Below are 220,401 nucleotides of genomic sequence, written 5' to 3' on the forward strand. Positions count from 1 at the left end.
CAGCAGCGCCGACAGGAACTTTCGCGCGACCTTCTCAATCCGTGGGTTGTTGAGCAAGGGCTCGAGCGTCCCTGCCAGTGCCACGATCAATGCATGGATGATGGTCGCGACCGCGACATAGATGGCGGTCAGCGTGAGCGTCTGCGACAGCACCGGCTTGTCGGCGATGATGAAGGTCGGCAGCACAGCGACATAGAACACCGCCGCCTTCGGGTTCAGAAGGTTGGTTACCAGCCCGCGGGTGAAATAGCGCCGGTCGGCATCGTTGCCTTCGGATACCACGTCGCCCGGACCGCGCCAGCCTTCATAGGCGAGAAAGAGCAGGAACAATACGCCGGCCCAGCGCAGGCCCTCGTAGAGCAGGTGCGATGACTGGATCAATTCGGTGACGCCAAGTGCCGCGACCACGCCGATGGTGGCGAGACCGAGCGCGATGCCGGCCACCGTGGCGAAGCCGGCGCGGCGGCCTTCGCCAGCCGACACCAGTGCCAGATAGGTCATGTTTGGCCCCGGTGTCAGCTCGATGATGACAGAGGTCAGGGAAAAGGAAAGCAGCGTCGGCAGGTCAGATGCCGCCGCGAACTCCATCTCAGTGCGCTTCGTCCCAGCTGTCGGCGGCGTTGGCGTCGACATGCAGCGGCACCGACATCGACGCGGCCGGCATGGCCGCGTTCTCCATCACGTGCCGAACTACAGGGATCGTCGCTGCGACCTCATTCTCGACAGTTTCGAAGATCAGTTCATCGTGTACCTGGAGCAGCATGCGCGCCGACAGCTTGGCCGCGATCAGTGCGTCGTCCATGCGGATCATCGCCCGGCGGATGATGTCGGCTGCGGTGCCTTGCAGGCGGGCGTTGATCGAGGCGCGTTCATTGAAGGCGCGTACCGACGGGTTCGAAGAGCGGATTTCGGGATAGTGGATGCGGCGGCCGAAGATGGTCTCGACATAGCCGTTGTCACGGCAGAACGCCTTGGTCTCGTCCATATAGGCGCGGATGCCGGGGAAGCGCTCGAAATACTTCTTGATGTAGTCGGACGCTTCCTCGCGCGGGATCGACAGCTGATTGGCGAGGCCGAAGGCCGAGATGCCGTAGATGATGCCGAAGTTGATTGCCTTGGCGCGGCGGCGCACTTCCGACGGCATGCCCTCGACCGGCACCGAGAACATTTCGGATGCCGTCATGGCATGGATGTCGACGCCGTCGGCGAAAGCCTGCTTGAGCTGGGCAATGTCGGCGACATGGGCTAGCACGCGCAGCTCGATCTGGCTGTAGTCGGCCGAGATCAGCTTGTTGCCCTTGTCGGCGATGAAGGCGGTGCGGATCTTGCGGCCTTCGGCGGTGCGGATCGGAATGTTCTGCAGGTTAGGATCCGACGACGACAGCCGGCCGGTGGTGGTGGCGGCCAGCGCGTAGGAGGTGTGGACGCGTTTGGTCTCGGGGTTGATGAAACCGGGCAGGGCGTCGGTATAGGTCGATTTCAGCTTGGTCAGCTGGCGCCAATCAACGATCTTGCGCGGCAGCTCGTGGCCTTCGGCGGCGAGATCCTCGAGCACCTGCGCCGAGGTCGACCACTGGCCGGTCTTGGTCTTGGTGCCGCCGGGCAGGCCCATGCGGCCGAACAGGATGTCGCCGAGCTGCTTGGGCGATCCGATGTTGAAGCGCTCGCCGGCAAGCGTGTTGATCTCGTCTTCAAGCCGCGCGGCACCCTGGGCGAGCTCGCCCGACAGCCGCGACAGGATCTGCCTGTCGACCGAGATGCCGCGCTGCTCCATCTCGGCCAACACCGGCACCAGCGGGCGCTCCAGCCGCTCGTAGACCGAGGTCAGCCCCTTGGCGGCGAGGCGTGGCTTCAGCACGCGCCACAAGCGCAGTGTCACGTCGGCATCCTCGGCGGCATAGGCGGTCGCCTTGTCGATGTCGACCTGGTCGAAGCCGACGAAGTTCTTTCCCGAGCCGGCGATGTCCTTGAAGGCGATCGGCGTGTGGCCGAGCCATTTTTCCGACAGCGGGTCCATGCCGTGGCCGCCATTGGTGCCGCCGTCGAGCACGTAGGACAACAGCATCGTGTCGTCGAACGGACTGATGTCGACGCCGTGGCGGTTCATCACCACCAGGTCGTATTTCAGGTTCTGCGCGATCTTCAGCACCGAACGGTCTTCGAGTAGCGGCTTGAGAGTGGCTAGGGCGTCGCGCACCGGAATCTGGTTCTCGACCAGGCCACCGCCGAGCAGGTCGCCGCGTCCGCTCTTATGGGCGAGCGGCACATAGGCGGCGCGTCCCGGTGCGGTGGCGAAAGAAATGCCGACGAGCTCGGCCTGCATCGGATCGAGCGAGCTGGTCTCGGTGTCGAATGCCATGACGCCGGCCTCGGTCGCTTCGGCCACCCAGGCCTTCAGTGTCGCGAGGTCACGGATCGTGACATAGGCGGCGTGGTCGAATTTTTCCGAGACTGCGGCTGCAGCGATCTTGTTGGCGAGGTCGGTAGGCGTGTCGAGCGCGGTGCCGCCGTCGGCAGGGGCGGACGGGGGCACTGCGGCAGAGATGCTGCCGCCGTTCGCACGCGCGGCGGGACCTGCGGCGGGTGCCGCTGCAGGTGTTGCGCCCGCTCCGACGTCCGGTCCATGCGCGTCGGCGCCCCATTGCACTGATACCGGCACGGCCTCGATCTCGCCCGCCTCGGTGCCCGTGGCCTCGGCGACGCGGCGCGTCAGCGACGTGAATTCCATCGTCTTGAGGAAGCCGATCAGCTTCGGCCCGTTGGGCGGCTGCAGCACGAAATCTTCGAGCCCGTCGGTCACCGGCACATCGATCTTGAGCCGCACCAGCTCGCGCGAAATGCGCGCCTTTTCGGTGTTGTCGATGATCGACTGGCGGCGCTTGTCTTGCTTGATCTCGGAGGCGCGGGCGAGAAGCGTGTCGAGGTCGCCGAACTGTTCGAGCAATTGTGCTGCCGTCTTTGGGCCGATGCCGGGAACGCCCGGCACGTTGTCGACCGAGTCGCCGGTCAGCGCCTGCAGGTCGATCATCTTCTCCGGTGGCACGCCCCACTTCTCGATGACCTCGGGAATGTTGATCTGCCGATCCTTCATTGGGTCGTACATCGACACGCTGGGACCGACGAGCTGCATCAGGTCCTTGTCGGACGAGACGATGGTGGTGTCGCCGCCTGCCTCGCAGGCGAGCCTGGCGTAGGTTGCGATCAGGTCGTCGGCCTCGAATCCCTCCATCTCGATGCAGGGCAGGTCGAAAGCTTTTGTCGCCTGGCGGATCAGGCCGAATTGCGGGATCAGGTCTTCTGGCGGCGCCGAGCGGTTGGCCTTGTATTCAGGATAGAGCTCGTTGCGGAAGGTCTTGGACGAATAGTCGAAGATGACGGCGAAATGGGTCGGCACCACGCCGGCTTCGGTGTTGCGCGCGTCGAGCATCAGCTTCCACAACATGTTGCAGAAACCGGACACCGCGCCGACCGGCAGGCCGTCTGACTTACGGGTCAGCGGCGGCAGCGCGTGATAGGCGCGGAAGATGTAGCCGGAGCCGTCGACTAGGAAGAGATGATCGCCTTTTTTCATGGCGATACGGGTAGCTTGGCACAGCGCGGCTGTCCATGGTCAAGCGGGCTTTGCCGCCGTCTACTGACAAGTCGTTGACACCATCTGTTGCGGGTCGTCACGTCGACACCGACAAGGTGGCGGCTGACGCGCTGCGACCGGCAACATTCAAGCGCCGGAGGGCGATCTTGGCGCCTCTTATTGCGGCGCAAAACGCTTTGAGACGGTCTCGGCGCTCTCGCTATAGTCGGTAAAGCCAATGCCTCCGTAATAAGCCTGGCCGCCGGTGTTTTCCTTGCGGATGGTTGCGTCGATGAAGCTGACACCCGCATTTTTCGCAGCTTCCACCGTGTTGGCGAACAACGCGCCTTCCGGCGCCCCGCTTGTGCGCGTGCGGATCGACGAAGGTTGCAATGACGCCCCAGTCGGGGGGCAGCCGATCGCCCGGCCAGTCTGGGTCGGACCAGTCGAGCGACTGGAACCCCAGCACCTGCTCGCCCTCCAGCGCCACGAAGCAGCTGATTCCGAGTTTCGGCGAGATGAAGTAGTCGATGATGCGCTGGTCATCGAACTTCTCGCGATGCGCCGTGGTTCCGCCGATGTCGATGATTTCGTTCAGGATTCGGGCCATGGCGCTGGCGTCTTGAGGCAGGGCGGCTCGGACATGCACGGGCATGGACTGTTCATTCCGGAGTTGGATTGGCTGATTTGCCCAAGACTAGGCGGCCAGCATCCTTGTGCAAAGGGGCGCGGCCTCGGCAACTGACATTGGCCGCCAGCCCAGACCGTGTCCATGTCAGGAGGCTGGCATCGCCATGTCGTCGGACTGGCCATGGGCGGCCTGGCGCTGCTTGATCTTGTGCCCGATCGCGACGATGGCCGCGATCGCCGGCTGGAACTCGGTGCCGAGGTCGGTCAGCCCGTATTCCACCGACGGCGGCGACGTCGGCATCACGCGGCGCCACAAAACGCCTTTCGCCTCGAGATCACGCAGCCGTCCGGTCAGCACCTTTGCCGAAATAGCTGGGATGTCGTGGCGCAGCTCGCCGAAGCGGCGCGGGCCGGCGCTGAGGTACCAGATGATGTTGGGTGTCCAGGCGCCGCCGAGCAGCGACATGCATTCGCTGAGCGGACAGGCCTCGGGCGGCTCGGGAGCGCGGTTTCTGCGAAGTTTCAGCGCCATGGCTCGAGCACCTCAGGAATCGTCGGGTTACTGCGGCGAAACTGCCGTTACCGCCTGGATACCCGAAAATAGAGATCACCTCAAGTTACCTGGTTTCCAGAGGTAACTTTTATCTGTTAGCCCTTCGGCTGCAAACATGACCTTAACGTTTCAGGCGCAAGGAAACCTCACTTGAAGCTCTATTACACACCCGGATTCTGCTCGCTTTCACCGCACATCGTGCTGCACGAACTGGGCGGGCAGTTCGACGTCGAGCGTGTCGACGTCGAGACCAAGACGACCGAAACTGGGGCGGATTTCCGCGCCATCAACCCCAAGGGCTATGTGCCGGCGCTTCGGCTCGGCGATGGCGAGGTGCTGACCGAGTGCGCAGCGATTGTCCAGTATCTCGCCGACAGCAACGGCGCGCGGCGCCTGGCGCCGGAGCCGGGCACGCTTGCCCGTGCGAGGCTGCAGGAGCAGCTGAACTTCATCGCATCCGAACTGCACAAGGCATTCGGGCCGCTGTTTCACGGAGCCACCGGCGAAGCCAAGGACGCGGCGGAAGCGAATGTCGGCAATCGCCTCGACCATATGGAAAGGCAGTTCGCCGATGGCCGTGCCTACCTGCTCGGCGACCATTTCTCGGTTGCCGATGCCTATCTGTTTGTCGTCGCCAGATGGACCGGCCCAACAGGGATCGGCCTTGCACGCTGGCCACGCCTGTCGGCCTTCGTCGAGCGCGTGCATCAGCGCCCGTCCGTCGTTGCCGCGATGGCCGCCGAGGGCCTGGCATGACCGCCGCCGACCACGCCGCGGCCTATGCCGAAGTCGCCGATGCGCTCACGGATTATTTCGACGGGCTCTATTTCAGCGACACCAAGCGGCTGACGAGGATTTTCCACCCACAGGCGATCTACGCCTGCGCGACGGAAGGCGAGTTGCTGCGGCTGACCATGGACGAGTATTTCCCCATCGTCGACAAGCGGCCGTCGCCGGCGACCCGGTCGGAGGTGCGCACCGATCGCATCGTGTCGATCGAGTTCGCCGGTCCGGTGACGGCCTTCGCCAAGCTCAACTGCGCCATCGGGCGCAAGCATTTCACCGACTTCCTGACGCTGGTGAAGCTCGATGGCAGCTGGCAGATCATGTCAAAGGTTTTTCACTTCGACCTGCAGTCCTAGTGAGCCGCCGGGAACGGGAGCAGAAGAATGCCCTACGTCAATATCAAGATTACCCGTGAAGGCGTGACGCCGGAGCAGAAAGCCGCCTTGATCAAGGGCACAACCGATCTTCTCGTCGACGTTCTCGACAAGGATCCGACGACGACGTTCGTGGTAATAAATGAAGTCGATTTGGAGGATTGGGGCGTCGGCGGAATGCCTGTCGAACAGTACCGTCGCGCGCGCGGCAAGGGCTGAGCAGGGCTGCGGTCCGATCACGCGCATGTTACAAAAGTGTAATCTTCGTGCCCTTGAATCGCCACGTTCAAAGGAACAAATGTAGGGCATCGGCAGTTTTTGCCGAAGTCCGGTCTCAGGCCCGTCCCCCGCCTATCCGGACCCTGCGGCAGCCTCATCCCCCTCTCCGGGCTGCCGCACCGTTTAAGAATGTGCCGCCGTGGCTCCCCCCTCCACCACGGCGGCACTTTTTTGTCCGCTTGCCAGAGAGCTTTCGCAGCGTTGACCGCTGGCCCAATCCTGCCGCCTTTTCGTTTTCACATCGGCCCACTAGGTTGCGCGCCAGAAGAATCGAAAGGCACCCCAATGTCCGTTGTCGCACCCGTTCTCGATCGCCTCGACAAGAATCTCGACCAGAGCCTGGAGCGCCTGTTCGAGTTGCTCCGTCTCAAGTCGATCTCCACCGACCCGGCCTTTGCAGGCGACTGCCGCAAGGCCGCCGAATGGCTGGTCGCCGACCTCAAGACCATCGGCTTCGACGCCAGCGTGCGCGACACGCCAGGTCATCCGATGGTGGTCGCCCATCACGACGGCCCCGCCGGCTCGCCGCATGTACTGTTCTACGGCCACTACGACGTGCAGCCGGTCGACCCACTTAACCTCTGGGAAGACGATCCCTTCGATCCCAAGATCAAGGAGATCGCCGGCGGCATCAAGGTCATCACCGGCCGCGGCTCGTCCGACGACAAGGGACAGCTGATGCTGTTCGTCGAGGCCTGCCGCGCCTGGAAGGAAGTGCATGGCGGCCTGCCATGCAGGATTACGCTGCTGTTCGAGGGTGAGGAGGAGTCCGGTTCGCCGTCGCTGAAGCCATTCCTCGAGGCCAATGCCGAGGAGTTGAAGGCCGATTTCGCCATGGTCTGCGACACTGGCATGTGGGACCGCCAGACGCCCGCCATCTGCGTCGGCCTGCGCGGCCTCGTCGGTGAGGAGGTGATCGTCAAGGCCGCCGACCGCGACCTGCATTCGGGTGAATATGGCGGTGCCGCCGCCAATCCGGTGCGCATCCTGTCCAAGGTGCTGGCAGCCATCCATGACGAAAATGGCAGCGTCACCATTCCCGGCTTCTATGACGGCGTCGAGGAGACGCCCTCGCAGGTGTTGAAGTCGTGGGAAACGCTCGGCGAGACGGCGGAAAACTTCCTCGGCGAGATCGGTCTGTCGATCCCTTCGGGCGAGAAGGGCCGGTCGATCCTCGAACTGGTCTGGGCCCGCCCGACCGCCGAGTTCAACGGCATATCAGGCGGCTACACCGGCAAGGGCTTCAAGACGGTCATCGCCGCCGAAGCGTCGGCCAAGGTGTCGTTCCGCCTCGTGCACAAGCAGAACCCCGACAAGATCCGTGCCGCCTTCCGCGACTTCGTGAAGGCGCGCATGCCGGCCGATTGCAGCGTCGAGTTCCACGAGCATGGCGCCGGGCCGGCGATCCAGCTGTCCTACGACTCGCCGTTCCTGGCAAAGGCCAAGGATGCGCTGTCGGACGAGTGGCCCAAGCCGGCCGTAATGCTCGCCATGGGTGGCTCGATCCCGATCGTCGGCGACTTCCAGAGCTTCCTTGGCATGGAGTCGCTGCTCGTCGGTTTCGCTTTGCCTGACGACCGCATCCACTCGCCGAACGAGAAATACGATCTGGCCTCGTTCCACAAGGGCCAGCGCTCCTGGGCGCGTATTCTCGAGGCGCTGACGCGCAAGTGAGCCAGAAACCGAGGTTTCTATTGATTTTTCCTCCGATCGCGGCAACTGAGTTGCCAAGCCGCGATCGGAGACACGCATGACCATCCGCTTTCACAAGCACGACCTTCCCGACCTCCAGCACTACGACGTCGATGCCGTTGCCATCGACACCGAGACGCTGGGGCTGAACCCGCATCGCGACCGCCTTTGCGTCGTCCAGATTTCGCCGGGCGATGGCACCGCCGACGTCATCCAGATCGCGCCGGGCCAGAAGAAGGCGCCGAACCTCACCGCGCTTCTGAAGAACCGCAAGGTGACCAAGCTGTTCCATTTCGGCCGCTTCGACATCGCCGTGCTCTACAACGCCTTCGGCGTGATGACCGAGCCGGTGTTCTGCACCAAGATCGCCTCGCGCCTGGTCCGCACCTACACCGACCGCCACGGCCTGAAGGACATCTGCAACGAGCTTTTGGGCGTGTCGCTGTCCAAGCAGCAGCAGTCGTCGGACTGGGCGGCAGAGACGCTGTCGCCGGAGCAGCTCGAATACGCCGCCTCCGATGTGCTCTACCTGCACCGGCTGCGCGACGTGCTCGCCGCTAGGCTGGAGCGCGATGGCCGCAGCAGGGAAGCCGAGGCCTGCTTCCGCTTCCTGCCCACCCGCGCCAAACTCGACCTGATGGGCTGGGACGAAGAAGACATCTTCGCCCATAGCTGAGTTCTAAGCGCTTGATATCGTGAAAGATCCGTCCGACTGTAGCTGCAGGCGGTCGGACTGGGTGGCGACGTTTAGCCCCGCCTAGGGAACAACAGCCTGCCTGAGCCGTTTGGATGCGTACCAGATGAAAGGACGCATACGAATGGCTTCCACCCGTGAAGAAATCCAGGCCGACCTCGAAGAACAGGTTTCCCAGCTGACCAAGCAGGTCGCTTCGCTGACCAAGTCGATGTCCAAGCGCGGCTCCGCAGCCCTTGCCGACAGCCGTGAAAGCGCTTCAGAGCTTTACGAAGGTTTGTACGACCGCTTCACCGATGCCTTGCCGGCGATGCGCAAGCAGGCGCGCGTGGCGAAGAAAACCGCCCAGGACAATCCGATGACGACAGCACTTGTCGGCGTCGCGGTCTTCGGCCTTGTCGCTGCCCTGCTCAGCCGTCGCTGACTTTTGCCGCCGCGTGGCTTTACCGGGCCGCGCGGTCGTCTATCGTTGGCCAGCAATCCGCCAGCAGCAATCCGAGAGACCCAGATGAGCGCCAAACTGCCGATCGCTTCCGCACCTACCGATGGCTCCAAGGTCACGGTCTACTGGACCGACCGCGACGGCCAGGAAAATGAATCGGTTGCGCAGTACCGGTCGCTGGACCGCCTGAAGGCATCAGGCGGGCAATGGGACGACAGCGACACCGGCTGGTGGGCCTATGTCGACAGCGACACCCAGAAACGCATCAGCCCGCACTCCTGGGCCAAATCAGGCGGCAGCGACGAAGACGACGAATAGGCGTATGATCGGTTCTGCCAGCCAGGGAGCATAGCCATGGCCGAAAAAACCGATCGCAAGGAACATGAGTTCATGGTGGCGGCCGTGGAGGCTGCCAAGGACGACACGCTGGACGGCGTCGCCGTGACGCTCGTCGATGCCCGCGGCGGCCGTGTCCGCCTTCACATGGCCACAGACATCGCCGAGATGCTGCGCGAGCGGGTCTCAGCTGCCCTCAACAAGACGACCGGACCATAGAAGCGGCCGCCACTGCCGCCGACCTCCAAACTGCTTCCGATGCAGGTCCAACGCCACGTTGGGGGTCATCATCTCCGCGCCGACGCCCTGTCCTGCTACCGATTAGAGGCAGCGTAAAAAATCTCAAATCTCTTTTGAACCATTTCGCCCTTGGCTGCGACCCAGTCTCGTGAGGTGGGAAAATTCATTTCAAAGGAGAGAACCATGAGTGTATTCCGCAACATCATTCTGGCCGTCGTCGCCGCTTCGGCGGTGACCGCGTGCCAGTCGACAGAGATCCGCCGTTGCGAATGGAAGCCGAAGGATCCGCGCTACCTGCAGAGCAGCAATTGCTGCGACAAGAACGATCCCTCGAGCCCCTGTTACAAGGGCAGCGACCGCCCCGACAAGCCGAACGATCCGCGTCCTGACCCGATCCCGCAGTGACATGGACCGACCGCCAAACCGCCGCCCGCAAGGACGGCGGTTTTGCTGTTTCGGTCACCCCTATCCACAGCGCGGCCGTTGCGCCTTGCCCACAGGGCGGCAGCTCCGGTTGTTTAAGGCCTCCTTAAATCGCCGCATTTACTGTCCAACCGGAACGCCATTGGCATGGGGGCCGGACAAACAGGTATGGCGAACCGGAACGACAGACGCATCGAGCCCAGCTTCGATGGACCGCGCAATGATGCGGAGGACGACGTCTTTTCGGTGCGCGAGGAGGACCGCGTCGTGCCCAGCCGCCGCAAGCAGCCCGCCAAGCGCAAGTCGTCCAAGGGCCGCGCGCCTGAACGCGGCCGCAGCCGCTCGCGCAAGCCAAAGCGCGGCCTGTTCGGCATCTTCGGTCGCCTGGTCTACTGGTGCTTCGTTCTTGCCATCTGGGGCGGCATCGCCGCTGCCGGCATCGTCGTCTACTACGGCGCCAAGATGCCCAGCGCCACCACCTGGGCCATTCCCGACCGTTCGCCCAACATCAAGATCGTCGGCGTCGACGGCCAGCTCGTCGCCAATCGCGGCATGACCGGCGGCGAGGCTGTCGGCCTGCACCAGATGTCGCCCTACATCCCGCAAGCCGTGATCGCGATCGAGGACAAGCGCTTCTATTCGCATTTCGGCTTCGACCCGATTGGCCTGGCGCGTGCCGTGTCGACGCGGTTCCTCAATGGCCGCTTCACCCAGGGCGGCTCGACGCTGACCCAGCAGCTGGCCAAGAACCTGTTCCTGAAGCCCGACCGCACCTTGGAGCGCAAGGTCCAGGAAGTGCTCCTGGCAATGTGGTTGGAGCAGAAGCACACCAAGGACCAGATCCTTGAGATGTATCTCAACCGGGTGTTTTTCGGCTCCGGTTCTTATGGCGTGGAGGCCGCCTCGCGGCGCTATTTCGGCAAGTCCTCGCGCGACGTGACATTGGCCGAGGCGGCACTTCTGGCCGGCCTGCTCAAGGCGCCGTCGCGGCTGTCGCCGGCACGCGATCCCAAGGCCGCGGGCGACCGCGCCCAACTGGTCCTTGCCGCCATGCGCGACCAGGGCATGATCGGCGACAAGGAACTGGCCAACGCAATGAATGCGCCGGCGACCCGTGTCGCCTCGTTCTGGACCGGTTCGGAAAACTACGTCGCCGACCGCGTCATGCAGGAGTTGCCCGAGCTCATCGGCGAGGTGCAGTCGGACATCGTCGTCGACACGACAGTCGACATGACGCTGCAGGAGATTGCCGAGAAATCGATCCGGCGGCTCGTCGACGAGAACGGCCAGAAGCTGAATGTCAGCCAGGGCGCGCTGGTGTCGATCGCCAATACCGGCGCCGTGCGCGCCATGGTCGGCGGCTACGACTATGCCACCAGCCAGTTCGACCGCGCTTCCGAAGCGCGGCGCCAGCCGGGCTCGGCGTTCAAGCCCTTCGTCTACATGGCGGCACTTGAGCAGGGCCGCACCCCCGACAGTATGCGCAACGACGCGCCGATCAAGATCGGCAAGTGGACGCCGGAAAACTACAACGGCAAATATTATGGCCGGGTGACGCTGAAGACGGCCCTGGCGAAGTCGCTGAATTCGGTGGCGGCACAGCTCGCCATGGAAGTCGGGCCCAACGCTGTCGTCGAGGCAGCCCATCGCATGGGCATCGAATCCGAGTTGCAGCCCAACGTATCGATCTCGCTCGGCACATCCGAGGTAACCCCGCTCGAGCTGACCGCTGCCTACGTGCCTTTCGCCAATGGCGGCTACCGGCCCGAAGTCCACATCATCCGCCGTGTCACCACCACCGACGGCAAGGTGCTCTACGAGAACACGGCTGGAGGCGGGCCGCGGGTGATCAGTCCCGAGGTCGTCGGCATGATGAACGCGATGATGACCGGCGCGGTCGAGGAGGGTACGGCCAAGAAGGCTGCCTTTGCCTGGCCGGCAGCCGGCAAGACAGGCACAAGCCAGAACTCGCGCGATGCCTGGTTCGTTGGTTTCACCGCCAACCTGACCACCGGCGTGTGGTTCGGCAATGACGACGGCAAACCGATGAAGAAGGTCACCGGCGGCGCACTGCCGGCGCTGGCCTGGCACGAATTCATGGTTGCAGCCCACGAAGGCGTGCCGGTGGCGGCGCTTCCGGGCTCGTGGACACCGGGCAGCGGGGCACCTGACGTCGCCGTTGACGACCAGCCGGCCCAGCAAATGGATGAAAACACCTTCCCGCCAGCGCCGAAGCCGGCAAAGCAGCAGGTCGGCGCCGTCAACGTCCGGCAGGACCAACCCACCGCCTCGATCGGCCGACCCGTGCCGCCCGCAGATGTCGGCGGCGGCCGCCCGGTTCCTCCCGGCGAAGTCGGCGGTCCGACCCAGCGCCGCGAAACGTCGATCCTGGACGTGCTTCTGGGGAACTAGGCACTCCAAATCCCTGATGATCTGCGTATGTCTGTGACGTTCGCAACAGACGTGCGCGGACGTCTATCGGTCATGATGCTTTCCGGAAATATCCCCGACGGTTGTTGTTGACGATCGGTGAAGTATTCATTTGATGTTATGAGTTTTCAGAACATCGAATATTTCATGGGGATGTTATGACGATATTGCTCCGAATTCTCCGTATGGCATTTTGCGCCGTCATGGGGATCGTGATCTTTGCCGCATTGTTTGAGTTCGTAAACGCACTCCCTGTCGCAAATGGCTTCCCATTACACGCGCTGTGGTGGGGCGTTGTATTTCGTGCGCCAGCGTACGTCTTCTTTGGTGCTGCGCCATTGCTTTTCATGCTCACCATCATGGAACTGCGCGGTGTGCAAAAGCAGTGGCCCTACTTTCTCGTCTGGATAGCCGGAGGGCTGTTCCTGGGGCGAGCAAACTTGCTGGCTGCGGCGGTTTCGGCGCCGGCCGCAGGCTACTTTTACTGGCTGTCGGCCGGTAAGTCGGCGGGCGACTGGATTTCGGCTTGGCGTGAACAAAAGAGTCAGCCGGGGTTCAAGCCCGGAACCTATCTCGCTTACGCAGTCGTTGCCTATCTTGCTGCCCAAGCAGTGAGCTACGGCTACTATGGAGGAAAACTGCTGTGGGTAAGCTACGTAAGCGAACCCGGCTTGGGAACGCCGCCCGTGCCTTTGCGGAAGATGTCCGCAGCTCGGAAGGTGGCGTTGATGGATTTTCCCGACGTGGCATCCTGCCTGTCGAGGAACGCCGATAAGGCCTCCCCAAATTACCTTGAGCAGATGGATTGGGACCGCATCAACAACGTGAGTGAGGCCGAGGTCTGCATGTTCAGGCTTCTTGCTTCCTACAAAAACATTTCGCATGCAACGAAATGGTTCGAAGCCCAAGGCTTCACAGTGCCCAAGTCGTTCAGCAGCGCACGTCCAAACATCAGTTATGACGGCACCCAGCATGTTCATGGCTCCTACTCTATCCGCAAGAATGGTCCGAAATTTCCGACACGCGGGGTATTTCGACGGCTGTTTGGATCGATCCCCTATGGCATGAATTCGGCTTCGACTTGGAGCAAGGACGGGACTCAACTCCTCCGGGTCGATATCTCACTCAACATACTTTGACTGCCGAAACCACTCGCCGCAGCCTCACGGGGCGGCTCGCTCGCTGCGAGCTGTCGCCGTCGAGCGCGAAATCCAGGCCGCACCGCGCCGAGGCAACGGCGCTGCGATCAGGGCGCGTATGTCGGCATTGGGCTGCAGCCAGATGGTGCGCGCAGACCGGGCAAGTCGGACAGGCCCCTGTCATATGCCGGGCTGGCGATGCTCTACTGCGTGCGGCTCAAGGACGGGTACTATTCTTCCGGCGCCCAACGCCAAGTTCGTCAATGCCGGCCATTACGACAACACGCTCGATCGTTGCCGCTACATCTGCAACGACAAGGCAATGGACGTCTATGAGCTTGACGACATCGGGCGTGAAACCGAGGAGATGGTTTCGGTGAGGACGCGCCAGTCCTACAGGGACCTGCCACCTGCTTTCGCTTATCGCGAAATGGCCGATTTCCACGGCTGCGACCTGCCACGCTATTATCGCCGCGCCGACGAGATGCGGGCGCGGACGGTGATCCCGCTGCCGCAAGCCAAGTCCGAACTGTTTCTCGACGGTACCGTCACCGATTTTCGTACCCGATGCGCCGGCGACGACGCGCAAGGTCCGCATCGTCGGGGCGCCGTTCCTGCTGACCGGTTCGCTTCAGTCTTTTTCGCGCTGAGTCGTCATCTCTGCGCGCTTGGCGTCGCCAAGATGTCTGCCCCGGATGTCCGCAAGGGGGAAGCTTGGAGCGGGCAAGGGCGCGCCGGTGTGACCGCCTGTTGCTGCAATGTATCACTGTTGCCGGAAAACCAGCCAGGGTTGTGCTTGGTCGGGTTCTGTTATCTTTCCCTTGCGTAAATTAGCAATATGAGATGTTGCATCGCATTTTTTTGACGAGGGGCCATCCATGAAGAAACTGCTCGCTGCCGCCGGGCTTGTCGTGCTCACGACGCCGGCTTTCGCCGCCGATCCGACGCAACCGGTCGAGGAAACCGTTCGCCAAGTCTCCGGCTACGGCCAGATCTATGGCGGCGGGCTGTGGATCAGCGAATTCTCCGACGAGACCCTGTGGGCAGCCGGTGGCGCGGCGCGCATCAACGTGCCGTTTGCCGAGCGCTGGAACGCCCAGGGCGACTTCACCGTCGATGCCGTCGGCCAGGACGGCAACAGCCTGCACGGCGTTGGTGGTGCGGCGCACATCTTCTGGCGCGACCCGGCTTCCTACGCTTTCGGCGGCTTCGTCCAGGCCAGCACCTACGGATTCTCAGGCGGCTCGGATGAGGACCTCTGGAGCTGGAAGGTGGGCCCCGAGGCCCAGGCCTATTTCGGCAACGTGACGCTTTATGCGCAGGCCTATTACGGTGCCCTCGAATCCGACTTCCTGCCTTTTGACGTCGATCTCATGGGCATTCGCGGCGTCGTGCGCTATTTCGCCCAGGACAATCTGCGTTTCGACGGCGAGCTCGGCTTCCATCGCGCCAACCTGAGCCAGGGTGGCCTGGAGGCCGATTTCGACACCATCGCCGCAGCATTGCAGGCGACCTACCGCTTTGACGGCACGCCCTGGTCGGTGTTCGGCCGCTACCAGTACGAGAACATCTCGATCTCGCAAGGTTTCGGCGAGGCAAGCTTCGATTCGCACAAGGTGATGGTCGGCCTGCGCGCCAGCTTCGGCAGCAGCACGCTGATCGACGAAGATCGCAATGGCGCGACGATGGACACCTATCAGCCCAACTTCGTCATGCCGTTCCCCTTCCTCTGAGGAAGGCTGCGGGCTTTGCCCGCGCGCCAATGAAAAAGGCCGCGCTGATGCGCGGCCTTCAGACTGCTGACAAACCCCTGGCGAGAGTTGGGGGTTTGTGATTCAGTGGGTGATGTTGAAGCGAGCCGGCCCTGAACAAACCGCACTTGAGATCGTCACGCTCGATCAACTGGTTCCAGTTGATCACCTTCTGCGCAAGATCGATGGTGTTATCGATTTCTCGTTCATCCACGATCTGACAGCGCCGCTTTACTGCGCCGACAATGGTCGCCCGCCACTTGATCCGACTTTGATGTTCAAGGCGCTGTTCATCGGCTACCTGTTCGGGGTGCGCTCGGAGCGGCAATTGGTGCGAGAGATCGAGGTCAATGTCGCCTACCGGTGGTTCCTGCGGCTGAAGCTGACGGACAAGGTGTTCGACGCCTCGACATTGTCGCAGAACCGACGCCGGCGCTACCAGGACGAGACGATCGCGCAGGCGATCTTCGACCGCATTGTCGAGCAGGCGATCGGGGCAGGCTTGGTCGACGGCACGGTGCTCTACACCGACAGCACGCACCTGAAGGCCAATGCCAACAAGGGCAAGTACGACCTTGCCATGGTCGCCAAGTCGCGTGCCGACTACTGGGGCGAGCTCGACCGGGCGATCGATGCCGAACGGGCGTTGCACGGCCAGAAGGTTCTGAAGGAGCAGGAGCGGCAGCCCTTAAAGAAAGAGACGAAGGTCTCGCGCACCGATCCTGACTCTGGCTATATGGTGCGCGAGGGCAAGCCGAAGGGCTTCTTTTATCTCGATCACCGCACGGTGGATGGCGGCTTCGGCATCATCACCGACACGTTTGCCACGCCGGCCAACGTGCATGACTCGATCGTCTATCTCGACCGGCTCGACCGCCAGGTGGAGCGTTTCGGCTTCGACGTCACGGCGGCGGGGCTGGATGCCGGCTATGCCACGCCAGGCATCGCCAAGGGCCTGGAGGACAGGAACATCCACGGTGTCGTCGGCTATCGCAACCCGCCCCGGCCAAAGCCTGGCAAGATGAGGAAGGGCGCTTTCGTCCATGAGCCGGACCTTGACGGCTATCGTTGCCCGCAGGGCCAGTTGCTCACTTACGCCACCACCGATCGCGGCGGTTACCGCCACTACAGGAGCGACCCGACGATATGCCGCAACTGTCCGCTGCTGGCGTCTTGCACATCAAACGCCAAGGCCGAGCGCACCATCACGCGCCATGTCTGGCAGGATGTCCACGAGCGGGTCGATGCCAACCGCTTAACCGCATGGGGCAAGGCGATCTATCGACGCCGCAAGGAGACGGTCGAGCGATCCTTCGCCGATGCCAAGCAGCTCTTCGGCCATCGCTATGCCCGCTTCCGAGGGCGAACACGCGTAGCCTGCCAGTGCCTGATCGCAGCCGCCGCCCAGAACATGAAAAAGATCGCAATCAGCCTCTGGCCAAAGCCAAAACCAAGCCTCGCATGAGGCCAAAGCCGGCTCGCAACGGCCTTGGCATCTGCTCCCCGAAATCAATCCAAAAGCTCAATCAACCCACAAAACAAAACCCCGCCGAAATTCGACGGGGTTTGTCAGCAGTCTGAAGGCCGCGCTGATGCGCGGCCTTTTTGCTTTGGTGGGCTTTGCTTCGGCCGGCTCAGGCCGCCGCCGGCGGGGCGTCGGGTTCTGGATCGTTGGCCGGCGGTTTGCCCGAACCTTCCAGTACCTGTTCGACGATGCCGCGGGCGATCTCGCGCTCGCCCATGATCACCTTGTCGGCGCCGAGCCCGGTCAGGTGCTCGACCTCGGCGTCGGAATGGGCACGAGCGATGATCAGCATGCCGGGGTTGGCGGCCTTGGCCTTGAGCACGATCTGGCCGGCCTCGAAGGCATTGGGGATGGCCAGGATCAGACGCCTGGCGCCGGCGGCATTGGCCGCGCCGAACACCTCGCCCTTGACCGCGTTGCCGGCGACAGTCTCGACGCCGTCTGCCATCAGCCTGGCGATGGTCTTGTCCGAGTCCTCGATGACCAGGAAGGGCAGGCCGGCGTCCTTGAGCGACTGGCCGACCAGCGAGCCGACGCGGCCGTAGCCGATCAGGATGGTGTGGTCGGTGAGTTTTGTCGGTGGCGGCGTGTCGTCGTCGACCTTGGCCGATGCCACTGGCGTGGTGGTGGCGACTTCGCCGGGCTCGGTGGCCGGGCCGATCGGCACGGCTTCGACTGTTTCCGGCACCTTGCCCGAGCGCTTTTCCAGCCACGGCTTCAACCGCGCGACGCCGGCAAAGACCACCGGGTTGAGTACGATCGACAGGATGGCGCCCGCAAGGATCAGGTCACGGCCTTTTTCGGGCAATAGGCCTAACCCCACGCCGAGCTCGGCCAAAATGAACGAGAACTCGCCGATCTGCGCGAGGCTGGCCGAGATGATCAGCGCTGTCGCCACCGGATAGCCGAAGGCAATCACGATCAGGAAGGCGGCGACCGACTTGCCGATGATGATGATGAACAGCGTGGCAAGGATCGGCCAGGTGTTGCTGAGCAGGCTGGTCGGGTCGAACAGCATGCCGACCGAAACGAAGAACAGTACCGAAAACGCGTCGCGCAGCGGCAGCGTTTCCTCCGCCGCCTGATGGCTGAGCTCGGATTCGCTCATGATCATGCCGGCGAAGAAGGCGCCCAGCGCCAGCGAGACGCCGAACAGCTTGGCGGCACCGAAGGCGACGCCGAGCGCGATCGCCAGCACCGACAGGCGGAACAGTTCGCGCGAGCCGGTGTGGGCGACGTAGTGCAGAACCCACGGGATGACCCGGCGGCCGACGACCATCATGACCACGACGAAGGCCGCGACCTTGGCCAACGTCAGGCCGATGACGCCCCAGACGCCGAAATCGAAGCGCAGGGCAAGGATGTTGGGAGTCTCGGTCGTCTGAGCTTCGCCGCCGAGTACGCCGGCAAGCGCGGGCAGCAGCACCAGCGCCAGCACCATCGCCAGATCTTCGACGATCAGCCAGCCGACGGCGATGCGGCCGCGTTCGGTCTCGATCATCCGCCGCTCCTGCAGCGCGCGCAAAAGCACGACGGTAGAGGCGACCGAAAGCGCCAGGCCGAAGACGAGGCCGGCGCCAAGCGACCAGCCGAGCATCCAGGCAAGGCCTGCGCCAAGCGCCGTGGCAAAGGCAATCTGGACGATTGCGCCGGGCACCGCAATGGCGCGGACGGAGAGCAGGTCCTTGAGCGAGAAATGCAGGCCAACGCCGAACATCAGCAGGATGACGCCGATCTCGGCGAGCTCAAGCGCCAGCTCCTGGTCGGCGACGAAGCCGGGCGTGTTCGGCCCGACCAGCACGCCGGCGATCAGATAGCCGACGAGCGGCGGAACCTTGAAGCGATTGGCGAGCGCGCCGAAGATGAATGCCAGCCCCAGACCGGCGACGATGGTTGCGATGAGGGGCGTGTCATGCGGCATTGTCCCGGCGGCACCTTTCGAAAATGAGCATTGTTTTGGGGCGCGGCGGCGAAATCCGCTGCATTTCCAATATGGTGGACGCAGGCGCGCATGCGCAACCCTAAGCGGCCAAGAAACTTGGCCGATATCAAGAAAAGTGCCGGCAATCGCTGCCGGCACGCAAGGAACTGGATTTCTGAACGACGGCTGGGATCAGGCCGCCATCAGGATGGTCTCGATGTCGCTGACGCTGTGATTGGTCAGCGTCTTGGCAATCTCCGCCGCAACGCGCTCGTCGACCTCCTTGTGCAGCTTCTTGCGCAACTCGCCGAGCACCAGCGGCGGTGCCACCAGGATGATCTCGCGGAAATCGCCGGCATGGGCGAATGTGTACAGCCGGGCAGCGATCTCGTCGGCGAAGCGCTCCTTGGCGATACGGTGCCAGTCGGTGTCGTCGACTGCGCTGCGGTGGATCGAGGGCCCGTCGCTGGAGCGGCCGGGACGATCGCTGCCCTGTTCGCGCGTCGGCGGGTTGTCCTGCTCCATCTCGCGCACGACCTCGAGGTTGGGGTATTTGGTGTCGCCCCGGTTCTTCAGGAACAGCGCCTTTTCGCCATCCGCTACCAGCACCCAGATGCCGTGCTTCAGTTTGAGGTGGGTCATGTCGTGCTCCTTCTGCTGTCAGCCCCTTTTGCGGAACGTCGACGGTTGATGGATGTTCCGGACAAGTGGCGAATCGAGGATTGAGCGCCGTCACGCTTAATTCTACTAACTTAGTAGAAATTAGGAAAAACGCATCCGGGCGGCTTTTCGGTTCGGTACCGCGTCTCGGCACAAGTGGGGCATCGCCAACCCTTGTAACTCCGGCGATTTCAAGGGCTGCGGGCGGTCAGCCTGACATTTGCGGGCATTGTCGCAGGCGTAGCTCGGAAACATGTGCGTCGACCAGCAGTTGGAATAATTTTCTCTTGAGGCATCAGGGCGGGCAAAAGCGATTGCCTCCCTTCTCGACGCGCGCGAGTGCATTTCTTCTGCAGCGCAGCAAGGGCGGCTAAAAATGGCAGACATTCCGGAACCCTGCGTCATGACCCCAGCTGCCGCCAAGCTCAACGCATTCCCGATCTTCCTCAAGGTCGAAGGCGAAGCCGTGGTCATCGTCGGCGGTGGCGACGAGGCGCTGGCTAAGGCCCGTTTGCTTACCCAGTCGAGCGCCGAAATCCGCATCATCGCCGACCATGTCGAGCCGCATCTGCGCGACTGGATCGCTGCCAACGGCGCGACCCGCATCCATGCGCCCTATGACGCCTCGCTGATCGAGCGCGCCGTGATGGTGTTCGCTGCGACCGGCGACGAGGCGCTCGACCGTCGCATCTCTGTCGATGCGCGTGAACTGGGCATTCCGGTCAACGCCGTCGACCGTCCCGAGCTCTGCGATTTCTTTACCCCCGCTCTGGTCAATCGTGCGCCGGTCGCCGTTGCTATCGGCACCGAAGGGGCAGGGCCTGTCCTGGCCCAGATGATCCGCGCCCGCGTCGACCGCATGCTGTCGCCGCATCTCGGCGCACTGGCGACGCTTGGCGCCGGCTTCCGCGACGCCGTCGAGCGCCTGCTGCCCAGGGGCAATGTCCGCCGCGGCTTCTGGCGCGAATTCTTCGAAGGCGCGCCGGCGCGTGCGCTCGACAACGGCCAGCTTGCCGATGCGCATGACGCGGCGACCGAGCTTTTGCTGCAGAAAGGCGCGATCAAGGGTCACGTTGCGCTCGTCGGCGCCGGTCCTGGCGCCGAGGATCTTCTGACGCTACGCGCCCATCGCCTTTTGATGGAAGCCGACGTCATTGTCCATGACGCGCTGGTTCCCGAGGCGGTGATCTCGATGGGCCGTCGCGATGCCGAGCGCCTGCCGGTCGGCAAGCGCAAGGGCTGCCACTCCAAGACCCAATCCGAGATCAATGACCTGCTGGTCGAGCTGGCGCAGGCCGGCAAGCGCGTCGTCCGCCTCAAGTCGGGCGACCCGCTGGTGTTCGGCCGCGCCGGCGAGGAAATGCAGGCGATGCGCGATGCCGGCGTGTCTTACGAGGTCGTGCCGGGCGTTACCTCGGCCTTCGCCGCCGCCGCCGACTTCGAGTTGCCGCTGACGCTGCGCGGCGTCACCTCCTCGATGGTGTTCACGACAGGCCACGACCTCAAGGGCGGTTCGCTGCCCGACTGGGCCAAACTCGCCATCTCTGGCGCGACGGTCGCCGTCTATATGGGCCGCTCGGTCGCCGCCGACGTCGCCGGCCGCCTGATCGACGCCGGGCTGTCGCCCGATACGGCGGTGGCCGTCGTCGAGAACGCCAGCCTGAAGAACCGCCGCCGCTTTCACGGCACGCTCGCCGACCTGCCGTCGCTCGAAACGCGCAGCGATCTCGACGGCCCGGTCATGACGATCATCGGCGATGCGGTCGCCGGCGCCAACTTTGAACTTTCCGAGCCGCTCGCGGCACACAGGCACGAACAGGCCGCCCGCGCGGCGCTCGAAGGAAGCAGGGCATGAAAATCCTTACCGCCAACAGGCTGACCGACGGCGAGGCTGTGTGGTTCGCGGCCGACGGTACCTGGGCAGAGACAATCGATGTCGCCGAGACCGTCGGCGACAAGGCCGGCGAAGCTCGCCTGGAGGCGATCGGCAAGGCCGCCTACGACAACAACGAAGTCGTTGACGTCAACCTCATCGACGTCAGCGTCGTCAACGGTGCGATCCAGCCGCTCAGGCTGCGCGAGGTCATCCGCGCCGCTGGTCCCAGCAATCGCCTCGACCTTGGCAAGCAAGCCCGGCCCGCCGCCGGCGCCGCCTGAACACAGACCGGAAGACGACCATGTACCGTTACGACGAGTTCGACCATGATTTCGTGAAGGCCCGCGTCGCCGATTTCAGCGACCAGGTCGAGCGTCGCCTTGCCGGCGAGATCACCGAGGATCAGTTCCGGCCGCTGCGCCTGATGAACGGCGTCTATCTCCAGCTGCACGCCTACATGCTGCGCATCGCCGTGCCTTACGGCACGCTGAGTTCAAAGCAGATGCGCATGCTCGGCCACATCGCCCGCAAATACGACAAGGGCTACGGTCACTTCACCACGCGCCAGAACATCCAGTTCAACTGGCCCGCACTGTCGGATATTCCTGCGATCCTCGCCGACCTCGCTTCGGTCGAGATGCACGCCATCCAGACCTCGGGCAATTGCATCCGCAATGTCACGGCCGATCACTTCGCTGGTGCTGCCGCCGACGAGGCTGCCGACCCGCGTCCCTATGCCGAGATCCTGCGGCAGTGGTCGTCGGTGCATCCGGAGTTCTCGTATCTGCCGCGCAAGTTCAAGATCGCGGTGACGGGTGCCGAGCGCGACCGCGCCGCCATCCAGACCCACGACATCGGCCTGCATCTGAAGAAGAACGACAAGGGCGAGCTTGGTTTTGCCGTCTATATCGGCGGTGGCCAGGGCCGCACGCCGATGGTCGCCAAGAAAATCCGCGACTTCCTGCCGGAAGAGCACCTGTTGTCCTACACCACCGCGATCCTGCGCGTGTACAATTTGCACGGTCGCCGCGACAACAAGTACAAGGCGCGCATCAAGATCCTGGTCCATGAGACCGGCGTCGACGAGATCGTTCGCCAGGTCGAGCATGAGTGGCAGGCACTGAAGGACGGCGAACTCAGGCTGCCCGAGGCCGATGTCGCCGCGATCCAGTCCTATTTTGCGCCGCCGGCGCTGACGGCTCGGCCGGGAGGCGACGAGGCCGTCAAGCTGGCTCGGCTCGATTCCAGGAGTTTTGGCGACTGGGTCGACCAGAACGTCTTCACCCACCGCAATCCCGACTACGCCGCGGTGACGATCTCGCTCAAGGGCATCGGCGAAGTGCCGGGCGACGCCACCGACAGCCAGATGGAGGCTGTCGCCGACATCGCCGAGAAATACGGCTTCGACGAGATCCGCGTCAGCCACGAGCAGAACCTGATCCTGCCGCACGTCGCTCGCGCCGACCTCAAGGCGGTCTATGACGCGCTGGTGGCGATCGAGCTCGCGACGTCGAACTCCAACCTGATCAGCGACATCATCGCTTGCCCGGGCCTCGACTATTGCGCCCTGGCCAACGCCCGATCGATCCCGGTGGCTCAGGAAATCTCCAGGCGTTTTGCCTCGCTGGAACGCCAGCGCGACATCGGCGAGCTGAAGCTCAAGATCTCCGGCTGCATCAATGCCTGCGGCCACCACCATGTTGGCCATATCGGTATCCTCGGCGTCGAGAAGAAGGGCGCGGAACTCTACCAGGTGACGCTCGGCGGCTCGGCCGACGAGCACACCTCGGTCGGCGAGATCATCGGCCGCGGCTTCGGCCCGGAAGAGATCACCGACGCCATCGAGACGATCGTCGAGACCTATCTCGGCATCCGCCTCGACCGTTCGGAAAAGTTCCTCGACGCCTATCGCCGTGTCGGCCCAGCGCCGTTCAAGGAGGCGCTTTATGCTAGCGAAGCCAAGGCAGCCTGACGCCGGGACCGAAGCTCAGGTTCTGGCCGAGGCTGTGGCGCTCGACGCGCTCTACGGGCATCTGTCACCCGTCGAAGTCATCGCGCGCACTGCCACCGAGCGCTTTGTCGGCGAGATTGCGGCCGTCTCGTCCTTCGGGGCGGATTCAGCCGTGCTACTGCACATGATTTCAGAGGTCGACCGCAAGCTGCCGGTGATCTTTCTCGACACCGGCAAGCACTTCGGCGAGACGCTCGACTATCGCGATGCACTGGCCGCCGATTTTGGTCTGACGGACATTCGCATCGTCACGCCCGACGAGGCAGCACTTGCCCGCATCGACCCGACCGGCAATCTGCACCAGACGAGCACCGACGCCTGCTGCGACGTGCGCAAGGTCGAGCCGATGGCGCGTGGCGTCGAGCCGTTCCGGGCCTGGTTCACCGGCCGCAAGCGTTTCCAGGCCGCCACACGCGCGGCCCTGCCGGTGTTCGAGCAGGTCGGCCCCCGCTTCCGCATCAATCCGCTGGCGCGCTGGACCACCTCCGACCTCGCCGACTACATGCGCAAGCACGCGTTGCGCGAGAACCCGCTGGTCGCCTATGGTTACCTTTCGATCGGCTGCTTTCCCTGCACGCAGATCGTCAAACCGGGCGAGGACGCGCGCAGTGGACGCTGGGCCGGACAGGCCAAGACCGAGTGCGGCATCCATCTTTCGGGTCTCGAACAGTCGCTGACCGACGCATCACTTTAGGAATTCTTTTTCATGACCGAAGCGACACCAGCGCCGCGCCTCTGGACACCAGAAGGCTTCAGGGACGATGGCTGGACCCATGCCGAGGATGCGAGCGCGCTTTCCGGCAACAGCCGGGTGATCCTGCCGCTTCAGGCCTTTCTCGAGCTTTCGGCCGAACAGCGCGAAGCCGCAAAGGAACGTCTCGGCGTGTTGCTGCAGCCCGGCGACCAGCTCGAGGAGATCATCGACCATCTCGCCCACTTGTCGCTGGTGGCGCTTGCCTTTCCGGCCTTCAACGACGGCCGGTCCTTCTCCAAGGCCGAATTGCTGCGCAGCCGCCACGACTTCGAAGGTGTGGTGCGCGCCACCGGCCAGGTGCTGATCGATCAGTTGCCGCACATGTTGCGCGTCGGCTTCAACGAATTCGAGGTGTCGCACCCAGTGCTGTTGAAACGGCTCGAGGCCGGCCAGGTCGGCGGCTTGCCGCTCTACTACCAGCCGACCGCCAAGCCGGCGGCAACGCCTGGGGAAGGCGCGAAGTATTCCTGGCGCCGCAGCGCGACCTGAGCGCCGCAGAGCGACGGGAAAATGGCTGGAACCCTGGACTGAAGCGCGCAGCGCGCTAGGGCCAATCGACATTCAGGATTCCCGGCGGGATGGAAGCGTGATTCATAGGTTTCCGTGATTTGGCGGAGACCTGATGATGTCAGTGAAACGATATGAACTGAGCGAGGTGCAGTGGCGGCGGATCGCAGCACTGTTGCCGGGCAAGGCTGGAGATCCGGGACGGACTGGCTCTGACAACCGTCTTTTCGTCAATGGTGTGCTGTGGGTGCTTCGATCGGGCGCCCATTGGCATGACCTGCCGGAGCGCTACGGCAAGTGGAAGACACTGCACAAGCGCTTCTCGCGCTGGTCCAAGGCGAAGGTCTGGGAGCGGGTCTTCGACGACCTCACCAAGGACCGGGACAACCAATACCTGATGCTCGACAGCACCTTGGTCCGCGCCCACCAGCAGGCGGCGACCGGAAAAGGGGGGACAAAAATCAGGCTCTGGGGCGTTCCCGAGGCGGATTGACCACCAAGATCCACATGCTCGCCGACAGCTTCGGCCGCCCGCTGAGGTTCCTGCTCGCCGCTGGCCAGAGCCACGATATCCTTGCCGCGCCGATGCTGCTGCAAGGCTACACCGCTGAGGCCGTTCTGGCCGATCGAGCCTATGATTCCAATGCCTTGCGCAGCCTCATCGCCGAAATCGGCGCCAAGGTGGTCATCCCCTCCACCCGCTCCAGATCACAACCCATCCCGCATGATCCGCTCATCTACCGATGCCGCAACCATATTGAGCGATGCTTCAACAAGCTCAAGCACTTCCGACGTTTCGCCACCCGCTACGACCGGCGCGCCATCCACTTCCTCGGCTTCATCCACATCGCCGCAACCATGATCTGGATCCGCTGAATGTCGATTCAGCCTAGCTTCTGCGGAGCATCTTGCGAAGCGGCTTGTCGTGCTCGGCGGCATCCAGCCTGTCGAGCAGGCGGCGCAGTTTCTTGGGCAGATGTTCGTCGGCCTGGAACGCCGGCAGCGCTTCCAGCACGCGCAGATTGCTTTCGGAGGCCAGCTCTCGCCTGATGTTCGTCGCCACCTTGGCTGCTGTCTTGCTGATGCGTGCGCTGGACATGGTCGAGACCTGTTTTCGCTGGCAAAACTCCCGCCAGATGCAAATGGTTCCCACATTGCTTGCCCGCCGCAGACATGGTCGGCCCGGATGGTAAAACTTGAATTAACATTGAATGGCTGGTGCCGGCCGCACCGGCGATGAGGCGCCGAAAGGCGCGGCATCCGGTCCCGGCGGCCCTTGCCCCTTGATTTTTGGCACCCAAACCTCGATATCGGGCGCAACTTAGAACGTGTCCAAACAACGGGAAATGGCGATGAGCGATCAGGCAAAAGACGAACGCGTGCTCGACGAAGCCGCGACTGCCGAGGCCCAGGCCGACAAGATCGAAGGCAGCGTCGAAGGTGATTATGAAGCCCTCGTAAGGCTGCTCAAGGAAAACGAGGAGCTGAAGGACCGCGCCCTGCGCGCCGCGGCCGAGATGGAAAACCTGCGCCGCCGTACCGCGCGCGACGTGCAGGATGCCCGCGCCTATTCGGTCGCGAATTTCGCCCGCGACATGCTGTCGGTCTCGGACAACCTGCGCCGGGCGATCGAGGCCGTCACGGACGATGCCAAGGCAGCTGGCGGTGCTGGACTGGCCAGCCTGATCGAGGGCGTCGAGGTGACCGAGCGGTCGATGCTGTCGGCGCTGGAGCGTCACGGCGTGCGCAAGCTCGACCCTCTGGGTGAGAAGTTCGATCCGAACTTTCACCAGGCGATGTTCGAAGTGCCGAACCCCGACGTCGCCGCCAACACGGTCGTGCATGTCGCCCAGTCCGGCTACACCATCGGCGACCGCGTGCTGCGCCCGGCCATGGTCGGCGTTGCCAAGGGCGGCCCCAAGCATGTCGCCGATGCCCCGGCCGAACCTGGCCCGGTCAACGAGCAGGCCGAGAAAGACGCCTGAAAAGCGAATAGCGAATAGGGAGTAGCGAACAGGGAATTCATCGCTACAGTGACCCCAAAGACAGGGGGGCTGCAATGTTCTTTCCCTACGCGCGATTCACCACTCCCTATTCGCTCCTTCCATGAACCCTCTGCTCTACCTCGACTATGCCGGCGTGGCGGTGTTTGCCGCCACAGGTGCGCTTGCCGCCTCGCGCAAGGAGCTCGACGTCATCGGCTTCCTGTTCCTGGCGAGCTTTACCGGCATCGGCGGCGGCACCGTTCGCGACGTCATCCTCGGCCTGCCGGTTTTCTGGGTGATCAATCCGGCCTATGTGCTGGTCTGTGCTTCGGTCGCGGTGCTGGTCTTCTTCACCGCCCATCTTGTCGAATCCCGCTACAAGCTGCTGCTCTGGCTCGATGCGCTCGGCATGGCCGCCTATGCCGCCATCGGCGCGGCCAAGGGGCTGGAGGCCACGGGGTCGCCGACCGTCGCCATCATCATGGGCATGCTGACAGCCACTTTCGGCGGCATCCTGCGTGATCTGCTTGCAGGCGAGCCGTCGGTGCTGCTGAAGCCCGAGATCTATGTTTCCGCGGCGATGACGGGCGCCGCCATCTACACGCTTGCCGAACTGGCGGAATTGCCGACTGAGTTGTCGACCGTCGTTGCCTTCGTCGCGGCCTTCATGGTGCGTGGCGGTGCGCTGAGGTTCGGCTGGACCTTTCCTGCCTATCGCAGCCGTCCCGGCCGCCGCCCCGAAGATATTCCCTGAGAAAGCTGGCTCTATACCTGTCCGCGGCGCCGGTTCTACTATGTGCCGACGAAGCAGAGGACAGGTCAGATGCAGCATCGCGTGGTGGTCGTGGGCGCCGGCTTCGGCGGGCTTGAGGTCGTCAAGGGGCTGGCAGGCGCAGCAGTCAGCGTCACCTTCATCGACCGGCGCAACCATCACCTGTTCCAGCCTCTGCTCTACCAGGTAGCGACGGCTTCGCTGGCCACCTCAGAGATCGCCTGGCCGATCCGTTCGCTGGTCTGGAACAGGCCGGACGTGACAACAATCCTGGCCAGCGTCACCGGCGTTGATGCCGAACGGCGCCACGTTCTGCTCGAAGGTGGCGAGACGGTACCCTATGACAGCTTGGTGCTGGCGACCGGGGCGCGGCACGCATATTTCGGTCACGACGAGTGGGAGCCCTTTGCGCTCGGCCTGAAGACGCTCGAGGACGCAACGACCATCCGCCGCCGCATCCTGGTAGCGTTCGAACGCGCCGAACGGGAGACAGATACGGAAAAGCAGGCGGCACTGCTGACCTTCGTCATCGTCGGTGCCGGCCCCACCGGGGTGGAAATGGCCGGAACGATCGCCGAACTGGCGCGGGACACGCTGCCGCGCGATTTCCGCAACATCGACACCGGCAAGGCGCGGGTGGTGCTGATCGAGGCCGGTCCGCGCGTCCTTGGCGGGTTCCCCGACGACCTTTCCGAATATGCGTTGCGCTCGCTGCGCAAGCTCGGCATCGAGGTCGAACTCGGTCGCGCCGTCTCCGACTGCAACGCCGACAGCGTCACCTATGGCGACACCAGGCTGGCGACGAAGACCATCATCTGGGCCGCCGGTGTTCGCGCATCGCCCGCCGCCGAATGGCTCGGTGCCCCGGCCGACAGGGCCGGCCGTCTCCAGGTCATGCCCGACCTGACGGTGCCCGGCCACGCCGAGATCTTCGCCGTCGGCGACATGGTGACGGTGAACGGGCCGGACGGGAGGCCGGCGCCCGGCATCGCTCCCGCCGCCAAGCAGCAGGGCCAGCACGTCGCCTCCAGCATCAAGGCTCGGCTGCGCGGCGACGCCGGGCCGCGGCCGTTCCACTACCGCCACCAGGGTAGCCTGGCGCAGATCGGCAAGCGACGCGCGGTCATCGATTTCGGATGGATCAAGCTGAAAGGGGCGCTGGCGTGGTGGTTGTGGGGCATCGCCCATATCTACTTCCTCATCGGCTCGCGGGCGCGGCTGAGCGTCGCCATCAACTGGTTGTGGATTCACGCCCGCAACCAGCGCGGCGCCCGTCTGATCACCCAAGGCGAGGCGCAGATCGACGCGAGCGGCGTTGCCGCCGTCGACGAGCTGGCAACCGCCGACGCGTTGCGCCGGCCCCCTGCGGCGGACGCCATGCATGCGCCGCCCACGCCTCAATGACCGCCTTCGCCGGGGCGCCGCTGGCATGACCGGGCAGAACCAGCCGCACCGCCTCATAGCTATCCTTGGCTATGTGGGCCTTGTCGTCGCACTGCCCATCGCCTTGTTCGGGCTGATGCCAGCGAACGAGTATACTGCTTGGGGCGGCGCGGGCATCGACTGCGACGGCCCTGGCCCGGTGCTGCTCTTCGGCACTCTCGGATTGGCGATCTATGGCGCGGGCGCGGTCCTCAACGGCAGGCATTTCAGAAAACCGTTGCGGCTGCTGGTCGCCGGGACCTGCATGCTGGTCTGCCTGGCGCTGATGGCCAACATCGCCGACGCCGTCAGGGAGCAGCGGGTCAACGATCTCGCTTCCGATACCTGCGGCTGATCAGATGCCTCGCGCGACTGGCACCCTTAGCGGGCTTCGACGAAGGCCGCGAGGTTTTCAAGCGACGAGGCGATGCCCTCGCGATGGTCGTCCTCGCTGATGCCCGGGGGCACGTTTTCGCAGCTGACGGTGACCCGTGTGCCGCCTTCGACCGGTTCCAGTGTCGTCACGATCCGCATGGTCCCGGCAAAGGACGGGTCGTCCGATTCGAATTCGACGAGCTCGATGACGCGGCGGCCAGGAATCAGTTCGGCAAACCGGCCCTCGAAGACATCGGCATTGTCGGTGGTCTTGCCGTGCCCATGCTCGTCTTCATAGATGAAGGCCATACGAAAGGTGCCGCCCTCGCGCGCGTCGAAGGCCAGGACTTTGCCGCGCATGCCCTGTGGCGGACGCCAGCTCGCCACGGCTTGCGGCTCGATCAGCGCCCGGTAGATGATGTCGGGCGTAGCCTTGATGAGGCGCGATCCCGTGTCCGTCCGTCCGTGCTCACCAGCGCCTGCCATCTGCGCCTCGTCCCTGTTCGTCAGCCGGCTGCTTGCCGCGCCTTGAGCAGGCTCTTCGGTGCCTGCCTCAACCAGGCGTGTTCGAGCTTTGTCCTCAGCTGATCGGCTGGAATGTCGTGGATGCGCACCAGGAACACCGGCCAGCCCTTGTAGTGGGCGGTCTCGAAATAGAGATGCGGATCGGCCTCCATCAGCATCTCCTTTTCCTCGAGCGCGCACACCACCGCCACCGTGTCGGCATCCTTGACGCGGCAGAGGAATTTCTTGCGGACGTGAAGCGACGGCGTGCCGTAGGAGGTGCCTTCGACCACCTCAGCCAGTCCTTCGGCCGCAGCTAGCAGCTTGTCGAAGGCAGGCCGGAGGTCGTCGGTCATGGCACTAGGCGGCGAAGCGCTGGGTTTCGCCGCCGTAATAGTTGATGTAGCGGGCGCCGATTTCCTTGACCGGCATGACGATGAAGACGTCGGTCGTGCCGAAGTCGTGGTCGATGACGCAGCCGTCGCCGATCTTGGCGCCAACGCGCAGATAACCCTTGATCAGCGGCGGCATCGCAGCGATCGCCGACTTGGCGTTGACTGCTTCGATCGGCATCAGGTCCATGGCGCAATAGCGTCCGGCAACTGCCCGCACGTCCCAGTCTGCGCTGGTGCGGCAGTGATGGGCGAGATAGGTCAGCGCCTCGGCATGCGCTGCGGGCACAGTGCCGTGGAACGATGCGCAACCGGTCATGACGTCGATGTCATAGCGGTTCAGATAGGCCCAGATGCCTTGCCACAGCGCCTCGATGGTGCGCTTGGAGCGGTATTCGGGCAGCACGCAGGAACGGCCGAGTTCGAGGAAGCGCTGGCCGGGATGGCGGGCGATGAGCTTGTTCAGCTCGAACTCGTCGTCGGAGTAGAAGCCGCCGGCCGCCGTTGCGCGCTCTTGGCGCAGCAGGCGATAGGTGCCGACGATTCGGCGATGCTCGGGGCCATTGATCGAGGTATCGAAGACCAGCAGGTGATCGCAAATATCGTCGAACCGGTCGGCGTCGCGCCGCTCGATCGAGTGCAGCGCCTGCTTCCTGGCACCGAGTTCGTCGAAGAACACGCGGTAGCGCACTTCCTGGGCGGCGGCGATTTCCGCCTCGTCCCGGGCGAGGCGAACCTCAAGCGTCCCGATCCGTCCGAGCGGCGTCCCTGGCAGTAAAGGTTTGGAAGGCACTGTCACCTTGGCGCCGTTGGCTTTCTGAGTGTCACTGTCCGGCAAGGCTGTATGCACGGGTGATTCTCCTTCGAGCCATCCCTCCTGGCGCGGGGATACGGTGTCGGTGCTACAGGATTGTGACAGTATCGTGATCAACCTGTCGCGGCAAGTCTGGGCGGGCAAGCAACGTCGAGTAGCCGGCTAGGAAAATCACCGTGATTTAGTTCACGCAGCGGCCCGCTGCTCGACGAGATTGATCAGGACATCGGGGTCGAGCGGCTTGGTGACGAAGCCGCTGGCGCCATGGGCGAGCACCGCGTGGCGGGTTTTTTCCTGGCTGTCGGCGGACAGCACCATGATCGGCACGGCAGCCAGGCCATGCTGCTCCTCATGCCTGCGAATGGCCGAAATGGCGTCCAATCCGTCCATCACGGGCATATGCATGTCCATCAGCACGACATCGTAGCGCCGCTTGCGGCTGGCGCCCGTCACCGCTTCGACGGCGGCCTTGCCATTGTTGACGACGTCGACGCGATGGCCTGCTTTCACCAGCACGGCGCGGGCGAGCATGGCATTGATGTCGTTGTCCTCGGCGATCAGCACCGACAGGCCGCGAAGCTGCGAATGATTCGCGGGCTTGGCCGCAGCGCGACGGCTGGCAAGCTGCGGCTTGCCCGGCACCACGCCCTGATTCGCCAGAAGTATCCGCAGCAGCGTCTCGCCGCGAACCGGCCGGGCCAGGAAGGTGGCATAGCCGCTGGCGCGCAGTTCGCCGAGCAGTCCGCGGTCGGTCGGCGCGATCAACGTGATCGCCTCGCTGGCGGAGAAGCCGGTTTCGCGCAATTGCTTGAGCAGACGGCCGTCATTGTCCTCGAGCGCGGCGTCGACCAGCAGCGCGTTGCAGCCTTCGGCGAATGCGGCGGCCTGTTCGGGCGTCACCGCAATGTCGGCGCGGCCGCCATGCGCGCGAATGGTTTCGGCCAGTGCTTCTGCCTCGGTGGTGTTTCTTGACAGGATGACGGCACATCGGCCGGCCAGCGCATCGGCATTGGTCTGGGGCGTATCGGTTGCGCCAAAAGCCGGCAGTTCGAAGGCGAATTGCGAGCCTTCGCCGGGTTGGCTGGTGACGGTGATCGTGCCGCCCATGGCGGTGACCAGCCGTCTGGAGATGGCGAGCCCGAGCCCGGCGCCGCCATGCGAGCGTGTCGAGGTGCCGTCGGCCTGCTCGAACTCCTCGAAGATGCGCTCGACGTCCTCGGGACGCAGGCCGGGGCCGGTATCGCTCACTGTGAAGCGGATCTTGCCGGGATGGTCGTCGCCGGTCCGCTTGACGCTGAGCCGGACGCCCCCGGCGTCGGTGAACTTGATGGCGTTACCGATCAGGTTGAGCAGCACCTGGCGGACGCGGCCAGGATCGGCCGAGATCATCTGCGGCACGTTGGACGCGACATGGCAGCCGAGCCCGATGCCCTTGGCGAATGCGCGCGACGCCAAAAGCTCGACGACACTGTCGGCGATCTCGCGCGGCGACATCGGCTGGGGCTCGGGATCGAAGCGGCCCGCCTCGATCTTGGAGTAGTCGAGCAGGTCCTCGATCAGCGCCAGAAGCGCGCTGGCCGAGGTCGAGACGGCGCCGACATAGGTGCGCTGCTCGGGCGACAGTTCGGTGTCGTGCAGAAGCTTGGCCATGCCCATGATACCGTTCATCGGCGTGCGGATCTCGTGGCTTACGGTTGCCAGGAAGCGCGACTTCGCCTGGCTGGCATATTCGGCGCGCTCGCGGGCGCCGATAAGGGCGGCTTCGGCGCGCTTGCGGGCGGTGATGTCGCGGGCGATGGCCCGGTGCGACACTGCGTTGCTGGCCTTGTCGCGCACCGAAAGCTCGATCCACGAGAACCAGCGCACGACGCCGTTGGAGCGGATGCCGACATCGGTAGAGCTCAGGCATTCGCCGTCTGAGAAGGCGGCGTCCGGCACCACGCCGACATCGACGCCGAGTTCGGCAAGCGTGCGGCCGGCGAGATCGCGCGGGTCCTGGCCGATGAGTCCGGCGAACACCTTGTTGGCATAGACGATGCGACCGTCGCGGTCGCGATGGACGACAAGATCGCCAAGCGCGTCGATGAGGCCGCGGAAGCGCTCTTCGCTTTCCTGCAACTCCCACATCCGGTCGGCAAGGGTCTCGATCTCGGCCCGGTTGCGCGAAGCGTTCTCGGTGATCTCTTCCGCGGCTCGCGCGCGCTCGCCCAGGCTGCGCGACAACAGCACCATGCCGGCGAGGCCGATGGCAAACAGGCTGGCGCTGATGAAAACAGGCGCGCCGGTCAGATGCGCGAGGCCCGACAGCACCAGCACCGCGACGATGATCGCGAAATAGAGGCCGCGCGGCGGCTCCTTCGGCAAAGCGGGGGCAAGCGGTGGCGGCGTGATGATACGGCGGTGCGACTGGGCATCGGTGTCGGCGATGGCCGCGCCTTGCGTCGTCTTTTCTCCCGTCGTGCCAGATTCCGTCATCATGGCGGAAGCCTAGCACCGAGAGCTTAGGGAAGATTTTGGCAGATAGATCGAATTTTAGCGGTCGTGCTTTTTAGCAATAGGACGGCCGGGAAATACTGCGATTACTGGACGTAGCTCTTGTAAACGTAGCCGCGCTTGCCGTTGAAAACGATTTCGCACCATTGGGTGCAGGAAACCAGTTCGACTGAGGTCTTGGCCGGAATGACGCCGAGCACCGCGCCGCCTTTTTGCGGTTTGGCGCGCATGTTGACCGAGCGCTTGATGACGGCAGCCTTGCCGCCCTCGCGGGCCTCGGCAGGCTTCGCCTCGGCGTCGATCGCCTTGACTGCTGCGGTTTCGGCCGGATCGGTCTTGGCGTTGGTGTCGGTCAGCGCGAGTGCCGCCGTCTCGGTCGGGTCCTTGGCGATGACCTTTTCGGCGCCGGGAATGGCCGGCATGGCTTCGAGCGGTTGGGTTGCGCCCGCCTTGACCACCTGCGCCCATCGCGGGTCGGCGGCCAATGGCATGTCGGAGGCTTCCTCGGCGGCAGCATCCGAAACGATGATCGAGCTGGCAGCGGAAGCGACGCGGCTCTTGCGGCCGGTTGGCTCGGCGATGATGGTGGTGATCTTTTCCTTGGATGGCTCGGTCTCGACCTGCCTGGCTTCCTGCACGGTGTCGGCCGAGTTCTGGCCCATATGAGGCACGATGAAGAGGGCGGAGACGGCGGTTACGCTCATCAGGGCGGTCATTGCCAATACACCGCAAACCAAGCCGCGGTTCGGCGCGTTCTCGCGCCAGGAAGCCGGCTCGGCTTTCATAAACATCATCGCGGAGCGCGGCTGATTGGCTGCGCCCAACCCGAAGGGCATTTTCACTAGCAACTCTCCACTCAGGCCCCAAGTGCTCGGAATAGCGAGCTCCCCCACCTGTCGTTTTGACCCGCAAATCTACGCCGCGTAGCCGCCAGACAGTTCAGTCGGTACCTTTCGGCCCGTCCACCAAACGCACCATGATGAGCGATTGTGGCAGACCTTGGACCCGATTGCGACCTTAGTGAAAAAAATCTTAACCGCTTAGTCAAGTCTGTGGGTAAGCTGCGGATGACCTCACGGCTCTGTCACATATTGTATTGTGACTTGATCGACCTATTTGTCGGCCGCCTTGGGTTCGCTGCGGCTGCGCCGCCAGGCGATGAATTCATCCAGCACCACCAGCGCTGCGCCCACCGAAATGAACACATCCGCCAGGTTGAAGATGGCAAAAGACCACACCGGCGTGTGGAACAATATGTAGTCGATGACGTGGCCGTAGACGGTGCGGTCGATGAGGTTTCCCAGCGCGCCGCCGACGATCAGCGCAAAGCCGAAGCGCGAGATCACCTGCGCTGGCGTGGTCTTGATGGCGAGGAAGGTGACGAAGGCGACGACGACAGTCGTCAGCACGATCAGGCCGGTATCGCCGACATTGGAGAACATCGAGAACGCGATGCCGGTGTTGTAGGTGCGATAGAGCGCCAGGAACGGCAGCAGGTCGACCTTGTCGTGCATGACAAGATTGGCCTCGACGAGCACCTTGATCCATTGGTCGAGTGCCACGGCAAGAGCTGCGACGATCCCGTAGACTGCGACTGGCTTCAACAGCGGCCTCCTTCAGCGCCGCGTACCCTCCCGGGCACGCATGGGACGCCGTAACAGTTTGATTTCGTGCATGATCCTTTCCAAAAATCGAAGCTGATTTTTGGGGTCATGCACTAAAGCTTCAGCGCGCCGCGCCGGATTTCGAACAGCATGACGCCGGTAGCGACAGCCAGATTGAGCGAATCGGCGCGGCCCGCCTGCGGGATGCGCAAAAGCTTGTCGCAGGCGTCGGCGAGATTGTCGGGAAGGCCCTGCTGCTCGTTGCCCATCATCAACAGCACCGGGCGGTTGCCAAAATCGACGGACCGGTAATCGACAGCGCCCTTGAGATGCGTGCCGGCGACGGTGCCGGGGAAGTTCTTGCGCCATTCGAGGAAGGCATCCGGATGCGTCTTGGCAACAGGCACGGCGAAGATCGAGCCCATGGTCGCCCGCACGGTTTCGAGTGAGAAAGGGTCGGTGGTGTCGCCGACCAGGATGACGCCCTTGGCGCCAACCGCATCGACGGTGCGGATGACGGTGCCGAGATTGCCGGGATCGCGCACCCGGTCGAGCGCCACCCAGACGTCGTTGCCTTTCGGCCTGATGTCCTTGAGCGGCACGAAACGCTGGCTGAACACGCCGACAACCGCCTGCGGATTGTCGCGGCGGGTGATCGCCGTCAGCACTTTTTCCGAGACTTCGAGCACGTCGCCGCCCAGCGCCACGGTGCGCGCGGCGATCTTTTCGACTGCCTGGTTGCCGAGCGCCGACTTGGCGAAGATCAAAGTCTTGATCGTCCATCCGAGGTCGAGCGCGTCGATCACCAGCTTCAGGCCTTCGGCCAAAAAGGCGTTCTGCTGGTCGCGGAATTTCTTCAGCGAGAGCGCCTTGATGTCCTTGACCAGCGGGTTGGCCAGGCTGGTCACTTCCTTGACGCGGCCAGGGGCTCCGGTGCGGTGTTCGCTCATTTGGCCACCCAGCGTGAGAACAGCGATGTCGAAAGCGCCCGTCCTGCCGACTTCTCGCGGATGACGAGTTCGCCCGATTCGATGGTGCCGCCCATGCCGGCGAAGGTATCGCGCATCAGGGCATGGATGGCGAAGAACGAGGCGCGGATCGAATAGGCAGTAAGCACCACCGCCAGCGGCTTCGGCGTCAGGATCGAGCGGCAGATGTCGGTCATCGCCGGCAGGCTCTCGAACAGCTGCCACACCTCACCCTTGGGACCGCGGCCATAGGCCGGCGGATCGAACAGGATGATGTCGTAGCGGCTGCCGCGACGCTCCTCGCGCTCGACGAACTTCATCGCATCCTCGCAGATCCAGCGGATCGGCTTGCTGGAAAGGCCTGCCATTTCCTGGTTCTCGCGGGCCCAGCCGATGGCCTTCTTCGAGGCGTCGACATGGGTCACTTCGGCGCCGGCACGCGCCGCGACCAGCGAGGCAAGGCCGGTGTAGCCGAACAAATTGAGCACCTTGACCGGGCGTTTGGCGTCGTCGATCAACCGGGCCATGTGGTCCCAGTGCGTCGCCTGTTCGGGAAAGACGCCGACATGGCGGAACGAGGTGAAACGGCCCTGGTAGGACAAGCCGTCATGACGCATCGGCCATGTTTCGCCGAGCGGCGCCTTCGGAAAGCGCCAGCGGCCAATGCCTTCTTCGTCAGTGTCGCCGGTGAAGACGGCGTCGGCGCGGTCCCAGTCCTTCGCCGGCAGCGCGCGCTGCCAGATCGCCTGTCCCTCTGGGCGGACGATGCGGTAGGGGCCGTATTGTTCGAGCTTCTGGCCGTCGCCGCTGTCGAGCAGCGCATAGTCATCGTTCGGCGCAACCTCGAGGATCAGCGGCAGGCGTTCGGCCGGCAGTGCGCCTTCGCGGCGGGCAAGCTTGCGCGGTTCCGATTTCGGCTCGGCCTGATGCTTTGGTTCTGCCTGATGGTCCTGGCGCAGGGTTGCGCGTTGCTCCGGCTTGCGCTCTGGCTGCCGCTCGGTGCGGTCGCGCGTCTGTGCGGGAGCGGCACCGCCCTTGCGGGGCGGCTGCGGGCGGCTGTCGCGGCGTTTGTCGCGCGGATGCTTCAAGGAACGGCGTCTCCGGATGGTTGGCCGCTTTTGACACAGGCCACGGTACACCGCAACCGGACGGGCGGTCGCGGGCGTCTCGCAGCCGCCTTCCGGCGCCGCCGTCTCCGCTCTATCGTGCTGCCAAACCCGCCCGAGAATCATGTCGCGCTCCGAACGCCTGCTCGACCTCATCCAGATCCTGCGCCGCCACCGCCGGCCGGTGAGCGGCTTGACGCTTGCCGGCGAGCTGGACGTGTCGATCCGCACGCTCTACCGCGACATCGCTACCCTGCAGGGCCAAGGAGCGCCGATCGAGGGCGAACCGGGGCTGGGGTATGTGCTGAAGCCCGGCTTCATGCTGCCGCCGCTGATGTTCACCGACGAGGAGATCGAGGCGATCGTGCTCGGCTCGCGCTGGGTGGCGAAGCAGCCGGACACAAGGCTGTCTGCGGCCGCCGCCGATGCGCTCGCCAAGATCGCTGCCGTGCTGCCCGACGATTTGCGCGAGGAGCTTGACGCCACGGCCCTTCTGGTTGGCCCGAGTGCCGAGGCGACACGCGAGGGCGCTGATCTCGGCATCATCCGCCAGGCGATCCGCGCCGAGCGCAAGCTAGAGATGACCTATCAGGACGCTTCGGGCACCGGCTCGCGGCGCATCGTCTGGCCCTTTGCGCTCGGGTTCTTCGACAAGGTCCGCGTCATGGTGGCGTGGTGCGAGATGCGCCAGGATTTTCGCCACTTTCGCGCCGACCGCATTTCGGAACTCGCCGCGATCGACACTCGCTATCCGCGCCGCCGCGCCGCCATGCTGAAGGAATGGCGGGCGACGCTCGACACCACAAGGAAGCTTTGAACGCCACTGCCAGAATCTGACAGTGGTGCCGGCTAGGGTTCTCCGCATCCAACAAGGAGAACAGCGATGCGCAGCCCCAACTTCATTATTCTTTATGTCGACAAGCCGGAAGCCAGCGGTGCCTTCTATGCCAAGCTGCTCGGCCGCCAGCCGGTGGAGACGTCACCGACCTTTGTCATGTTCGTGCTCGACAACGGTTTCAAGCTCGGCTTGTGGTCGCGCCGCACCGCTCAGCCGGCGGCGTCCGCAGCGGGTGGCGGAGCGGAACTGGTGCTTGCCGTGGAATCGCCCGGGGCGGTTGACGCGACCCATTCAGACTGGGCGGGCCGTGGACTCAACATTCTGCAGGCGCCAACCGACATGGATTTCGGCCGCACCTTCGTCGCGCTCGACCCTGACAATCATCGCTTGCGTGTCTACTGCCTCGACGAAGCGGCGGTGTAGCTATGGGCACGGGCAATTGGCTGGCCGTCGCCTCGGCCGATCATGTGCGTATCGGCAGGGTCAGCGGCTTCATGCAAGTCTGCCATGGCAAGGTAGGCCCACTGCGGCGGATCGGTGCCGGAGACGGGGTGGTCTATTATTCGCCGGCGAACGTCATGGGTGGTAAGGACGGGCTGAAATCCTTCACCGCAATTGGTTGGGTGCGGGCGGGCGACGCCTATCGGTTCGACATGGGCGGCGGCTTCGCGCCTTCCCGCAAGGATGTTGATTGGGCGGCGGCACGGGAGGTACCCGTAGCGGCGCTTGCCGGCCAACTCGACTTCACCGCCATGCCCAATTGGGGTTACCAGCTGCGTTTCGGTCTCTGTCCGCTGTCCGCGCACGACTTCCGCCTGATTGCGGAAGCCATGGAGGTGGACGAAGTGGAGCTCAGGCCTTCGGCTTGAGCGACTCGTAAACGGCGATGCCGGCGGCAAGATCTTCCAGAGCGGCACCGACCGACTTGAACAGGGTGATCTCGTCCGCCGACTGGCGGGCGGGCTTCTGGTCGCGGGCGAGTTCATGCAGGTCGGCGACGATGGCGTCGGCCGTTAGCACGCCTGCTGCGATCGGCTGGACGATGTCACCGGCTTCCTTGGTGGCGCCGGCGCGGGTGTCGACATAGACTCGCGCCTTGGCGATCGCGTCGTCATCGGCCTCACGCATGCCGGGCGTGAAGCCGCCGACGAGATCGACATGGGCGCCGGGCTTGAGCTTGGCACCCTTGACCAGGGGCGTGGTCGAGATCGTGCCGGCGGTGATAATGTCGGCCCAGCCGAGTTCGGCATCGAGGTCGGAGACGGCAGTCGCCTCAAACCCCTCGTCGCGCAATGAGACAGCAAGCGTTTCGGCGTTGGCCGGCGTCCGGTTCCAGACGCGGATCTCTTTGATCGGCCGCACAGCTGCATGTGCCCGTGCCAGGAACCTGCACTGGGCGCCGGCACCGATGACCAGCAGCTTCGAGGCGTCCTCGCGCGCCAAGTAGGACGCGGCGAGTGCCGAAGCGCAGGCGGTGCGCCATTGGGTCAGGCGCGGGCCGTCCATCAGCGCCTGCGGCTCGCCGGTGATCCCATCGAGCAGCAAATAGAGCCCGACGACCGCCGGCTTGGCGATGTCGTTGTTGTCGGGCGAGACAGTGACGATCTTGACGCCGATATGCCCGTCGGCCCCTGCACCCGCGGCCTTGAAGTCAGTCCAGGCCGGCATCAGCAGCAGGGTCGAATCGGTGCCCTTGGCGCGCTCCACTGTGTGGTGATGACGCACGGGCTGCACCGCACCCTCGCGAAAGGCCGTGCGCAAAGTCTCGACCAATCCCGGAAAGGTCAAGGCGCGGTCGATGTCATCGGCCGAAAAGTGCAGCATGAAGTTCTCCCTGAAAGGTGGTCGCGCCCAAGCGGATCAGTTGGGGCGCGGCAGGGCCGGGCCCTGGGCAACCGGCGGCCGCTGGGCGGCTGCCTGGCGAAGGCTTTCGGCCTCGAGGCCGCGCTGGCGAGCGATCTTGCGAAAGCGGCCCTGCTTGAACCAGGTCACGGCACCGCCGAGAATCACCCCGAGCGCCAGTGCAACGAACAGCAGCACGAACAACGGTGCCTGGATGGTCAAAGCCGGATTGCCCGGATTGAATGGGTCGAGCGTGAACGCAGTCGGTGCGCGATTGGCCACGGCAAGCGCGATCAGCACGATCGCCACCGGCACGAAGACAACGATGAGCATGAAGCGGTTGAACATGTATTTTCCCGTTTAAAGTCCCGCCGCCGCAGCCGCCTGGCGGTCTATTTGGCCGAGTTCAGCCGCTCGCGCAGCTCCTTGCCGGTCTTGAAGAAAGGCACCCACTTTTCCTCGACCTCGACGGATTCGCCGGTGCGCGGGTTGCGGCCGGTGCGGGCAGGGCGGTTCTTGACCGAAAAAGCGCCGAAACCGCGCAGCTCGACGCGGTTTCCGTCGGCAAGGGCATCGGTGATTTCGTCGAAAATGGCGCTGACGATGTTCTCGACATCCCGCAAGAACAGATGCGGATTGCGTGTGGCAATGATTTGCACCAGTTCAGACTTGATCATGTGCTCGGTCCCCGTCGAGATGGTGATGATTTTATTTGTTTTTCAGCCGCCTGAGACAGCTTTTTCAGCCTGCCAGAGCGACAGCATACCGTCAAGGAACAAGCGGTCGGCGCCGATTTCCTTGAGCAATTCCGACGAGACGTCGCCCATGCCGAGTGCGTGGCCAAGGGCCTGGGCAATCGAGTTTGGCAGGAGGAAGCTGCCGGTGCGGGCCGGCTTCCATTCGATGACCTCGAGCTTGGCGTCGACGCCCTTGGTGCCGAGCCAGGCGATCGCCTGGTCCTCGCCGCCGACCTCGTCGATAAGCTTGTTGGCGAGTGCCTGGCGTCCGGTCCATACCGAGCCGTCGGCAAGGGCGGTGGCCTCGGCCTTCGACATCGAGCGGCGTTCAGCGACGATACCGACGAACCAGTCGTAGCTGTCGAGGATCATGTTGCGCATCATGGCGCGCTCTTCGTCGGTCGTCGGGTTGAATGGATTGGGCTCCGCCTTCAGCGGCGACGACTTGATCTCCTCGAGCTTGACACCAAGCTTGTCCATCAGCCCGGTCAGGTCGGGAAACTGCACAAGGACGCCGATCGAGCCGACGATGGACGATTTGCGCGCCACGATATGGTCCGATGCCGAGGCGATCATGTAGCCGGCGGATGCGGCAAGCGTGCCGACCTGGGCGACGACAGGCTTTTCTGCCGCGATCTTGCGCACGGCGTCGTAGATCGCCTCGCCGCCGGCGGTGGTGCCGCCGGGCGAATCGATCGACAGGATCACGCCCTTGACGGAGGCCGACTTGCGGACCTCGTCGAGGCGGCGCAGCAGGTCCTCGTCCTCGGTGATCGTGCCTTCGATGCGGATCTTGGCGATATGGCTGGCGGTCACGCCCGGAATGCGCTCGCCGGCCAGCCATGTCGACATGCCGACGACGGCGAAGGCTGCGATGAGAAACGCTACGACCCGCCAAAAGGTCAGCTTGCGTCGCAAGCGGCGTCGGTCGATCAGATCGTCGGCTTTCATGGACATGGCGTGCCTCGCATGCTGTGCAGGCTAGCGCTTTTAAAGCAACGCTTTGGCGAGAGCCACAGCTTTCCTGCCGCAGCTGACGTTGCGGGAGTTGGGATTTGTAAGCTAAATAGCCATATTGGGGTTTGCATCCAGGCAGCCGGACGCGGGGCAGCAGTGCGTTCGGTCGCAACTCTTTGACCTTATGGTCATATTTTCGTGGCTTTCATCCGCTTCACCGTGCCGGCCTGAAGGGCGGCTTGGACAGTTTGAAGAAGGACATTGCAGTTGGCGCGACCAATCGAGACGAGTGGCGGCGGAGGCGGCGTCGCGGCTGACACCGCAATTGCGCTTGCGACTTCGCGCGCCGATGCTTTCGACCTCGCAGCGCGTCATTCGCGCCGCGTCCGTTTCCTCAAGCGCGCTTTGCCGTTGGCGGCGCTCGCGCTGGCGGCACTGTTCGGTGGCTACACCTACCTTGCCGCGCCGCCGTCGCTGAAGGTCAAGGCGGAAGGTGCCGCCTTCTCCGAAGGCAAGCTGGTGATGGCCAAGCCCCAACTCAGCGGCTTCACCCGCGACAACCTGCCTTATTCGATGACCGCCGACCGTGCCGTGCAGGATCCGGCCAACCAGGGCGTCGTCGAATTGCTCGGCATCGATGCCAAGCTACCGATCTCAGCCGAGAACGTCGCCCAGGTCGATGCGGCGCGCGGGGTCTACGACCGCGAGGGCAATACGCTCAATCTGACCGAGCAAGTAATCGTAAAGACCAGCGACGGTATGGTCGCCAAGCTCAAATCGGCGTATCTCGACATGGGCAGTGGCGCGATGAAGTCTGACGAACCGGTTGAAATAAGCCTTGACGGTTCAAAGATCACGTCCGATTCGATGTCCATGCTCGAAAACGGCAAGGTTGTCGTGTTCGAGAAAAAGGTACGCGTGGACATCGATCCCGCGCGAATGAAGGCGGCGCAGAATGGCAGCGGAGGCGGGAGTGCGGCAAATTAGGTCTTGGCGGTCATTGGCCGCGTTAACATGCGCGGGCGTGATGCTGTGCACCGCCGGCGCTTTTGCGCAGGATAGCCAGAGCCGGCTTTCCGGTCTCAAGCTCTCGGGCGACCAGCCGATCCAGATCGAGAGCGACAAGCTCGAGGTCCGCGAATCGGAGAATCTCGCGATCTTCACCGGCAATGTCAGCGTCACCCAGGGCCCGACTGTCATGAAGTCGGGCAAGATGACCGTCTATTACGCCAAGGATGGCGGCTCGGCCGCCACCGGCTCGGCCAACATCGACAGGCTTGAAGTCGACGACAAGGTCTATGTGAAGTCCGACAAGCAGGTGGCCACCGGCGACCGCGGCACCTTCGACATGAAGACCGAGGTGCTGGTGATGTCCGGCAAGGAAGTCGTGCTGTCCGAAGGCGATAACGTGCTGGTCGGCTGCAAGCTCACCGTGCAGATGAAGACCGGGCTTGCCCAGGTCGACGGCTGCAACAAGGGCACCAAGGGCAATGGTCGCGTCATGATGTCGATCACACCGGGGTCGCAGAAGAAATAAATGACTGAGGCATCCTCGCTGTTGTCGCGTCTGAAGCCTGGCTCGGCGCAAAAACTTGCCGCGCCCGCGACAACAGGCAGTGCCAAGAGCGGTAAGTTCAAGGGCACGCTGATCGCCAAGGGGCTGACCAAGGCCTACAAGGGCCGGCAGGTGGTCTCGGGCGTGACGCTCGGCGTCCGCGCCGGCGAGGCCGTCGGCCTGCTCGGCCCCAACGGCGCCGGCAAGACGACCTGCTTCTACATGGTTACGGGGCTCGTTCCCGTCGACCAGGGCACGATCGAGATCGACGGCTTCGACGTCACGGCCATGCCGATGTACCGCCGTGCCCGTCTCGGCATCGGCTACCTGCCGCAGGAAGCCTCGATCTTTCGTGGCCTGTCGGTCGAAAACAACATCCGCGCCATTCTCGAAGTGGTGGAGAAGAGCCGCAAGGAGCGCGAGAAGTCGCTCGATGCGCTGCTCGAGGAGTTCCACATCAGCCATCTCCGGAAGTCGCCGGCGATCGCCTTGTCGGGCGGCGAGCGCCGCCGCCTCGAGATCGCGCGCGCCTTGGCGAGCCGGCCCAACTACATGCTGCTCGATGAGCCTTTCGCCGGTATCGACCCGATCGCCGTCGCCGACATCCAGCAACTCGTCCGACACCTGACCAAGCGCGGCATCGGCGTTCTGATCACCGACCACAACGTCCGCGAGACGCTGGGCCTGATCGACCGTGCCTACATCATCCATGCCGGCGAGGTGCTGACCCATGGCCGCGCCGACGAGGTCGTCGCCAACCCCGACGTCCGCCGTCTCTATCTCGGCGAGGGCTTTACGCTCTAGGCTGGCTGCCAGCGCGCAACGTGCCGGCGAAATGCGCAGCCTTCCTTCACCATTGCCGGGCAATGCGCCGGCAATCGCGATAGCGAATCCCCAATCTGCTTGACATGCAAAAGCCGGGCCAGTTTTATCGCGGCTGGCGAGCGCGCCGGTTTTCGGCTGCGCAGGATCGGGATCGGACCACTTCGAGCAATGGCGCTGTCGGCGAAACTACAGCTACGGCAGTCCCAATCGCTGGTGATGACGCCACAGCTGATGCAGTCGATCAGGCTGCTGCAGTTCACCCATACCGAGCTTGAACGTTTCATCGACGACGAGATCGAGCGCAATCCGCTGCTCGAACGGGCAGAAGTGCCTGACGACGCGCCGGCCGACCAGTTCCCCAAGATCGAGACCCAGGGCGAGGCCAGCGCGGCCGGCGAGGACTGGTTCGAAGGCGAGGCCGGCTGGAGTTCCGAGGCGATCTCCGAAAAACTCGACACCTCGCTCGAAAACCTGTTCCCCGACGATCCAGGCGCCGTCGAGCGCATGGGCCCCGATCTTGCCATGCAGTGGAAGTCGGCCACCTCTGGCGCCGGTTCGGGCGGCGGCTCCGAAGGCTTCGACATGGAGGACATGGCGGCGGCTGCCGTCACCTTGCGCGACCATGTCGGTGAGCAGATATCCTTCGCCTTCACCGACCCGGTAGAGCGGCTCGTTGCCTCCGAATTGAGCGACTGGCTCGACGAAGCGGGCTATTTCCGCGGCGAAGTCGACGAGATCGCGGCGCGCTTCGGTGTCGACGAGGCCTTCGTGCTGAGGGTCCTTGCCGATTGCCAGGCTTTCGATCCGGCCGGCCTGTTTGCCTGCGACCTGGCAGAATGCCTGCGCATCCAGCTCATCCGCCGCGACCGGCTCGATCCGGCGATGGCAGCGTTGATCGACAATCTCGACCTTCTCGCAAAACGTGACTTCCAGAGCCTGAAGCGCATCTGCGGCGTCGACGAGGAGGATCTGCTCGCCATGCTGGCTGAGATCCGCGCGCTCGATCCCAGGCCCGGCGTAGCCTTTGTCGGCGGCTCAGCCGATACCATCGTGCCCGACGTCGAGGTGCGCCAGGCCGCCGACGGCAGCTGGGCGGTGGAGCTCAATCCCGACACCCTGCCACGCGTGCTGGTCGACCAGGTGTATTTCGCCCAGGTCACAGGCCGCACCAAGGATCCGGCCGAGCGCAACTTCCTCAGCGAGTGCCTGCAGAACGCCAATTGGCTGACCCGTAGCCTCGACCAGCGCGCCAAGACCATTCTCAAGGTCGCCTCGGAGATCGTGCGCCAGCAGGATGCCTTCCTGGTCCACGGCGTGCGCCATCTCAGGCCGCTCAACCTGCGCACCGTGGCCGATGCCATCGGCATGCACGAATCGACCGTCAGCCGCGTGACAGCCAACAAGTACATGCTGACGACGCGTGGCGTGTTCGAGCTGCGCTACTTCTTCACCGCCTCGATCGCCTCGGCGGAAGGTGGAGACGCGCATTCGTCGGAGGCGGTGCGCGACCGCATTCGCCAGATGATCGAGGAAGAGCAGGCCTCCGACGTGCTGTCCGACGATGCCATTGTGGATATCCTCAGGAAAAGTGGCGTCGACATCGCCCGCCGTACGGTCGCCAAGTACCGGGAAGGCATGAACATCGCCTCGTCGGTGCAGCGCAGGCGTGAAAAACGCGCGCTGGCAGGTGCCGCCGGCTAGGGCGAAAGGCGCGGAATTCAGGCCTCTCCCGCGCTTGATTGACAATCCTTAATGAAGTGTCTAGAAGCCCGCCCGCATGAAGAGGGCTCAGCCCACCAAGGAAAGATGCGGCACAGGATGGCTTGTGACACGAGCCTGCGGCTGCCGGCGGGTGGCCCAAGATCAGCCGACAAGTTCGGACTTAAAATTGGTGTGACAGGCGAGCCAACGCTTGTTTGCATCTGCCACGGGTATAAACTCGGACCGGTTTGAAGTCTGAACAGAAAAGGTCAGTTTTCAGATGAGCCTGCGCATATCAGGAAAACACATGGACGTCGGCGATGCGTTTCGTACGCGCATTGAGGGACGTATCGGCGAAGCGATCGGCAAGTATTTCGATCGCGGCTTCTCCGGGCACGTCAACGTCGTGAAGGCCGGCTCGCGCTACACCGCCGATTGTGTGGTACGGCTCGATTCGGGCATGTCGTTGCAAGCGACCGGTGACGCACAGGAACCGACTGCCGCGTTCGACGCGGCGGCCGACAAGCTCGAGACTCGCCTGAGGCGTTACAAGCGCCGGCTGAAGTCGCACAATCTGGGCGCCGGCAACGGTGAATTGACCGATGTCGCCTATTCGGTGGTCGCAGCGCTCGTCGATGACGACGAGGATGTGCCCGAAGATTTCGCGCCCGCCATCGTTGCCGAGTCGACGATGGTTCTGAAGACGATGTCGGTTGCATCGGCCGTCATCGAACTCGACACCAAGGATAGCCCTGTTGTGGTCTTCCGCAATGCCGGCAATGAGCACCTCAACATCGTCTACCGCCGGTCTGATGGAAACATCGGCTGGATAGATCCCTCGACCGCAAAGGTCGCCCAGGGATAGTAGCCGCCACCGCATGTGGGGTTTTGGGGCAATGCGGCGGTGAGCACAGCAAGGGAATTTCAGCATGGATCTGAGTGATCTGATCGAGGCTCCGGCAATCATGCCGGCCTTGAAGGCGAATTCGAAGAAGCAGCTTCTGCAACTTCTCGCCGAAAGGGCCGCATCGATTTCCGGTATCCCCGAGCGGGAGGTGTTCGACACCATCCTTCAGCGCGAGCGTCTTGGCTCGACGGGTGTCGGCAATGGCATCGCCATCCCGCATGGAAAGCTCGCAGGCGTAAAGCGCATCACCGGCGTTTTTGCGCGTCTGGAAACGCCCGTCGATTTCGAGGCGCTGGACGACCAGCCGGTCGATCTGGTCTTCCTGCTGCTGGCCCCCGAAGGGGCGGGAGCCGACCATCTCAAGGCGCTGTCGCGCATTGCACGCGTGCTGCGCGACGCCGATACGGTCGCCAAGATTCGCGGCACGCGTGATGCGGCGGCGATCCACGCGCTGCTGTCGGAAACGCCGGCTTCGCACGCCGCCTGATTTCGATTTTTCGGAAAAGTTTGGGAAGGGCCGCATCTTGCGGCCCTTTGCCGTTTCGCCATCCTGTCGCCGGCCGAAAGCGCGGGCTACAGGTTAGTGGATGGCTACGGTCGTCAGGTCGTTTTCCATCGCACCCGCAAGCGCGCGGTCACGGGCATCGGACAACAGGATCGGTTCGCCGGTCGCGGCAAACAGCGCCCACAACTCGAGGCCGGGATCGATCTCGGTCAGGCCTGGGAAACGGCCGCGCAGATCGTCGCTGGATACCTTCCTGAGATAGGCGACGGAGCCTTCGCCGAGATGGGCGAGCTCGCCCGTGGTCATCGTGTGTCTCTGGGCAGTATTGGGCATTGTAGCCTCCTTCTAGCCAGGATGCCGTATTGGCCATCCCGCATGAGAGCCATCGGCAGTGCTTAGTCTGCTACCGATATGTTTATTTTCCGTACCAGTCGCTCGGCTTCCGGCCGGTCGAGATCGACCGAGAGCAGACCGTTCTTCAGATCGGCCGCAATCACCCGCATCCCGTCGGCCAGCACGAAGCAGCGTTGGAACTGTCGTGAGGCGATACCGCGATGCAGGAACTCGCGCTCCTTGTCGTCGCTCTGTCGACCGCGCACGATGAGCTGATTCTCCTCGACGGTGACTTCGAGATCGTTTTCGGCGAAACCGGCGACCGCAAGCGTGATCCGCAGCCTCTCGCTCCGTTCATCGGCATCCCTGATGCGTTCGATGTTGTAGGGCGGGTAGCTGTCGCCCGACTTGGCAAGGCGCTCCAGCGTCTTTTCCATCGTGTCGAAGCCCAGGAGAAGCGGGCTTGAGAAGGGCGTCATACGGCTCATGTTACAGCTTGTCCTCCGAGAGCGACATAATGCGGAAAAACCCGGATGGCATTTTCCCGTCTGTTGTTGATATGGTCCGCGCCGTCGGCAACTTCAAGACTGCAAAAAACTGCCCAACAAGGAAAGAAAATGCCCGTACCGCGCAAGATAATCATCGACACTGACCCCGGTCAGGACGATGCCGTCGCCATTCTGCTGGCGCTGGGGAGCTCCGAGCTCGACATTCTGGGAATTACCGCTGTTGCCGGCAACGTGCCGCTCAAGCTGACCGAAAACAATGCCCGCAAGATCTGCGAGCTGGCAGGCCGTCCCGACATCAAGGTCTATTCCGGCGCCATCAGGCCGCTGATCCGCGAACTGGTCACCGCCGAGGAAGTGCACGGCAAGACCGGCCTGAACGGCCCCGATCTGCCCGAACCCACAATGAAGCTGCAGGAACAGCATGCCGTCGACTACCTCGTCGAGACGCTGATGCGCGAGGAAGCCGGCACCATCACTTTGTGTCCGCTCGGCCCGCTCACCAACGTCGCGCTCGCCCTCATCCGCGAACCCAGGATCGCCCCACGTATCAAGGAGATCGTCTTGATGGGCGGCGGCTTCTTCGAAGGCGGCAACGTCACCCCTGCCGCCGAGTTCAACATCTATGTCGATCCGCATGCGGCCGACGTGGTGTTCCGCTCGGGCGTGCCGATCGTCATGATGCCGCTCGACGTCACCCACAAGGCGCTGACCACGACCAAGCGCATCGACGCCTTCCGCAAACTCGGCACCAAGGTCGGCCTTGCCACGGCGCAGATGCTTGAATTCTTCGAACGCTATGACGAAGGCAAATACGGCACCGACGGCGGGCCGCTGCATGATCCGTGCGTCATTGCTTACCTTCTCAAGCCGGAGCTGTTCCAGGGCCGCCACTGCAATGTGACAGTGGAAACCTCCTCGGAGCTGACCATGGGCATGACCGTCATCGACTGGTGGGGCGTCACCAAGCGTCCGAAGAACGCCATGGTGATGCGCGACATCGACCATGACGGCTTCTTCGCGCTGCTCGTCGAGCGCCTCGGCCGGCTTTGAAGCTGCCAATGTTTGGATGAAGAAGGGGCGGCACATGGCCGCCCCTTTTGCATTGCCGATCTGGCGAAAGATCTACCGCGTCCGCGAAAACGCCAGCCAGACGCCGCCGCCGACAAGGAACGTGCCCGAGATGCGGGTCATCAGCTTGAGGCGTTTGGCCGACAGGAACTTGCCGGCGCGGCCTGCGGCAATCGCGTAGGCCGAATCCGACATCGCCGCGAAGACCATCGCTGTGACGCCCATGATGACGATCTGTTGGGCGTAGTTGGCGCTCGGGTCGATGAACTGCGGGATGAAGGCGCCGAAGAAGATCAGCGTCTTGGGGTTGCTGATCGCAACCAGGAAGCCCTGCAGGAAAAAGCCGCCGCGCGGCCGCCTGGGCGTGCCGTCGGCGGCGAGCTCGCCTCCCGCGCGGAACATCTGAATGCCGAGCCAGATCAGATAGGCGGCGCCCAAAAGCCGGACCCACTCGAACCAGTGCCCCATCGCCTCGATCATCTGGTTGAGGCCGATGCCGACGATGGCGATCATCATGGCGACGCCGATCTGCGTGCCGGCGGCGTTGGCGAGGCCGGCGCGCGTGCCATGCCTGATGCTGGACGCGATGATCAGCGTGACCGTCGGCCCCGGTATCAGCACGATGACGATGCAGGCGACGACATAGGCGGCGTAGAGTTCAAGCGACATGTTCCGTTCCTCCGGCGGTCGCCCGACACTAAGCACGCGAAGTTTTTGCGTGTCTAGTGGGTGGAACTCAACCCATGAGTGCTGTGTCCACCTCGGCGGCCAGCGGGATCGCCGGCTGGGCGCCTGGCTTCAGGCAAGCGAGCGATCCGGCGGCGGCGGCGCGGCGGAGCGCGTCCTTGAGGTCGAGTCCCGCGGACAGGCCGGCAGCGAGATAACCGCAGAAGGTGTCGCCGGCACCGACGGTGTCGACAGGGGTAATCTTTAGCGCCTCGACATGGATGAGCTCGTCGCCCCTTGCCGCCAGGACACCATCCCCGCCGAGCGTGACGATGACAGTGGCGCCGGTGCTCCGGGCGAATTCGCCCATCCGCTCCGGCCGTTCGCCCGCGGGCAGCGAAAGCGCCTCGGCGTAGAGGTCGAATTCGGTTTCATTGGCTATGACATAGTCGGCCTTGCCGACGAAGCTTGCCGCCTCGGCGCGGAAGGGGGCGGTGTTCAGTATGGTCACGGCGCCGGCACTGCGTGCCGCCTCAAGCGCCGCGTCGACGGTCGCAAGCGGGATCTCGTGCTGCAGGAGCACGATGTCGCCCTTCTTGAACTGTGCCTTGGCGAGATCGCCCGGCACCACCGAACCGTTGGCCCCCGGCACCACCGCGATCATGTTCTCGCCGTCACCGCCGACAAGGATCAATGCGATGCCTGTGGCGGCCTGGATCTCGGCCACGCCGGAAAGGTCGACGCCGCCGCTTTTGAGGAAGGCGACGGCCTCGCCGGCGAAGGCATCCTTGCCGACCGCGCCGACCATGCGCACCTCAGCGCCCGCGCGTGCGGCGGCAAGCGCCTGGTTGGCGCCCTTGCCACCGGGCGCCGACTTGAAGTCGCCGCCGGGTACGGTCTCGCCCGGGCCGGGCAGGCGGCCGACGGTTGCGATGAGGTCGAGGTTGATGGATCCGACAACGGTGATCACGGCAGTCTCCTGAAAAGTCAGCCGGAAACTACATTGTGTCGCGGTCGCTTGCCAGATGGTGCCTGGTCATTCGCAGCGGAAGACGACCTGGGCCTGGTAGGTGCCGGCCGGGAATATGCCGGTCGACTTGGTGGCTGTCAGGTTCACCGGGATGATCCTGGTTCCGTTTGACACCCGCGTGATCGTGCTGCCGCCATAAGTCACACTATCCACCGTGTAGGTGGAGGCGAAGGTCACGTTGGCATCGCCGCCGCTTGGCGCCGAGAGGAAGTTGACCGGGGCGGGTGCCGACAGGCCATAGCAGTCGAGCAGGTTCAGGATCGAGCACAATAGCGAGCTGGTTGTCACTGTCACCGAGGCGGCCGAGCCCCCGGCCTGGCTGGAGCCGAAGACATTGATCGTCGGATTGGGCGACAGCGTGCCCGTTGTCTGGACGTTGATGGTGCAGGTGCCGATGATCGCCGCCTGCGCAGGCGCAGCGGTGAGCCAGAGGCTCAAGATCCCCAGGACAGAAGCGCCGGCGCGCATGGTCACTGCCCCGTCTGTTTTGGTGGCGGCGTCTTGCCATCGGTCCAGCCGCTGTCTGCCCAGCCCGCCTTGGAATGCTGCACCGAGCCGGTGACATCGCCTCCGCCGGGTGCACCCAGCCCCATCTTGAGCAGCTTCAGCTCCATCTGCAGCCGCGCCACTTCGAGCTCATAAAGTTTGGAGCAGTCGAGCCGTTTCGGCGTGCGCCCGATCGGGATGACGACGCGGCCATAAGTGGCGATGTCGTTGTTCTCGCGGTTGTTGCCCTGGATCACGCCGACATCGAGATAGGCGCCGCTGCCCGATACGGCCGAACGGCAGGTCGTGCCATCCGCGGCGCGCACCTCGTCCTGGCCTTGCGGCAATGTCACGCCCGGCAAGGAGAAGCCGCTCTGGTTCTGGTTGAGATTGTAGACGTCCTCTGCCCAGGACGCGCAAGGCGTCAATGCGGCGAGGCTCGTGAGCGTCAGAAACGCCGCTGTCCGAGGAATTTTCCGCATATTTGAGCCTTGATCTGCGTCTGTTCATTTGGAAATGGCACACTTTCCGTACATATACGCACTTTACGCTCATTGTTGCCGTCGAACGGCACGACCACGAGGACCGGTCGTGACGCCTCTGCCCCCAGCATGAAACTGTCGGGCGCTATCTTGGCGTCGACCGGCTGGAAGTTCTGGTCGTAGACCCGGACATCGATCCGGATCTTCTTGTTGTAGGGGTTGGATGGAAACACCCGCACAGCGAAGGCATCGGTGAAACTCGTCACTTCGCCGCGCATCGGCGACATAGACTGTGCGGACGCGGGGCTGGCCGCCAGACCCATTCCGAGAAATGGAATTGCCAGACTGCGTAGCATCAAGCTCTCCCTGTCTTTCCTGTCTGCGCAGGCGTTACTGGCATGTGACCGTGACGGTGGCCGAATAGTTGCCGGCGGCGAAGATGTCGGAGCCGGTCTTGGTGCCGGTGAGGTGGACGGTGACGGTGTCGACGCCGGGCGTCGACAGGTTGGAGGAGGCCCCTGTTTCCGCAACCGTATGGGCACCTGCCACCGAATAGGTCGGCGCCCAGGTGATCGGGGTGACATCGGCCGGCGGCACGGTGATTGCAGTTGGCGCGCCAATGCTGATCGCGACATTGCCCGTTGTGGTGGCCGTGATAGTGCCGGCCACGCCGCCGGCATTGTGCGAGCTCAACGATTGCAGGTCTGGGCTCACCGTCATCGTGCCGCTGCCGTTGGTGACGACCAGCGTGCAGATTGCCGCGACAGTGCCGTTGAAGGTGACGTTGCCGGTGGCCGCGAGCGCCGGCTGGGCAATAGAGTAAGCCGCTACGGCAAGACCTGCAGTGAGAATGCAGTATTTCATTCTGTTCTCCGGGACCGCAAAAAATGCATCTGTCCTGGAGGCGACGGTGATCCAGTATGGTTAATTTGATATTAACGCCAAACTCTGACCAAAAGTTCGTTTGTATGCATATAATTTATTCTACATGGATTCGAGATTTTCGACGCGGCGTCAATCTCGTTTGCTGTGTTGAATTAAAGTATTTTTTATAAATTGTTTTATCGCAGCAAATTATTTTCTCGAATTGAGCGGCCATCCCGTCAAGTATCTGTGCGTTACGGCCGAGCCAGCCGTGAGGTGACTATGGTCCACAGCAGCAAGAATATGCTCGTCGACTAAGCATGGCGAGATTTTATCGCAGTCTCTTTCAAACAATATGATCGATGGCTGATATAATCTCGCCAATGGCGCGCAGCACAAGCATACGAGCTTATGCGGCGTCAGGCCCGCAGTTGACCCAACAGCAGCGGGCGCGAGTTAGCCAGGCTCAACCAACCAATGAAGATTGGCGAACCAGCTGATTGGATTGAGCTTGAAAAGCGTCGCCTGGAACTCGATACCTTCAAGGAGCCAAGACGAAAACACGATTTCGTCACCGCCGGAGGCGGGCCGTCATCATGTGCAGATCGGTGCTACTGCTTGGAGCCGCCACTGGGTTGCTTTGACGCTTCGATCAGGTCCGCCTGGCGGACGAGGCCTTCTGCGATTTTCCGTGCCTGGTGCGGCTTTATCAGAAGTTCCACACTCTCAGCCGTGGCCTCTCCACGACGAACCCGCTCAATATGCTCCTGGGAGGTCACATACTCAAGACGAACAATAAGGTTCCCCGGTTCCAGCGCGTTGATATGCACGTTGATCAGGTTCGGTGTGTTGGTCGTGTTTTCAAATTTTGCAGGCATGGGCGTCCCCTTCCGAATCTGCGGATCATGCCGCTCCACCAACCAATAGTCCATCAGCCGCCTCAACGCACTTCTCGCCAACGAGTGCGATCGACCGTGGTCAGAGATGAAACCCGAAGCCGGCGCAATGGGCAGGTCTTTCCCTCCGGGTCATCATCGTATAGGATAAAAAGTTAATAAATTCAAATATTTGATCGATAGCGTCAGGAAAATTGAAGCATGCGCCCGCGCCATCTGCTGCTCGCCCTGAGCATTGTTCTGATCTGGGGCGTCAACTTCGCCATCATCAAAATCGGCCTCAAGCAGGTGTCGCCGCTGGCCCTCGGCGTCGCCCGCTTCTTCCTGGCTGCCTTCCCGTGGGTCTTCTTCATCAAGCGCCCGAACGTGCCGCTGTCGATGATCGCTACCTATGGCCTGCTGATCTTTGCGTTGCAGTTCGGCTTGCTGTTCACGGGGATGAAGATCGGCATGAGTGCGGGGCTGTCGTCGCTGATCCTGCAGTTGCAGGTGTTCTTCACCGTCGGCCTGTCGATGCTGCTGCTCGGCGAGCGGCCGACACCCTGGCAGTTGGCCGGCGCTGCGCTGGCGTTTAGCGGCGTCGGGCTGGTTGGGCTGCATGTCGGTGGTGACGTGACCATGGTCGGATTGTTGCTGCTGATCGCAGCGGCTGCTGCCTGGGGCGGCGGCAACGTCGTTTCCAAGCAGATTTCGCAGCGTGCCGCCACGGCACCCAACGTGCTCGGCCTCGTCGTCTGGGGCAGCCTCTTCGCCTTGCCGCCGCTGCTGGTCGTGGCATTGGTCCTCGACCCCGAGCATTTCGTCAGCAGCTTCACCGGGCTCGACTGGGTGTCGGTCGGCTCGATCGCCTATATCGTCTATCTCTCCACGCTGTTCGGCTTTGCGGCCTGGAGCGGGCTCCTGGCGCGCTATCCGGTTTCGACCGTTGCGCCCTTCACCTTGCTTGTGCCGGTGTTCGGTTTCCTCGGTTCGGCGGTGCTGCTGGGCGAGCCACTACAAGACTGGAAGCTGGTGGCTTCCAGTCTTGTCATTGCCGGACTTTGCATCAACCTGTTCGGGCCACGGCTGTTTTCGCGTCCGCAGCGGTCAGTTGCCCCGCCTCCCAGCCCAGAATAGCCCGCTTGCGTGTCAGGCCCCAGTGATAGCCAGTCAGCGCGCCGGACTTTCCGAGCGCCCGGTGGCAGGGCACGACGAACGACAGCGGGTTGGCGCCGACCGCCGCGCCAACCGCCCGGCTTGCCTTGGGCGAGCCAACTTCCGAGGCGATCGCAGAATAGCTGCAGGCCCGACCCATCGGGATCTTGAGCAGCGCCTCCCACACCCGCACCTGGAAGTCGGAGCCGATCATGACCACGCGCAAGGGCTGATCCTGGCGCCAGCGCGTCGGGTCGAAGATGTGTGCGGCATAAGGGGCCGTTGCACTCATGTCCTCGACATAGGTGGCGTTCGGCCAGCGGCCGGACATGTCGGCGAAGGCGGCGCGCTCTTCGCCGGCGTCGTTGAAGGACAGGCCGGCGAGGCCGCGGTCGGTGACCATGACAAGCGCCACGCCGAAGGGCGAGATGTGAAAGCCGTAGCGGATGGTGAGCCCGGCGCCACGTGTCTTGTAGTCACCCGGCGACATCGCCTCATGGGTGACGAACAGGTCGTGCAGGCGGCCCGGCCCCGACATGCCGACCTCGAATGAGGTTTCGAGCAGCGGCAGGCCGTCGTCGAGCAGCTTGCGGGCGTGGTCGAGCGTCACCGCCTGCAGGAAGGCTTTCGGCGACAGGCCGGCCCAACGGCTGAACAGCTTCTGCAAGCTTGTCGGTGTCTCGCCGACCTCGGCGGCCAGTGTCTCGAGCGACGGCTGGTCGCGGTAGTCGAGGCTGATCTTTTCGATCACCCGGCGCACAGTCTCATACTCCGAACCGGTCGGCGTGATGTCGTGCTGCAGCGTGGCGACAGGTTTCATTTGCGTCTGGGCGTTCATGGCTTGATCTCCTTGGACGCCAATGTCGCGTTGGCTGTGGGTATTTCCCACCCGATTCCTGCTCATCTGCTCCTTGCGGTTGCAAGAGCCCGCGAAAAAGCCGTGGCAAAGCTCTCGCGGTCATCGGGGTTGAGGAAACTTCCGATCGCCACGCTGTTGTCACGCGTCTCGACCGCCATGCCGGTGATGCCGATCTCGTCATGACGGGAAACTGCGAATCGCGCCCAGAACGGATTGAAATGGTATTGCTCCGACTTGCCCGACGGGGCGGTCTTGAGGATGTCGAGGCTGGTGCGGGAGACGCTGACCTCCTCTCGGGCGCGCGCGGCGCGATAATTGAGGCGGAAGGCGACATAAAGGGCTACGACGTCGAGGCCGAGGAAGCCGAAGATCGGCCACGCACCGTGGCTGAGAAATATGGCGCCGGTGACCATGCAGCCAAAGGTCAGCGTACCCATCAAGATCAGGAATCCGGTGTGCCCGAGCGAGCGGTGCGGCAGAAGCAACGCTTTGAAGAATGGCTCGTCGGCGGCAAAAGTGGCGTTTGTCTCGCTCATGCCTGACAATTATAGAGGGGCGATGAAAAACCCCAAGCCCAAAGATAAGGCCAAGGCCCTGCCGAAAGGCCGCACGTCCGGTGCCGCAGCCAATCCACGCGCCACGCGCCGCCGTTCACTCTATTCGGCGGCCGAAGTGCGCGAGATCTTCCGCCGCTTTTCGGTCCAGCGGCCGGAGCCGAAGGGCGAGCTCGAACACGTCAACGCGTTCACGCTTTTGGTTGCGGTGGTGCTGTCGGCGCAGGCGACCGACGCCGGCGTCAACAAGGCGACGCGCGCGCTGTTTGCCATCGCCGACACGCCCGAGAAGATGCTGGCACTGGGGGAGGAAATCGTGGGCCAGCACATCCGCACCATCGGTCTGTGGCGCAACAAGGCCAAGAACGCGATCGCCCTGTCCGAGGTGCTGATCCGTGATCATGGTGGTGCGGTGCCCGACAACCGCGACCAGCTCGTCGAGCTGCCCGGCGTTGGCCGCAAAACCGCCAATGTCGTGCTCAACATGGCCTTCGGTCAACACACCATGGCCGTCGACACCCACATATTGCGCATCGGCAACCGCATCGGTCTGGCACCTGGCAAGACGCCCGAGCAGGTCGAAGATACGCTGGTCAGGATCATCCCTGACGAGTTCATGCGCCATGCCCATCACTGGCTGATCCTGCATGGCCGTTATGTCTGCAAGGCACGCAAGCCCGACTGCTGGCGTTGCGTCATCGCCGATATCTGCAAGTCGCCTGAAAAGTCGACCAGCGAACCGGCGCCGCTGGTGCCTCTCGACGACATCGACCCGATCGAGGTCGCCGAAGCCGAAGTGGCGGCTCAGTAGCCGCGCGCCATCGCCGCCGCAAATATCGGGATCAGCGCGAACACAGCGATCTCGGCCTTGAGGAAGTTGCGCACCCTGGCAATCTCGGCATCCGGGACGACATAAGCCTCGCCACCGCCGGCGCCACGCCAGCGCGCGATACGGATCGTCGGTGCGATCGACAGCAGGCCTACGGCCGCGAACGCCACCATCTTGGCCCAGAAGGTCGGGTTGTAGATATAGAACTCCCAGCCCTTCAGCCCGAAATAGACACGCGACGCGCCGATGAGCACCAGCAGTGCTGCAAGTCCACCATAGACCGCGTCGATGCGTCCGAGCAGTGCGAGATTGCGCCGGCCGAGCCCGGGGCGAACCAGTATCACCTCGGCAGCGAGCACGCCCGCAAGGGAGAATGCCAGGAGGTGGTGAATGATGGTCAGGATAAGGTCAGTCATCAGTGCCTCGTGATGCGACTCGACCGCGGCACCTTAGCAACGGACGTAGGGCAAGCATATGACGAGGCAGATGTCAGCAAATGTCAGCTGTCTGTCACTTGTCGAATTGACGAAGAGACTGAGGAAATACACGTTTCAACCATGGCGCTGACACGACAGATCAATCCGATGCCCGACTGGATCCGCAACGAGCTCGTCTCGCGTGGCTTGGTCGGCGCCTATGAGGGGCGGCCAGACTACCAGCGCAATGATTATCTTGGCTGGATCGATCGCGCCAAGCTGGCGACGACCCGCCGCAAGCGGCTCGACCAGATGCTGGATGAGCTCGATCGTGGCGACGTCTATATGCGGATGGCCTGGCACGGTTAGAGCATGGTTCCGAAAGCAGGGACGGTTTCGGATAAGACCCCACGAGGAAGCCCGGGCCGTTCCATTTCTCGGACTAGGACAGGTTGGCCACTGGCGGACAGCGTCACCGGGTTCTGGCCTGCTGTTCTGCCAGCCATCTGTGCTAGACCCGCTGCCATTGTCCATGGAGATCGACGATGGCCGCCTTTTCCCTTGCCGACATTCCCGTCATCGAGACCGAGCGAACGGTGCTGCGGCCGCATCGGCTTGAAGACTTCGATGCCTATGCCGGGACGTGGGCCGATCCGGTCGTCACGCGCTTCATCGCCAAGCCGCGCACACGCGAGGAAAGCTGGCAGCGTTTCCTGCGTCATGCCGGTTCATGGTCGCTGATCGGCTACGGTTTCTGGGCGATCGAGGAAAAGGCGACGGGCCGCTTCATCGGCGAAGCGGGTTTCCACGATCTCAAGCGTGACATCACGCCTTCGATAGAAGGTATCCCTGAGGCCGGCTGGGGTTTTGTCGCTGACATGCACGGCAAGGGCATCGCCAGCGAGACGGTCGCGGCCTTCGTGCGCTGGGCCGACAGCCGCTTTGCCGGCCCTACCGTCTGCATCATCGATCCGGCAAACGGTGCGTCGTTGCGGGTCGCCGAGAAGAACGGCTACCGCGAGACCGGCCGGACCACCTATCACGGTGAGCCGACCATCCTGCTAGAGCGGAGAGGCTCGGTTGGGTCAGCCGCCCACGGCGGTTGAGGTGACCGGCTTGGCGCCGCCGATGCGTTCCCAGCTTCGGCCGTTGCCCTGAGCCTGGCGCGCGAAATAATTGTAGGGCGTGCTGGACCAGTCGCGGACCGAACTGGTCAGGTTGTCCAGGATCAGGTCGCCCTCGTTGGTGCGCACCGTCAGCACCGTGTGGCCCTGGCCGCGGTAGCGCGCCACCGTCAAAAGCAACGCCGAACCGGGCCAGCCGCGCTTCAGCAATTCGCGCTTCTTCAGGATCGCGAAATCCTCGCAATCGCCTGATGAAACCGGCACGCGCCAGTCATCGCCGATATCGTTGCGTTCCTTGATGCGCGAATTGACGGCGCGGTTGATCTGCTTGAGCTCGGACTTGAGGTCGGCGTGCAAGGCAACAACCTTGCTGCCGCCGGATGTGCTGCACAGGCCCGGCTCACGGCCGCAGAACGAGGCGAATGCGGGCGGCGCAAAAGCCTTACCCTTGGTCTCCATGGTCGTTCCGGCCTGGGCAGCAAGCGTACAGGCAAACGACGCCGATAGCGCGATCAGCGCGACGATACTTTTCACAGTGGTAGTCCCCGATGCGTAGAAAAAGGATGACGTGTGTCGGTTAATGAGCGGTTGCTAAAATGACGATTGGTCGCAAACGAGGCAGCGCCCCTAACAAATTGTAAACCGAACACATAAGAGTTGAGACATTGTCCCACCGGCCGGTCGCAGGGGCGGCGAACCGAGGCTCTCGGCGGGACGTTCCCCGATGAAAAAACTGCAACTCAGCCTGTCGAGGCGTTGACATCGCTTCAGCCGTTTTGCAAAGTGAAACCGGTTTCACTTTTGGGGAACATGCCGCTTGAAGTTCGACCTGTCGATCCTTGCCAAGCATATCCCCTTCCTGTTGGAAGGGGCGTGGCTGACGTTGCAGGCCTGCACGCTTGCCGTCGTCGGCTCGCTGGCGCTGGGTCTTGTCGTTGGCGCGATGCGCACCTCGGCGTCGCCGCTGCTCAACCGGGTGGCTGCCGTCTATATCGACATTTTCCGCAACATCCCGTTCATCGTGCAGCTGTTCTTCTTCTATTTCGGCCTGCCCGAGATCGGCATCTACATCGACGCCTTCACCACCGGCGTCGTCGCGCTGTCGATCGCCGGCGGCGCCTTCACCTCTGACGTCATTCGCTCGGGCATCCTGGCAATCGACCCGGGCGTCATCGAGGCAGCGCAGGTCAGCGGTCTGAGGAAGATCACAATCTTCCGCAAGATCATTCTGCCGATTGCCCTGCGCGCCTCGGTGAGACCTTTGGGCTCGGTCTTCATCAACCTGATCCTGACCTCGTCGATCCTGTCGACGATCACGCTCAACGAACTGACCGGCTCCGCCAAGATCGTCGCATCGAACACCTTCCGTCCGTTCGAGGTCTATTTTGTCCTGCTCGTCGCCTACGCCGCGCTGACCTATGCCGTTTCGATCCTGATCGGCATGCTGCACCGCTACCTCAACCGTCACCAGGAAGAGGGAGCCGTCTGATGCGCTACGGGGATTTCACGCCGTTCGACATCATTCTGCTGCTGCAGGGTCTTGGCGTTTCGCTGGCCTTGTTCGTCTCGACCACGCTGATCGGCCTCGTCATCGGCACCGCATGGGCGGTGGTCCGCTTCTACCGCGTGCCGGTGCTGATACAGCTCGTCACCTTCGTCGCCGAGCTGCTCAAGAATTCGCCTGTCCTGGTGCAACTGTTCCTGGTGTTCTTTGGCCTGCCGGCGTTCCTCAAGATCAACGTCACGCCGACCGAAGCCGCCGTCATCACGCTCTCGGGCAACAGTGCCGCCTTCATCTACGTCATCGCCGTTTCGGCCATCGAGTCGGTCGGTCGCGACCAGATCGAGGCCGCGCGGGTCTTCGGCCTGACGCGTTGGCAGATCCTGCGCCGGGTGATCGCGCCGCAGGCGACAGCCTTCGCCATCGGGCCGCTGACCGGCCTTCTGGTCAACCAGTTGCAAGTCACCTCGCTGATCTCGGTCATCGGCGTGATGGATCTGACCAAGGTCGGCAACATTCTCAACCTGCGCACGCTGAAGCCGTTCATCGTCTGGACCGCCGTAGGCCTGCTCTATTACCTCACCGCCAAGCTGGTGACCTATGCCGGCGCGCGCTTCGAGAAGCGGCTTCGCGCCCATACCGCCTGGAAGGGTCTGTAAATGATCAGCATCACCGGCCTGCGCAAATCCTTCGGCGCCGCCACTGTCCTCAACGGCATCGACCTCGAGATCCGCCAAGGCGAGGTCGTCTCGGTGCTCGGCTCGTCCGGCTCGGGCAAGTCGACGCTGATCCGCTGCATCAACGGCCTGGAGAAGATCGACGCCGGCAAGATCACTGTCGACAATTTTGACGTCTCCAAGCCGCGCGAGCTTGCCGAGGCGCGCAAGCGTTCGGGTACCGTGTTCCAGCTGTTCAATCTTTATCCGCACATGACTGCGGTGCAGAACGTGGCACTTGCCCCGGTCGAGGTGCTGAAGGTGCCGCGCAAGCAGGCCGAGGCAGAGGCGCGCGAGCTGTTGAATTCAGTCGGGCTTTCCGAGCGTGCCGACGCCTATCCTTCCCAACTGTCAGGCGGCCAGCGTCAGCGCGTCGGCATCTGCCGGGCGCTGGCGATGAAGCCGAGCTATCTTCTGCTCGACGAGGTCACCAGCGCGCTCGACCCCGAGATGACGTCGGAGGTGCTGTCGATCCTGGCCAATCTCGCCAAGGGCGGCACGACGATGGTCTTCGTCACCCACGAGATCGAGTTTGCGCGCTCCATTTCGTCGCGCATTGCTTTCCTCGACAAGGGCCAGCTCATCGCCGACCTGCCGACCGAAGATTTCTTCTCCGCCACGGGCATGGCCCTGCCGCGCGTGGCCCAGTTCCTCTCCAAGATGCGTAAAGACTGAAATGATCCTGCTTGCCAATTCCGAGGCCTGGCCCGGCTTCTCCAAGAGCGTCGAACTTCTGAAGGCTGGCCGCCACGGCATCGATGCCATGGTTGCCGGCATCAGCGAGGTCGAGCGCGAGGTCAAGGTCCGGTCGGTCGGCTTCGGCGGCTGGCCGAACATGCTCGGCCGCATGGAGTTCGACGCCGGCGTCATGGACGGCACGACGCGCGAAGTGGGCTCGGTCGGTGCGGTGCCCGACACCATCCCGGTGGCAGCGCTCGCCCATGAGGTGATGAAGAGGCTGCCGCACGTCATGCTGACCGGCGACGGCGCCCGCCGCTTCGCCACCGAGATCGGCTTCGGCGTCGACGAAACGCTCTACGAAGACAGCAAGCGTGTCTGGTGGCAGCGGCTCGAAAAGGAACTGTCGCCGGAGGAGCTGGCGAAGTTCCCCGACATCGCGCTCGCGCCGCTCAGCCGCACCATCACCGACCCCGAACGGGTACGCGACACCACAGTATTCCTGTCCAAGGACAGCCTTGGCGGGCTCAATGTCGTGACCTCGACGTCGGGCTGGGCGTGGAAATATCCCGGCCGTCTCGGCGACTCGCCGATCCCAGGCGCCGGCTTCTACGCCGACAGCCGTTTCGGCGCCGCCGCTTGCACCCATACCGGCGAGATGACCATGCGCTGCGGCACCGCGCGCACCATCGTGCTCGCCATGCGCCTCGGTCATTCGCTGGAGCAGGCCATAGCCCTTGCCATCGACGAGCTGCGCGAGCTGAAGGACGGCTTCTTGGCCGGCGTCGTCATCCACGCGCTCGACGCCAAGGGCAACCACAAGGTCGTCAGCCTGAATTGCGAAGAGCAGATCAAATACTGGTTCTGGGACACCGATTTGCCCGAACCGGAACATCGCTTCGCCGAACCGTTCACATCCTAACAACCCGAGGGAGAGGGAATATGAAGAACCTGATCACGAAACTCGCCGGCATGGCCCTGGCCGTGGGCCTTGCGGCCACCGGTGCTGCCCAGGCCGGCAAGATCGACGAGATCCGCGAGCGCGGCACCGTGCGCATCGGCGTGTCGCTTGGCGGCGAGCCGATCGGCTTCCGCGACGCCCAGAACAACCCGGTCGGCTATGACGTCGACGTTGCCACCCAGCTCGCCGAGAAGCTCGGCGTGCCGGTCGAATTCGTCGACGTGTCGGGCGACGCCCGCATCTCGATGCTGGTGTCGGGCCAGATCGACATCGCGGTTGCCAACACCTCGGCGACGCTCGAGCGCGCCAAATCGGTGGATTTCTCGATCCCTTACAACCGCGCCGGCCTGCGCATCATCGTCCAGAAGGACGCCGGCATCACCTCGCTGGAAGGCCTCGCCGGTAAGAAGATCGTCGTCGGCCGCGGCTCGACCGGCGAGACCTTCATCAAGAAGGCAGCACCTGAGGCCGAGCTCGTTTATACCGACAACTTCTCGCCTGAAGGCGTGCTGCTGCTGCAGCAGAAGCGGGTTGACGCGGCCATCGAGGACTCCTCGCTGCTCGACTATCTCGCCACCAAGAACGAGAACCTGGTGACGCTACCGGGCCTGCACTCCAACGACCCGATCGGCATCGCTGTCGCCAAGGGCGACGAGGGCTTCGTCCGCTGGATCGACATGTTCGTCTCCGACTATATCCAGAGCGGCGCTTATGAGACGAACTACAAGAAGTGGTGGGGCGAAACAGCCAACCCGCCGGCACTGACCCCGCTCTGGTAAGACAGGGCTGAGGCAGCGGGCAGGCGGGAAGCCTGCCCGTTTTGCATTCAGGACGTTGCCCTTGCCACGAAGAAGGTCGGCACCGTCACCTCGGCATGGCCGTTGCCAAACTGCTCCGGCGTCGCCAGGAAGCGCAGGATTTCGCCGACATAGGTCTTCTTGTCATAACCGATCGACGAGATCGGGTAGGCCTCGAAATCGGTCAGCGACAGATTGTCGAAGCCATAGAGGCGGAAGCGCTCTGGCCTGTTGCCGGGAAAGGCATCGCGGTGGACGTCCATGATGCCCATGGCCATCGCATCCGAGGTGCAGAACACCGCGTCGGTCGTTGGCCATTCAGGCGACAGCGCGACGTGGCGGCCGCTCTGGTAGGAGTAATCACCGCGCAGTTCGGCAACCAGCCTTATGCCGCGCTTGGCCATCTCGGCCTTGTAGTTGGCGATGCGCTGCTGCTCGACCGGTGAGGACACGCGGCCGGTCACAAGCGCTGCGGTGGCAACGCCCTTGCTGGCGGCGTCGGCGACAGCTCCGGCAATGCCGGTCGCTTCATCGGGCACGACTGAAGGCGACGAGCCGTCATGCATGCCGTTGAGCATCAGAACGTCGTCGCTGCGGAACATCTTGCGTACGCTTTCGGCGTCGGCGAAGTCGGAAAACACCAGTGCGGCATCGACATGATAGGCAACGCCGTTGCGCAGGAACTCCTCGATGCGCTCGACCGAGCCGACGCGTAGGAAGATCACCTGCTTGCCGATCGACTGGATGTCGCTGATCAGCAGGTCGAACAGGTCGAGGTCGGAGAAGTCGTGGATGTGGTTGACGATGACGGCAATCAGGTTGACCGTCTTGGTGGTCAGGCTGCGGGCCAGAAGATTGGGCTTGAAGCCGAGCTTGTCTGCTGCTTCAAGCACACGCGCGCGCTTGTCGGCGGAGACGGGACGGCTTTCGCTCGACAGCGCCCGCGAGGCGATCGCGCGCGACACGCCAGCCAGCTCGGCGACATCGGCGATGGTCGGCGAGGTGCGTCGTTTGCGCGAACTGTCCATAAGTGCCTTTGCGAGTTTTGGTCTTGATTTTCGGGCGCCGTGGCCAGACGTCCCGCAGCATTCATCCATCCGGGAACTGAATTCATGCTTACCTGCTTCGACATTGGCGGTTCAACGATAAAAAGCGCCCGGGCGCGCTCGGCCGGCGAAATCGAGATCATCGATCGGGTGAAGACACCGCTCGACGACTTTGCGGCCTTCGCCGCCATCATTGCCGAACGCGTGGCGCTGGATCGCGGCACAACACGGGGCGTTGCCATTTCGATCGCCGGCGTCGTCGACCCGGCCTCCGGCAGCCTGAAATGCGCCAACATCCCTTGCGTCGACGGCCGCATCATCGCCGCCGATCTCGAGGCTGAGATCGGCCTGCCGGTGTGGATCGCCAACGATGCTGACTGTTTTGCCATGGCGGAAGCGACTGAAGGGGCAGGGCGCGGCCATCGCAATGTCTTCGGCATCATCCTTGGAACCGGCGTCGGCGGCGGCCTGGTCATCGACGGGCGCTTGGTCACCGGTGCTGGCGGTTACGCCGGCGAATGGGGCCACGGCCAGGCGCTTGCCACAAGGGTCGGCACGCCGCCGGTCGACATCCCGCATTTCACCTGCGGCTGCGGCCAGGTCGGCTGCGTCGACACCATCGGCGGGGCGCGCGGGGTCGAGAAGCTGCATCATTTCCTGTGCGGTGACGCGCTGTCGAGCACCGAGGTCATCGACCGCTGGCGCGAAGGGGAGCCGAAGGCGCGCCGCACCATGGGCATCTATCTCGAGCTCGTCGGCGTTCCGCTGGCGCTGACCATGAACATCATCGGCTCGTCCATCGTTCCCGTTGGTGGCGGCCTGTCCAACGTGCCCGAGCTGATCGAGGCGCTCGACAACCAGGTGCGCAGCCGCACGCTGCGGCGTGCGCAAGGCCCGCTGGTGGTCAAGGCCGCCTTGACCACCGAACCGGGCCTCATCGGCGCCGCAGCCGTCGGTTTCCAGGAGCTCGCCAATGTCTGAGAAAATCCGTCTCGAAGTCTGCGTCGACAGCCCGCAAAGCCTGGCTGCGGCGATTGAAGGCGGTGCCGACCGCATCGAATTGTGCGCGGCGCTCGAAACCGGCGGCCTCACGCCGTCGCCCGGCCTGATGGCGCTTGCCGCCCAGGCGCCGATCCCGGTCTATGCAATGATCCGCACCCGCCCCGGTGCCTTCGTCTTTGACGATGCGGATGTTGTTACCCTGCTGGCCGACATCGACGCGGTGCGTGCCGCCGGGCTGGCGGGTGTCGTGCTCGGCGCCAACAGGCCGGACGGTTCGCTGGACCACGAGTTACTTGCGCGCCTGGCCGGCCAGGCCAAGGGGCTCGGCATGACGCTGCATCGCGCCTTCGACCTTGCCGGGCCTGACTTCAGCGAGGCGGTCGAGCTCGCCGTCGCTCTCGGTTTCGAGCGCATCCTGACCTCGGGCGGCGAAACCACGGCATTGAAGGGGCTCGACGCGCTGGCTAGGTGCTTCGACCATGCGCAAGGCCGCATCGTCATCATGCCGGGATCCGGCGTCAATCTCGACACTGTCGGCGCGATCAAGGCGCGGCTACCGCTGCGCGAAATCCACTCGTCCTGCTCGGTGGCATCAGACGCACCCGCCGACAAGGCGCTGGAACTCGGCTTTGTCGCGCTCCGGCCAAAGCACACCGACACAGGCGTCGTGCGCAGGATGAAGGCGGCACTGGCCTAGGATAGGCTCAGGCCTTCTCGCCCAGTTCCTTGGACGAGACCTCGTAGAGTACCTTGTCGGTCTGGGCATCGACACCGACAAGGCTGACCTCATGGCCCCAGAGCCGCTGGATGTAGCGTATCGTCTCGTTGCGCGTTTCCTCGACCAGCGTCGCGCCATTGTGCACGGTGTGCTTGATGCGCAGCTTGCGGTCGCCCTTGAGGTCGGCATCCACTGCCTGGATGTCGGGCTGGGTCATGCCGACATCGTAGCTGTTGGCGAGGCTCGAACGCACGCGTTCGTAACCGCGCTCGTCGTGGATCGCCATCACCTCGTAATAGGGGTCCGATGATTCTTCCTGCAGCGAAAACAGCCGCATGTCGCGGATCAGCGCCGGGCTCAGGAACTGCCGGATGAAGGATTCGTCGCGGTGTGTCGCCCAGGCGTCGAGCAGTGTGCCGCACCAGTCGCCATTGCCGGCGAAGTCGGGGAACCAGTCGCGGTCTTCCGCCGTCGGTTCGGTGCAGATGCGCTGGATGTCGCGCATCATGTTGAAGCCCAGTGTATAGGGATTGAGCCCACCATAGCGCGGGTCGTCGAAATGCGGTTGGAACACGACGTTGGAATGGTTCTGCAGCACCTCCAGCATGGTGCCTTCGCTGATCTGGCCCTTGTCATAGAGGCTGTTCATGATTGTGTAGTGGACAAAGGTGGCGCAGCCCTCGTTCATCACCTTGGTTTGCCGCTGCGGGTAGAAATACTGCGCGATGACCCGGACGATGCGCAGGATCTCGCGTTGCCAGGGCTTGAGCACCGGGCTGTTTTTCTCCAGGAAGTAGAGCAGGTTCTCCTCGGGATACTCGATCGCCGACTGCCGTTCCGACATGTCGGTCTGGACCTCGCGCGGGGCTTCTGCCTCGGCCGCTTGCGGCAGGGTGCGCCACAGGTCGCTGAAGGTGCGCTCTTCGTGCTCCAGCCGCTCTCGAATGCGTGCCCGCTCGCGCTCGACCGACAGGCGCGGACGGCGGCGGTAGCGGAACACTGCCTGCGGCATCAGCGCGTGCGCTGCATCCAGCACGGCCTCGACGGCAGCCGGGCTGTAGCGTTCCTCGCAACGCGCGATGAAGCTCTTGGCAAACTCCATATAAGGGAGGATTGCGCCAGCGTCGGTCCATTGCTGGAACAGGTAATTGTTCTTGAAGAAGTGATTATGGCCGAACGACGCATGCGCAATGACCAGCGTCTGCAGCGCCATGGTGTTTTCTTCCATGAGATAGGTGATGCAGGGATTGGAGTTGATCACCAACTCATAGGCGAGTCCCATCCGACCCTTGCGATAAAGGTTGGACTCGTGGACGAAATGTTTGCCGAAGGACCAGTGCTGGTACATCAGCGGCATGCCGATCGAAGAATAGGCGTCGAGCATCTGCTCGGACGAGATCACCTCGATCTGGTTGGGGTAGAAGTCGAGGCGAAGCTCGTTGACCGCGATCTCGCGGATCGCGTCATAGGCGCGCGACAGGTCGTCAAAGTTCCAGTCGGAACTGGTGAACAGCAGCGGCAAATGTTTCGAACGTTTTTCCAACTTGCATCCTCATCCGCGTTTGGCTGGGGCTGGCGCCTTGGCGAACAACTCGTGAAAGACGGGATAGATGTCGGACGGCTTGGCAATGCGTGTCATCTCGAAGTTCGGCCATTCGGCACTGACTTCGCGGTAGGCATTCCACAATGACGTGCCGTTGTCGGCGTGGCGGAACATCTCGCTTTCGCGCTCGTCGATGATCTCGACATAGGCGTAGTACTGGCAGAGCCGCATCAGCGTGCTGTCGAGCATCGACACGCACTTTTCTGAATCGTTGGGGATGTTGTCGCCGTCGGATGCCTGGGCGGCGTAGATGTTCCACTCCTTGGCCGGATAGCGCTCACGGATGACGCGCAGCATCTCGTCGAGGGCGGTGGAAACGACGGTGCCGCCGCTCTGGGTGCTGTAGAAAAAGGTGTCCTCGTCGACCTCCGATGCCTCATGGGTGTGGCGGATGAAGACGATGTCGGTCTTGGCGTAACGCCGCTTGAGAAACAGGTGCAGCAAGACAAAGAAGCGCTTGGCGAGGTCCTTCTCGCGCTCGCCCATCGAGCCGGAGACATCCATCAGGCAGAACATGACGGCATTGGCATTGGGCACCGGCTGCGGCTCGAACCGGTTGAAGCGGATGTCGATGGGGTCGATGTAGGGGATCAGCTTTCGCCGCCGCGCGAGTGTTGCAAGCTCCTCGCGCAAGGCCGCGATGCGTTGCAGAATGGCGGCGCTTGGCCGCCTCTCACCCTCCAGCTTGGCGAGCTCCGCCGCGACCGCGTCGATCTCGGCCTGCCGCGGCCGCCGCAGCGCGATGCGCCGGCCGAAGCTGTTGAACATGGTGCGCCCGACACTGATGCTCGTCGGGTTGCCGCTCATCGTGAAACCTGCCCGGCGCGGCCGGAATGTCACCACTTCCTTGAGGTTGAGCTTGACCAAATCGGGCAGTTCGAGGTCCTCGAAAAACAGGTCGAGCACTTCCTCACGCGACAGCACGAAATTGAAATCGTCCTCGCCGTCGCCCGAGGACGATGGGTCCGACCCCTTGCCGCCGCCGGCGGCCGGGCGCGGGATGCGGTCGCCGGTGCCAAACGTCTTGTTGCCGGGAAGGACCTCCTCCCGGCGGCCCGAATGTGGTGCGCGTTGAAAGGTCGGCTCCCCGATCCCCTTGCGCGGGATCGGGATGACCTGGTCTTCCCCCACCGCGTCGATCTTTCCGGACCTGACCCGCTCGTTGATCGCCCGTTTCAACTCGTCCCGGGCGCGCCTCAGAAAACGCTGCCTGTTGCCAAGGCTCTTGTCCTTGGGATTGAGGCGCCGATCGATGAAGTTCGGCATTTCGGTCCCCGCTCGCTCCCGGTCAGCCTGCCTTGTTGACCCGCATGTACCAATCGACGAGGCGCCGCACCTGGCGCTGCGTGTAGCCGCGTTCGGTCATGCGTTCGACGAATTCAGCATGCTGCTTCTCGGTGGTGCTGTCGCGCTTGGCGCCGAAGCTGATCACCGGCAGAAGGTCCTCGACCTGGCCGAACATCCGCTTTTCGATCACCTCGCGCAGCTTCTCGTAGCTCGTCCAGGACGGGTTGCGACCATTGTTCTTGGCCCGTGCCCTCAGCGTGAACTTCACCACCTCGTTGCGGAAGTCCTTGGGGTTGGCGATGCCGGCCGGCTTCTCGATCTGCGACAGCTCGGAATCGAGGATGCCGCGGTTGAGGATCTGGCCGGTGTCGGGGTCCTTGTAGTCCTGGTCCTCGATCCAGGCATCGGCATAGGCGATATAGCGGTCGAACAGGTTCTGGCCGTATTCGCTGTAGGATTCGAGATAAGCCTTCTGGATCTCGTGGCCGATGAACTCGGCATAACGTGTCGCGATCTCCGACTTGATGAAATCCAGGTAAGAGGACTCAATCTCACCCGGGAACTGCTCGCGCTTGATCGCCTGTTCGAGCACGTACATCAGATGCACCGGGTCGGCGGCGATCTCCTTGGTGTCGTAGTTGAACGTCTCCGACAGCACCTTGAAGGCAAAGCGCGTGCTGACGCCGTTCATGCCTTCGTCGACGCCGGCCGCGTCGCGATACTCCTGCATCGACTTCGCCTTGGGATCGACGTCCTTCAGGTTCTCGCCGTCATAGACACGCATCTTGGTATAGAGCGGCGAGTTCTCATGTTCGGCGAGCCGTGTCGAAACGGTGAAGCGGCTCAATATGTCGAGCACTTCGGGTGCGCATGGATTGCTCACAAGTTCGCTCTCGCGCAGCAGCTTTTCGTAGATCTGGCGCTCTTCGGTGACGCGCAGGCAATAGGGCACCTTGACCACCAGGATGCGGTCGAGGAAGGCCTCGTTGTTCCTGTTGCTCTTGAATTGCAGCCATTCGGACTCGTTGGAGTGCGCCAGCACGATGCCCTGGTAGGGGAAGGCGCCGAAGCTTTCGGTGCCGTTGTAGTTGCCTTCCTGGGTCGCGGTCAGGAGCGGATGCAGAACCTTGATCGGCGCCTTGAACATCTCGACGAATTCGAGAAGCCCTTGCGTCGTCCGGTTGAGGCCGCCGCTGTAGGAGTAGGCGTCGGGATCGGCCTGGCTGAAATTCTCGAGCTTGCGGATGTCGACCTTGCCGACAAGCGCCGACACGTCCTGGTTGTTCTCGTCGCCGGGCTCGGTCTTGGCGATGCAGATCTGCCGCAGCCTGGACGGCATCAGCTTGACGACGGAGAACTTGGAGACGTCGCCGCCGATTTCTTCGAGCCGCTTGGCGGCCCATGGCGAAATCAGGCCGGTCAGCCGGCGTCGGGCGATGCCGTATTTGTCCTCGAGAAGGCCGGCCATGCGTTCGGGATGGAACAGGCCGAGAGGTGATTCGAATATCGGGCTGAGCTGGCCGTTGACCTTGAGCGTGTAGATCGGCCGCTCCTCCATCAGCTTCTTCAGCCGCTCCGCGAGCGACGACTTGCCGCCGCCGACCGGGCCGAGCAGATAGAGTATCTGCTTGCGCTCCTCGAGCCCTTGGGCGGCATAGCGGAAGTAGCCGACGATGCGCTCGATCGTGTCTTCCATGCCGTAGAACTCGGCAAACGCCGGATAAACCTTGATTGTTCGGTTCGCGAAGATGCGGCCCATGCGCGGGTCGGCACTGGTGTCGATCAACGTCGGCGCGCCGATCGCGTCGACCATTCGTTCGGCTGCCGTGGCGTACATGGCAGGCTGGTCGCGGCAGGCGAGCAGATATTGCTGGAGGCTCATCTCCTCGGTCGTCTGACTGCTGTAGATTTCCGAGAAGAGATTGAAGACGTCGTTTTCACGTGTTTGCATGGCACCCTCACAATGCCGAAGACGGTGGGAGTGTAACACCACTTCGACCTTTTGCCTTCCTCTCAACTTCCCTGAACAGGCAAAGTTCCGCACAGAATGTCGTGATCGAAGATTTAGTTTGCATGCGTCGAATTGTGGCGCGGCGCGGGCTTCGATCTGCCTCGGTCAACGCCGGATTCCACGGGCACTCGACAGGGCTTTCGTCTCAACTTTCGGCTGCACGCGACGCAGCCTCTCGAACACACGGTCGCTCGGCAGGACAAGTTTCGGATCGTCGTCCGCGACGATTTTTCCGGCTCAAAAGGCCCCCCACTCATGGCCAAATACTCGACGCTCCGGCCGGCATCCGGCTATGAACGTTGACCGCAGTCGCGGAACGTTTTTGCAGGGAAGGATCGCCGTCATGAAGGCACGCATCAAATGGGTTGAGGATCGCACCTTCGTCGGTCAGTCGGGCAGCGGGCACAAGATCGTGCTCGGGACCTCCAAGGAACCGGGTGGCGAGACGCCTGGTCCGAGCCCGATGGAGCTGATGCTGATCGGCGCCGGCGGCTGCTCGGCCTATGACGTCGTCCACATCCTGGAAAAGGGCCGCGAGGCGATCGAGGACTGCTCCGTCGAACTCGATGCCGACCGCGCCGACACCGACCCCAAAGTGTTCACCCGCATCCACATGCATTTCGTCGTCAAGGGTCGTGGCCTTGCGCCGGCCAAGGTCGAGCGCGCGGTCAACCTGTCGATCGAGAAATACTGCTCGGCTTCGGCGATGCTCGCCAAGTCCGCCGTCATCACCCATGACTTCGAGGTCGTCGACACCTCCGCGCCGGCCAGCGCCGACTGACCCGCGCCGACTGGGCGTGGCCGTGGCTGCCGCGTTCTGTCCAGAATCGATGCCGAGCAAATGCGCGATTTCAGGGCAATTGCGCATTTCCGAAAACCCTGCGAAACTGCCTCGTCAGATGAAGAGGCGTGACGCATGAGTTCCCGGAGCGAAAACCCAAGGCTCGACGAGGCAGCCCGCGCCGGCTGGCTCTATTATGTCGCCGGCAACACCCAGGACCAGATCGCAACCAAGCTCGGCGTCTCGCGCCAGACCGCGCAACGGCTGGTGTCGCTCGCCATGTCGGAAGGCCTGATCAAAGTTCGGGTCGACCATCCGATCGCCAACTGCCTCGATCTTGCCGCCAAGCTTCGCTCGCGCTTCGCGCTCGACCTCGTCGAGGTCACGCCAAGCGATCCGGATTCGTCGTCGACGACCATCGGCATCGCGCAGGCCGCGGCCGCCGAGATCGAGAAGTGGCTGCGTTCGCCCGAGCCGATCGTGATGGCGATCGGCACCGGCCGCACGCTGAAGGCTGCGATCGAGCAACTGCCGCCGATGGAGTGTCCGCAGCACAAGGTGGTGTCTTTGACCGGCAACATCTCGCCGGACGGTTCGGCCGCCTTCTACAACGTCATCTTCACCATGGCCGACACCATCAAGGCGCGCAGCTTTCCCATGCCTTTGCCGGCGATCGCCTCGTCTTCCGACGAGCGTCGCATGCTGCATGGCCAGCCACTTATCCAGCCGACGCTGGCGCTTGCCGCCCAGGCCGACGTCACCTTCGTCGGCGTCGGCGACATGGGCCCACAGGCGCCGCTCTATGAAGACGGCTTCATCACCGAGGCCGAGCTCAAGGCGCTGCAGAAGGCCGGCGCCGTCGGCGAGATCGTCGGTTGGGCCTTCGACCGCGACGGCAAGCTGATCGAAGGCATCACCAACGATCGCGTCGCCTCGGCACCGCTGCCGTCGCGCGAGCGCTCGCTGGTGGTGGCGCTTGCCATGGGCGAGCGCAAGCTGCCAGGCATCCTCGCCGCCGTCACCCGCCGCCTCGTCAACGGACTGATCACCGACGAGCGCACCGCGGCGGCACTGCTCGCCGGCTAGCACCGTCCTTTTCCGAATTGCCCGGTGCCGCGCTTCAGTGCGCCGTCTTACGCCATTTCCCGGCATTCTTTCCTGCGCGTCGCCCGCCGGACTGGCGGTTGCACTGTCATGTCCAGATTCCCGCTTGACATAAATCACATCAGATGAATAATTGCCCACAGCCAAGGCAAATGCTCACTTTGGCTTTTGGGAGGAATTCGATGAAACTGAACACGCTCTTCCTGGGCCTGTGCGGAGCGAGCGCGCTTGCGTTTGCCGCTCATGCCGAGACCATCACCATCGCCACTGTCAACAATGGCGACATGGTCCGCATGCAGAAGCTGACGGACGACTTCACCGCCAAAAATCCCGACATCCAGCTCGAATGGGTCACGCTCGAAGAGAACGTGCTGCGCGAGCGCGTCACCACCGACATCGCCACCAAGGGCGGCCAGTACGACGTGATGACCATCGGCACCTACGAGGTTCCGATCTGGGCCAAGCAGCAGTGGCTCTTGCCGCTCGACAACCTTGGTGCCGACTACGACGCCGCAGACATCATCCCGGCCATCGCCGGTGGCCTTTCGGCTGATGGCAAGCTCTACGCCGCGCCCTTCTATGGCGAGAGCTCGTTCGTCATGTACCGCAAGGATCTGATGGAGAAGGCAGGGCTGACCATGCCCGACGCGCCGACCTGGGATTTCATCGCCGACGCGGCGCGCAAGATGACCGACCGCGCCGCCGACATCAACGGCATCTGCCTGCGCGGCAAGGCTGGCTGGGGCGAGAACATGGCCTTCCTGACCGCCATGTCCAACTCGTTCGGCGCGCGCTGGTTCGATGAGAAATGGCAGCCGCAGTTCGACCAGCCCGAATGGAAGAAAACACTGCAGTTCTATGTCGACCTGATGAAGGACGCCGGCCCGTCCGGTGCCTCCTCCAACGGCTTCAACGAGAACCTGGCGCTGTTCCAGCAGGGCAAGTGCGGCATGTGGATCGATGCCACCGTCGCTGCCTCCTTCGTCTCCAATCCGAAGGATTCGACGGTCGCCGACAAGGTCGGCTATGCGCTTGCTCCCGACACCGGTCTCGGCAAGCGCGGCAACTGGCTGTGGGCATGGTCGCTCGGCATTCCGGCCGGCACGCAAAAGGCCGAGGCGGCGCAGAAGTTCGTCTCATGGGCGACCGGCAAGGGCTATCTCGACCTCGTCGCCTCGAAGGAAGGTTGGGCCAACGTTCCGCCCGGCACGCGCACCTCGCTCTACAACAACCCCGAGTACCAGAAGGCCGCGCCCTTCGCCAAGATGACGCTCGACTCGATCAACTCGGCCGATCCGACCAAGCCCACCGTCAAGCCGGTGCCTTATGTCGGCGTCCAGTTCGTCGCCATTCCCGAGTTCCAGGGGCTGGGCACGACGGTTGGCCAGTTGTTCTCGGCGGCACTCGCCGGCCAGTCGAGCGTCGACGACGCGCTTGCCGGTGCACAGACCGCAGCGGTCCGCGAGATGACCCGCGCCGGCTACATCAAATAGGCAGATCCTCCCTGCCTGGCCGTCCGGTCTCCCAGTCCGGACGGCCTCTTTCGGTGACCTGAAACCTCATCTGTCCGAACCGGGGTGATCGCCATGGCTACTCGACAGACCAGCTCGCTGGCGCGCCTGATGATGGCGCCCTCGGTGATCCTGCTTTTCATCTGGATGATCGTGCCGCTGGCGATGACCCTGTGGTTCTCGTTCCAGAACTACAACCTGCTCAATCCGGCCAATGTCAGCTTCGCCGGCCTGTTCAACTACAAGTTCTTCTACACCGACCCGGCCTTCTTCCAGTCGATCTGGAACACGCTGGTGCTGGTCGTCGGCGTGCTCTTGATCACCGTCGTCGGCGGCATCGCGCTGGCGCTGCTGCTCGACCAGCCGATGTTCGGCCAGGGCATCGTCCGCATCCTGGTCATCTCGCCCTTCTTCGTCATGCCGCCGGTGGCGGCACTGGTGTGGAAGAACATGATCATGCATCCGGGCTATGGCGTCTTCGCCGACATCGCCAAGTTTTTCGGCGCCCAGCCTGTCGACTGGTTTGCACAATACCCGCTGTTTTCGATCATCATCATCGTCGCCTGGCAGTGGCTGCCATTCGCGACACTGATCCTGCTGACGGCGCTGCAGTCGCTCGACGGCGAGCAGAAGGAAGCCGCCGAGATGGACGGCGCCGGCTTCGTCAGCCGCTTCATCTATCTGACGATCCCGCACATCTCGCGCGCCGTGACCGTGGTCATCCTGATCCAGACCATCTTCCTGCTCGGCGTCTATGCCGAGATCCTCGTCACCACCAATGGCGGCCCGGGCTACGCCTCAACCAACCTGCCATTCCTGATCTACCGCACGGCATTGCTCGGCTACGACGTCGGCGGCGCCTCGGCCGGCGGTATCATCGCGGTCATCCTTGCCAACATCGTCGCCTTCTTCCTGATGCGCGCCGTGGGCAAGAACCTGGACAAGTGAGGAGGAGACGATGGCACGTGCAGTCTCGACACGACGCAAGATAGGCTTCACCGTGGCAGCCTGGGTGGTTGCACTGCTGATCTTCTTTCCGATCCTCTACACCATCATCACCAGCTTCAAGTCCGAGACGGAGGCGATCGCCGGCTTCAGCCTGGTCCCGTCGGGCACGCTGGAGAGCTATGCCGAGGTCCAAGCGCAGAGCAACTATTTCAAGTTCTTCCTGAACTCGGTGATCATTGCCGCCGGCTCGACCATCCTGGCGTTGCTGATCGCCATTCCGGCTGCCTGGTCGATGGCGTTCTCGCCGACCAAGCGGACCAAGGACATTCTAATGTGGATGCTCTCCACCAAGATGATGCCGGCGGTCGCCGTGCTGGTGCCGATCTACCTGATCTTCCGCGACGCCAACCTGCTCGACACCCGCATCGGCCTGACCGTCATGCTGATGCTGATCAACCTGCCGATCGTGGTGTGGATGCTCTACACCTACTTCCGCGAAATTCCCGGCGAGATCCTGGAAGCAGCGCGTATGGACGGCGCCACCTTGTGGGGCGAAATCGTCCATGTGCTGACGCCGATGGCGGTGCCCGGCATCGCCTCGACCATGCTGCTCAACATCATCCTGGCGTGGAACGAGGCCTTCTGGACGATCCGCCTGACAACCACCAACGCAGCACCGCTGACCGCCTTCATCGCTTCGTTCTCCAGTCCACAGGGGCTGTTCTGGGCGAAACTGTCGGCGGCTTCGACGCTGGCCATAGCACCGATCCTGATCATGGGCTGGTTCTCCCAGCGCCAGCTCGTCCGCGGCCTGACTTTCGGCGCCGTGAAGTAGTCGACCCCGCGGGAGGAAACCATGGGAAACATCACCCTCAAGAAAGTGTCGAAGTCCTTCGGCGCAACGACAATCATCCCCGAGATCGACCTCGAGATCGAAGACGGCGAGTTCGTCGTCTTCGTCGGGCCGTCGGGTTGCGGCAAGTCAACCCTGCTCAGGCTGATCGCCGGACTGGAGGATACCTCGGCCGGCACGATCAGCATCGATGGCCGCGACGTCACCGGTGAAGCACCGGCCAAGCGCCGGCTGGCGATGGTGTTCCAGTCCTACGCGCTCTACCCGCACATGACCGTCTACAAGAACATCGCCTTCCCGCTGAAGATGGCGGGCGAGGACGCAGCCGTCATCGACAAGAAGGTCAAGGACGCCGCGCGTGTCCTCAACTTGACCAACTACCTCGAACGCCGTCCCGGCCAGCTCTCCGGCGGTCAGCGCCAGCGTGTCGCCATCGGCCGCGCCATCGTGCGCCAGCCCTCGGCTTTCCTGTTCGACGAGCCGTTGTCCAACCTCGACGCCGCGCTGCGCGGCACCATGCGGCTGGAGATCAGCGAACTGCACCACCAGCTCAAGACGACGATGATTTACGTCACCCACGACCAGGTCGAGGCGATGACCATGGCCGACAAGATCGTGGTGCTGAACGCCGGCAACATCGAGCAGGTCGGCTCGCCGATGGAACTCTACAAGACGCCGAAGAACCTGTTCGTCGCCGGCTTCATCGGCTCGCCCAAGATGAACCTGATCAACGGCACGGCCGCCGCTAAGCATGGCGCGACGACGATCGGTGTGCGGCCCGAGCATCTCGGCATCTCGACAACATCAGGCGAGTGGAAGGCAACCGTCGGCGTTGCCGAACATCTCGGCTCCGACACCTTCCTGCACGTCCAAGCCGGTGATGTCGGCACGCTCACGGTGCGCGCCGACGGCGATCTTGGCGTGCGCCATGGCGAGACCGTCTATCTGACGCCGAGCCCGAACAAGATCCACCGCTTCGGCGCCGACGGGAGGGCCATGTGAGCGGTCGTCTCCAGGGCAAGTCGGCGCTGATCACCGGTGCCGCGCGCGGCATCGGCCGGGTGTTCGCCGAGGCCTATGTCCGTGAAGGGGCCGTGGTTGCCATCGGCGACATCAATCTCGACGCCGCGATGAAGACGGCTGCCGAAATCGGACCGTCGGCCTATGCCGTCAGCCTCGACGTCACCAACCAGAGCTCGATCGAAGCGGCGATCAAGGTCGTGGAGCAAAAGACCGGCGGGCTCGACATACTGGTCAACAACGCCGCCCTGTTCGATCTCGCGCCGATCGTCGAGATTTCAAGGGCAAGCTACGACAAGCTGTTTGCGGTCAATGTCGCCGGCACGCTGTTCACCTTGCAGGCTGCTGCCCGCGCGATGATCGCACGCGGCAAGGGCGGCAGGATCATCAACATGGCGAGCCAGGCCGGGCGTCGTGGCGAGGCGCTGGTCGCCGTCTACTGCGCCACCAAGGCCGCGGTCATCAGCCTGACCCAGTCGGCGGGGCTCGACCTGATCAAGCATGGCATCAACGTCAATGCCATCGCCCCCGGCGTCGTCGAGGGCGAGCATTGGGAGCATGTCGACGAACTGTTCGCCCGCTACGAGAACCGGCCCCGGGGCGAGAAGAAGCGCCTCGTCGGCGAGGCCGTTCCCTTCGGCCGCATGGGTACTGCCGAGGACCTTGTCGGCATGGCGATCTTCCTCGCCGGACCGGAGAGCCAATACGTCGTCGCCCAGACCTACAACGTCGATGGCGGCAACTGGATGAGTTGAAATCAGCGCTCCCTCCCCGTTCGGAGCTTGTCGAAGGGACGGGAAGCGGATGCCGGCAGGCAGGTGAGGGCAGCGCAAACCTTCGCGATTTCGCGTCGTCCCTCATCCGCTCCTTCGAGCCACCTTCGCCCACCAACGGAGCGAGGGGCCGGAGGTGCTTGCGCCGAACAAGAGAAAGCGTCGAACCATGACAGTGAAGCTCTCCCTCGCCACGCTGCCGGATTTGCCGGCCAAGGTCGCACGCCCGACTTATGACCGTGCATCGCTGAAGGCCGGAATCGTCCATTTCGGCGTCGGCAACTTCCATCGCTCGCACCAGGCGATCTATCTCGACGAGCTGTTCAACACCGGCCTCGGCCATGATTGGGCGATCGTCGGCGCTGGCGTGTTCGAAGGCGAGAAGATCGGGCAAGCGAAGCTCGCCGGGCAGGACTGGCTGACTACGGTCGTCGAGCAGGACAGCGGCCATATGAGCGCCCGCGTCACGTCGGTCATGATCGATTTCCTGACCCCCGGGGATGCTGGCGCCATCATCGAGCGCCTCGCCGACCCTGCGATCCGCATCGTCTCGCTGACCATCACCGAAGGCGGCTACTTCATCGATCCGGCGTCCGGCATGTTCAACCCGACCCATCCCGATATCGTCGCCGATGCCCAGAACATCGCTGCACCCAGGACCGTGTTCGGCATCATCCTCGCCGGCCTCCGGCGCCGGCGCCAGGACGGGGTCGTGCCATTCACCGTGATGTCCTGCGACAACATTCCCCACAATGGCCGGGTCACGGCCGATGCGGTGATCGGCCTGGCGCGGCTCGCGGACGAAACCTTCGCCGACTGGATCCGCGATAACGTCGCTTTTCCGAACTCGATGGTCGACCGCATCACGCCCGCCACCACCGATCGCGAGCGCGGCATTCTCGCCAGCGACTTCGGCGTCGAGGACAGCTGGCCGGTGTTCTGCGAGCCGTTCAAGCAATGGGTGATGGAAGACCATTTCACTGACGGCCGTCCGGCGCTGCAAAAGGTCGGCGTCCAGTTCGTCCATGACGTCGCTCCGTTCGAGCTGATGAAGATCCGCATCCTCAATGGCGGCCACGCCACGATCGCCTATCCCGCCGGGTTGATGGACATTCATTTCGTCCACGAGGCGATGGAAAATCCGCTGGTGCGCGCCTTCCTGGCCAAGCTGGAGCGCGAGGAGATCATGCCCACGGTGCCGCCGGTACCCGGCGTGGTGCTGGAGGAGTATTGCCAGCTCATCGAGCGCCGGTTTTCCAATCCCAAGATCGGCGACACCGTCCGCCGCCTCTGTCTCGACGGTTCCAACCGGCAGCCGAAATTCATCATCCCGACCATATCGGATCGCCTGAAGGCGGGCGCTGGCATATCGGGGCTGGCGCTCGAATCGGCACTCTGGTGCCGCTATTGCTTCGGGGTGACCGATTCCGGTGCCGTCATCGAACCCAATGACCCAAACTGGGATCGCCTGCAGCAGACAGCACAGGCTGCAAAGAATGCGCCCGCCGCGTGGCTGGCGATGGAGGACATCTATGGCGATGTCGGCAAGTCGGCGACCTTCGCGGCTGCCTTCGCCGACAGCCTCGGCATGCTCTGGCAGCTGGGCACCAAGGAGACGTTGACGCGTTATCTCGGCGGTCGCCTCTGAGCCAAATCCAGGCCGAGGCTGACCGCTGGAATTGGTCATGGCGCGCATATAGACTGCGCGTCATGGTGTTGATCCGCGCATCCTTGCCTCATCTGAATTTGTCGCCGACAGGCCTTGGCCATGGCCGCGCTATCGCGCCGTTTGGGGCATCGTCGTTCTGATGGCGGCCTATCTGTGTGCTGTCGATGTCGGCACCGGCAGCGCGCGCGCCGGCATCTTCGATGGCTCGGGCAAGCTGCTCGGGCGCGCCGAACACTCCATCGCCATGAACCGCTCGGCGTCGGGCCATTGCGAACATGATTCCGAGCAGATCTGGTCGGCTGTCTGTCAGGCTGTACGCGATGCCGGCAAGGCTGCGGGCGTCGATCCGGCCAGCATCGTCGGCATCAGTTTCGACGCGACATGCTCGACGGTGTTCCGCGGCAAGGCGGGCGAACAGGTCGGCGTTTCGAGCAATGGCGAACAGCGTTGGGACACCATCGTCTGGCTCGACCATCGCGCCCTGGCAGAAGCCGATGAATGCACCGCTACCCGTCACGAAGTGCTCGGTTATGCCGGCGGGGTGATGTCGCCCGAAATGGCGACGCCCAAGCTGATGTGGGTCAAGCGCCACCTGCCGCAGAGTTGGGCGCGGACCGGCCAGCTCTTTGATCTCGCCGACTTTCTCAGTCACAGGGCCTGCGGTTCGCTCGCCCGCTCGCAATGCACGCTGACCGCCAAATGGACCTATCTGGCCCATGAACGTGAGGCCTGGCGTCACGATTTCTTTGCGGCGGTCGGCCTCACCGACATCTTCGAGCATGCCGCCTTGCCCGAGCGCGCCAGTCCGGTGGGCGCAGATCTCGGGCCGCTCACCCCGGCTGCCGCCGAAGCGCTCGGCCTGACCACGGCCTGCCGTGTCGGTGCAGGCATGATCGACGCCTTTGCCGGCGCCCTCGGCGTCATCGGCGGCCTGTCCGGCATCGAACGCCATCTCGCGCTGATCGCCGGAACCTCAAGCTGCGTCATGGCGATGTCGCCCGAGCCGCGCGCCTTTGCCGGGGTCTGGGGGCCATATTTTGGTGCGGCACTGCCCGGTCTCTGGCTGAGCGAGGGCGGCCAGTCGGCGACGGGCGCGCTGCTCGACCATGTCATCCGCTGGCACGGCGCCGGCGGCGAACCCGACGCTGCGCTCTACCGGCGCATCACCGACCGCATCATGGAACTGCGCACTGTGGAGGGCCTCGATCTCGCCGGCCGGCTGCATGTACTGCCCGACTTCCACGGAAATCGCTCGCCGCTGGCCGATCCGCACGCCCTTGGTGTGATCAGCGGGCTGACGCTCGATTCGTCCTTCGACAGCCTCTGCCGGCTCTACTGGCGCACGGCTGTCGCCATAGCACTTGGGCTTCGCCACATACTCGATGCCTTCAACGCCAATGGTTATGGCATCGATACGCTGCATGTGACCGGCGGACACACCCGCAATCCGCTGCTCATGGAGCTCTATGCCGACGCCACAGGCTGCACCGTCGTCGAGCCGCTGGGCGGCGACGCCGTGCTGTTGGGCACGGCTATGGCGGCTGCGGCCGCTGCCGGTCTCTATCCGAGCCTCACCGGTGCCTGCACCGCGATGCGCCAGGAAGGCCGCGCGCGCCAACCCAATCCTTCAGCGCGCCAACGCTTCGACCGCGACTACCGCGTGCTCCTCGAAATGCACCGCCAGCGCATGGCGCTCGATGACATCGTCTGAGCCGCTCACCATATGCTTGTCGTTCGGGCGAGGGGGTATCGGTGCAAGCAAGTCGGGAGGTTTACATGGGCGAGGTGCCGACCGTCGAAGCGTTGGTCATAGTCGACGTTCAGCGCGCCTTTGTCTCGGGCGCCGAAGCGGTCCCTGATCACCTCAGCCTTCTGTCAGCGGTGACGCTGTTGCTGGATCAAGCGCGCCTTGCAGGCGTACCCGTCATCTTCATCCAGAACGACGGCCCTTTAGGCGCCGTCGACGAGCCATATACGTCAGGCTGGCAGCTGCATTTCCCGCCGCGCCCTGGCGAGCATGTCGTGCGCAAACAGGCTGATGATGGCTTCGTCGGCACCAACCTGAACGACTTGCTGGTGGCAGCTCGCGTCGGGACCATCGCCATCTGCGGCATGCTGTCGGAGATGTGTCTGGCGACGACGGCCCGAACCGCGATGGCGACCGGCTACGGCGTGATCCTGCCGCATGACGGGCACGCCACTTACGACGTGCCGCCTGGCCCTGGCGGTTCTGAGGGCGTTCCTGCGCATCTCGCCGCGCGCGCAGCGGAGTGGTCACTCGGCGATGAAGTGATCATTGTGGCTTCGGCGGGCGACGTCAAATTTGCCCGGCACCAAGCGGGCTAACTGCCCTGCAATTCATTCCGTTTGGTCGTCTTCCGCAGTTTGCCGCTCGCGCCGCCTGGTGTCATCGTCCGACTTCTTATGTTGCGCGGCTGCCGTCTTGCGGATGAAATCAAACCGGTTTTCTTCGGCATCTGCGGGCTTCGGCGGCGTGCCGGTCTTGCTTGAAAACTTGATCATGGGCGAAATCCTATTCTGCTGAAGCCGAGGAGCCCGCCGGGAAATGTCCTGGCGGCGGCAGCACTAGTCTTTCGGGAAGAAAATCAGGCTGAGTTTGAGACCTGGTAGAGCGCGAACTGTCCGCGCCGGTGTCTCCGGCGCGGACGTAGGAAGATTCGCCAGATATCAGGCTGCGAGCGCGGTCGCGCAGCCGATGGAGGCGCGACGGTCGGGAGAGGTTTCGCCCGGCATGGTAGCCCAGCCGCCGGTCTCGACAAACTTCTGCCTGTCATATCCGACCGACTTGGCCTTCAGTTCGACCAGCTTTGCCGCTGCATCGGGTGCCGCATTGAACCGCTCGACGCAGATGGTCGAGGCGAGCTGACCGCGCGCCACGTCGCCGGCTGTCTGCGCAAGTGTCTGCGAAGTGCCGCCGGTGACCCAACCACCCCAGCTGAAGCCGATGATCATCGTGGCGACGGCGGTGCCGACGCATGTCCAGACAAGCGTGGATTTGGACGGTTGGTAATTCTCCCAACGTGCGGCGAGGGACTGCTTTTGGTTGCTCTGCATAGCCATGGAAACGTTCCTTGTTGATAGTGGGAAGTCACCATCCAGCCGCATTGCGGCCAGATGGTTCAGGTGTCGCTTAGTAGCCCATGCCGGCTGGGCTGCCGCCGTTGGAGGCTTCCTTCGCCGGACTGTCGGCGATCATGGCTTCGGCGGTGATCAGCAGCGCTGCGATCGAGCCGGCATCCTGCAGTGCGGTGCGAACGACCTTGGCGGGATCGACGATACCGGCCTTGATCATGTCGACATAGGCCTCCGTCTGCGCATTGAAGCCCAGATTGGCATCCTTGCTTTCCATCAGCTTGCCGACGACGACAGAGCCTTCGACGCCGGCGTTGTCCGCGATCTGCCGGATCGGCGCCTCGAGCGCCTTCAGCACGATCGAAATGCCGGCAGTGACGTCGGCGTTCGCTCCGGTGAGCGCCTCAAGCGCTGCCTTGGCCCGCAGCAGGGCCACGCCGCCACCGGCGACGATGCCTTCTTCGACAGCTGCCCGTGTGGCGTTCAGCGCATCGTCGATGCGATCCTTCTTTTCCTTGACCTCGGTTTCGGTCGCCCCGCCGACGCGAATGACGGCAACGCCACCAGCGAGCTTCGCCAGGCGTTCCTGCAGCTTCTCCTTGTCGTAGTCCGAGGCTGTTTCTTCGATTTGCATCTTCAGCTGCGCAACCCGGGCGGCAATGCCGGCCTTGCCGCCGGAGCCGTCGATGATCGTTGTCGTGTCCTTGTCGATGAGCACGCGCTTGGCCCGGCCGAGCATCTCGATGGTGACGTTCTCGAGCTTGATGCCGAGATCCTCCGAGATCATCTGGCCGGTGGTCAGGATGGCAATGTCCTCCAGCATCGCCTTGCGGCGATCGCCGAAGCCGGGTGCCTTGACGGCGGCGACCTTCAGGCCGCCACGCAGCTTGTTGACGACGAGCGTGGCCAAGGCCTCGCCTTCGACGTCTTCCGAGATGATGAGCAGCGGCTTGCCGCTCTGCACCACCGCTTCGAGGATTGGCAGCAGGGCCTGCAGATTGCCGAGTTTCTTCTCGTGGATGAGGATGTAGGGGTCTTCCAGCTCAGCGCGCATCTTGTCGGCATTGGTGACGAAGTAGGGGCTGAGGTAACCACGGTCGAACTGCATGCCTTCGACGACGTCGAGTTCGGTCTCGGCGGTCTTGGCTTCCTCGACAGTGATGACACCCTCATTACCGACCTTGTCCATCGCTTTGGCGATCATGGCGCCGACAGTGGCATCGCCATTGGCGGCAATGGTGCCGACCTGGGCGATCTCGTCCGAAGACTTGACCTTCTTGGCGCGCGCCTGGATGTCCTTGACCACCGCTGCCACGGCAAGATCGATGCCGCGCTTGAGGTCCATCGGGTTCATGCCGGCGGCCACCAGCTTGGCACCTTCGCGGAGGATGGATGCAGCGAGCACCGTTGCCGTCGTTGTTCCATCACCGGCAAGGTCGTTGGTCTTCGAGGCCACTTCCCGCACCATCTGTGCGCCCATGTTCTCGAACTTGTCGGAAAGCTCGATCTCCTTGGCGACGGTGACGCCGTCCTTGGTGATGCGCGGCGCGCCATAAGCGCGGTCGATGATGACGTTGCGGCCTTTAGGGCCGAGCGTCACCTTGACGGCGTTGTTGAGCAGCTCGACGCCGCGCAACATGCGGTCGCGGGCATCGGTCGAAAATTTGATTTCCTTGGCAGGCATGATTTTCGTCCAGTTCGTTCTTGAGGTCGCAAAGCCGGATCAGGCGGCTTTCTTGGCCGCTTCGCGCGTGTCGACTATGCCCATGACGTCGGCTTCCTTCATGATCAGGACATCGGCACCGTCGATCTTGACCTCGGTGCCCGACCACTTGCCGAACAGCACCGTGTCGCCGGCCTTGACGTCGAGCGGGATCAGCTTGCCGCTTTCGTCACGGGTGCCTGGACCAACGGCAAGGACTTCGCCTTGCTGAGGCTTTTCCTTGGCATTGTCGGGGATGATGATGCCGCCCTTGGATTTGATGTCGCCTTCGGCGCGCCGAATGACGACGCGGTCGTGAAGTGGTCGGAATTTCATGAATGTTCTTTCTGCAGCCGGCGCATAGGGGACCGCATGTCCTATATACGCCCTTTGGCACTCGAATGACAGGAGTGCCAAAAATTATTCCGTATGCGCGTGAGTATTCAAAAATAACAGGGGCAATAGGTCGGATTGAAAATATGATTCAGTGCAAATAGGTCGGGAATTTGAATTCCAGGCCGAGAAACCCTATTTAGGGCGCAGTGGAACTTTTATTTTCCGCACACGAAGAGGATTTCAGATATTGGATGTAGCCATGGAAAATTTTCTGGAAAAAGCGCAGTCCCGTTCGATCGAGGCGCAGAAGAAGGCAGCGGAGCGCAACAGCGCAATGGCCGATTATCAGTCAGAAGCAAAGGCTCGGGCCATCAAGACCGCAAAGTTGCGGGAACTGCGCTTGGCCAAGGACGAGGCCGACCGCGCTGCCGAGGCCTTGAAACCCGTAGAAGCCAAGAAGAAGCGCGTGGCGCGCGCTGCAAAGTAGCAAGCGGCATCACCTGACTGCCAATCCTGCCTGGAGCGTCAGCCCATGTGTACGCACCTGGGCGTCGTGCTTTCCGAAAAACGACTCCGATTTTCGGGCCGATGCGCGGGGCAGGATGCCAGTCGGTCGATGTACGATCAAGAATGACGGCCTTGCTGTCAGCTAGCCTATTGTTTTGTAGAACATCCCTCCCCATATGAAGGCCCATCGGCACTCCGCCGGGAGCGAAACGCTCATCGAGATACGATGGTGGGTTTTGCCGCGGAATGCTGCATTTGCCCTGATTGACAGCTGGCCGACCACGAATGTACCGGCGGCATGCAAGTCTCAGGAGCCAGAGGGAAGCGGGCCTATGCCCGCTTTTTTCTTTTCTGGAGAGCTTTTGCCAAAAGCAGCTTCTGCCCGCGTCAGGCGGCTGGCCTGGCGTCGGCTTGAGGCAGCAGCCGGAACAGCGCCCGGGCAATTCCCCTGACCTTGCCCTGGTCGACCTGCGCCGTGTCGTTGGGCAGCAGCGTCGTCACCTTGTCGACGCCGAGATCTTTCAGCTGGAACGGCGTGCCATGGCCAAATTCGAGATGTCCGCGGCCGATGATGCCGATCACCAGCGGCGAGCTGTCGGCCGTCCGCGCTTTGGCGATGTTGCAGGCAAACGCCCGATCCCAGGTCTGCTGCGCCCGGACGAAACGGTCGAACTCCGGCGCCTCGGGCGCGGTCACCTTGCGCGCCGGCGAGCCGCCGCCGGTGGTATCGAACAGATATTGCCGATAGGCCGGCGTCGCGTTTGCCGAGGGCGTGAGACCGTCACGCTCGTCGACAGGAACGGCGTCCCAGCCTTCCTTGCCGACCCGCGTCACCAGTTCGCGGTAGCAATTGAGCGCCAGCATCGGCACGCCAAACTCGCGGCAGAAATGGAAGATCGGAAGGTAGAGCTCGGCCGGGAACCCCCAGACCTTGCCCCATTCGGCAGCCTTCAGAAATTCGTCCCGCTCAAGACTGCCGGCGACCCACTGGTCGAGCACCGGCTGCAACCGGCGCGGAAACATCTCGAAACCGATGACGATGTCATTGCGCAAAGTCCGCATCGCCGTGCAGACATGCAACTGCCAGCGGTGGATGTCGAAGCGGTCATGCGTTTCGCCGAGCAGCAGCACGTCGCTCTGCGCGACCTCGCGCATCAACGCCCTATGATCGAGCAAAGCTCCGCTGTCGGCGTCGAGCCATGTCGCGACAGGGTGGTTCCATTCGGTCATGACGGTCACCCGAAGCTCGTCTGCGCGCCCGAAACGGTGAGCCCGGTCTCGGCGCCTTCGGCGGTCAGCGCGACGAAGCGCGCCTCGCCTGCGTTGTCCTCGCGGCGCCAGCCGCCGACCGATCCGCCCTTGAGATGAAGATGGAAGTCCGGCCGCATGACGTTGACGTAGCCCATGACAGGCTTGACCACCGGCATGTCGCCTTCCCAGGCCTGCCAGAAGGACGGACGGCTGAACTCGATCCTGACGCGGCCGCCGTTGCGCTCGGCCGCGGCGAAGGGTTCGAGCCCGGCATCGTCGGCGTCCAGTTCCTTGCGCTCGTCCAGGCTGCCGGTCCGCTCTTCGGCGGCAAGCTCGGTGCCTTGCGGGAAGGCCGCAAGCACGGCGTCGAACGGTTCGAGGCCCTCGAAGCCGGTGACATTGGCGATGCTCTCACCGTCGGCGCCGCGCAGTTCGATGCGCGGATAGGATTTTTCGCGCATCACCGACGTGCGATCGACGATGATTGTGACGACCGCCGCCAGCTCGATGCGGGAGTTGTGCTCGGCCCCTTCGCAGACCAGCCAGCCATCCTCGATGCGAACTTTCTCGACCGGGCCGATGCGCTCGTGAGTGGCGCCAAGGCGTTCCGAATTGATCATCACCCGGCCGATGGCCGGCAGCCGCGCCAGCAGGGCGGTGGGGGCGACGTCGAGGCGTTCGCGTTTGTGGGGCGTGCGGGCGGTCATGGGCATTTCCTATGCGAATTGCAGTGCTGGATTTTCGTTCGCCGCTTCGGCTTTCGGATCGAGATCGATGACGCGAATGGTCCCCAGCGCCTTCGGGCTGCGGTGCGCGACGATAACGAAAGTCGTGGCCGGCAACTCTTTCTTGAGCACGGAAAACAGTTCGGCCTCGGCCGTCTCGTCGAGCGCGCTGGTGGCTTCGTCGAGGAACAGCCAGTCCGGCTTCAGCACAAGCGCGCGAGCCAGCGCCAAGCGCTGCAGTTCGCCACCAGAGAGGCCAGACAACACCAGCGGATGGCCTTCCCAGGCATCTTCGAGCCGCAGCATGTCGCTGTCGCCGAAGCCGACGGCTTCGATAGCCTGTCGCAATTCCTGTCGCGTGAAGGCCTCGGCTGGCGCGGGGTAGGCGACCGCTTCGAAGACGTCGCCTTGCGGGAAATAGGCCTTCTGCGACAGGAACAGCTTGCTGGCCGAGGGCATCTCGATGCGACCGTCGCCATGGTCCCAGCCGCCGGCCATCGCCTTGAGCAGAGTGGTCTTGCCGAGCCCCGACTGCCCGCGCAGCCACACTGCTTCGCCGGCGCCGATATCGAGGCGCGGTAGCGGCAGCAGCTCGCGCCCCTCCGGTGTCCGCAGCGTGAGCTTGTGCACATGCAGTCCGCCGGACGACGCCTCTTGGACGATGCCCGAAGCACGGCCGCGCACCGCCTCGGTCGCGGCGAGGAAGCCATCGAGACGGGAAGACGCGGCGACGAGGTTCGACAGCGGCTTGTAGGAGAAGATGAACCAGGACAGCGTGGTGACGACGTTGGAAAACGCCATGGCGATCTGCATCAGGCCGCCAAGCGCAATGCTGCCGGCGAGAAAGCCGGGCAGGGCAACGAACAGCGGGATGCGCAGCACCGTGTGCGAATAGGGAAAGGTGAAGCAGCCGAGCAGGAATTCGCGGCCCGCCATCTTGCGCCAGTTCTGTGCGATGCCGTCGAAGCGGCGGTCGAGCCCGGTGCGCTCGACGTTCTCGCCACCCATCAACGCGATCTCGTCGGCCGACTGGCGGATGCGCGCCATGGCGAAGCGGAAATCGCCTTCGCGCTTCTGCTGCGTGTAGAACAGCGATTTCAGCGGCCGGCCGAGCAGATGCGTCAGCCCGCTCGACAGCGCGACATAAATGAACGCCGCCCAGACCATGTAACGCGGGATCGAGACGTCGAAACCGAACAGCGAGAAGTTGAGCGCGAAGGTCGACAGCCCCCACAGCAGCGCGAGAAAGGAGAAGATACCGACGATCTTGGTGATCAGCTCGATGCCTTCGTCGAGGATACCCTTGACGAACAGGCCGCAATCGTCGGCGATGCGCTGGTCGGGATTGTCGACCTCGCGCGGGCAGTCGCCCTGGGTCAGTCGCCAATAGGCGCGGTCGGCGAACCACGAGTCGAGGGCTGCCTCGGTCAGTGACCTGCGCCACCTGATATGCAACATTTTCTGCAGGTAATCTGCCGTCAGTGAGCGCACCGAATTGGCTGCGACGATGCCGGCAAAGATCCAGATCTGCCAGACCGCCGCCTTGGCGTCGACCTTTTCCAGCGCACCGTAGAATTCCGAGGTCCAGCTCACCAGCCTGATGGTGAAATAGATGCCGGCCAGTTGCAGCGCGATGACCGCGGTGAGGTAGACGAGGCTCGTCTTGCCACCCTTGCCGGCAATGCAGAGCTTGAGCAGGCGAACGAACTGCCTGAGGACGTTGGTCACCGCGATGGCCTTTCATGCAAGACGCAGGGGCAACGTGCCCTGCGTCGGATCGCTGTCGATCTGGCTCAGAAGCGCACCGTTGCGCCGAGCTTGAAGGTGCGGCCTGGCGCCACCTGCATTTCCGGATTGTTGGCGTTGGCCACCGGCCCCGAGATCACGTTGGTGACGCCAGTGAGGGTGTTGGGGAAATAGCGGCGGTCAAAGATGTTCTGGATGCCGAAGTCGACATCGACATTTTCGGTCGGCTTCCAGCGGGCATAGGCGTCGAACACAGCATAACCGCCCGGCTTGAAGGCGTTGGGGTCGGCGCGTTCGGTGACGCCATGGGCGAAGGTGGCGACCAACTCCGTTTCGAGGTTCCAGTCGGGGACAAGGTAACGCCCGCCCAGCACCGCGGTGAGCGGTACCGCACCGTCGAAGGCCGTTTCGGCAGCACTTGCCGAAATCCGCTGCGTGCCCTTCTGGTAGGAGATCGAGCCGTTCAGGTAGAGGTTTTCGTAGACCTCGTACTCGCCGCCGAACTCGATGCCCCAGACCTTCACGTCCTCGACATTGTCTGAGGTGTAGTGGTTCGGCCTGCCCGGAACCTCCTGCAGAGAGCGGATGAAATCCTTGTAGTCGGCATAGAAGGCCGTGAGGCTGAAGTAACCCTTGTCGAGCTCGCCACGAATGCCGGCCTCATAGCTGCGCACGGATTCAGGCTTCAGGTTCGGATTGGGAATCAGGACGGATGGCGGAGACGTAAAAAGATTGTCTGACGACACGAACAACTGCTGCGACGTCGGCATCTTGAAGCCTTCGCCATAGCCGGCATAGAGCGTATAGGTGTCGTTCAGCTCATACATCGCGCTGATCCGCTTGATCAGCTTGGTCTCGTCGATCTTCTTGGGCTCGAAGCCGGGCTTCGGCTTGTAGTCGGCGTCGCCGGTGGGATCGATGGAATAGTGCGCCAGGCGCGCGCCTGGGGTGATGGTCAGCCGGTCGTCGAACAGCTTGATCTCATCCTGAAGGTAGATGTCGGCGCGGACGGTGTCGACCTTCGGGAAGTTGAAGCCCTGGTTGTTGGCGGTGGTCGTGGTGCCAGCTGTCAGGTTGTTGGTGATGTTGTAGCCGTCATAGTTGCTCTTGGTCAGATCGCCGTCGAAACCATAGGTCAGCTTGTGCGACAGGCCGCCCAGTTCGAAGGACGAGTTGGCCTGCACGTCGGCCTCGAGGAAATCCTCGCCATAATTGCGGACCTGGATGTTCTGTTGGCGGCGCGTTGGGTAGGTGCGCAGCTGATTGCTGTAGGTGTCGCGCTTCTGCGGCGAATAGGAGATCTGCCACTTGATCTCATCGAGCCACGGCGCGTCGACCTTCCAGTCGTGCGACAGGGCCAGCCTGTAACGCTCCATCTCCAGTTCGCGCTGCCAGCTGGTGTTGACGTACGTCGATCCCGCAGACGAGTCGTACATCTGCTGGATCGTCGTGTTGCGGTTGAACCACTCGCCGGTCAGCTTGACCTCGTGATCCTGGGTCGGGTTCCACTGCAGCTTCATCAGACCGTTGAAGGCGTCGGTGTCGGCGGGAAACGCCTTGTTGCACGGCCAGATCGCCTGGCGTGGACAGCCCCACTGGCCGCCATCGGCGCGGCTGTTGCTGAAATCGCCTTCCGACGCCCCGAGATGACCGAAGCTGCCGAGGAACTTGAAGTCGCCGGATTCAGCGGCCGCACTCACCTGCTTGCGGAACGAATCGTCGTAGCTGTCATAGGCGGTCTTCATCTCGACTGCCCATGGCTTCGAGCCGTTGAGAAGATCGTCGGGGTCGAGCGTGCGGAATGCGACTGCGCCACCCAGCGCGTCGGCGCCCTGGAGCACCGAGTTCGGACCGCGTACGATCTCGGCGCTGCGCATGTTGAAGGGGTCGACGAAGTCGCGGCTGCCGTCGATGATCTGCTCCTGGATGCGGCTGCCGTCGACACTCATCTGGACGCGGTTGCCGCCCATGGCGCGGATGTTGAAGCCGGTCAGCTGGCCGAACGGATTGGTAAGCGATGTCGTGCGCGAGACGGTGACGCCCGGCTCGTAGCGAACCATGTCCTGGATGTCGCGGACGACATGGCGCTGCAGCGTCTCGCGGTCGATGACCGACACCGACATCGGAATGTCGAGCACCTTGCCGGTGGTGCGCGCCGATGTGACGACGAGCCTGTCGAGCACGATGCGCTCTTCATTGCTCAGCAGCGGCTTCGTTTCCTCGACCTTCTTGGCCGGTGTCGTTGCCGTCTGGGCACTGGCGATACCGGCCGATTGCAGCAACAGAAGCGAAACGCCGGCCAGAAGCATTTGCGACCGCGAACCGCGGCCGGTGTGAACGTTAGACATGACAGCCCCCTCGAAAAATCTGGAAAAGCTGGCTGTCCGCGAACGAAGGGCTGGCGTAAGTTAATATGAGTCTGTGACTCAAGATTGGTGATGGCTGTATAATGGGTCCTGCGGTGTGTGCAAGCCGGGTGATGCGCGGCGCGACACCTGGCCTCACCTGGAACAGACACATGCCGGCGCCGCCCAGCTACGGCTGGCGAGGATCTGGAAGACTTGTTTTGTTCGTCGTTCCGCGAGGCGGGCGATTTTCGCCGAAGCGTTTCACAATAATATGACTATCATTGTCATATTATTTGACAGGAAAGCGCGAATGACCTAGCGAACCCGTCCCTGTTGTTCGAGCGGCGTCGGGTAGGCAATGAAATTTCGAGAGAAACTGAACGCCTTGCGCAAGATACCGCTCGGCGATTGGCGGATACTGATGCGGATCATGGGCATCTACCGCCGTAAGTTTTTTCTTGCCATTGCACTTTCGCTAGCCGGAATCGTGCTCTCGGTGACGGTTCCGATCCTTTCGCAGAAGATCGTCGACAGCGTCATGGTCGGCAAGGACGGTTGGGCAGCGACCCAGTTCGCCGCCATCGCCATCGTGGCGGCGGTTATCAGGCACATGACCTCACGCTGGCACAACTCGCTGATCAACGACGTGGACGCAAGGTTCACCGCCCGGCTGTCGAGACGCATCTACTTCCGCCTCATGCGCATCCCCTATGAGAGTTCGGCATCCGCAGGCGGAAGCACGATCAACCTCCTCAACGAATCCCAGCGTGTCGCCACCTTCATGCTGAGCGCTGCGCCGAATTTCTTCCTCACCATGTTAAGTGCTGCCGTCTCGTTCGCCGTGGCGCTGTACTACGACTATCTCATCTGCCTGCTGGCCTTTGTCGTTGCCCTGATCTTCGCCGTTTTTGCCCGCAAGACCAATGCCCAGCTGGGCGAGGCGAGCCGCAGCTCGTTCCGCCTCAACGGCGCCCTGCAGGGGGCGACCGCTGAAACGGTAGGCAACATCCGCGGCATCAAGTCGAATGCGGTTGAGCGCTTCTTCATCGGGCGCTGGTCCGCGAAGTCGGCCGAAGCCATCAAGGCGCGCTGGCACATACTCGACCTCTCGCACTCCTATTCGTTCACGCTTGGCCTGCTGAGCGAGATCCTGACGCTGCTCGTCGTCCTCGTCGGCTGCTGGCGCATCCTGCGCGGCGATCTCACGATCGGTGGCCTGCTTGCGCTGCAGCTGCTCGTCACCCGGGCGACCATGCCGATGCTGACCAGTGCCGGCATCCTGATCCAGTTCCATTCGGTGAGCGCCACCGTCTCGGCCCTCGCGGCTTTCCTCAAGCGCCAGCCGGAGCGCGCCATCGTTGCCCCGGCGCTGCGTGCTGCTGATTTCGGCCCGATCACGGTCGAGGATCTGACCTTCCGCTATCCCGAGGCGACGGCTGCGGCACTCAACGGTGTCAGCCTGGTGCTGCCGGCGACGGGCGTCGTGGCGATCGTCGGCCGCAATGGCTCCGGCAAGTCCAGCCTGCTGCGCGTGCTTTTGGGACTGGAGCGCGATCATGCCGGCAAGGTGGCAATCGGCGGCATCGACGTCCGCGCCTACAATCCGCGCTGGCTGCGCGGCCGCATAGGTGTTGTCGACCAGGAGACGTCGCTGTTTTCGGGTACCATCCGCGAGAACCTTCAGGCGTCGCTGCCGCGCCCGCTTCGCGACGACGAGATCGACAAGGCGCTGGCGTTTTCCTCCGCCGACAAGTTCACCGCCGGCCTGCCCAAAGGCATCGACACCGAACTGGTGCAGGCAGGGCAGAACCTCTCCGGCGGCCAGCGCCAGCGCCTGGCGATTTCGCGCGCCGTGCTGCGCGATCCGCACATCGCCGTTTTCGACGAACCTACTTCGGCGCTCGACGCCGAATCGGCGATGGCGCTCGAGCGTGAGCTGCTGGCCTTCGGCCGCGACCGCCTCGTCATCATCGTCACGCATCATCTCTTTTCGGCGCGTTCGGCCGACATGATCGTCGTGCTCGACGACGGCAGAATCGTCGGCACGGGCAGCCATGAGGCTCTGAATGCCGAATGCCCGGTCTATCAGGCGCTGTGGCGCGACTACGTCAGGGATTGATCGGCCGCCGGCGTTGATCGGTCGATGAGGTGGAAATGATTCTTCCACCTGTTGACACGACACCGGGCAGTCATACTACATGTAGACATCGTGGTCTTCCGAGTTGATTCCAGCTCGGGAGCTAAGAGGGAAGCCGGTGCGCGATTTCGCAATGCCGGCGCTGCCCCCGCAACTGTAAGCAGTGAGTTGCTGTCGCGTAGTGCCACTGGCGCCAATGGGCGCTGGGAAGGCCAGACAGCAGCAATGACCTGCGAGCCAGGAGACCTGCCGCGATCGAGTCTGAACGTCCACGGGCGGGGTGTCCGGTGGTGCGCTTGCGTTCTGCTGGCTTGCGCCGGCCGAAATCCGGCATGCGTCCGCCCAAGGCCCTTCGCCCCCAAACCATCGGGGAAGATGATGCCGGCGACCTCTACACTTCAATCCAGCGGAACCGACAGCGTTCCGTCCGCTCTCAGCCAGGGTTCCGAGACCGCGTCCGAACCTGGCTACCGTGTCATCCGGCGCAACGGCGCGGTGACGCCGTTCGATGCGATCAAGATCACTGTGGCGCTGACCAAGGCATTTCTCGCCACCGAGGGTTCGGTGGCCGCCGGTTCGCGCCGCGTCCACGACGTCGTCGAGGAACTGGCCGGCCAGGTGTTCGCCGCGCTGACCAGGCGGGCAGATAGCGGCCGCACCTTCCACATCGAGGAAATCCAGGACCAGGTCGAACTGGCGCTGATGCGCTCCGAGCATCACAAGGTCGCCCGCGCCTATGTGCTCTACCGCGAGGAACGTGCCCGCGAACGCGCTGCCGCCAAGGTCACGTCGGTCGAGGTCGCCGCACCGCCGCTCCAGGTCAAGGCCGATGACGGCGGCCTGGCACCGCTGAACGAGACGCGACTGGCCCGCATTGTCGACGAGGCCTGCAGCGGGCTCGAGGCCGTCTCAGCGGATGCGATCCTGGCCGAGACAAGGCGCAATCTCTATGACGGCATCACCGCCGACGAGCTTTCGCTGGCGCCGATCCTGGCCGCCCGTACGCTTGTAGAAACTGAACCGAACTACGCCTTCGTCAGCGCCCGGTTGTTGCTGGACCGGTTGCGGCGCGAGGCACTGAGCTTCGTCTCGGCCAGGTCTGAGCAGGCCACCCAGGCCGAAATGACCCAGCGCTATGCCACCTATTTCCCCGCCTTCATCGCCACCGGCATCAAGGCCGAATTGATCGACCCCGAACTTGGCCGTTTCGACCTTGCCAGGCTCAGTGCCGCGCTAAAGCCCGAGCGCGACCTGCAGTTCCAGTATCTGGGTCTGCAGACGCTCTATGACCGCTATTTCCTGCACAGCAAAGGCAAGCGTTTCGAACTGCCGCAGGCCTTTTTCATGCGCGTGGCGATGGGCCTGGCAGGCCGCGAGATCGACCGCGAGAGCCGCGCCATCGAGTTCTATGATCTTTTGTCGTCCTTCGATTTCATGGCCTCGACGCCAACGCTGTTCAACTCCGGCACGCTGCGCCCGCAATTGTCGTCCTGTTTCCTCACCACCGTCGCCGACGATCTCGACGGCATCTTCAAGGCGGTGAAGGACAATGCGCTGCTGGCCAAATATTCCGGCGGGCTCGGCAATGACTGGACCCCAGTGCGCGGCCTCGGCGCTCACATCAAAGGCACCAATGGCGAGAGCCGGGGTGTGGTGCCGTTCCTCAAGGTTGCCAACGACACGGCTATCGCCGTCAATCAGGGCGGCAAGCGCAAGGGTGCTGTCTGCGCCTATCTCGAGACCTGGCACGTCGACATCGAGGAATTCCTCGACCTCAGGAAGAACACCGGCGACGACCGCCGCCGCACCCACGACATGAACACCGCCAACTGGGTGCCGGACCTGTTCATGGAGCGCGTCGAGGCCGATGGCGTGTGGACGCTGTTTTCGCCCGACGAGGCGTCCGACCTGCACGATCTCTATGGCACGGCGTTCAAGGCGGCCTACGAAAGCTACGAGGCCAAGGCTCTGGCTGGTGGCATCAAGGTGTTCCGCACGGTCAGGGCGCTCGACCTGTGGCGCAAGATGCTGACCATGCTGTTCGAAACCGGGCATCCGTGGATCACCTTCAAGGACCCGTGCAACATCCGCTCGCCGCAGGGCCACATCGGCGTCGTGCATTCGTCGAACCTCTGCACCGAGATCACCCTCAACACTTCGAAGGACGAGGTCGCCGTCTGCAATCTCGGTTCGGTCAATCTTGCCAATCATATCGCAGCCGAGGGGCTCGACATCGACCGTCTGGCGCGCACCGTGAAGACGGCGATGCGCATGCTCGACAATGTCATCGACATCAATTTCTACACCATCCCCGAAGCCAGGCGCTCCAACCTGCAGCATCGTCCTGTCGGCCTCGGCCTGATGGGATTCCAGGATGCACTTCAGGCGCTGAAGATCCCCTATGCGTCAGACGCTGCCGTGGCCTTCGCCGACGCCAGCATGGAGGCGATCTCCTACAACGCGATTTCGGCGTCCTGCGACCTTGCCGCCGAACGCGGGCGTTATCCGAGCTTTGACGGTTCGCTGTGGTCGAAGGGCATCCTGCCGATCGATTCCATCGACCTCTTGGCCAAGGCGCGCCCCGGTGTCGACATGGACGGCGCCTCGACGCTCGACTGGGATGCCTTGCGCAAGCGCGTCAGGAAGACAGGTATGCGCAACTCCAACACCATGGCGATCGCGCCGACGGCGACCATCTCCAACATTTGCGGTGTCGCGCAGTCGATCGAGCCGGCCTACCAGAACCTGTTCGTCAAATCGAACATGTCCGGCGACTTCACCGTGGTCAACGCAGCACTGGTGCATGAGCTGAAGGCGCGCGGCCTGTGGGACGAGGTCATGGTCTCCGACCTCAAATATTTCGACGGCTCGATCGGCCGGATCGACCGCATCCCCGACGACCTCAAGGCGCTCTTCGCTACCGCCTTCGAGATCGACAGTGCCTGGCTGATCGAGGCAGCGTCGCGTCGGCAGAAATGGATCGACCAGGCCCAGTCGCTCAACCTCTACATCGCCGATCCAAGCGGCAAGAAGCTCGACGCGCTCTACCGCCTGGCATGGAACAAGGGCCTGAAGACGACCTACTATTTGCGCTCGCGCTCGGCCTCGCATGTCGAGAAGTCGACGCTGAAGGGCACCGACGGCAAGCTCAATTCCGTCTCCGCTGTCGCTGTTGCAGCGTCAGCCCCAATCATCGTCAACGCCGATGTCGCATGGGGCAAGGCCTGCGCCATCGACGATCCCGAATGTGAAGCCTGCCAGTAAGCGGCGATCAGGAAAAGGAACAACAAGATGCTCGACTGGTCCGAACCAAAGGCTGCCGCTGCAACCATCCACCCCGCCTTCACAGGCGACGTCCCGCTTGCCGATGCCACGGGGCTGGGTGTGATCGAACGCGGCGGTGGCCGCGTCCGCGTCGACGACAAGCGCATGATCAACGCCCGTGCCGACGTGAACCAGCTTCTGCCGCTCAAATACCGCTGGGCCTGGGAGAAATATCTCGCCGGCTGCAACAATCACTGGATGCCGACCGAAGTGTCGATGCAAGCCGACATCGGCCTGTGGAAGTCGAAGGATGGGCTGACCGACGACGAACGGCGCATGATCAAGCGCAATCTCGGCTTCTTCGCCGCGTCGGAGAGCCTGGTTGCCAACAACATCGTGCTGGCCATCTACCGCCATCTGACCAATCCGGAATGCCGGCAATATCTGCTGCGCCAGGCATTCGAGGAGGCGGTGCACACCCACACCTTCCAATACATCGTCGAGAGCCTCAGCCTGGACGAAGGCGAGCTGTTCAACATGTACCGCGAGGTGCCCTCGATCACCGACAAGGCGGCATGGGCGCTGAAGCACACACAGCATCTCGACGATCCGGATTTCAGGACCGGCACGCCTGAAGCGGACCAGGCCTTCCTGCGCGACCTCGTCGCTTTCTACGTCATCTTCGAGGGCATGTGGTTCTACACCGGTTTCGCCCAGATATTGTCCTTGGGCCGGCGCAACAAGATGATCGGCATTGCCGAGCAGTACCAGTACATCCTGCGGGACGAGTCGATCCATCTGAACTTCGGCATCGACGTCATCAACCAGATCAAGCACGAGAACCCGCATCTGTGGACGCCGGCGTTCCAGGATGAGATCCGTGGCATGATCCGCACGGCTGCTGAGCTCGAGGCCTCCTATGGCCGCGATACGATGCCGCGCGGTTTCCTTGGCCTCAATGCAGCGCTTTGCGAAACCTATATGCACTTCATCGCCAACCGGCGCTGCGCCCAGCTCGGCCTGCAGCCGGTCTTCGCCGAAGTCGAGAACCCATTCCCGTGGATGTCCGAGGCGATGGATTTGAAGAAGGAGAAGAACTTCTTCGAGACCCGTGTCATCGAATACCAGAATGGTGGAGCACTGGCATGGGACTGACCTGGAACCGTCCCACCATTGCACCGGTCATGCCCGAACCCGAACAGGTGTTCCTGGCTTGGCTGGTCGCGCAGCCTGAAGGCGGCAACCTCCACGAGGCCGCCTCGCGGCAGGCCACTCGGCTCGCCGAATATGGTGGCAGGCATCCGGGGCCGCGCCGGCTCAGGCAATTGTTTCTGGACCTTGCCGCCGAACTCGGCGGCGGCACGGCCATGCCGTCATGAAGCGAAGGATTCTTGTCATCGGCATCGGTGCGGGCAATCCCGACTATGTCACGATCCAGGCTGTCGATGCGCTCAACCGGGTCAACGTCTTCTTCATCCCCGACAAGGGTATCGAGAAGGACGGGCTGGCGCGGGTCAGGCGCGAGATCTGCGAACGCTTCATCCGCGACCAGAGCTATCGCACCGTCGCGTTCGAGGTGCCTCGCCGCAGGCCGGCGGCGGAGGACTACGGCACCGCCGTCGCAGATTGGCATGACGCTGTCGAAGGCGTCTACCAACAGCTGCTCATGGAGGAACTCGAGGAAGACGAGTGCGGCGCGTTCCTCGTCTGGGGCGATCCGACGCTTTACGACAGCACCCTGCGCATCCTCGACAGGCTGCAGGCCAAGGGCGGCTTCGAACTCGAATATGATGTCATTCCGGGTATCACCAGCATTCAGGCGCTTGCCGCCCGGCACAAGGTCACGCTGAACAGGATCGGCCAGTCGATCGCCATCACCACCGGTCGCAAGCTTGCGGAGGGTTTTCCCAACAATGCCGACAGCGTCGTCGTCATGCTCGACGGCGAAGGTGCCTTCGCCGGTCTCGATGGTGATCTCGACATCTGGTGGGGCGCCTATGTCGGCACGCCGGATGAAATCCTGGTGTCGGGCAAGTTGCGCGAGGTCGTCGGCGACATCGAGCGCATCCACAAACAGGCGCGCGAGCAAAATGGCTGGATCATGGACACCTATCTGCTGAAGCAGCCGGACTAGCCGGCAGGCTGGTCGTGTTGCGCGTGGTCGCAAATGCGACAACGACACACTCGACATATTGACATAAAGATGTCTTTATGTGACCTGACGGCTTTGTCGCCGAAAGGATGAAAAGTGTCGCAAAACGCCACCACGCTCGACGCCCTGTTTGGGTCGGTTGCCGCCAAGCCAGACGGTTCGGAGGTGATGGCAGCGCTGAAAGCGGCGGCGCGTGAGCGCATCCTGATTCTCGATGGCGCGATGGGTACCCAGATTCAGGGGCTCGGCTTCGACGAGGACCATTTCCGCGGCGACAAATTCACCGGTTGCGCCTGCCATCAGCAGGGCAACAACGACCTCTTGATCCTGTCGCAGCCCAAGGCGATCGAGGAGATCCACTACAAATACGCCATCGCCGGCGCCGACATCATCGAGACCAACACCTTTTCGTCGACCTCCATCGCCCAGGCCGACTACGGCATGGAGGACATGGTCTATGAGCTCAATCGCGACGGCGCGCGGCTGGTCCGCCGCGCCGTCGTCCGGGCGCAGCAGGAAGACGGCAAGCGCCGCTTTGTCGCCGGCGCGCTCGGGCCGACCAACCGCACCGCCTCGATCTCGCCTGACGTCAACAATCCCGGCTACCGCGCCGTCACCTTCGACGATTTGCGCATCGCTTACGGCGAACAGCTGCGTGGCCTGATCGACGGCGGCGCCGACATCATCCTGATCGAGACCATCTTCGACACGCTCAACGCCAAGGCGGCGATCTTTGCCTGCGACGAGATCTTCATCGAAAAGGGCGTGCGCCTGCCGGTGATGATTTCGGGCACCATCACCGACCTGTCCGGCCGCACATTGTCCGGCCAGACGCCGTCGGCCTTCTGGAATTCGGTCCGCCATGCCGATCCGTTCACGGTCGGCCTCAACTGCGCGCTTGGTGCGGCCGCCATGCGCCCGCATCTGGCCGAACTGTCCGATGTCGCCGAGACCTTCATCTGCGCCTATCCCAATGCCGGCCTGCCCAACGCCTTCGGCCAGTATGACGAGAGCCCCGAATTCATGGCCTCCCAGGTCGAGGAATTCGCGCGCGAGGGTTTCATCAACATTGTCGGCGGCTGCTGCGGATCGACGCCTGAGCACATCCGCGCCATCGCGCAGGCTGTCGCCAAATATCCACCGCGCCAGGTGCCGGAGCTCAAGCCGCAGATGCGCCTGTCGGGCCTCGAGCCGTTCACGCTCACCGACGAGATCCCCTTCGTCAATGTCGGCGAGCGCACCAACGTCACCGGCTCGGCCAAGTTCCGCAAGCTGATCACATCAGGCGACTATGCCGCCGCCCTCGACGTCGCCCGCGACCAGGTCGTCAATGGCGCGCAGATCATCGACATCAACATGGACGAGGGCCTGATCGACTCGAAGAAGGCGATGGTCGAGTACCTCAATCTGATCGCCGCCGAACCCGACATCGCGCGCGTGCCCGTCATGATCGACAGCTCCAAATGGGAGGTGATCGAGGCCGGGCTGAAATGCGTCCAGGGCAAGCCGATCGTCAATTCGATCTCGATGAAGGAAGGCGAGGAAGCCTTCCTGCATCATGCCCGGCTGTGCCGGGCCTATGGCGCTGCCGTCGTCGTCATGGCATTCGACGAGCAGGGTCAGGCCGACACCAAGGCGCGCAAGGTCGAGATCTGCACCCGCGCCTACAAGCTCTTGACCGAGCAAGCCGGCTTCGCGCCCGAGGACATCATCTTCGATCCCAACATCTTCGCTGTCGCCACCGGCATCGAGGAGCACGACAATTACGGTGTCGACTTCATCGAGGCGACGCGGGAAATCACCCAGACCCTGCCGCATGTCCATGTCTCGGGCGGCGTGTCGAACCTGTCGTTCTCGTTCCGCGGCAACGAGCCGGTGCGAGAGGCGATGCACGCCGTGTTCCTGTATCACTGCATCCAGGCCGGCATGGACATGGGCATCGTCAATGCCGGCCAGCTCGCCGTCTATGAATCGATCGACCCGGAGCTGCGCGAGGCCTGTGAGGACGTCGTGCTCAACCGCCTGCCCAAGGCCGGCGGCACCGCCACCGAAAGGCTGCTGGACATTGCCGAGCGCTTCAAGGGCGCGGCCGGCAAGGAAGCCAAGGAGCGCGATCTCGCCTGGCGCGACTGGCCGGTCGAGAGCCGTATCAGCCACGCGCTGGTCAATGGCATCACCGAATTCATCGACGCCGACACCGACGAGGCGCGGCTGCAGGCCGAGCGTCCGTTGCATGTCATCGAAGGCCCGCTGATGGCCGGCATGAATGTCGTCGGCGATCTGTTCGGTGCCGGCAAGATGTTCCTGCCGCAGGTTGTCAAGTCGGCCCGTGTCATGAAGCAGGCGGTGGCCGGCTTGCTGCCACATATGGAGGCGGAGAAGGCGGCCAACGCCGCCAATGGGATCGACAATGGCGAACGCCAGACTGCCGGCAAGATTCTGATGGCGACCGTCAAGGGCGACGTGCACGACATCGGCAAGAACATCGTCGGCGTCGTGCTCGCCTGCAACAACTACGAGATCATCGACCTCGGCGTCATGGTTCCGGCAACCAAGATCCTCCAGGTTGCCAAGGACGAGAAGGTCGACATCATTGGCCTGTCCGGCCTGATCACGCCCTCGCTCGACGAAATGGCGCATGTCGCCGCCGAAATGGAGCGCGAGGGGTTCGACATTCCGCTGCTGATCGGCGGCGCCACCACGAGTCGTGTCCACACCGCGGTGAAGATCCATCCGCGCTACAGCGCCGGCCAGACAGTCTACGTCACCGATGCCAGCCGCGCTGTTGGCGTGGTGTCCAACCTGCTGTCCCCTGAGGCCAAGGGCGGCTACGTTGAACAGGTGCAGGCCGAATACCAGAAGGTCGCCGACGCCCATCACCGCGCCGAAGCTGACAAGCAGCGATTGCCGTTGGCCAAGGCGCGTGCCAATGCGCACAAGGTCGACTGGTCATCTTATGCGCCGCCGAAGCCAACCTTCCTCGGCACCAGGGTGTTCGAAGCCTGGGACCTGGCCGAACTCGCCCGCTACATCGACTGGACGCCGTTCTTCCAGACCTGGGAACTCAAGGGCCGTTACCCCAAGATCCTCGAGGACGAGAAGCAGGGCGCCGCGGCGCGCCAGCTGTTCGACGACGCGCAGGCGATGCTCCGCAAGATCATCGACGAGAAGTGGTTCGCGCCCAAGGCCGTCATCGGCTTCTGGCCGGCCAATTCGGTCGGCGACGACGTCAGGCTGTTCACCGACGAGGCACGCAGCGAGGAGCTTGCCACCTTCTTCACCCTGCGCCAGCAGCTAACCAAGCGCGACGGCAAGGCCAATGTCGCACTGGCCGACTTCATCGCTCCCGCCGACAGCGGCAAGCCGGATTATCTCGGCGGCTTCGTGGTCACTGCAGGCATCGAGGAAGTGGCGATCGCCGAGCGCTTCGAACGCGCCAATGACGACTACTCCTCGATCATGGTCAAGGCGCTGGCCGACCGTTTCGCAGAGGCCTTCGCTGAACGCATGCACGAGAAGGTGCGCAAGGAGTTCTGGGGCTACGCACCTGATGAAAACCTCGCGCCCGACGACCTGATCGGCGAGCCCTATCGCGGCATCCGTCCGGCGCCGGGCTATCCCGCCCAGCCCGACCACACCGAAAAGGTGACCTTGTTCCGCCTGCTCGATGCCGAGAAAACCGCCGGCGTCAGCCTCACCGAAAGCATGGCGATGTGGCCGGGCTCGTCGGTCTCCGGCATCTATCTCGCCCACCCCGAGAGTTATTATTTCGGCGTCGCCAAGGTCGAGCGCGACCAGGTCGAGGATTATGCGCGGCGCAAGGGCATGACCATCGCCGAGGTCGAGCGCTGGCTCGGGCCGATCCTCAACTATGTGCCGGCATCGTTCGCCGAAGCGGCCGAATAGCAACACGATGACATCACATGGGCTCTGTCGCCTTTGCGCTGAGCCCATGTCGTTTTCATGCTCGTGCCCGGCCACCAATCCGTGGTCTGATCCGGTCATGTTCAAGGTGCTGCTTCGAGTGTGAGACGAAGCGGAGAATTGGGAAGCCGGTGAGAAGCCGGCGCTGCCCCCGCAACGGTGGCGGAGTTATTGTTTCGACGGGAGACCACTGGGCCAGCCGGCCTGGGAAGGTGTCGAGACAGTCCGGAAGGACAGCTCCGAAGCCCGGAAACCAGCCTTGAACCTGACGGAACTCGACTGATCGCGGTGGGCGGTCAAGAGGCGGATCGTTGCTGCACGGACCTCTGCGTCCGCCGGCTGGCGTTCTTCCCAAATCAAGCCACCCGTTCAGTCCTTGGTGCGAGGACAGGACATGGATGCGAAGAACGAAATGCTGAAGCTGCTGCGCGGACGCCGCGACGGGTTCAGCCTGGCACAGCCCTTTTACACCGACCCGGATTTCTACCGGCTCGACCTCGAGCTGATCTGGTACCGCGACTGGCTGTTTGTCGGCCATGACTGCGAACTGGCCAAGCCTGGCAGCTTCTTCACCGTCCAGGTCGGCGACTATCCCGTCGTGCTCGTCCGCGACCAGAAGAGTGAGCTGCGCGCCTTCCACAATTCCTGCCGCCACCGCGGCAGCCGAGTCTGCACCACGGACAAAGGTATGGCGGCCAAGCTCGTCTGCCCCTATCACCAGTGGACCTACGAACTCGACGGCCGCCTGCTGTTCGCGCGCCAGATGGCGGAAGGCTTCGACAAGAGCCAGTTCGGCCTGAAGCCGGTCGCCTGCGAATCCGTCGGCGGCTACATCTTCATCTGCCTCGCCGACGAGCCCGCCGACTTCGCGCCGATGCGGGCCATGGTCGAGCCGTACCTGCTGCCGCACCGGCTGCGCGAAGCCAAGGTCGCCTTCGAAAGCACAATCGTCGAGGAGGGAAACTGGAAGCTGGTCTGGGAAAACAACCGCGAGTGTTACCACTGCGCCGGCAATCACCCTGAGCTGTGCAAGACCTTTCCCGAGGCGCCGAACGTTACCGGCGTCAATGGCGCCGAAAGCGATCCCGAAATGCTGGCGCACTGGGCAAAGTGCGAGGCGGTGGGGTTGCCGAGCAAGTTCCGCATCGATGCCGGCGGCCAGTACAGGGCGACACGCGCGCCACTGCTGCGTGACGCGGTGAGCTACACCATGTCGGGCAAGCGCGCAGTGCGGAAAAACCTCTCCGACAGCGTCTCGGCCGACAGGATCGGCACGCTGCTGCTCTATCATTATCCGACAACCTGGAACCATGTGCTCGGCGACCATGCCGTCACCTTCCGCGTGCTGCCGATCAGCGCCACGGAAACGGCCGTCACCACCAAATGGCTGGTTCACAAGGATGCCGTCGAAGGCGTCGACTACGACCTGGCCGAACTGACCCATGTCTGGACCGAGACCAACGACCAGGACCGCCGCATCGTCGAGGAAAATGCCTTCGGCATCAAATCGCCGGCCTACGAGCCCGGGCCTTATTCGGAGGAACACGAGGGCGGCGTCATGCAGTTCATCGAATGGTACGTCGGCTTCATCGAACCGCGGCTGGCCGACGGCGGCAAGCCGGTCCTGCGCAACGTCGCCTGACCGGGAGAAGGGCATGAACGCGATGACCGAGCTTGGCCTTTACCGCAACCTCGACGAAATGGCGCCCTGGAACGACCGGCTCCAGGTGCTGGAGGTCATCGGCGTCACTGACGAGGCGCCCGACGTTAGGACCTTCACCTTCCGCTCCGACAACCAGACCTGGTTCCGCTACAAGCCGGGCCAGTTCGTGACGCTCGAACTGCCGGCCGAACCGGCACCCGTCATGCGCACCTACACGCTGTCGTCCAGCCCGTCGCGGCCGTTCTCCATCGCCGTCACCGTCAAGGCGCAGGCGGGCAGCGTCGGCACACGCTGGATGTTCGACCATCTGAAGCCGGGCGTCCGCATCAAGGCCTATGGCCCTTCAGGCGACTTCTCGCTGCACCAGCATCCGGCCGCCAAATATCTGTTCGTCTCGGCCGGATCCGGCATCACGCCGATGATGTCGATGCTGCGCTGGCTAAACGACTGCGCGCCGTGGACGGACGTTGCCTTCGTCAACTGCGCGCGCCGTCCGGAAGAAATCATCTTCCGGAAGGAGCTCGAACTGCTGGGCACACACATGCCCGGACTGTCGCTCGGTTTCATGATCGAGGAGCGGTCGAGCCGCGAAGGCTGGTTCGGCCATATGGGCCGCATCGATGCGGTGCGACTGCCGTTGCTGTCGCCCGACTTCCGCGAGCGTGAGGTGTTCTGCTGCGGCCCAGATCCCTTCATGCGCGCCGTGCGCGGCATGCTCGAGTCTTCCGGCTTCGACATGTCCCGCTACCATCAGGAAAGCTTTGCCGCACCTGCCGTCGAGGAGGTCCCCGCGCCGTTCTCGACGCCGGGCGGGGACAGCGAGACTGTGCCGGATGCCGTCCTGCCGGTTCGTTTCGCGTTGTCTGATGTCGACGCCGACTGCCTCTCCGGCCAGACCGTGCTGCAGACGGCGCGTGCTTCGGGCGTGCGTATTCCGGCGGCCTGCGAGTTCGGCCTATGCGGCACCTGCAAGGTCAGGAAGCTCTCCGGCGAGGTCGAGATGAGCCACAATGGCGGCATCCTCGACCATGAGATCGACGATGGCTTCATCCTTGCCTGCTGCTCGAAGCCGCTGTCGGCGATCGAGGTCGAGGCGTAGCGCAAGTCAGGAAAACCGTGCAGCGGTTTCCGTCCGGAGTTGGGAAAAGTCAGCGGTGGTGCAGCACCAGCGGCGCGCCGCCGACGTCGATGACGTCCATGCCGTAGCCGAAGACGCGGGCCAGCATGTCGGGCTGAAGTACCTCGGCCGGCGATCCGTCGGCGACGACGCACCCCGATTTCATTGCAACGATCCGGTCGGCATAGACGGCGGCGTGATTGATGTCGTGCAGCACGACGATGACGGTGCGTTTGTCGTTGTCGGCGGCCGCGCGCAGGTCACGCATCAACTGGCGGGCAAACAGCATGTCGAGATTGTTCAGCGGTTCGTCCAGCAGCATGTAGTCGGTGCCCTGGCAGAAGGCCATGGCGACCATGGCGCGCTGGCGCTGGCCGCCCGACAGATTGTCGAGGAAGCGGTCGGCGAGATCCATCAGGCCGAACTGCTGCAATGCCGTCTCGATCAGCTTCGTGTCGTTTGCGTCGATTCGCCCGCGCTGGTGCGGAAAGCGGCCGAAGCCGACGAGTTCACGCACCTTGAGTCGGCTTGCCACCGCCGGGTCCTGGCGCAATATGGCGAGCGTCCTGGCCAGCTGGCGGCTTGGCGTCGTGTCGACCGGCAGGCCGTCGACCGAGATCGATCCGCTCTGCAGCGGCTGCAGCCGGGCGATCAGCGACAACAGGCTCGACTTGCCGGCGCCGTTGGGCCCGACCAGCGCCGTCACCCCACCCTTGGGCATGGTCAGCGACACATCCTCCAGGATTTGCGTGTCGCCGAGGCGCAACGAAACATTCTTGATCTCGATCATCGCTTGCTCGTTGTGATCAGCATGGCCAGGAAGACGAGGCCCCCCACGAATTCGATGACGACGCCGAGCGTCGCGGCACCGCCCAGAAGATGCTGCAGCACCATCTGGCCGCCAAGCAGCACGATGACGGCGGTCAGCATCGCCGCCGGCAGCAACAGGTGATGGCGGCGGCTATCGACGATGCGCTCGGCCAGCGCCACCACCAGAAGCCCGAAGAAGGTTACCGGCCCGACCAGCGCCGTCGACACCGCAACCAGGGCAGCCACCAAAAGCAGCAGCCCGGTCAGCGCCTTGGTCCATGACACGCCAAGCCCGGTGGCACTGTCGGCGCCGAGTGCCACGATGTCGAGCAGGTGGCGCTGGCGCCAGAGGATGATGGCGGCAATCGTCGTCACCACCAGGCCGATGACGACCAGGTCCGGCCGCACCGTGTTGAAGTCGGCGTAACTCGAACCTTGGACGACGGCGAATTCGTTCGGGTCGATCAGCCGCGCGATAAGCGAGGCGAGGCTGCGGAAAAGCACGCCGAGCACGACGCCGGTCAGCAGCAGCAGGCCGATGTCGAACCGCCGCCGCAGCATCGGCAGGAACAGTACCAGCGCCATGACCATCATCAGGCCGGCCTCGCCGGCGAATTTCAGGCGCGGGTCGAGCGCGACGTAACCGACGCTGCCGAGCGCCAGCACCAGCGCCATCTGGCCGAACAGGTAAAGCGCGTCGAGCCCCATGATCTGCGGCGTCAGCACCCGGTTTGCGGTCACCGTCTGGAACACCACCGTCGAGATGGCGATTGCCACGCCGACCTGAATCAGCGTCACCAGCCGCACGGCGCGCAGTTCGAGCGCGAAGGCGATGTTGCCGCGCAGGCCGATGGTCATGAAGGCAATCACCGCGATCAGGGCCGCGACAGCCATTGTCAGGAGACGTTTGTCAGGCACGCTGCGCCCGCCCGAACAGGATCCACAGGAACAGCCCCGAACCGACGACGCCGAGCACGGTACCGACAGGAATTTCGTAGGGGTAGCGGATGACGCGGCTGACGACGTCACAGGCCAGCAGGAGTGTAGCGCCGGTGACGGCGACCCAAGGCAGGGCGCTCTTCAGATTGTCGCCCATCAGGCGCGAAACGAGATTGGGTACCACCAGTCCGACGAAAGGGATCATGCCGACGACGACGACGGCCAGCGACGAGATCACCGCCACCATGACCAGGCCGAGCTGGACGATGCGTTGGTAGTTGAGGCCGAGCCCGAGGCTGACCTCGCGCCCCATCGCGGCGATGGTCAGCCGGTCGGCGACCCACCAGGCCAGCGCCACCATGGCAGCCGTGATCCACAGCAGCTCGTAGCGTCCGCGCAGCACGCCGGAGAACTCGCCATTGGTCCAGACGTCGACATATTGCAAAAGGTCGGTCTGCCAGGCGATGAACGTCACCGCAGCCCCGATGACGCCGCCATAGACGAGGCCAAACAGCGGGATGAGAAAGGGCTGCGTCGGCGGCAGCCGATGCGCGATGCCAAGGAAGATCGACGTGCCGGCAAGTGCGGTCACGCTGGCGCCCAGCGTCTTCATCGCGATCGAGGCGGTCGGAAACAGCAAGGTCACGGCAAGCACGCCGAGCGCGGCGCTCTGGCCGGTGCCGGTGGTGATCGGCTCGACGAAGCGGTTGCGCACCAGGATCTGCAGCACCAGCCCCGCAATCGCCAGGCCGGCGCCGGTCAGCACCACGGCCACGGTTCGCGGAAGGCGGCTGACCAAAAGAAGCTGCAGTGCGCCAGCGTCGCTGAACACGCTGCCCATCGGCAGATCATCGACGCCGATGCTCAAGCTGACGGCAAAAAGCCCGACGAGCCCGGCGGCGACGAGCAGCCGGGCGTTGGGCAACGCTGCCATCACTTGGCCTTGGCGAAGGCTTGCTCGATGGTGGACAGCACGCGATGCGTCGACTGCACGCCACCGGCGGCGATGTAGAAGTCGGGCGACGGCAGGAAGATCACCTGGCCCTTCTTCCATGCGGTCGTCTGGGCCACCAGCTCGTTGTCGAGCGTTGCCTTGGCGCCCTGGTCGTTCGAGCCGATCGCCGCGGCGCGGTCGAGCACCAGCAGCCAGTCCGGGTTGGTCTTGCTGATGAATTCGAACGAGATCGCCTCGCCATGCGTTGCCGCTTCGACGTCGGCGACAGCCGGCTCCAGGTCGAGCGTCTTGTGCACCCAGCCGAAGCGCGAGCCGGGGCCGTAGGCGGAGATCTTCGGGCCGTTGGTCATCAGGATCAGCGCCTTGCCCTTGCCCTTGACGGCCTGCCTTGCGGCTTCGACTGCGGCGTCCAGCTCCTTGGCGGCAGCGGCTGCTTCGTCAGGTTTGGCAAACAGCTCGCCATAGGCGGCGAGGCGCGCCTTGGCCTGGGTCACCAGGTCGTCGCCGTCCATCGTCATGTCGATTGTCGGCGCCACGCGCGACGTCGCCTCGACCTGCGTCGACGAACGGCCGCCGACGATCACCAGATCGGGGGCGAGCGCATTCAGCGCCTCGAGGTCTGGCTCGAACAGCGTGCCGACGACGGTAGCGCCCTTGGCGACGCCGGCGAGTTCCGGCACGAACAGCTTGTCGGGGATGCCGGCCGGCTGGATGCCGAGGCGGTTCAGCGTATCGATCGCGGCGATGTCATAGACGGCGACCTTGGCCGGCACCTTGTCGATGGTCTTGGGGCCGGTTGCGGTGGTGATCTCGACCGCAAGGGCGGGTGCGGTGGCAATAGCCAGTGCCGCCGAAAGAGTGGCCAGCAGGCGAACAAACTTCATCTGTTATCTCCGTCCTTGTCGGTGGGCGTTGGTTGGATAAAACCTTCGCCAAATACTCTTCTTTTGCGCATATCAGAAGCTGCCGGTGCGCAGCAAGACTTCGTTGGGGCTTTTCAGACGCTTGATTGCTTGTCGGTCACTGCGCAGGACATTGAAGCAATCATTGCCGAACCATTCGAGCGAGGCCTCGACAGTGGGGTCGTCGCGCAGCTCTGCAAGGAAGCGCCGATAGTCGACCTTGCCGTCGAACAGCGGCGTCATGCCTTCGCGGCTGCCGGCTGCAGCATAGACATTAGCCGGCTCGAAGACCCTGAGATCGGCGCGCGAGCGCACATTCTTGAGATGGTAATGGCGGATATGGGGACGCATCGCTGAATGCGCGGCGACGGGGTCATCGCCGCCTTCCCAGACATGCAGCGTGTCAAAATTGATCTTGAACGCCGGATGGTCGACCTCCGCGACCAGCCTGAGCGTCGAGGCGCCGCAATCGGCCAGCGTGCCGGGATGCGTTTCGGCCAAAAGTTCTAGGTCGAAATCCGCGGCCATCCCGGCAACCTCGTGCAGCCGCGCGGTGAGGATACGCCTGACCTCGGCCGGGGTATCCCGGCTGCCGCGGCTGCCGGCAAAGGTGCGGATCTTGCCCGCCCGCCAATGCCGGGCGAGGCGGCACAGGTCGACGGTCTTCTTGCGCAAGGTTTCGGCGTCGCCGTCGAGCGGCAGGTAGTCGCTGACCATCGGCACATAGAGCCCTTGCCCGGCCAGCCAGTCGGCGTCGCATTGCGGCTGGTAGGCCAGGTTACGCGCATGCGCGCCCCACAGCTCGATGCCCTGGAAGTCGTTGGCCCCAGCCCATCTGGCGATGTCCTCGAGCGAGACGAGATGATGGCGGAAGGTGATGGTGCAGAGCGAGATTTTCATTCGGCTGCTCCGAGCAGTTCGGCGGGAAGTGTGTGGGGAATGCCCTTTGTGGCGCACCAGGCCTGGAAGGCTTCGCCGAGGTGCGCCTTGATCCGCTTTTCGAGCCCGTCCAGCGTGTCGAGGCGGCAGAACACGTCGTCGGCGAGGCTGTGGTCCTCGGTCTGTGCCAGCTTCATGACGGCGTAGTGCAGCGTCTTGAAGTCCTGGATCACCCGCTCGATCTGGTCGCACCAATGGTCGAAATCGGCATTGGCCAGCTTCATCTCGCGCCAGAAGAAGGCGAAGCCGTGCTCATAGGCATATTTGCGGATCGAGATGACAGGCACCTCGCGCAGCGCCGCACCAAGATCGGCGAGCTTGACGCCGTCCCTGCCGTCGAGATGGGCTGCAACGATGCGACGCACGCCGTCGACCAGCGGATTGTGGTCGGGCTGGTAGCAGGCAAGGAAGAAGTCGCGCAGGTCGGTGGCGGCGGGCACGCGCGCTTCCAGCCGGTCGAAGATGTAGCCGCCGCCCACGGTTGGCTGGCGGATGGCGTGGATGACCTTGTCGCGGGCGATCTGACCTTCCCAGCGGAAGTCGGGATCGTTGACCTGCCAGATCTTCGGATCGTCGGTCTTCTCGATCATCAGATAATGCGGGAAGGGGTTCTGGTTGAACTTGTTCTCCCGCTCCGGCAGGTGGAACAGGTCCAGCATCACCATCAGATATTCGCTGTCGCGCTTGCGCTCGAGCAGGTCGAGCATGACGACGAGGTTCTGGTCCTTCGACCGTGCCGGGTCGTACCAACAATGCATGCCGACGCCGTAGAGCCGCTGGTACCAGGCGTGGAAGAAATCGTGGTTGATCGACTTGTCGTGATAGGCGAGCTGCCAGCGCTCGTTGATGGCGAAGCCGGCGTCCCAGACGCTGAAATAGAATGGCCGCTGGTCGATGCCGGAACGCTTCAGCGCATCGCAAACGCTGCTGACGAAGCAATGCACCTTGATGTCGATATAGTCCTCGCCATGCACGCCTTCACCGGCCGGCGCGGAGCGCTCTGCAGCGACACTCGCCTCGCCGGTGAACAGCTGCGCCAACTCGCGTACCGTCTCGATGTCCTGGCGGTTGATTGCTTCCTCCGGCGCGACCAGGCCGAACTCGAGCTCCAGGCTGAGGAAGATCTCGAGAATCAGCACCGAGTCGAGATAGAGGTCCTCGTTGAGCCGTGCATCGGGTCCGAAACGCTCGACATGGGCGTGCTTCATGTGATCGTGCAGCACTGTGCCGATCGCTTCGATCACCTGTTCGGTGTTCATCACGCGACCTCCCTCGCCACTGCCGTGAACTGGCCGGCGGCATGCTGTGCCGCCACTTCGCGCCGGCTGATCTTGCCGTTGGCCTGGCGTGGTATCGCGTCGACCTGGACGATCTCCATCGGCAGCTGGTGGCTGGCGAGGTTCTGGGCGCACCATTGCCGCACGACGGGGCCTTCCAGCCGCTCGCTGGCGCTGAACAGCAGGCCGACCCGCTCGCCGGCCAGCGTATCGGCCTTGCGGAAAGCGACGGCGTCGGTGATGGCGGGCATAGACATCACCACGTCCTCGACCTCGCGCGGATAGACGTTGAGGCCGGAGACATTGATCGTGTCGTCGAGCCGGGAGACAAACACCAGCATGCCATCAGGCCTGTAGTAGCCGAGGTCGCGGGAAGCGACGGCGCCATTCGGACCGCTGACGACAATTTCGGATGGCGCAACCGCGCTGTTGCTGCATCTGACCGCGTGATGGGGCAGCACGAAGCCCATCTCGGCGGCGTCGGTGACATCAGGATTGACGGCGATGCAGCCGGTTTCCGAGCAGCCATATTGCTGGAACAGATACGTCGTCCGTGCCCGGATGCGGGCGAACCACGGCTCAGGCAGCACCGTGCCCGAGGTCATCGCCGCATGAAGCTTCTCGCCCTCGGGCATCAGCCGGGCCAGCGTGTGCAGCACCGCCGGCGACGAATAGAGCAATGGCCGTTCGATGCCGCGCAGGGTCCTGAGCAGGTATTTCGGATTGCCGGCATCGACGATGACGGGTGTGCGGCCGCGCTTCAGGGCGACGAGGATGCCGCAGATCAGCCCGTAGGAATGCGTCGTCGGGCAGGCGATGACCGGCGTCATCTCCTCCGGCTGGCGGAAGGTCGCGACATAGCTTGCCACCTCGGCGTCGATCTCGGCCCAGCCGCGGGCGATGCATTTCGGCGCGCCCGTCGTGCCCGAGCTCATCTGAAGGAGCTGGCCGGTGGCGCCGGGCGCGGTGTCGCTCGACAGCGTCTCGGCGTCGAGGCTGTTGAAATAGAGCGCGTGGCAGTCCGCCGCGACGGCCAGGCGGCGTGCCGCGGCATGCGGCGTTGCCGGATGGATCGGGAAGACGCTGGCGCCGATGTTGCGGATGGCGAAGAACAGCGCCAGCCAGGCCACCGTGTCGCTGAAACAGACGGCATAGCGCCCGTTCGGGTCAAGTCCGGCCCGGTCGGCGCTCTGCGCCAACATCTGCTCGAACGTCTGTCGGTCATAGTACCTGTCGTCGATCTGGAACATCGATTTTCCTTCAGGTGTCGGGGGTGGAGAGGGGGTTGGGAACGGCGTGGCTCGAACGGCCGATGTTCAGCTTGCTGGCGAGCAGGGCTTCAGCCGTCAATGTCGGTCGCCTGAGCCCGAGCTGGTCCTGGCGCGCGCCAAGCCCGTGGGTGACAGCATAGTCGGTCAGCATCCGCCGAACGGTTTTCCAGAAGTCGGATTCATGCAGCCCATAGAACGTCTGCAACAGGTGCGAGACCTCGGCCAGGTTGAAGATGAACAGCGCATCCGTCACCAATTCGCCGAGCGTCTCGACATCTTCTATCCAGTAATACTGATTGGGTAGCGCTGCGCTGTAGGCCGGGTCGAGCGCCAGGAAGTCGGGCGCCTTATGTGGCTCGCGCAGGAAGCCGGGCACATATTCGACACTGTCGTGGAAGTCGCGCAGCACCAGCCGCACCGGCCAGCCGTCGCGATGGACGAGCACCATGTTCTGACCATGCGCTTCGGTGGCGATGCCGTGTCCGACGAGCAGGTGCCAGACCGGCAGCACAGCGACTTGCAACAATTGCCCCAGCCAGTTGCGGAAGCCGTGGCGGTGCACCCACGCGTCGATGAAGGGGCTCCCGTTATGCTCGACAGCCATCAGTGCGTTGAACGGCACGGCCTGTTCCCCGTCGGCCAGCGTCGAGGTGACGCTGCGGCGCCAGATCGCCGCCAGCTGGCCGGCCAGCGGCCCGTCGCGGCCGGCAATGATGCCGGCATATTCGCCGAGCACGACAAGCGGATAGGTCGTCTTGAACAGCGGATCGCCGGCGACGATGTCACCGAGCCAGTGCGAGATCACTGGTGCCGTGCACACGGAATGCGGCTCGATCGTCCTGAGCGACGACGAGTTGCGCATGTTCATCGACAGTTTGACATTGGCAGCGTCCGGACGATCTGCGTTGAGCAAGGTCCGGATCGACTGGCTCGCAATGTAGCGGTCGCCGGCAAAGCCGGCGAAATGCGCCGTGCCGTCCGCCAGCCATGGCGAAAGCAGCGTCTCCCGCAGCGACTGCCACTGCCAGGGGTGCAGCGGCAGCAGCGCGAAGTCGTCCCAGCTCGCGCCGAGCTCGGCGCGGCGCCCGTTGATCGCGGCAAAGGTCTCAGCGCCGAGTTCGTCGCGCCAGAATGTCATCTCGTCGCCGGGCAGGCGCTGTCCCATTTCGTTTCGCCGCACCAGCAGCCAGGCGAGTTGGAAGCTGTTGCCGGCTTCGGGGCCGAAATCGCGGTGATCGCTTTCGCTGAACCCCGACCGTGCCTTGAAGCACGGGTGGTAGGCATGGCCCTCGTGCAACGCGCCTTCGAGCGCAGCGAAGCCAAGGTCGCTGCGCGTGCCATAGGGCAGGTTGCGTTCGTTCCAGCTGCAATGCGCGACCGTGCTGTACAACTCGCCCAACAGCCGGCGCTTGTCTTCCGCCGATGCCGGCAGGCTTGCCACCAGTTCGTCGAGTGTTGCCGGCTGCCACGCGCCATCGCGGCTCTCGCTCTCGATCGAGCCAGCTGAAAGGCGGATGCGACCGAACGCGCCTTTCACACCGGTGCAACGAAACCGTTTTGCACCATGCGACCACGCGAAGATCTGCTGGGCAGCGTCACCGGTTACCGTCGTCTCGACGAGCTCTTCATACAGCACGGCCTCGACAAGCTGCCTGACCACGCGCTCATCAGGGCGGCCGGGCAGGTCAAGAGGCAAGGGCACTGCCGTCTCCGTGATAGAGGCCGGTCATCGCCGCAAAGAGCGGGTTGGTCTGGCGGGCATAGAGCGACCGCTCGTTGCTGGTCTGCAACTCGTCGACATCGAACAGCCGCGTCATCAGATTAGCCTTGAACGCTACCGTGGGGCGGTCGAGTACGCCGCGGACGAATTCGCGGCCGACGCCCGATGTCGTTCGCGACAGCACCTCCAGCCGGTCCCGCAGCATGTTCAGCAGGACCTCCTCCTCGACCAGGCCGTCATGTCCCATGCGGGCGATGACCGAGAAGATCTGGTTGACGATCAGGTAGTAGGCGAAGCGGTCCTGGATATCGCGGTCGTCGTAATAGAGCGAGGCGATCTCCGCCGCCTCCGGTACATGCAGGCTGAGGCGGGCGCGATGGCGTTTCGACAGGTAGAAGCCCTGATTGTCGCGATAATAACCCGTGCTCGGATAGCCCTGGCTGATGTCGATCAGGCTGTTCTGCTGGTGCGCCTCGAGTGCCAGGCCGAAATCGTCATAGAGGCAGACCAGCGGGTCGAGCGCACAGTCGAGATAGCGCTGGAACCAGTAGCGGCAGACCAGCTCGGGATGGGTGCCGTCCCTCAGGCAGATGTTGTGGATGATGCGTTCGAGCCGCGACCATTCACCCGGCAGCGGCTCGGCGGTCAGTGCTGCGATGGTGATCTTGCCATTGCCCTTGCAGGCGACAAACGGGTTTTCGCGCAGGATCACCTCGAAGCCGCTTTCGGAGCGACCGGGCAGGTCGAGCGTGATGTAGGCCGGATCGGAAATGATTCTGAAGCGGCCGTCGCCGCCGCCGATGCCTGCCCGCTGCACGAGCTTGGCCATTGCAACGCCGGCCTCCAGCTCCTTGCGGCTGTTGACCCTGAGCGAGTTGGTGATCCGCACCGGGAGCGAGAATTTCGGCATCCACGGCAGGTCCTTGTTGTAGACCGTGCGCACGGAGGACGTTGCGGTGAATGCCGGGCCGGCCGGACCAATGAGGCGCAGCTTGCCCGATGCCTGCAGTCCGCGAATGCCGTCATCGAGCAACAGCGCTTCGGCCTGCAGCGGATGCATTGGCAAGAGCATCTCGCCGGGCCGCGTCTCGATCTCGCCGGGACCTGCCAGCGACGCGACAATCTCGGGCGCGGATTGGCTGGCCGCGGACTTGTGGCTGACGATGGAGGCGTCGGCGGCGAAATAGACGAGCTGGAAATTGCCGCGCAGCTCAGGCGCATAGCTCGGCTCCTGCCATGAGGTCATGCCTTGCCGGCTCTTCGGCGTCGGGTGCAGCGAGTGGCCGAACACCAGCGACTGCTCCGCCGCGATGAAGCTGTCGTCGTCATCGTGGTAGGCGCGATGTGCCTCGATGTAGCGCAGCGTCTGCTGGTAGCTCTGCAGCGCCCGCCCGAGCAGTTCGAGTTCGCAGCCGCGCATCGCATCGCCGCGCTCGTCATGCAACTGCCTGTAGGCCTCCTGCAACAAAAGCTGGAGTGCGGCGAAGGGCTCGACATTGCGCCAGCCGCCTTCCGTCGCCCGGCGCTGCCAGACCTGTCCGAAGCGGTGCGGGCCGCAGAGCGAGTGCGACCGAAGCTCGGCGCGCAGCACCAGCTGCTGTGCTGCCAGAACCAGTTCGATGCAGTCGATGGGGTCTTCCGGTCCGACTCTGTGTTGGGTCACCCTGCCGGGCGAGATTTCGCGGACATAGCAGTTGGCGAAATTCTGGAACGTTGCGTGTTCGGCAACCTGCCGCAGCGTGAGCTTCATCTGTCGTCACCACATGGTTTGACCGATAGAGTCCCTTGCAGCAGCTAGGTATCTGACGGATTTTCTCGGGAACGTAGGCGCTGCCTGGCGCCTCAGGCACTCCACGCGATGCTGCGTTCCGGCTCGCGGAAGGCGAAGCGGACGAGGTGGTCGTCGATGACGGCCTTGGTCCGCGCCAACTGATCGGCGTCGGGCGCATCCACTTCGATCGCTAGGCCAGTGACATCGGCCTTCATCACGGCATGGCCGAACGGGAAATGGCATTCGCCATGTCCGTCGCCATGGCTCACCTCGATCTTATGGGCAAAATGCTTGCACAGCTGGGTCAGGTACTTCACGCCATGCGCAGTCTCGAACCGTCCTGTCGATTGGAACATGATCTCTCCGTCCGTGCTTCAGTTGAAATGGCCACGGACAACGCCCGTGGCCATCAGGGTCAGAACTTGGCCGTCGCGCTCAGCCGGAATGATCGGCCCGGCTCCAGCAACGGCTTCACCGTGACGAACTCCTGTCCATATGTGGCCCGGCCGGCATAGTTCTCGTCGAACAGGTTCTTCACCTCACCGCGGAAGGTCAGGTTCGGGCTCGACTCCGGTTGGTACTCGGCGAAGATGTTGACGACCTCGTGCCCCTTGTAGGTATCGTCCTTCAGCGCGATCTCGACATCGCCGCCGAGCTTGACGCCCCAGTCGTCGAAACGGTGCACCGCCGAGAGCGTGATGATCTGGCCGACAGGTGTCGCCAGATAGGTGCCCAGGTCGGAATCTGCCGGCGCACCATCGATGGTGACGTCGATATTGGCGTATTTGACGCTGACATTCCCCGCCCCCCAGTCGTAGCCGCCGGAGAGCGTGAAGCCCTGCGAACGGACGTCATGCACTTCGATGCCGCGCGGTATCTGGTAGCGCGCGGTGCGGGCATCGTAAATGTCGGTGCGGAAGATGCTGCCTTCCAGAGTGAAGCCTTCATAGGTCGCGAGAAGGCCGGCAGTCAGATTGTCCGACGTCACAGGCTTCGGGCCGGCGCCATAATTCCAGTTCGGGTTGAAGATGAAGTTCTCGGCCAGTGGCACGCCGGCCCAGACATGCGAATATCCGGCCTTGGCAGTCAGGAAATCGGGAACGAGGTCATACTCGCTAGAAATGTTGCCGCTCAGTCCGGCATTGGTCCATTTCTGTCCCGTCGTTCCCTCGAACCATTGGTTGTCGCCACGGGCGCCGAATGACAGCCGCGTCCGCTCCCATGGCTCGAGACGGGCCTGGGCATAGATGCCAACATTGCTGGCGTGCTCGGTTGCCGGTTCGAACTTGTCTTCGAGATCGGCGGTGTCCTTGTAGAAGTCGAAGCCGGCGGTAATGCTGCCGATGTCGAGCGCGAAGCGGTTTTCTGCCTTGCCGTTAAAGCTCTCGGTCAGGCCGATGGCCGTATATGGCGCGGAAACTGCGGGCTTCGGATAGACGGTCGTTTCCACCTGGCTGCTGGTATAGGCGATCACCACCTTGGGGTCCCACCATCCCTCGGGAGACTCATCGGTGTAGGTGAAGACGGTGCTGCGGCGGTCGAGCTTGTAGTCGCGGATCAGCGGCTCCCAGGGCTTGGGATTGGGGTCCAGCCGCCTCATGTTGGCGCGGAACGGCCGCGGCGCATCGTCGCGCGACTGTTCGTGGCTGAGCTCGAAGCGGTGGCCGCTTTCGGCCTGATAGGCGACCTTGCCGAGGCCGCTCAAAAGGTTGGCGCTGGTGCCGTCGACGACGCTGCCGTCGCCGGCGGTGTAGTTGTCGCCCTTGGCAAAGTTCAGATAGCCGAAGAACTCGAAGCCGTCCTTCATGCCATATGCGGCGAGACCGACAGTCGAGGTCTTGCTGTTGAAGTCGTAGGTGCCGGTGACCAGGCCGCCGAGGCTTTTGCCCGGCTCGAGCAGGTCGCGCGCGTCCTTGGTCTCGTAAGCGATCGAGCCGCCGAGCGCGCCGGGGCCGGCATCGGCCGGAGCCACGCCCGCGTCGACGCTGACGGCTTTCAGCAGTGAAGGGTCGATCAGGTTGGTCGCGTTGTGGTGGAAGACCTTGTTGTTCTGCCGTGCGCCGTCGACCGTCACGGCAAGGTTGTTTTCCTCGATGCCCTGGACGTAGACCTTCTGCGACGTGGTGGTCGAGCCGCCGACGGCGACCTTGGGTTCGTTGGCGAACACTTCCTGCAGGTCGGCAGGAGCTTTCTGCGCCAGGTCCTCTGCCGTGATCTGCACATTGTTGACGCTGCCGCCGGAGCCCAGCGTGGTCACGTCGATGGTGTCGAGAACCACCGCGCCATTGGCCGAGACGCTAAGCCCGCCCGTAGCCGCACTGGCGGAGGCCGGCTGGACCGAAACCGTATTGGGCCCGGTGAAGCGGTAGTTGAGGCCACTGCCCGCGAGCAGGCGCTGCAGCGCCTGTTCCGGCGACAAGTTACCCGAGACGGCAGGGGCGGCTGCCCCGCCGAGGTCAGCGGTTCCGAAAGCGATCTGCAGGCCGGTCTGCGCCGCCAGCTGCCTCAACGACTGGCCGAGCGACTGTGCCGGCAGGCTGATGCTCTGCGCGCGCGTCGCCGATTGTGCATGGGCAACACTCATCGCCGTGCCAGCCGTCAGCATACCGGCGCCAAGCGCCGTGCCCACAAGAAGCCGTGCCAGCAGGCGCCCCGACGCCCTGCTGCCAAAATCCATGTTGCCGTTGCCCATCGTGCTGGTCCCCAAAGGTCTGGCGCACGCATCCACCGCGCGCCCTCGATGGTGTGACGCGCGAACGGGCCAACTGCCTAAAGAGCCAGTTGCGATTTTTCTGAAATAAGTTGGATCGACTTCGTCGGGCTCAGGAGATGACGATGACGACGCCCGGAACCCGATGCACCGACATCCCTTGCGTCTGGGCCAGGGCCTCGATCGCGTCATGGGCGTCGCGCGTCAGGAACACGGCGCTGACAGGGCTCGCATCATGGCTGTGCGTAGCGATCACGAGGCGTTCGGGCACGTAGCGGCCAAGCTCGCCGATGGCGCTGCCGAAGGGCTTGCCCTCGAATACCACGCGGCCGCCACGCCAGGCGAGTTCGCTCTCGAGATTGACGTCGGCAACTGCGAGCGGCGCCTTGCCAGTGAGGTAGCGCGTCTGTTGGCCGGGGGCGAGCGACACGGTGTTGGCCGCATCGGCCTTGGCGCCGCCCGAGACGGAAATGCGTCCTGCCGATGCCGTGACCGTCACTTCGTCTGCGATGGAACGAACAGCATAGGTGCCTTCGACGGCATCGCTGTTGCCGCCGAGGGCCGCAACACGGAACGGTGCGCGGGTATCGGGCCTGACCGAGAATTCCACCTCGCCCGAGAGCAGGTTCACCAGCCGCAGACCCGGCTGGAAATCGACGTCGACGGCGCTGTTGGTGTTGAGCAGCATGGTCGAGCCGTCGGGCAGGGTGGCAGACACTTGTTCGCCCGCGCCGGTTGCGAAGTCCGACCGCATCCAGGTCAGGACCCGCGGAGCAGCGACAGCCGCCGCCGAGGCGGCGACGGCGCCGCCAACGAGGAATTTGCGCCGGCTGACGGCCGATCGAGGCATTGGCATAGCAACCGGGGCGACATCCAGGCCGCTGCCGTCGACATTTTGCAGCAGCTGCCAGAATTCCTTCTCGCGGGCGAAGGCCCGCGCATGCTCCGGCGACTGGGCCCGCCAGGCGTTGAATCGGTCGAGATCCTGCCGGCTGACATTGCCGGCGCTTAGTCGAACGATCCAGTCGCGCGCATCGAGTGCGATGCCGCGGTCGATCTCGGATCCGTGTTGCCCTTTGCCCATCGCCAGTCACGCAAGCGGTGCCCATCGGTTCGGGCACACTAACCATCTTGCTATCATAGACACGCGAGATGGCACCACGCCTAAGCGTCACGGCAAAATAAATCTTGGAACAGGTCAGCCGTTGCTGTCGCGCAGCTCGGCCAGGCGCTCGACGACGCGGCGGATATGGTAGTAGACGGCCTCGTCGCTGATGCCGAGCTGGCGGGCGATTTCGCGGTGCGAGACGCCGTTGACGCGGTTCATCAGGAAGATGCGCCGGCTTCTCTCCGGCATCGTCTGCAATGCCTTGTCGACGGCGCGGAGCATGTCGCGACCCATGACGATGCGTTCGGGCGAGATCTCGTCCACCGACGTCGACAGAAGCTCATTGACCTCGGCGTCGATCTCGTTGCGCCGCTGCTGTTTGCGGAAGTGCCCGATGGCAGCATTCTTCGCCGCCTGCATGGTGAAGGCGGCGTGGTTGTCGATGGCGTCGTCATGACGGACGTTGGACAGCCGGATCCACGTGTCCTGAACGATGTCCTCGGAGGTCGCGCTGCAGCCGACGCGGCCACGCGTCAGCGCCTCGATGCGCGGACGCAACGTCGCAAAGCTGGTCATCAGCCTGGTGAGTGTCATTTTTTCACTCTTGTTTGCACCAGTTCCGATCGCGCATGCCTGGGGGCCGGCCGCGACGGACGTTCGATAGGCCATCAAAAAAGTGCCTGCAACCCCAACACCTTAGGGAAAACACGGCACTGCCGGGGTTGCGGGTTAAAACCTTCCTGTTTTTATCATGTTTAGTGTTTGATTCTGCTGAACTAACGGCGGCAGTCGCATCGCGGCCCGTATGAATTGTCGCAGCAAGAAAGTCTTACGGGTGTAGCAGAAACAACACACGATGCTTGCAGGCGCAAAGCGATCGCCAGCCGACCATGGAGGCCGGACGTGAACCACGAGGCGTTTCGATGAGGGACTGCACCTGGCTGCACCTGACAGGGAGGCGCCCGTCAGCGCTTGAAGTCGATCGGAACAACGATCACTGACGGCACCGCAGGCGGCGGCGCCGGGATCGGCGAGGACCGGCGCACCAGGCTGACCGCAGCTTCGTCGAGCGCCGGGTCGCCAGACGAATTGATAAGTTTGACCGACAGCACGTCGCCGCCGGAATTGAACGAGAACTGAACTGCGGCAACGCCTCGGTTGCGAACGTTGCGCGGCTTGTGCCTGTTCAGATGGGCGAAGACGCGCGACTGCCAGCGCGCCGGCGACATTGCCTTGCCGCTGCCCTGGCCGGGTGCGGGCGCGCGCACGCTTTCGGAGCTCTGCGCCGACTTCTTCGCCGCGGCGCTCTGCTGCGACGGCTTCTTCTCGATCTTGGCTTCCTTGACCGGCTCGGGCTTCTTCTGCACCGGCTTCTTTTCGCGCACCGGCTTTTCCACCGGCTTCGGCTTCTTGATCTCGGGACGCGGTTCGGGGATCGCCATCGCCACTTCGGGCAGCGGTGCCTCGACGAGGTCGGGGATCACTTCCTCGATCGGCTCGGCCTCGGTGACTTCTTCCAGACGCTCCGGCGTCAGCTCCGCGACCTGCTCGACGGGTTCGACCGGCTCAGTCACCGGCTCGACTGGATCGGGCGGAATGGTCTCGGTCATTTCCTCGACGTGTTCGGCCGCCGCACTGTCGACCATGTCGGTCGCGTCCTGCTCAACGGCTTCCGGGGCCATTGCCATCGGCGCGAGGACGATCATCACGGCGGACTGCGCCTGCATGTCTTCCATCATCATTGGCGGTTGCTGGTTGAGATACCAGGCGCCGGCCATGTGGACGGAAAAGATGACGGCCGCCGCCGTCGACCACAGCAATGCCTCGCTGCGGCTGATGCCGCCGAAGCTGAACTGGTCATGCGTTGCAGCACTCATTGCGCCTGCCCCTCGCTGACCGCAGGCGGAGTGGCCTGCACCTGCTCCAGCCCGACGAGCGCGATCTTGAGGTAGCCCGCGCCGCGCATCAGGTTCATCACTTCCATCAGCTCGCCATAGTCGACGCCGCGGTCGGCGCGCAGGAAGATGCGGGTTTCCTTGTCGGCCTTGGCGGCGGTATCGAGCTGCTGCTGGAACGCGGTGCGGGCAACCGCGTCCTGGCCGATCGAGATGCTGAGGTCTTCCTTCAGCGTCACGTAAAGCGGCTCCTCAGGGCGCGGCGTGGCGGTCGCGGTCGAGGCCGGTAGGTCGACATTGACGTCGACGGTGGCCAGGGGTGCTGCCACCATGAAGATGATCAAGAGCACCAGCATGACGTCGATGAACGGCGTCACGTTGATCTCGTGGTTTTCCTGGAGATCGTCCTCGTCAACGGATTGTCTGATGCCGCCGGCCATGGTCCCGACTCCTAGACAGCGACGGCGGGCGCGCCACGCCCGTTGCCGCGCATGGCTTCATTGGCCGGCAAGCGCTCACTGCGCTGTGGCTGGCGATCGAGATCGCGGCTGACCAGGCGCTGCACGCCTGCCGCGGCGTCGGCCAGGCCCTGGCGGTAACCGGTGATCGAACGCACGAAGACGTTGTAGATCACCACCGCCGGAATGGCGGCGATCAGGCCGACGGCGGTCGCGAGAAGCGCTTCGGCGATGCCGGGAGCGACGACAGCGAGGTTGGTCGTCTGCGATTCCGAGATGCCGATGAACGAGTTCATGATGCCCCAGACGGTGCCGAACAGGCCGACGAAGGGTGCCGTCGAGCCGATCGTGGCGAGCACGCCGGTGCCGCGGCTGAGGCGGCGGCCTGCCTGCGCCTGAATGCGCATCAGCCTCGACTCGACGCGCTCCTTGATGCCGGAGGCGTCGGCATGGCCGAATTCGTGGCCCGACATCTCGAACTCGTCGACGGCGGCGCGAACAAGCACGCCGCCGATGCCGGCGCGGTCACCGAGCGCCTGCGAGGCGTCGGCGAGCCTGCGGGCGTGAAGAATGCCGCGCAGCGCCTTCTTCAGCCGCGCCTTGCTGGCGGCGATCTCGAGTGATTTGGCCAGCCACACGGTCCAGGTGATCAGCGAGGCGAAGGCGAGGCCGATCATCACGCCTTTGACCACCCAGTCGGCGGCCATGAACATGCCCCAGGGCGACAGGTCGTGCGGCAACAGGCTCTTGGGAACGTCCGTGCCGGCAGGTGCACCGACGGTCGTGTCGATCGGCGCGGACACAGCAGGCTGCCCGGTTGCAGGCGCCGTGGCCGCCGGTGCGACCGTCGGCTCACCGGCAGCCTGGTCCGGTTGTGGTGCGACGTTGGCGCCTGGCTGCGGCAGGGCGTTGATACGTGGCTGCGTCGCTTCGGCTGCGGGGGCGGCCGCATTGGCAGCGTCGCCGGGCGCTGCTGGCTGGGCGGTCGGCGTGGCGACGGCTGCCGTCGGATTTGCCGGAGCTGTTGGAGCGCTCGTTGCGGGTGCCGTGGGCTCCACCTCAGCCGGCGCGGTCTGCTGGGCGAAAGCCGCGCCCGCGCTCAGAGTGATGTACAGCGCCGCTGCCATGATGCGTCCGGACCGATACTGAGCTTGCGACCCGAAAGCCGTCCCGGTGCTTGTGATGCCCCAGATGCTTCTCATGTCCGCAGTCTCCGATCGCACGCAAATGACTCAAAGGCAGGTGTCGTGCCCGGCCTCTAACATTGTTGACTTCTTTAATCAAGAAAAGCGCCCAAGAAACATGAGAATGACACACCAGAATTCATGCGTCGAGGACGAAGCGCGATCGAAAGGGCTGAGGCGCAGGGAAATCGGAGGCTCGGCTGACCGCCTTCGACGTTCGCACGAGCGCGCTGCGGCTTATCAATAAAGTTGGCGATAACCCATTTCTGGCCAGCGCCGAGGGCCGTTCGTAAGGTCCGGTCCATCGCAGGGCCTCGAGGCCCAGACAACAAGATCAGCATTGGCCGGCTAAAGGAGCGCTCCGATGGACATCCGCTCGAGCGATTTCACGCGACCGACACTCGAGCACCAGGGCACCACGCCGGTGTGGTGGCTGGTGCCGCCGCGCGAGATGCGGGACGCGACGCTGGGCGGCCATCTCGAACTGATCAGCGAGTTCGAGATCCGCGCCGGCGGTGAGGTCAACACCCACCACCACCCCACCTACGAGTTCTATTTCATGCTCTCCGGCCGGGCGCTGATGACCATCGAGGACGAGACCCGCGAGATCGGCCCCGGCGACCTGGTCACTATTCCGCCCAATGCGCGGCACTCGATCAAGCCGGCGCACGAGCATAACGGCATCCGGGCGCTGGCCATGGCCTTCGGCGTCAAGGATGCGCCCGTCGTCGACTATTCGACCGACCCGGAAAGCTACTGACCCCCTTCATCCAGGCTGCGACCACGACAATGACCATCACCCTTTATGCGGGGCTCGCCGGCGACACCGATCCCGGCCGCTTCATGAGCTCAGGCCTGCTGCGCAGCCGCGATGGCGGCGCCTGGGAGCGGATCGAGAAAGGCTTTCCCGCCGTACCGCAGACATTCGCCCTGCTCGCCGACCCAAGGCGCCCGGGTGAAGTGTTTGCCGCCACGCAGGACGGCATCTTCCGCAGCGCCGACCACGGCGACAGCTGGACCCGGCTCGATGCGCCGAAGCCGGACTTCGCGGTGTGGTCACTCACCCGCCATCCGCACGAGCCGGATACGCTGTTTGCCGGCTATGAGCCGACGGCGATCTTCAAATCGACCGACAATGGCCGCAGCTGGCGCAACCTCGAGGTTTCGGTCGGCTACCCCGCCATCACGGCCGGCATGCCAAGGCGCATCACCCGCATTGCCGTCGACCCCACCAATGCGGACAGAATCTACGCCAGCATCGAGATCGGCGGCCTGATCATGTCGGAGGACGGCGGCCGCAGCTGGCGCCAGGCGCTCGACGGGCTCTATGTCGTCGAAGATGCCGTCGACCTGCATTCGGTGCTTGTTGATGCCGAGGGCAAGGTGTCGGTGACGACACGTGTCGGCGCATTCCAGAGCAGCGATCATGGTCGCCGCTGGAGCAAGCTGGCGGTGCCGGCGCTGCGCGAAAAGGGCTCCTATTGCCGCGTCCTCGGCCAGGGGCCGGCCGAGACGATCTATCTCGGCGCCGGCAACGATTTCGATGGCGACCTGGGCGATTTCTTCCGCTCGACCGACGGCGGCGCGAGCTTCCAGCGCCTCGATCTCGGCGCGCCCCTGAAGAGCACCGTCTTTGCCATGGCCGTCGACCCGACCGACGCCAAGCGGCTCGTCTGCTCGGACAAGTTCGGCCACGTTTTCCTGAGCGACGATGCCGGTGACAGCTGGCGCGCGCATCCGCTTCCGCGTGGCATCGGCCATGTCTTTTCCATCGCCATCGGCTGAGGGGCGCATCATGGCAAATCCGTTCAAACAACGCCTTCTGCGGGACGAACCCGTCGTCGTCGTCAATCCCGACCATCCGTCTCCGGCTCTGACCGAGTTTCTCGGCCGCCTTGGGGTCGACGGCGTGTTCATCGATTGCGAGCACGGCACGGCCTCGATCCAGACGGTGCAGGACATGTGCCGCGCGGCGCGTGCCGCCGGCCTTCAGTCCATCGTCCGGCCGGAAGCCAATCTCGACCACCTGCTCACACGCTACCTCGATGCCGGCGCCGGCGGCCTGATCGTGCCGCATGTCGACGACGCCGACGGCGCCCGAAGCATCGTTGCCGCCGTGCGCCGGGCCCGGCCGCAGAACCATGACGACACCGTGGTGGTGGCGATGATCGAGTCACTTGAGGCAGTCGACAACCTCGACGCCATCGTTGCCGTCGAAGGCGTCGACGTCTTCTTCATGGGCCCTAACGATCTGTCGCATTCGATGGGCCTGAACGGCCAGACCCATCATCCCGACGTCAAAAGGCTCGTCCTCGATTGCGCCGCAAGAATCCGCGCTGCCGGCAAGGTGCCGGGCACGCTGGTGACGCGCGACACCGTCGCCGCCTTCGTCCGCGGCGGCTGCCGCTTCCTCTACGAGCACGCCAACAATTTCCTGATCACCGGAGCCAACGACTTCCGGCACATACTGAAAGAGAGCAACACATGAGTAAGATCGAACGCCTGCGCCAGGGCGAGCGGATGTCGCAGATCGTCATCCATGGCGACACTGTCTATCTCGCCGGCCAGACAGCCACCGATCCGGTACCGTCGGTTGCCGAGCAGACGCGGCAGATCCTCGACAAGATCGACGCCTATCTCGCTGAGGCCGGCACCGACAAGTCGAAGGTCCTGTCGGCCAATATCTGGCTCACCGACGTCGCCAGCTTCGAGGAGATGAACGCGGTCTGGGACGCCTGGGTGGCCAAAGGCAATACGCCGGCGCGGGCAACCGTCGGCTCGCCGCTGGCCCGGCCGAAGAACCTGGTCGAGATCGCCGTCATCGCGGCGCGCTGAGCGCGACGCCAACCACAACTGAAAGCCCGGTCCGGACCGGCACGCACTTGCCCGATCCATCGGGTGGGAATGCCGGCCTGCGGCCAACGAAAAGCGGAAGGACTGCCATGTCACGTCAATTGGGAGTGGGCCTCTACGGGGCCGGAAACATCGTTCACGACGGCCATGCGCCGGCCGTTGCGGCGGGTGCCTCGACCCGGCTCGCCGCGGTGTGCGACATCGACGAGGCCCGCGCCAGGACGCTGGCCGACGCCTATGGCGGCGCCAGCATCTACACCAGCCTGGACAAGATGCTCGCCGATCCGTCCGTCGACATCGTCATCATGGCGACGCCCAACAACCTGCATCGCCGTGACTTCGAGGCCTGCGCCCGCGCCGGCAAGCATGTGCTGTGCGAGAAGCCATTGGCCGTCACCTATCCCGACGCGATCGCCATGGCTAGGATCGCCGAGGAGCACAAGATCGTGCTCAAGACCGGCTTCAACCAGCGCTACCTCAACCAGATCCGCATGGCCAAACTCGCCATCGAGGCCGGTCTGATCGGCGAGGTGTTCTCCTTCCGCACCGTGTTCTCGGCCAAGTGGGACAATTGGGTCGACGGCACGAATTTCCGCTGGGATCTCGAGCGGTCGGGCGGCGCCACCACCAACGACAACCTGATCCACCGCTTCGACATGCTGCGCTATTTGCTCGACGACGACTATGCCGAAGTCGTGGCCGATGTCAGCCACTGCGTCATCCCGCCCGTCGTCGACGACAACGTTCATCTGATGGTGCGCACCAACAAGGGCGCGCGCGGCTCCTTCATCGCCGACCGCTATTCGCCGGTGCTCGGCGACGCTACCGAACTCTACGGCACCAAGGGCTCGCTGTCGTTCTGGACCAATGCCGGCTCGCCCTTCTTCGACGTGCCGCTTGCCATCAACACCACCGTGCCGATGAACGAGCTGCCGGAAGAGATTCGCAAGGCCGTCTATCCGACAGCGCGCTCCAAGCAGAACCGCCACGCCTGGGACGGCTGGCTGTCGATCTGGCCGCCGCGCAACGAGTGGGACACCTATGCCGAGCAACTCGCCGGCATGGCCGACGAAATCCTGACGGGCAACCGCGACGGCATCGGCGCCACCGGCTTCGACGGCGCCCGCGCCACCGAGCTGGTCCATGCCGCCTACAGCTCGCAAATCGCCCGCGCCTGGGTGTCACTGCCTTTGGCCGACGACGCGCCCTTCGCATTTCCCGACTTCGAGGGCGCCGACTCCGATGCCAAGGCGGGCCGGTCATGATCACCGCCGGCTTCTACAGTACCTTCCTGCACCAGTTGCCCGTCACTGAGTTGGCGGGCAAGCTGTCGCAGGCCGGCTATAGCTCGGTCGAGCTCAACGGCGACCTGTGGAGCAACGGCTTCGTGCCGCATGTGACGCCAGCGCTCGATGCGGCTGGTCGGGCGGATGTCGCCCGCGCCATCTCGGATGCCGGCATGAGCATCTCGGCATTGAGCGCCTGCCTGCATCTCGCCAAGGAGACGTCGGAGGAGCGCCGCGCCGGCATCGACTATCTCAAGGCATCGGTGGACCTGGCGCGCGACATCGGTGCGCCGATGGTCTGGGTCTTCACCGGCCGCGCCTTTGGCGGCATCGACATCGCCACAGCACGAAAGTACCTGGCGGCAGCCCTGGAGGAGGTTTGCGACCATGCCAGGGATCGGGGCGTCAAGTTCGGCATCGAAGGCTGCTCGATGCATATCGTCGCCAAGACCGACGAGTATCTCGCCCTGTTCAAGGCGATCCCCGGCTCCGATGTCCGTGTCGCTTTCGATCCGACCCATTTCCAGCTGCGCGGCGAAGATCCGGTCAGGGCGGCGGAGTTGCTGTTCGACCGTATCAGCAATTTTCACGTCAAGGATTCGGTCGGCCTCTATCCCGACTTCAAATGCGTGCCGCTCGGGACCGGCGAGGTCGACCTGAAGGCCGTTACCGACACCTTGCGGCGCCTTGGCTACGCCGGTTCCGCCTCGGTCGAATATGAATCGCACCTGTTCGGCTGGGAGATCCCGGCCGACGAGGTTATCCGCGACAGCCGCGCCTTCCTGCGCGGGCTTGGCATCTGAACAGGAGGCGTCGATGTCGCGCTCGCCAATCGGCCCGTTCAGAGAATTCGACGACTACGACGCGCTTGGCCTTGCCGACCTCGTTCGCCGTCGCGAGGTCAGCTCGCGCGAGCTTCTGGAGACCTCGATCGCCCGCATCGAAGCGCTCGACGGGGTGCTGAATGCCGTCGTCATCCGCTGTTTCGAGCAGGCGCTGGCCCTTGCCGAGACCACGCCGCCCGCCGGACCTTTTGCCGGCGTGCCCTATCTCGCCAAGGACCTGCACAGCTCCTGGGCCGGCATTGCCACGACCAACAGCATCTCGTCCTTCGCCGGCAGCGTTTCCAAGTCGGATTCGCTGATCACCCAGCGGACCAAGAACGCCGGCTTCATCCTGCTCGGCAAGACCAATGCACCGGAATGGGGCTGGTCGCTGACAACAGAGTCGCCGATGCACGGCCCGGCGCGCAATCCCTGGGCCTTCGACAGGACCCCGGGCGGTTCGAGTGGCGGGGCGGCCGTAGCGGTTGCGGCGGGCTATCTTCCGCTTGCCGACGCCGGCGACGGTGCAGGTTCCACCCGCGTGCCGGCGGCGATCAACGGCCTCGTCGGCCTCAAGCCGTCGCGCGGCCGCATCTCGCCGGGGCCGGAGGCCGCCGACTTCTGGTTCGGCGGCGGACAGTCGTCATGCGTGTCGCGGACGGTGCGCGACAGCGCGGCCATGCTCGACGCCTTGCAGGGCGGCTATCCCGGCGAGCCCTATTACATCAGGGAGCGTCCGTCGTTCCTCGACAGTACTGCGCCCTCCAACCGGCGCCTGCGCATCGGCTTCAGCCTCAACAATCCGCGCGGCGATGCCAACAGCGCCGTCGTCGACGAGGCCGTCTGCGATGCGGCGCGGCTCTGCGGCGCGCTCGGACACGAGGTCGAGCCGTTCGATTTCGACTATGACTTCGAGAGCCTTTGGCGCGCCTATACCGGCATGATCCGGGTCCAGACGGCAGCTCAGTTCGACGATCACGCCAGGGCGCGGGGTGTTCCAAACAAGCCGTCCGACATGTCGGTGACGATCTGGACGACAATCGAGCGCGGCCGGGCGACCAGCGCCATCCAGCACAGCCGCGACATCGAGGCGATGCGCCGGCATTCCCGCCACATCGCAACGCTGACCTCGCGCTACGACGTCGCGCTGCTGCCGGTCCTGCCGCAGGGCACCCGTCCGCTTGGTTATTACGACATGTCCAAGGATATCGACGCCTATGACGCCTCGGCGATGGGCGAGGACACGGTGTACATGGTGCCGTTCAACGTTTCGGGTCAGCCGGCATTGTCGCTGCCGCTCGGCATGGACCGCTCCGGCCTGCCGCTCGGTGTCCAGCTTGTCGCCCCGCCGGCCGGCGAGGCCACGCTGATCGAGCTCGCGGCCGCACTCGAACGGGCGCGTCCCTGGTATGACCGGCGTGCACCGTTCCATGCCGCCAACGGGGTTGGCGGCAGGTTCTGACGGTCAGTGCCGGACGCCGTTCGCCATGTGATGGGCGAACGGCCGATCGAAATGCGCCGCGCACAGTTTGCCCAGGCGCTCAAGATCGTGGTCCTCCAGCGCCTTGATCATCTCGTCATGTTCGGCCAGTGCCGGTTCGATGAGGCTGTCGGTCATCAGGCTTGCGGCATCGATGCTGCGCATGCCGGCATCACAATCATGGATCGCGCGGGCGATGAACTCGTTGCCGGTCGCCTCGAGCAGCAGGTCATGGAAGGCGCGGTTCTGGACATAAGCCAGCTCGAGATCGCCGACTGAAATCGCCGAGCGGTGGATCTGCCTGGCGTGTTCGAGCTTGTTCATCAGCACCGGCGACACCGGCAGGCGGATGCGCTGCACGGCAGCGGCGATCAGAAGCTGGCGCACGTCGTGCAGCTTGACCAGATCGTCGGGCGAGAGGTGGCGCACCACCGCACCGCGATAGGGTTCGAGCTTGACCAGGCCGGTGCGTGCCAGCTCCTGCAGCACGGCGCGCGCGACGTGGCGCTTGACGCCGAGGCCGTAGACCAGCTCGTCCTCCATGATCCGCTCCTTGGGCAGGATGCGGCCGAGCACGATGTCGCGTTCGATCTTCTTGGCGACATTACCGACGATCTCCGACGAACGCGTCGCTCCGGACTGACGTGCCCGCGCGCCAAGCGGCTTGAGCAGTTCCTCCAGCTTGCGCGCGGTTTCCGCGAGATCGATTGCGGACGGCCGGCGACGCATGCGTTCGGCCCGCTGAAGGCGTTCGACCGCGTTCTCCGACAGCGGCATGGCGGCATCGGCGACGCGCTGCATCTCGTCCATGTCGCCGCTGCCGTGCAGGATGACGTCGCAACCGGCCTCCTGCGAGGCGCTGACCTGCGCGTCGAGCGCATGGGTGCGGCTGATGTCGGAAACGTCGTCGCTCATCAGCACGCCGTCGAAGCGGATCATGCCGCGGATGATTTCGTCGATGACGGTGCGCGAGGCGGTGGCCGGCGCATCGCGGTCGATGGCACGGTAGATGACGTGCGCCGCCATGGCGCAGGGCATGTCCTGCAGCGAACGGAACGGCACGAAGTCGGCCGACTGCATCTCGTCCAGCGAAGCGTTTACCACCAAAAGCGCCTCCGACTTGTCCTGCCGGGCGCGGCCATGGCCGAGGATGTGCTTGATAACCGGCAGCACGCCGCCGGCAAGCAGGCCTTCGCAGGTGGCACGACCCAGAATGCTCGCCATTTCAGGCGTGTCGCCCAGCGCCCTGTCGCCGATCACCAGGTCGCCCTTGCCGATCGGCAGGTCGAGCACCGGCGCGATGTTGATGTCGATGCCGAGATCGAACAGTTCGGCTGCGACGAGGCGGGCATTGAGGCGCACGGCATCGAGCGCGCGCCTGACGTCGGTGCGGGCGATCTGGGCAAACAGCGAGGCCGGCGGCGGGGCGCGCCAGTGCGGCGGTGCCAGCCTGGCGACGCGGCCACCCTCCTGGTCGATCAGTACCCGCACGTCGCTGCGGCCGACGCTTTCGCGCAGTTCCGCCACCAGCGTTCGCAGCTGTGCCGGATCGGCGCAATTGCGCTTGTGCAGGATGAAGCCCCAGGGTTGGGCGGCGCGGAAGAAGCTGCGTTCGGCAGCGCTCAGGCTGGTGCCCGAGCAGCCGAACACCACGGCTTTCGGTTGGGTTCGGTCAATGGTCAGCGGCATGGTCATCACACTCTTGGCGGACTGCACAAGACCGACTTGTCGCCACCCCCAGTCATCAGCTTGGCAGAAAAGCTGCCGGCACGGAAGCCGCAAGCGCGCTTGCCTGACGCCTGCCGGTCACGGCTGCTCCTGCCGCTGGCGTCCGAACACCACCATGACGACGATGGCGACAAGCACGATCCAGATCGTCGAGATCACCGCGGCCTGGGGGTCGACGCGGTCGCGCAGGCCGAGGAACATCACCTTGGTCAGCGTCGTGTTGGCGCCGCCGCCGACGAACATCGACACGATCACCTCGTCGAGCGACGTCAGGAAGGACAGTAGCGCCGCCGACAGCAAGGGAAAACGCATCTGCGGGATGACGACGGAAACCATCGTCCGCCACCAGCCGGCGCCAAGGCTGCGCGAGGCCTTTTCCTGGGTGAAGTCGAAGCGGGCGAAGCCAGCGGATAGGATGACATAGGCGGTCGGAATGGCGATCACCGTATGCCCGAGCCAAAGGCCAGGGAACGAGCCGACGAGATGCAGGCGAGCCAGCACGAAGAACAGGCCGATGGCAACGAGAATCGGCGGCACGGTCGCCGGCATCAGCAGAACGCCATAAAGCGGCAGCCTGGCCCAGCCGAGCGAGCGCGTGGTGGCGTAAGCCGCGGCAAAGGCGATCGGCACGGCAACCGCGGCGGTGACGGTGGCCAGCAGCAGGCTGGTCTTGGTCGCCGGCATCCACAGGTCGGACTGCCAGTACTGCTGCCACCAGCGCAGCGAAAATTCGGTCGGTGGGAACTGAAGCAGTTCGGAGGCCGAGAACGACATCGGCACCACGATCAGTGAAGGTGCCAACAGGAAGGTCGCCACCAGCGCGGTGAAAATCCCGATCGCCAGCCGCAGCGGCCAGGAGACGTCGAAACCGTCAAACATTGGCAGCTCCTCCGAGGGCCTTGATGCTGCGGCGGAGCAGGAAGGTGACCAGGAACACCAGCCCGACCGACAGCAGCAAGAGCACGCCGAGCGCACTTGCCGCCGGCCAGTCGGACAGCACCGAGACGTTCTGTTCGATGCGGGTCGAAATCATCGGCACGCGGCCGCCGCCGAGGATGGCGGGGGTGACGTAGAAACCGAGGCTGAGCACGAACACCAGCACAGCGCCGGCGAAGATGCCGTTGGCGGCCAGCGGCAGGATCACCGCCCGCAGGGTCAGGAGCTTGCTGGCGCCGAGGCTGGCTGCGGCGCGGATGATGTTGTGGTCGATCTGCTTGATCGCGGCATAGACCGGCAGGATGAACAGCGGCAGCATCACATGGGTCATGCCGACGATGGTGCCGAAGAAATTGTTGATCAGCGGCAAGGGTTCCGACACCAGCCCGGTGTCGATGAGGAAGCTGTTGACCAGGCCGTTGCGCTGCAACAGCACCGAGAGCGCGTAGGTGCGGACCAGAAGCGCCGTCCAGAACGGCAACATCACCACGAGCAGCAGGATCGAAGCGAGCCGCTGGCCGGCGCTGGCCATGACCAGCGCGAATGGCGTGCCCAGGAGCATGCAGGTCAGCACTGTCATGCCGCTGACCTGGAAGGTGGTCAGCACCGAGCGTGTATAGACCGGCGTGCTGAGGATCCTGAGATAGGTGTCGAGCGACACGGAGCCGTCGGGCCGGGCGATCGATATCCAGATCATCGCCGCCAGCGGCACGACGATGGCGATGGTGACAAGCAGCACCGCCGGCACAGCGAGGCCGAAAAAGCCGATCTGCGCCAGCTTGCTGTCGCGCCGCAGCGCGGCCGAATTGTCGAAGGTACCGGCTGTCGCCGGCAAGGTCATCGCCGGCGCGCTCATGCGTCGATCACCGGGATCAGCGCGTCGCGCCGCACATGCAGCTTGAGCGGCGCACCCTCGGCCAGCGCCTCGAGGTTGAAATTCGCCGCCTCGGCAGCGGCGATGCGCGCCGATACGGCACCGCCGTTCGCCAGATCGACGGAGATGAGCCAGCTGTCGCCCTGGAACACCGAGCGCGTCAGCGTGCCGCTGAGAGATACATGGTCGTGGCCGCTGGCATCGGAAAGCGACAGTCTTTCGGCGCGGATCATCAGCTTGCGTCCAGCACCAGTGGCATCCCGCTCCGGGGCAACGAAGCTTTCCACCGCATCGAGTTCGAGAATGTTGGCCTCGCCGAGGAACTCGGCGACGAAGCGCGACGTCGGCCGATGATACAACGAAGCCGGTGTTCCGAGCTGGCGGATGACACCGTCGCGCATCACGGCAATGCGATCCGACATCGTCAGCGCCTCGCGCTGGTCGTGGGTGACGTAGACGGTGGTCAGCCCGAGCCGGTCGTGCAGCTTGCGGATTTCGTACTGCATCTGCTCGCGCAGGTTCTTGTCGAGCGCCGACAGCGGCTCATCCATCAGCATCAGCCGGGGTTCGAACACCACGGCGCGGGCGAGTGCCACGCGCTGCTTCTGGCCGCCGGACAGCGTTGCGATGTCACGCTCCGCCATGCTGGCGAGATCGACGATGTCGAGCGCCTTTCTCGCACGCTCGGAAGCCTCTGCGCGGCCGATGCCGCGGACGCGCAGGGGAAACATGACGTTGGCGACGACGTTCATATGCGGGAACAGGGCGTAGTTCTGGAACACCACGCCGATGCCGCGCTTGTTGGCGGGCAGGCGGACAAGGTCGCGTCCATCAACGGAAATCTGTCCGCGATCCGGCCTGACGAACCCGGCAAGCGCCATCAGAAGCGTGGTCTTGCCGGAGCCGGAGGGGCCGAGAATGCTCAGGAACTCGCCGCGCCCGACGTCGAGGCCGACGTCGTCGAGGGCGCGGAAGGATCCGTAGGCCTTCGAAAGGTTGCGGATTTCGATGAACGCAGCACTTGTCATGTCGCTTGAGCCGACCTGTTCCTGCCGCGCTCAGCGCGACATCATTTCCTGGAAGCCGAGCTGGGCCTCGCCGACATGTTCGACCCACCATTCATTGCGCTGGGCAAGCTGGTGCGCTGCATTGTCGGGATAGGTCGGCAGCTTCTTCGAGACGTCGTCGGGGATGAGGCCGGTCTCGTAGGCGCGCTTGTTGGCTGCGCCATATTTCACCCCGACCGAGAACTTGGCCTGGGCCTCCGGCTTGGACATTTCGTTGATCATCTTCATCGCTTCGGCGGCATGCGGGGCTCCGACCGGAACCGCCCAGCAATCCATGCTCATGACGCCCTGGTTGAAGGTGTAGTCGATCTTGGCCCCGTCCTTCTTGGCGGCTTCGAAACGGGCATTCCAGCCCACCGACATGTCCACTTCCTTGTCCTTCATCAGCTGCGCGTGCTGGGCACCCGAATTCCACCACACCGCGATGTGCGGGCGCAACTGCTCGATCTTGTCGAGTGCGCGCTGCATGCCGCCTTCCGAGCCCAGCACCTCGTAGACCTTGTCCATCGGCACGCCGTCGGCGAGCAGGGCGATCTCGAGCTGCGCTTCGGCATCGTTGCGCATGGCGCGGCGGCCGGGGAACTTCTCGACGTCCCAGAAGTCGGCCCATGTCTGCGGCGCCTTGTCCTTGTAGGCGTCGGTGTTCCAGGCCATGACCCAGGAGAAGATCAGCGCCGAGATGCAGTATTTCTGTGCCGTGCCCTCGATGAAATCCTTGGAGTCGATGACGCTGTAGTCGAGCGGCATGAACAGGCCTTCGCGGCCGCCCTTTTCAGCCTGGAAGGCGTTGGTCTGGACGAGGTCGAAGGTCACGGCATTGGCCGCCGCCTGCAGCTTCACCGAGGCATAGGCGTCGTTGATGGTTTCCTCGCGCACGGTGTTGCCGAGCGTCTTCGCCGCCGGCCCCCACAGGGTCTCGCGGCCGACCTCTTGGATCACGCCGCCGCCGACGGCGACAGTCACCTCAGCCGCCTGGGCGGCCTGGCCTGCAATGCCCCACGCGGCAAGCAGCGCACAGGCAGAAAGAGAGTTCCTCACATTTTTCCGGATCATGGCAATTCCCCACGGGGCTGGTTTTCGTCCAGCAGTTTTATTTTCCCTGAACAGCACTGTAGGGCTTGGTTTGCCCGGTGTTCAGCGCCCTTGGCTGTGTCGCCAGGGCCAGTTCCAGAATTACCGTAGGGCATGTTGGGCAGGTATCCGCGATTTATCGATCCGCTTATCGATAATTTTGTTCTCGCTATTTCCCAAGTCTCGCCGGCGGCCTTCGCAAGCGCCGCGGGCCCGTCACGCCGATGAGGCGTCACCGGGGAAAGCTGCGCCGGTCCATCTTGTCGCGACAAGCCAAGGTTAGGAGGCGAAGCCATCGCCAGGCTTGCGAGGCCTGCAAGCCGATGTTCCCGCCATAGTTGAGCCGAGATCTGGTTGCACCAAGAGGGGCGGAAGCCATCGGGTCAGTCATTTCGGTGGTGGCCCGGAGGCGGCATAGGTCACACCGGACCTCGACGAGCCCTCCGCGCCGGCCTGTCCATGGCCAGTCCAAAACGTCTGCCCAAGAACTGGTGCATGCTGCGCTAACGAGAACCAGCGTTCATCGTATTGGGGCAAGACCATCGAGCAGATAGTCGAGGCCCTTGCGGAAGGCGCCGTCCCAATCGCTGTCCAGCAACAGGCGGGAGCGTTCGATCGTGGGATAGCGTTCGCTGAGTCCGGCGAGGCGTTGCTGTGCTGCGGCCTGGTCGTCGTCGGTGAGTTCGAAGCTCGCCCGGGTGATGGTCGAGCCCATCACGTGGTTCCACAGTGACCAGATCGCGACGTTCAGATCTGCATCCGCTACACCTGCTTTGGACAAGGCGTTGGCAAGCAATTCCAGGCGACCGAGGATGTTCGGGCCGAGTGCCCGGCGCGGCAACAGCGATGCCGACCAGGGATGGCGCAGCATGCTGGCGCGCCAGCCCTCGAGCACATGTACGGCCTCTTGCCGCCACCCCTGGGGTTCGGCCCTGTCGGACGGCGCGCGGTATTCGAGCACCTTGTCGAGCGCAAGGTCGAAAACGTCCTCCTTGTTGTCGACGTGCCAGTAGAGGCTCATCACCCCTGAGCCGAGACGATCGGCCAACCGTCGCATCGTCAGTCCGTCGATGCCTTGGGTGTCCAGCAGCTCCACCGCGGTCGCCACGATGCGTTCCAGAGACAGGGGCGGCTCGCCGCGCGGCTCGCGCGTCGGTCTTGGCGACTTGCCGGGCTGAGGCCGTTTTTTGCCGCTGCGTTTGCCTGCCATCCGTCGTCCCCACTTGCGCCACGATTTCTGAATTCGCTACCGACATTCGTTTTGCAGGCGGACGTCGCAATCGAATGGCCTGAAATCAATAAGTTGCCGTCATCACGGCACGGAGTTCTGCCCGTCGCCTGATTTCCAATTCGAGCGAAAACACCGTTCGTGAGCTTCGACTTTGGCAGTCGACGTCAGGAAAGTCGATGCCCGGCAGTTGACTAGTACAATGTACCATAGGACTAATCGCACATCGTACGAGTCATCCTGACGACGATGGGCCGAGTTCGATCATGCGGCCGCCAGTGGCGGGCCGCGGAACCAAAGAGAAAAATCATGTCACGCAAAATCAAGCATCTGCTTGTCGGAGGCCTAATCACCATGACCATGTCACTTCCCACCGCGACGACGGCCAACGAGAGCGATCTCAGGCTGACAATCATCAACCCCGAGAACCTCTACGACCCGACGCCGAACGGCTACAGCACGGCGGTCATCGTTCCCGCCGGTGCGCGTGTCGCCTACATCTCGGGGCAGGGCGGCCAGGACGCCACCGGCAGCCTGTCGCCCGACTTCTCCGTTCAGGTGAAGCAGGCCTATGCCAATCTGCGTAGCGCTCTCGACGCTCTCGGCGCAAAGCCCAACCAGGTCGCCAAGCTCACCGTCTACGTCGTCGACCACGACATGTCGAAGCTCGGCGTGCTGACGGAGAGCGTCAAGGCGATGTTCGGCAACACGCTACCGGCCCAGACGCTGATCCCCGTCCCCAAACTCGCCGTCGACCCAATGCTGTTCGAGGTCGAGGCTGTCGTCTCGCTGAAATAGTGGTGGTGGCTCGCCCGGGGGTGACTGATGCGTCGGCGCACGATGTTTGACTGTCAATCGGGAGGCCGGCCTCACCGGGGGTCGCGCATCCCGTTGAAACTGGAATTTCCAACCGGAGAAACGTCTGTCCTGGAGAGCAGAATAATAGAATTGACATCGACTGCCAATAAATATAAAACCCGGCTGTCGATATTTGCTTGTTCGATTTTTGTTATTGCGCAAAATCGCTGTGCGCCAACGAACATCCCTTCAAATAAAATCGCGATGTAAAACAGCCACGCAATCGCTTGGTTGTCGATGAATATTGCCATGAAAGGGGTTTGTTATGACCACTGGCACAGTGAAATGGTTCAATGCTACCAAGGGCTTCGGCTTCATCCAGCCTGACAACGGCGGTCCGGACGTGTTCGTCCACATTTCCGCGGTTGAGCGGGCCGGCATGCGTGAAATCGTCGAAGGCCAGAAGATCGCCTACGAGATGGAGCGTGACAACAAGTCGGGCAAGATGTCTGCCGGCCAGTTGCAGGCCGCCTGATCGGTCTTGGTGCCCTTCGGTGACCACGGATGTACTGGCACCGTCACAGGGCGCGATCGACTTACAAAAGCCAGGCAGTTTGCCTGGCTTTTTTGTTGGCAGCGTTCAGTCCTCTTTTCGAGAATGTAGGGATAACAAACATGACTGATTCCCAGAGCAAGGCACGAGAGCAAGCCGAGTCAGCCTTCGGCAAGACGCAATCGCAATCTCTTGCCCGCAACCGGATCAACTCGGAGATCGACGCGGTCGTTCAGCAGCGCGAGGAAAAGACGCTGCGCTTGCGCGCTCTGCGGCTGGAAAGGGAAGCCACCGAGCTTGCCGCCGGTCCGTCTACCGTTCGCGAGCGCGCAGCCGGCAAGAAGTAAGAAACAGATATAAGATCAACGGCCTAGGTGATCAAAGTTGCTGGCGGAGAGAGCGGGATTCGAACCCGCGTTACGGTCTCCCGTAAACACACTTTCCAGGCGTGCGCCTTCAACCACTCGGCCACCTCTCCGCATGCGCGCTGTGCGCCGGCTGGTTATGCCGGGCCGGTTGGGAGTGCGCGCATCTCCTTGGCGTCGGCTCGTCGAGCCGTCATTCGGGTGCAGCCAACCTGCCGGGCACCCATCGCCTGCCACCGAACACATTAGCGTCCGGCTGCGGGGCTCATCTAGTCGATCCTGCGCCGCTTGCCAAGCGCTGACGTGGCAAATGTTATCAGGCAAAACGATCGTCGTGCTGCGCAGCGCCGGCAAAGCCACGATCCGCAGCGGCGAGGCGCCTTGCTGGCACCGTCGCCGCCCTTATTGCAAGTGCCTGGCGCTCTGTCACAAACTGCTTTGAAGGGCAGGGGGAGATTCGATGTCGTCAGAGAGCGAACCGTCCGGCTGGGACATCTGGCGCTGGCTGCCGGTGGCCTGGCTGTGCCTCGTCATGGCGCTCAGCGCGCGCGGCATCGACGCCAGCTTCGCCATCATGCTGGATTTCTCGATGCCGTCGGCAGTGCTGGGGCTGATCTATGTCTCGGTCGCCTTCAGCGCGGTGACGATCGGCTGGGGCATCTACCTGCTCGTGCTCGCCTACAATCGCGATCGCAGGTTCCGGCGCGCCTTCACCATCTGGCAATGGGCGATCATCGCCTTCCTCGTCCTCAAGCAGGTCTATGTTCTTGTCATGCCGAATTTCGCCTTTGGCCTCGTCGGTCTTGCCTGGGACGGCGGCGAGGTCGCCATCGGCCTTGCCATGATCTGGCTGGTCGGCCGACAGGACCAGCCACAAGCCTTGTTGAGCAGTGGCCCGCACGAGCGGCCGCGTCTGCTGGTTTCGATCGTCGCTGCCATCCTCGGCGTCATCGTCGGTGCAGCAGTTGGCGCGGGTGTCGGGCTCGCGCTGGGCACGGGCATTTCCGAAGCCACCGATATGAGCTGCTTCGAGGGCGCCTGCGGCTATTTCGTCGTGCTGATCGGCCTCGGCGGCCTGCTGGTCGGCGCGGTTTCCGGCGGCATCTTCGCCGTCTGGCGGGCCAATCGCCGCAAGTCGAAGCCGCCAGTCCCGCCGCAAACGCCTGTCAATTAGCCGTGTCTTCGATTGCACCCACCGGCGGCGCGGCCTATTTCTCGTTCATAACCGATATCCAGGACCGCCGATGATCCGCTTCATGTTCCGTCTTGCCGCCGCAATAGCGCTTTCGGTCGCCGTCATCATGGCCGTGCTCGACGCCACCCGCACCGTCGCCGTGTCACGGCTGGTGATGACGCCGCTCGATACCAGCTGGTCGACGGCCTCGCCCGATACCCTCGCCGCGACCGAGACATTCGTCCGTGACAAGACCGGCCCGGCTGTCTGGGACAGCGTCGTCGTGCCGGTGCTCAACCAGCCGGGCTTCGCGGTCTTTGCCGTGCTCGCCTTCCTGCTCTACGCAATCGGCCACCGGCGCCGCGCCGGCCGCTTCACCGGCGAGGTCTGACGCGACGCCAGCAAGCTTCGGCGCAACGACGAGGAGGGAAGGCAGATGTTTTTCCTGAGCGACATGCTGAACAAGAAGCTCAAGCTGCCGACGTCTGGCGAAGCGCTGCCCGGCCGCGCGCGGGCGATTCCGACAGCATCGAAGCACTACGTCTCCAGGCGCCCGCTCAAGGGGCCATATCCCGAAGGCTTCGAGCAGGCGCTGTTCGGCCTGGGCTGCTTCTGGGGTGCGGAGCGCCTGTTCTGGCAGATCCCCGGCGTGTGGGTGACGGCAGTCGGCTATGCCGGCGGGCTGACGCCCAATCCGACATATCAGGAGACCTGCACCGGCCTTACCGGTCATGCCGAAGTCGTGCTGGTGGTCTACGACCCCGCACAGGTCAGCTATGGCGAGTTGCTGAAGATATTCTGGGAGGCGCACGATCCGACCCAGGGTATGCGCCAGGGCACCGACGTCGGCACCACCTACCGTTCGGCGATCTACACCTTCTCCGACAGCCAGCAGGCCGAGGCGGTTGCCTCGCGCGATGCCTATCAATCGGCACTCAAGGCTGCCGGTCGCGAAAAGATCACCACCGAGATCGCCGCAGTGCCTCAGTTCTACTTCGCCGAAGACGATCACCAGCAATACCTTGCCAAGAATCCCTATGGCTATTGTGGCCTCAAGGGCACCGGCGTTGCTTGCGCGATCCCCGACAAGGCGGCCGTTTAGGCATTCGTTTCAGGCGCCATTTGCGATGCCTGTGCATTTTTCCAAAAGGTCAAGATTCCGCGTGAATTTTGTCTTGGCCCGTGCAAGATATGGCCATGCGCGGGGGGAGAGATCCTCGCCATGGGCCGTGCGGCAGCCGGAGGAACGGCTCGCGCGGCGATTGCAAAAAAGACAACCGACAGGGTGTGGATCACATGAAACGTATCGTCCTCGGCCTTCTGGCGGCCACCGCCATGTGCCTTCCGGCGCTCGCCGCTGATGTTCAGCCGGCGCTGCTCTACGATCTCGGTGGCAAGTTCGACAAGTCGTTCAACGAAGCGTCCTACAACGGCGCCGAGAAGTTCAAGGCCGAAACCGGCATTCCTTATGTCGAGTTCGAAGTCTCCAACGCCTCGCAGCGCGACCAGGCCCTGCGCCGCTTCGCCGAGGATGGCCGCAACCCGATCGTCATGGCAGGCTTTGCCTGGTCCGAGGCGCTCGCCAAGGTCGCTGCCGACTATCCGGACCTCAAGTTCGCCATCATCGACATGGTCGTCGAAAAGCCCAATGTGAAGTCGATCGTGTTCAAGGAGCATGAAGGCTCCTACCTCGTCGGCGTCATGGCAGCCCTTGCCTCGCAGTCCAAGAAGGTCGGCTTCGTCGGCGGCATGGACGTTCCGCTGATCCGCAAGTTCGGCTGCGGTTATGTCGGCGGCGCCAAGGCTGCCGGTGCGACCGAAGTCATCCAGAACATGACCGGCGACACGCCTGCCGCCTGGAACGACCCGACCAAGGGTGGCGAAATCACCAAGACCCAGATCTCGCAGGGCGCTGACGTGATCTACGCCGCGGCCGGCGGCACCGGCGTCGGCGTGCTCCAGGCTGCTGCTGACGGCGGCAAGCTCGGCATCGGCGTCGATTCCAACCAGAACGGCCTGCAGCCGGGCAAGGTGCTGACCTCGATGCTCAAGCGCGTCGACGTCGCCGTCTACAACGCCTTCATGGATGCCAAGAACGACAAGTTCGAAGGCGGCATCAACAATCTCGGCCTCAAGGAAGGTGGCGTCGACTACGCCATGGACGACAACAACAAGGCGCTCGTCACCGACGAGATGAAGGCAGCCGTCGAAAAGGCCAAAGCCGACATCATCGCCGGCACCATCCAGGTGCATGACTACACCTCGGACGACAAGTGCCCCTATTGATCCCTGCCTGAATGAAACGCGCCGCCGGACCCTGGTCCGGCGGCGTCGATCATTGTGGGCCAGTCCTCGGGACGGCAATCGATGTTCACGGTTACCGGAATTGGTGGCTTCTTCTTTCGCGCCAAGAATCCTCAGGCACTCGCTGCCTGGTACGAACAGCACCTCGGCATTTCAGACATCTCGCGCGCTGTCTGGCAGCAGCAGGCGGGGCCGACGATCCTTTCGCCTTTCAGTCGCGACACCGAGTATTTCGGCCGTCCAGAGCAGCAATGGCTGATCAACCTGCGCGTCGATGACCTCGATGCCGCGATGGCCGAGCTGAAGGCAGCCGGCATCGCGGTGGAAACGCGGGCGGAGTGGGACTCCGAGGTCGGCCGGTTCTGCCGGATTCACGATCCTGAGGGCAATCCGATCGAGCTGTGGCAGCCATCCGAAGCGGCTGGTCTGGCCTGAGGCTTGGCTCTGGCGCGGCGTCACCAGTGGGGCGGCTTGGTCACCGGCGTGTCGGGTGCCGTCTGCTCCTCGAGCACCAGGAAGCGCTCGGTGAGGGCGTCGAGCTTCTTCTGCATCCGCTCGATGGTCTTCCACTGTTCGGCGATCTGGCCGGAAAGCTCCTCGATCGTATGCTCCTGCTCAGCGGCGCGTATTTCGAGCGTCGTCAGCCGGTCATCGGGCGTGGTCATGGTCGATCCTCATTGGGGCGATCCTCATTGGGCCGTCATATCGGTCGTTGCCTCGAAATCGGCCGCGGAGCGGTCAATTCCTTGGGGTCACCAGGCGAGCCGATTGGCAGGGCAGTATCGGCGTGCTAGCTCTTTCGGCAAGCCATAACAAGAACATAAGAACCTGAGGTGGGACGGTCGTATGGCGGAAGCAGCTATCGAACTGATCGGCATCAACAAGAGTTTTGGTGCTGTCCGCGCCAACCGCGACATCGCGCTCGAGATACCGCGCGGCACGATCCACGGCATCATTGGAGAAAACGGCGCCGGCAAGTCGACGCTGATGTCGATCCTCTACGGCTTCTATCAGGCCGACAGCGGCGAAATCCGCGTCAACGGCAAGCCGGCCAGCATCAAGACACCCAACGATGCCATCGCCGCCGGCATTGGCATGGTGCATCAGCACTTCATGCTGGTCGAGAATTTCTCGGTGCTGGAAAACGTCATTCTCGGTGCAGAAGGTGAGGCGCTGCTCAACAAGTCCATCGCCAAGGCGCGCTCCGAGCTGCGCCGGCTGGAGCAGGAATACGGCCTCGAGGTCGATCCCGATGCGATCATCGAGGAACTGCCGGTCGGCCTGCAGCAGCGCGTCGAAATCCTCAAGGCACTGTATCGGGGTGCTGAAATCCTAATCCTCGACGAGCCCACCGGCGTGCTCACCCCGGCTGAAGCCGACCACCTGTTCCGCATCCTCCAGCAGCTCAAGGAACAGGGCAAGACGGTGGTGCTGATCACCCATAAGCTGCGCGAGATCATGGCCATCACCGACAACGTCTCGGTGATGCGCCAGGGCACGATGGTCGCCACACGCAAGACCAGGGAAACCACCGTCGAGGAGCTGGCCGAGCTGATGGTTGGCCGCCGCGTGCTGCTGCGCGTCGAAAAGGGCGAGGCCAAGCCCGGCGCCGTCAAGCTTTCGGTCAAGAACCTGACGGTCAAGGATTCGCGCGGCGTCACCATGGTCGACGACGTATCCTTCGACATCCGCGCCGGCGAGATCGTCGGCATCGCCGGTGTCGCCGGCAACGGCCAGTCGGAACTGATGGAAGCCGTTTCCGGCATCCGCAAGGCGGTCTCGGGGACGGTCATGCTCGACGGCAAGCCGATTGATCTGACCGGCCAGGCCGACCCCGGCGAATTGCGCGACCGCGGCCTCGCCCATGTGCCGGAGGATCGGCATCATGTCGGCCTGGTGCTTGCTTTCGACGAAAGCGAGAACTCGATCCTCGGCTATCACGACAAGCCGCAATATCTCAAAGGACCGTTCCTCAATCTCGACGCGATCCAGAAGGACGCGCAGGAAAAGATCGAGAAATACGACATCCGCCCGGCCAATCCTCGGCTCAAGACCGCCAATTTCTCCGGCGGCAACCAGCAGAAGATCGTGCTCGCGCGCGAGATCGAACAGGACCCCGGGGTGCTGATCGTCGGCCAACCGACCCGCGGCGTCGATGTCGGCGCCATCGAATTCATCCACAAGCGCCTGATCGCCATGCGCGACCAGGGCAAGGCGGTTCTGCTGGTCTCGGTCGAGCTCGACGAGATCCGCTCGCTCTCCGACCGCATCCTGGTGATGTTCGCCGGCCGCGTCGTCGGCGAGCGCGGACCCGAAACCGGCGAAAGCGAGCTGGGGCTTCTGATGGCAGGCGTCGAACACAAGGAGGCCGCCGAATGAGCACGCCTTACGCAAAACTCCCGGCCTGGGCCGACTACGGGCTCATTCCACTGATCAACCTGCTCGTCGCTTTCGTCGTCGCTGGCCTCGTCGTGCTGCTTGTCGGCGAAAACCCGCTGCGCGCCGCCGTCATCCTTGTCGAAGGTGCCTTCGGCAGCGGCCAGGGCCTCGCCTACACGCTGTTCTACGCCACCAACTTCATCTTCACCGGCCTGGCCGTCGCGGTCGCTTTCCATTGCGGCCTGTTCAACATCGGCGGCGAGGGCCAAGCCTATATCGCCGGCCTCGGCATCGCCATCGTCGTCCTTGCCTTTGACAGCACGCTGCCCTGGTGGGTCGTCTTTCCGATGGCGATCATCGCCTCGGCACTGTTCGGCGCGTTGTGGGCGCTGATTCCGGCCTATCTCCAGGCCAAGCGCGGCTCGCACATCGTCATCACCACCATCATGTTCAACTTCATCGCCGCCTCGGTGATGGTCTACATGCTCGTCAACGTGCTGAAGCCGGCCGGCTCGATGGCGCCGCAGACGCGCCAGTTCGTCGAAGGCGGGCAATTGCCCAAGCTCGGCTGGCTGCTCGCCGAATTCGGCCTCACCGTCCGGCCCTCGGCGCCGCTCAACGTCTCATTCCTGTTGGCGCTGGTCATGGCCTTCCTGGTCTGGGTGCTGATCTGGCGCACCAAGCTCGGCTACGAGATCCGCACCTTCGGCTTCAGCTCGAAGGCGGCGCGCTACGCCGGCATCTCGGAAACCCGCATCATCATCGTCACCATGCTGATTTCGGGCGCGCTCGCCGGCATGATGGCGCTCAACCCGATCATGGGCGACCAGCACAATGTGCCGCTCGATTTCGTCTCCGGCGCCGGCTTCGTCGGCATCGCGGTGGCGCTGATGGGCCGATCGCATCCGGCCGGCATCGTGCCGGCGGCGGTCCTGTTCGGCATGCTCTACCAGGGCGGTGCCGAACTGGCCTTCGAGATGCCGAACATCTCCCGCGACATGATCGTCATCATCCAGGGCCTGGTGATCCTGTTTGCCGGCGCGCTCGAGCACATGTTCCGCCCGGCCATCCAGGGCATCTTCGCGAGCTTCAGCCCGCGATCCGTCGGCATCACGGCGACCAAAGGGGAGCGCGCCTGACATGGAATTCATCGACGCGCTCATCAACATCCTGAACTCGACAATCCGTGTTTCGGTGCCGCTGCTGCTCGCCTGCCTGGCCGGCCTCTATTCGGAACGCGCCGGCGTTTTCGACATCGGCCTCGAAGGCAAGATGCTGGCCGGCGCCTTCGCCGGCGCGGCGGCGGCTGCCGTCTTCGCCTCGGCGTGGATCGGCCTGCTGATCGCCGTCCTGGTGTCGGTCGGCATGGCCTTGGTCCATGGCTTTGCCTCGATCACCCATCGCGGCAATCAGATCGTCTCTGGCGTCGCGATCAACTTCATCGCTGCCGGCTCGACGATCATCCTTGGCCAGGCCTGGTTCCAGCAGGGCGGGCGCACGCCCTCGCTGCCGCCGGAAGGCCGCTTCGGCGCAGTCAACCTGCCTTTCGCCGATGCGTTGCGCGACGTGCCTGTCGTCGGCCAGCTCTATTCCGGCCTGCTGTCGGGCCATTCGCTGCTGACCTATGTCGCTTTCCTCGCCGTGCCGTTCACCTGGTGGGTGCTGTTCCGCACTCGCTTCGGCCTGCGCCTTCGCGCCGTCGGCGAGAACCCGGCGGCCGTCGACACCGCCGGCATCTCGGTTGCCTGGCTGCGCTATCGTGCCGTCATCTGCACCGGCATCCTGACAGGCCTTGCCGGCTCCTACATGGCGCTCGCCCAGAACGCCGGCTTCGTCAAGGACATGACGGCCGGCCGCGGCTACATCGCGCTCGCTGCGCTGATCTTCGCCAAATGGAAACCGGTGCCGGCCATGTTCGCATGCCTGTTGTTCGGTTTCCTCGACGCGCTGTCGATCCGCCTGCAGGGGTCTCCCCTGCCGATCATCGGCAAGGTGCCGGTGCAGCTGATGCAGGCACTGCCCTACATCCTCACCGTCATTCTGCTCGCCGGTTTCATCGGCAAGGCCATCCCGCCTCGCGCCGGCGGCGTGCCCTATGTGAAGGAGCGCTGATCTTGTCCCACGATCTGTTCCAGGCGGCGACCGCCGCCATGGCCAAGGCTTATGCGCCCTATTCGAAGTTTCCGGTTGGCGCGGCACTGCGCACCGAAGATGGACGCATCTTTGCCGGCGCCAACATCGAGGTTGCGTCCTATCCCGAGGGCTGGTGCGCCGAGACCACCGCACTTGGCCACTACATCATGGGCGGCGGCGGCAAGATCACCGAGATCGCCGTCGTTGCCGAGCGCATGGCCCGCATCACACCCTGCGGCGGCTGCCGCCAGCGCCTGGCCGAATTCACCAGTCCGGACACCAAACTCTATCTCTGCGACGATGCCGGCATCGTCGAAACTGTCACCATGGGCCAGATGCTGCCCTACGGGTTCCAGGGGGAGATCCTGAAATGAAGGAAGCCGTCGATCGTCTCGTCGAGCAGCTCGACGGTCTTGCGCCGGCGACCGCCATGGTGCTGGGTTCCGGCCTTGGCGGCCTCGTCGACGAGGTCGAAGACGCCATCCGCATCCCTTACGCCGCCTTGCCCGGTTTCCCCCGAAGCGGCGTGACCGGCCATGCCGGAGAGCTCGTTGCCGGCCTGTTCGGTGGCCAGCCGGTCATCATGATGGCCGGCCGCGCGCATTATTACGAGCATGGCGATGCCTCGGTCATGCGTCCGGCGCTCGAGACGCTCGCCGGCATCGGTGTCACCCAGCTCGTGCTGACCAATGCCGCCGGCTCCGTCGACCCCGGCATGCTGCCCGGCTCGATCATGCTGATCGAGGACCACATCAATTTCGCCGGCGCCAATCCGCTGTTCGGCGAGCCGACCGACCGCCGCTTCGTCGGCATGACCGAGGCCTATGATGCCGGTCTGCGCAAGGCGTTCGAGACCGCCGCCGCGGCAGCAAGCATCGACCTGCACAAGGGCGTCTACATGTGGTTCTCCGGCCCGTCCTTCGAGACGCCGGCCGAGATTCGCATGGCCCGCATGTTCGGCGCCAATGCGGTCGGCATGTCGACGGTGCCCGAAGCGATCATCGCCCGCTTCCTCGGCCTCAAGGTGCTCGCCTGCTCGGTCATCACCAACCTCGCCGCCGGCATGACCGGGGCCGAGCTGTCGCATCGCGAAACCAAGGACATGGCCCCCATCGGCGGCGGCCGCCTCGCCACCGTCCTGCGCAAGATGTTCGAGAAGGGCCCGATCGATGGCTGAGGGCAGGGCGGAGACCGCGGAGAACGCCGAGCGCCAAGCTTCGCCGGCCGCGAGCGCCATCTGATGCTCCCGCAGGAAATCATCCGCCGCAAGCGCGACGGCAAGGCTCTCGCCCCGGCCGAAATCGCCGCCTTCGTTGGCGGCATCACCTCTGGCGCCGTCTCGGAAGGCCAGATCGCGGCTTTCGGCATGGCCGTCTTCTTCAACGGCATGAGTCGCGACGAGGCGGTGGCGCTGACCACGGCCATGCGTGATTCCGGCGATGTGCTGGACTGGTCCGACCTGCCGGGTCCCGCCACCGACAAGCACTCCACCGGCGGCGTCGGCGACAATGTCTCGCTCATGCTGGCGCCCATCGTTGCCGCCTGCGGCGCCTATGTGCCGATGATTTCGGGCCGCGGCCTCGGCCACACCGGCGGCACGCTCGACAAGATGGATTCCATCACGGGCTACGCCAGCCAGCCCGACCTTGCGCTGTTCCGGCGCGCGGTGCGCGAAGCCGGCTGCGCCATCATCGGCCAGACATCAGACCTCGCGCCTGCCGACAAGCGTTTCTACAGCATTCGCGACGTCACCGCGACGGTCGAATCGGTGCCGCTCATCACCGCTTCGATCCTGTCCAAGAAGCTTGCTGCCGGCCTCGGCTCGCTGGTGCTCGACGTCAAGATCGGTAACGGCGCCTTCATGGAAAGCGCGCGCGACGCCTCGGCACTGGCCACCAGCCTCGTCGAGGTCGCCAATGGCGCGGGTCTCAGGACCACAGCCCTAATCACCGGCATGAACGAGCCGCTGGCCTCCGCCGCCGGCAACGCGGTCGAGGTCCGGAACGCCGTCGATTTCCTCACCGGCCGCTTCCGCGACCCGCGCCTCGAAGAGGTCACGCTGGCGCTCGCCGCCGACATGCTGCTGTCAGCCGGCCGGGCGAGCTCGCAGCGCGAGGGGCTTCAGCAGGCACGCACGGCGCTCGAAGACGGCACCGCCGCCGACATCTTCGGCCGCATGGTTTTTGTGCTCGGCGGCCCCGTGGATTTCGTGACGAACGCGGCCAAATATCTGCCCAAGGCAGATGTGGAACTGGTGGTGAAAGCCCCGCGCGGCGGCTTCGTCTCGGCAATCGCAACCCGTGACATCGGCCTTGCGGTCGTCGCCCTGGGCGGCGGCCGCACCCGGCCCGAGGACAAGGTCGACCATGCCGTCGGCATTACCGGGCTGCTTCCTGTCGGTGCCGAAGTGAGGGCCGGTGAGGCGCTCGCCCGCATCCATGCCCGCAGCCCGCTTGCAGCGGAGACGGCTGCCGCTTCGGTGCTTGCCTGCTACACGCTGGATGAAGCCAGGCCAGTGGCGGCGAAGGTGGTCGCCAGACGCATTGCGCCGCGCAGCTAGAAAACCACGCGGCGCAAGTCACATCCCTTGAGGTCAGCTTGCGTGCTTCCTGCCGAAGCAGGCAACGGCGATTGCAGCCAGCAGGGTCGCGGCACCGCTGTAGATGAAGGCACTGTTGACGCCTGCAGTGTCGACCAGCACGCCGCCGAACACCGCACCCAGCGCGATCGCCACCTGGAAGGTCGCGACCATCAGGCCGCCGGCACTTTCAGCCTGGTCGGGCGCTGCGCGTACCATCCAGGTCTGCACGCCCACCGGCACCGCGCCGAAGGCAAAGCCCCACGCGGCGATGGCGACGCCCGCGATCCCGGCCGACGAACCCGCCAACAGCAGCGCCAGCGCCGAGATGGCGATGAGCAACGGAGCCAACGTCACCGCCGACCGCAGGCTGCGTTCGGCCATGAAACCGCCGGCGAGATTGCCGAAGAAGCCGCCAATGCCGAAGGCCAGCAGCACCAGCGATATGGTCTCGATGCCGAGTGCCGGCACCTGCTCGAGGAAGGCTCGGAAATAGGTGAAGCCGGCGAAATGGCCGGACGCGGTCAGGATGACCAGCAGCAGCCCGACGCGGATCATCGGGTTGCGGGAGACGTCACGCAGGGCACCGAAGCTGGCGATGCTGATGGGCGGAAGCTTGGGCAGCGTGGCGAACTGCACGATCAGCGTGACCAGACCGACGCCGGCAGCGATGATGAAGGCGCTGCGCCAACCCCAGGCGTCGCCGACATAGGCGCCCACGGGGGCGGCGCAGACGGTCGCCACCGAAACGCCGGTCAGGATGATCGACATGGCGCGCGGCAGCACCTCGCTGGGCACCAGCCGCATCGCGATGGCCGCCGACATCGACCAGAAGCCGCCGAGTGCCACGCCCAGGAGCACACGCGCGAACAAAAGCGACGGCAGTGACCAGGCGGTTGCCGCGAGCAGGCTCGACACGACCAGCAACAGCGACAATCCGATCATCACATGCCGTCGGTCGATCTTCCTTGTCGCGATCGCCATTGTCGGCGCGGCGATCGCGGCGACGACGGCAGTCGCCGTCACCGCTTGTCCGGCGGTGCCTTCGGTGATGCCGAGATCCTGCGCCAGCGGCGTCAGCAGGCTGGCCGGCAGGAATTCCGCCGTCACAAGGCCGAACACGCCGAGCGACAACGACAGAACGGCGCCCCACAGGGGTTCCGCGCGCTCCTCGGCCTTCGCTTTCTGGATCGGAATGCCGCCCAGCGTTGCGGTTGCGATATCGTTCATTTGGGAGGCTCTCCGATTGCAGTGCGGTGCAACATGGGGGTGACGATTTGGCGTTTCCATGCTAGAAACGCCAGTATGAATGATCGTTCGTCCAAACTTGCCGCCGACCCGCTGACCGATATCCTCAGGGGGTTGCGCCTCGAAGGCGTCGAATATGGCCGCTGGGAACTGAAGGAGCCGTGGAACATCGAATTCCCGGCCCAGGCAACGGCACGCTTCTACTTCGTCGGACAGAAGGCGTGCTGGCTGCGCCAACCCTCGGGCGAATGGGTCGAGCTTCGCTGCGGCGACGCCGTGCTCCTGCCGCGCGGCGTGGCCCATGTGATCGCCAGCGAGCCAGGCGCAAAATCGTCGCCGATCAATGGCTACGAGATCAAGCAGATCTGCGAGAAGGTCTTCTGTCTTTCGACCGAGGGCTGCCGGCCGGGCACGCTGCTGTTCTGCGGCAGCATGTATTTCAACCTCGACGGCCTGCACCCGCTGCTCGGCATGATGCCTGACGTCATGCGCACGACCGAACTCGAGGCGCATGACCCCGGTATCACTCACATGCTCGAAACCATGGCCCGCGAGGTCAAGCTCGAGCGCGTCGGTTCCGCCGGCATCGTCGCCCGGCTCGCCGACGTGCTCGCCGCCATCATCATTCGTTCATGGGTCGAGCGCGGCTGCGGCGATTCCAGCGGCTGGATCGCCGCGGTCAGGGATCCCAAGATCGGCAAGGTGCTGGCCGCGATCCATCTCGAACCGAGCCACAACTGGACGGTCGAGGCGCTGGCTCGGATGATGGGCGCATCGCGCTCCGGCTTCGCCGACCGCTTCGCGGCGATCGTCGGCGAAACGCCGGCGCGCTACGTCACTCAGGTCAGGATGCACCAGGCGCGGCAGTGGCTGGTCCGCGACCGCCTGCGCATCTCGGTCGTGGCGTCACGGCTGGGCTACGATTCGGAAGCTGCCTTCAGCCGCGCCTTCAAGCGCGTTATCGGCCATCCGCCCGGCCACTTCAGGACTGCGGATCAGCAAACCGCGGCCTGAGGCTCACTGCACCAGAAGCAGCGCGCCATTTTCGACCTGGTACTTCTTGAGTCGCGACAGGAAGCTCATTCCGATCAGCGTGCCGTCGAGGGCCTTGTCCTCGAGCACCACCACCGGCACCTCGTCGACGCTGATCCGGCCGATCTGCAGCCTGTCGATGCGCGAAAGCGCTGCGCGCGCAGCACCATTTGCCGTGTTGACCTGCTGGGTGAAATCCCCCGGCGCGACTTTCACCCCGGCCTTGCGCGCGGTCGAAACGTTGATCGTCACCAGCGTCGCCCCGGTGTCGACCATTGCGTCGACCGAGCGACCGTTGATCTTGAAGCTTGCCGTGAAATGGCCGCGCATGTCGGCGTCGATCTTGACGCTGCGTCCGGCGGTGGAGGCAGTCGCAGCACTGGCTTCGACGGGCTTGGGCGCCGGCGTAATGGTGCCCGTCGCCATCTCGGTCAAAGCCTTGAACTTCTCACCGTCCTTGTCCCACAGCATGGGCACCGACGCGGATGCGCCGGCACAGACACCGAATATGATGAGCTTACGCAGCATGTGACGCCCTGATTTGAGGCGTCACGATAGTCCGGACAAGGTGATCGTGGCTTTAACGCAGCCATCCCGATGTCAAAGGCGGTAAACCGTGGGTTAAGGCCTATTTGGTGCCGTACATACGGTCGCCGGCGTCGCCGAGGCCGGGGATGATGTAGCCCCGCTCGTTGAGCTCGCGGTCGATCGAGGCGGTGAACACCGGAACATCCGGGTGCGCCTTGGTGAAGCGCTCGATGCCTTCGGGCGAGGCCAGCAGGCACAGGAAGCGCAGGTTGGTGGCGCCGCGGCCCTTCAGCTTGTCGATCGCCGCGATCGCGGAATTGGCGGTGGCCAGCATCGGGTCGACGACGATCACCAGGCGGTCGCCGAGGTCGCTTGGCGCCTTGAAGAAATACTCCACCGCCTCCAGCGTCTCGTGGTCGCGATAAAGCCCGACATGGGCGACGCGGGCTGCCGGCACCAGGTCGAGCAGGCCTTCGAGCAGGCCATTGCCGGCGCGCAGCACCGAGGCGAACACCAGCTTCTTGCCTTCGAGCGTCGGCGCCTCCATCGTCTCGATCGGCGTTTCGATCATCTTGGTGGTCAGTTCGAGGTCGCGCGTCACCTCGTAGCCGAGCAGCAGGGAGATCTCGCGCAGCAGCCGCCGAAAGCCGGCCGTCGAGGTTTCCTTGTCGCGCATGATGGTCAGCTTGTGCTGCACAAGCGGATGGTCGACGACGGTCACGGTCATGGCTTACGCTCCTGAAACTCGGGTAATTCAGGCCATTCTATCGGCTGGCGCGCCGCCGACCAATGTCGCGCCAGCCTTGAACCACAGTTTTGTCGGCCAAATTCAGCGTTTATGGCCGTCGAGACGGGCAAGAAGTGCTGCTTTGGTCTTCCTGTCGACGAAAGCGGCCTCGATCGCCGTGCGGGTCGTCGCCATCAGCGCCTTGTCGTCCATGCCGAAATGCTCAGTGGCAATGTCATATTCGCGCTTCAGGCTGGTCCAGAAATAGGGCGGATCGTCGGAGCTCAGCGTCACCTTGCAACCAGCCGCCCGGAACTTGGGGAAGGGGTGGTCGGCAAAGCTGTCGAACACCTTGAGCGCGATGTTCGACCCCGGGCAGACTTCCAGCACGATGCCTTCGTCGGCGATGCGTTTGACCAGATCGGGGTTTTCGATGGCGCGTACGCCATGGCCGATGCGCGATGGCTTGATGTGGTCGAGCGCCTGCGCCACGCTCTCCCAGCCCAGCAGTTCGCCGGCATGGATGGTGATGCCGAGGCCGGCCTCGCGGGCGATCTCGAAGGCGCGCACATAATCCTCGAACTCGCCCATACGCTCGTCGCCGGCGACGCCGAAGCCGGTCACCAGTGGATGGTTGCACCTGGCGGCAAAGCGTGCCGCCGCCTCGATCGATTCGACACCAACATGGCGCACGCCGGTAACGATCATCCGGCCCTCGATGCCAGTCTTGGCCTTGGCCCGCAGCATGCCTTCGCCGAGCGCGTCGGTATAGGCCTTGGGCGACAGCCCGGCTTTGATGGCATGGTCGGGCGAAGTGAACACTTCCGAATAGATCGCGCCGTCACGGGCGAGGCTGGTCAGGTAGTGTTCTGAAAGCCGGGCGTAGTCCTCTTCGGTGCGGAAAAGGTCGGCGGCGAAGTCGTAGGCCGCAAGGAACGAGGTGAAGTCGTTCCAGACGAAGGAGCCGTTCTGGATGAAGGGTGAGACGTCCTTGCCGTATTTCTGCGCCTGGCGGACGACGAGTTCGGGTGCCGCCGCACCTTCTATGTGGCAGTGCAGCTCGGCTTTCAAAGGCATTCCTTGTTCCTTGTGTTGTCGGCGCGGGCGCGGCCTAAAACCGCGCCTCAAACAATAGCGCCCGCTGGTGTGATCGGCTATGGTCCCGCCGGATTTGATTGGACAACAAAATGTCAGAACAACGGACGACGGCTGTCGGCGGCATGGAAACCTCCTACGGTTTCCGCAATGTCGGAGCTGGCGACAAGCAGGGCCTGGTCAACGAGGTCTTCCACAAGGTCGCCGACCGCTATGACGTGATGAACGACCTGATGTCGGGCGGCCTGCACCGTATCTGGAAAGACGCAATGGTTGCCTGGCTCAACCCGCCCAGGCGTCCGGGTTGGAAGGTGCTCGACGTTGCCGGCGGCACCGGTGACATCGCCTTCCGCATCGTCGACGCCTCGCATGGCAACGCGCATGCCACCGTGCTCGACATCAACGGCTCGATGCTTGGCGTCGGCCGCGAGCGCGCCGAAAAGCGCGGCCTTGCCGACAAGACGGATTTCGTCGAGGCAAACGCCGAGGAACTGCCCTTCGCCGACGAGACCTTCGACGCCTACACCATCGCTTTCGGCATCCGCAACGTGCCGCGCATCGATGTGGCGCTGTCGGAAGCCTGGCGCGTGCTGAAGCCGGGCGGGCGCCTTTTGGTCCTCGAATTCTCCGAGGTCGAGATGCCCTTGCTCGACAAGATCTACGAAGCCTGGTCGTTCAATGCCATTCCGCGCATCGGCCAGGCCGTGACAGGCGACGGCGAGCCCTACGCCTATCTCGTCGAATCGATCCGCAAGTTCCCCAACCAGCAGAACTTTGCCGCGATGATCACCCGCGCCGGCTTCGACCGCGTCACCTTCCGCAACTACACCGGCGGCATCGCAGCGCTGCACTCGGGCTGGAAGCTTTGACGGACGGCGCGCGATGAGCAGTCTCGGAGCGTCGTTCCGGCTCGCGCGTGCGGGCTGGGTGCTTGTGCGTGAAGGCGTGGTCGCGGCGTTGCCCGGCGACCAGCTCGAGGGCCTGCCGAAGATCGGCTGGCAGGTGGCGCGCCTGCTGACCCGGCGCCGCGCCCGCAAGAGCGTGCGCAGCGATCGCCTTGCCAAGGCGGTCGCCCGCCTTGGTCCGTCCTACGTCAAGCTCGGCCAGTTCCTGGCGACCCGCCCTGACGTCGTCGGCGACGACATCGCGCTCGACCTGGCGTTGCTCCAGGACAGCATGGCGACCTTCCCGATGTCGGAAGCCGTCGAGGCGATCGAAGGTTCTCTCGGCCGCAAGGTCTCCGATCTCTATCTCAGCATCGGCGCGCCGATTGCCGCCGCGTCCATCGCCCAGGTCCACCCGGCCGAAGTTGCGACGCCGGAAGGCCCGCGCAAGGTCGCCGTCAAGGTCATCCGCCCCGGCGTGCGCCGCCGCTTCTTCCAGGATCTCGAAAGCTACTTCCTGGCAGCCCGGCTGCAGGAGCGTTTCGTTCCGTCGAGCCGCCGCCTGCGTCCGGTCGAGATCACCGAGACGATGGCCCAGACAACCAAGATCGAGATGGACTTCCGCCTTGAGGCGGCGGCCTATTCCGAACTTGGCGAAAACACCAGGGATGATCCCGGCTTCCGCGTGCCGTCTGTCGACTGGGAGCGCACCGGCCGCGACGTGCTCACCATGGAGTGGATCGACGGCGTCAAGCTCAACGACATCGAAGGGCTGCGCGCCGCAGGCTTCGACCTCAAGGCGATCGCCGCGACGCTGGTACAGTCGTTCCTGCGGCATACGCTGCGCGACGGCTTCTTCCATGCCGACATGCACCCCGGCAACATGTTCGTCGACGCCAATGGCGACATCGTTGCCGTCGATCTCGGCATCTCCGGCCGTCTCGGCAAGAAGGAGCAGCGCTTCCTTGCCGAGATCCTCTACGGCTTCATCACCCGCAACTACATGCGTGTCGCCGAAGTGCATTTCGAGGCCGGCTATGTGCCGCGCCACCACAATGTCGCGGCCTTCGCCCAGGCGATCCGCGCCATCGGCGAGCCGATCCACGGCCAGCCGGCCGAAACCATCTCGATGGCCAAGCTCTTGACCCTTTTGTTCGAGGTCACCGAGCTGTTCGATATGGAGACGCGGCCCGAACTGGTGCTGCTGCAGAAGACCATGGTCGTCGTCGAGGGTGTTGCCCGCACGTTGGACCCGGCCTTCAACATGTGGAAGACGGCCGAACCCGTGGTCGGCAACTGGATCGCTGGAAATCTCGGCCCGCGCGGCCTGATGATCGATGCCCGTGACGGTCTTGGCGCGCTTCTGTCGCTGGCCCGCCAAGCCCCCGACCTCTCCGCCCGCGCCGAAAGGCTGTCGCGCGAGATCGACGCCATGGCCGAAAACGGCCTGCGCTTCGACGAGGCGACGGCGCGCGCCATCGGCAAGGCCGAAGCGCGCCACACCCGCTCCGGTCGCATTGCGCTGTGGGTCATTGCGCTGACGCTGGTCTACATCGCCTGGCAACTGCTCTGATCGGACAATGCCGGCATTGCTGGCAGTGCCGGCATTGAATGCGCCCCCCGTCGGCGCTACTTTTGCGTCAGACGCGCATCGCCGCTTCGGGAAGGGTTCGAGCCATGCGGTCAATCTCAACTTCGGCGACTGCTGTACTCAGCTGCTCGCCAAAACCCGGAACGTGCCGCCGCTTTTCAAGGGCGATGATTTCATCCATACCGACATCGTGCCGGCGCTGAAGCCGGCTTGAGGGCCAAGCATGTTCCTTTCCGGCAAGCGCATCCTGCTTATCATCGGCGGCGGCATCGCGGCCTACAAGTCGCTCGACCTGATCCGTCGGTTGCGCGAGCGCGGCGCATCCGTCCGGGCGGTCATGACCTCTGCCGCCCAGGAGTTCATCACGCCTCTGTCGGTTGGCGCACTCACCGCCGACCACGTCTTCACCGATCTCTTCGACCGCCAGGACGAGCAGGATGTCGGCCACATCAGGCTGGCGCGCGAGGCCGACCTGATCGTCGTTGCCCCGGCCACCGCCGACCTGATGGCCAAGCTCGCCAACGGCCATGCCTCCGACCTCGCCTCTGCCGTGCTGCTTGCCGCCGACAAGAAGGTGCTGTTTGCGCCGGCCATGAACCCGCGCATGTGGTCGAATCCGGCGACGCGCCGCAACCGCGCCACGCTGGAAAAGGACGGCATCCATTTCATCGGCCCGATGAAAGGCGAGATGGCCGAAAGCAACGAGGCAGGCGAGGGCCGCATGGCCGAGCCTTTGCAGATCGTCGGAGCGGTCGAGGAACTGCTCGACATCAGGCCGAAGCCGCTGTCGGGCCGCAAGATCATCATCACCTCAGGCCCGACGCACGAGCCCATCGATCCCGTGCGCTACATCGCCAACCGCTCGTCGGGCAAGCAGGGTCATGCGCTCGCCGCCTCGCTCGCCCGGCTCGGCGCCGATGTGCGCCTCGTCTCCGGCCCGGTGACCATTCCAGATCCTGCCGGTGTGAAGACGGTGCATGTCGAAAGCGCGCGCGAGATGCTCGATGCGGTCGAACAACTGCTACCGGCCGATGCCGCCATCTTTGTCGCCGCCGTCGCCGACTGGCGCACAGCCGCCTCTGCCGATGAGAAGATCAAGAAGGTGGCGGGCGAGGGGCCGCCGGCGCTGCAGATGGTCGAGAACCCCGACATTCTCGCCGGCGTCGGCCACCACGCCAAGCGTCCCTATCTGGTCATAGGTTTCGCTGCCGAGACCCAGGACGTTCTCAAAAATGCCCAGGCCAAGCTGGCCAGGAAGGGCGCCGACTTCATCGTCGCCAACGATGTCAGCCACGAAGGCGGCGTCATGGGTGGCGACCGCAACCGGGTGAAGATCGTGAGCAAGGCGGGCGTCGACGAATGGCCTGATTTGCCCAAGGAAGAGGTCGCCGAGCGGCTCGCCCAACTGATCGCCGAAAGGCTCGGGACAGTCACGGTCTGAGCCCCGGCGATCTTTTCGCTGCCGGGTCTGCGCCGGCTGCAACAGAGTGTTCACCGGATGGATGCTTGGCCACCCCGCACGCGCATGCGAGGTGAGGGCCGACCACCATCCGGAGTTCTCCAAGACATGAAGCTTTTCTACATGCCCGGCGCCTGTTCGCTGGCCCCGCACATCGTCGCCAACGAAGTCGGCATCGACCTCGAACTCGTCAAGGTCGACGGCAAGACCAAGACCACTGAAACCCAGCAGGACTTCCTTGCCACCAATCCCAACGGCTATGTGCCGGCGCTGGTGCTCGGCGATGGCGAGCTGATGACCGAATCCTCCGTCCTGGTGCAGTACCTCGCTGACCAGAAGCCCGAGAGCGGCCTGATGCCCAAGGCCGGCGACATGGCGCGCTACCGTGTTCAGCAGTGGCTGGCCTTCGTCGCCACCGAACTGCACAAGGTCTTCGGCGCCTTCTTCAAGCCCAACACGCCCGAGGCCACCAAGGAGATCAACCGCGAGCTGCTCGCCAGGCGCCTGGCCTATGTCGACGGCAAGCTCGACGGCCGCGCCTATCTGATGGGCGATGCCTTCACTGCGGCTGACGCCTATCTCTGGACGATCCTCGGCTGGGCCAAGCATGTCGGCATCGATCTGTCTTCCTTTGCCAACATCCAGCGCTATCTCGGCACCGTGGCTGCCCGCCCGGCCGTGCAGAAGGCCCTGCGCGCCGAAGGCCTGGCCTGATCTCCGGCTCCAGCAACTGCCGCCGCTGTTGAACCGGCAATTGCCGACTTGATTATTGACGGCCTCGAGGCTCACGCCTTGGGGTCGTTTTCTTTATGGCATTCCTATTTCTTTGTCCGCCCCGCTCTCTCGAACCTTAATGTGGTTCGGAGCCATATTCCTTTGCGAAATCCAGACCCGGCCAACGTCGTCAGCATGCCTGACGCCGTCGTTTGGCGCGTGGGGATGGTCCTTACGCCCTCGGCTTAAGGTTTCAACGGAACAGGAGTTTTCGAAGATGGACATCTTCGTTCTCGCCATAGGCGTGGTCTTCTTCGCCTTGTGCTTCGCCTACGTCAAAGCCTGCGACATCCTCTGAAGGAACGCCAAATGTTGCTCGAATACATCCTCGGCGGCGCAGTGACCGTGTTCCTGCTTGCCTATCTGACCTACGCGCTCATCCGCCCCGAACGGTTCTGACCGCTCAGCGCTCGCACGGAAAGCTTCTCAAATGACCATCAATGGCTGGATACAGATCGCCGCATTCTGCGCGGTCATCATTCTGCTCGTGAAGCCGCTCGGCGGCTACATGACCCGCGTCTTTACTGGCGAGCGCACGTTCTTGTCGCCGCTGCTCGGCCCGGTTGAGCGCGTGCTCTACCGGCTTGCCGGCACCAGCGAGCGCGAGGACCAGCACTGGACTGGCTATGCCGCCGCCATGCTGTCTTTCAACATCGCCGGCTTCCTGCTGCTTTATGCGATGCAGAGGTTCCAGGGCGCGCTGCCCTTCAACCCGGCAGCCATGGGTGCTGTGCCGCCCGAGCTCGCCTTCAACACTGCCGTCAGCTTCATGACCAACACCAACTGGCAGAACTACGGCGGCGAAAGCACGATGTCCTATCTCGTGCAAATGGCCGGCCTGACGGTGCAGAACTTCGTCTCGGCCGCCACCGGCATCGCCATCGGTATGGCGCTGATCCGCGGTTTCGCCCGCGCCTCGGGCAAGTCGATCGGCAACTTCTGGGTCGATCTGACGCGCACCACGCTCTACGTGCTTTTGCCGCTCTGCATCGTGCTCACGCTCGCTTATGTCTGGCTCGGCGTGCCGCAGACGGTCGGTTCCTACATCGCTGCCACCACCGTCGAGGGAGCTCAGCAGACCATCGCTGTGGGACCAGTCGCCTCGCAGCTCGCCATCAAGATGCTCGGCACCAATGGCGGCGGCTTCTTCAACGCCAACTCCGCACATCCGTTCGAAAACCCTAACGCTATCTCCAACTTTATCCAGATGGTCTCGATCTTCGCGCTGGGTGCTGCACTCACCAACGTTTTCGGACGCATGGTCGGCAACCAGCGCCAGGGCTGGGCGATCTTCGCCACCATGGGCATCCTGTTTGTCGCCGGCGTCGCCATCACCTACTGGGCCGAGGCTGCCGGCAACCCGCTGGTGCACGCGCTGGGCATCGACGGCGGCAACATGGAAGGCAAGGAAGCCCGCTTCGGCATCGTCCTGTCGTCGCTCTTCGCCGTCATCACTACGGCTGCCTCCTGCGGTGCGGTCAACGCCATGCACGGCTCGTTCACAGCCCTCGGCGGCATGATCCCGCTGATCAACATGGAACTCGGCGAGGTCATCGTCGGCGGCGTCGGCGCCGGCTTCTACGGTATCCTGATGTTCGTCGTCATTGCCATCTTCGTCGCCGGCCTGATGGTCGGCCGCACGCCGGAATATCTCGGCAAGAAGATCGAGGCCAAGGAAATCAAGATGGCCGTGCTTGCCATCCTGTGCCTGCCGCTCGCCATGCTCGGCTTCACGGCCATCGCCGTGCTGTTGCCGAGTGCCGTGGCTTCAGTCGGCACGCCGGGTCCGCACGGCTTCTCCGAGATCCTCTACGCCTACACCTCGGGCGCGGCCAACAACGGCTCGGCCTTCGGCGGTCTCACCGGCAACACGCCCTGGTACAACATAACAATTGGTCTCGCCATGCTGATGGGCCGCTTCCTGGTCATCATACCGGCACTCGCCATCGCCGGTTCGCTGGTCACCAAGAAGACGGTTCCCGCTTCCGCTGGCACCTTCCCCACCGACAGCCCGCTGTTCGTCGGCCTGCTTGCCGGCGTCATTCTGATTGTCGGCGGCCTGACCTTCTTCCCGGCGCTCGCCGTCGGCCCGATCGTCGAGCACCTCGCCATGATCGTCGGCCAGACGTTCTGATGCAGCGCCGCAAAACCAAACGACTGGAGTCTCTCACATGAGTGCCCACAAATCTGCGAGCCTGCTCGACGCTCGCATCATCCTTCCCGCCATAGGCGACGCGTTCAGGAAGCTCGACCCACGCAGCCTGGCCAAGAACCCTGTCATGTTCGTCGTCGCCGTGGTCACGGCGCTGACATCAGTGCTGTTCATCAAGGACCTGGTCACGGGTGCGGGCGGGCTCGGCTTCTCGTTCCAGATCATCCTGTGGCTCTGGTTCACCGTGCTGTTCGCCAACTTCGCCGAGGCTGTCGCCGAAGGCCGCGGCAAGGCCCAGGCAGACTCGCTGCGCAAGGCGCGCACCGAAACCCAGGCCAAGCTGCTCGAGGGCGAAAGCCGCACCGCCTACAAGATGGTGCCGGGCACCAGCTTGAAGGTCGGCCAGGTCGTCCTGGTCGAGGCCGGCGACATCATCCCCTCCGATGGCGAAATCATCGAAGGTGTCGCTTCGGTCAACGAAGCCGCGATAACAGGCGAGTCCGCGCCCGTCATTCGTGAATCCGGTGGCGACCGTTCGGCCGTGACAGGCGGCACCCAGGTGCTGTCGGACTGGATCCGCGTGCGTATCACGGCGGCCGCCGGCTCGACCTTCCTCGACCGCATGATCTCGCTGGTCGAGGGCGCCGAGCGCCAGAAGACGCCGAACGAAATTGCGCTCAACATCCTGCTTGCCGGCATGACGCTGATCTTCGTGCTCGCCGTCGCCACCATCCCGAGCTTCGCTACCTATGCCGGCGGCTACATTCCGGTCATCGTGCTTGTCGCGCTGTTCGTGACGCTGATCCCGACCACCATCGGCGCGTTGCTGTCGGCCATCGGCATTGCCGGCATGGACCGTCTAGTGCGCTTCAACGTGCTCGCCATGTCGGGCCGCGCCGTCGAGGCCGCCGGCGACGTCGACACGCTTTTGCTCGACAAGACCGGCACCATCACCCTCGGCAACCGCCAGGCCACAGAGTTCCGTCCGGTCAAGGGTGTAACCGAGCAGGAGCTCGCCGACGCGGCCCAGCTTGCCTCGCTCGCCGACGAAACGCCGGAAGGCCGCTCGATCGTCGTGCTCGCCAAGGAACGCTATGGCATCCGTGCCCGCGACATGGGCTCGCTGCATGCCCATTTCGTGCCCTTCACTGCTCAGAGCCGGATGAGCGGCGTCGATTTCGACGGCTCTTCCATCCGCAAAGGCGCCGTCGACTCGGTGCTCAACCATGTCAAGTCGGGCGCCGCCTCGGCCTCGGGCGCACGGGTCGATGCCGAAGCCGTGCGTGGCATCCAGGCCATCTCCGACGAAATCGGCAAGCTCGGTGGCACCCCGCTCGCGGTTGTCCGCGATGCCCGCCTTCTCGGCGTCATCTACCTCAAGGATATCGTCAAGGGCGGCATCAAGGAACGCTTCACCGAGCTGCGCCGGATGGGCATCCGCACCGTCATGATAACAGGCGACAACCCGATGACGGCCGCCGCCATCGCTGCCGAAGCCGGCGTCGACGACTTCCTCGCCCAGGCGACACCTGAGAACAAGCTCAGCCTGATCCGCGAGGAACAGGCCAAGGGCAAGCTGGTGGCCATGTGCGGCGACGGCACCAACGACGCCCCGGCCCTCGCCCAGGCCGACGTCGGCGTGGCGATGAACACCGGCACGGTCGCCGCCCGCGAGGCCGGCAACATGGTCGACCTCGACAGCGATCCGACCAAACTCATCGAGATCGTCGAGATCGGCAAGCAGCTGCTGATGACCCGCGGCGCGCTGACGACCTTTTCCATCGCCAACGACATCGCCAAATACTTCGCCATCATCCCGGCGATGTTCCTGGCCTTCTATCCCCAGCTCGGCGCGCTCAACATCATGGGCTTGTCGACACCGCAGAGCGCCATCCTGTCGGCGATCATCTTCAACGCCCTGATCATCGTCGCGCTGATTCCGCTGTCGCTGAAGGGCGTCAAGTACCGGCCGATCGGCGCCGGCGCACTGCTCCGCCGCAACCTGCTCGTCTACGGCCTCGGCGGCATCATCGTGCCCTTCATCGGCATCAAGGCCATCGACATGGCAATCAACGCCATCGGCCTCGTGTAAAGGACATCCATCATGTTGAAGCAACTCAGACCTGCGCTCGTCATGATCGTCGCGCTCACCGTCATCACCGGCCTTGCCTATCCGCTTGGCATGACCGGCATCGCCCAGGTGCTGTTCCCCAGACAGGCCAATGGCAGCCTGATCGAGAAGGACGGCAAGATCATCGGCTCCGAGCTGATCGGCCAGGCTTTCGCCGGCGAGCAGTACTTCCATGGTCGCCCCTCTGCCGCCGGCGACGGCTACAATGCCGCCGCTTCCTCGGGCTCCAACCTCGGCCCGACAAGCGCCAAGCTCATCGACCGCATCAAGGCCGAGGCGGAGGCGCTGAAGCAGAGCGATCCTGGCGCACCAGTGCCGGTGGAACTGGTCACCGCCTCTGGCAGCGGTCTTGATCCGCACCTGTCGCCTGAAGCCGCCTATTTCCAGGTGGCACGTGTGGCCAAGGCCCGAGGTGCCGATGAGGCGGTCATCCGCAAGCTCGTCGACGGCCATGTCGAAGCCCGAGCGCTCGGCTTCATGGGCGAACCGGTTGTGAACGTCCTCAAGCTCAATTTGGCGCTCGACGCAGCGGTTGCGCCCTGACAAGGTTGTGCCGGAGTTCCAGCAGAACTCCGGCACGCCAGACTGCAAAAAGACAGATGCCAGACGATATCAGGGACAAGGAATCCAGGCCTTCGCCGGACGCGCTGCTTGAGACAGCCGAGCGTGAAGAACGCGGCCGTCTGAAGATCTTCCTCGGTGCCGCCCCCGGCGTTGGCAAGACTTACGAGATGCTGATGTCGGGCCGCGCCCGCCTTGCCGACGGCATTGACGTTGTCATCGGCGTCGTCGAGACCCACGGCCGCCGCGAAACCCAGGCACTGGTCGAAGGCTTCGAGGTCGTCCCGCGCAAGGCAGTCGACTACAAGGGGCGTACCCTCGAAGAGATGGACCTCGATGCCATCATCGCGCGCCGGCCGGCGCTCGCACTTGTCGATGAACTCGCCCACACCAATGCGCCCGGCAGCCGCCATCCCAAGCGTTATCTCGACGTCCAGGAGCTGTTGAGCCAGGGCATCGATGTCTACACCACGCTCAACATCCAGCATGTCGAGAGCCTTAACGACATCGTCGCCCAGATCACCCGCGTCACCGTGCGCGAGACGGTACCTGACTCCATCATCGATCGCGCTGACGATGTCGAGATCATCGATCTCACGCCCGACGACCTGATCAAGCGCCTGCACGAGGGCAAGGTCTATGTACCGTCCACGGCGCGCCGCGCCATCGAGAACTATTTTTCGCCCGGCAACCTGACCGCTCTGCGCGAACTGGCACTGCGCCGCACCGCCCAGCGCGTCGACGAGCAGTTGCTGACCCACATGCAGGCCAACGCCATTGAGGGGCCGTGGGCAGCCGGCGATCGCGTGCTGGTTGCCGTTGACGAGCATCCGCGCGGCGCCTCGCTGGTTCGTTATGCGCGCCGCCAGGCCGACCGCCTGCGTTGCCCATGGGCGGCACTCCATGTCGAGACGTCGCGCTCGGCCAATCTGCCCGACGCCGACAAGGACCGGCTCGCCGCGACGATGCGCCTTGCCGAGCAGCTTGGCGGCGAGGCGATCACCATTCCCGGCCAGTCGGTAGCTGCAGACATCGTCCGCCATGCCGCCACCCACAACTTCACCCACATCGTCGTCGGCAAGCCGGCTAAGTCGCGCTGGCGCGAGTATTTCGAGGGCTCGGTAACCCACGACCTGATCCGCTATGCTGGCAACATAAGCGTTCACGTTACGTCTGGCGTCGAGCCGGACGCGGCACTTGCTTCGCAGAGCGTGAAGACGGCCACTCCACGGCGGCGCTTCGACCCATGGCCTTACCTCACGGCGGGACTGCACGTTGTCGGCGCGCTTGTCGTCGGCATTGCGCTGCGGCAATTCCTCGACGTTCGCAACATCGCACTGGTCTTCCTGATGGCCGTGCTGAGCTCGGCGGTCACGCTCGGCCTTTGGCCGGCATTGTTTGCCTCGGTGCTCAGCGCGTTCGCCTATAACTTCTTCTTTTTGCCGCCGCTCTACACGCTGACCATCGCCGATCCTGAAAGCGTGGTCGCGCTGGTGTTCTTCCTCATCGTCGCGGTCATCGCCTCCAACCTGACCGGCCGTGTCCAGCGCCAGGCCGCCGCCGCCCGCGAGCGCGCCCGGATGACCGAGGACCTCTATCTCTTCTCCAAGAAGCTCGCCGGCACCGGCACGCTCGACGACGTGCTCTGGGCCACCGCCTTCCAGATTGCGTCGATGCTCAAGGTCCGCGTCGTGCTGCTGCTGCCCGAGGAGGGCACCATCGCCGTCAAGGCCGGCTATCCGCCCGACGACACGCTCGTCGACGCCGACATCGCCGCTGCCAGATGGGCCTGGGAACACAACCGTGCCGCCGGCCGTGGCGCCGACACCTTGCCCGGCGCCAAGCGCCTCTATCTGCCGCTGCGCACCGGTCGCATGGCTGTCGGCGTCGTCGGTCTCGACAACGATCGCCAGGGCCCGCTTTTGACTCCCGAACAGCAGCGCCTGTTCGATGCGCTGGCCGACCAGGCGGCGGTTGCCATCGAGCGCATCCAGCTCGTCGCCGATGTTGACCGCGCCAGGCTTGCCGTCGAGGCTGACAGGCTGCGTTCGGCGCTGCTCACCTCGATCTCGCACGACCTCAAAACCCCGCTCGCCAGTATCATGGGCGCGGCCGGTGCGCTGCGCGAGTTTGGTGTGTCTTTGCCCGAGGAGGGCAGGGCGGAGCTCGTCTCGACGGTGCTCGACGAATCCGAACGCCTCAACCGCTTCATCGCCAATCTGCTCGACATGACCAAGATCGAGTCGGGCGCGATGGAGCCCAATTCGGCGCTGCATTATGTCGGTGATATCGTCGGCTCCGCACTTCGCCGCGCGGCCAAGATCACCGTGCAGCACAAGACCGAACTCGACATGCCGGCCGATCTGCCGATGCTGAAGCTCGATCCGGTGCTGTTCGAGCAGGTGCTGTTCAACCTGCTCGACAATGCCGCGAAATATGCGCCCGAAGGCTCGACGATCCGCATCCGCGGCTGGGCCGACGGTGCGACGGTTGCGATCCAGCTCATGGACGAGGGGCCCGGAATTCCGCAGGCTGATCTGGAGCGCGTTTTCGATACGTTCTATCGCGTCCGCAAGGGCGACCATGTCCGCGCCGGCACCGGCCTTGGCCTGTCGATCTGTCGTGGTTTCGTCGAGGCGATGGGCGGCACAATCATAGCCTCCAACCGCGCCGACCGGCCCGGCGCGGTCTTCACCGTCACCATGCCGGTGCCGGCCGAGCGACAAAATATCACCGGGCCTGCCCTGGGCGGATCAAATCTGGACGGAATTGCATGACCAACGCGTCGGTGAAGATCCTGATCGTCGATGACGAGCCGCCGATCCGCAAGCTGCTGCGGGTCGGGCTTTCGACGCAGGGCTATGCCATCTCCGAAGCACCGGCCGCCAAGCCGGCGATGCTCATGGTCAGGGCCGAGAAGCCGGATCTCATCCTGCTCGATCTCGGCCTGCCCGACATGGGCGGGCACGATCTGCTCGCTGCCTGGCGGCGCGAGGGCCTTCACGTGCCTGTGATCATCCTGTCCAGCCGCACCGACGAGGCCGGTATCGTCAAGGCGCTCGAACTGGGTGCCGACGACTACGTGACCAAGCCATTCGGCATGAACGAACTTGCCGCCCGCATCCGCAACGCCCTTCGCCATAGGCTGCAGCAGCAGGGTGAAAAGCCGGTGTTCCAGACAGGCGAGCTGTCGGTCGACCTGGTCAAGCGCATCGTCAGGCTTGGCAGCCAGGAGGTGAAGCTGTCGCCCAAGGAATACGACATCCTGCGCGTTCTGGTGCAGCACGCCGGAAAGGTGCTCACCCACCGTTTCTTGCTCGAGCATATCTGGGGCGGCTCGGCCGACGTGCAATATCTCCGCGTCTATGTCCGCCAGCTCCGCCAGAAGATCGAAAAGACCCCCGACGAGCCGCAATACATCACCACAGAAACCGGCGTCGGCTACAGACTGCGCGAACCTGATTGACCGCAGACGTTGGGTTTCGCCTCGAGGGTTGCTTGAACGCGCCCGCGTCTTGAAGCAAGGGCAGGACCTAAGCCGCCCTTGCCACGCCCCTGCGGCCGCCCAGCAGGCGGTCGATGCTGACGAGCGTGACGGCGATGATCAGGAAGGCCGCGGTCAGCAATACGATGCTGGCCGTAAGCTGCGTGAGGTTAAGCGCTTCCGGGTTGAGGAACCAATAGGCGTACCAGCCATCGGCGGCACCCCTGGCAAAGGCATAGCCGCAATAGGCCAGCGGCGGCACCACCGCCCATAGCGCATCCCGCCATTTGAGCCCGCCATGATCCCAGACGAGCCAGATCAGGAAAAACAGTACCGGTGTTACGTCATGCAGCGCATGGTCGGCAACGGCCTGCCAGCCGGTCGGCTGCCAGATCGCCCTGAGCAACACCGAATAGACAAGCCCGCCGAACACGATCGCCGCCGCCGTCACCAGCCGTGAGCGCGCCCCGGCGAACCGCCCGCCCGGATCAAGCACCAGCGCCGTCGCCACCACCGCCGCCATCAAGTTCATGATGATCGTGAAGAAGCCGAAGAACCGCCAAACCGCAGCAAGGATCGACCCGCCGTCATTGACGGCCTGGGTAATCAGCAGCGTGAGCTGCAGGGCGAGGGCGGCCCAGGCAGCGAGAGCCGTGACGAAGGCGAGGCCGCGGCGGAGGGGCAATGGAGCTTTCCTGCAAGGCTGATTTCCGCCGCCAAGCTACATCAACGCGCCATCAGCGCAATGTACCGGAAACGGTTCCGGCCATCGCAGCATCTCCCTGCCAACGAAAATCGCCCCCTCCGCTCAATGAAGGGGGCGAAACATCAAACTCAGAAAACGCCGCGATCAGACGTCCAGATTGGCCACGCTGAGGGCGTTCTCCTGAATGAAGTCGCGGCGCGGCTCGACCTCGTCGCCCATCAGGCGGGCAAACAGCGCGTCGGCATCGGTGGCGTCATTGACCTTGACCTGCAGCAGCGAGCGCACGTTCGGGTCGAGTGTCGTCTCCCACAGCTGCTCGGCGTTCATTTCGCCCAGGCCCTTGTAGCGCTGCATGGTCAGGCCCTTGCGGCCCGAGGCGAAGACGGCGGTCAGCAGCGCCAGCGGCCCTGCCAGGGTCTCCGAATTGTCCTTGCGGCGCAGCACCGGCGGCTGCGAATAAAGCTCGGTAAGGCGTGCAGCATAACGGTCAAGCGCGCGCGCGTCGGCCGAGTTGATCAGCGCCATGTCGAGGTGGATGCTTTCCTTGACGCTGCGCAGCGTGCGTTCGAAGACATAGCCGCCCGAACCGTCATTGCTGGTCGCGATCTCGCCCGTCCAGCCGCGCTCGATGTCTTCCGAGATCAGGTCGAGGCGCTGGGCGATTGTTTCGGCCATTGCCTTGGCGCGGCCGAGATCGTTGAAGATGTCGGGGTTGAGCGCGCCGGCGATCGCCGCCTGCTCGACCACCGGCCTGGAATAACGCGTATGCAGGCCGTCGATCAGCGTGCGCACGCCAAGCGCGTCGGCCACGGCCGTACGCAGATCCTGACCGGTCCGCACCTCGCCCGATGCAAGCGTCAGCGACGCCTCGTCGAGACCGACATCGACAAGGTAATCCTCAAAGGCGCTTTCGTCCTTCAGATACTGCGAGCTCTTGCCGCGCGTCACCTTGTAGAGCGGCGGCTGGGCGATATAGAGGTGGCCGCGCTCGATCAGCTCCGGCATCTGGCGGAAGAAGAACGTCAGCAAAAGCGTACGGATATGGGCGCCGTCGACGTCGGCGTCGGTCATGATGATGATCTTGTGGTAGCGCAGCTTGTCGGCGTTGAACTCGTCCTTGCCGATCGAGGTGCCGAGCGCGGTGATCAGCGTGCCGATCATGTCAGATGACAGCATACGGTCGAAGCGCGCACGCTCGACGTTCAGGATCTTGCCGCGCAGCGGCAGGATCGCCTGGTTCTGGCGCGAGCGGCCGCTCTTGGCGGAGCCGCCTGCCGAGTCACCCTCGACGATGAAGATTTCGGACTTGGCTGGATCGCGCTCCTGGCAGTCGGCCAGCTTGCCGGGCAGCGAGGTGATGTCGAGCACGCCCTTGCGGCGGGTCAGCTCCCGCGCCTTGCGCGCTGCTTCGCGCGCCGCAGCGGCCTCAACCACCTTGGCGATCAGCGTCTTGGCTTCGGTCGGGTGCTCCTCGAGCCAGGTGCCGAGTGCTTCGTTGACCAGGCTCTCCACCACCGGACGAACCTCGGAGGACACCAGCTTGTCCTTGGTCTGCGACGAAAACTTCGGATCGGGAACCTTGACCGAAAGCACCGCCGTCAGGCCCTCGCGGGTGTCGTCTGCGGTGATCGAGACCTTTTCCTTCTTCGAAATGCCCGAGGTTTCGGCATAGCCGGTCACCTGGCGCGTCAGGGCACCGCGGAAGCCGGCAAGGTGTGTGCCGCCGTCGCGCTGCGGGATGTTGTTGGTGAAGGCCAGCACGTTCTCGTGGTAGCTGTCGTTCCACCACATCGCCACTTCGACCGTGATGCCGTCGCGCTCGGCACGGATGGCGATCGGTGCCGCGATCAGCGGCTTCTTGGCGCGGTCGAGATACTTCACGAATTCGATCAGGCCGCCGTCATAGAGCAGCTCCTGCACCTTCACGTCGGCATGGCGCTTGTCGGACAAGACGATGCGCACGCCCGAATTCAGGAAGGCCAGCTCGCGCAGGCGATGCTCCAGCGTGCTGTAGTCGAAATCCACCATGGTGAAGGTGTCGGACGAGGGCAGGAAGGTCACTTCCGTGCCGGTCTCGTCGCCGGCCTGTCCCACCACCTTCAGCGGCGCCACGGCATTGCCGTGGCTGAAGGTCATCTCGTGGATTTCGCCCTTGCGGCGGATTCTGAGCTTCAGCCACACCGACAATGCGTTGACGACGGACACGCCGACGCCGTGCAGGCCGCCCGACACCTTGTAGGAGTTCTGGTCGAACTTACCGCCAGCATGCAGCTGCGTCATGATCACCTCGGCGGCGGAAACGCCTTCCGAAGGGTGGATATCGGTCGGAATGCCGCGGCCGTTGTCGGTCACGGTCACCGATCCATCGGGATTGAGTGACACCGTCACCAGCGTGGCATGGCCTGCCAGCGCCTCGTCGATCGCGTTGTCGACGACCTCATAGACCATGTGGTGCAGGCCCGAGCCGTCGTCAGTGTCGCCGATATACATGCCAGGGCGCTTGCGGACGGCATCCAACCCCTTCAAAACCTTGATGGAATCTGCGCCGTACTCGGCTTCTGCGCCGGGAAGGTTCTCGGACTGGTCGCTCATGAAAAACTTTCGTCTGACTGCCGCAGGAGGACGCGGCAAAATCGGCCCCGAATCGCACGCCCGTTGGTGCCCCAGATATAGGCGTTAAGTGTGGTTTTTCCAAGTTTTACCGGGCTTTTGCGAGGGGATAACGCCATGCCGCGTGGCCTTGCGGCGCCTCGTCCTCCGGCTTGATGGTTCGGCCCATCTGCGCTGCCTGCAGCGCGTCCCGAAAACGAGTACAGGCCGTAGTTTACGTGAGCCAAATGCCGACACACTGCCACCGGAAGCCGATCGACGGCGGCATGTTGGCGATGCAGCCGTGGACGCCGCCGATTGTTGGCAAACTGGCGAAACTATGTGATTTCTCGTCCGTTCATGTAGGCGGAGTTTGGAACAAACGCCGCGCTGGTGCATTCAGGCTCATCAATAATGTTGTCCCACTTCCGTCTGACACGGTAGGGCCCATTTTTTGCCGGCCTACACTTTTCACAACAGATTTCAGCCGAGAAAATTCTCATCCATGCCGACCACAAGACCATTGAAGGCCGACGACAAGGTTTCCAATCCGATCGTTTCAGGTGAGCTGGCCGGGCTCATCGAGGCCTTGGACTGGACGTCTACGCCGATCGGCCCGATCGGTTCCTGGCCGGCAGTCGTGCGCATGACGATCCGCATCATGCTGGCATCGGCAATGCCGATGTGCCTGCTCATCGGCCGCAAGGGCGTGATGATCTACAACGACGCCTATCGCGACATCGCGGGCGCGAGGCATCCGGCCTGCCTCGGCACTTCAGTCTTTGACAGCTGGCCCGAGGTCGCGCAGTTCAACCGTACCGTCATCGACCGCATCTTCGAGGGTGAAACGCTGACCTACGAGGATCAGGAACTTGTGCTGTGGCGCAATGGTGCCGCCGAACGCGTCTGGCTCGAGCTCGACTACAGTCCTTTGCTCGACGACGACGGCGAGGCGGTTGGTGCATTTGCGATCCTGGCTGAAACCACCAAGCGCGTACGTGCCGAAAAGGCACTCGCCCGCAGCGAGGAGCGCCTGTCGCTGGCGCTCGAGGCGTCGGGCATCGTCGGTGCCTGGGAACTCGATCTGACCAGCCGGATCGTCACAGCCGACGCGCGTTTCGCCGAGATGTTCGGCGTCGGCCTCGCCGAAGCCGAACAGGGCATTTCGGCTGAAGGCTTCTTCAGGCGCATCCATCCCGCCGACCGGGACTTCGTCGCGCGCAAGACCGATGAGGCAATCGCCAATCGCGGCGGATTTCGGGCCGAGTATCGCCTCGTCGACGACGATGGCGGTATCCGTTGGGTGCTTGCCACCGGCAAGTTTTTCGAAACCGTCGGCGGCAATCCGCGTCTGCCGGGCGTCGTCATCGACATCACCGAGCGCAAGGCGGTCGAGGCGGCGCTGGCGGCAAGCGAAGCCGGCTTCCGCACGCTTGCCGACACCATGCCGCAGATGGTTTGGTCGACCAGGCCCGACGGTTTCCATGATTATTACAATGCGCGCTGGTACGAATTCACCGGCATGCCGCTCGGTTCGACGGATGGCGAGGCATGGGCAGGTATGTTCCATCCCGACGACCAGGACCGCGCCTGGGAGTTGTGGCGCCATTCGCTCGCCACCGGCGAGCCCTACCAGATCGAGTACCGGCTGCGTCATGCCAATGGCGAATACCGCTGGACACTGGGTCGGGCGCTGGCCATCCGCAACGAGGCCGGCGAGATCATCCGCTGGTTTGGCACCTGTACCGACATCCATGAAACCAAGCAGGTTGCCGAGGAGCGCGAGATCATCGCGCACGAACTCAGCCACCGCATCAAGAACATCTTTTCGGTTCTCAACGGCATCATCAGCCTGTCGGCGCGGTCCCATCCTGACATCAAGCCCTTGGCCGACCAACTCAGGCAGCGCATCAGCGCGATGGGCAAGGCGCATGATTTTGTCCGGCCGCACAGCCGGGCATCGCGGCCGCAGAACAACCAGTCTTCGCTGCGCGCCCTGGTCGAGCTTCTGCTCGCTCCGCATGTCGGCGACGATTCCGGCCGCTTTACCTTCCACGGTGACGACGCCACCATCGACGACGGCGCGGCCACTCCGCTTGCGTTGCTGTTTCATGAGCTTGCCACCAATGCGGCGAAATATGGCGCCTTGGCGGAGGCCGATGGCCGCGTGGTCATCGACGCTGTTCTGAGCGGCGACAAGTATCGCATGGTCTGGAAGGAAACGGGTGGCGCGCCAGTTTCGGGTCCGCCCGCCGACGAAGGTTTCGGTAGCCGCCTGATCACACTCAGCGTCCAGGGCCAGCTTGGCGGCACGCTGCAGCGGCGCTGGAAGGCGGATGGGCTCGAAGTGGAACTGACGATGCCGGCAGCACAGCTCAGCCGTTCGGCAACGTTGCGGCGCTAGAGCGACGACAAAGGGCGCAACGGCTTCGGCCGGAGCGCCCCTGATGATGTTGAGACGTCGCGTTTTCGTCAGGCGGTTACGCCAAGTCCGTCCTCGCGGTCATTGCAATTATCCGCTCCAAACAGCTTCAGCCGCGTTGGCGGTTCGGCGGCAAGGCGGTGTCGGCGCGCCACTGCATATCGTACCGCTTCAGACAATTCTTCGTCCATCACCGGCTTGGGAAGTACGCCGATCGTGCCGGGAACGCCGTCGCCCAGTTGCGAAGGGTTGGCGGTGATGAACAGCACCGTCACGCCGAACTGTTCGGCAAGAATCTTGCCCAGTGAAGGGCCGGTAGGACCATCCCGCAAATTGAGGTCAACAAGCGCTATTTCGGCATGCCGCGCCAAGTCGAGGGCACTCGCCGAGTCCATGGCGATGCCGATCGGGTGGTGTCCTAGCTCTTCGAGCATGCTCTCAATTTCGGTGGCAACGAAGATCTCGTCTTCAACCACCATCACCTTGCAGTTCATCATGTCACTCTACACGCGTATTCCCTGTTGATTGGTTGCATGGGCCAAACGTCACCGTCAGCGATAGGTTGCATGCCAGGGGGGTGAATTTCCGCAAAGACAATGTTCGTCGCCTCAATTGTGGTCCTGAGGCAACGACGTGGTCAACCGACACGGAGCGGCTTCAGCGCTTCGCTCCAGCGGAACAGTTCGTTGAGCATCGTCTTGGCGCTGTCGTCGATCAGCGCGTTCGACTTGAACTCGCCATCCTCGGCGAGGTGCTGGGTGAAAGCGGGGATGGCGATCGCCTCGGGGATCGGCATGATCTTCAGCGTCGTCAAAAGCATCTTTTCCGACTGCACGGCGCGCAGGCCGGCAGAGACGCCGCCATAGCTCAGGAAACCGGCCGGCTTGTAGTTCCACTCGCGCGCCAGATAGTTGACGGCGTTCACCAGCGCAGGCGCGGCGAAGAAATTGTACTCCGGCGTCACGAACACGAAGGCGTCGCCGGCCTTGATCGCCTCGGACCACTTCTTCGTATGCTCGTTCTCGTACTGACCGAGCCTTGGGTGTCTGGGCTCGTCGAAGATCGGCAGGCCGAAGGCCTCGATGTCGGTGATGACGGGTTCGAATTTGCCATGCTCGCGCGCATAGGCATCGAGCCAGCGGGCGAAAACGGGTCCGACGCGGCCGGGGCGGGTGCTGGCCACGACGATATTGAGCTGGTGTTTCAAGATTTCAGTCCTTGGCAGGTAAGGGGCGGTATCAAAAGGTGACTGGCGGGAAATAGTCGCTTGGACCCCGCCATGGCAAGAAGGCACCTCGAGGTAACCCGGTCACATCTCGGTCATCGTCCCGTTCCGCCGCATGGACGTGCCCACTCTCCATGCCTACATTCCACGGATGAGGCACATTTGATGGACACAAGACCCGAACCCTTCGTCCCGCCCGCGCCGACGCCGCGCAACACGCCGCCGTCGACGCTGGAGATGATGCGCATCGTCTATCGCAATCCGCTCGAGCTGTGGGGCGAGCCGTCCTACAACGAGCCCTGGATCTCGGTGAACGGCGTCGGCGGTCCGCTGGTCATCGCCAACGATCCCGGGCTCATCCGTCACGTGCTGGTCGACAACGCCAGAAACTACAAGATGGCGACCGTGCGCCAGATGATCCTGCGACCGATCCTGCGCGATGGTCTGCTTACCGCCGAGGGCGACGTCTGGAAGCGTTCCCGCAAGGCTATGGCCCCGGTCTTTACCCCGCGCCACATTTTTGGTTTCGCCCAGCCGATGCTCGCCCGCACCCTCGACTTCGTCAAACGTTACGAGGACGCCTCAGGCACCGTCGATGTTGCCCACGACATGACCATGCTGACCTACGAGATTCTGGCCGAGACGCTGTTTTCGGGCGAGATCGCGGGCGAGGCCGGCAGCTTCGCCCACGAGATCGACCGGCTGTTCGAGACCATGGGTCGCGTCGACCCGCTCGACCTGTTGCGCGCGCCCGAATGGCTGCCGCGCCTCACCCGCATCCGCGGGCGCAAGACCATGGCCTATTTCCGCAAGATCGTCACCGACACGGTGGCGATGCGCAGCGACAAGCTGGTGCGTGACGCAGCCGGCGCGCCCGAGGATTTCCTGACCCTGCTCTTGCGTGCCGAAGGCCCCGATGGCCTGTCGCGCCAGGAGATCGAAGACAACATCATCACCTTCATCGGTGCCGGCCACGAGACCACGGCCCGCGCGCTCGGTTGGACCATCTACTGCCTCGCCGAGGCGACCTGGGAGCGCGACCGCATCGAGCAGGAAATCGACGCAGTGCTGGCGCGCGAGCCCGATCCTGTGAGATGGCTCGACGCCATGCCGCTCACCCGCGCCGCTTTCGAAGAGGCCTTGCGCCTCTACCCGCCGGCGCCGTCGATCAACCGCGAGCCGATCGCCGAGGACGAATACAAGGGCTTCAAGATCCCGCGCAAGGCGCAAGTGCTGGTCATGCCCTGGACGGTCCACCGCCACCGCAAGCTCTGGGACAAGCCGGACGCGTTTCTGCCTGAGCGTTTCCATCCCGAAAACCGCGACAGGATCGACCGCTACCAGTATTTGCCCTTCGGCGCCGGTCCGCGTGTCTGCATCGGTATGAGTTTCGCCATGCAGGAAGCCATCATCGCGCTCGCCATCCTGCTCTCCCGCTTCCGCTTCGACACAACTGACGAAACCAGGCCCTGGCCGGTGCAGAAGCTGACCACCCAGCCGCAAGGCGGCCTGCCGATGCGGGTGACGCGGCGGTGACAGCATCTTTCTCCCCGTTTGAGGAGGGGCGGCGCGACGCTCGGCAGAGCCATGTCAGTGTCGCTCGACGCCGCCTTCCCACAAAGAGAGGACGGGGAATCCGGGAGCACCACATGGAGGCTGACATGAACGACAGCGCCGTCCTCGTCCGCATATCAGGCCGCGTCCAGGGCGTCAGTTTCCGCATCTGGACGCAGCGCGAGGCCCGTCGCCTCGGCCTGAACGGCTGGGTCCGCAATGAGCGAGACGGCTCCGTCAGCGCCTTGATCTCGGGTCCTGAAGAGGCAGTAACCTCGATGCTGGATGCGTTTTGGCAAGGGCCGCCCGGCTGTGAAGTCCGCAGCGTGGTTCAGGAAACGGCCAGTCCTGCCGACGCTTCCGCCGGCTTCAACATCACCGCTTGACCAACGCAACCGCGCCGACTGGCGCTTCCTCTCCCCCTGTCGAGGGGGAAAGTGGTACGCACAGCGGGTGGTGCTTAGGGGCGGCTGTTCAGCGTACTGCTCGCCAACATCACGCCTTCACGAAAGGCTCGACAGTGCCCTTGAGCTTGATGGTGATCGGCTCGCCGAAGCGGTCCTTGGACTTGCCGGCCGGCACACGGATCCAGCCTTCGCTGACGCAATACTCGCTGACGTCCTGGCGCTCTTTGCCGTTGAACATGATGCCGACGCCAGCCTCCAGCGCCTCTGCGTTGAAAAAGGGACTGCGCGGGTCGTTGCTCAGGCGGTCGGGCAGGGACATTGCCATCTCCAGTAACTAGGGCGCCCCCTGGGCGCGAACCTCGATTGCCCGCATCGCGAGCTTTGCGAGGCCTGTTAAGGGCAATGGCGGCAGGCGTAAAGAGCCAACGGCTGCTCGAAGCTCAGTTCCGCCCCTGGAAGGCGTTCTCGACATGCACCGGCCAACGACGCGGCAGCACCGCCACCATGTCGAAACGCACCGAAAGCTTGCCATAGTCGGGCTGTCGCGCGAGCCACAAATCGGCAGCGCCCTCGATGCGCCGTTCTGACCCATAGGCGACGGCCTCCATCGCCTCGACCAGCGTTCTACGCGCCTTCACCTCGACGATCAGCACCAGGTCGCCGCGCCGCGCGATCAAGTCGATCTCGCCGAGCTTGGTCTTGTAGCGGCGAGCGACGATCCGATAGCCCTTGAGCATCAGCGCAAGCGCGGCCAGCCATTCGCCGCGATGGCCGCGGCCCAGTGCCTTCTGCCGGGTGCGCCGGTCAGTCACCGGATCCTTCCCGGAGCTCCAGCAATCGGCGATAAAGCGCCGGTTTCTGCTGGCCGGTCATGCGCGCGGCTTCCGCTGCCGCCTTCGACGCCGGCATCTCCTTGGCCAGCGACAGCAGGAGCTTGTCGACGTCGTCGGCCGTCTCGGTCCGTTCCGCGGGTGGCGCAACACAGATGACGATCTCGCCCTTCGGCGTGTCGGCCGCAGCATAGTGCGCGGCGAGTTCGGCCAGCGTGCCGGTGCGGATTTCCTCGAAGGCCTTGGTCAGTTCGCGCCCGATCGCTGCCTGGCGCGCCCCCAACACATCGGCCATGGCTTCGAGGGTGTCGGCCACCCGTCGTGGCGATTCAAAAAAGATCAGCGTGCCGGGCACGGTCCTTACCTCTTCGAGCCGCGTCCGCTTCTGGCCGTCCTTGACCGGAAGGAAGCCGCCAAAGAAGAACGCATCCGAAGGTAGTCCCGAGGCGGTCAGTGCCGCCAGCACAGCCGAGGCGCCGGGGATCGGCACGACGCGAATGCCGCGCTCCTGTGCTTGCCCGACAAGGCGAAAACCCGGATCGGAAACCAGCGGCGTTCCCGCGTCCGATACAAGTGCTACGCTGCGACCGTTTTCCAGTGCCTCGATCAGCCGCGGCCCGGCTTCGCCGGCATTGTGCTCGTGATAGGCGGTCGGCCGCTGGCGGATGCCGTAGCGGTCGAGCAATACGCGGGTAACACGCGTGTCCTCGCAGGCGACATGGTCGGCGCCGGCCAGGGTCTCCAGCGCGCGCAGGGTGATGTCGCCGAGATTGCCGATCGGCGTCGCCACCAGATAGAGCGCAGGCGTCAGCGGCCGCGCCGCGATCTCGGTCTGTCCGATGACATAGACCCGCTTGTTTTCGTTGTTCTGCACGCCGCCTCGCTTTCACCTTCTCCTTGGCATGGTCCGGTCCGGCTTGCAAAAGGATGTGATCGATTCTGCCATGGCTTTGCCACAGTGCGGGAAGCAAATCGCCGCCGCGGATCGGAACAGAGCGATTCGTGAACAGAGGCAATCGTACCGGCCATGCCCCATCGTTTCGACGCCTTCATCTCCCGCCTCGACGCCGCCACCAAGGCGGCTCCACCCTCACGCCTTGTAGGCGACCAGCACCGCACCCGCCGCGATCAGCGCGACGCCGAGCCAGTTCGCCGTGCCAAGTCGCTCGCCAAGGAAAATGACGCTAAACACCGCGACAAGAACGACGCTTAGCTTGTCGATCGGCGCCACCTGCGCCGCGTTTCCGAGCTTCAGCGCGCGGAAGTAGCACAGCCACGACGCCCCCGTGGCCAGCCCGGAAAGCACGAGGAACAGATAGGTCTTGCTCGAAATCTCGCCGAGCGGCTGGAACTGCCCGGTGGCGGCAATGATCGCGCCGAGCACCAGAAGGATCACCACAGTCCTGATCAGCGTCGCGAAGTCGGAATTGATGTTCTCGATGCCGACCTTGGCGAATATCGCCGTCAGCGCCGCGAAAGTGGCTGAGAGAATGGCCCAGAACTGCCAGGAATCTAGGGCTGAATTCATGTTGGCTCCGTTGTTCTGATCTCTTGGCTGCTGGATCGTTGCTTGCCCATGCTGTACCGGACGCCTGAAAATTTCGAAATCGGGCTGATACCATGGCGACGCACAAGACCTATTCCATCTCCGATCTTCGCGACAGGCCGGATTTCGCTGATGACGTCGCCGACCGCATCTGGAACGCCTGGTGGCGTCAGGACGGCCATGAACGCGCCTTTGTCAGGGGCCTCGTCGACGAGAATTTTGCCTCGACCGGCCTGCCGCAGGCGTTCGTCGCCCATGATGGCGACACCTTTCTCGGCACCGCTCACCTGATCGACAACGATCTCGAATCGCGGCCGCAATATTCGCCCTGGGTGGCCGCCGTCTGGGTCGACGAAACCGCCAGGAGGTCCGGCATCGGCGCGGCTCTTGTCCAGGCCGGGGCGGACGCGGCGTTCGGGCAGGGTTTCGACACCGCCTATCTCTGCGCCAGACCTGCCGTCTCCGCCTTCTACGAGCGCCTCAGCTGGCAGCGCATCGAGGAAGATGTCGAGGGGCTCAACGTTTTTTCGATGAAGCGTGGTGCCTGATCGGCCTTAGCGCAGGTGCCCCGGCACCCGCTCTTCCAGCAGCGTCACCAGTGCCGGGTCCATGAAAGCGTAGTCGTCGGGAATATCGAGGCAGACGACGCGCGCCTTCAGCGACCTGCGGAATTTCTTCTGCAGCTTGGTGCGGTGGGCCTTTTCCATCACGAAGATGATGTCGGCCCACACCACCAGTTCCGCTGTCAGCGGGTTCTCGGCATCGTGGTTTGTGCCAGCCGAGTCGACTTCTATGTCGCGCCGGGCGGCAAACACCTGCTCGGCCGTCGGGCTGCGCAACCTGTTCTGGCTGCAGACGAAGAGCACGTTCTTCATCGCAGTCCCCGCCTACCGCGCCAGGTCGGCCACGACGGCGTCCAGCACGATCATGCCCTCAGGCGTCGCGCGCAAGCGCGAATTGCCGATCGGCGCCACCAGCCCTTCGCCCTGCAGGATCGACAACCGTGCCGAAGACAACGACTTGCCGGATAACTGCTCGTAGCGGGCGAGGTCGATGCCCTCGACCAGCCTGAGACCCATCAGCAGGAACTCGTCGGCCTCTTCCGAGCGTGTCAGCGTCTCGCCGCCGACCACGCCATGGCCACGTCGCTCGACCAGTTCGACCCAGCGTTCCGGCAGCTTCTCGGCGATGGTGACGATGCGCGTGCCGTCCTCCAGGAAGCGGCCATGGGCACCGGGGCCGACGCCGACATATTCGCCGTAGCGCCAGTAGGTCAGATTGTGCCGGCTCTCGGCGCCCGGTTTGGCGTGGTTGGAGATTTCATAGGCCGGCAGGCCATGCGCCGCCGTTACGTCCTGGGTGATGGCGTAGAGCTCCGCCGCGTGCTCGCCGTCGGGGATCTCGAACTTGCCGGCATTGTAGAGCTGGAAGAAGCGCGTGCCTTCTTCGATTGTCAGCTGGTACAGCGACAGATGGTCGACGGCATAACCGATCGCCTGCTTCAGCTCCGCCGCCCAGGCATCCGGCTTCTGGCCGGGTCGGGCATAGATCAGGTCGAAGGACAGGCGCGGAAAAATCTCGCGTGCCAGTCCGATCGCATGCAGCGCCTCCTCGACATTGTGCAGCCGCCCGAGGAAGCGCAAATCCTGGTCGTTCAGCGCCTGAACGCCAAGCGAGACCCGGTTGACCCCGGCCGCGCGATAGCCGCGGAAGCGCTCGGCTTCCACCGACGACGGGTTCGCCTCGATCGTGATTTCGGCACTATCTGCGATCGTCCAGTTGGCAGCGATCGCCTCCAGCACGGCGCCGACCGTCTCGGGCCGCATCAGCGACGGCGTACCGCCGCCGAGAAACACGCTCGTCACCTCGCGCGGCCCGGTGCGGGCGCGCATGTTTGCCAATTCCGTCGAAAAGGCGCGGGCAAAGCGCTCCTGGTCCACCGGCTGGTGGCGGACATGGCTGTTGAAGTCGCAATAAGGGCATTTGGCCGCGCAGAACGGCCAGTGCACATAGACGCCGAAGCCGGGGTCGCGGCTGAGCGACGCAAATGCCATCAGGCCGAACCGAGCATGGCACGGGCGAACTTCTGGAAGGCGCGGGCCCGGTGCGACAGTGCGTCGGCCTGGCCCGGCTTCCAGCCGTGCTTTTCGTCGGCGCTCATCTCGCCGAAGGTCTTGTCGAAGCCCTTGGGCAGGAATACCGGGTCGTAGCCAAAGCCTTTTTCGCCGCGCGGCGGCCAGACGAGATTGCCCTCGGCTTCGCCACGGAAATACTCGGCGTGTCCGTCCGGCCATGCCAGGCAGATGACGGCAACGAAGCGGCCGGTGCGCTGCGCGACGGCCTTGGCACCGCGCTCCTGCAGGGCGTCCTCGGTGCGCTGCATTGCCATGGCAAAGTCGCGCGTGCCATCAGGCTTTTCGGCCCAGTTGGCGGTATAGACACCGGGTGCGCCGTCGAGCGCGTCGACCACCAGCCCTGAATCGTCAGACATGGCTGGCAGGCCGGTCGCGGTCGCCGCGGCCAGCGCCTTGATGTAGGCGTTTTCCTCGAAGGTCGTGCCAGTCTCGTCGGGTTCGGGCAGGCCGTATTCCTTGGCCGACTTGGCCCCGATGCCGAACGGCGCCATCAGGTCGGCGAATTCGCGCAGTTTGCCGGCATTGTGGCTGGCGATCACGATCTCATTGTCGGCAAGCTTGCGCATCAAAGGCCCCATAGTTTCGGCTCGGCGATCTCAAGCGAATTGCCACTGGGATCGCGGAAATAGATGGAACGGCCGCCATTGGGCCATTCGAAATCGGCTTCGATGGCTATACCCTCGCCTTCGAGCCGCGTCTTCCAGTCCTCGACTTCTTCGGCCGTGCCGGCAAAGCACAGATGCCCCGGGCCTGACGTACCATGCGGCGGCACCGGCAGCCTGGCATCGGGCTTCGGTGGCTGCCGCGTCGCCTCGGCGTAAAAGAGCAGAAGCACGCCCTGGCCGCAGCGGAAGAACACATGCCGCCCCGGCACCTTGGCGATCCGCTCCAGCCCCATCACCTCGCCGTAGAAGTTTTCTGCGGCATCGAGGTCGGTGACATAGAGCGCGGATTCGAGGATCGCCGAGGGCTGCATGGCGAGAGCCTCAGCCCACCGCCATCTTCTGCAGGTCGACCAGACGCGCAATGCCCTTGCGGGCGAGGCCCATCAGCTGCAGGAACTCTTCCTCCGAGAACGGCGTACCTTCGGCGGTGCCCTGGATCTCGACGATGCCGCCCTTGCCGGTCATGACGAAATTGGCGTCGGTGCCGGCCGAGGAATCCTCGAGATAGTCGAGGTCGATGACCGGCTGCCCATCATGGATACCGCAGGAGATCGCCGCGACATGGTCCTTCAGCACCTTGTCGATGCTGACCATCTGGCGCGCTTCCATCCAGCGCAGGCAATCGTACAGCGCGATCCACGCGCCGGTGATCGAGGCCGTGCGGGTGCCGCCATCGGCCTGGATGACGTCGCAGTCGACGGTGATCTGGCGCTCGCCGAGCGCCTGCATGTCTACCACGGCCCGCAGCGAGCGGCCGATCAGGCGCTGGATTTCCAGCGTGCGGCCGCCCTGCTTGCCGGAAGAGGCTTCGCGGCGCATGCGTTCGCCGGTCGAGCGCGGCAGCATGCCGTACTCGGCCGTCACCCAGCCCTTGCCGGTGTTGCGCATCCAGCCCGGCACCTTCTCTTCAAGGCTCGCCGTGCACAGCACATGGGTGTCGCCGAACTTGACCAGGCACGAGCCTTCGGCGTGCTTGGAGATGTTGCGCTCGAAGGAGATGGCGCGCATTTCGTCGAACTGGCGTTTGGAGGGGCGCATACGGCTACTTTCTATGGCGAAATCGGAAATTGTTGCCGGCTTGTAGCCCCATGGCCGGACCAGCGCAAAGGAAAACCGGTTCCGTGGCTGGAGCTGTTGTGTTCGCGGCCATGCGGTCTATATCATTTTGGACGGAGACCATGAAGCAGATGACCAAAGCGGTACCCGATCCCACGCTGCAATCGCTCGATATGCGGTCGCGTGACATCTTCCGGCGCATCGTCGATTCCTATCTCAGGGATGGCGAGCCCGTGGGCTCGCGTAACCTGTCACGCATGCTGCCGTCGTCGCTGTCGCCGGCGACCGTCCGCAACGTGATGAGCGATCTCGAGCAGCTCGGCCTCGTCTACGCGCCGCACATCTCCGCCGGCCGCCTGCCGACGCAAAAGGGGCTCAGGTTCTTCGTCGACGCCTTCATGGAGCTTGGCGATCTGCCTGACGACGAACGCCGGACGATCGAGGCGCAGGTCAAGGCTTCGGGCGAGGGCGCCACGCTGGAGCATATGCTGACCGAGGCGAGCCAGATGCTGTCGGGCATGTCGCGCGGCGCAGGCCTCGTCCTCGCCGCCAAGAACGAGGTCGCGCTCAAGCACATCGAGTTCATCCAACTCGAACCGACCAAGGCGCTCGCCGTGCTGGTGTCGCAGAATGGCGATGTCGAGAACCGTGTCGTCGAGCTGCCGCTCGGCGTCACCGTTTCGCAACTGCACGAAGCGTCGAACTTCCTGAATGCCCATATTCGAGGCCGTACCCTTGCCGAGGCCCGGCTGGAGATCGCCCGTATCAAGGACGAGACCAAGGCAGCCCTCGACACGCTGTCGCAGGACCTCGTCGAAAAGGGTCTCGCCGTCTGGGCCGGCGCCGAGAGCGGCCTGCCGGCGCGCCTGATCGTGCGCGGCCGCGCCAATCTGCTCGAAAACGTCACCGCCCAGGCCGACATCGAACTGCTCAAGCACCTGTTCGAGGACATGGAAACCCAGGACGGGCTGATCCAGTTGCTCGACCTCGCCGAGGAAGGCTCGGGCGTGCGCATCTTCATCGGCTCGGAAAACCGGCTGTTTTCGCTGTCCGGCTCGTCGCTGGTCGTCGCGCCCTATCGCGACAAGGACGCTCGCGTGGTCGGCGCGCTCGGCGTCATCGGACCGACCCGGCTCAATTATGCCCGCATCGTGCCGATGGTCGACTATACGGCGCAGCTGATTTCGCGCATGCTGAGGTGAGCTGAAACTGCGGAGAACCGGACCATGGCACTCGAACAGATCAAGGCCCAGATAGCCGTGCTGCTCCAGGAAATGGTCAACCAGCCCGAGGATTCACACGAGTTGCAGGAACAGCTGCGCGAGAAGCTCTCCGAGTTGCGCGCCCAGGGCCTGCCGCTGCCCAAGGACCTCGTCGACCTCGAAAAGCGCCTCGATGACGATTTTTCCGAACAGGAAGAATGAGCAGTCGGGCGATCACGCCCCTTTGCTGGCCTTGTCCTGCTCGCCCCATGTCACCTGCCGGTAGTCGAAGCCATATTCCAGCGTTGGTTTGACGATGCGGAAATAGGGCGACAGGTCGAAGTCGCGCGGCGTGTAGAGCGAGTGGTGGCGGATGTGCATGATCTCCTGGCGCATGTAGGTCGACTGCGCCGAAGCGCGGCCGGGGGCGCGGGTGATCTCGGGCAGGATCGGATAGCGGATCTCACCATAGGCCTGCGCGATCATCGTCGAGCAGATGGCGCGTGTCGGGTCGCCGGAACCGAAGGCCAGCATGCGGCGGCGCCAGCGCACGGGCACCGGCGGCCGCGGAATGAAGTAGCGCAGCATGTCGGTGATGTTCTTGAGGTCGTATTTCAGCCCGAGCCTTTGCACCATGAACCTGACGACATGGTCGCGATCCTCCGGTGACAGGCCGTTGGCCCGGCAGATGCGGGTGTTGTAGGTGCGGTATTTCGACAGCGGCACGGCAACGCAGCCTTCTCCGAGATTGACCTCGATCAGCCGCGGCCGCTCCGATCCGTCCGTCGGCTCTGGCAGCGCGTCGCCGATATAGAGTGCAGAATGCGACCAGGTCGACTGCGTCAGATACTTGATGACGGCCGAAATGCGCTGGTTGCCTTCGATCAGAAGGATGTCGCCGGGCTCCAGCGTTCGCCGCAGCGTGTCCGGGTCGGAAGGTGTGTAAGGCTCGTAGCCGGAGGATTCGACCTGCAGCCGGGAGGCGAGCCAGCGGCCGAGACGGTCGAGCAGGGTGTCGGTCTTTTGCGTCATGACGCACAGGACGTAACATGAGCCGGGCCGGCGATGCCAGCGGGGCAAACAGCTAGTCGGCTTCAGTTTCCGCCACGGTTCCGCCGAGGTCGTCGCGGACCTTCTTGGCCAGCCTGCGCACCGTGCGCCGTGGCTTGTCCTCGAACAGTTCGGCGGCGTCAGCGAGGCACAGCTTGCGCAGCGCTTTCTCCGAGCGCTTGAGCAGCCTGACCAGCTGTTTCGGTTCCAGGCCGTCGAACGGCTTTTCGCCGGCCTCGATCAGCTGGCGCATAACGAACACGTCGTGCAACTCGCCCAGGCTTTCGCCGAGCGCTTCGACGCGCTCGCGGCGCGGCTTGACCGGCGAGGGCCACAGCTTGCGCAGCAGGGACAGGTGTGCGGCATGCCGCTTCACCGCCTTGCGCAGCTCATGAAAATCATCCGCTTCGCCGCGCTCGCGGGATTGCTGCAGCGCCTTGCGCGCCCGCCTCAGCGTCGCCAAGGCGCCGTCGGCCAGGACGTCGGCGGCATTCTCCGGCAGGTCGGGCAGAGCGAGGGACTGCAGCGCTTCGAAACCTGCCTGGCATTCGCCGATTGCCGTGTCGAGGACGGCGTCCAGGCCTGCATCGCCATGGGCTGCCTGCGCGCGATGGCGCACCAGCATGGCGCGGATTGCGATCAGTCCGGCGTCTGCGGCGTACTCGGCGAAATCCTCAGCCAGCCGGTCGATGGTTTCGATCAGCGCGGTCGCCTGCCGTGGTGCCGCGATCGAGGCCGAGATGGCGCGGTAGCGGTCGTTCTCCGCGCGGCAGAAGGCCTCGTCGCCCGGCCACACCAGGTGCAGCAGCGCGCGCAGCGCCTTGAGCCGCCTGCGCGCCTTGTGCAGCGCCTTGTCGGGATTGTCGCGGGCGGTGACCAGATGGGCGGCGATCTTCTCGATCTCTTCGCCGGCGATACGGCGGACCTCGCCGGTAAGCGCCAGGCGCGGATCGATGCGAAAGCTCATGCAACGGCCTCCGGGACCTCGTCGCTGTGGGCGAGCGACGCATTGTAGTAGCGCGGATCGCCGGTCACCTCGCGGCCGAGCCAAGCCGGCAGTTCGGATGCCGGAACATCCTCCGGCGTCTCGAGTTCCGCGATGATCAGCCCCCTCAGTTCGCCTCCGAAAACGTCGATCTCATAGAGGCGGCCACGATGGCTAACATGGTGACGTGTCTTCTCGATGACACGGCCGATGGCAAAATCCATCATCTCCTCGGCCTCGGCGAGGGGCACCTGGTACTCGAATTCGTCGCGCACGCGACCCCTGGAGCCGAATTTCAGGGTCAGCGTCGCCACTTCGCCATCGGAGATGCGCAGCCGCACGGAGCGGCCCGTATTCGAGGCGAGATAGAACTGGCGGATGCGGATCCTGCCTTCGACAAGGCTTCGCCACTCCTGTCCGTTCACCAGGAACTTGCGTTCGACTTCCTTGGCCATGGGCGCCAATAAAGCGCGGCCCGGCAGCCGGTGCAACATTTCATTTGACTTTAATCAATCGATTGATTAAATAACCGAAATGAGCAAGACACGAACCCCGCAAAATCCCTCCGCAGCCGACGCCACCCGCCTGGCTCTGGTGATGGCTGCCCTGAAACTGTTTGGCCGCCAGGGCTTCGACGGCACCTCGACGCGCGAGATAGCCACCGCAGCCAATGCCAATATCGGCTCGATCGCCTATCATTTCGGCGGCAAGGAAGGGCTGAGGCTGGCCGCAGCCGACCATGTCGTGGCGACCATCCAGGCGATCGCCAGCCAGGCGCTCGGCAATACCGGGCTGGCCCAGCCGCAAGTGGTCTCCGCCGAAGAGGCCGAGTCCCAGATCGAGGCGGCGGTGGAGCGTATGGTCGGTTTCATGGTCGCCCGCCCCGAGGCTGGTGAGATCGTCCAGTTCGTGCTGCGCGAGCTGACGACGCCGACCGATGCGCTTGATCGTATCTACAGCGGCGTGTTTGAGCCGGTGCACCGCAGGCTATGTCACCTCTGGGCCGCCGCCACCGGCGAGGAGGCCGAGAGTGAGCGCGTCAGGATCAGCGTCTTCATGATGATCGGCCAGGTCGTCTACTTCCGCATCGCCCGCGCCGCGGTCCTGCGCCGGATGGGCTGGGTCGACATCGGCCCCGCCGAAGTCGGCAAGGTCATCGGCATCGCCAGGGAAAACGTCGCAGTCATCATCGCTGCGCGAAAGGCAGGAAAGCCATGAGTGTTCTGTGTTCCATACCCTTTGCCGCACAGCTGTTTTCGGCCTGTGCCGGCCCGGCACCTCTGGCCGTCGGTTATGTCGAGGGCGACTATGTCCAGCTCGCTCCCATCGAGGTGGCGCAGGTTGAAACCGTCTCCGTCCGCCGCGGCGACCGCGTCGAGGCAGGCAAGCCCGTCGTCACGCTGGAAAGCGGCGACGCCAGGATCGCGGTGACCCAGGCCGAGGCAGCCCTTGCCCAGGCAGAGGCGCAGCTCGCCGACCTCAAGATCGGCAAGCGTCCCGACGAGATCGCCGCCCTCGAGGCAGCCGTGCGCTCCAGCCAGGCCCAGGCCGACGATGCCCAGCGCAGCCTGACCCGTACCCAGGATCTCGCCCGACGTTCGATTGCCACCCAGGCCCAGCTCGACGACGCGACGACCAAGCTCGAGGTCGCCCAGGCGGCCTTTGGACAGGCCACAGCCAATCTCGCCGTCGGCCGCCTGCCGGCCCGCAGCGAGGTGATCAAGGCCGCCGAAAAGCAGGTCGAGCAGGCCCGCTCAGCGCTCGGCCAGGCAGAGTGGCGGCTGTCCAAGCGCACGCTGACCGCACCCGCCGCCGGCCGCATCAACGACGTCATCCGCAATGCCGGCGACACCGCCGGCCCGTCCTCGCCGGTGCTGTCGGTGCTGCCCGACGGCGCGGTCAAGCTGACCTTGTTCATCCCGGAGCGCGCGTTTTCCTCCGTTCATGTCGGCACCCGCCTTGCCGTACGCTGCGACGGCTGCGCCGACGGGCTCACCGCCAAGGTCAGCTACGTCTCGCCCGATCCCGAATTCACCCCGCCGGTCATCTACTCGCTCGAGAACCGGCAGAAGCTCGTCTACCTCGTCGAGGCGCGCCCTGAAGGCGCCAACTCGGCGCTGCAGCCGGGCCAGATCGTCGATGTGGCACTGGAGAAGGGAGCAGGGGAGTAAGGCAGTAGGGCAGGCCAGGCGCGTTGCAGCCCTGTTGCCCTATTCACTTACTGCCTTGTCTACGGCACCCATGAACGCCATCGAAGTCACCAACCTCGTCAAGCGCTTCGGCGACAAGACCGTCGTCGACCATGTCACCATGACCGTCGCCGAAGGCGAGATCGTCGGCTTCCTCGGGCCCAACGGCTCGGGCAAGACAACCACCATTCGCATCATGTGCGGCCTGCTGACGCCCGACGAGGGCGAGGGCCAGGTGCTGGGCTACGACTTGCGCAGCGACAGCCTCAAGATCAAGCGCGAAGTCGGCTACATGACGCAGAAGTTCTCGTTCTACGAGGACCTGACGATCGGCGAGAACCTCGAATTCGTTGCCCGGCTCTACAAGCTCAGACCTGTCGAGGAGCATGTCGCCCGAACCCTCGAAGAGCTCGGTCTGACCACGCGCCGTAACCAGCTTGCCGGCACGCTGTCGGGCGGCTGGAAGCAGCGCCTGGCACTCGCCGCCTGTATCATGCACAAGCCGAAGCTGCTTCTGCTCGACGAACCCACCGCCGGCGTCGACCCCAAGGCGCGGCGTGAATTCTGGGACGAGATCCACCGCCTGGCGCGCGGCGGGCTCACCGTGCTCGTCTCCACCCACTACATGGACGAGGCCGAGCGCTGCCACCGCATCAGCTACATCTCCTATGGCAAGATGCTGGCGTCGGGCACCGTCGAGGAGGTCGTGCGCAATGCCGGGCTGACAACTTTCGTCGTCTCGGGCCCGCGGCTCGACCAGATCGCCTCCGCGCTTGAAGGCCGGCCCGGCGTCGAGCAGGTCGCCCCCTTCGGCGCGACGCTTCATGTCGTCGGCTCCGACAGGCAGAAGCTCGAGGCAGCCCTTGCCGACATCGGCAGCCGCGAAGGCGTGACCGTCGCGCCGGGCGAAACCAGCCTCGAAGACGTCTTCATCCAGTTCATGGCCGCTTCCAGGGACAATATGTCATGACCGCCAACGGCTTCTTTTCCTTTGCGCGGCTCGGTGCGCTGCTGACCAAGGAATTCATCCAGATGCGGCGTGACCGCATCACCTTTGCCATGATGCTCGGCGTGCCGCTGATGCAGCTGGTGTTGTTCGGCTTCGCCATCAACAGCGACCCCAAAAGCTTGCCCGCGGCACTGCTCGCCACCAGCAACGACCAGTACACGCGGGCCATGGTCTCGGCGCTGCAGAACACCAACTACTACCGCTTCGACCACATCGCCCATACCGCCGCCGAGGCCGAGGAGCTGATGGCCAGCGGCGAGGTTGCCTTCGTCGTCACCATCCCAGCCGATTTCGGCCGCCGGGTGGCGGCCGGCGACGCGCCGCAGATCCTGATCGAGGCCGACGCCACCGATCCCTCGGCCTCGAGCGGTGCTGTGTCTACGCTGGGCACGGTGGCCAACCAGGCGCTGCTCAGGGCCCAGGGCATGGAAGCGTCTTCCGCCGAGACCGCCAAGGGGCAGCTCGAGGTCGTCGTCCATCGCCGCTACAATCCCGAGGGCATCTCGCAATACAACATCGTGCCCGGCCTGCTCGGCGTCATCCTGCAGATGACCATGGTGATGATGACGTCGATGGCACTGACCCGCGAAACCGAGCGCGGCACGATGGAAAATCTGCTCGCCATGCCGGCGAGCCCGGCCGAGATCATGCTCGGCAAGGTCTTGCCCTATCTTGTCGTCGGCGCGGTGCAGGTGACGGTGGTGCTGGTCGCCTCCAAGCTGCTGTTTGCCATCCCGTTCATCGGCTCGCTGTCGTTGCTTCTGTCGGCGATCCTGGTCTTCGTGCTGGCGCTGGTGCTGCTCGGCTACACCATCTCGACGATTGCCCGCACCCAGATGCAGGCGATGCAGCTGACCTTCTTCTTCTTCCTGCCGTCGATCCTGCTGTCGGGTTTCATGTTCCCCTATCGCGGCATGCCCGGCTGGGCCCAGGCGCTGGGCGAGATCCTGCCGCTGACGCATTTCCTGCGCATCATCCGCGCCGTCATGCTGAAGGGCGCAGAGCTGCCGGCCATCGCCGTCGAAGTCGGCATTCTCGGCCTGTTCGTTGCCGTATTCGCTGGGCTGGCCCTGTTCCGCTTCCGCCGCACTCTGGACTGAGAAGGTCTGGCAGCTGCCTTGTGGCATGAGCTTTTGCGCCGCCCATGGCTCTGCTAGGCTGCCTGCTCCCGGCTGAAGGTGCGGCACATGCTTCGTGGCGGACTACGCAACGCGCTGACAGCGCTCCTGCTGCTTTTCGCTGGCGTCGGCCAGGCGAGGGCCGACGACCTCTATTCCGTTGGCACGATCACCAGCGGCACAGCGCCCGAGCGGCGCGACATCGGTTTTGCCAATTGTCTGCGCAATGTCGTGGTCCGGGTCACCGGCGACAGCAGGCTGCTCAATGAGCCGCGCCTTGCCAAACAAGCCGCGCATGCCGGCGAGCTGATCGCCAGCCACAGCTTCCGCGACCGCATGAGTGGCACACCTATTCATGACGAGCAGGGCAGCTACGACCGCCCGCACGACCTGACCTGCGTCTTCGACCGCGCAAAGCTCGACGCCTTCTTGAAGTCGTTCGACCACAAACCTTGGCTCAAGCGTCCAAAACTTGTCGCCGTCATCGGCGCCCTCGACATGAAGGGGAGGGCCAGCATGCTGGCCAGCGACAGCATTGCCCCGCGCGATGAAGACATGCGCGCAGCACTCGTCAGCGCCGCCGACAAGGCAGCCTTGCCGCTTCTGCTGCCGTCGCAGCAACAGTTGATGCACGCGGGGCTTTCGGCTTCGACCCTCGCGAAAGCCGATCCGGCGCGCCTCGGCACCCTGGCCCGCATGGCCGGCGGCGAGCGGGCGCTTGTCGGCACCATCGTCTGGAACAGCAAGCCTGCCGGCTGGGTCGCCGAATGGCGCATCGCCGACGCGTCGCCCGCCACGCGCTGGGGCATTTCAGGCGTCGGCTTCGATGACGCCTTCCGCAACGCCGTCTCAGGCGCCGCGCAGGTGCTGTCGGGGCATGAGGCGCCGTAGTGGCGCCGCCTTGTAGAGGCGGGGCGCTCCGGGTCTGCGAGGCCGCGCCTATGAGGTTGGCGATTCCTCTCCCTCACGAAATGGGAGAGGTGGCCGTGTAGCGCCCGGAGAGGGGTGCTTGGCGAAGAGACTTGGCCCCTCCGCTATGGCTCCGGGCGTTCGTCGTTGGAAAAGCCAGATCGTTGGCTTTTCTTGGCCTGCGGCCAACACTCCTCACCCCATCAGCGACCTGACCCGCTTCTCGCCACCAGCCTTGCGCCACGCATTGAACCTGTGCGTCGCCGCCGCGAACGAGATCTTCATCGCCTGGGACACCGAGTAGCGCGACTTGCCCTCGTCGAACATGCGGTAGCAGCATTCGACGCCGTCGGGCGTCAGCTTGCCGTCGCAGGTCTTGTTGTGCGGGTTGGCCGGGTCGAACTGTTCCGTCTGCGGTTCGAGCATGCCCTTGAGGCGGGCGAGGTCTGCTTCGATGCTGGCGATCAGCTCGAGCACGGGCTTGGGGTCGATGTGATGCGCCTGCTGCTTGGCCGCCATTGTGCATTCCTTCTATCAGGTGAGATTAGGCTATATAGCCACACATTGCCCTATAACAAGGGACGCTGTCGCACCTGATTTGGCATGCGGCAAATAGATCATACCTGGGGTAAGCGCGCATTGACCGGGAGGCGTCGAACACCTAGTTTAGAATCATTCTAAACTGGAAGATTCGCAGATGTTGTCCCGTGTCTTCGGCTTCGGCCGCCGCGCCTTCGATTCCTTGTCCGAGCAGGAGATCCTGGCTCTCGCCATTTCGTCGGAGGAGGATGACGGCCGCATTTACCGCGCCTATGCCGACGGCTTGCGCGACGCGTTTCCGCAATCGGCCAAGGTGTTCGACGCCATGGCCGAGGAGGAGGACGGCCACCGCGCCGCACTCATCGAACTGCATCGGGCCCGTTTCGGCGAGCGCATACCGTTGATCCGCCGCGAGCATGTCCGCGGCTATTACGAGCGCAAGCCGGACTGGCTGGTGCGTCCTCTCGGCATCGACAAGGTCCGCGACCATGCAGAGGACATGGAACGCCAAGCCTACCGCTTCTACATCGAGGCGATGAAGCGGACGAGCGACGCCTCGACCCGCAAGCTGCTCGGCGATCTTGCCGCGGCGGAGCAGGGGCACGAAACGCTCGCCCAGCGTCTCGGCGACAAGCTGGTGCCGAAGGACGTCAAGGACGAGGAGCTGGCTGGCGAACGTCGCCAGTTCATCCTGACCTATGTCCAGCCGGGCCTAGCCGGGCTGATGGACGGATCGGTGTCGACGCTGGCGCCGATCTTCGCCGCCGCCTTCGCCACCCAGGACACCTGGCAGACCTTCCTCATCGGCCTGTCCGCCTCGGTCGGCGCCGGCATCTCGATGGGGTTCACCGAAGCCGCCCATGACGATGGCAAACTGTCCGGTCGCGGCTCGCCGCTCAAGCGTGGCCTCGCCTCGGGCATCATGACATCAGTGGGTGGCCTCGGCCACGCTCTGCCCTATCTCATCCCGCATTTCTGGACCGCCACAACGGTCGCCGCCATCATTGTCTTCTTCGAGCTCTGGGCCATAGCCTTCATCCAGAACCGCTTCATGGAGACGCCGTTCCTGCGCGCGGCCTTCCAGGTCGTGCTCGGCGGCGCGCTGGTCTTCGCGGCGGGTGTGCTGATCGGCAATGCGTGATGCCTGGGCGTTGCCCATCACCCTTTCCCCGTGAAGGAAGGGGGGAGGGGCCGTCGGCGTTGCGGCCGTATCCCGTCCTTACGGGGAGAAGGTCCTGCAGGAGATTAGGGGTAGCGTATTCGGTCATGGATAGAGGGGGCGCGAAGGAGCCTGACTTACCCATGCACGTCCCGACTATCCCCCGGCGCTTCCGCCCGCTCGTTCAGCCCGTAATCGCGCACGACATGGGCAATGCGCAGCCTGTAGCCTGAAAACACACCGCCGCGCCCTGCCATCTGCGCCTGCCTGTGTTCCTCGGTGTTGCGCCAGGCCTCCACCGCTTCCTCGTCGCGCCAGAACGACAGCGACAAAAGCTGCTTCGGATCGGCCAGGCTCTGGAACCGCTCGATCGACAGGAAGCCGTCGATGCTCTGGAGCAGCGGACGGAGATCGGCGGCGATGCCGAGATAGGCGTCGCGCCGGCCCTCCGCCGGCTCCACCTCGAAGATCACGGCGATCATGGCTTCACCAGTGGCGCATGCGGCCCCGACGCCAGCTTCAGAAAGATGCGATCCTCCTTGAGGATGAACTTTTCGCGGCGCGCAAATTCATAGTTCTCACGCCCCAGCGGGTCGGCGGCGAGCCGTGCCCGATAGGCTTCGTAGGCCGCCAGGTTGTCGATGTTGTAGACGCCGTAGGCCGTCGTCGCCGAACCCTCATGTGGGGCGAAGTAGCCGACGAGGTCTGCTCCGCAGCGCGGGATCGCCTGGCCCCAGTTGCGGGCATAGGCCTCGAAAGCCGCTTTGCCGAACGGGTCGATCTCGTAGCGGATGAAGCAGGTGATGGTCATCTTTGTCTCCGGAAGTGTTGGCAATGGTTCGGCCGGCGTCGAAGCATCGGGCCGAGGTCGCGTGCTAGCGCCAGAAGGGTTTTGCGGCTTCACGTGTCGCCTCGCGGCGGCTGAGCCCGATGTCGTCGAGCTGTTCGTCGGTCAGTTGGGAAAGGTCGAGCCGTTGCAGATGCCTGTCGTAGCCGCGGAACAGGAACGCCAGCGCCCGGCTGAGCGCATCCAGCGGCAGGCGTCTCGGCGTGGTGGCGAATTCGCTTCTCGTCGTCATGGCTCACTCCTCTGTCTGGTCGGAGACTACGCCTTGCCTGGCGAGAATGCTTCGACTAGCATCAAACCATGGAGGTAGAGCGCCATGAAAGAAGGTCCCGATATCGCCCGCATCGCCAGCCTTGTCGGCGACCCGGCGCGCGCCAACATGCTGACCGCGCTGATGGATGGCGGCGCGCTGACAGCCAGCGAGCTGGCGCTCGAAGCCGGCGTGTCGCTGCCGACGGCCAGTTCGCATCTCGCCAAGTTGATGGACGGCAAGCTGCTGACGGTGGCGAGCCAGGGCAGGCATCGCTACTACGCGTTGTCAGGTGCCGAGGTCGCCAACATGATCGAGGCGATCAGCGGCGTCGCCGCCCATTCTGGGCCCAGGCGCGCGCGTCCGGGCCCACGCGACAAGTCGATGCGCGAAGCCCGCGTCTGCTACGACCATCTCGCCGGCGACCATGCAGTGGCGATGTTCGACCGCCTCATTGCCCAAGAGATCATCGTCCGCGACGACGAGGAGATCAGGCTCGGCCCGGCGGGCCAGGGTTTCTTCGCCGCCATCGGCATCGATACCGCGACGCTCGGCGCCTCGCGCCGGCCGATGTGCCGCGCCTGCCTCGACTGGAGCGTCAGGCGTTCGCATCTGGCGGGATCGCTCGGCACTGCGATCCTCGACAAGATCCTCGCTGAGAAATGGGCGCGCCGCCCAACAGGCAGCCGCGTCGTCGAATTCACCCCGCCGGGACGCAAGGCTTTCGAGAAGCTGTTCCTCTCCTGACGCCCGATCCGTCGCAGCCACGCCGCTGACAGCCCCTGGCGATGTAACCGCGCCGCGAAACCTGTGGATAATTTCGCGGCAATTGGTCGTTACATCGGTGGCGCAAAAGACACATCTTAATCAATACCGCCCGATCCGGTCTAAATGCCTAGAAAAAAACATGATTCAGCCCTGATCGGGCGCATTTTCACACGAAGATTAACATCGCGTTCACCGAAGATTCACACCCGCCGGCTATGATCGCTTTCACGTTTCGGGACGAGCCCCGGGCGGACAGGGATAAGAACAATGGCTATCTGGAACCACCTCACTTACGCCGCTGTGGCGTTTCGCGAATTCATCGCCCCGACCTACCGCCCCGAGCGTCACTACATGCGCGGCCCGGGACCTGCCTGCGCGCGCCGCTCCGGCTCGCTTCAGTCGCGCGTGACGTTCCACTGATCATGACCGTTACCGGACGTCACGAAAGCCGCATCGCGCGGCCGACCAGCGATCATCGCTCGACCACCTTGCGCGGCGAACGCCGGGCAATCATCGCCACGCGCCTGTAAGGCTTGCTCGCTACGCCGGCGGCGCAATGCCGGCCTGCTTCTAGACGAGCTCATCAAGACACGATGACGAACCGGCGCGCTGCTTCTTTGCGGATGCGGGCGTCTTGCCGATCGGCCCGTTCATACGGGCCGTTCCGCCTTCACCACATGGCGTGGCTGGCGTTCAGCTCCTTCAGCACGGCATCCTCCTTGAGAACCGTGCACAAGCGCGCGATGTTCGGCCAGGCCAGAGCGAGCTTGGCCGGCTCCGGGTGCCAGTACGCCAGCATCAGCAGATAGACATCGGCGATCGACATATGCGTGCCGGCGAGCCAGTCCCGGTCTTGCAGTGCCGCCTCGACAACGCCGAAGCTGCGCTCCGCCTCTGCGATTGCGGCTGCCTTCACCGCCTCGATGCCATGAGCGTCCGTGGTATAGCGATGAGCGTAATATTCGCGCAGCAGCGCCGGATAGGTCACCGATGTCAGGAAGGCCATCCAGCGCAGGAAGTCGGCGCGCCCAGACGCATCCACTGACGGTGCCAGCCGGGCGTAGGGATGGCGTTCGGCGATCAGCTGGCACATCGCAGCGGACTCCGTCATCGCCTGTCCGTCGGGCAGCACCAGCGCCGGCACCTGGCCAAGCGGGCTGATCTTGCGGAACTCTGATGGGGGCTCGACGCCCTTGACCACCTCGATGCGCTCGAATGGCACACCCGCCAGGGCGAAAGCCGCCTCGACGACAAAGCCGCCGCTGCCGGCGCGTGTGTAAAGCCTGTACATTTCTGCCCCCAGCCGTTCTTCCCCGGCGCTCGGATATGACATGCCGCCGACATCCTGCTCAAGGCGGGCAGGCGCTTGCCAGGATCGATTTTTCGCCGGTCCAGCCGCTACGGCCCTGCTGCGCTGCATGATCCCCTTAATCGGGATCGATTTTCGCATTCGACCGGCGCGCGGCCGAAAAAAACTCTGCTAGCCTGTCGAAATCCGTCGAGGTGGCGCGACTTCCGTTCGGCCCGCGACGACGCGGCCGGGAACAACAGGAGACCACAATGCAGTACATGCTTCTGCTTCATCACGACGACACGCCCTTTGCGGCGGCGAGCCCGGAAGACCAGGAGAAGATGAGCGCGCCCTACATGGCCTACAATGAAGCGCTGATCAAAGCCGGAGCCATGGTGTCGGGCGAGCGTCTGCGCGGCGCGTCTTCGGCGACGACAGTCCGTGTCCGCGACGGAAAGACCGAAGTGCTCGACGGCCCTTTCGCCACGACCAAGGAGCAGCTCGGCGGTTTCTACATCATCGAGGCGCCGGACCTTGACGCCGCGCTCGGCTGGGCGGCGCGTTGCCCAAGCGCCAATTACGGCATCGTCGAGGTCCGCCCGATCTGGCCGACCCGCTAGCATGGCTCCCCATTAGCATGGCTCAGGGCGCCGAACAGGCGCGGGCGGCGGCGGAAGCCGCTGCTCGCCAGAGCTACGGCAGGCTCGTTGCCTGGCTGGCGGCGCGCACCCGCGATGTCGCCGGTGCCGAGGACGCGCTTGCCGACGCTTTCGCCGCGGCCTTGTCCAGATGGCCAGAGACCGGCGTGCCGGACCATCCCGAGGCCTGGCTGCTGACGGTGGCGCGGCGACGGTCCATCGACCAGCGGCGTCGGCGCATGACCGGCGAAGCGGGCCAGGCCCATCTCAGGCTCATTGGCGAAGAACTGGAACAGGAGATGGCGCGCGAGAAATGTCCCGACGACCGGCTTGGCCTGATCTTCGCCTGCGCCCATCCGGCGATCGACGCCGGCGTGCGTGCCCCGTTGATCCTGCAGACGATCCTCGGCTTCGATGCCGCCACCATCGCCTCGGCCTTCCTCGTCTCGCCCTCGACGATGAGTCAGCGGCTGGTGCGGGCGAAGTCGCGTATCAAGCATGCCGGCATCCCGTTCCGCATTCCCGAAAAGGCCGAGCTCGGCGAAAGGCTGCTGGCCGTTCTGGAAGCGATCTACGCAGCATTCGCCGAAGGCTGGACCGACGCCAGCGGTGCCGACTCCCGCCGCCGCAACCTCGCTTCCGAAGCCATCTGGCTCGGCCGGCTGGTGGTCGACCTGCTGCCGGACGAACCGGAGGCGCTCTGCCTGCTGTCCCTGATGCTGCATGCCGAAGCGCGCCGGCCGGCCCGCCGTAACCCGCTGGGCGAGTTTGTGCCGCTCGGCGAGCAGAACACCTTGTTGTGGGATGCTGGCCTGATCGGCGAGGCCGATGCATTGCTGCAGCGCGCCGGCGCCTTCGGAGGCATCGGCCGCTACCAGATCGAGGCGGCCATCCAGTCGGCCCATGCCGCGCGCCGTTTTGCCGGCCGCACCGACTGGGCGGCGATCGCCACCCTTTATGCCGGGCTGATGACGCTCTCGGCCTCGCCGGTCGTTGCCGTCAACCACGCGGTGGCTGTCGCCTATGCCGGCGCGCCCGAACAAGGTCTGGCCCTGCTCGACGCCATCGACGACGCCAGGCTCAACGAGTACCAGCCCTATTGGGCGGCGCGTGCCGAATTGCTGACGCTCTCAGGCAATCTCGCCGAAGCCGACAAGGCCTATGAACTCGCCATCGGCCTCGAACCCGACCAGGCCGTGCGCCGGTTCCTCAAGCGCCGCAGAGGCGACGCAGCTTCACGCAGCGGGCAGGTCAGCGGCTGAGCGCGGGGTCGCAGGCGCGCAGCATTACCGTCGCTTCGGCTTCTTCGCCAAGCGTCAGGCAGCCTTCACTGGAGCAGAGCAGCCAGCCGTCGCCGGTGGCGCCCGATGCGGCCAGCACCAGCACTTCCTTTGGGCCGACCTTCGGTGTGTAGCGCCACCAGCCGTTGTCGAAGACAGCGCCTTCGGGCGGGTCCATGCCGGCGCCCGAGCCCTGCACGCGGGCGCCAACGATCTGGAGTTTACCGTCGCTCACGCGCCAGTCTTCTTCCCAGCGCAGTTTTTCCACCGAATGTGTCCAGCTCAGCGTGAAGGCGGCCACCGCGAGCGCGGCCGCCTTTGAGCCGGCGACTATGCACAAGCCCACGGTCAGGCCTTGTTGCTCCCTGCAGCCGCTCCAGCTTCGGGCTGTCCGCGCGTGCGCAGCCAGTGAAGCCCTATGATCACGGCCGCGAGCGCGAAACCGATTTCGTCCGTCATCGGCAGGGCGGCGACCAGGGTGAAGGCCGCTGCGGTCGCCAGCAGGCGTTCCCATGCGACCATGCGCCTGCGCAGGAAGCCGACGACTGCGGCGCCCCAGAGGGCGATGGCCAACCCGGTCTTGAAGACGATGTAGGCGACTGCCGGCCAGTAACCGATGGCGGCTGCCATCGGCCCGCCTTCCTGAAGCATGAGCGAGGGAGTGTAGACCGCCATGAACGGAATGACGAAGCCTGCTGCTGCGACCTTGATGGCCTCGAACGAGATCTTCAGTCCGCTCTCGCGCGCGATTGGCGCCGCAGCAAAACAGGCAAGCGCCACCGGTGGCGTCAAGTCGGCCAGGATACCGAAGTAGAACACGAACATGTGGCTGACCAGAAGCGGCACGCCCAGTTCGAGCAGGGCTGGCCCGGCGATTGACGAGGTGATGATGTAGTTCGGGATGGTTGGAATGCCCATGCCAAGCACGATGCAGGTCACCATCGTCAGGACCAGCGACAGGAACAGGCTCGATTCGCCCACCGAAACGATGAACGCGCCGAAGGTTGTCGCGACTCCGGTCAGCGTCATCGTGCCGATGATGACGCCGACGACGGCGCAGGCGACGCCCACCGGCAGCGCCGTCCTGGCGCCTTCCGCAAGGGCGTCGCGGCACGAGATCAGCGTGTCGCGGCCGCCGCTGACGAAGGCGTTGACGGCGATCAGGGCCGCTGCCGCAACAAGGATCGCGCCGATGCCGATGCGAAAGAAGCTCGCTGCCACCAGGCCAAGCCCGATCCAGAAGACCATCCGGATGACCATTGAAGGCAGCCGCAGCGCCACCGAACCGCCGAGGATCAGGAGAACCGTCATCGCCAGGCCGATGGTTCCGGCATACAGCGGCGTATACCCGGAAAACAGCAGGTAGATCAGCACCGCCAGCGGCAGGATAAGGAACCAGCCTTCGCGCAGCGCGCGGATCGGCGAGGGCAGGTCCGCCCGCGGCAGCCCGTGCAGCCCGTGCTTGCCCGCTTCGAGATGCACCATCCAGAATGCTGAGGCAAAATACAGCAGGGCCGGAATGAGCGCTGCCTTCACCACCTCGTAGTACTCCACGCCCAGCGTCTCGGCCATGATGAAAGCCACCGCGCCCATCACCGGCGGCATGATCTGCCCACCCATCGACGCGGTCGCCTCGACGCCGCCGGCAAAGGCAGGGCGGTAGCCGAACCGCTTCATCAGTGGGATCGTGAACTGCCCGGTGGTCACCACATTGGCCACGCCAGAACCGGAAATCGTGCCCATCATGCCCGAAGCGATTACCGCCACCTTGGCGGCGCCACCGCGCGCGTGCCCGACGCAGCCCAGCGAGATGTCGGTGAACAGCTTGATCATGCCCGCGCGTTCGAGGAACGAGCCGAACAGGATGAACAGGAAGATGTAGGTCGCCGAGACGTAGATCGGAATACCGTAGATACCCTCGGTGCCGTAGGCCAGCTGGTCGATGACTTGCGAGAAGTCGTAGCCGCGATGGTTCAACGGCGACGGCAGGTACTGGCCGAACAACGCGTAAAGAAGGAAGCTTCCCGAAATGATCGGCAATGCCGGTCCCATCATCGCATAGGCGGCGAGGAATACGGTTGCCAGGGCGATCACGCCGAAGACCAGGTCGACCTGGTTCAGGTCGCCGGCCCTCAGGATCAACGGTTCATATTCGATGAACTGGTAGGTCGCCACCGCAACGCCGAGGAAGGCGAGCCCCCAGGCCAGCGCCTTGCCGGTCGCACCGGCGCCGCGCGCCGTCGCCACCAGTGGAAAGGCCAACAGCAGCAGGAAGGCGACATGGGTCGCCCGCAGGACCTGGCTCGGCACGCTCAGCACATGGGCCGCCGTGGCGATCTGGAACAGCGAGAAGGCAACCGCCGTCCAAAACAGCAGCCGGCCTTCGGGTGTCTTGGCAAAGCCGCTGCCGGTCGGGTCATGGAAATCGGCTGCGGGCGGGGAGACGTCGGGTCGCGACATCGCTGGCTCCGGCAAGGGCTATGTTGGAAGTTAGGGCGGCAAGGTGCCGCCCAGCTGGATCAGGCCTGTGCGTGGGCTGGGGCCTACATCAGGCCCTTTTCCTTGTAATAGCGTTCCGCGCCCGGATGCAGCGGGATGGGCAGGCCCTTGGCGGCGCTATCGGCGGAGATCGCCTTCGCCGCGGCATGGGCTGCTGTCATCTGGTCGAGATTGTCGAACAACTGCTTGGTCATTTCATAAGCGAGGTCGTCCGACACGTCGGAATTCGTCACGAGGATGTTGGTGATCGCCAGCGTCGGCACGTCGGCCGACTGGCCTTCATATGTGCCCGCCGGAATCGTGGCTGCCTGGAATGGTGCGCCCAGCTTCTCGGCGACGTCGGCCGGCACCGCCACGACGGTGATCGGCAACGACACCGCAAGGTCTTTGATCGACGCGACGCCAAGTCCGGCAGACTGCAAGGTGGCGTCGAGTTGCCGGTTCTTGATCAACTCGACCGACTCGCCAAACGGCAGGTATTCGGTCTTGCCGAGGTCCTGGTAGCTCATGCCGAGCGCTCCGAAGATGGCGCGAGCATTGAGCTCTGTGCCCGACTTGGGCGCGCCGACGGAAAGGCTCTTGCCTTTCAGGTCGGTGAAGCTGCTGATTCCGGATTCCTTGGCGGCCACGATCTGCACATAGTTCGGATAGATGGCGGCGATCGCCCGCAGCTTGTCGAGCTTCTTGCTGAAGCCTGCCTCGGTGTCGCCTTCCCAGGCCGCCTTGACGGAATCGCCGAGTGCGAAGCCTATTTCGCCCTTGCCCTGCTGCAGAAGGTTCAAGTTCTCCACCGACGCCTTGGTTGCCTGCACCTGAGTGCGCACGTCCTTGATGCTCTTGCCGTAGATTTCCGACAGCGCGACACCGAGCGGATAATACACGCCCGAAGTGCCTCCGGTCAGCACGTTGATGAACTGTTCCGCCTTGACCGGAACTGCGGCCAGGGCGACACCGATGGCCACGGCGCCGGCAGCAAATAGCTTCGACTTCAGATGCAGCATGTATCTCTCCTCCGATTGACGCGCCCGCGCTCTGGTCTGCGCCGACTTGCGGGCATGTTAGCGGGAGGAGGTCAAATGCCAAGCCTCAATTGTTCATAGTAAACCTACGCTTCGTCCTCAGCCGCCCAGCCCTTCGAACAGCACCGTCGACAGATACCGCTCCGCAAAGGACGGGATTACCACAACGATGTTCTTGCCGGCATTCTCCGGCCGCGAGCCGACGATCACTGCCGCCTGCAGCGCTGCACCCGAGGAGATGCCGACCGGCACGCCTTCGAGACGCGCGACGAGGCGGGCGTTTGCCACCGCATCCTCGTTCGAAACCTTGATGATCTCGTCATAGACGGTCGTGTCGAGCACTTTGGGCGCGAAGCCGGCGCCGATGCCCTGAATCTTGTGCGGGCCGGGCTGGCCGCCCGACAGCACCGGCGAACCCTCGGGCTCGACAGCCACGACATGCAGCGAAGGCTTGCGGGCCTTGATCACCTGGCCGACGCCGGTGATCGTGCCGCCGGTGCCGATGCCGGCAACGAAGATGTCGATCGACCCCTGCGTGTCGTTCCAGATCTCCTCGGCCGTCGTCTGGCGATGGATCTCGGGATTGGCCGGGTTTTCGAACTGCTGCGGAATGATCGCGTTGGGAATTGTCTGCACCAACTCCTCGGCCTTGGCAATTGCGCCCTTCATGCCCTTGGCGCCTTCGGTCAGCACCAGTTCGGCACCGAGCAGCGCCAGCATCTTACGGCGCTCGATCGACATCGTCTCCGGCATGGTCAGGATCAGCTTGTAGCCTTTGGCGGCGGCGGCAAAGGCAAGCGCGATGCCGGTATTGCCCGACGTCGGTTCGATCAGCGTGCTTTTGCCCGGCTCGATGCGGCCGGCGGCTTCCAGCGCCTCGACCATGGCGACGCCGATGCGGTCCTTGACCGACGCGATCGGGTTGAAGAACTCCAGCTTGGCGATCAGGTTCGCGACGACGCCCTTCTCCCTGGCGAACTTGTCGAGCCGTACCAGCGGCGTGTCGCCGATGGTTTCGGTGATGGAGCCATAGACGCGTCCGCGACCTGGTACGCGCGTGGAGGTAACGGGCTTGTTCATCGATTTCGCTCCCTAGGATTGCCTGAGATGTGAACTGCGAAGATAGGGGGTCGCAGGGCAAATTCCGAGTGGGTGCCGTGCTGATTAGGCAAGGCCCACGGAAACATGTTTCCGTGGGCCTTGATTTGTAGGAATGAAATTCCAGTCCGCCTGTCTACTGGCGGACCGCGATGGCAGCGGCGGCACCAACCATGAAACCGGCTGCGGTGCGGTTGAGCAGCTTGAGCGCGCGCGGCGTCTTGAGGAACCAGCGCGCCTGCGAAGCCAGCGCCAGGTAGGGCACCAGTACGATCAGCAGCACGACGATCGTGACAGCGACGAGAATGCCGTAGTCGCCCAGCGTCAACGCATGCAGGTCGACGACCGTCGGCATGATCGCCATGTAGAAGATCATCGACTTGGGATTGCCCAAGGTCACCGTCAGCCCGGCGAGGAAGCTCGAGAACAGTCCGCCCTTGCCGTTCCTTGCCTCGACCGTCTCCGGCGTGATGCCGCTGGTCCAGAAATTCCAGGCGAGCCAGGCGAGATAGGCGACGCCGAGCCACTTGATCGCCAGGAACACCATGCCGAAGGACTGGGCGACAAAGGCAAGGCCAAGCGCGACGGCGGTGAGATAGGTGAGATCGCCGAGCACGATCCCGAGCGACATGGCCAACGACGAGCGGAAGCCCGAGCCGAGCGCGCGCGCCACCAGCGCCGTCACGCCCGGACCAGGAATGGCGGCAGCGATGGCGAGCGCACCGCTATAGGCAAGAAAACCTGTAAGGGTCATGGCGGATTCCAGGCAGGATTGAATGGTCGCGCTATCGCACGAAAGCGGTATCCATGGAATGCCGCGGGGATTGGGCCAGCGTTCACATTTTTCAGGAATTTGCCCTGTACGCTCAGAAAATGCCCTGGAGAGATCGACATTCGTCCCCCCGTCGTGTAGGCGCACGGTCCGATTGCGGCCCGGCAGACGCATGGGGTCGCCCGTTCATGCACAAAATTCAGGACTAGGTGATGCGACCGGCTTTCGGCGGCATAGACTTCGGCACTTCCAATTCGACCGTCGGCGTTATCGAGAACGGCCGTCCGCGCCTCGTTGCGCTCGAGGGTGAAAACGTCACGCTGCCGTCGGCCATCTTCTTCAACTTCGAGGACAACCAGACGGCTCTTGGTCGCCGCGCCATCGGCGAATACACCGACGGCGCCGAAGGCCGCCTGATGCGCGCGCTGAAGAGCGTGCTCGGCTCCTCGCTGGTGCATGAGAAGACCCGCATCAAGGCGCGTTATATCGCCTTCACCGACATCGTCGGCATGTTCGTCGGCCATCTCAAGGACCGCCTGGAGAACCACGTCGGCGAACCGGTCGAAAACGTCGTGCTCGGCCGTCCGGTGCAGTTCGTCGACGACAATCCCGAGGCCGACGCGGCTGCCCAGAGCGAGCTCGAAAAAGCCGCCCGCGCCCAGGGCTTCAAGCACATCGATTTCCAGTTCGAGCCGATCGCCGCCGCACTCGACTATGAGCGCACGGTGACGCGCGAGGAGCTGGCGCTGATCGTCGACATGGGCGGCGGCACCTCCGACTTCTCAATCGTCCGCGTCTCGCCCGAGCGCGCCACTTCCGGCGACCGCAAGGCCGACATCCTGGCCAATCGCGGTGTCCATATCGGCGGTACTGATTTCGACCGCCTGCTGTCGATTGCCCACGTCATGCCCGAACTCGGCTACCTCACTCCGACCAAGGACGGCAAACGCAACCTGCCGGCGGGCTATTTCATCGACCTCGCCACCTGGCAGCGCATCAACCTGCTCTACACGCCCAAGGCGATGCTCGACTTGCGCGCAATCCGCTTCGAGGCCGAGCGTCCCGATCTTATCGACAGGATGATCGAGGTCGTCGATCAGCGTTTCGGTCACGCGCTGGCGACCAAGGTCGAAAAGGCCAAGATCGAGCTGACCGATGCGACCGAAACCGCCATCGACGTCGCCCTGCCGGGCGCCAAGTTCACGGCGTCGCTGACCAGGCAAGGCTTGGAAGACACTATCCGCGGTGCCGTCGAGCGCGTTACCGCGACCGTCGCCGACACCCTTGCCGAAGCGCAGGTCGGCGCCAAGGACATCACCGCCGTGTTCCTGACCGGCGGCTCGACCGCCATCCCGCTGGCGCGCGAAAGCATCCTGGCGCTGGTGCCGGGCGCCCAGATCGTACAGGGTGACGCCTTCGGCTCCGTCGGTCTCGGCCTCGCCCTCGACGCCCAGCGCAAATTTGCTTAACGCTCCAGGGTGCTGGTCTTCCCGGGCTTGAGCAGGTCGAGTGCGTCCCGCACTGAGGCGGCGTAACTGACGGCGGGATGCTTGACGCCGTGGTTGATCAGCATCCGTCGCGTCTGCGGCGATGCTCCTGTGATGAAGAAGCGGACACCTGCCTGCCGTGCCTTGCGTGCGGCGCCTTCGAGCACGTTCGCTGCGGTGGAATCGAGAAACGGCACGCCCGAGCAGTCGAGGATGAAATTCTTGCGCTGGTCGGCGATGCGGTCGAGCACAGCCCCCACCGTCGAGGCCGCGCCAAAGAAGAACGCGCCCGAGATACGGTAGATGACGGTGTCGGCATCGCCCGCATCGCTCGCCTCATAGGCGTGGCGGCTGCCATTGGTGGCGTCGGCGACATCCTCCTGCACCAGTGGCTGATCGCTCTCCACCGCGATGCTTTTTGCCATGCGGTCGATGAACAGGATTGAACCAAGCGCGAAGCCGACGACGATGCCTTCGGTCAGGTCGCGGAACACCACCAGCAGGAATGTGACCATCAGCACCAGCGCGTCCCCCCATGACGAGCGGATCAGTGTCGCGAAGGCCTGCTTTTCGATCATGTTCCAGGCCACGACCGCCAACACACCGGCGAGAGCTGCGAGCGGGATGTAGGCGGCAAGCGGTGCGGCTACCAGCATGAAGGCGAGCAAGAACACCGAATGCAGAATGCCTGATACCGGGCCGTGCGCGCCCGCCCGCACATTGGTTGCCGTTCGGGCAATCGTACCGGTCACGCAGATGCCTCCAAACAGCGCGGCACCGATATTGGCAAAGCCTTGTGCCACCAGTTCGCAGTTCGAGCGATGCCGCCTGCCGGTCATGCCGTCGGCAACGACGGCGGACAGCAGTGACTCGATCGCGCCGAGCAGCGCGAAGGCAAGCGCGTCCGGCAGTACCGCTATCGCCTTGTCCACACCGAAGCTGGGCAGGGCAGGCCAGGGCAGGCCGCGCGGAATGCCACCGAAACGCGTGCCGATGGTTTCTACCGGCAGGTCCAGCAGGGCAACGGCCACGGAAGCGACGCCGACCGCGATCAGCATGCCCGGCCAGCTGGGGCGCCAGCGTTTGAGCATCAGGATGGTGCCAATGGTCAGCACCGTAATCGCCAGGGCCGCGATGTTGAGCGTGCCCATCGCATCAACCAGTGCCATCAACTTCGGCACAAGCGGACCCGGTTCCTTGCCGCTGAGCGTCAGTCCGAACATCTCGCTGATCTGGCTGGCGAAGATGATCACGGCGATGCCTGCGGTGAAACCCACCGTCACCGGATAGGGAATGAACTTGATGTAGGTTCCGAGCCGGAGATAGCCGATCGCCGCCAGGAACACCCCAGCCATGACAGTGGCGAGGATCAGCCCGTCCACGCCTTCGCGCGCCACCGTTGCCGCCACCAGAACGATGAAGGCGCCTGCCGGACCACCGATCTGGAAGCGGCTGCCGCCGAGAGCCGAGACTATGAAGCCGCCGACGATTGCCGTGAACAGCCCTTTGTCAGGCGACACACCCGATGCGATGGCGATTGCCATCGATAATGGCAGAGCCACGATTGCCACCGTCAGCCCCGAAATCGCGTCGGCCTTGAACTGCAGCGCGCCATAGCCCTCGCGGAAAACAGTCACCAGCTTGGGCGTGAACAGTTCCGCGAAAGTCGGTTGCCCGTGCTTCCCTGATCCGTATCGCCTTGGATTGCCGCCTGCATTCATCATCCGCACCACTGGAAACGCGGCGGCTTCGTCGGCAAGACTGTCGGCGGTCGCCGTCGCGACTACATCATGCGGATAGCCGGAAGCTTCACGCCTTCTTCTTCAGGCGCACGCCCCGACCGCCGGTCTCGCTCTCGCCGATCAGTTCCACCCCGGCATCTTCGATCGCCTGGATGACCTTGGTCAGCGTATCGACCACGCCACGCACCACGCCCTCGCTTGCTTCCATGCGCTGGATCGTCGGCACCGAGACACCGGCCATTTCGGCGAGCGTCTTCTGGTCGATGCCTGCCAGCGCTCTTGCGGCGCGCATCTGTGCGGCTGTGATCACTGAGGTGGTCCCGTCTCGATCCGCATCACGAATGTATCATACATTCATGATGATGTTTCAAGCATCATTATTGATGCCTGAGCCCCATATCATTCATCGGCCTCGGCCGGCCGCATGAAGCGGCGGCTGATCAGCCAGCACAAAGTCGCCCAGGCAAAGCCCGCGCACCAGCCCGCTAGCACGTCCGAAGGCCAGTGCACGCCGAGATAGACGCGGCTGATGCCGACCATGAGCGTGGTCAGGATGCCGATGGCAAAGACGAAGACCGTCGCCGCCCGCCCGGGCAGGAAGCGTGCCAGCAGCGCCCCCAGCGTCAGATAGGTGACCGCCGATAGCATGGCGTGGCCGCTTGGAAAGCTCATCGTGTGCACCTGCGCCAGATGCGGCACGAGGTCGGGCCTGGGGCGGTCGATGCCGAGCTTGAGCAGGCTCGACAGCACCTGGCCGCCGGCGACCGAGACGAATACGAACAGCGCCGGTCCCCAGCGCCTGGACATGCCGAGATAGATGATGCTGATCGCGGTGATGTAGATCAGCACCGAGGCGCTGCCCAGCGCTGTGATATCGCGCATCGCCTCTTCCACCCAGGAGGGGCCGATCGGATCGGCGGTGTTGCCGGCCGCGCGGAAGAACAGCAGGATGTCGGTATCGAAGGCGTGCGGTGCGGCGTCGCGGGCGATCTCCGACAACTCGACGAAGCCCCACAGGCCGCCGGCAATGATGATGCCCGCCGCCAAAAGCGAAAACTCGATCCTGTTCCACAATCTCTGCTGCATCGTCCTGCCGTGTCTCGGGGCTGTTCTGCCCTTGGGATGGCCGCTTCCCGACCCATTCGCAACAGGTGGGGATGGCTTTCCCAAAGAAAAGGCATGCAATGCAAAAGGTCGCAGCAAACCAACTCGCGTGAGCACTCAGGTCACGTTTTTGGGTGCTGTGGATTTTCGGCCAATCTGTCATGCTGTTGTTATGCACGGCAACTAGCGGTCTCGGCGAACCCCAAGCCGAACACCCCAGCCAGAGGTCGACGCCATGAACCAGCCCCATGATCAGAAATTCCGCACCTCGATGCTCGAGGAGAATGACGGTCCCGGTCACAACCCGACCGACAACCGCACCATGGGCGACATCATCGCCAAGCGCTTCTCCCGCCGCAGCTTCCTCCAGGGTTCGCTCGCCGTCTCGGCCATCGCCGCAACCGTAAGCCCCATCGCAATCCTGCTCGCCGACGACGCCCGCGCCGCCTCTGCCTCCGCTTTTGCCTTCGACGAGATCGAGGCCGGCATCGACGACAAGCATCACGTCGCCGCTGGCTACGACGCCGACGTGCTGTTGCGCTGGGGTGATCCGATCTTCGCCGACGCGCCCGAATTCGATCCGACCAACCAGTCGGCGGAAGCCCAGGCCAAGCAGTTCGGCTACAACAACGATTATGTCGGCTATATCGCCCTCGAAGGCTCGTCCGAGCACGGCCTGCTGGTGGTCAACCACGAATACACCAACGAGCACCTGATGTTCCCCGGCATCGTCAAGATCGTCGAGGGCAAGATCGAGGTCGCGCCAGCGGACCAGAAGCGCGTCGACATCGAGATGGCGGCCCATGGCGGCACCATCGTCGAGATCCGCAAGGAAGCGGGCAAGTGGCATCCGGTCCGCGACGGCAAGCTCAACCGCCGCATCACTTCGACCACCGAGATGCAGCTGACCGGCCCGGCCGCCGGCCATGATCGCCTGAAGACCAATGCCGATGCCACCGGTACCAAGGTGTACGGCACGCTCAACAACTGCGCCGGCGGCGTCACGCCCTGGGGCACCTACATCATGGCTGAGGAAAACTTCCACGGTTATTTCGGTGGCGAGCTGCCGGCCGATCATCCGGAGGCCGCCAACTACAAGCGCCTCGGCGTGCCGGAAGGCACTTATGAGTGGTTCAAGTTCTACGACCGCTTCGACGTCTCCAAGGAACCGAATGAGCCCAACCGCTTCGGCTGGATCGTCGAGGTCGACGTCAACGACCCGAACTCGCTGCCTAAGAAGCGCACGGCACTCGGTCGCTTCAAGCACGAGGGCGCTGAATCCATCGTGGCCAGCGACGGCCGCGTCGTCTTCTATCTCGGCGACGACGAGCGCTTCGACTACGTCTACAAGTTCGTGACCAAGGGCAAGTTCAACCCCGACGACCGTGCCGCCAATCTCGACCTGCTCGACGACGGCACGCTCTACGTCGCCAAATTCGCCGAGGACGGCACCTTCGCCTGGCTGCCGCTGGTCCAGGGCGACGGCCCGCTCACGGCCGACAACGGCTTTGTCAGCCAGGCCGACGTGGTCATCGAGACGCGCCGCGCCGCCGACCTGCTCGGTGCCACCAAGATGGACCGCCCCGAGGACATCCAGCCCAATGCCGTCAACGGCAAGGTCTATGTCATGCTGACCAACAACACCAAGCGCAAGGCCGACCAGGTCGACGCTGCCAACCCGCGCGCCGAAAACGCCTTCGGCCACATCATCGAACTGATCGAGGACGGCAGCGATTTCACCGCCACCAAGGGCAAGTGGGAAGTGCTGCTCAAGTGTGGTGACCCGTCGGTCGCCGAGGTCGGCGCGTCATTTTCGACTTCGACCACCCAAAATGGCTGGTTCGGAATGCCCGACAACTGCGCCGTCGACTCCGCCGGCCGCCTGTGGGTGTCGACTGACGGAAATTCGCCCAAGGCCACCGGCCGCACCGACGGCCTGTGGGCCGTCGACACCGAGGGCGCGGCGCGCGCCACCTCGAAGCTGTTCTTCCGCGTGCCTGTCGGCGCCGAGATGTGCGGCCCGCTGTTCACGCCCGACGACCAGACCGCATTCGTTGCCGTCCAGCATCCGGCCGACGGTGGCGAGGATTGGGAAGGCTTTGGCCGTCCGTCCTATTATGAGGACCTGTCGACGCGCTGGCCCGACTTCAAGCCCGATATGCCGGTCCGACCGGCCGTCGTCGCCATCACCAGGCAGGGCGGCGGCAAGATCGCCGTCTGATAGAAGTCTTTGTGCCTGAGGGAAGCGGCCGCGTTCAGCGGCCGTTTTCATTTTCCGGCCAGCGCCGGCCCGAGCGTGATCAGCGCCACCGCCACCACCGCGAGCCCGACGCCGATGCCCTGTATGCCGCTCAGCTTCTCGCCAAAATAAATGATGGCCACCGCGTTGACGGCGATCAACTGGATCACCGCCGACAGCGAGAACGACACCGACATGCCGAAGTCCCGCACCAGGCGCAACATGATCAGGTTGCCCAGCGAATAGAGGATCAGCGTCACCACCAGCTTGCCGATGGTCGGCTCGACGCCCCAGGTCTTGGCGACCATCGCGGCGATGAGGAAGATGACGGTCGAAAAACCGAGCAGCGAAAGGCCGACGACGGACATTTTTCAGGCAAGCTCCCACAAATGTCCGGCGATTTGCTCCGAATGCCGCGCCAACGTCAAGCAGAGCGGCGACACGCTCCAACGTTATGGCGCCATGCGACGCAAAAACCCTCCCGTCCGGAAACGGGAGGGCGCTTGGCTTCAGGTCTTGGGAACCCCTGATTCCATCAGGGATAGGTACACTTGCCCTTCTGCGGTTCGCCCTGCGGGCCCGGTGTGCCGGTCTCCTCCCAGTCGCCGCCATGGCTGATGCAATAGGAGATCATCAGGTTGCACGACGCCTTGTTGTTGCAGGTCTCGACATGGCCGTGGGTCTGTCCGCCGCCCGGCGCCTTGAGGCCGAGCTGGTGCGGCGGCGGTGCCGGCACGCGGGCCTTGAGCTGGGCAGCCGATGCAGCACCGGCAAAGGCCGACATCGAAAGTGCGAGCGTCGCGATCAGCGACGAGCGGATGATGGTGTTGGTCATGTTCATTTCGGTTCTCCTCTGGGACACTTTGATCTTGCGGCTCACCGGCCGCCACGATCGTGTGTGTCGGGGCTGGAGAAGAAGGTTCACGGCGGAGCTGGAAAAAAGTTCGGACGATCTTTGAGGCCTCTTGCCATCCCGCGAAAACAGGCTGTCGGGCGGCAACCCGACAGCCTATTCGCCACTCACGGGGATCGTTGCAACAATCCGCCCGGAAAGCGCCAGGTCGTCGTTCGTCGCCATCACCGCCAGCGACGTCACCGGCAGTTCGGCCAACACGCGCCGCCGCCACCGCTCCGCCAATCCTGCCAGATCAGTCGTCTCCGCAGCGGTCAGAGCCGCCGCGAAATGGTAGAGGCCGACCACATGGAAGCGGGTCTGCCGCGCGCCGCAGGCTTGCTGGACCAGGCCGAAGACATCTTCGTCGTGGTGGCAGCAGGGATAGACCGGCAGGTAGATCCGGCCGGTGTTGATCCGGCCGAGGAACGGCCCGCCGAGGCGCAGGGCAAGTGCTCCCAGCGGCGCGAGCGCTACGGTCACAGCCTGCACGCACCGCGCGATGTCGGGCTCGGACAGGCCACCGACGATGGTGGCATGCAGCTTGCCGGCGCGCTCGCGGCCGAGCTGCCAGGCGATCTTGTCGCTGAACGAAAACGAACGCAGCTCCGCCTCGAATGCTTGGAACGTATCGCTGCGGCCGAGCGCCTGGGCGTCGATGGGGACGACAAGCGAATGGCGCGGCGTGTCATAGCGGCCATTGCGATAATCCGTGCCGTCCTTGCCGGCAATGATCTCGGCATGGCCTGGAGCAACCAGCGGCAGATGGGCAAGCCTATAGGCATCGTCGAAGGTCAGCGTCTCGCCGGGACCGAAGACCCGGCGCGGCGCGTCAAAGGCCATGACGGTGTCGTTGCAGAATTTCATCCTGAAACGTCCATGCGGCGGGTTCCCCCTGCGCGCTCATCCCGTTCGCAGCTTGACCATCAGCACCCAGTTCTCGCCTGCACCGGTCCAGCCATCCTTGACCATCGGCTCGGAGGCGACCTCGCGATAGCCGACGCTTTCATAGAGATGGCGGGCCTTGGTGTTGGCGTCCGAAACGATCAGGCTGGTGCCGGTGCAGCCGGTGGCCTCGGCGATCGCGTCGGCCATGGCCAGTAGCCGCGAGCCGTAGCCGCGCGCCCGTGCCTCCGGCAGCGTCGCCATGACGTTGACATACCAGCTGCCCACCGCCATCGCCTCGAGCATGTTGAATGGCACGAACATCGCCGGCGTGTCGGGGTCGGGCAACGACGGCTCGATCGGATAGCCGATCAGGCAGGCAATCACCTTGCCATGTTCCAGTACCACCGCGTTGCGATAGGAAAAGCTGCCTTGCTCGCGTTGCGCCCGCTGGCGGCCGACCTCCCAGGGGTCGCCACCTTCGGCCATCTTGGTCCAGAGATAAAGCGGCAGCCCGTCGCCAGCCATGTTGACCAGCTTGGCCAGGATCGCGGCGTCCTCCTTGGTGGCGGGCCGCGCCTCGGCAGTCAAACCCTCGTCGCGGTGCGCCTTTTCGGGCATGACATGCTCCTCCAGTCCACAGCGTCCCCTCGCTGCGGCAGTATAGGAGCGCGCGTTCCGGGCGGCGTCAACCGCCGACCGCGTGTGTCTCGGGCAGGCCCGCCACCACCTCAGTCTTTACGTGCGCCAAGGCCAACCAGCCTGTCCAGAGAAAGCTGTCCGCCCCCATAAGCAGCCAGCGCCAATGCCATCGCCGCCCAGGGCAGATGGAAATTGGCCCAGCCCTCCGGCACCGTCAGTTGGATCACTGCCGTCATCGCCAGGATGCCGAGGGCGGCAAAGCGCGTGCCGAGCCCCAGCACCAGCAGGATCGGCAGCACAATCTCGCCGATGCCTGCCAGCGTCGCCATCAGGATCGGCGCCGGATAGGGGTACTGGCTGCCGAGGATGTGCAGCGAAAACTCCTGGGTAAACAGATAGCGCGCGCCGTTGGACAGCGTCAGGAAGCCGTCCCATTTGGTCAGTCCCGACTTGAAGAACGGCACGGCGATGGCAAAGCGCAGCGCCAGGAGTGGCAGCGCCTCGGGGATCGCCGCAATCGCTGACTCAATGCGCCGGATCGCGGAGCCCAAGCCGGCCTTGTGCGCCATTGGCGCGTGGTTGATGTCGCTCATCTCATGTCTCCTTGTTGGTCAGCCACGCCGGCGAACATGCCGAGCGCGACCAGGCCGACGATGGCGCGGCCGAAGTCGAATGCCGGGTCCGTGTCGAAGGCTTCAGCCGCGGCGTCGCCGATGCTGTCGCCGCGCAACAGCGCTGCCGCGAACACCGCGTCCGCCTCGGCGATGACATGCACGGCCACCTCGATGTCCGGCCGGGTGATCACGATGCTCTCCGGCTCGAGCACCGTCTGCACGCGGACCTCGTCGCCCTGGTGGGCCTGCCAGATCGTCCCGATGGAAAACTTCGAACGAACCAGCGCCGCCGCCGGATGCGCAATGAGGGTGGCGCTGCCGAGCCGCTCGGGCGCCAGCCTTGCCAGCGCCGCGACGTCGAGCGGAACGATGTCGGCGGCGTGGTAGGCGCGGGTCCAGTAGGCCTCCAGCCGCGCCGTGTCGGCGAGATAGGGCAGGGCGGCGGCCGGGGCGAAGCCGGCGACGAAATCGGGAAAGCTGTCGCCATAGGCAAACATCACCGGGCTATCGGGCAGCGTCGTTGCGATGAAGGCGCGTGCCATGCCGTTGAAGAAGTCGTCGCCGACAAGCCGCCGCAGGACCGGGAAACGCTGGCTCAGCGCCTTGGAGAGCGAAACCGCGACATTGTTGCGGTAGACGGCGAAGCGCGCCGCATCAGCCTCGCCGCGCGCGCTGGTCACGCCGTCCGGCAGCGGTCGTGTGGCATCGAGCAAGGCTGAGGCAAACGTGTTCTGGTCCATCGTCACGCGCGCCTGGAAAACCGCGCATCGCGCCGCAGCGCTGCCTCGTCGAGCACGGCCTCGGCGCGCGTGGCCTCCGCCAGCAGCACGGCAAAGGCCGGCACGTCATTGTCCCATTCGATCAGCGTCGGTACCGGGCCGGTGCGGCCGATCGTGTGGCGATAGAGCGAAAAGACGTCGTCGGCGACTGTCGAATTGTGGGCGTCGATCAGCAGCCGGTCACCGGCGCCGTCGACGGTCTCGTCATAGCCGGCGAGGTGGATCTCGCCGACGCGCTCGACCGGGAAGCGGTCGATGTAAGCGAACGGGTCGAGCCTGTGGTTGATGGCCGACACCATCACGTTGTTGACGTCGAGCAGCAGCCCGCAGCCGGTCCTTTCGGCAATGGCGTCGAGGAAGTCGATCTCGTCGATCGTGCTGTCTTCGAACAGGATGTAGGTCGAGGGATTTTCGAGCAGCATGCGCCGCCCCACCGCCTGCTGCACCTCGTCGACATGGGCGCTGACATGCGCCAGCGTCCGGTTCGTATAGGGCAGCGGCAGCAGGTCGTTCAGGAAGCCGGCGTCATGCGTCGACCAGGCCAGATGTTCGGAAAAGGACTGCGGCTGGTAGCGGTCGATCAGCCGCCGCAGCCGCGCCAGATGCGCCTTGTCGAGTGGTCGTTCGGCCCCGATCGACAATCCGACGCCGTGCAGCGACAGCGGATAGCGCGCAACGATCTCGGACAGTGTCCGGTGCGGCGCACCGCCGTCGCCCATATAATTCTCGGCATGGACCTCGAAGAAGCCGATTTCGGGCTCGGTCGCGATGATTTCGCCTATGTGCTCGGGTTTGAGGCCAAGGCCTGCGCGGGCGGGTAGGGACTGGCCGCTTTGTGTACCGGTATTCATGCTGGGTGCTCGGATGGGTCGGGCAGGCGAGATGGGGCCCGGCGCGCCGGGCCCCATGTGCATCACATGGCAGTTGGCTCGAGCATGCCCTTGTGACCGTCGACGTCCATCGTCGTGCAGGTGCCGGCCGGCACGGCCTTCCAGGCGTTGCCCTGATAGTCCATGGTCGAGGTGCCGGCGCAGGTCGTGCCTGCTCCCGCGGCGCAATCGTTCTGGCCCTTCAGCGAAATGCCGTAGCACTTTTCCATGCCGACCATCTTTTCAGCCGGCAGTGGGGCGGCAAAGGCGGACGAGGCAAGTGCCGATGCGAGCGAGCCGGCGAGAGCAAGGGCTAGGGTCTGGCGATTCATGACGTTCTCCTGATAAAGGATTGACAGGGAAGCGTTCTGCGTCCCATGCCGTCGACTTCGCCGGCACCTCGCCATTCGTTACGCCGGGCCGTGAACACGGTTTCGTGAGTGAGACGGCAGTTGGCGTTGTAACATTTCTGCGTCGACTGAAGTAACAAACGGCTTTTTAAGCCGAAGAGAAGGAAGACAGGCTTGACGAGGACGGATGACGCCGAACTCGCTCGGCTTTTCAGGGCGGCAATTTCCGGTGATGAAGGCGCATACGCTGCCTTTCTCGATGGCGTGGCGCAATTGGTGCGCGGATACTGCCGCAGACGTATCGTGCATGGCGGCGTCGAGCCGGAGGATGTCGTCCAGGAGGTTCTGCTTGCGATTCATCTGAAGCGTCATACCTGGCGCCAGGATGAAGCAGTGACGCCTTGGGTCTACGCCATCGCCCGCTACAAGCTGATCGATGCCTTCCGCCGCCGCGGCAAGCGCATCGAGGTCGACATCGCAGACTTCGCCGAAACGCTCGCCGAGCCCGAGAAGGACGAAGTGGGCGAGCGCGACATCGGCCGTGCGCTCGACGGCCTGGCCGCGGTGCAGCGCAGTGTCGTTGCCTCGGTTTCGGTCGAGGGTGCCTCGATCGGCGAGACGGCCAATGCGCTTGGCATGACCGAGACGGCGGTGCGGGTGGCGCTGCATCGCGGCCTCAAGGCGATCGCGCATCGCTTCAGACAGGACTGAACGGAACGGAAATGGAAACGAAGAATCTCATCAAGGCGATTTCCAGCGACGCGGCAGCAGGCCGGCGTTCGTTCGGCACGCTGCTGCGCGCCGCCTTCGTTGCGGCAAGCGTCATTGCCGCTGTCGTCTTTTCCGTCGTCGCCGGCCCGCGCGCCGATTTTGCCGCCGCCGCCGAAACCTGGCGTTTCCTCCTCAAATTCGTTGTCACCCTGGCGCTGGTTGCCACATCGGGTGCGGTGGCTATTGCACTCGCCCGTCCCGGTGCGCGGCTTGGCATGCGTGTCGCGTTGCTCGCTGCCGCACCCGCCATCCTGCTCGGCGCGGTCCTGATCGAACTCACCACCATTGCCCCTTCTGAATGGGCGACCCGGCTTGTCGGCACCAACAACATGGTTTGCCTGACGCTGATCCCACTCATCGGTCTCGGCCCGCTCGCCATCTTCCTCGTCGCCATGCGCCAGGGCGCGCCGACGCGGCCCAGCCTCGCCGGTGCCGCCTGCGGCCTGCTCGCCGGCGGCCTTGCCGCGACGCTCTACGCCGCCCACTGCTTCGACGACTCGCCGTTTTTCGTCGCCACCTGGTACACGCTGGCCATCGCCATCCTGACCGTCGTCGGCGCGATCGCCGGCCGGTACGTCCTGCGCTGGTAGCAAAGCGCCGCAAAGCCGCGCTTGTTAACCCTTGCGGCCCCTGCTAAAGCGCGGCGCATGACCACACCGCTCGACCACATCCGCAATTTCTCCATCGTTGCCCATATCGATCATGGCAAGTCGACGCTTGCCGACCGGCTGATCCAGTCCACCGGCGGGCTGGAACTGCGCGAGATGACCGAGCAGGTCCTCGACAACATGGACATCGAGCGCGAGCGCGGCATCACCATCAAGGCGCAGACCGTTCGGCTCAACTACCGTGCCAACAATGGCGAGGATTACATCCTCAACCTGATCGACACGCCCGGCCACGTCGACTTCGCCTATGAAGTCTCGCGCTCGCTCTCGGCCTGCGAGGGCTCGCTGCTCGTCGTCGACGCCAGCCAGGGCGTCGAGGCCCAGACGCTCGCCAACGTCTACCAGGCCATCGACAACAACCACGAGATCGTCGTGGTGCTGAACAAGATCGACCTGCCCGCCGCCGAGCCCGAGCGCATCAAGGAGCAGGTCGAGGAAGTCATCGGCATCGACGCCTCGCAAGCCGTCCACATCTCGGCCAAGACCGGCCTCGGCATCGAGGACGTGCTCGAGGCGATCGTCACCCAGTTGCCGCCGCCGCGCGAGGGCGACATCGACGCGCCGCTCAAGGCGATGCTGGTCGACAGCTGGTACGACACCTATCTCGGCGTCATCGTCCTGGTGCGCATCATCGATGGCAAGCTCAAGAAGGGCCAGACCATCCGGATGATGGAGACCAACGCCAAATATCTGGTCGAGCGTACCGGCGTCTTCACGCCGAAGATGGTCCAGGTCGACGAGCTCGGCCCGGGTGAATTCGGCTTCTTCACCGGCTCGATCAAGGAAGTGGCCGACACCCGCGTCGGCGACACCATCACCGAGGACAAGCGCCCCACCGCAAAGGCCCTGCCGGGCTTCAAGCCGGCCCAGCCGGTGGTGTTCTGCGGCCTGTTCCCGGTCGACGCCGCCGATTTCGAGGACCTCCGCGCCGCCATGGGCAAGCTGCGCCTCAACGACGCCAGCTTCTCCTTCGAAATGGAAACCTCGGCCGCACTCGGCTTCGGTTTCCGCTGCGGCTTCCTCGGCCTGCTGCATCTCGAGATCATCCAGGAGCGGCTCGAGCGCGAGTTCAACCTCGACCTCATCGCCACCGCCCCCAGCGTTGTCTACCGCATGAACCTCAATGACGGGTCGACCAAGGAACTGCACAATCCCGCCGACATGCCCGACGTGGTCAAGATCGCCGCGATCGAGGAGCCGTGGATCCGCGCCACCATCCTCACCCCGGACGACTATCTCGGCTCGATCCTGAAACTCTGCCAGGAGCGCCGCGGCATCCAGGCCGACCTCTCTTATGTCGGCAAGCGCGCCATGCTGGTCTACGATCTGCCGCTCAACGAGGTCGTGTTCGATTTCTATGACCGCCTGAAGTCGATCTCCAAGGGCTACGCCTCCTTCGACTACCACCTGACCGACTACCGCGAGGGCGACCTCGTCAAGATGTCGATCCTGGTCAATGAGGAGCCCGTCGACGCGCTGTCGATGCTCGTCCATCGCACCGCCGCGGAAAAGCGCGGCCGCGTCATGGTCGAGAAGCTGAAGGAGCTGATCCCGCAGCACATGTTCAAGATCCCCGTCCAGGCCGCCATCGGCGGCAAGGTCATTGCCCGCGAGACCATCTCGGCGCTGCGCAAGGACGTCACCGCCAAGTGCTACGGCGGCGACGTCACCCGCAAGCGCAAGCTGCTCGAGAAGCAGAAAGAGGGCAAGAAGCGCATGCGCCAGTTCGGCAAGGTCGACATCCCGCAGGAAGCCTTTATCCAGGCGCTCAAGATGGGCGACAACTGAGGCGTGTCCGACCCATATTATCGGCACTTTTGGATCGTTAGCGACAAGGGCAAGACCTTGTTCCCTAAGCTGATGCGCAACAAGGATACAGGCGTCAGCCGCTATCAATTGCTTGGCAAAGGTAGCAACAAGAAAGAAGACGGAGACGAAACGGTGGACCCCGTCGCAGCCGTTGGTCGCTTCCTGGATGGCGAGAGCCTTCGCTTTGGCAATGAGACCGAGACCGCCAACCGCTTCGACGTGGCGGGGGGGCATGTTTTGCAGTTTGGCATGACGCCTGAGCTTTGGGAAAAGCTGAAGCGCTAAGCGCGGCGCCGTAACCTCTTCCCCTCACCTGTCGGGAGGAGTGCTCAGGCACCTCCATCCACAGTCATCCCGCAGTGCAAGCACGCATTGCACCGCAGCGTCGAATTATTCGCTTCGCTGCATCTTCGACTGTTCTGTCGATTTACTGACATCGTGAAGATGGTTAGCCTTCCCCTCGCATTCTGCCCGAGGGAACATCATGAGCTGGACTGAAAAGGACAACAAGCTGGGTATGGATCGCGCCATAACAAGGCGTGATTTCATGGACGGTGTGGCAATGGCGATCGGCGGCGCGGTGGCCTTGCGCGCCATGGGCCCCGGCCAGGCACGCGCGCAAGCTGCCGCCACCGCCTACCCGCCTGCCGCTGCGGAGCTGCAGGGGCAGACCGACACTGCCCAGAATGTCATGCATGCCGTCCGCGACGGCACCTACTGGTCCGACGCCGGCCCGGTCACGTCGAGCGCCGAGAGCTACGACCTCGTCGTCGTCGGTGCCGGTATTTCGGGCCTTGCCGCCGCACATGCCTTCCGCAAGCAGGCCGGCCCCGACAAGCGCGTGCTGATCGTCGACCCGCTCGCCGATTTCGGCGGCCACGCCAAGCGCAACGAATTCACTGCTTCGAATGGTGCGAAGCTGATCGGTTATGGCGGCAGCCAGTCGATGCAGACGCCGAGCTACTTCAGCCCCGCCGTCAATGCGCTGCTCACCGACATCGGCATCGAGCCCAAACGCTTCGAAACCTTCTACGACCAGAAGTGGTCCGAGGATCGCGGCCTGTCGGGCGCCATTTTCTTCTCCAAGGAGCAGTGGGGCGAGGACAGGCTGGTGATCCGCAAGGGCAAGCCGGCCGAATGGGTGGCCAACACACCGCTTAACGACAAGGCCAAGGCCGACCTGATTCAGCTTATGGAAGCGCCCGGCGACTATCTGCCCGGCCTGACCAGCGAGCAGCGCCTGGAGAAGCTGGCCGAGATCACCTACAAGTCGTTCCTGCTCGACCACGCCAAGGTCGACCCAGAGGTGGCCGACTACTTCGCCACCTCCACCAACGGCTATTTCGGCGCCGGCATCGATGCCGTGAGCGCGCTCGACGCGCGCGCCAACGGAAATCCGGGTTTCGACGGTATGGATCTCGGCGAGGCTGTGTCGAAATACAACAGCCCGTCCGGCCGTCTCGCCTTCACCGACCCCGACGACTACATCTACCATTTCCCCGACGGCAATGCCGGCATCGCCCGAGCTCTGGTACGCGCGCTGGTGCCAGACGCGCTTGCCGGCACGACAATGGAGGAGCTGGTTACCGAAACCGTCGACTATTCAGCCCTCGACAAGCCGGAAAACGCTGTCCGCATCAGGCTGAATTCGACAGTCGTCAAGGTCGCGCATGATGGCCCCCCAGGCAGCGCCAGCTCGGTCACCGTCACCTATGCCGACGCCGCAGGCAAGCCGGTCAGCATCAAGGCCGGGCACGTCGTGCTCGCCTGCTGGCACCGGGTCATTCCCTATCTCACCGACGAACTCGGCACTGAGCAGACAGCTGCCCTCAACGACCAGCAGAAGGTGCCGCTGATCTACACCAACGTCCAGCTCCGCAACTGGGAGGCCTTCGACAAGCTCAAGATCGACGGTTTCAGGGCGCGCGGCGATTTCTGGAGCGGTGCCGACATCGATTTTCCCGTTTCGATGGGTGCCTACAAGTTCGCCGACAAGCCTGAGGATCCCGTCATCTTGCACCTCTCCAAGGTGATGACCAGCCCGGGCCTTGCCCCGCGCGAACAGGCGCTGGCCGGGCGGCGGGCAATGATGGCACTGAGCTTCGAGGAGATGGAGCGATCGATCCGCGACCTGCTCGGCCGCGCCCTGTCAGGCGGCGGCTTCGACCCCGCTCGCGACATAGAGGCCATCACCTGCAATCGCTGGTCGCACGGCTACGCCTACGAATATATGCGTCCGGGCGACCGCTTCTGGCCCGACGGCCCGCTGCCCATCGAAGCCGCGCGCAAGCCATGGGGCCGCATCTCGATCGCCAATGCCGACAGCGGCGCTTACGCCTACGCCCATTCGGCGATCGACCAGGGCGTGCGTGCGGTACGGGATCTGCTGGGGACGCCTGAAGGAGCGCCCGACTATGCCCGCTTCCCGGGGCCTCCGGCGGAGATGATCGGGCTTTGAGGTAGTTCTCCTTCTCCCCCTTCACGGGGAGAAGGAGGCCCGCGGTACTGGATAAGAGGCGGCGCAAGCGCTCCAGACATAGCCAACTGCGAACATTAGAGATACGTTAGAGGTAATTGAATTGAAATAGTTTCTCAAGAAGCATTTATACTTGTAAGTTTTTAGAAAAATCATTGAAGGTTGTCTGGTGTAATTTTCGCAATGAGGCGACAACTCCTACGAATTTTGGAACCGCCTTTCGCACAGACTCATTCGATATTCGATTGCGAGAGAATGCCTCTTCGAGTTGAATGTGTAGTGATAGAAAAACTTCAATGATCGGAAGCCATCTTTTGGCCGCGACATCTGGTTTGATATTATCCTTAAACTGAAGGTCGAACCTATTCGAAACAGATTTTCCATAAACTGTTTCGATAGATTGAGATATCGCATAAATTAGAAGATATGATGCCCCCTTCCTATTGAGGAAATCAAGTTGATCCTTCTCTATTTCTGTTACGCTCTCTGGCTTTTTCTTCGATTTCTCAAGGAGGGCAAGCCGAGTACGATTTATGGCGTCGAGGAGTGAGTAGCAAAATACAATATGTCTAGCGGTTGTTCGCTCCGTAAAAAACCTACGGTAGAGCGCCTCGCTCACCCAAATCTCAGACTTCTTGTCGTATGCATTAACTGGATCGCCGTGAAAGGCGGCAAGGGCCTGTCCAACGGTATACGATGGAAGCAAGTTTTTCCGTCGTTTGATCGTGTCGCTAGCGCCCCCTCTTCTCCCCCCTTCATATTCAGCATCAGGAATCTTCTCGAATTCGGATCGGAGGCGTTCTTGAATTTGATCTGTGCTCCGGAAATCTGCTGCCTGCAATTTGTTCTGAGAGTTGTTAAACCTCACGACATTTGTGATGATTTCTTCGTCGTTTGATTTGACAAACCTGACAGGAATCAACAGGTCGTCTGAAGGCGCTTCGTCCAGACTTCCAATTGATCCGGTTGTCTGCGCCCCGTTAACGATGG

Annotated in this window: 229 protein-coding genes, 1 tRNA gene, 1 pseudogene and 2 riboswitches (2 of these 233 running past the window's edge); of the genes and pseudogenes, 120 read left to right on the forward strand and 111 right to left on the reverse strand. The window is 63.9% G+C overall.

Features of this window, described 5'->3' with window-relative positions:
* The 4 genes from Amn_RS02295 to Amn_RS02310 form a co-directional block, all read right to left on the reverse strand.
* Positions 1-588, reverse strand: the 5' portion of a protein-coding gene (locus Amn_RS02295; RefSeq protein ID WP_154384723.1) for a LysE family translocator. Its footprint begins 42 nt before the window's first position; the window shows 588 of its 630 coding nt (coding positions 1-588); the start codon lies at positions 586-588; the stop codon falls past the left edge of the window.
* A gap of 1 nt (position 589) precedes the next feature.
* A complete protein-coding gene (gene polA, locus Amn_RS02300; RefSeq protein WP_286294446.1) occupies positions 590-3,571 on the reverse strand; it encodes a DNA polymerase I in 2,982 nt (993 codons plus the stop codon).
* A gap of 220 nt (positions 3,572-3,791) precedes the next feature.
* On the reverse strand, positions 3,792-4,226 hold the full coding sequence (locus Amn_RS02305; RefSeq protein ID WP_286294447.1) for a GNAT family N-acetyltransferase: 435 nt from the start codon (positions 4,224-4,226) through the stop codon (positions 3,792-3,794).
* 120 nt (positions 4,227-4,346) lie between these two features.
* Positions 4,347-4,733 (reverse strand): winged helix-turn-helix transcriptional regulator, encoded by a 387-nt coding sequence (locus Amn_RS02310; protein ID WP_154384549.1) that lies wholly within the window; start codon positions 4,731-4,733, stop codon positions 4,347-4,349.
* 171 nt (positions 4,734-4,904) lie between these two features.
* Between Amn_RS02310 and gstA (Amn_RS02315) the strand changes: the two genes are divergently transcribed.
* The 14 genes from gstA (Amn_RS02315) to Amn_RS02380 all read left to right on the forward strand — a co-directional run bounded on the left by gstA (Amn_RS02315) (position 4,905) and on the right by Amn_RS02380 (position 16,805).
* Entirely contained in the window at positions 4,905-5,510 is a 606-nt protein-coding gene (gene gstA / locus Amn_RS02315) for a glutathione transferase GstA (protein WP_286294449.1), read from the forward strand.
* Complete coding sequence (locus tag Amn_RS02320; RefSeq protein ID WP_286294450.1) at positions 5,507-5,896, forward strand: nuclear transport factor 2 family protein; 390 nt, start codon at positions 5,507-5,509, stop codon at positions 5,894-5,896. The genes gstA (Amn_RS02315) and Amn_RS02320 overlap by 4 nt, the downstream gene beginning before the upstream one ends.
* Positions 5,897-5,923: 27 nt before the next feature.
* Entirely contained in the window at positions 5,924-6,133 is a 210-nt protein-coding gene (locus Amn_RS02325) for a tautomerase family protein (protein ID WP_154384551.1), read from the forward strand.
* A 345-nt stretch (positions 6,134-6,478) separates the two neighbouring features.
* Positions 6,479-7,867, forward strand: a complete 1,389-nt coding sequence (locus Amn_RS02330) for a M20/M25/M40 family metallo-hydrolase (RefSeq protein ID WP_286294451.1) — start codon at positions 6,479-6,481, stop codon at positions 7,865-7,867.
* 76 nt (positions 7,868-7,943) lie between these two features.
* Positions 7,944-8,561, forward strand: a complete 618-nt coding sequence (locus Amn_RS02335) for a ribonuclease D (RefSeq protein WP_154384553.1) — start codon at positions 7,944-7,946, stop codon at positions 8,559-8,561.
* A 142-nt stretch (positions 8,562-8,703) separates the two neighbouring features.
* Positions 8,704-9,003, forward strand: coding sequence for a hypothetical protein (locus Amn_RS02340; protein ID WP_154384554.1), 300 nt, complete (start codon positions 8,704-8,706; stop codon positions 9,001-9,003).
* An 84-nt stretch (positions 9,004-9,087) separates the two neighbouring features.
* The gene (locus tag Amn_RS02345; RefSeq protein WP_067954926.1) at positions 9,088-9,339 is read left to right on the forward strand and encodes a hypothetical protein; all 252 of its coding nucleotides are present in this window, start codon (positions 9,088-9,090) and stop codon (positions 9,337-9,339) included.
* A 36-nt stretch (positions 9,340-9,375) separates the two neighbouring features.
* Complete coding sequence (locus tag Amn_RS02350) at positions 9,376-9,576, forward strand: hypothetical protein (protein ID WP_154384555.1); 201 nt, start codon at positions 9,376-9,378, stop codon at positions 9,574-9,576.
* Positions 9,577-9,780: 204 nt separating this feature from the next.
* Complete coding sequence (locus Amn_RS02355) at positions 9,781-10,002, forward strand: hypothetical protein (protein WP_067954921.1); 222 nt, start codon at positions 9,781-9,783, stop codon at positions 10,000-10,002.
* A gap of 186 nt (positions 10,003-10,188) precedes the next feature.
* A complete protein-coding gene (locus Amn_RS02360; RefSeq protein ID WP_286294454.1) occupies positions 10,189-12,432 on the forward strand; it encodes a transglycosylase domain-containing protein in 2,244 nt (747 codons plus the stop codon).
* A 176-nt stretch (positions 12,433-12,608) separates the two neighbouring features.
* The gene (locus Amn_RS02365) at positions 12,609-13,589 is read left to right on the forward strand and encodes a hypothetical protein (RefSeq protein ID WP_286294456.1); all 981 of its coding nucleotides are present in this window, start codon (positions 12,609-12,611) and stop codon (positions 13,587-13,589) included.
* A 184-nt stretch (positions 13,590-13,773) separates the two neighbouring features.
* Positions 13,774-14,418 carry a DUF2865 domain-containing protein gene (locus Amn_RS02370; RefSeq protein WP_286294457.1) on the forward strand — a complete coding sequence of 215 codons (645 nt, stop codon included), beginning with the start codon at positions 13,774-13,776 and terminating at the stop codon, positions 14,416-14,418.
* A 49-nt stretch (positions 14,419-14,467) separates the two neighbouring features.
* Positions 14,468-15,322 (forward strand): hypothetical protein, encoded by an 855-nt coding sequence (locus Amn_RS02375; protein ID WP_067954914.1) that lies wholly within the window; start codon positions 14,468-14,470, stop codon positions 15,320-15,322.
* 112 nt (positions 15,323-15,434) lie between these two features.
* A complete protein-coding gene (locus tag Amn_RS02380) occupies positions 15,435-16,805 on the forward strand; it encodes an IS1182 family transposase (RefSeq protein ID WP_286294458.1) in 1,371 nt (456 codons plus the stop codon).
* A gap of 169 nt (positions 16,806-16,974) precedes the next feature.
* Here the strand turns inward: Amn_RS02380 and ybaL are convergent, their stop codons facing one another.
* Entirely contained in the window at positions 16,975-18,786 is a 1,812-nt protein-coding gene (gene ybaL / locus Amn_RS02385; RefSeq protein ID WP_286294459.1) for a YbaL family putative K(+) efflux transporter, read from the reverse strand.
* Positions 18,787-18,978: 192 nt separating this feature from the next.
* Positions 18,979-19,428 carry a baeRF12 domain-containing protein gene (locus tag Amn_RS02390; RefSeq protein ID WP_286294460.1) on the reverse strand — a complete coding sequence of 150 codons (450 nt, stop codon included), beginning with the start codon at positions 19,426-19,428 and terminating at the stop codon, positions 18,979-18,981.
* 421 nt (positions 19,429-19,849) lie between these two features.
* Between Amn_RS02390 and cysG the strand changes: the two genes are divergently transcribed.
* The 6 genes and pseudogenes from cysG to Amn_RS02420 all read left to right on the forward strand — a co-directional run bounded on the left by cysG (position 19,850) and on the right by Amn_RS02420 (position 25,470).
* Positions 19,850-21,301, forward strand: a complete 1,452-nt coding sequence (gene cysG, locus Amn_RS02395; RefSeq protein WP_286294461.1) for a siroheme synthase CysG — start codon at positions 19,850-19,852, stop codon at positions 21,299-21,301.
* Positions 21,298-21,603 (forward strand): DUF2849 domain-containing protein, encoded by a 306-nt coding sequence (locus Amn_RS02400; RefSeq protein WP_067954908.1) that lies wholly within the window; start codon positions 21,298-21,300, stop codon positions 21,601-21,603. Before cysG ends, Amn_RS02400 begins: the two co-directional genes overlap by 4 nt.
* A 20-nt stretch (positions 21,604-21,623) precedes the next feature.
* Entirely contained in the window at positions 21,624-23,294 is a 1,671-nt protein-coding gene (locus tag Amn_RS02405) for a nitrite/sulfite reductase (RefSeq protein WP_067954905.1), read from the forward strand.
* A complete protein-coding gene (locus Amn_RS02410) occupies positions 23,269-24,027 on the forward strand; it encodes a phosphoadenylyl-sulfate reductase (protein WP_067954904.1) in 759 nt (252 codons plus the stop codon). The genes Amn_RS02405 and Amn_RS02410 overlap by 26 nt, the downstream gene beginning before the upstream one ends.
* 12 nt (positions 24,028-24,039) lie before the next feature.
* Positions 24,040-24,576 (forward strand): DUF934 domain-containing protein, encoded by a 537-nt coding sequence (locus tag Amn_RS02415; protein ID WP_067954902.1) that lies wholly within the window; start codon positions 24,040-24,042, stop codon positions 24,574-24,576.
* Positions 24,577-24,712: 136 nt separating this feature from the next.
* Positions 24,713-25,470, forward strand: a pseudogene (locus Amn_RS02420) (IS5 family transposase).
* Positions 25,471-25,483: 13 nt separating this feature from the next.
* Here Amn_RS02420 and Amn_RS02425 read toward each other — a convergent pair.
* Positions 25,484-25,693 (reverse strand): hypothetical protein, encoded by a 210-nt coding sequence (locus Amn_RS02425; protein WP_154384561.1) that lies wholly within the window; start codon positions 25,691-25,693, stop codon positions 25,484-25,486.
* 253 nt (positions 25,694-25,946) lie between these two features.
* Here Amn_RS02425 and grpE point away from each other — a divergent pair, with 253 nt between their 5' ends.
* The 4 genes from grpE to Amn_RS02445 all read left to right on the forward strand — a co-directional run bounded on the left by grpE (position 25,947) and on the right by Amn_RS02445 (position 29,128).
* Positions 25,947-26,579 (forward strand): nucleotide exchange factor GrpE, encoded by a 633-nt coding sequence (gene grpE / locus Amn_RS02430; RefSeq protein ID WP_286294463.1) that lies wholly within the window; start codon positions 25,947-25,949, stop codon positions 26,577-26,579.
* A 121-nt stretch (positions 26,580-26,700) separates the two neighbouring features.
* Positions 26,701-27,333: a trimeric intracellular cation channel family protein gene (locus Amn_RS02435; RefSeq protein ID WP_192319107.1), complete on the forward strand. Its 633-nt coding sequence runs from the start codon at positions 26,701-26,703 to the stop codon at positions 27,331-27,333.
* Between the two features lie 69 nt (positions 27,334-27,402).
* The gene (locus Amn_RS02440) at positions 27,403-28,755 is read left to right on the forward strand and encodes an NAD(P)/FAD-dependent oxidoreductase (protein ID WP_286294464.1); all 1,353 of its coding nucleotides are present in this window, start codon (positions 27,403-27,405) and stop codon (positions 28,753-28,755) included.
* Between the two features lie 25 nt (positions 28,756-28,780).
* The gene (locus tag Amn_RS02445; RefSeq protein WP_263005345.1) at positions 28,781-29,128 is read left to right on the forward strand and encodes a hypothetical protein; all 348 of its coding nucleotides are present in this window, start codon (positions 28,781-28,783) and stop codon (positions 29,126-29,128) included.
* Between the two features lie 26 nt (positions 29,129-29,154).
* On the opposite strand, the gene Amn_RS02450 is transcribed toward Amn_RS02445, so the two are convergent.
* The 8 genes from Amn_RS02450 to Amn_RS02485 form a co-directional block, all read right to left on the reverse strand.
* Positions 29,155-29,634, reverse strand: a complete 480-nt coding sequence (locus tag Amn_RS02450; protein WP_286294465.1) for an SRPBCC family protein — start codon at positions 29,632-29,634, stop codon at positions 29,155-29,157.
* A gap of 20 nt (positions 29,635-29,654) precedes the next feature.
* Positions 29,655-30,008 (reverse strand): MmcQ/YjbR family DNA-binding protein, encoded by a 354-nt coding sequence (locus Amn_RS02455; protein WP_067954892.1) that lies wholly within the window; start codon positions 30,006-30,008, stop codon positions 29,655-29,657.
* Between the two features lie 4 nt (positions 30,009-30,012).
* Complete coding sequence (olsB, locus tag Amn_RS02460) at positions 30,013-30,843, reverse strand: l-ornithine N(alpha)-acyltransferase (RefSeq protein ID WP_246787043.1); 831 nt, start codon at positions 30,841-30,843, stop codon at positions 30,013-30,015.
* 201 nt (positions 30,844-31,044) lie between these two features.
* On the reverse strand, positions 31,045-33,336 hold the full coding sequence (locus Amn_RS02465; RefSeq protein WP_263005342.1) for a PAS domain-containing hybrid sensor histidine kinase/response regulator: 2,292 nt from the start codon (positions 33,334-33,336) through the stop codon (positions 31,045-31,047).
* A 101-nt stretch (positions 33,337-33,437) separates the two neighbouring features.
* Positions 33,438-34,055, reverse strand: a complete 618-nt coding sequence (locus Amn_RS02470; protein ID WP_182585764.1) for an SH3 domain-containing protein — start codon at positions 34,053-34,055, stop codon at positions 33,438-33,440.
* A 408-nt stretch (positions 34,056-34,463) separates the two neighbouring features.
* Entirely contained in the window at positions 34,464-34,955 is a 492-nt protein-coding gene (gene lspA, locus Amn_RS02475; protein ID WP_067954885.1) for a signal peptidase II, read from the reverse strand.
* Positions 34,956-35,068: 113 nt separating this feature from the next.
* Positions 35,069-35,905: a TrmH family RNA methyltransferase gene (locus Amn_RS02480; RefSeq protein WP_067954883.1), complete on the reverse strand. Its 837-nt coding sequence runs from the start codon at positions 35,903-35,905 to the stop codon at positions 35,069-35,071.
* Entirely contained in the window at positions 35,902-37,011 is a 1,110-nt protein-coding gene (locus tag Amn_RS02485; RefSeq protein WP_067954881.1) for an RsmD family RNA methyltransferase, read from the reverse strand. The genes Amn_RS02480 and Amn_RS02485 overlap by 4 nt, the downstream gene beginning before the upstream one ends.
* 142 nt (positions 37,012-37,153) lie before the next feature.
* Between Amn_RS02485 and Amn_RS02490 the strand changes: the two genes are divergently transcribed.
* From Amn_RS02490 to Amn_RS02500, 3 genes are all read left to right on the forward strand, one after another.
* On the forward strand, positions 37,154-37,846 hold the full coding sequence (locus Amn_RS02490) for a helix-turn-helix transcriptional regulator (RefSeq protein WP_154384564.1): 693 nt from the start codon (positions 37,154-37,156) through the stop codon (positions 37,844-37,846).
* Positions 37,847-37,912: 66 nt separating this feature from the next.
* Complete coding sequence (locus Amn_RS02495) at positions 37,913-38,290, forward strand: VOC family protein (RefSeq protein WP_067954878.1); 378 nt, start codon at positions 37,913-37,915, stop codon at positions 38,288-38,290.
* 2 nt (positions 38,291-38,292) lie between these two features.
* Entirely contained in the window at positions 38,293-38,736 is a 444-nt protein-coding gene (locus Amn_RS02500) for an EVE domain-containing protein (RefSeq protein WP_154384566.1), read from the forward strand.
* On the opposite strand, the gene lhpI is transcribed toward Amn_RS02500, so the two are convergent.
* From lhpI to sppA, 4 genes are read right to left on the reverse strand one after another with little or no spacing between them, the layout of a single operon-like run.
* Entirely contained in the window at positions 38,720-39,691 is a 972-nt protein-coding gene (lhpI, locus tag Amn_RS02505) for a bifunctional Delta(1)-pyrroline-2-carboxylate/Delta(1)-piperideine-2-carboxylate reductase (protein ID WP_286294466.1), read from the reverse strand. The genes Amn_RS02500 and lhpI overlap by 17 nt on opposite strands.
* Before the next feature lie 36 nt (positions 39,692-39,727).
* On the reverse strand, positions 39,728-40,057 hold the full coding sequence (locus Amn_RS02510) for a LapA family protein (protein ID WP_067954871.1): 330 nt from the start codon (positions 40,055-40,057) through the stop codon (positions 39,728-39,730).
* Between the two features lie 44 nt (positions 40,058-40,101).
* On the reverse strand, positions 40,102-40,386 hold the full coding sequence (locus Amn_RS02515; protein WP_055981346.1) for an integration host factor subunit beta: 285 nt from the start codon (positions 40,384-40,386) through the stop codon (positions 40,102-40,104).
* A gap of 42 nt (positions 40,387-40,428) precedes the next feature.
* Entirely contained in the window at positions 40,429-41,403 is a 975-nt protein-coding gene (gene sppA / locus Amn_RS02520; protein ID WP_263005338.1) for a signal peptide peptidase SppA, read from the reverse strand.
* A gap of 411 nt (positions 41,404-41,814) precedes the next feature.
* Between sppA and lptC the strand changes: the two genes are divergently transcribed.
* From lptC to ptsN, 6 genes are all read left to right on the forward strand, one after another.
* Positions 41,815-42,390 carry an LPS export ABC transporter periplasmic protein LptC gene (gene lptC / locus Amn_RS02525; protein ID WP_246340568.1) on the forward strand — a complete coding sequence of 192 codons (576 nt, stop codon included), beginning with the start codon at positions 41,815-41,817 and terminating at the stop codon, positions 42,388-42,390.
* Between the two features lie 40 nt (positions 42,391-42,430).
* Positions 42,431-42,940, forward strand: a complete 510-nt coding sequence (locus Amn_RS02530) for an LptA/OstA family protein (protein ID WP_172582912.1) — start codon at positions 42,431-42,433, stop codon at positions 42,938-42,940.
* Positions 42,941-43,762 (forward strand): LPS export ABC transporter ATP-binding protein, encoded by an 822-nt coding sequence (gene lptB, locus Amn_RS02535; protein WP_067954865.1) that lies wholly within the window; start codon positions 42,941-42,943, stop codon positions 43,760-43,762.
* 189 nt (positions 43,763-43,951) lie between these two features.
* Positions 43,952-45,484 (forward strand): RNA polymerase factor sigma-54, encoded by a 1,533-nt coding sequence (gene rpoN / locus Amn_RS02540; RefSeq protein WP_286294467.1) that lies wholly within the window; start codon positions 43,952-43,954, stop codon positions 45,482-45,484.
* Positions 45,485-45,764: 280 nt separating this feature from the next.
* Positions 45,765-46,349: a ribosome hibernation-promoting factor, HPF/YfiA family gene (gene hpf, locus Amn_RS02545; RefSeq protein WP_067954861.1), complete on the forward strand. Its 585-nt coding sequence runs from the start codon at positions 45,765-45,767 to the stop codon at positions 46,347-46,349.
* A gap of 64 nt (positions 46,350-46,413) precedes the next feature.
* Positions 46,414-46,878 carry a PTS IIA-like nitrogen regulatory protein PtsN gene (gene ptsN / locus Amn_RS02550; RefSeq protein ID WP_067954859.1) on the forward strand — a complete coding sequence of 155 codons (465 nt, stop codon included), beginning with the start codon at positions 46,414-46,416 and terminating at the stop codon, positions 46,876-46,878.
* 93 nt (positions 46,879-46,971) lie between these two features.
* Here the strand turns inward: ptsN and Amn_RS02555 are convergent, their stop codons facing one another.
* Together Amn_RS02555 and Amn_RS02560 are read right to left on the reverse strand one after the other, a co-directional pair.
* A complete protein-coding gene (locus Amn_RS02555; RefSeq protein ID WP_067954857.1) occupies positions 46,972-47,229 on the reverse strand; it encodes a BQ00720 family protein in 258 nt (85 codons plus the stop codon).
* A 62-nt stretch (positions 47,230-47,291) separates the two neighbouring features.
* Positions 47,292-47,717 carry an Hsp20 family protein gene (locus Amn_RS02560; RefSeq protein ID WP_154384569.1) on the reverse strand — a complete coding sequence of 142 codons (426 nt, stop codon included), beginning with the start codon at positions 47,715-47,717 and terminating at the stop codon, positions 47,292-47,294.
* Positions 47,718-47,846: 129 nt separating this feature from the next.
* Between Amn_RS02560 and Amn_RS02565 the strand changes: the two genes are divergently transcribed.
* Complete coding sequence (locus Amn_RS02565) at positions 47,847-48,788, forward strand: nucleoside hydrolase (RefSeq protein WP_263005336.1); 942 nt, start codon at positions 47,847-47,849, stop codon at positions 48,786-48,788.
* A 72-nt stretch (positions 48,789-48,860) separates the two neighbouring features.
* Here Amn_RS02565 and Amn_RS02570 read toward each other — a convergent pair whose 3' ends face one another.
* The 7 genes from Amn_RS02570 to Amn_RS02600 all read right to left on the reverse strand — a co-directional run bounded on the left by Amn_RS02570 (position 48,861) and on the right by Amn_RS02600 (position 53,266).
* On the reverse strand, positions 48,861-49,475 hold the full coding sequence (locus tag Amn_RS02570; protein ID WP_286294470.1) for a LysE family translocator: 615 nt from the start codon (positions 49,473-49,475) through the stop codon (positions 48,861-48,863).
* 67 nt (positions 49,476-49,542) lie between these two features.
* Positions 49,543-50,442 carry a ribokinase gene (locus tag Amn_RS02575; RefSeq protein WP_067954849.1) on the reverse strand — a complete coding sequence of 300 codons (900 nt, stop codon included), beginning with the start codon at positions 50,440-50,442 and terminating at the stop codon, positions 49,543-49,545.
* Between the two features lie 66 nt (positions 50,443-50,508).
* On the reverse strand, positions 50,509-50,940 hold the full coding sequence (locus tag Amn_RS02580; RefSeq protein WP_246790358.1) for a hypothetical protein: 432 nt from the start codon (positions 50,938-50,940) through the stop codon (positions 50,509-50,511).
* Between the two features lie 32 nt (positions 50,941-50,972).
* Positions 50,973-51,470 (reverse strand): hypothetical protein, encoded by a 498-nt coding sequence (locus Amn_RS02585; protein WP_067954846.1) that lies wholly within the window; start codon positions 51,468-51,470, stop codon positions 50,973-50,975.
* Entirely contained in the window at positions 51,437-51,826 is a 390-nt protein-coding gene (locus Amn_RS02590; RefSeq protein WP_067954844.1) for a hypothetical protein, read from the reverse strand. Before Amn_RS02590 ends, Amn_RS02585 begins: the two co-directional genes overlap by 34 nt.
* Positions 51,827-51,860: 34 nt before the next feature.
* Positions 51,861-52,334, reverse strand: a complete 474-nt coding sequence (locus tag Amn_RS02595) for a hypothetical protein (RefSeq protein WP_263005335.1) — start codon at positions 52,332-52,334, stop codon at positions 51,861-51,863.
* A gap of 611 nt (positions 52,335-52,945) precedes the next feature.
* Positions 52,946-53,266: a hypothetical protein gene (locus Amn_RS02600; RefSeq protein ID WP_286294471.1), complete on the reverse strand. Its 321-nt coding sequence runs from the start codon at positions 53,264-53,266 to the stop codon at positions 52,946-52,948.
* A gap of 165 nt (positions 53,267-53,431) precedes the next feature.
* Here Amn_RS02600 and Amn_RS02605 point away from each other — a divergent pair, with 165 nt between their 5' ends.
* Complete coding sequence (locus Amn_RS02605; protein ID WP_286294472.1) at positions 53,432-54,346, forward strand: EamA family transporter; 915 nt, start codon at positions 53,432-53,434, stop codon at positions 54,344-54,346.
* On the opposite strand, the gene Amn_RS02610 is transcribed toward Amn_RS02605, so the two are convergent.
* Together Amn_RS02610 and Amn_RS02615 are read right to left on the reverse strand one after the other, a co-directional pair.
* On the reverse strand, positions 54,276-55,202 hold the full coding sequence (locus Amn_RS02610) for a methylated-DNA--[protein]-cysteine S-methyltransferase (RefSeq protein WP_154384573.1): 927 nt from the start codon (positions 55,200-55,202) through the stop codon (positions 54,276-54,278). The two genes, Amn_RS02605 and Amn_RS02610, sit on opposite strands and share 71 nt — an antisense overlap.
* A 62-nt stretch (positions 55,203-55,264) precedes the next feature.
* Positions 55,265-55,759 carry a DUF2244 domain-containing protein gene (locus tag Amn_RS02615; protein ID WP_286294473.1) on the reverse strand — a complete coding sequence of 165 codons (495 nt, stop codon included), beginning with the start codon at positions 55,757-55,759 and terminating at the stop codon, positions 55,265-55,267.
* Between the two features lie 22 nt (positions 55,760-55,781).
* Between Amn_RS02615 and nth the strand changes: the two genes are divergently transcribed.
* Positions 55,782-56,588 carry an endonuclease III gene (nth, locus tag Amn_RS02620; protein ID WP_286294474.1) on the forward strand — a complete coding sequence of 269 codons (807 nt, stop codon included), beginning with the start codon at positions 55,782-55,784 and terminating at the stop codon, positions 56,586-56,588.
* On the opposite strand, the gene Amn_RS02625 is transcribed toward nth, so the two are convergent.
* Positions 56,582-57,022 (reverse strand): DUF2214 family protein, encoded by a 441-nt coding sequence (locus Amn_RS02625; RefSeq protein ID WP_263005227.1) that lies wholly within the window; start codon positions 57,020-57,022, stop codon positions 56,582-56,584. The two genes, nth and Amn_RS02625, sit on opposite strands and share 7 nt — an antisense overlap.
* A gap of 141 nt (positions 57,023-57,163) precedes the next feature.
* Between Amn_RS02625 and Amn_RS02630 the strand changes: the two genes are divergently transcribed.
* Together Amn_RS02630 and Amn_RS02635 are read left to right on the forward strand one after the other, a co-directional pair.
* On the forward strand, positions 57,164-57,391 hold the full coding sequence (locus Amn_RS02630; RefSeq protein WP_067954828.1) for a YdeI/OmpD-associated family protein: 228 nt from the start codon (positions 57,164-57,166) through the stop codon (positions 57,389-57,391).
* Positions 57,392-57,567: 176 nt separating this feature from the next.
* Positions 57,568-58,128 carry a GNAT family N-acetyltransferase gene (locus tag Amn_RS02635; RefSeq protein WP_286294476.1) on the forward strand — a complete coding sequence of 187 codons (561 nt, stop codon included), beginning with the start codon at positions 57,568-57,570 and terminating at the stop codon, positions 58,126-58,128.
* Here the strand turns inward: Amn_RS02635 and Amn_RS02640 are convergent.
* Positions 58,108-58,680, reverse strand: a complete 573-nt coding sequence (locus Amn_RS02640) for a transglutaminase-like cysteine peptidase (RefSeq protein ID WP_067954824.1) — start codon at positions 58,678-58,680, stop codon at positions 58,108-58,110. The two genes, Amn_RS02635 and Amn_RS02640, sit on opposite strands and share 21 nt — an antisense overlap.
* A 283-nt stretch (positions 58,681-58,963) precedes the next feature.
* Between Amn_RS02640 and Amn_RS02645 the strand changes: the two genes are divergently transcribed.
* Genes Amn_RS02645 through Amn_RS02665 form a run of 5 tightly spaced genes read left to right on the forward strand, consistent with a single transcriptional unit; the run spans position 58,964 to position 62,781 of the window.
* Positions 58,964-59,635 (forward strand): amino acid ABC transporter permease, encoded by a 672-nt coding sequence (locus Amn_RS02645; protein WP_067954822.1) that lies wholly within the window; start codon positions 58,964-58,966, stop codon positions 59,633-59,635.
* Positions 59,635-60,306, forward strand: a complete 672-nt coding sequence (locus Amn_RS02650; protein WP_286294477.1) for an amino acid ABC transporter permease — start codon at positions 59,635-59,637, stop codon at positions 60,304-60,306. The genes Amn_RS02645 and Amn_RS02650 overlap by 1 nt, the downstream gene beginning before the upstream one ends.
* Positions 60,307-61,038, forward strand: coding sequence for an amino acid ABC transporter ATP-binding protein (locus Amn_RS02655; protein WP_067954817.1), 732 nt, complete (start codon positions 60,307-60,309; stop codon positions 61,036-61,038).
* Between the two features lies 1 nt (position 61,039).
* Positions 61,040-61,963 carry an isoaspartyl peptidase/L-asparaginase gene (locus Amn_RS02660; RefSeq protein WP_067954815.1) on the forward strand — a complete coding sequence of 308 codons (924 nt, stop codon included), beginning with the start codon at positions 61,040-61,042 and terminating at the stop codon, positions 61,961-61,963.
* A 20-nt stretch (positions 61,964-61,983) separates the two neighbouring features.
* Positions 61,984-62,781: a transporter substrate-binding domain-containing protein gene (locus Amn_RS02665; protein ID WP_154384579.1), complete on the forward strand. Its 798-nt coding sequence runs from the start codon at positions 61,984-61,986 to the stop codon at positions 62,779-62,781.
* A 47-nt stretch (positions 62,782-62,828) separates the two neighbouring features.
* Here Amn_RS02665 and Amn_RS02670 read toward each other — a convergent pair whose 3' ends face one another.
* The gene (locus tag Amn_RS02670) at positions 62,829-63,827 is read right to left on the reverse strand and encodes a LacI family DNA-binding transcriptional regulator (protein WP_067954807.1); all 999 of its coding nucleotides are present in this window, start codon (positions 63,825-63,827) and stop codon (positions 62,829-62,831) included.
* An 84-nt stretch (positions 63,828-63,911) separates the two neighbouring features.
* On the opposite strand from Amn_RS02670, the gene Amn_RS02675 reads away from it, so the two are divergent.
* Positions 63,912-64,826 (forward strand): ROK family protein, encoded by a 915-nt coding sequence (locus Amn_RS02675; RefSeq protein ID WP_286294478.1) that lies wholly within the window; start codon positions 63,912-63,914, stop codon positions 64,824-64,826.
* Positions 64,819-65,544 (forward strand): copper homeostasis protein CutC, encoded by a 726-nt coding sequence (locus tag Amn_RS02680; RefSeq protein WP_067954803.1) that lies wholly within the window; start codon positions 64,819-64,821, stop codon positions 65,542-65,544. The genes Amn_RS02675 and Amn_RS02680 overlap by 8 nt, the downstream gene beginning before the upstream one ends.
* A gap of 7 nt (positions 65,545-65,551) precedes the next feature.
* On the opposite strand, the gene Amn_RS02685 is transcribed toward Amn_RS02680, so the two are convergent.
* The 3 genes from Amn_RS02685 to Amn_RS02695 are packed head-to-tail and all read right to left on the reverse strand — an operon-like array spanning position 65,552 to position 70,406.
* Positions 65,552-67,108 carry a SpoVR family protein gene (locus tag Amn_RS02685; protein ID WP_286294479.1) on the reverse strand — a complete coding sequence of 519 codons (1,557 nt, stop codon included), beginning with the start codon at positions 67,106-67,108 and terminating at the stop codon, positions 65,552-65,554.
* A gap of 9 nt (positions 67,109-67,117) precedes the next feature.
* Positions 67,118-68,434, reverse strand: a complete 1,317-nt coding sequence (locus Amn_RS02690) for a YeaH/YhbH family protein (RefSeq protein ID WP_067954800.1) — start codon at positions 68,432-68,434, stop codon at positions 67,118-67,120.
* A 22-nt stretch (positions 68,435-68,456) separates the two neighbouring features.
* A complete protein-coding gene (locus tag Amn_RS02695) occupies positions 68,457-70,406 on the reverse strand; it encodes a PrkA family serine protein kinase (RefSeq protein ID WP_286294480.1) in 1,950 nt (649 codons plus the stop codon).
* A 403-nt stretch (positions 70,407-70,809) separates the two neighbouring features.
* On the opposite strand from Amn_RS02695, the gene Amn_RS02700 reads away from it, so the two are divergent.
* The 10 genes from Amn_RS02700 to Amn_RS02745 all read left to right on the forward strand — a co-directional run bounded on the left by Amn_RS02700 (position 70,810) and on the right by Amn_RS02745 (position 81,471).
* Entirely contained in the window at positions 70,810-71,247 is a 438-nt protein-coding gene (locus Amn_RS02700; RefSeq protein ID WP_067965774.1) for an OsmC family protein, read from the forward strand.
* Positions 71,248-71,382: 135 nt separating this feature from the next.
* Positions 71,383-72,333, forward strand: coding sequence for a sugar-binding transcriptional regulator (locus tag Amn_RS02705; protein ID WP_067954795.1), 951 nt, complete (start codon positions 71,383-71,385; stop codon positions 72,331-72,333).
* Between the two features lie 200 nt (positions 72,334-72,533).
* Entirely contained in the window at positions 72,534-73,844 is a 1,311-nt protein-coding gene (locus Amn_RS02710) for an ABC transporter substrate-binding protein (protein WP_154384584.1), read from the forward strand.
* A 93-nt stretch (positions 73,845-73,937) separates the two neighbouring features.
* Positions 73,938-74,810, forward strand: a complete 873-nt coding sequence (locus tag Amn_RS02715; RefSeq protein WP_067965772.1) for a carbohydrate ABC transporter permease — start codon at positions 73,938-73,940, stop codon at positions 74,808-74,810.
* Between the two features lie 10 nt (positions 74,811-74,820).
* On the forward strand, positions 74,821-75,645 hold the full coding sequence (locus tag Amn_RS02720) for a carbohydrate ABC transporter permease (protein ID WP_286294481.1): 825 nt from the start codon (positions 74,821-74,823) through the stop codon (positions 75,643-75,645).
* Positions 75,646-75,666: 21 nt separating this feature from the next.
* Positions 75,667-76,665: an ABC transporter ATP-binding protein gene (locus Amn_RS02725; RefSeq protein ID WP_067954789.1), complete on the forward strand. Its 999-nt coding sequence runs from the start codon at positions 75,667-75,669 to the stop codon at positions 76,663-76,665.
* Positions 76,662-77,438, forward strand: coding sequence for an L-iditol 2-dehydrogenase (locus Amn_RS02730; protein WP_067954787.1), 777 nt, complete (start codon positions 76,662-76,664; stop codon positions 77,436-77,438). The genes Amn_RS02725 and Amn_RS02730 overlap by 4 nt, the downstream gene beginning before the upstream one ends.
* Positions 77,439-77,625: 187 nt before the next feature.
* Positions 77,626-79,104, forward strand: a complete 1,479-nt coding sequence (locus tag Amn_RS02735; protein WP_286294483.1) for a mannitol dehydrogenase family protein — start codon at positions 77,626-77,628, stop codon at positions 79,102-79,104.
* A gap of 160 nt (positions 79,105-79,264) precedes the next feature.
* A complete protein-coding gene (locus Amn_RS02740; protein ID WP_067954784.1) occupies positions 79,265-80,836 on the forward strand; it encodes an FGGY-family carbohydrate kinase in 1,572 nt (523 codons plus the stop codon).
* Between the two features lie 65 nt (positions 80,837-80,901).
* Positions 80,902-81,471 carry an isochorismatase family protein gene (locus tag Amn_RS02745; protein WP_067954782.1) on the forward strand — a complete coding sequence of 190 codons (570 nt, stop codon included), beginning with the start codon at positions 80,902-80,904 and terminating at the stop codon, positions 81,469-81,471.
* Between the two features lie 12 nt (positions 81,472-81,483).
* Here the strand turns inward: Amn_RS02745 and Amn_RS02750 are convergent, their stop codons facing one another.
* The 4 genes from Amn_RS02750 to Amn_RS02765 all read right to left on the reverse strand — a co-directional run bounded on the left by Amn_RS02750 (position 81,484) and on the right by Amn_RS02765 (position 84,256).
* Positions 81,484-81,648 carry a hypothetical protein gene (locus Amn_RS02750; RefSeq protein WP_169808287.1) on the reverse strand — a complete coding sequence of 55 codons (165 nt, stop codon included), beginning with the start codon at positions 81,646-81,648 and terminating at the stop codon, positions 81,484-81,486.
* A 165-nt stretch (positions 81,649-81,813) separates the two neighbouring features.
* Positions 81,814-82,206, reverse strand: a complete 393-nt coding sequence (locus tag Amn_RS02755; RefSeq protein WP_067954780.1) for a hypothetical protein — start codon at positions 82,204-82,206, stop codon at positions 81,814-81,816.
* Between the two features lie 70 nt (positions 82,207-82,276).
* Positions 82,277-83,902, reverse strand: coding sequence for a chaperonin GroEL (gene groL / locus Amn_RS02760; protein ID WP_067954778.1), 1,626 nt, complete (start codon positions 83,900-83,902; stop codon positions 82,277-82,279).
* Positions 83,903-83,941: 39 nt separating this feature from the next.
* A complete protein-coding gene (locus tag Amn_RS02765; protein WP_067954776.1) occupies positions 83,942-84,256 on the reverse strand; it encodes a co-chaperone GroES in 315 nt (104 codons plus the stop codon).
* A 259-nt stretch (positions 84,257-84,515) separates the two neighbouring features.
* Here Amn_RS02765 and Amn_RS02770 point away from each other — a divergent pair, with 259 nt between their 5' ends.
* Positions 84,516-84,743 carry a hypothetical protein gene (locus Amn_RS02770; RefSeq protein WP_067954773.1) on the forward strand — a complete coding sequence of 76 codons (228 nt, stop codon included), beginning with the start codon at positions 84,516-84,518 and terminating at the stop codon, positions 84,741-84,743.
* A 407-nt stretch (positions 84,744-85,150) separates the two neighbouring features.
* On the opposite strand, the gene Amn_RS02775 is transcribed toward Amn_RS02770, so the two are convergent.
* The 4 genes from Amn_RS02775 to Amn_RS02790 form a co-directional block, all read right to left on the reverse strand.
* Positions 85,151-85,993, reverse strand: a complete 843-nt coding sequence (locus Amn_RS02775; RefSeq protein WP_286294485.1) for a ChaN family lipoprotein — start codon at positions 85,991-85,993, stop codon at positions 85,151-85,153.
* Between the two features lie 5 nt (positions 85,994-85,998).
* On the reverse strand, positions 85,999-86,721 hold the full coding sequence (locus tag Amn_RS02780) for a hypothetical protein (RefSeq protein WP_182573574.1): 723 nt from the start codon (positions 86,719-86,721) through the stop codon (positions 85,999-86,001).
* 9 nt (positions 86,722-86,730) lie between these two features.
* Positions 86,731-88,467, reverse strand: coding sequence for an ABC transporter ATP-binding protein/permease (locus Amn_RS02785; RefSeq protein ID WP_286294486.1), 1,737 nt, complete (start codon positions 88,465-88,467; stop codon positions 86,731-86,733).
* A 65-nt stretch (positions 88,468-88,532) separates the two neighbouring features.
* Positions 88,533-90,833, reverse strand: coding sequence for a TonB-dependent hemoglobin/transferrin/lactoferrin family receptor (locus Amn_RS02790; protein WP_286294487.1), 2,301 nt, complete (start codon positions 90,831-90,833; stop codon positions 88,533-88,535).
* Positions 90,834-91,191: 358 nt separating this feature from the next.
* Here Amn_RS02790 and Amn_RS02795 point away from each other — a divergent pair, with 358 nt between their 5' ends.
* The 8 genes from Amn_RS02795 to Amn_RS02830 all read left to right on the forward strand — a co-directional run bounded on the left by Amn_RS02795 (position 91,192) and on the right by Amn_RS02830 (position 105,072).
* Complete coding sequence (locus Amn_RS02795; protein WP_083948255.1) at positions 91,192-92,952, forward strand: peptidase domain-containing ABC transporter; 1,761 nt, start codon at positions 91,192-91,194, stop codon at positions 92,950-92,952.
* A 74-nt stretch (positions 92,953-93,026) separates the two neighbouring features.
* A riboswitch (cobalamin riboswitch) is annotated at positions 93,027-93,238 on the forward strand.
* Between the two features lie 110 nt (positions 93,239-93,348).
* Entirely contained in the window at positions 93,349-96,234 is a 2,886-nt protein-coding gene (locus Amn_RS02800) for a ribonucleoside-diphosphate reductase subunit alpha (RefSeq protein ID WP_067965771.1), read from the forward strand.
* Positions 96,235-96,261: 27 nt separating this feature from the next.
* Entirely contained in the window at positions 96,262-97,389 is a 1,128-nt protein-coding gene (locus Amn_RS02805) for a ribonucleotide-diphosphate reductase subunit beta (protein WP_067954762.1), read from the forward strand.
* Entirely contained in the window at positions 97,380-97,613 is a 234-nt protein-coding gene (locus tag Amn_RS02810) for a hypothetical protein (RefSeq protein WP_067954760.1), read from the forward strand. The genes Amn_RS02805 and Amn_RS02810 overlap by 10 nt, the downstream gene beginning before the upstream one ends.
* Positions 97,610-98,368 (forward strand): precorrin-6A synthase (deacetylating), encoded by a 759-nt coding sequence (gene cobF, locus Amn_RS02815; protein WP_067954758.1) that lies wholly within the window; start codon positions 97,610-97,612, stop codon positions 98,366-98,368. The genes Amn_RS02810 and cobF overlap by 4 nt, the downstream gene beginning before the upstream one ends.
* A gap of 186 nt (positions 98,369-98,554) precedes the next feature.
* The gene (gene metH, locus Amn_RS02820) at positions 98,555-102,292 is read left to right on the forward strand and encodes a methionine synthase (protein WP_502874763.1); all 3,738 of its coding nucleotides are present in this window, start codon (positions 98,555-98,557) and stop codon (positions 102,290-102,292) included.
* 87 nt (positions 102,293-102,379) lie between these two features.
* A riboswitch (cobalamin riboswitch) is annotated at positions 102,380-102,586 on the forward strand.
* A gap of 118 nt (positions 102,587-102,704) precedes the next feature.
* The gene (locus tag Amn_RS02825; protein ID WP_286294489.1) at positions 102,705-103,952 is read left to right on the forward strand and encodes an aromatic ring-hydroxylating oxygenase subunit alpha; all 1,248 of its coding nucleotides are present in this window, start codon (positions 102,705-102,707) and stop codon (positions 103,950-103,952) included.
* Between the two features lie 22 nt (positions 103,953-103,974).
* Positions 103,975-105,072 (forward strand): FAD-binding oxidoreductase, encoded by a 1,098-nt coding sequence (locus Amn_RS02830; protein WP_154384728.1) that lies wholly within the window; start codon positions 103,975-103,977, stop codon positions 105,070-105,072.
* A 49-nt stretch (positions 105,073-105,121) separates the two neighbouring features.
* Here the strand turns inward: Amn_RS02830 and Amn_RS02835 are convergent, their stop codons facing one another.
* From Amn_RS02835 to exbB, 16 genes are all read right to left on the reverse strand, one after another.
* On the reverse strand, positions 105,122-105,880 hold the full coding sequence (locus Amn_RS02835) for an iron ABC transporter ATP-binding protein (protein ID WP_286294490.1): 759 nt from the start codon (positions 105,878-105,880) through the stop codon (positions 105,122-105,124).
* On the reverse strand, positions 105,877-106,794 hold the full coding sequence (locus Amn_RS02840) for an iron chelate uptake ABC transporter family permease subunit (RefSeq protein ID WP_067954749.1): 918 nt from the start codon (positions 106,792-106,794) through the stop codon (positions 105,877-105,879). Before Amn_RS02840 ends, Amn_RS02835 begins: the two co-directional genes overlap by 4 nt.
* 16 nt (positions 106,795-106,810) lie before the next feature.
* Positions 106,811-107,773: an ABC transporter permease gene (locus Amn_RS02845; RefSeq protein ID WP_286294491.1), complete on the reverse strand. Its 963-nt coding sequence runs from the start codon at positions 107,771-107,773 to the stop codon at positions 106,811-106,813.
* A complete protein-coding gene (locus Amn_RS02850; protein ID WP_286294492.1) occupies positions 107,773-108,678 on the reverse strand; it encodes a siderophore ABC transporter substrate-binding protein in 906 nt (301 codons plus the stop codon). The genes Amn_RS02845 and Amn_RS02850 overlap by 1 nt, the downstream gene beginning before the upstream one ends.
* A gap of 72 nt (positions 108,679-108,750) precedes the next feature.
* Positions 108,751-109,596, reverse strand: a complete 846-nt coding sequence (locus tag Amn_RS02855; protein WP_067954744.1) for a sugar phosphate isomerase/epimerase family protein — start codon at positions 109,594-109,596, stop codon at positions 108,751-108,753.
* Positions 109,593-110,894, reverse strand: a complete 1,302-nt coding sequence (locus Amn_RS02860) for a DUF6005 family protein (RefSeq protein ID WP_286294493.1) — start codon at positions 110,892-110,894, stop codon at positions 109,593-109,595. Before Amn_RS02860 ends, Amn_RS02855 begins: the two co-directional genes overlap by 4 nt.
* Complete coding sequence (locus tag Amn_RS02865) at positions 110,894-112,162, reverse strand: AMP-binding protein (RefSeq protein WP_286294494.1); 1,269 nt, start codon at positions 112,160-112,162, stop codon at positions 110,894-110,896. Before Amn_RS02865 ends, Amn_RS02860 begins: the two co-directional genes overlap by 1 nt.
* A 10-nt stretch (positions 112,163-112,172) precedes the next feature.
* Entirely contained in the window at positions 112,173-113,885 is a 1,713-nt protein-coding gene (locus tag Amn_RS02870) for an IucA/IucC family protein (RefSeq protein WP_286294495.1), read from the reverse strand.
* Positions 113,869-115,653 (reverse strand): IucA/IucC family protein, encoded by a 1,785-nt coding sequence (locus tag Amn_RS02875; RefSeq protein ID WP_286294497.1) that lies wholly within the window; start codon positions 115,651-115,653, stop codon positions 113,869-113,871. Before Amn_RS02875 ends, Amn_RS02870 begins: the two co-directional genes overlap by 17 nt.
* A 92-nt stretch (positions 115,654-115,745) precedes the next feature.
* Positions 115,746-116,030, reverse strand: coding sequence for a DUF2218 domain-containing protein (locus tag Amn_RS02880; RefSeq protein ID WP_067954736.1), 285 nt, complete (start codon positions 116,028-116,030; stop codon positions 115,746-115,748).
* 59 nt (positions 116,031-116,089) lie between these two features.
* Positions 116,090-118,366 (reverse strand): TonB-dependent receptor, encoded by a 2,277-nt coding sequence (locus Amn_RS02885; protein ID WP_286294499.1) that lies wholly within the window; start codon positions 118,364-118,366, stop codon positions 116,090-116,092.
* A 130-nt stretch (positions 118,367-118,496) separates the two neighbouring features.
* Positions 118,497-119,468, reverse strand: coding sequence for a FecR family protein (locus Amn_RS02890; RefSeq protein WP_286294500.1), 972 nt, complete (start codon positions 119,466-119,468; stop codon positions 118,497-118,499).
* 114 nt (positions 119,469-119,582) lie between these two features.
* Positions 119,583-120,086: an RNA polymerase sigma factor gene (locus Amn_RS02895; protein WP_169808286.1), complete on the reverse strand. Its 504-nt coding sequence runs from the start codon at positions 120,084-120,086 to the stop codon at positions 119,583-119,585.
* Positions 120,087-120,457: 371 nt separating this feature from the next.
* Positions 120,458-121,369, reverse strand: a complete 912-nt coding sequence (locus tag Amn_RS02900; RefSeq protein WP_286294501.1) for an energy transducer TonB family protein — start codon at positions 121,367-121,369, stop codon at positions 120,458-120,460.
* A complete protein-coding gene (gene exbD / locus Amn_RS02905; protein WP_067954728.1) occupies positions 121,366-121,827 on the reverse strand; it encodes a TonB system transport protein ExbD in 462 nt (153 codons plus the stop codon). Before exbD ends, Amn_RS02900 begins: the two co-directional genes overlap by 4 nt.
* A gap of 11 nt (positions 121,828-121,838) precedes the next feature.
* Positions 121,839-122,972, reverse strand: coding sequence for a tonB-system energizer ExbB (gene exbB / locus Amn_RS02910; RefSeq protein WP_286294502.1), 1,134 nt, complete (start codon positions 122,970-122,972; stop codon positions 121,839-121,841).
* Positions 122,973-123,393: 421 nt separating this feature from the next.
* Here exbB and Amn_RS02915 point away from each other — a divergent pair, with 421 nt between their 5' ends.
* From Amn_RS02915 to Amn_RS02945, 7 genes are all read left to right on the forward strand, one after another.
* Entirely contained in the window at positions 123,394-123,789 is a 396-nt protein-coding gene (locus Amn_RS02915; protein ID WP_192318948.1) for a cupin domain-containing protein, read from the forward strand.
* A 29-nt stretch (positions 123,790-123,818) separates the two neighbouring features.
* The gene (locus tag Amn_RS02920; RefSeq protein ID WP_286294505.1) at positions 123,819-124,814 is read left to right on the forward strand and encodes a sialidase family protein; all 996 of its coding nucleotides are present in this window, start codon (positions 123,819-123,821) and stop codon (positions 124,812-124,814) included.
* Between the two features lie 10 nt (positions 124,815-124,824).
* Complete coding sequence (locus Amn_RS02925) at positions 124,825-125,517, forward strand: HpcH/HpaI aldolase family protein (RefSeq protein ID WP_286294506.1); 693 nt, start codon at positions 124,825-124,827, stop codon at positions 125,515-125,517.
* Positions 125,514-125,864, forward strand: a complete 351-nt coding sequence (locus Amn_RS02930; RefSeq protein WP_286294507.1) for a RidA family protein — start codon at positions 125,514-125,516, stop codon at positions 125,862-125,864. The genes Amn_RS02925 and Amn_RS02930 overlap by 4 nt, the downstream gene beginning before the upstream one ends.
* Positions 125,865-125,971: 107 nt before the next feature.
* Positions 125,972-127,147, forward strand: a complete 1,176-nt coding sequence (locus Amn_RS02935) for a Gfo/Idh/MocA family protein (protein WP_286294509.1) — start codon at positions 125,972-125,974, stop codon at positions 127,145-127,147.
* Entirely contained in the window at positions 127,144-127,971 is an 828-nt protein-coding gene (locus Amn_RS02940) for a sugar phosphate isomerase/epimerase family protein (RefSeq protein WP_286294511.1), read from the forward strand. Before Amn_RS02935 ends, Amn_RS02940 begins: the two co-directional genes overlap by 4 nt.
* Positions 127,972-127,984: 13 nt before the next feature.
* Positions 127,985-129,454 (forward strand): amidase, encoded by a 1,470-nt coding sequence (locus Amn_RS02945; RefSeq protein ID WP_286294512.1) that lies wholly within the window; start codon positions 127,985-127,987, stop codon positions 129,452-129,454.
* Between the two features lie 3 nt (positions 129,455-129,457).
* On the opposite strand, the gene Amn_RS02950 is transcribed toward Amn_RS02945, so the two are convergent.
* The 6 genes from Amn_RS02950 to Amn_RS02975 all read right to left on the reverse strand — a co-directional run bounded on the left by Amn_RS02950 (position 129,458) and on the right by Amn_RS02975 (position 136,358).
* Entirely contained in the window at positions 129,458-131,161 is a 1,704-nt protein-coding gene (locus Amn_RS02950) for a glycoside hydrolase family 3 N-terminal domain-containing protein (protein WP_286294514.1), read from the reverse strand.
* Positions 131,162-131,278: 117 nt separating this feature from the next.
* On the reverse strand, positions 131,279-132,079 hold the full coding sequence (locus Amn_RS02955) for an ABC transporter permease (protein WP_286294515.1): 801 nt from the start codon (positions 132,077-132,079) through the stop codon (positions 131,279-131,281).
* Positions 132,072-132,992 carry an ABC transporter permease gene (locus Amn_RS02960; protein WP_286294516.1) on the reverse strand — a complete coding sequence of 307 codons (921 nt, stop codon included), beginning with the start codon at positions 132,990-132,992 and terminating at the stop codon, positions 132,072-132,074. The genes Amn_RS02955 and Amn_RS02960 overlap by 8 nt, the downstream gene beginning before the upstream one ends.
* Positions 132,989-134,038 (reverse strand): ABC transporter ATP-binding protein, encoded by a 1,050-nt coding sequence (locus Amn_RS02965; protein WP_286294517.1) that lies wholly within the window; start codon positions 134,036-134,038, stop codon positions 132,989-132,991. Before Amn_RS02965 ends, Amn_RS02960 begins: the two co-directional genes overlap by 4 nt.
* A gap of 30 nt (positions 134,039-134,068) precedes the next feature.
* Positions 134,069-135,130 (reverse strand): ABC transporter substrate-binding protein, encoded by a 1,062-nt coding sequence (locus Amn_RS02970; protein WP_286294518.1) that lies wholly within the window; start codon positions 135,128-135,130, stop codon positions 134,069-134,071.
* Between the two features lie 538 nt (positions 135,131-135,668).
* Positions 135,669-136,358 carry a TetR/AcrR family transcriptional regulator gene (locus Amn_RS02975; RefSeq protein ID WP_154384606.1) on the reverse strand — a complete coding sequence of 230 codons (690 nt, stop codon included), beginning with the start codon at positions 136,356-136,358 and terminating at the stop codon, positions 135,669-135,671.
* Positions 136,359-136,685: 327 nt separating this feature from the next.
* On the opposite strand from Amn_RS02975, the gene Amn_RS02980 reads away from it, so the two are divergent.
* The gene (locus tag Amn_RS02980; protein WP_286294519.1) at positions 136,686-137,174 is read left to right on the forward strand and encodes a RidA family protein; all 489 of its coding nucleotides are present in this window, start codon (positions 136,686-136,688) and stop codon (positions 137,172-137,174) included.
* A 71-nt stretch (positions 137,175-137,245) separates the two neighbouring features.
* Here the strand turns inward: Amn_RS02980 and Amn_RS02985 are convergent, their stop codons facing one another.
* Positions 137,246-137,485: a hypothetical protein gene (locus Amn_RS02985; protein ID WP_286294521.1), complete on the reverse strand. Its 240-nt coding sequence runs from the start codon at positions 137,483-137,485 to the stop codon at positions 137,246-137,248.
* 14 nt (positions 137,486-137,499) lie between these two features.
* Here Amn_RS02985 and Amn_RS02990 point away from each other — a divergent pair, with 14 nt between their 5' ends.
* Positions 137,500-137,709 carry a cold-shock protein gene (locus Amn_RS02990; protein ID WP_115729494.1) on the forward strand — a complete coding sequence of 70 codons (210 nt, stop codon included), beginning with the start codon at positions 137,500-137,502 and terminating at the stop codon, positions 137,707-137,709.
* 140 nt (positions 137,710-137,849) lie between these two features.
* Positions 137,850-138,074, forward strand: coding sequence for a hypothetical protein (locus tag Amn_RS02995; protein ID WP_067954693.1), 225 nt, complete (start codon positions 137,850-137,852; stop codon positions 138,072-138,074).
* A 41-nt stretch (positions 138,075-138,115) separates the two neighbouring features.
* On the opposite strand, the gene Amn_RS03000 is transcribed toward Amn_RS02995, so the two are convergent.
* Positions 138,116-138,205, reverse strand: a tRNA-Ser gene (locus tag Amn_RS03000).
* 347 nt (positions 138,206-138,552) lie between these two features.
* Here Amn_RS03000 and Amn_RS03005 point away from each other — a divergent pair.
* The 5 genes from Amn_RS03005 to Amn_RS03025 all read left to right on the forward strand — a co-directional run bounded on the left by Amn_RS03005 (position 138,553) and on the right by Amn_RS03025 (position 142,005).
* A complete protein-coding gene (locus tag Amn_RS03005; RefSeq protein ID WP_286294523.1) occupies positions 138,553-139,266 on the forward strand; it encodes a hypothetical protein in 714 nt (237 codons plus the stop codon).
* A 70-nt stretch (positions 139,267-139,336) separates the two neighbouring features.
* Positions 139,337-139,657 carry a hypothetical protein gene (locus tag Amn_RS03010; protein ID WP_286294524.1) on the forward strand — a complete coding sequence of 107 codons (321 nt, stop codon included), beginning with the start codon at positions 139,337-139,339 and terminating at the stop codon, positions 139,655-139,657.
* Between the two features lie 45 nt (positions 139,658-139,702).
* Positions 139,703-140,368, forward strand: a complete 666-nt coding sequence (msrA, locus tag Amn_RS03015; protein ID WP_286294525.1) for a peptide-methionine (S)-S-oxide reductase MsrA — start codon at positions 139,703-139,705, stop codon at positions 140,366-140,368.
* Between the two features lie 194 nt (positions 140,369-140,562).
* Positions 140,563-141,552: a BMP family lipoprotein gene (locus tag Amn_RS03020; protein WP_067954662.1), complete on the forward strand. Its 990-nt coding sequence runs from the start codon at positions 140,563-140,565 to the stop codon at positions 141,550-141,552.
* A gap of 81 nt (positions 141,553-141,633) precedes the next feature.
* Positions 141,634-142,005, forward strand: a complete 372-nt coding sequence (locus Amn_RS03025) for a VOC family protein (RefSeq protein WP_067954660.1) — start codon at positions 141,634-141,636, stop codon at positions 142,003-142,005.
* A gap of 20 nt (positions 142,006-142,025) precedes the next feature.
* Here the strand turns inward: Amn_RS03025 and Amn_RS03030 are convergent, their stop codons facing one another.
* Positions 142,026-142,235, reverse strand: a complete 210-nt coding sequence (locus tag Amn_RS03030) for a SlyX family protein (protein ID WP_067954658.1) — start codon at positions 142,233-142,235, stop codon at positions 142,026-142,028.
* Positions 142,236-142,416: 181 nt separating this feature from the next.
* On the opposite strand from Amn_RS03030, the gene Amn_RS03035 reads away from it, so the two are divergent.
* The 6 genes from Amn_RS03035 to deoA all read left to right on the forward strand — a co-directional run bounded on the left by Amn_RS03035 (position 142,417) and on the right by deoA (position 148,642).
* Complete coding sequence (locus tag Amn_RS03035) at positions 142,417-143,949, forward strand: ABC transporter ATP-binding protein (protein WP_067954656.1); 1,533 nt, start codon at positions 142,417-142,419, stop codon at positions 143,947-143,949.
* Positions 143,946-145,088 carry an ABC transporter permease gene (locus Amn_RS03040; RefSeq protein ID WP_067954655.1) on the forward strand — a complete coding sequence of 381 codons (1,143 nt, stop codon included), beginning with the start codon at positions 143,946-143,948 and terminating at the stop codon, positions 145,086-145,088. The genes Amn_RS03035 and Amn_RS03040 overlap by 4 nt, the downstream gene beginning before the upstream one ends.
* A 1-nt stretch (position 145,089) precedes the next feature.
* The gene (locus Amn_RS03045) at positions 145,090-146,061 is read left to right on the forward strand and encodes an ABC transporter permease (protein ID WP_067954653.1); all 972 of its coding nucleotides are present in this window, start codon (positions 145,090-145,092) and stop codon (positions 146,059-146,061) included.
* A 2-nt stretch (positions 146,062-146,063) separates the two neighbouring features.
* Positions 146,064-146,456 (forward strand): cytidine deaminase, encoded by a 393-nt coding sequence (gene cdd / locus Amn_RS03050; RefSeq protein WP_067954651.1) that lies wholly within the window; start codon positions 146,064-146,066, stop codon positions 146,454-146,456.
* Positions 146,453-147,259, forward strand: coding sequence for a purine-nucleoside phosphorylase (locus Amn_RS03055; RefSeq protein ID WP_182573558.1), 807 nt, complete (start codon positions 146,453-146,455; stop codon positions 147,257-147,259). The genes cdd and Amn_RS03055 overlap by 4 nt, the downstream gene beginning before the upstream one ends.
* Positions 147,260-147,322: 63 nt before the next feature.
* Complete coding sequence (gene deoA, locus Amn_RS03060) at positions 147,323-148,642, forward strand: thymidine phosphorylase (protein WP_286294527.1); 1,320 nt, start codon at positions 147,323-147,325, stop codon at positions 148,640-148,642.
* Between the two features lie 33 nt (positions 148,643-148,675).
* Here the strand turns inward: deoA and Amn_RS03065 are convergent, their stop codons facing one another.
* Complete coding sequence (locus Amn_RS03065; RefSeq protein ID WP_286294528.1) at positions 148,676-149,890, reverse strand: MFS transporter; 1,215 nt, start codon at positions 149,888-149,890, stop codon at positions 148,676-148,678.
* Positions 149,891-149,965: 75 nt separating this feature from the next.
* On the opposite strand from Amn_RS03065, the gene Amn_RS03070 reads away from it, so the two are divergent.
* On the forward strand, positions 149,966-150,922 hold the full coding sequence (locus Amn_RS03070) for an AraC family transcriptional regulator (RefSeq protein ID WP_067954635.1): 957 nt from the start codon (positions 149,966-149,968) through the stop codon (positions 150,920-150,922).
* Positions 150,923-150,925: 3 nt separating this feature from the next.
* Here Amn_RS03070 and Amn_RS03075 read toward each other — a convergent pair whose 3' ends face one another.
* From Amn_RS03075 to Amn_RS03085, 3 genes are all read right to left on the reverse strand, one after another.
* Positions 150,926-151,468 carry a TIGR02281 family clan AA aspartic protease gene (locus Amn_RS03075; protein ID WP_286294529.1) on the reverse strand — a complete coding sequence of 181 codons (543 nt, stop codon included), beginning with the start codon at positions 151,466-151,468 and terminating at the stop codon, positions 150,926-150,928.
* Positions 151,469-151,568: 100 nt separating this feature from the next.
* On the reverse strand, positions 151,569-152,195 hold the full coding sequence (upp, locus tag Amn_RS03080) for a uracil phosphoribosyltransferase (RefSeq protein WP_067954623.1): 627 nt from the start codon (positions 152,193-152,195) through the stop codon (positions 151,569-151,571).
* Positions 152,196-152,297: 102 nt separating this feature from the next.
* The gene (locus Amn_RS03085; RefSeq protein ID WP_067954616.1) at positions 152,298-153,272 is read right to left on the reverse strand and encodes an adenosine deaminase; all 975 of its coding nucleotides are present in this window, start codon (positions 153,270-153,272) and stop codon (positions 152,298-152,300) included.
* A gap of 110 nt (positions 153,273-153,382) precedes the next feature.
* On the opposite strand from Amn_RS03085, the gene ubiE reads away from it, so the two are divergent.
* From ubiE to Amn_RS03140, 11 genes are all read left to right on the forward strand, one after another.
* Positions 153,383-154,159 carry a bifunctional demethylmenaquinone methyltransferase/2-methoxy-6-polyprenyl-1,4-benzoquinol methylase UbiE gene (ubiE, locus tag Amn_RS03090; RefSeq protein WP_067965765.1) on the forward strand — a complete coding sequence of 259 codons (777 nt, stop codon included), beginning with the start codon at positions 153,383-153,385 and terminating at the stop codon, positions 154,157-154,159.
* Positions 154,160-154,172: 13 nt separating this feature from the next.
* Positions 154,173-155,747 carry a 2-polyprenylphenol 6-hydroxylase gene (gene ubiB / locus Amn_RS03095; protein WP_067954614.1) on the forward strand — a complete coding sequence of 525 codons (1,575 nt, stop codon included), beginning with the start codon at positions 154,173-154,175 and terminating at the stop codon, positions 155,745-155,747.
* Between the two features lie 7 nt (positions 155,748-155,754).
* Positions 155,755-155,979, forward strand: a complete 225-nt coding sequence (locus Amn_RS03100; protein ID WP_154384685.1) for a type II toxin-antitoxin system VapC family toxin — start codon at positions 155,755-155,757, stop codon at positions 155,977-155,979.
* A 9-nt stretch (positions 155,980-155,988) separates the two neighbouring features.
* Complete coding sequence (gene coaBC, locus Amn_RS03105; protein ID WP_286294530.1) at positions 155,989-157,206, forward strand: bifunctional phosphopantothenoylcysteine decarboxylase/phosphopantothenate--cysteine ligase CoaBC; 1,218 nt, start codon at positions 155,989-155,991, stop codon at positions 157,204-157,206.
* Between the two features lie 126 nt (positions 157,207-157,332).
* Positions 157,333-157,938, forward strand: a complete 606-nt coding sequence (gstA, locus tag Amn_RS03110; protein ID WP_182573551.1) for a glutathione transferase GstA — start codon at positions 157,333-157,335, stop codon at positions 157,936-157,938.
* Between the two features lie 369 nt (positions 157,939-158,307).
* Positions 158,308-158,397, forward strand: a complete 90-nt coding sequence (gene kdpF / locus Amn_RS03115) for a K(+)-transporting ATPase subunit F (protein WP_067954606.1) — start codon at positions 158,308-158,310, stop codon at positions 158,395-158,397.
* A gap of 31 nt (positions 158,398-158,428) precedes the next feature.
* Positions 158,429-160,132, forward strand: a complete 1,704-nt coding sequence (gene kdpA, locus Amn_RS03120; RefSeq protein ID WP_154384688.1) for a potassium-transporting ATPase subunit KdpA — start codon at positions 158,429-158,431, stop codon at positions 160,130-160,132.
* Positions 160,133-160,169: 37 nt separating this feature from the next.
* Positions 160,170-162,242 (forward strand): potassium-transporting ATPase subunit KdpB, encoded by a 2,073-nt coding sequence (kdpB, locus tag Amn_RS03125; protein ID WP_067954602.1) that lies wholly within the window; start codon positions 160,170-160,172, stop codon positions 162,240-162,242.
* Positions 162,243-162,254: 12 nt separating this feature from the next.
* Complete coding sequence (gene kdpC / locus Amn_RS03130) at positions 162,255-162,824, forward strand: potassium-transporting ATPase subunit KdpC (protein WP_067954600.1); 570 nt, start codon at positions 162,255-162,257, stop codon at positions 162,822-162,824.
* A 56-nt stretch (positions 162,825-162,880) separates the two neighbouring features.
* The gene (locus Amn_RS03135) at positions 162,881-165,619 is read left to right on the forward strand and encodes a DUF4118 domain-containing protein (protein ID WP_286294533.1); all 2,739 of its coding nucleotides are present in this window, start codon (positions 162,881-162,883) and stop codon (positions 165,617-165,619) included.
* Entirely contained in the window at positions 165,616-166,308 is a 693-nt protein-coding gene (locus Amn_RS03140) for a response regulator transcription factor (RefSeq protein WP_067954596.1), read from the forward strand. The genes Amn_RS03135 and Amn_RS03140 overlap by 4 nt, the downstream gene beginning before the upstream one ends.
* Positions 166,309-166,375: 67 nt before the next feature.
* On the opposite strand, the gene Amn_RS03145 is transcribed toward Amn_RS03140, so the two are convergent.
* Together Amn_RS03145 and gyrB are read right to left on the reverse strand one after the other, a co-directional pair.
* Complete coding sequence (locus Amn_RS03145; RefSeq protein WP_286294536.1) at positions 166,376-167,011, reverse strand: Pr6Pr family membrane protein; 636 nt, start codon at positions 167,009-167,011, stop codon at positions 166,376-166,378.
* A 165-nt stretch (positions 167,012-167,176) separates the two neighbouring features.
* Positions 167,177-169,624 carry a DNA topoisomerase (ATP-hydrolyzing) subunit B gene (gyrB, locus tag Amn_RS03150; RefSeq protein WP_182573546.1) on the reverse strand — a complete coding sequence of 816 codons (2,448 nt, stop codon included), beginning with the start codon at positions 169,622-169,624 and terminating at the stop codon, positions 167,177-167,179.
* Between the two features lie 502 nt (positions 169,625-170,126).
* Here gyrB and Amn_RS03155 point away from each other — a divergent pair.
* Positions 170,127-172,025, forward strand: a complete 1,899-nt coding sequence (locus Amn_RS03155) for a PAS domain-containing HWE histidine kinase family protein (RefSeq protein WP_182573545.1) — start codon at positions 170,127-170,129, stop codon at positions 172,023-172,025.
* A 68-nt stretch (positions 172,026-172,093) separates the two neighbouring features.
* Here Amn_RS03155 and Amn_RS03160 read toward each other — a convergent pair whose 3' ends face one another.
* Together Amn_RS03160 and Amn_RS03165 are read right to left on the reverse strand one after the other, a co-directional pair.
* Positions 172,094-172,540: a response regulator gene (locus tag Amn_RS03160; RefSeq protein WP_067954587.1), complete on the reverse strand. Its 447-nt coding sequence runs from the start codon at positions 172,538-172,540 to the stop codon at positions 172,094-172,096.
* Positions 172,541-172,680: 140 nt separating this feature from the next.
* Positions 172,681-173,250: an NADPH-dependent FMN reductase gene (locus tag Amn_RS03165; RefSeq protein WP_067954586.1), complete on the reverse strand. Its 570-nt coding sequence runs from the start codon at positions 173,248-173,250 to the stop codon at positions 172,681-172,683.
* 183 nt (positions 173,251-173,433) lie between these two features.
* On the opposite strand from Amn_RS03165, the gene Amn_RS03170 reads away from it, so the two are divergent.
* A complete protein-coding gene (locus tag Amn_RS03170) occupies positions 173,434-174,804 on the forward strand; it encodes a cytochrome P450 (RefSeq protein WP_182573544.1) in 1,371 nt (456 codons plus the stop codon).
* 125 nt (positions 174,805-174,929) lie between these two features.
* Positions 174,930-175,208 (forward strand): acylphosphatase, encoded by a 279-nt coding sequence (locus Amn_RS03175; protein ID WP_246340567.1) that lies wholly within the window; start codon positions 174,930-174,932, stop codon positions 175,206-175,208.
* Between the two features lie 109 nt (positions 175,209-175,317).
* On the opposite strand, the gene Amn_RS03180 is transcribed toward Amn_RS03175, so the two are convergent.
* The 4 genes from Amn_RS03180 to Amn_RS03195 all read right to left on the reverse strand — a co-directional run bounded on the left by Amn_RS03180 (position 175,318) and on the right by Amn_RS03195 (position 177,587).
* Positions 175,318-175,548 carry a DUF3297 family protein gene (locus tag Amn_RS03180; protein ID WP_067954580.1) on the reverse strand — a complete coding sequence of 77 codons (231 nt, stop codon included), beginning with the start codon at positions 175,546-175,548 and terminating at the stop codon, positions 175,318-175,320.
* A gap of 121 nt (positions 175,549-175,669) precedes the next feature.
* Complete coding sequence (locus Amn_RS03185; protein WP_067954578.1) at positions 175,670-176,041, reverse strand: YraN family protein; 372 nt, start codon at positions 176,039-176,041, stop codon at positions 175,670-175,672.
* On the reverse strand, positions 176,034-176,933 hold the full coding sequence (gene rsmI / locus Amn_RS03190) for a 16S rRNA (cytidine(1402)-2'-O)-methyltransferase (protein WP_182573542.1): 900 nt from the start codon (positions 176,931-176,933) through the stop codon (positions 176,034-176,036). Before rsmI ends, Amn_RS03185 begins: the two co-directional genes overlap by 8 nt.
* A gap of 216 nt (positions 176,934-177,149) precedes the next feature.
* Positions 177,150-177,587, reverse strand: coding sequence for an EamA family transporter (locus tag Amn_RS03195; RefSeq protein WP_286294538.1), 438 nt, complete (start codon positions 177,585-177,587; stop codon positions 177,150-177,152).
* A 92-nt stretch (positions 177,588-177,679) separates the two neighbouring features.
* Here Amn_RS03195 and Amn_RS03200 point away from each other — a divergent pair, with 92 nt between their 5' ends.
* Entirely contained in the window at positions 177,680-178,153 is a 474-nt protein-coding gene (locus tag Amn_RS03200; protein WP_286294539.1) for a GNAT family N-acetyltransferase, read from the forward strand.
* Between the two features lie 6 nt (positions 178,154-178,159).
* On the opposite strand, the gene Amn_RS03205 is transcribed toward Amn_RS03200, so the two are convergent.
* From Amn_RS03205 to rph, 5 genes are read right to left on the reverse strand one after another with little or no spacing between them, the layout of a single operon-like run.
* Positions 178,160-178,480, reverse strand: a complete 321-nt coding sequence (locus tag Amn_RS03205; protein ID WP_192318761.1) for a low molecular weight protein tyrosine phosphatase family protein — start codon at positions 178,478-178,480, stop codon at positions 178,160-178,162.
* Between the two features lie 12 nt (positions 178,481-178,492).
* Positions 178,493-179,659 (reverse strand): radical SAM family heme chaperone HemW, encoded by a 1,167-nt coding sequence (gene hemW / locus Amn_RS03210; protein ID WP_067954568.1) that lies wholly within the window; start codon positions 179,657-179,659, stop codon positions 178,493-178,495.
* Positions 179,659-180,306 (reverse strand): RdgB/HAM1 family non-canonical purine NTP pyrophosphatase, encoded by a 648-nt coding sequence (rdgB, locus tag Amn_RS03215; protein WP_067954566.1) that lies wholly within the window; start codon positions 180,304-180,306, stop codon positions 179,659-179,661. The genes hemW and rdgB overlap by 1 nt, the downstream gene beginning before the upstream one ends.
* Positions 180,306-180,716: a VOC family protein gene (locus Amn_RS03220; protein WP_067954565.1), complete on the reverse strand. Its 411-nt coding sequence runs from the start codon at positions 180,714-180,716 to the stop codon at positions 180,306-180,308. The genes rdgB and Amn_RS03220 overlap by 1 nt, the downstream gene beginning before the upstream one ends.
* A 10-nt stretch (positions 180,717-180,726) precedes the next feature.
* On the reverse strand, positions 180,727-181,443 hold the full coding sequence (gene rph / locus Amn_RS03225) for a ribonuclease PH (RefSeq protein ID WP_067954563.1): 717 nt from the start codon (positions 181,441-181,443) through the stop codon (positions 180,727-180,729).
* 149 nt (positions 181,444-181,592) lie between these two features.
* Here rph and hrcA point away from each other — a divergent pair, with 149 nt between their 5' ends.
* Both hrcA and Amn_RS03235 read left to right on the forward strand, forming a co-directional pair.
* Positions 181,593-182,663 (forward strand): heat-inducible transcriptional repressor HrcA, encoded by a 1,071-nt coding sequence (gene hrcA, locus Amn_RS03230; RefSeq protein ID WP_067965763.1) that lies wholly within the window; start codon positions 181,593-181,595, stop codon positions 182,661-182,663.
* A gap of 24 nt (positions 182,664-182,687) precedes the next feature.
* Positions 182,688-182,885 carry a hypothetical protein gene (locus Amn_RS03235; protein WP_067954561.1) on the forward strand — a complete coding sequence of 66 codons (198 nt, stop codon included), beginning with the start codon at positions 182,688-182,690 and terminating at the stop codon, positions 182,883-182,885.
* A gap of 12 nt (positions 182,886-182,897) precedes the next feature.
* Here the strand turns inward: Amn_RS03235 and Amn_RS03240 are convergent, their stop codons facing one another.
* The 3 genes from Amn_RS03240 to Amn_RS03250 are packed head-to-tail and all read right to left on the reverse strand — an operon-like array spanning position 182,898 to position 185,153.
* Complete coding sequence (locus tag Amn_RS03240; protein WP_067954559.1) at positions 182,898-183,695, reverse strand: YiiX/YebB-like N1pC/P60 family cysteine hydrolase; 798 nt, start codon at positions 183,693-183,695, stop codon at positions 182,898-182,900.
* A 52-nt stretch (positions 183,696-183,747) separates the two neighbouring features.
* Positions 183,748-184,680 (reverse strand): CHAD domain-containing protein, encoded by a 933-nt coding sequence (locus tag Amn_RS03245; protein WP_286294543.1) that lies wholly within the window; start codon positions 184,678-184,680, stop codon positions 183,748-183,750.
* On the reverse strand, positions 184,677-185,153 hold the full coding sequence (locus tag Amn_RS03250) for a CYTH domain-containing protein (protein ID WP_263005104.1): 477 nt from the start codon (positions 185,151-185,153) through the stop codon (positions 184,677-184,679). The genes Amn_RS03245 and Amn_RS03250 overlap by 4 nt, the downstream gene beginning before the upstream one ends.
* Positions 185,154-185,232: 79 nt before the next feature.
* Here Amn_RS03250 and Amn_RS03255 point away from each other — a divergent pair, with 79 nt between their 5' ends.
* The 5 genes from Amn_RS03255 to Amn_RS03275 all read left to right on the forward strand — a co-directional run bounded on the left by Amn_RS03255 (position 185,233) and on the right by Amn_RS03275 (position 189,905).
* Entirely contained in the window at positions 185,233-185,916 is a 684-nt protein-coding gene (locus Amn_RS03255; protein ID WP_263005102.1) for a CerR family C-terminal domain-containing protein, read from the forward strand.
* A complete protein-coding gene (locus Amn_RS03260) occupies positions 185,913-186,869 on the forward strand; it encodes an HlyD family secretion protein (protein WP_067954551.1) in 957 nt (318 codons plus the stop codon). The genes Amn_RS03255 and Amn_RS03260 overlap by 4 nt, the downstream gene beginning before the upstream one ends.
* Before the next feature lie 70 nt (positions 186,870-186,939).
* Positions 186,940-187,857: an ABC transporter ATP-binding protein gene (locus tag Amn_RS03265; RefSeq protein WP_067954549.1), complete on the forward strand. Its 918-nt coding sequence runs from the start codon at positions 186,940-186,942 to the stop codon at positions 187,855-187,857.
* Positions 187,854-188,996 (forward strand): ABC transporter permease, encoded by a 1,143-nt coding sequence (locus tag Amn_RS03270; RefSeq protein WP_154384700.1) that lies wholly within the window; start codon positions 187,854-187,856, stop codon positions 188,994-188,996. The genes Amn_RS03265 and Amn_RS03270 overlap by 4 nt, the downstream gene beginning before the upstream one ends.
* A gap of 87 nt (positions 188,997-189,083) precedes the next feature.
* Positions 189,084-189,905 (forward strand): DUF8605 domain-containing protein, encoded by an 822-nt coding sequence (locus Amn_RS03275; RefSeq protein ID WP_067954545.1) that lies wholly within the window; start codon positions 189,084-189,086, stop codon positions 189,903-189,905.
* A gap of 213 nt (positions 189,906-190,118) precedes the next feature.
* On the opposite strand, the gene Amn_RS03280 is transcribed toward Amn_RS03275, so the two are convergent.
* The gene (locus tag Amn_RS03280) at positions 190,119-190,442 is read right to left on the reverse strand and encodes a hypothetical protein (RefSeq protein ID WP_286294548.1); all 324 of its coding nucleotides are present in this window, start codon (positions 190,440-190,442) and stop codon (positions 190,119-190,121) included.
* Between the two features lie 178 nt (positions 190,443-190,620).
* Here Amn_RS03280 and mbfA point away from each other — a divergent pair, with 178 nt between their 5' ends.
* Positions 190,621-191,604 carry an iron exporter MbfA gene (gene mbfA / locus Amn_RS03285; protein ID WP_286294549.1) on the forward strand — a complete coding sequence of 328 codons (984 nt, stop codon included), beginning with the start codon at positions 190,621-190,623 and terminating at the stop codon, positions 191,602-191,604.
* 155 nt (positions 191,605-191,759) lie between these two features.
* Here the strand turns inward: mbfA and Amn_RS03290 are convergent, their stop codons facing one another.
* The 3 genes from Amn_RS03290 to Amn_RS03300 all read right to left on the reverse strand — a co-directional run bounded on the left by Amn_RS03290 (position 191,760) and on the right by Amn_RS03300 (position 192,701).
* Complete coding sequence (locus tag Amn_RS03290) at positions 191,760-192,104, reverse strand: antibiotic biosynthesis monooxygenase family protein (protein WP_067954539.1); 345 nt, start codon at positions 192,102-192,104, stop codon at positions 191,760-191,762.
* Complete coding sequence (locus Amn_RS03295) at positions 192,101-192,433, reverse strand: NIPSNAP family protein (RefSeq protein ID WP_067954537.1); 333 nt, start codon at positions 192,431-192,433, stop codon at positions 192,101-192,103. Before Amn_RS03295 ends, Amn_RS03290 begins: the two co-directional genes overlap by 4 nt.
* A gap of 64 nt (positions 192,434-192,497) precedes the next feature.
* The gene (locus Amn_RS03300; RefSeq protein ID WP_286294550.1) at positions 192,498-192,701 is read right to left on the reverse strand and encodes a DUF1127 domain-containing protein; all 204 of its coding nucleotides are present in this window, start codon (positions 192,699-192,701) and stop codon (positions 192,498-192,500) included.
* A gap of 84 nt (positions 192,702-192,785) precedes the next feature.
* On the opposite strand from Amn_RS03300, the gene Amn_RS03305 reads away from it, so the two are divergent.
* Both Amn_RS03305 and Amn_RS03310 read left to right on the forward strand, forming a co-directional pair.
* Complete coding sequence (locus tag Amn_RS03305) at positions 192,786-193,466, forward strand: ArsR/SmtB family transcription factor (RefSeq protein WP_067954534.1); 681 nt, start codon at positions 192,786-192,788, stop codon at positions 193,464-193,466.
* Between the two features lie 288 nt (positions 193,467-193,754).
* Positions 193,755-193,907 carry a hypothetical protein gene (locus tag Amn_RS03310; RefSeq protein ID WP_169808285.1) on the forward strand — a complete coding sequence of 51 codons (153 nt, stop codon included), beginning with the start codon at positions 193,755-193,757 and terminating at the stop codon, positions 193,905-193,907.
* 250 nt (positions 193,908-194,157) lie between these two features.
* Here Amn_RS03310 and Amn_RS03315 read toward each other — a convergent pair whose 3' ends face one another.
* Positions 194,158-194,778: a glutathione S-transferase family protein gene (locus tag Amn_RS03315; RefSeq protein WP_182573539.1), complete on the reverse strand. Its 621-nt coding sequence runs from the start codon at positions 194,776-194,778 to the stop codon at positions 194,158-194,160.
* Positions 194,779-195,047: 269 nt separating this feature from the next.
* Here Amn_RS03315 and Amn_RS03320 point away from each other — a divergent pair, with 269 nt between their 5' ends.
* Together Amn_RS03320 and Amn_RS03325 are read left to right on the forward strand one after the other, a co-directional pair.
* On the forward strand, positions 195,048-195,398 hold the full coding sequence (locus tag Amn_RS03320) for a YciI family protein (protein WP_067965761.1): 351 nt from the start codon (positions 195,048-195,050) through the stop codon (positions 195,396-195,398).
* 17 nt (positions 195,399-195,415) lie between these two features.
* A complete protein-coding gene (locus Amn_RS03325) occupies positions 195,416-196,678 on the forward strand; it encodes an RNA polymerase sigma factor (protein WP_286294551.1) in 1,263 nt (420 codons plus the stop codon).
* Here the strand turns inward: Amn_RS03325 and Amn_RS03330 are convergent.
* The 5 genes from Amn_RS03330 to Amn_RS03350 form a co-directional block, all read right to left on the reverse strand.
* Positions 196,668-197,042 carry a DUF1850 domain-containing protein gene (locus tag Amn_RS03330; protein ID WP_286294552.1) on the reverse strand — a complete coding sequence of 125 codons (375 nt, stop codon included), beginning with the start codon at positions 197,040-197,042 and terminating at the stop codon, positions 196,668-196,670. The two genes, Amn_RS03325 and Amn_RS03330, sit on opposite strands and share 11 nt — an antisense overlap.
* A 2-nt stretch (positions 197,043-197,044) precedes the next feature.
* Entirely contained in the window at positions 197,045-199,156 is a 2,112-nt protein-coding gene (locus Amn_RS03335; RefSeq protein WP_154384704.1) for a TRAP transporter permease, read from the reverse strand.
* Between the two features lie 83 nt (positions 199,157-199,239).
* The gene (locus Amn_RS03340; RefSeq protein ID WP_067954524.1) at positions 199,240-200,196 is read right to left on the reverse strand and encodes a TAXI family TRAP transporter solute-binding subunit; all 957 of its coding nucleotides are present in this window, start codon (positions 200,194-200,196) and stop codon (positions 199,240-199,242) included.
* 117 nt (positions 200,197-200,313) lie between these two features.
* The gene (cysK, locus tag Amn_RS03345; RefSeq protein WP_067954523.1) at positions 200,314-201,294 is read right to left on the reverse strand and encodes a cysteine synthase A; all 981 of its coding nucleotides are present in this window, start codon (positions 201,292-201,294) and stop codon (positions 200,314-200,316) included.
* A gap of 154 nt (positions 201,295-201,448) precedes the next feature.
* Positions 201,449-202,066, reverse strand: coding sequence for a LysE family translocator (locus tag Amn_RS03350; RefSeq protein ID WP_154384706.1), 618 nt, complete (start codon positions 202,064-202,066; stop codon positions 201,449-201,451).
* 230 nt (positions 202,067-202,296) lie between these two features.
* On the opposite strand from Amn_RS03350, the gene Amn_RS03355 reads away from it, so the two are divergent.
* Positions 202,297-203,553, forward strand: a complete 1,257-nt coding sequence (locus Amn_RS03355) for an Hsp70 family protein (RefSeq protein WP_067954518.1) — start codon at positions 202,297-202,299, stop codon at positions 203,551-203,553.
* On the opposite strand, the gene Amn_RS03360 is transcribed toward Amn_RS03355, so the two are convergent.
* From Amn_RS03360 to Amn_RS03370, 3 genes are all read right to left on the reverse strand, one after another.
* Entirely contained in the window at positions 203,550-205,295 is a 1,746-nt protein-coding gene (locus Amn_RS03360) for a SulP family inorganic anion transporter (protein WP_286294555.1), read from the reverse strand. The genes Amn_RS03355 and Amn_RS03360 overlap by 4 nt on opposite strands.
* An 85-nt stretch (positions 205,296-205,380) precedes the next feature.
* The gene (locus tag Amn_RS03365) at positions 205,381-205,623 is read right to left on the reverse strand and encodes a helix-turn-helix domain-containing protein (protein WP_067954516.1); all 243 of its coding nucleotides are present in this window, start codon (positions 205,621-205,623) and stop codon (positions 205,381-205,383) included.
* Between the two features lie 89 nt (positions 205,624-205,712).
* Positions 205,713-206,399: a phosphatase PAP2 family protein gene (locus Amn_RS03370; RefSeq protein WP_067954514.1), complete on the reverse strand. Its 687-nt coding sequence runs from the start codon at positions 206,397-206,399 to the stop codon at positions 205,713-205,715.
* 253 nt (positions 206,400-206,652) lie between these two features.
* Here Amn_RS03370 and Amn_RS03375 point away from each other — a divergent pair, with 253 nt between their 5' ends.
* Complete coding sequence (locus Amn_RS03375; protein WP_067954512.1) at positions 206,653-208,638, forward strand: PhoX family protein; 1,986 nt, start codon at positions 206,653-206,655, stop codon at positions 208,636-208,638.
* Positions 208,639-208,685: 47 nt separating this feature from the next.
* Here the strand turns inward: Amn_RS03375 and Amn_RS03380 are convergent, their stop codons facing one another.
* From Amn_RS03380 to Amn_RS03415, 8 genes are all read right to left on the reverse strand, one after another.
* Positions 208,686-209,024, reverse strand: a complete 339-nt coding sequence (locus tag Amn_RS03380; RefSeq protein ID WP_067954510.1) for a hypothetical protein — start codon at positions 209,022-209,024, stop codon at positions 208,686-208,688.
* 167 nt (positions 209,025-209,191) lie between these two features.
* Positions 209,192-209,497 carry a hypothetical protein gene (locus Amn_RS03385; RefSeq protein WP_067954508.1) on the reverse strand — a complete coding sequence of 102 codons (306 nt, stop codon included), beginning with the start codon at positions 209,495-209,497 and terminating at the stop codon, positions 209,192-209,194.
* A gap of 168 nt (positions 209,498-209,665) precedes the next feature.
* On the reverse strand, positions 209,666-210,415 hold the full coding sequence (locus Amn_RS03390) for a hypothetical protein (protein WP_286294560.1): 750 nt from the start codon (positions 210,413-210,415) through the stop codon (positions 209,666-209,668).
* Positions 210,416-210,451: 36 nt separating this feature from the next.
* Positions 210,452-211,054 (reverse strand): GNAT family N-acetyltransferase, encoded by a 603-nt coding sequence (locus Amn_RS03395; RefSeq protein WP_286294562.1) that lies wholly within the window; start codon positions 211,052-211,054, stop codon positions 210,452-210,454.
* Between the two features lie 110 nt (positions 211,055-211,164).
* The gene (locus tag Amn_RS03400) at positions 211,165-211,668 is read right to left on the reverse strand and encodes a DoxX family protein (protein ID WP_154384710.1); all 504 of its coding nucleotides are present in this window, start codon (positions 211,666-211,668) and stop codon (positions 211,165-211,167) included.
* A complete protein-coding gene (locus tag Amn_RS03405; protein ID WP_182573537.1) occupies positions 211,665-212,429 on the reverse strand; it encodes an HvfC/BufC N-terminal domain-containing protein in 765 nt (254 codons plus the stop codon). The genes Amn_RS03400 and Amn_RS03405 overlap by 4 nt, the downstream gene beginning before the upstream one ends.
* 2 nt (positions 212,430-212,431) lie before the next feature.
* On the reverse strand, positions 212,432-213,319 hold the full coding sequence (gene bufB, locus Amn_RS03410; RefSeq protein WP_154384712.1) for an MNIO family bufferin maturase: 888 nt from the start codon (positions 213,317-213,319) through the stop codon (positions 212,432-212,434).
* Between the two features lie 62 nt (positions 213,320-213,381).
* Positions 213,382-213,669: a BufA1 family periplasmic bufferin-type metallophore gene (locus Amn_RS03415; RefSeq protein WP_067954498.1), complete on the reverse strand. Its 288-nt coding sequence runs from the start codon at positions 213,667-213,669 to the stop codon at positions 213,382-213,384.
* A 192-nt stretch (positions 213,670-213,861) separates the two neighbouring features.
* Here Amn_RS03415 and Amn_RS03420 point away from each other — a divergent pair, with 192 nt between their 5' ends.
* From Amn_RS03420 to Amn_RS03440, 5 genes are all read left to right on the forward strand, one after another.
* On the forward strand, positions 213,862-214,398 hold the full coding sequence (locus Amn_RS03420; protein WP_286294563.1) for a sigma-70 family RNA polymerase sigma factor: 537 nt from the start codon (positions 213,862-213,864) through the stop codon (positions 214,396-214,398).
* Positions 214,399-214,409: 11 nt separating this feature from the next.
* On the forward strand, positions 214,410-215,048 hold the full coding sequence (locus Amn_RS03425) for an NrsF family protein (RefSeq protein WP_286294564.1): 639 nt from the start codon (positions 214,410-214,412) through the stop codon (positions 215,046-215,048).
* Positions 215,049-215,105: 57 nt separating this feature from the next.
* Complete coding sequence (gene lepA / locus Amn_RS03430; protein WP_182573535.1) at positions 215,106-216,914, forward strand: translation elongation factor 4; 1,809 nt, start codon at positions 215,106-215,108, stop codon at positions 216,912-216,914.
* Between the two features lie 3 nt (positions 216,915-216,917).
* A complete protein-coding gene (locus Amn_RS03435; protein ID WP_067954489.1) occupies positions 216,918-217,220 on the forward strand; it encodes a hypothetical protein in 303 nt (100 codons plus the stop codon).
* Positions 217,221-217,419: 199 nt separating this feature from the next.
* Positions 217,420-219,393 (forward strand): NAD(P)-binding protein, encoded by a 1,974-nt coding sequence (locus Amn_RS03440; RefSeq protein WP_067954487.1) that lies wholly within the window; start codon positions 217,420-217,422, stop codon positions 219,391-219,393.
* Positions 219,394-219,538: 145 nt separating this feature from the next.
* Here the strand turns inward: Amn_RS03440 and Amn_RS03445 are convergent, their stop codons facing one another.
* Positions 219,539-220,401 carry the end of an AIPR family protein gene (locus tag Amn_RS03445; protein ID WP_286294568.1) on the reverse strand. It continues 910 nt past the right edge of the window, so only the last 863 of its 1,773 coding nucleotides appear in the window; its start codon lies off the right edge, out of view; it ends in the stop codon at positions 219,539-219,541.

It is taken from the genome of Aminobacter sp. Y103A, from assembly GCF_030294925.1.
Taxonomy (GTDB): Bacteria; Pseudomonadota; Alphaproteobacteria; order Rhizobiales; family Rhizobiaceae; genus Aminobacter; species Aminobacter ciceronei.

What these genes read in the sequence shown, in the direction of transcription:
- Amn_RS03160 (WP_067954587.1), bottom strand. Translation starts at nt 172,540, where the DNA reads ATGATGAACTGCAAGGTGATGGTGGTTGAAGACGAGATCTTCGTTGCC.
- Amn_RS02795 (WP_083948255.1), top strand. Translation starts at nt 91,192, where the DNA reads ATGAAATTTCGAGAGAAACTGAACGCCTTGCGCAAGATACCGCTCGGC.
- Amn_RS03370 (WP_067954514.1), bottom strand. Translation starts at nt 206,399, where the DNA reads ATGCAGCAGAGATTGTGGAACAGGATCGAGTTTTCGCTTTTGGCGGCG.
- Amn_RS02470 (WP_182585764.1), bottom strand. Translation starts at nt 34,055, where the DNA reads ATGAGCGTAACCGCCGTCTCCGCCCTCTTCATCGTGCCTCATATGGGC.
- Amn_RS02775 (WP_286294485.1), bottom strand. Translation starts at nt 85,993, where the DNA reads ATGACCGAATGGAACCACCCTGTCGCGACATGGCTCGACGCCGACAGC.
- Amn_RS02600 (WP_286294471.1), bottom strand. Translation starts at nt 53,266, where the DNA reads ATGGACTATTGGTTGGTGGAGCGGCATGATCCGCAGATTCGGAAGGGG.
- Amn_RS02695 (WP_286294480.1), bottom strand. Translation starts at nt 70,406, where the DNA reads ATGCAAACACGTGAAAACGACGTCTTCAATCTCTTCTCGGAAATCTAC.
- Amn_RS03315 (WP_182573539.1), bottom strand. Translation starts at nt 194,778, where the DNA reads ATGTACAGGCTTTACACACGCGCCGGCAGCGGCGGCTTTGTCGTCGAG.
- sppA (WP_263005338.1), bottom strand. Translation starts at nt 41,403, where the DNA reads ATGTCCATGAAAGCCGACGATCTGATCGACCGACGCCGCTTGCGACGC.
- Amn_RS03020 (WP_067954662.1), top strand. Translation starts at nt 140,563, where the DNA reads ATGAAACGTATCGTCCTCGGCCTTCTGGCGGCCACCGCCATGTGCCTT.
- Amn_RS03270 (WP_154384700.1), top strand. Translation starts at nt 187,854, where the DNA reads ATGACCGCCAACGGCTTCTTTTCCTTTGCGCGGCTCGGTGCGCTGCTG.
- Amn_RS02425 (WP_154384561.1), bottom strand. Translation starts at nt 25,693, where the DNA reads ATGTCCAGCGCACGCATCAGCAAGACAGCAGCCAAGGTGGCGACGAAC.
- Amn_RS02740 (WP_067954784.1), top strand. Translation starts at nt 79,265, where the DNA reads ATGGCGGCCTATCTGTGTGCTGTCGATGTCGGCACCGGCAGCGCGCGC.
- Amn_RS02370 (WP_286294457.1), top strand. Translation starts at nt 13,774, where the DNA reads ATGCCGGGCTGGCGATGCTCTACTGCGTGCGGCTCAAGGACGGGTACT.
- Amn_RS03085 (WP_067954616.1), bottom strand. Translation starts at nt 153,272, where the DNA reads ATGCCTTTGAAAGCCGAGCTGCACTGCCACATAGAAGGTGCGGCGGCA.
- Amn_RS02465 (WP_263005342.1), bottom strand. Translation starts at nt 33,336, where the DNA reads ATGATGACGGAATCTGGCACGACGGGAGAAAAGACGACGCAAGGCGCG.
- Amn_RS03440 (WP_067954487.1), top strand. Translation starts at nt 217,420, where the DNA reads ATGAGCTGGACTGAAAAGGACAACAAGCTGGGTATGGATCGCGCCATA.
- Amn_RS02610 (WP_154384573.1), bottom strand. Translation starts at nt 55,202, where the DNA reads ATGAACGCCCAGACGCAAATGAAACCTGTCGCCACGCTGCAGCACGAC.
- Amn_RS03070 (WP_067954635.1), top strand. Translation starts at nt 149,966, where the DNA reads ATGAATGATCGTTCGTCCAAACTTGCCGCCGACCCGCTGACCGATATC.
- Amn_RS03010 (WP_286294524.1), top strand. Translation starts at nt 139,337, where the DNA reads ATGATCCGCTTCATGTTCCGTCTTGCCGCCGCAATAGCGCTTTCGGTC.
- Amn_RS03310 (WP_169808285.1), top strand. Translation starts at nt 193,755, where the DNA reads ATGGCTATCTGGAACCACCTCACTTACGCCGCTGTGGCGTTTCGCGAA.
- Amn_RS02305 (WP_286294447.1), bottom strand. Translation starts at nt 4,226, where the DNA reads ATGCCCGTGCATGTCCGAGCCGCCCTGCCTCAAGACGCCAGCGCCATG.
- Amn_RS03155 (WP_182573545.1), top strand. Translation starts at nt 170,127, where the DNA reads ATGCCGACCACAAGACCATTGAAGGCCGACGACAAGGTTTCCAATCCG.
- Amn_RS03305 (WP_067954534.1), top strand. Translation starts at nt 192,786, where the DNA reads ATGAAAGAAGGTCCCGATATCGCCCGCATCGCCAGCCTTGTCGGCGAC.
- Amn_RS02930 (WP_286294507.1), top strand. Translation starts at nt 125,514, where the DNA reads ATGAGTAAGATCGAACGCCTGCGCCAGGGCGAGCGGATGTCGCAGATC.
- Amn_RS03400 (WP_154384710.1), bottom strand. Translation starts at nt 211,668, where the DNA reads ATGAGCGACATCAACCACGCGCCAATGGCGCACAAGGCCGGCTTGGGC.
- Amn_RS02985 (WP_286294521.1), bottom strand. Translation starts at nt 137,485, where the DNA reads ATGGCAATATTCATCGACAACCAAGCGATTGCGTGGCTGTTTTACATC.
- Amn_RS02455 (WP_067954892.1), bottom strand. Translation starts at nt 30,008, where the DNA reads ATGACCGACGACCTCCGGCCTGCCTTCGACAAGCTGCTAGCTGCGGCC.
- Amn_RS02945 (WP_286294512.1), top strand. Translation starts at nt 127,985, where the DNA reads ATGTCGCGCTCGCCAATCGGCCCGTTCAGAGAATTCGACGACTACGAC.
- rdgB (WP_067954566.1), bottom strand. Translation starts at nt 180,306, where the DNA reads ATGCGCAAGCTTGCCGACAATGAGATCGTGATCGCCAGCCACAATGCC.
- Amn_RS02590 (WP_067954844.1), bottom strand. Translation starts at nt 51,826, where the DNA reads ATGCTACGCAGTCTGGCAATTCCATTTCTCGGAATGGGTCTGGCGGCC.
- exbD (WP_067954728.1), bottom strand. Translation starts at nt 121,827, where the DNA reads ATGGCCGGCGGCATCAGACAATCCGTTGACGAGGACGATCTCCAGGAA.
- Amn_RS02565 (WP_263005336.1), top strand. Translation starts at nt 47,847, where the DNA reads ATGCCCGTACCGCGCAAGATAATCATCGACACTGACCCCGGTCAGGAC.
- Amn_RS02375 (WP_067954914.1), top strand. Translation starts at nt 14,468, where the DNA reads ATGAAGAAACTGCTCGCTGCCGCCGGGCTTGTCGTGCTCACGACGCCG.
- Amn_RS02445 (WP_263005345.1), top strand. Translation starts at nt 28,781, where the DNA reads ATGACCGGGCAGAACCAGCCGCACCGCCTCATAGCTATCCTTGGCTAT.
- Amn_RS02865 (WP_286294494.1), bottom strand. Translation starts at nt 112,162, where the DNA reads ATGTTCCAGATCGACGACAGGTACTATGACCGACAGACGTTCGAGCAG.
- Amn_RS03355 (WP_067954518.1), top strand. Translation starts at nt 202,297, where the DNA reads ATGCGACCGGCTTTCGGCGGCATAGACTTCGGCACTTCCAATTCGACC.
- Amn_RS03025 (WP_067954660.1), top strand. Translation starts at nt 141,634, where the DNA reads ATGTTCACGGTTACCGGAATTGGTGGCTTCTTCTTTCGCGCCAAGAAT.
- Amn_RS02745 (WP_067954782.1), top strand. Translation starts at nt 80,902, where the DNA reads ATGGGCGAGGTGCCGACCGTCGAAGCGTTGGTCATAGTCGACGTTCAG.
- Amn_RS03290 (WP_067954539.1), bottom strand. Translation starts at nt 192,104, where the DNA reads ATGATCGCCGTGATCTTCGAGGTGGAGCCGGCGGAGGGCCGGCGCGAC.
- cysK (WP_067954523.1), bottom strand. Translation starts at nt 201,294, where the DNA reads ATGAACAAGCCCGTTACCTCCACGCGCGTACCAGGTCGCGGACGCGTC.
- kdpB (WP_067954602.1), top strand. Translation starts at nt 160,170, where the DNA reads ATGAGTGCCCACAAATCTGCGAGCCTGCTCGACGCTCGCATCATCCTT.
- Amn_RS03045 (WP_067954653.1), top strand. Translation starts at nt 145,090, where the DNA reads ATGGAATTCATCGACGCGCTCATCAACATCCTGAACTCGACAATCCGT.
- Amn_RS03405 (WP_182573537.1), bottom strand. Translation starts at nt 212,429, where the DNA reads ATGGACCAGAACACGTTTGCCTCAGCCTTGCTCGATGCCACACGACCG.
- Amn_RS02890 (WP_286294500.1), bottom strand. Translation starts at nt 119,468, where the DNA reads ATGGGCAAAGGGCAACACGGATCCGAGATCGACCGCGGCATCGCACTC.
- Amn_RS02670 (WP_067954807.1), bottom strand. Translation starts at nt 63,827, where the DNA reads ATGGACAGTTCGCGCAAACGACGCACCTCGCCGACCATCGCCGATGTC.
- metH (WP_502874763.1), top strand. Translation starts at nt 98,555, where the DNA reads ATGGCAGCGCTGAAAGCGGCGGCGCGTGAGCGCATCCTGATTCTCGAT.
- Amn_RS02625 (WP_263005227.1), bottom strand. Translation starts at nt 57,022, where the DNA reads ATGACTGACCTTATCCTGACCATCATTCACCACCTCCTGGCATTCTCC.
- cobF (WP_067954758.1), top strand. Translation starts at nt 97,610, where the DNA reads ATGAAGCGAAGGATTCTTGTCATCGGCATCGGTGCGGGCAATCCCGAC.
- Amn_RS02490 (WP_154384564.1), top strand. Translation starts at nt 37,154, where the DNA reads ATGTCGCGCTCCGAACGCCTGCTCGACCTCATCCAGATCCTGCGCCGC.
- Amn_RS02750 (WP_169808287.1), bottom strand. Translation starts at nt 81,648, where the DNA reads ATGATCAAGTTTTCAAGCAAGACCGGCACGCCGCCGAAGCCCGCAGAT.
- Amn_RS02495 (WP_067954878.1), top strand. Translation starts at nt 37,913, where the DNA reads ATGCGCAGCCCCAACTTCATTATTCTTTATGTCGACAAGCCGGAAGCC.
- Amn_RS03250 (WP_263005104.1), bottom strand. Translation starts at nt 185,153, where the DNA reads ATGGCCAAGGAAGTCGAACGCAAGTTCCTGGTGAACGGACAGGAGTGG.
- Amn_RS02845 (WP_286294491.1), bottom strand. Translation starts at nt 107,773, where the DNA reads ATGGCAGCGTTGCCCAACGCCCGGCTGCTCGTCGCCGCCGGGCTCGTC.
- Amn_RS02715 (WP_067965772.1), top strand. Translation starts at nt 73,938, where the DNA reads ATGGCTACTCGACAGACCAGCTCGCTGGCGCGCCTGATGATGGCGCCC.
- Amn_RS03385 (WP_067954508.1), bottom strand. Translation starts at nt 209,497, where the DNA reads ATGAACATGACCAACACCATCATCCGCTCGTCGCTGATCGCGACGCTC.
- hrcA (WP_067965763.1), top strand. Translation starts at nt 181,593, where the DNA reads ATGACCAAAGCGGTACCCGATCCCACGCTGCAATCGCTCGATATGCGG.
- Amn_RS03100 (WP_154384685.1), top strand. Translation starts at nt 155,755, where the DNA reads ATGCCGGCATTGCTGGCAGTGCCGGCATTGAATGCGCCCCCCGTCGGC.
- Amn_RS02690 (WP_067954800.1), bottom strand. Translation starts at nt 68,434, where the DNA reads ATGCCGAACTTCATCGATCGGCGCCTCAATCCCAAGGACAAGAGCCTT.
- Amn_RS02940 (WP_286294511.1), top strand. Translation starts at nt 127,144, where the DNA reads ATGATCACCGCCGGCTTCTACAGTACCTTCCTGCACCAGTTGCCCGTC.
- Amn_RS03300 (WP_286294550.1), bottom strand. Translation starts at nt 192,701, where the DNA reads ATGACGACGAGAAGCGAATTCGCCACCACGCCGAGACGCCTGCCGCTG.
- Amn_RS02765 (WP_067954776.1), bottom strand. Translation starts at nt 84,256, where the DNA reads ATGAAATTCCGACCACTTCACGACCGCGTCGTCATTCGGCGCGCCGAA.
- gyrB (WP_182573546.1), bottom strand. Translation starts at nt 169,624, where the DNA reads ATGAGCGACCAGTCCGAGAACCTTCCCGGCGCAGAAGCCGAGTACGGC.
- Amn_RS02835 (WP_286294490.1), bottom strand. Translation starts at nt 105,880, where the DNA reads ATGATCGAGATCAAGAATGTTTCGTTGCGCCTCGGCGACACGCAAATC.
- Amn_RS02830 (WP_154384728.1), top strand. Translation starts at nt 103,975, where the DNA reads ATGACCGAGCTTGGCCTTTACCGCAACCTCGACGAAATGGCGCCCTGG.
- Amn_RS02925 (WP_286294506.1), top strand. Translation starts at nt 124,825, where the DNA reads ATGGCAAATCCGTTCAAACAACGCCTTCTGCGGGACGAACCCGTCGTC.
- kdpF (WP_067954606.1), top strand. Translation starts at nt 158,308, where the DNA reads ATGTTGCTCGAATACATCCTCGGCGGCGCAGTGACCGTGTTCCTGCTT.
- Amn_RS03245 (WP_286294543.1), bottom strand. Translation starts at nt 184,680, where the DNA reads ATGAGCTTTCGCATCGATCCGCGCCTGGCGCTTACCGGCGAGGTCCGC.
- Amn_RS02975 (WP_154384606.1), bottom strand. Translation starts at nt 136,358, where the DNA reads ATGGCAGGCAAACGCAGCGGCAAAAAACGGCCTCAGCCCGGCAAGTCG.
- Amn_RS02435 (WP_192319107.1), top strand. Translation starts at nt 26,701, where the DNA reads ATGAACCCTCTGCTCTACCTCGACTATGCCGGCGTGGCGGTGTTTGCC.
- Amn_RS02995 (WP_067954693.1), top strand. Translation starts at nt 137,850, where the DNA reads ATGACTGATTCCCAGAGCAAGGCACGAGAGCAAGCCGAGTCAGCCTTC.
- Amn_RS02660 (WP_067954815.1), top strand. Translation starts at nt 61,040, where the DNA reads ATGATCCTGCTTGCCAATTCCGAGGCCTGGCCCGGCTTCTCCAAGAGC.
- Amn_RS02800 (WP_067965771.1), top strand. Translation starts at nt 93,349, where the DNA reads ATGCCGGCGACCTCTACACTTCAATCCAGCGGAACCGACAGCGTTCCG.
- Amn_RS02615 (WP_286294473.1), bottom strand. Translation starts at nt 55,759, where the DNA reads ATGAGCGAGACAAACGCCACTTTTGCCGCCGACGAGCCATTCTTCAAA.
- Amn_RS03415 (WP_067954498.1), bottom strand. Translation starts at nt 213,669, where the DNA reads ATGAATCGCCAGACCCTAGCCCTTGCTCTCGCCGGCTCGCTCGCATCG.
- Amn_RS02355 (WP_067954921.1), top strand. Translation starts at nt 9,781, where the DNA reads ATGAGTGTATTCCGCAACATCATTCTGGCCGTCGTCGCCGCTTCGGCG.
- Amn_RS03075 (WP_286294529.1), bottom strand. Translation starts at nt 151,468, where the DNA reads ATGCTGCGTAAGCTCATCATATTCGGTGTCTGTGCCGGCGCATCCGCG.
- Amn_RS03205 (WP_192318761.1), bottom strand. Translation starts at nt 178,480, where the DNA reads ATGAAGAACGTGCTCTTCGTCTGCAGCCAGAACAGGTTGCGCAGCCCG.
- Amn_RS03335 (WP_154384704.1), bottom strand. Translation starts at nt 199,156, where the DNA reads ATGTCGCGACCCGACGTCTCCCCGCCCGCAGCCGATTTCCATGACCCG.
- Amn_RS02345 (WP_067954926.1), top strand. Translation starts at nt 9,088, where the DNA reads ATGAGCGCCAAACTGCCGATCGCTTCCGCACCTACCGATGGCTCCAAG.
- ptsN (WP_067954859.1), top strand. Translation starts at nt 46,414, where the DNA reads ATGGATCTGAGTGATCTGATCGAGGCTCCGGCAATCATGCCGGCCTTG.
- Amn_RS02705 (WP_067954795.1), top strand. Translation starts at nt 71,383, where the DNA reads ATGAGTTCCCGGAGCGAAAACCCAAGGCTCGACGAGGCAGCCCGCGCC.
- Amn_RS02340 (WP_154384554.1), top strand. Translation starts at nt 8,704, where the DNA reads ATGGCTTCCACCCGTGAAGAAATCCAGGCCGACCTCGAAGAACAGGTT.
- Amn_RS02855 (WP_067954744.1), bottom strand. Translation starts at nt 109,596, where the DNA reads ATGAAAATCTCGCTCTGCACCATCACCTTCCGCCATCATCTCGTCTCG.
- Amn_RS02725 (WP_067954789.1), top strand. Translation starts at nt 75,667, where the DNA reads ATGGGAAACATCACCCTCAAGAAAGTGTCGAAGTCCTTCGGCGCAACG.
- Amn_RS02335 (WP_154384553.1), top strand. Translation starts at nt 7,944, where the DNA reads ATGACCATCCGCTTTCACAAGCACGACCTTCCCGACCTCCAGCACTAC.
- Amn_RS02555 (WP_067954857.1), bottom strand. Translation starts at nt 47,229, where the DNA reads ATGCCCAATACTGCCCAGAGACACACGATGACCACGGGCGAGCTCGCC.
- Amn_RS02965 (WP_286294517.1), bottom strand. Translation starts at nt 134,038, where the DNA reads ATGACAAGTGCTGCGTTCATCGAAATCCGCAACCTTTCGAAGGCCTAC.
- mbfA (WP_286294549.1), top strand. Translation starts at nt 190,621, where the DNA reads ATGTTGTCCCGTGTCTTCGGCTTCGGCCGCCGCGCCTTCGATTCCTTG.
- Amn_RS02595 (WP_263005335.1), bottom strand. Translation starts at nt 52,334, where the DNA reads ATGAAATACTGCATTCTCACTGCAGGTCTTGCCGTAGCGGCTTACTCT.
- Amn_RS02510 (WP_067954871.1), bottom strand. Translation starts at nt 40,057, where the DNA reads ATGTTCAACCGCTTCATGCTCATCGTTGTCTTCGTGCCGGTGGCGATC.
- Amn_RS03135 (WP_286294533.1), top strand. Translation starts at nt 162,881, where the DNA reads ATGCCAGACGATATCAGGGACAAGGAATCCAGGCCTTCGCCGGACGCG.
- Amn_RS02735 (WP_286294483.1), top strand. Translation starts at nt 77,626, where the DNA reads ATGACAGTGAAGCTCTCCCTCGCCACGCTGCCGGATTTGCCGGCCAAG.
- Amn_RS03280 (WP_286294548.1), bottom strand. Translation starts at nt 190,442, where the DNA reads ATGGCGGCCAAGCAGCAGGCGCATCACATCGACCCCAAGCCCGTGCTC.
- Amn_RS02450 (WP_286294465.1), bottom strand. Translation starts at nt 29,634, where the DNA reads ATGGCAGGCGCTGGTGAGCACGGACGGACGGACACGGGATCGCGCCTC.
- Amn_RS02585 (WP_067954846.1), bottom strand. Translation starts at nt 51,470, where the DNA reads ATGCGGAAAATTCCTCGGACAGCGGCGTTTCTGACGCTCACGAGCCTC.
- Amn_RS02605 (WP_286294472.1), top strand. Translation starts at nt 53,432, where the DNA reads ATGCGCCCGCGCCATCTGCTGCTCGCCCTGAGCATTGTTCTGATCTGG.
- nth (WP_286294474.1), top strand. Translation starts at nt 55,782, where the DNA reads ATGAAAAACCCCAAGCCCAAAGATAAGGCCAAGGCCCTGCCGAAAGGC.
- Amn_RS03350 (WP_154384706.1), bottom strand. Translation starts at nt 202,066, where the DNA reads ATGACCCTTACAGGTTTTCTTGCCTATAGCGGTGCGCTCGCCATCGCT.
- Amn_RS03395 (WP_286294562.1), bottom strand. Translation starts at nt 211,054, where the DNA reads ATGCCCGAAAAGGCGCACCGCGACGAGGGTTTGACTGCCGAGGCGCGG.
- upp (WP_067954623.1), bottom strand. Translation starts at nt 152,195, where the DNA reads ATGACCGTGACCGTCGTCGACCATCCGCTTGTGCAGCACAAGCTGACC.
- Amn_RS02770 (WP_067954773.1), top strand. Translation starts at nt 84,516, where the DNA reads ATGGAAAATTTTCTGGAAAAAGCGCAGTCCCGTTCGATCGAGGCGCAG.
- Amn_RS02365 (WP_286294456.1), top strand. Translation starts at nt 12,609, where the DNA reads ATGACGATATTGCTCCGAATTCTCCGTATGGCATTTTGCGCCGTCATG.
- kdpC (WP_067954600.1), top strand. Translation starts at nt 162,255, where the DNA reads ATGTTGAAGCAACTCAGACCTGCGCTCGTCATGATCGTCGCGCTCACC.
- Amn_RS03235 (WP_067954561.1), top strand. Translation starts at nt 182,688, where the DNA reads ATGGCACTCGAACAGATCAAGGCCCAGATAGCCGTGCTGCTCCAGGAA.
- Amn_RS03140 (WP_067954596.1), top strand. Translation starts at nt 165,616, where the DNA reads ATGACCAACGCGTCGGTGAAGATCCTGATCGTCGATGACGAGCCGCCG.
- coaBC (WP_286294530.1), top strand. Translation starts at nt 155,989, where the DNA reads ATGTTCCTTTCCGGCAAGCGCATCCTGCTTATCATCGGCGGCGGCATC.
- Amn_RS03040 (WP_067954655.1), top strand. Translation starts at nt 143,946, where the DNA reads ATGAGCACGCCTTACGCAAAACTCCCGGCCTGGGCCGACTACGGGCTC.
- Amn_RS02675 (WP_286294478.1), top strand. Translation starts at nt 63,912, where the DNA reads ATGCTTACCTGCTTCGACATTGGCGGTTCAACGATAAAAAGCGCCCGG.
- Amn_RS02790 (WP_286294487.1), bottom strand. Translation starts at nt 90,833, where the DNA reads ATGTCTAACGTTCACACCGGCCGCGGTTCGCGGTCGCAAATGCTTCTG.
- Amn_RS02780 (WP_182573574.1), bottom strand. Translation starts at nt 86,721, where the DNA reads ATGACCGCCCGCACGCCCCACAAACGCGAACGCCTCGACGTCGCCCCC.
- Amn_RS02950 (WP_286294514.1), bottom strand. Translation starts at nt 131,161, where the DNA reads ATGCCGCTGACCATTGACCGAACCCAACCGAAAGCCGTGGTGTTCGGC.
- lhpI (WP_286294466.1), bottom strand. Translation starts at nt 39,691, where the DNA reads ATGCTGCACTTTTCGGCCGATGACATCGACCGCGCCTTGACCTTTCCG.
- cysG (WP_286294461.1), top strand. Translation starts at nt 19,850, where the DNA reads ATGACCCCAGCTGCCGCCAAGCTCAACGCATTCCCGATCTTCCTCAAG.
- ubiE (WP_067965765.1), top strand. Translation starts at nt 153,383, where the DNA reads ATGTCAGAACAACGGACGACGGCTGTCGGCGGCATGGAAACCTCCTAC.
- Amn_RS02955 (WP_286294515.1), bottom strand. Translation starts at nt 132,079, where the DNA reads ATGTTTGACGGTTTCGACGTCTCCTGGCCGCTGCGGCTGGCGATCGGG.
- Amn_RS03195 (WP_286294538.1), bottom strand. Translation starts at nt 177,587, where the DNA reads ATGAATTCAGCCCTAGATTCCTGGCAGTTCTGGGCCATTCTCTCAGCC.
- Amn_RS02920 (WP_286294505.1), top strand. Translation starts at nt 123,819, where the DNA reads ATGACCATCACCCTTTATGCGGGGCTCGCCGGCGACACCGATCCCGGC.
- Amn_RS03325 (WP_286294551.1), top strand. Translation starts at nt 195,416, where the DNA reads ATGGCTCAGGGCGCCGAACAGGCGCGGGCGGCGGCGGAAGCCGCTGCT.
- Amn_RS02900 (WP_286294501.1), bottom strand. Translation starts at nt 121,369, where the DNA reads ATGAGTGCTGCAACGCATGACCAGTTCAGCTTCGGCGGCATCAGCCGC.
- Amn_RS02330 (WP_286294451.1), top strand. Translation starts at nt 6,479, where the DNA reads ATGTCCGTTGTCGCACCCGTTCTCGATCGCCTCGACAAGAATCTCGAC.
- Amn_RS02440 (WP_286294464.1), top strand. Translation starts at nt 27,403, where the DNA reads ATGCAGCATCGCGTGGTGGTCGTGGGCGCCGGCTTCGGCGGGCTTGAG.
- Amn_RS02560 (WP_154384569.1), bottom strand. Translation starts at nt 47,717, where the DNA reads ATGAGCCGTATGACGCCCTTCTCAAGCCCGCTTCTCCTGGGCTTCGAC.
- Amn_RS03055 (WP_182573558.1), top strand. Translation starts at nt 146,453, where the DNA reads ATGAAGGAAGCCGTCGATCGTCTCGTCGAGCAGCTCGACGGTCTTGCG.
- Amn_RS02935 (WP_286294509.1), top strand. Translation starts at nt 125,972, where the DNA reads ATGTCACGTCAATTGGGAGTGGGCCTCTACGGGGCCGGAAACATCGTT.
- Amn_RS02400 (WP_067954908.1), top strand. Translation starts at nt 21,298, where the DNA reads ATGAAAATCCTTACCGCCAACAGGCTGACCGACGGCGAGGCTGTGTGG.
- Amn_RS03220 (WP_067954565.1), bottom strand. Translation starts at nt 180,716, where the DNA reads ATGCAGCCCTCGGCGATCCTCGAATCCGCGCTCTATGTCACCGACCTC.
- Amn_RS03065 (WP_286294528.1), bottom strand. Translation starts at nt 149,890, where the DNA reads ATGAACGATATCGCAACCGCAACGCTGGGCGGCATTCCGATCCAGAAA.
- rpoN (WP_286294467.1), top strand. Translation starts at nt 43,952, where the DNA reads ATGGCGCTGTCGGCGAAACTACAGCTACGGCAGTCCCAATCGCTGGTG.
- Amn_RS02415 (WP_067954902.1), top strand. Translation starts at nt 24,040, where the DNA reads ATGACCGAAGCGACACCAGCGCCGCGCCTCTGGACACCAGAAGGCTTC.
- Amn_RS03275 (WP_067954545.1), top strand. Translation starts at nt 189,084, where the DNA reads ATGCTTCGTGGCGGACTACGCAACGCGCTGACAGCGCTCCTGCTGCTT.
- Amn_RS02895 (WP_169808286.1), bottom strand. Translation starts at nt 120,086, where the DNA reads ATGACACTCACCAGGCTGATGACCAGCTTTGCGACGTTGCGTCCGCGC.
- Amn_RS02970 (WP_286294518.1), bottom strand. Translation starts at nt 135,130, where the DNA reads ATGATCCGGAAAAATGTGAGGAACTCTCTTTCTGCCTGTGCGCTGCTT.
- Amn_RS03390 (WP_286294560.1), bottom strand. Translation starts at nt 210,415, where the DNA reads ATGAAATTCTGCAACGACACCGTCATGGCCTTTGACGCGCCGCGCCGG.
- Amn_RS02875 (WP_286294497.1), bottom strand. Translation starts at nt 115,653, where the DNA reads ATGAAGCTCACGCTGCGGCAGGTTGCCGAACACGCAACGTTCCAGAAT.
- Amn_RS03340 (WP_067954524.1), bottom strand. Translation starts at nt 200,196, where the DNA reads ATGCTGCATCTGAAGTCGAAGCTATTTGCTGCCGGCGCCGTGGCCATC.
- Amn_RS03425 (WP_286294564.1), top strand. Translation starts at nt 214,410, where the DNA reads ATGGAAACGAAGAATCTCATCAAGGCGATTTCCAGCGACGCGGCAGCA.
- Amn_RS03380 (WP_067954510.1), bottom strand. Translation starts at nt 209,024, where the DNA reads ATGTCCGTCGTCGGCCTTTCGCTGCTCGGTTTTTCGACCGTCATCTTC.
- Amn_RS02310 (WP_154384549.1), bottom strand. Translation starts at nt 4,733, where the DNA reads ATGGCGCTGAAACTTCGCAGAAACCGCGCTCCCGAGCCGCCCGAGGCC.
- Amn_RS02515 (WP_055981346.1), bottom strand. Translation starts at nt 40,386, where the DNA reads ATGATCAAGTCTGAACTGGTGCAAATCATTGCCACACGCAATCCGCAT.
- Amn_RS03030 (WP_067954658.1), bottom strand. Translation starts at nt 142,235, where the DNA reads ATGACCACGCCCGATGACCGGCTGACGACGCTCGAAATACGCGCCGCT.
- Amn_RS02860 (WP_286294493.1), bottom strand. Translation starts at nt 110,894, where the DNA reads ATGAACACCGAACAGGTGATCGAAGCGATCGGCACAGTGCTGCACGAT.
- Amn_RS03295 (WP_067954537.1), bottom strand. Translation starts at nt 192,433, where the DNA reads ATGACCATCACCTGCTTCATCCGCTACGAGATCGACCCGTTCGGCAAA.
- rph (WP_067954563.1), bottom strand. Translation starts at nt 181,443, where the DNA reads ATGCGCCCCTCCAAACGCCAGTTCGACGAAATGCGCGCCATCTCCTTC.
- Amn_RS03005 (WP_286294523.1), top strand. Translation starts at nt 138,553, where the DNA reads ATGTCGTCAGAGAGCGAACCGTCCGGCTGGGACATCTGGCGCTGGCTG.
- ubiB (WP_067954614.1), top strand. Translation starts at nt 154,173, where the DNA reads ATGAGCAGTCTCGGAGCGTCGTTCCGGCTCGCGCGTGCGGGCTGGGTG.
- Amn_RS02915 (WP_192318948.1), top strand. Translation starts at nt 123,394, where the DNA reads ATGGACATCCGCTCGAGCGATTTCACGCGACCGACACTCGAGCACCAG.
- gstA (WP_182573551.1), top strand. Translation starts at nt 157,333, where the DNA reads ATGAAGCTTTTCTACATGCCCGGCGCCTGTTCGCTGGCCCCGCACATC.
- Amn_RS02405 (WP_067954905.1), top strand. Translation starts at nt 21,624, where the DNA reads ATGTACCGTTACGACGAGTTCGACCATGATTTCGTGAAGGCCCGCGTC.
- Amn_RS02500 (WP_154384566.1), top strand. Translation starts at nt 38,293, where the DNA reads ATGGGCACGGGCAATTGGCTGGCCGTCGCCTCGGCCGATCATGTGCGT.
- deoA (WP_286294527.1), top strand. Translation starts at nt 147,323, where the DNA reads ATGCTCCCGCAGGAAATCATCCGCCGCAAGCGCGACGGCAAGGCTCTC.
- bufB (WP_154384712.1), bottom strand. Translation starts at nt 213,319, where the DNA reads ATGAATACCGGTACACAAAGCGGCCAGTCCCTACCCGCCCGCGCAGGC.
- Amn_RS02630 (WP_067954828.1), top strand. Translation starts at nt 57,164, where the DNA reads ATGGCGCTGACACGACAGATCAATCCGATGCCCGACTGGATCCGCAAC.
- Amn_RS03180 (WP_067954580.1), bottom strand. Translation starts at nt 175,548, where the DNA reads ATGTCCCTGCCCGACCGCCTGAGCAACGACCCGCGCAGTCCCTTTTTC.
- Amn_RS03255 (WP_263005102.1), top strand. Translation starts at nt 185,233, where the DNA reads ATGAGCAAGACACGAACCCCGCAAAATCCCTCCGCAGCCGACGCCACC.
- Amn_RS02360 (WP_286294454.1), top strand. Translation starts at nt 10,189, where the DNA reads ATGGCGAACCGGAACGACAGACGCATCGAGCCCAGCTTCGATGGACCG.
- Amn_RS02755 (WP_067954780.1), bottom strand. Translation starts at nt 82,206, where the DNA reads ATGGCTATGCAGAGCAACCAAAAGCAGTCCCTCGCCGCACGTTGGGAG.
- Amn_RS02390 (WP_286294460.1), bottom strand. Translation starts at nt 19,428, where the DNA reads ATGACCCACCTCAAACTGAAGCACGGCATCTGGGTGCTGGTAGCGGAT.
- Amn_RS02825 (WP_286294489.1), top strand. Translation starts at nt 102,705, where the DNA reads ATGGATGCGAAGAACGAAATGCTGAAGCTGCTGCGCGGACGCCGCGAC.
- Amn_RS03200 (WP_286294539.1), top strand. Translation starts at nt 177,680, where the DNA reads ATGGCGACGCACAAGACCTATTCCATCTCCGATCTTCGCGACAGGCCG.
- Amn_RS02885 (WP_286294499.1), bottom strand. Translation starts at nt 118,366, where the DNA reads ATGGGCAACGGCAACATGGATTTTGGCAGCAGGGCGTCGGGGCGCCTG.
- Amn_RS03035 (WP_067954656.1), top strand. Translation starts at nt 142,417, where the DNA reads ATGGCGGAAGCAGCTATCGAACTGATCGGCATCAACAAGAGTTTTGGT.
- Amn_RS02960 (WP_286294516.1), bottom strand. Translation starts at nt 132,992, where the DNA reads ATGAGCGCGCCGGCGATGACCTTGCCGGCGACAGCCGGTACCTTCGAC.
- Amn_RS02650 (WP_286294477.1), top strand. Translation starts at nt 59,635, where the DNA reads ATGCGCTACGGGGATTTCACGCCGTTCGACATCATTCTGCTGCTGCAG.
- Amn_RS02380 (WP_286294458.1), top strand. Translation starts at nt 15,435, where the DNA reads ATGTTGAAGCGAGCCGGCCCTGAACAAACCGCACTTGAGATCGTCACG.
- polA (WP_286294446.1), bottom strand. Translation starts at nt 3,571, where the DNA reads ATGAAAAAAGGCGATCATCTCTTCCTAGTCGACGGCTCCGGCTACATC.
- ybaL (WP_286294459.1), bottom strand. Translation starts at nt 18,786, where the DNA reads ATGCCGCATGACACGCCCCTCATCGCAACCATCGTCGCCGGTCTGGGG.
- Amn_RS03375 (WP_067954512.1), top strand. Translation starts at nt 206,653, where the DNA reads ATGAACCAGCCCCATGATCAGAAATTCCGCACCTCGATGCTCGAGGAG.
- lepA (WP_182573535.1), top strand. Translation starts at nt 215,106, where the DNA reads ATGACCACACCGCTCGACCACATCCGCAATTTCTCCATCGTTGCCCAT.
- Amn_RS02720 (WP_286294481.1), top strand. Translation starts at nt 74,821, where the DNA reads ATGGCACGTGCAGTCTCGACACGACGCAAGATAGGCTTCACCGTGGCA.
- Amn_RS02880 (WP_067954736.1), bottom strand. Translation starts at nt 116,030, where the DNA reads ATGTTCCAATCGACAGGACGGTTCGAGACTGCGCATGGCGTGAAGTAC.
- Amn_RS02810 (WP_067954760.1), top strand. Translation starts at nt 97,380, where the DNA reads ATGGGACTGACCTGGAACCGTCCCACCATTGCACCGGTCATGCCCGAA.
- Amn_RS03360 (WP_286294555.1), bottom strand. Translation starts at nt 205,295, where the DNA reads ATGATGAATGCAGGCGGCAATCCAAGGCGATACGGATCAGGGAAGCAC.
- groL (WP_067954778.1), bottom strand. Translation starts at nt 83,902, where the DNA reads ATGCCTGCCAAGGAAATCAAATTTTCGACCGATGCCCGCGACCGCATG.
- kdpA (WP_154384688.1), top strand. Translation starts at nt 158,429, where the DNA reads ATGACCATCAATGGCTGGATACAGATCGCCGCATTCTGCGCGGTCATC.
- msrA (WP_286294525.1), top strand. Translation starts at nt 139,703, where the DNA reads ATGTTTTTCCTGAGCGACATGCTGAACAAGAAGCTCAAGCTGCCGACG.
- Amn_RS02635 (WP_286294476.1), top strand. Translation starts at nt 57,568, where the DNA reads ATGGCCGCCTTTTCCCTTGCCGACATTCCCGTCATCGAGACCGAGCGA.
- Amn_RS03240 (WP_067954559.1), bottom strand. Translation starts at nt 183,695, where the DNA reads ATGACGCAAAAGACCGACACCCTGCTCGACCGTCTCGGCCGCTGGCTC.
- hemW (WP_067954568.1), bottom strand. Translation starts at nt 179,659, where the DNA reads ATGGCATTTGCGTCGCTCAGCCGCGACCCCGGCTTCGGCGTCTATGTG.
- Amn_RS02980 (WP_286294519.1), top strand. Translation starts at nt 136,686, where the DNA reads ATGTCACGCAAAATCAAGCATCTGCTTGTCGGAGGCCTAATCACCATG.
- Amn_RS02665 (WP_154384579.1), top strand. Translation starts at nt 61,984, where the DNA reads ATGAAGAACCTGATCACGAAACTCGCCGGCATGGCCCTGGCCGTGGGC.
- Amn_RS02570 (WP_286294470.1), bottom strand. Translation starts at nt 49,475, where the DNA reads ATGTCGCTTGAACTCTACGCCGCCTATGTCGTCGCCTGCATCGTCATC.
- Amn_RS03260 (WP_067954551.1), top strand. Translation starts at nt 185,913, where the DNA reads ATGAGTGTTCTGTGTTCCATACCCTTTGCCGCACAGCTGTTTTCGGCC.
- Amn_RS02480 (WP_067954883.1), bottom strand. Translation starts at nt 35,905, where the DNA reads ATGAGCGAACACCGCACCGGAGCCCCTGGCCGCGTCAAGGAAGTGACC.
- Amn_RS02680 (WP_067954803.1), top strand. Translation starts at nt 64,819, where the DNA reads ATGTCTGAGAAAATCCGTCTCGAAGTCTGCGTCGACAGCCCGCAAAGC.
- Amn_RS02655 (WP_067954817.1), top strand. Translation starts at nt 60,307, where the DNA reads ATGATCAGCATCACCGGCCTGCGCAAATCCTTCGGCGCCGCCACTGTC.
- Amn_RS03320 (WP_067965761.1), top strand. Translation starts at nt 195,048, where the DNA reads ATGCAGTACATGCTTCTGCTTCATCACGACGACACGCCCTTTGCGGCG.
- Amn_RS03170 (WP_182573544.1), top strand. Translation starts at nt 173,434, where the DNA reads ATGGACACAAGACCCGAACCCTTCGTCCCGCCCGCGCCGACGCCGCGC.
- grpE (WP_286294463.1), top strand. Translation starts at nt 25,947, where the DNA reads ATGAGCGATCAGGCAAAAGACGAACGCGTGCTCGACGAAGCCGCGACT.
- Amn_RS02325 (WP_154384551.1), top strand. Translation starts at nt 5,924, where the DNA reads ATGCCCTACGTCAATATCAAGATTACCCGTGAAGGCGTGACGCCGGAG.
- Amn_RS02350 (WP_154384555.1), top strand. Translation starts at nt 9,376, where the DNA reads ATGGCCGAAAAAACCGATCGCAAGGAACATGAGTTCATGGTGGCGGCC.
- Amn_RS02710 (WP_154384584.1), top strand. Translation starts at nt 72,534, where the DNA reads ATGAAACTGAACACGCTCTTCCTGGGCCTGTGCGGAGCGAGCGCGCTT.
- Amn_RS02320 (WP_286294450.1), top strand. Translation starts at nt 5,507, where the DNA reads ATGACCGCCGCCGACCACGCCGCGGCCTATGCCGAAGTCGCCGATGCG.
- Amn_RS02700 (WP_067965774.1), top strand. Translation starts at nt 70,810, where the DNA reads ATGAAGGCACGCATCAAATGGGTTGAGGATCGCACCTTCGTCGGTCAG.
- lptB (WP_067954865.1), top strand. Translation starts at nt 42,941, where the DNA reads ATGACTGAGGCATCCTCGCTGTTGTCGCGTCTGAAGCCTGGCTCGGCG.
- Amn_RS02410 (WP_067954904.1), top strand. Translation starts at nt 23,269, where the DNA reads ATGCTAGCGAAGCCAAGGCAGCCTGACGCCGGGACCGAAGCTCAGGTT.
- Amn_RS02840 (WP_067954749.1), bottom strand. Translation starts at nt 106,794, where the DNA reads ATGGCTGTCGCGGCCCTGATCGCGGTGATTGCCTTCATGACCATCGGC.
- Amn_RS02530 (WP_172582912.1), top strand. Translation starts at nt 42,431, where the DNA reads ATGCTGTGCACCGCCGGCGCTTTTGCGCAGGATAGCCAGAGCCGGCTT.
- hpf (WP_067954861.1), top strand. Translation starts at nt 45,765, where the DNA reads ATGAGCCTGCGCATATCAGGAAAACACATGGACGTCGGCGATGCGTTT.
- Amn_RS02990 (WP_115729494.1), top strand. Translation starts at nt 137,500, where the DNA reads ATGACCACTGGCACAGTGAAATGGTTCAATGCTACCAAGGGCTTCGGC.
- Amn_RS03175 (WP_246340567.1), top strand. Translation starts at nt 174,930, where the DNA reads ATGAACGACAGCGCCGTCCTCGTCCGCATATCAGGCCGCGTCCAGGGC.
- exbB (WP_286294502.1), bottom strand. Translation starts at nt 122,972, where the DNA reads ATGGCAGCGGCGCTGTACATCACTCTGAGCGCGGGCGCGGCTTTCGCC.
- Amn_RS02850 (WP_286294492.1), bottom strand. Translation starts at nt 108,678, where the DNA reads ATGAAGTTTGTTCGCCTGCTGGCCACTCTTTCGGCGGCACTGGCTATT.
- Amn_RS02805 (WP_067954762.1), top strand. Translation starts at nt 96,262, where the DNA reads ATGCTCGACTGGTCCGAACCAAAGGCTGCCGCTGCAACCATCCACCCC.
- Amn_RS03265 (WP_067954549.1), top strand. Translation starts at nt 186,940, where the DNA reads ATGAACGCCATCGAAGTCACCAACCTCGTCAAGCGCTTCGGCGACAAG.